Source organism: Capnocytophaga gingivalis, from assembly GCF_002302415.1.
Taxonomy (GTDB): domain Bacteria; phylum Bacteroidota; class Bacteroidia; order Flavobacteriales; family Flavobacteriaceae; genus Capnocytophaga; species Capnocytophaga gingivalis.
The window spans coordinates 1,555,780-1,786,465 of record NZ_CP022386.1; the positions used below are offsets into that span (position 1 = coordinate 1,555,780).

183 protein-coding genes, 1 tRNA gene and 4 pseudogenes (2 of these 188 running past the window's edge) are annotated in these 230,686 nt (G+C 42.2%); 108 read left to right on the top strand and 80 right to left on the bottom strand.

What is annotated here, in order from left to right:
- From CGC50_RS07470 to CGC50_RS07480, 3 genes are all read left to right on the top strand, one after another.
- A protein-coding gene (locus CGC50_RS07470; protein ID WP_232781066.1) for a DUF302 domain-containing protein crosses the window boundary here: on the top strand, window positions 1-305 show its 3' portion. It extends 166 nt beyond the left edge of the window; 305 of the gene's 471 nt are visible here — the last part of the coding sequence; the start codon falls outside the window, past its left edge; it ends in the stop codon at window positions 303-305.
- Between the two features lie 12 nt (window positions 306-317).
- Window positions 318-902 carry a Crp/Fnr family transcriptional regulator gene (locus CGC50_RS07475; RefSeq protein WP_002666564.1) on the top strand — a complete coding sequence of 195 codons (585 nt, stop codon included), beginning with the start codon at window positions 318-320 and terminating at the stop codon, window positions 900-902.
- 66 nt (window positions 903-968) lie between these two features.
- Window positions 969-1,658, top strand: coding sequence for a hypothetical protein (locus CGC50_RS07480; protein ID WP_095910280.1), 690 nt, complete (start codon window positions 969-971; stop codon window positions 1,656-1,658).
- Window positions 1,659-2,296: 638 nt separating this feature from the next.
- Here CGC50_RS07480 and CGC50_RS07495 read toward each other — a convergent pair.
- From CGC50_RS07495 to CGC50_RS13775, 3 genes are all read right to left on the bottom strand, one after another.
- Window positions 2,297-2,860 carry a LemA family protein gene (locus CGC50_RS07495; RefSeq protein WP_095910282.1) on the bottom strand — a complete coding sequence of 188 codons (564 nt, stop codon included), beginning with the start codon at window positions 2,858-2,860 and terminating at the stop codon, window positions 2,297-2,299.
- Entirely contained in the window at window positions 2,857-3,483 is a 627-nt protein-coding gene (locus tag CGC50_RS07500; RefSeq protein WP_095910285.1) for a GIDE domain-containing protein, read from the bottom strand. The genes CGC50_RS07495 and CGC50_RS07500 overlap by 4 nt, the downstream gene beginning before the upstream one ends.
- An 83-nt stretch (window positions 3,484-3,566) precedes the next feature.
- The gene (locus CGC50_RS13775; RefSeq protein WP_157909440.1) at window positions 3,567-3,755 is read right to left on the bottom strand and encodes a hypothetical protein; all 189 of its coding nucleotides are present in this window, start codon (window positions 3,753-3,755) and stop codon (window positions 3,567-3,569) included.
- Between the two features lie 152 nt (window positions 3,756-3,907).
- On the opposite strand from CGC50_RS13775, the gene CGC50_RS07505 reads away from it, so the two are divergent.
- From CGC50_RS07505 to CGC50_RS07520, 4 genes are all read left to right on the top strand, one after another.
- Window positions 3,908-4,327: a MarR family winged helix-turn-helix transcriptional regulator gene (locus CGC50_RS07505; RefSeq protein WP_002666421.1), complete on the top strand. Its 420-nt coding sequence runs from the start codon at window positions 3,908-3,910 to the stop codon at window positions 4,325-4,327.
- Between the two features lie 34 nt (window positions 4,328-4,361).
- Window positions 4,362-4,784 (top strand): Ohr family peroxiredoxin, encoded by a 423-nt coding sequence (locus CGC50_RS07510; protein ID WP_095910286.1) that lies wholly within the window; start codon window positions 4,362-4,364, stop codon window positions 4,782-4,784.
- Between the two features lie 17 nt (window positions 4,785-4,801).
- The gene (locus tag CGC50_RS07515) at window positions 4,802-5,395 is read left to right on the top strand and encodes a nitroreductase family protein (RefSeq protein ID WP_095910287.1); all 594 of its coding nucleotides are present in this window, start codon (window positions 4,802-4,804) and stop codon (window positions 5,393-5,395) included.
- A gap of 159 nt (window positions 5,396-5,554) precedes the next feature.
- Window positions 5,555-6,379 (top strand): BRO-N domain-containing protein, encoded by an 825-nt coding sequence (locus CGC50_RS07520; protein ID WP_095910289.1) that lies wholly within the window; start codon window positions 5,555-5,557, stop codon window positions 6,377-6,379.
- 77 nt (window positions 6,380-6,456) lie between these two features.
- On the opposite strand, the gene CGC50_RS07525 is transcribed toward CGC50_RS07520, so the two are convergent.
- Window positions 6,457-7,305, bottom strand: a complete 849-nt coding sequence (locus CGC50_RS07525; protein WP_095910291.1) for a CPBP family intramembrane glutamic endopeptidase — start codon at window positions 7,303-7,305, stop codon at window positions 6,457-6,459.
- An 85-nt stretch (window positions 7,306-7,390) separates the two neighbouring features.
- Here CGC50_RS07525 and CGC50_RS07530 point away from each other — a divergent pair, with 85 nt between their 5' ends.
- The 11 genes from CGC50_RS07530 to CGC50_RS07585 all read left to right on the top strand — a co-directional run bounded on the left by CGC50_RS07530 (window position 7,391) and on the right by CGC50_RS07585 (window position 21,003).
- Window positions 7,391-8,035, top strand: coding sequence for a response regulator transcription factor (locus tag CGC50_RS07530; RefSeq protein WP_095910293.1), 645 nt, complete (start codon window positions 7,391-7,393; stop codon window positions 8,033-8,035).
- 524 nt (window positions 8,036-8,559) lie between these two features.
- Window positions 8,560-10,173, top strand: coding sequence for a hypothetical protein (locus CGC50_RS07535; RefSeq protein WP_157909441.1), 1,614 nt, complete (start codon window positions 8,560-8,562; stop codon window positions 10,171-10,173).
- Between the two features lie 25 nt (window positions 10,174-10,198).
- Entirely contained in the window at window positions 10,199-11,134 is a 936-nt protein-coding gene (locus tag CGC50_RS07540; RefSeq protein ID WP_095910296.1) for a type I restriction enzyme HsdR N-terminal domain-containing protein, read from the top strand.
- A 327-nt stretch (window positions 11,135-11,461) separates the two neighbouring features.
- On the top strand, window positions 11,462-13,009 hold the full coding sequence (locus CGC50_RS07550; RefSeq protein WP_095910297.1) for a hypothetical protein: 1,548 nt from the start codon (window positions 11,462-11,464) through the stop codon (window positions 13,007-13,009).
- A 37-nt stretch (window positions 13,010-13,046) separates the two neighbouring features.
- Entirely contained in the window at window positions 13,047-13,889 is an 843-nt protein-coding gene (locus CGC50_RS07555) for an aldo/keto reductase (RefSeq protein ID WP_095910299.1), read from the top strand.
- Between the two features lie 174 nt (window positions 13,890-14,063).
- The gene (locus CGC50_RS07560; protein WP_095910301.1) at window positions 14,064-16,415 is read left to right on the top strand and encodes a TonB-dependent receptor; all 2,352 of its coding nucleotides are present in this window, start codon (window positions 14,064-14,066) and stop codon (window positions 16,413-16,415) included.
- A gap of 65 nt (window positions 16,416-16,480) precedes the next feature.
- Window positions 16,481-17,830, top strand: a complete 1,350-nt coding sequence (locus CGC50_RS07565; protein ID WP_095910303.1) for a DUF4374 domain-containing protein — start codon at window positions 16,481-16,483, stop codon at window positions 17,828-17,830.
- Window position 17,831: 1 nt separating this feature from the next.
- A complete protein-coding gene (locus tag CGC50_RS07570; RefSeq protein ID WP_095910305.1) occupies window positions 17,832-18,809 on the top strand; it encodes an alpha/beta hydrolase in 978 nt (325 codons plus the stop codon).
- A gap of 69 nt (window positions 18,810-18,878) precedes the next feature.
- Entirely contained in the window at window positions 18,879-19,505 is a 627-nt protein-coding gene (locus CGC50_RS07575; RefSeq protein WP_095910307.1) for a hypothetical protein, read from the top strand.
- Window positions 19,506-19,508: 3 nt separating this feature from the next.
- The gene (locus CGC50_RS07580) at window positions 19,509-20,327 is read left to right on the top strand and encodes a glycoside hydrolase family 16 protein (protein WP_095910309.1); all 819 of its coding nucleotides are present in this window, start codon (window positions 19,509-19,511) and stop codon (window positions 20,325-20,327) included.
- A 13-nt stretch (window positions 20,328-20,340) separates the two neighbouring features.
- Complete coding sequence (locus CGC50_RS07585) at window positions 20,341-21,003, top strand: class I SAM-dependent methyltransferase (protein ID WP_095910311.1); 663 nt, start codon at window positions 20,341-20,343, stop codon at window positions 21,001-21,003.
- 50 nt (window positions 21,004-21,053) lie between these two features.
- On the opposite strand, the gene CGC50_RS07590 is transcribed toward CGC50_RS07585, so the two are convergent.
- The 5 genes from CGC50_RS07590 to CGC50_RS07610 form a co-directional block, all read right to left on the bottom strand.
- The gene (locus CGC50_RS07590; protein ID WP_095910314.1) at window positions 21,054-23,321 is read right to left on the bottom strand and encodes an NADP-dependent malic enzyme; all 2,268 of its coding nucleotides are present in this window, start codon (window positions 23,319-23,321) and stop codon (window positions 21,054-21,056) included.
- A gap of 275 nt (window positions 23,322-23,596) precedes the next feature.
- Window positions 23,597-24,535: a DUF4299 family protein gene (locus CGC50_RS07595; protein ID WP_095910316.1), complete on the bottom strand. Its 939-nt coding sequence runs from the start codon at window positions 24,533-24,535 to the stop codon at window positions 23,597-23,599.
- 42 nt (window positions 24,536-24,577) lie between these two features.
- Window positions 24,578-25,639, bottom strand: a complete 1,062-nt coding sequence (corA, locus tag CGC50_RS07600) for a magnesium/cobalt transporter CorA (protein WP_095910319.1) — start codon at window positions 25,637-25,639, stop codon at window positions 24,578-24,580.
- A gap of 51 nt (window positions 25,640-25,690) precedes the next feature.
- Window positions 25,691-26,668, bottom strand: coding sequence for a D-alanine--D-alanine ligase (locus tag CGC50_RS07605; protein ID WP_095911320.1), 978 nt, complete (start codon window positions 26,666-26,668; stop codon window positions 25,691-25,693).
- 102 nt (window positions 26,669-26,770) lie between these two features.
- Window positions 26,771-28,108, bottom strand: coding sequence for an MATE family efflux transporter (locus tag CGC50_RS07610; protein WP_095910321.1), 1,338 nt, complete (start codon window positions 28,106-28,108; stop codon window positions 26,771-26,773).
- A gap of 229 nt (window positions 28,109-28,337) precedes the next feature.
- On the opposite strand from CGC50_RS07610, the gene CGC50_RS07615 reads away from it, so the two are divergent.
- The 6 genes from CGC50_RS07615 to CGC50_RS07640 all read left to right on the top strand — a co-directional run bounded on the left by CGC50_RS07615 (window position 28,338) and on the right by CGC50_RS07640 (window position 38,599).
- A complete protein-coding gene (locus CGC50_RS07615) occupies window positions 28,338-29,495 on the top strand; it encodes a beta-ketoacyl synthase N-terminal-like domain-containing protein (protein WP_095910324.1) in 1,158 nt (385 codons plus the stop codon).
- Window positions 29,496-29,572: 77 nt separating this feature from the next.
- A complete protein-coding gene (hemL, locus tag CGC50_RS07620; protein WP_095910326.1) occupies window positions 29,573-30,868 on the top strand; it encodes a glutamate-1-semialdehyde 2,1-aminomutase in 1,296 nt (431 codons plus the stop codon).
- A gap of 255 nt (window positions 30,869-31,123) precedes the next feature.
- A complete protein-coding gene (locus CGC50_RS07625; RefSeq protein ID WP_095910328.1) occupies window positions 31,124-34,300 on the top strand; it encodes a SusC/RagA family TonB-linked outer membrane protein in 3,177 nt (1,058 codons plus the stop codon).
- A gap of 16 nt (window positions 34,301-34,316) precedes the next feature.
- Window positions 34,317-35,849, top strand: a complete 1,533-nt coding sequence (locus tag CGC50_RS07630; protein WP_095910330.1) for a RagB/SusD family nutrient uptake outer membrane protein — start codon at window positions 34,317-34,319, stop codon at window positions 35,847-35,849.
- A gap of 12 nt (window positions 35,850-35,861) precedes the next feature.
- Entirely contained in the window at window positions 35,862-36,905 is a 1,044-nt protein-coding gene (locus tag CGC50_RS07635; RefSeq protein WP_002666428.1) for a substrate import-associated zinc metallohydrolase lipoprotein, read from the top strand.
- A gap of 29 nt (window positions 36,906-36,934) precedes the next feature.
- Window positions 36,935-38,599, top strand: a complete 1,665-nt coding sequence (locus CGC50_RS07640; RefSeq protein ID WP_095910332.1) for a DUF4302 domain-containing protein — start codon at window positions 36,935-36,937, stop codon at window positions 38,597-38,599.
- 67 nt (window positions 38,600-38,666) lie between these two features.
- Here the strand turns inward: CGC50_RS07640 and CGC50_RS07645 are convergent, their stop codons facing one another.
- From CGC50_RS07645 to CGC50_RS07655, 3 genes are all read right to left on the bottom strand, one after another.
- On the bottom strand, window positions 38,667-40,931 hold the full coding sequence (locus CGC50_RS07645; RefSeq protein WP_095910334.1) for an aconitate hydratase: 2,265 nt from the start codon (window positions 40,929-40,931) through the stop codon (window positions 38,667-38,669).
- Between the two features lie 234 nt (window positions 40,932-41,165).
- Window positions 41,166-43,382, bottom strand: coding sequence for an NADP-dependent isocitrate dehydrogenase (locus CGC50_RS07650; protein WP_095910335.1), 2,217 nt, complete (start codon window positions 43,380-43,382; stop codon window positions 41,166-41,168).
- Between the two features lie 4 nt (window positions 43,383-43,386).
- Window positions 43,387-44,670 carry a citrate synthase gene (locus CGC50_RS07655; RefSeq protein ID WP_095910336.1) on the bottom strand — a complete coding sequence of 428 codons (1,284 nt, stop codon included), beginning with the start codon at window positions 44,668-44,670 and terminating at the stop codon, window positions 43,387-43,389.
- Between the two features lie 854 nt (window positions 44,671-45,524).
- Here CGC50_RS07655 and CGC50_RS07665 point away from each other — a divergent pair.
- The 8 genes from CGC50_RS07665 (at window position 45,525) to CGC50_RS07705 (ending at window position 55,946) form a co-directional block, all read left to right on the top strand.
- A complete protein-coding gene (locus CGC50_RS07665; protein ID WP_095910339.1) occupies window positions 45,525-47,996 on the top strand; it encodes a DUF4982 domain-containing protein in 2,472 nt (823 codons plus the stop codon).
- A gap of 618 nt (window positions 47,997-48,614) precedes the next feature.
- Window positions 48,615-49,946, top strand: coding sequence for a trigger factor (gene tig, locus CGC50_RS07675; RefSeq protein ID WP_095910343.1), 1,332 nt, complete (start codon window positions 48,615-48,617; stop codon window positions 49,944-49,946).
- An 11-nt stretch (window positions 49,947-49,957) separates the two neighbouring features.
- Window positions 49,958-50,617, top strand: coding sequence for an ATP-dependent Clp endopeptidase proteolytic subunit ClpP (clpP, locus tag CGC50_RS07680; protein WP_002666517.1), 660 nt, complete (start codon window positions 49,958-49,960; stop codon window positions 50,615-50,617).
- A gap of 23 nt (window positions 50,618-50,640) precedes the next feature.
- Entirely contained in the window at window positions 50,641-51,888 is a 1,248-nt protein-coding gene (gene clpX, locus CGC50_RS07685) for an ATP-dependent Clp protease ATP-binding subunit ClpX (protein ID WP_095910344.1), read from the top strand.
- Between the two features lie 79 nt (window positions 51,889-51,967).
- Entirely contained in the window at window positions 51,968-52,819 is an 852-nt protein-coding gene (locus CGC50_RS07690; RefSeq protein ID WP_002666836.1) for a glycerophosphodiester phosphodiesterase family protein, read from the top strand.
- A gap of 183 nt (window positions 52,820-53,002) precedes the next feature.
- Window positions 53,003-54,427: an asparagine--tRNA ligase gene (asnS, locus tag CGC50_RS07695; RefSeq protein WP_095910346.1), complete on the top strand. Its 1,425-nt coding sequence runs from the start codon at window positions 53,003-53,005 to the stop codon at window positions 54,425-54,427.
- Between the two features lie 206 nt (window positions 54,428-54,633).
- A complete protein-coding gene (locus tag CGC50_RS07700; RefSeq protein ID WP_095910348.1) occupies window positions 54,634-55,371 on the top strand; it encodes a hypothetical protein in 738 nt (245 codons plus the stop codon).
- 92 nt (window positions 55,372-55,463) lie between these two features.
- Window positions 55,464-55,946, top strand: coding sequence for a hypothetical protein (locus CGC50_RS07705; RefSeq protein ID WP_040359476.1), 483 nt, complete (start codon window positions 55,464-55,466; stop codon window positions 55,944-55,946).
- Between the two features lie 67 nt (window positions 55,947-56,013).
- Here the strand turns inward: CGC50_RS07705 and CGC50_RS07710 are convergent, their stop codons facing one another.
- The 7 genes and pseudogenes from CGC50_RS07710 to CGC50_RS07740 form a co-directional block, all read right to left on the bottom strand.
- The gene (locus CGC50_RS07710) at window positions 56,014-56,670 is read right to left on the bottom strand and encodes a YceI family protein (protein ID WP_095910350.1); all 657 of its coding nucleotides are present in this window, start codon (window positions 56,668-56,670) and stop codon (window positions 56,014-56,016) included.
- Between the two features lie 166 nt (window positions 56,671-56,836).
- Complete coding sequence (mnmG, locus tag CGC50_RS07715) at window positions 56,837-58,696, bottom strand: tRNA uridine-5-carboxymethylaminomethyl(34) synthesis enzyme MnmG (RefSeq protein ID WP_095910352.1); 1,860 nt, start codon at window positions 58,694-58,696, stop codon at window positions 56,837-56,839.
- A 156-nt stretch (window positions 58,697-58,852) separates the two neighbouring features.
- Window positions 58,853-59,183 (bottom strand): annotated as a pseudogene (locus CGC50_RS07720) (four helix bundle protein).
- A 55-nt stretch (window positions 59,184-59,238) separates the two neighbouring features.
- Window positions 59,239-60,003 carry an acyl-[acyl-carrier-protein] thioesterase gene (locus tag CGC50_RS07725; protein ID WP_095910354.1) on the bottom strand — a complete coding sequence of 255 codons (765 nt, stop codon included), beginning with the start codon at window positions 60,001-60,003 and terminating at the stop codon, window positions 59,239-59,241.
- A 14-nt stretch (window positions 60,004-60,017) separates the two neighbouring features.
- The gene (locus tag CGC50_RS07730) at window positions 60,018-61,814 is read right to left on the bottom strand and encodes a chloride channel protein (RefSeq protein WP_002666828.1); all 1,797 of its coding nucleotides are present in this window, start codon (window positions 61,812-61,814) and stop codon (window positions 60,018-60,020) included.
- 86 nt (window positions 61,815-61,900) lie between these two features.
- Complete coding sequence (typA, locus tag CGC50_RS07735) at window positions 61,901-63,706, bottom strand: translational GTPase TypA (protein WP_002666502.1); 1,806 nt, start codon at window positions 63,704-63,706, stop codon at window positions 61,901-61,903.
- Window positions 63,707-63,892: 186 nt separating this feature from the next.
- On the bottom strand, window positions 63,893-65,479 hold the full coding sequence (locus tag CGC50_RS07740) for an L-lactate permease (RefSeq protein ID WP_095910356.1): 1,587 nt from the start codon (window positions 65,477-65,479) through the stop codon (window positions 63,893-63,895).
- Window positions 65,480-65,750: 271 nt separating this feature from the next.
- Between CGC50_RS07740 and CGC50_RS07745 the strand changes: the two genes are divergently transcribed.
- Entirely contained in the window at window positions 65,751-66,176 is a 426-nt protein-coding gene (locus CGC50_RS07745; protein ID WP_095910358.1) for a SlyB protein, read from the top strand.
- A gap of 9 nt (window positions 66,177-66,185) precedes the next feature.
- On the opposite strand, the gene CGC50_RS07750 is transcribed toward CGC50_RS07745, so the two are convergent.
- From CGC50_RS07750 to CGC50_RS07785, 8 genes are all read right to left on the bottom strand, one after another.
- Complete coding sequence (locus tag CGC50_RS07750; protein WP_095910359.1) at window positions 66,186-68,051, bottom strand: ABC-F family ATP-binding cassette domain-containing protein; 1,866 nt, start codon at window positions 68,049-68,051, stop codon at window positions 66,186-66,188.
- Between the two features lie 99 nt (window positions 68,052-68,150).
- A complete protein-coding gene (recN, locus tag CGC50_RS07755) occupies window positions 68,151-69,806 on the bottom strand; it encodes a DNA repair protein RecN (protein WP_095910361.1) in 1,656 nt (551 codons plus the stop codon).
- 79 nt (window positions 69,807-69,885) lie between these two features.
- Window positions 69,886-70,401, bottom strand: coding sequence for a nitroreductase family protein (locus CGC50_RS07760; protein ID WP_095910362.1), 516 nt, complete (start codon window positions 70,399-70,401; stop codon window positions 69,886-69,888).
- A gap of 148 nt (window positions 70,402-70,549) precedes the next feature.
- Complete coding sequence (locus CGC50_RS07765; protein ID WP_095910363.1) at window positions 70,550-72,037, bottom strand: GH3 auxin-responsive promoter family protein; 1,488 nt, start codon at window positions 72,035-72,037, stop codon at window positions 70,550-70,552.
- A gap of 7 nt (window positions 72,038-72,044) precedes the next feature.
- Entirely contained in the window at window positions 72,045-72,914 is an 870-nt protein-coding gene (locus CGC50_RS07770) for a M23 family metallopeptidase (RefSeq protein WP_095910364.1), read from the bottom strand.
- Complete coding sequence (locus CGC50_RS07775) at window positions 72,889-73,383, bottom strand: hypothetical protein (RefSeq protein ID WP_095910365.1); 495 nt, start codon at window positions 73,381-73,383, stop codon at window positions 72,889-72,891. The genes CGC50_RS07770 and CGC50_RS07775 overlap by 26 nt, the downstream gene beginning before the upstream one ends.
- A gap of 46 nt (window positions 73,384-73,429) precedes the next feature.
- Window positions 73,430-73,849 (bottom strand): hypothetical protein, encoded by a 420-nt coding sequence (locus tag CGC50_RS07780; protein WP_095910366.1) that lies wholly within the window; start codon window positions 73,847-73,849, stop codon window positions 73,430-73,432.
- A 14-nt stretch (window positions 73,850-73,863) separates the two neighbouring features.
- Window positions 73,864-74,304 carry a hypothetical protein gene (locus tag CGC50_RS07785; protein ID WP_095910367.1) on the bottom strand — a complete coding sequence of 147 codons (441 nt, stop codon included), beginning with the start codon at window positions 74,302-74,304 and terminating at the stop codon, window positions 73,864-73,866.
- A 143-nt stretch (window positions 74,305-74,447) separates the two neighbouring features.
- Here CGC50_RS07785 and CGC50_RS07790 point away from each other — a divergent pair, with 143 nt between their 5' ends.
- From CGC50_RS07790 to CGC50_RS07815, 6 genes are all read left to right on the top strand, one after another.
- Window positions 74,448-74,687, top strand: coding sequence for a Sec-independent protein translocase subunit TatA/TatB (locus tag CGC50_RS07790; protein WP_002666598.1), 240 nt, complete (start codon window positions 74,448-74,450; stop codon window positions 74,685-74,687).
- Between the two features lie 119 nt (window positions 74,688-74,806).
- The gene (locus CGC50_RS07795) at window positions 74,807-75,943 is read left to right on the top strand and encodes an Mrp/NBP35 family ATP-binding protein (RefSeq protein WP_095910368.1); all 1,137 of its coding nucleotides are present in this window, start codon (window positions 74,807-74,809) and stop codon (window positions 75,941-75,943) included.
- An 18-nt stretch (window positions 75,944-75,961) separates the two neighbouring features.
- Window positions 75,962-76,402 (top strand): OsmC family protein, encoded by a 441-nt coding sequence (locus tag CGC50_RS07800; protein ID WP_002666792.1) that lies wholly within the window; start codon window positions 75,962-75,964, stop codon window positions 76,400-76,402.
- A complete protein-coding gene (gene recJ / locus CGC50_RS07805; protein ID WP_095910369.1) occupies window positions 76,392-78,104 on the top strand; it encodes a single-stranded-DNA-specific exonuclease RecJ in 1,713 nt (570 codons plus the stop codon). The genes CGC50_RS07800 and recJ overlap by 11 nt, the downstream gene beginning before the upstream one ends.
- A 239-nt stretch (window positions 78,105-78,343) precedes the next feature.
- On the top strand, window positions 78,344-79,753 hold the full coding sequence (gene ccoG, locus CGC50_RS07810; RefSeq protein ID WP_095910370.1) for a cytochrome c oxidase accessory protein CcoG: 1,410 nt from the start codon (window positions 78,344-78,346) through the stop codon (window positions 79,751-79,753).
- A gap of 92 nt (window positions 79,754-79,845) precedes the next feature.
- Entirely contained in the window at window positions 79,846-80,211 is a 366-nt protein-coding gene (locus tag CGC50_RS07815) for a thiol-disulfide oxidoreductase DCC family protein (protein ID WP_095910371.1), read from the top strand.
- Window positions 80,212-80,284: 73 nt separating this feature from the next.
- Here the strand turns inward: CGC50_RS07815 and CGC50_RS07820 are convergent, their stop codons facing one another.
- Window positions 80,285-81,520, bottom strand: coding sequence for a type IX secretion system plug protein (locus CGC50_RS07820; protein ID WP_095910372.1), 1,236 nt, complete (start codon window positions 81,518-81,520; stop codon window positions 80,285-80,287).
- Window positions 81,521-81,763: 243 nt separating this feature from the next.
- Between CGC50_RS07820 and pgi the strand changes: the two genes are divergently transcribed.
- The 13 genes from pgi to CGC50_RS07885 all read left to right on the top strand — a co-directional run bounded on the left by pgi (window position 81,764) and on the right by CGC50_RS07885 (window position 113,571).
- On the top strand, window positions 81,764-83,374 hold the full coding sequence (gene pgi / locus CGC50_RS07825) for a glucose-6-phosphate isomerase (protein WP_095910373.1): 1,611 nt from the start codon (window positions 81,764-81,766) through the stop codon (window positions 83,372-83,374).
- Window positions 83,375-83,471: 97 nt separating this feature from the next.
- Window positions 83,472-83,732 carry a hypothetical protein gene (locus CGC50_RS07830; protein ID WP_111986533.1) on the top strand — a complete coding sequence of 87 codons (261 nt, stop codon included), beginning with the start codon at window positions 83,472-83,474 and terminating at the stop codon, window positions 83,730-83,732.
- Window positions 83,704-83,997, top strand: coding sequence for a plasmid stabilization protein ParE (locus tag CGC50_RS07835; RefSeq protein WP_095910374.1), 294 nt, complete (start codon window positions 83,704-83,706; stop codon window positions 83,995-83,997). The genes CGC50_RS07830 and CGC50_RS07835 overlap by 29 nt, the downstream gene beginning before the upstream one ends.
- A gap of 19 nt (window positions 83,998-84,016) precedes the next feature.
- The gene (locus tag CGC50_RS07840; RefSeq protein ID WP_095910375.1) at window positions 84,017-89,026 is read left to right on the top strand and encodes a DUF4132 domain-containing protein; all 5,010 of its coding nucleotides are present in this window, start codon (window positions 84,017-84,019) and stop codon (window positions 89,024-89,026) included.
- 39 nt (window positions 89,027-89,065) lie between these two features.
- Window positions 89,066-94,066 (top strand): DUF4132 domain-containing protein, encoded by a 5,001-nt coding sequence (locus CGC50_RS07845; RefSeq protein ID WP_095910376.1) that lies wholly within the window; start codon window positions 89,066-89,068, stop codon window positions 94,064-94,066.
- Between the two features lie 454 nt (window positions 94,067-94,520).
- Window positions 94,521-107,861: a T9SS type B sorting domain-containing protein gene (locus CGC50_RS07850; RefSeq protein ID WP_198541601.1), complete on the top strand. Its 13,341-nt coding sequence runs from the start codon at window positions 94,521-94,523 to the stop codon at window positions 107,859-107,861.
- 397 nt (window positions 107,862-108,258) lie between these two features.
- A complete protein-coding gene (atpB, locus tag CGC50_RS07855) occupies window positions 108,259-109,338 on the top strand; it encodes a F0F1 ATP synthase subunit A (RefSeq protein WP_095910378.1) in 1,080 nt (359 codons plus the stop codon).
- 55 nt (window positions 109,339-109,393) lie between these two features.
- Window positions 109,394-109,594: an ATP synthase F0 subunit C gene (gene atpE, locus CGC50_RS07860; protein ID WP_002665912.1), complete on the top strand. Its 201-nt coding sequence runs from the start codon at window positions 109,394-109,396 to the stop codon at window positions 109,592-109,594.
- Window positions 109,595-109,692: 98 nt separating this feature from the next.
- On the top strand, window positions 109,693-110,184 hold the full coding sequence (locus tag CGC50_RS07865; protein WP_095910379.1) for a F0F1 ATP synthase subunit B: 492 nt from the start codon (window positions 109,693-109,695) through the stop codon (window positions 110,182-110,184).
- The gene (atpH, locus tag CGC50_RS07870) at window positions 110,181-110,729 is read left to right on the top strand and encodes an ATP synthase F1 subunit delta (protein ID WP_002665905.1); all 549 of its coding nucleotides are present in this window, start codon (window positions 110,181-110,183) and stop codon (window positions 110,727-110,729) included. Before CGC50_RS07865 ends, atpH begins: the two co-directional genes overlap by 4 nt.
- A 117-nt stretch (window positions 110,730-110,846) precedes the next feature.
- Window positions 110,847-112,007, top strand: coding sequence for an MFS transporter (locus tag CGC50_RS07875; protein WP_232781218.1), 1,161 nt, complete (start codon window positions 110,847-110,849; stop codon window positions 112,005-112,007).
- Window positions 112,008-112,174: 167 nt separating this feature from the next.
- Entirely contained in the window at window positions 112,175-112,546 is a 372-nt protein-coding gene (locus CGC50_RS07880) for a hypothetical protein (protein ID WP_232781070.1), read from the top strand.
- A gap of 131 nt (window positions 112,547-112,677) precedes the next feature.
- Complete coding sequence (locus CGC50_RS07885) at window positions 112,678-113,571, top strand: hypothetical protein (RefSeq protein WP_095910380.1); 894 nt, start codon at window positions 112,678-112,680, stop codon at window positions 113,569-113,571.
- An 85-nt stretch (window positions 113,572-113,656) separates the two neighbouring features.
- On the opposite strand, the gene CGC50_RS07890 is transcribed toward CGC50_RS07885, so the two are convergent.
- Window positions 113,657-114,436, bottom strand: coding sequence for a class I SAM-dependent methyltransferase (locus CGC50_RS07890; protein ID WP_095910381.1), 780 nt, complete (start codon window positions 114,434-114,436; stop codon window positions 113,657-113,659).
- 262 nt (window positions 114,437-114,698) lie between these two features.
- Here CGC50_RS07890 and CGC50_RS07895 point away from each other — a divergent pair, with 262 nt between their 5' ends.
- The 3 genes from CGC50_RS07895 (at window position 114,699) to CGC50_RS07905 (ending at window position 117,571) form a co-directional block, all read left to right on the top strand.
- On the top strand, window positions 114,699-115,835 hold the full coding sequence (locus CGC50_RS07895; RefSeq protein ID WP_095910382.1) for a trans-sulfuration enzyme family protein: 1,137 nt from the start codon (window positions 114,699-114,701) through the stop codon (window positions 115,833-115,835).
- A 108-nt stretch (window positions 115,836-115,943) separates the two neighbouring features.
- The gene (locus tag CGC50_RS07900) at window positions 115,944-116,768 is read left to right on the top strand and encodes a thymidylate synthase (RefSeq protein ID WP_095910383.1); all 825 of its coding nucleotides are present in this window, start codon (window positions 115,944-115,946) and stop codon (window positions 116,766-116,768) included.
- A 20-nt stretch (window positions 116,769-116,788) separates the two neighbouring features.
- Window positions 116,789-117,571: a DUF2695 domain-containing protein gene (locus CGC50_RS07905; RefSeq protein WP_095910384.1), complete on the top strand. Its 783-nt coding sequence runs from the start codon at window positions 116,789-116,791 to the stop codon at window positions 117,569-117,571.
- Window positions 117,572-117,755: 184 nt separating this feature from the next.
- Here CGC50_RS07905 and dprA read toward each other — a convergent pair whose 3' ends face one another.
- From dprA to mutL, 8 genes are all read right to left on the bottom strand, one after another.
- Window positions 117,756-118,871 (bottom strand): DNA-processing protein DprA, encoded by a 1,116-nt coding sequence (gene dprA / locus CGC50_RS07910; protein WP_095910385.1) that lies wholly within the window; start codon window positions 118,869-118,871, stop codon window positions 117,756-117,758.
- A 6-nt stretch (window positions 118,872-118,877) separates the two neighbouring features.
- Window positions 118,878-120,227, bottom strand: a complete 1,350-nt coding sequence (gene purB / locus CGC50_RS07915; RefSeq protein ID WP_095910386.1) for an adenylosuccinate lyase — start codon at window positions 120,225-120,227, stop codon at window positions 118,878-118,880.
- A 67-nt stretch (window positions 120,228-120,294) separates the two neighbouring features.
- Complete coding sequence (locus CGC50_RS07920) at window positions 120,295-121,113, bottom strand: ZIP family metal transporter (protein ID WP_095910387.1); 819 nt, start codon at window positions 121,111-121,113, stop codon at window positions 120,295-120,297.
- 199 nt (window positions 121,114-121,312) lie between these two features.
- Window positions 121,313-122,053: a 23S rRNA (guanosine(2251)-2'-O)-methyltransferase RlmB gene (gene rlmB, locus CGC50_RS07925; protein WP_095910388.1), complete on the bottom strand. Its 741-nt coding sequence runs from the start codon at window positions 122,051-122,053 to the stop codon at window positions 121,313-121,315.
- Between the two features lie 7 nt (window positions 122,054-122,060).
- Window positions 122,061-122,432, bottom strand: a complete 372-nt coding sequence (locus CGC50_RS07930) for a hypothetical protein (protein ID WP_095910389.1) — start codon at window positions 122,430-122,432, stop codon at window positions 122,061-122,063.
- A gap of 13 nt (window positions 122,433-122,445) precedes the next feature.
- Entirely contained in the window at window positions 122,446-123,435 is a 990-nt protein-coding gene (locus CGC50_RS07935) for a pseudouridine synthase (RefSeq protein WP_095910390.1), read from the bottom strand.
- 41 nt (window positions 123,436-123,476) lie between these two features.
- Window positions 123,477-124,478 (bottom strand): UDP-N-acetylmuramate dehydrogenase, encoded by a 1,002-nt coding sequence (gene murB, locus CGC50_RS07940; RefSeq protein WP_095910391.1) that lies wholly within the window; start codon window positions 124,476-124,478, stop codon window positions 123,477-123,479.
- Between the two features lie 98 nt (window positions 124,479-124,576).
- On the bottom strand, window positions 124,577-126,400 hold the full coding sequence (gene mutL, locus CGC50_RS07945) for a DNA mismatch repair endonuclease MutL (RefSeq protein WP_095910392.1): 1,824 nt from the start codon (window positions 126,398-126,400) through the stop codon (window positions 124,577-124,579).
- Window positions 126,401-126,495: 95 nt separating this feature from the next.
- Between mutL and CGC50_RS13780 the strand changes: the two genes are divergently transcribed.
- The 3 genes from CGC50_RS13780 to yidD all read left to right on the top strand — a co-directional run bounded on the left by CGC50_RS13780 (window position 126,496) and on the right by yidD (window position 127,967).
- Window positions 126,496-126,651: a hypothetical protein gene (locus CGC50_RS13780; RefSeq protein ID WP_157909442.1), complete on the top strand. Its 156-nt coding sequence runs from the start codon at window positions 126,496-126,498 to the stop codon at window positions 126,649-126,651.
- A 315-nt stretch (window positions 126,652-126,966) separates the two neighbouring features.
- The gene (locus CGC50_RS07955; protein ID WP_157909443.1) at window positions 126,967-127,734 is read left to right on the top strand and encodes a hypothetical protein; all 768 of its coding nucleotides are present in this window, start codon (window positions 126,967-126,969) and stop codon (window positions 127,732-127,734) included.
- A gap of 23 nt (window positions 127,735-127,757) precedes the next feature.
- On the top strand, window positions 127,758-127,967 hold the full coding sequence (gene yidD, locus CGC50_RS07960; RefSeq protein WP_081451908.1) for a membrane protein insertion efficiency factor YidD: 210 nt from the start codon (window positions 127,758-127,760) through the stop codon (window positions 127,965-127,967).
- On the opposite strand, the gene CGC50_RS07965 is transcribed toward yidD, so the two are convergent.
- Both CGC50_RS07965 and CGC50_RS07970 read right to left on the bottom strand, forming a co-directional pair.
- Window positions 127,918-128,883, bottom strand: a complete 966-nt coding sequence (locus CGC50_RS07965) for a 2-hydroxyacid dehydrogenase (protein WP_095910394.1) — start codon at window positions 128,881-128,883, stop codon at window positions 127,918-127,920. The genes yidD and CGC50_RS07965 overlap by 50 nt on opposite strands.
- Window positions 128,884-128,897: 14 nt before the next feature.
- The gene (locus CGC50_RS07970) at window positions 128,898-129,983 is read right to left on the bottom strand and encodes a class I SAM-dependent methyltransferase (protein WP_095910395.1); all 1,086 of its coding nucleotides are present in this window, start codon (window positions 129,981-129,983) and stop codon (window positions 128,898-128,900) included.
- Window positions 129,984-130,448: 465 nt separating this feature from the next.
- On the opposite strand from CGC50_RS07970, the gene CGC50_RS07975 reads away from it, so the two are divergent.
- From CGC50_RS07975 to pta, 6 genes and pseudogenes are all read left to right on the top strand, one after another.
- Window positions 130,449-131,816 (top strand): OmpA family protein, encoded by a 1,368-nt coding sequence (locus CGC50_RS07975; protein ID WP_095910396.1) that lies wholly within the window; start codon window positions 130,449-130,451, stop codon window positions 131,814-131,816.
- A gap of 144 nt (window positions 131,817-131,960) precedes the next feature.
- Complete coding sequence (locus tag CGC50_RS07980; RefSeq protein ID WP_232781071.1) at window positions 131,961-133,286, top strand: M16 family metallopeptidase; 1,326 nt, start codon at window positions 131,961-131,963, stop codon at window positions 133,284-133,286.
- A gap of 12 nt (window positions 133,287-133,298) precedes the next feature.
- Window positions 133,299-134,723: a M16 family metallopeptidase gene (locus tag CGC50_RS07985; protein WP_095910397.1), complete on the top strand. Its 1,425-nt coding sequence runs from the start codon at window positions 133,299-133,301 to the stop codon at window positions 134,721-134,723.
- Between the two features lie 169 nt (window positions 134,724-134,892).
- Window positions 134,893-135,414 (top strand): DUF4136 domain-containing protein, encoded by a 522-nt coding sequence (locus CGC50_RS07990; RefSeq protein ID WP_095910398.1) that lies wholly within the window; start codon window positions 134,893-134,895, stop codon window positions 135,412-135,414.
- Between the two features lie 247 nt (window positions 135,415-135,661).
- Window positions 135,662-137,353, top strand: coding sequence for a gliding motility lipoprotein GldJ (gldJ, locus tag CGC50_RS07995; RefSeq protein ID WP_455578798.1), 1,692 nt, complete (start codon window positions 135,662-135,664; stop codon window positions 137,351-137,353).
- Window positions 137,354-137,506: 153 nt separating this feature from the next.
- A pseudogene (pta, locus tag CGC50_RS08000) lies at window positions 137,507-138,526 on the top strand (phosphate acetyltransferase); the annotation flags it as partial.
- Between the two features lie 77 nt (window positions 138,527-138,603).
- On the opposite strand, the gene CGC50_RS08005 reads toward pta, so the two are convergent.
- From CGC50_RS08005 to CGC50_RS08020, 4 genes are all read right to left on the bottom strand, one after another.
- On the bottom strand, window positions 138,604-140,313 hold the full coding sequence (locus CGC50_RS08005; protein ID WP_095910400.1) for a leucine-rich repeat protein: 1,710 nt from the start codon (window positions 140,311-140,313) through the stop codon (window positions 138,604-138,606).
- A gap of 135 nt (window positions 140,314-140,448) precedes the next feature.
- Window positions 140,449-141,165 carry a cyclase family protein gene (locus CGC50_RS08010; protein ID WP_095910401.1) on the bottom strand — a complete coding sequence of 239 codons (717 nt, stop codon included), beginning with the start codon at window positions 141,163-141,165 and terminating at the stop codon, window positions 140,449-140,451.
- Window positions 141,166-141,270: 105 nt separating this feature from the next.
- Window positions 141,271-142,284 (bottom strand): phosphatase PAP2 family protein, encoded by a 1,014-nt coding sequence (locus CGC50_RS08015; RefSeq protein ID WP_095910402.1) that lies wholly within the window; start codon window positions 142,282-142,284, stop codon window positions 141,271-141,273.
- Between the two features lie 110 nt (window positions 142,285-142,394).
- A complete protein-coding gene (locus tag CGC50_RS08020; RefSeq protein ID WP_002665776.1) occupies window positions 142,395-143,384 on the bottom strand; it encodes an aspartate-semialdehyde dehydrogenase in 990 nt (329 codons plus the stop codon).
- A gap of 117 nt (window positions 143,385-143,501) precedes the next feature.
- Between CGC50_RS08020 and rimO the strand changes: the two genes are divergently transcribed.
- Window positions 143,502-144,809, top strand: a complete 1,308-nt coding sequence (rimO, locus tag CGC50_RS08025; protein ID WP_095910403.1) for a 30S ribosomal protein S12 methylthiotransferase RimO — start codon at window positions 143,502-143,504, stop codon at window positions 144,807-144,809.
- Between the two features lie 10 nt (window positions 144,810-144,819).
- Window positions 144,820-145,584, top strand: coding sequence for a hypothetical protein (locus CGC50_RS08030; protein ID WP_095910404.1), 765 nt, complete (start codon window positions 144,820-144,822; stop codon window positions 145,582-145,584).
- 107 nt (window positions 145,585-145,691) lie between these two features.
- Here CGC50_RS08030 and CGC50_RS08035 read toward each other — a convergent pair whose 3' ends face one another.
- Together CGC50_RS08035 and CGC50_RS08040 are read right to left on the bottom strand one after the other, a co-directional pair.
- On the bottom strand, window positions 145,692-146,864 hold the full coding sequence (locus tag CGC50_RS08035; protein ID WP_095910405.1) for a toxin-antitoxin system YwqK family antitoxin: 1,173 nt from the start codon (window positions 146,862-146,864) through the stop codon (window positions 145,692-145,694).
- A 54-nt stretch (window positions 146,865-146,918) separates the two neighbouring features.
- Complete coding sequence (locus tag CGC50_RS08040; protein WP_095910406.1) at window positions 146,919-147,773, bottom strand: hypothetical protein; 855 nt, start codon at window positions 147,771-147,773, stop codon at window positions 146,919-146,921.
- Between the two features lie 104 nt (window positions 147,774-147,877).
- Here CGC50_RS08040 and brnQ point away from each other — a divergent pair, with 104 nt between their 5' ends.
- Window positions 147,878-149,161 carry a branched-chain amino acid transport system II carrier protein gene (brnQ, locus tag CGC50_RS08045; RefSeq protein ID WP_095910407.1) on the top strand — a complete coding sequence of 428 codons (1,284 nt, stop codon included), beginning with the start codon at window positions 147,878-147,880 and terminating at the stop codon, window positions 149,159-149,161.
- A 122-nt stretch (window positions 149,162-149,283) separates the two neighbouring features.
- On the opposite strand, the gene CGC50_RS08050 is transcribed toward brnQ, so the two are convergent.
- The 6 genes and pseudogenes from CGC50_RS08050 to CGC50_RS08075 form a co-directional block, all read right to left on the bottom strand.
- The gene (locus tag CGC50_RS08050; protein ID WP_095910408.1) at window positions 149,284-150,171 is read right to left on the bottom strand and encodes a fructose bisphosphate aldolase; all 888 of its coding nucleotides are present in this window, start codon (window positions 150,169-150,171) and stop codon (window positions 149,284-149,286) included.
- Window positions 150,172-150,280: 109 nt separating this feature from the next.
- Window positions 150,281-152,827 (bottom strand): IgG-binding virulence factor TspB family protein, encoded by a 2,547-nt coding sequence (locus tag CGC50_RS13890; protein ID WP_198541602.1) that lies wholly within the window; start codon window positions 152,825-152,827, stop codon window positions 150,281-150,283.
- A gap of 188 nt (window positions 152,828-153,015) precedes the next feature.
- The gene (locus CGC50_RS08060; RefSeq protein ID WP_095910409.1) at window positions 153,016-154,587 is read right to left on the bottom strand and encodes a DNA-binding protein; all 1,572 of its coding nucleotides are present in this window, start codon (window positions 154,585-154,587) and stop codon (window positions 153,016-153,018) included.
- Window positions 154,588-154,600: 13 nt separating this feature from the next.
- Window positions 154,601-155,434 carry a DUF5689 domain-containing protein gene (locus tag CGC50_RS08065; protein ID WP_095910410.1) on the bottom strand — a complete coding sequence of 278 codons (834 nt, stop codon included), beginning with the start codon at window positions 155,432-155,434 and terminating at the stop codon, window positions 154,601-154,603.
- A gap of 11 nt (window positions 155,435-155,445) precedes the next feature.
- A complete protein-coding gene (locus tag CGC50_RS08070; RefSeq protein WP_095910411.1) occupies window positions 155,446-158,196 on the bottom strand; it encodes a TonB-dependent receptor in 2,751 nt (916 codons plus the stop codon).
- Window positions 158,197-158,310: 114 nt separating this feature from the next.
- Window positions 158,311-159,269 (bottom strand): annotated as a pseudogene (locus CGC50_RS08075) (phospholipase A).
- A gap of 47 nt (window positions 159,270-159,316) precedes the next feature.
- Here CGC50_RS08075 and CGC50_RS08080 point away from each other — a divergent pair.
- The 11 genes from CGC50_RS08080 to CGC50_RS08130 all read left to right on the top strand — a co-directional run bounded on the left by CGC50_RS08080 (window position 159,317) and on the right by CGC50_RS08130 (window position 168,382).
- The gene (locus CGC50_RS08080; protein WP_095910412.1) at window positions 159,317-161,788 is read left to right on the top strand and encodes a M1 family aminopeptidase; all 2,472 of its coding nucleotides are present in this window, start codon (window positions 159,317-159,319) and stop codon (window positions 161,786-161,788) included.
- Window positions 161,788-162,807, top strand: a complete 1,020-nt coding sequence (locus tag CGC50_RS08085) for a virulence RhuM family protein (protein ID WP_095910413.1) — start codon at window positions 161,788-161,790, stop codon at window positions 162,805-162,807. Before CGC50_RS08080 ends, CGC50_RS08085 begins: the two co-directional genes overlap by 1 nt.
- Window positions 162,808-162,830: 23 nt before the next feature.
- Window positions 162,831-163,361 (top strand): GNAT family N-acetyltransferase, encoded by a 531-nt coding sequence (locus CGC50_RS08090; RefSeq protein ID WP_095910414.1) that lies wholly within the window; start codon window positions 162,831-162,833, stop codon window positions 163,359-163,361.
- Between the two features lie 26 nt (window positions 163,362-163,387).
- Complete coding sequence (locus CGC50_RS13785) at window positions 163,388-163,975, top strand: hypothetical protein (RefSeq protein WP_095910415.1); 588 nt, start codon at window positions 163,388-163,390, stop codon at window positions 163,973-163,975.
- A gap of 137 nt (window positions 163,976-164,112) precedes the next feature.
- The gene (locus tag CGC50_RS08100) at window positions 164,113-164,370 is read left to right on the top strand and encodes a hypothetical protein (RefSeq protein ID WP_095910416.1); all 258 of its coding nucleotides are present in this window, start codon (window positions 164,113-164,115) and stop codon (window positions 164,368-164,370) included.
- 80 nt (window positions 164,371-164,450) lie between these two features.
- Window positions 164,451-165,155, top strand: a complete 705-nt coding sequence (locus tag CGC50_RS08105) for a hypothetical protein (protein WP_095910417.1) — start codon at window positions 164,451-164,453, stop codon at window positions 165,153-165,155.
- A gap of 65 nt (window positions 165,156-165,220) precedes the next feature.
- Complete coding sequence (locus tag CGC50_RS08110; protein ID WP_095910418.1) at window positions 165,221-165,907, top strand: hypothetical protein; 687 nt, start codon at window positions 165,221-165,223, stop codon at window positions 165,905-165,907.
- Between the two features lie 222 nt (window positions 165,908-166,129).
- Entirely contained in the window at window positions 166,130-166,591 is a 462-nt protein-coding gene (locus tag CGC50_RS08115) for a hypothetical protein (RefSeq protein WP_095910419.1), read from the top strand.
- The gene (locus CGC50_RS08120; protein WP_394363698.1) at window positions 166,584-167,135 is read left to right on the top strand and encodes an RNA 2'-phosphotransferase; all 552 of its coding nucleotides are present in this window, start codon (window positions 166,584-166,586) and stop codon (window positions 167,133-167,135) included. Before CGC50_RS08115 ends, CGC50_RS08120 begins: the two co-directional genes overlap by 8 nt.
- Before the next feature lie 6 nt (window positions 167,136-167,141).
- Window positions 167,142-168,089, top strand: coding sequence for a hypothetical protein (locus CGC50_RS08125; RefSeq protein WP_095910421.1), 948 nt, complete (start codon window positions 167,142-167,144; stop codon window positions 168,087-168,089).
- Between the two features lie 41 nt (window positions 168,090-168,130).
- A complete protein-coding gene (locus CGC50_RS08130) occupies window positions 168,131-168,382 on the top strand; it encodes a hypothetical protein (protein ID WP_095910422.1) in 252 nt (83 codons plus the stop codon).
- A 54-nt stretch (window positions 168,383-168,436) separates the two neighbouring features.
- On the opposite strand, the gene CGC50_RS08135 is transcribed toward CGC50_RS08130, so the two are convergent.
- Window positions 168,437-168,916 (bottom strand): DUF2004 domain-containing protein, encoded by a 480-nt coding sequence (locus CGC50_RS08135; protein ID WP_095910423.1) that lies wholly within the window; start codon window positions 168,914-168,916, stop codon window positions 168,437-168,439.
- A 61-nt stretch (window positions 168,917-168,977) separates the two neighbouring features.
- Between CGC50_RS08135 and CGC50_RS14095 the strand changes: the two are divergent.
- The 4 genes and pseudogenes from CGC50_RS14095 (at window position 168,978) to CGC50_RS08155 (ending at window position 171,505) form a co-directional block, all read left to right on the top strand.
- A pseudogene (locus CGC50_RS14095) lies at window positions 168,978-169,691 on the top strand (SMI1/KNR4 family protein).
- A 69-nt stretch (window positions 169,692-169,760) separates the two neighbouring features.
- Window positions 169,761-170,423, top strand: coding sequence for a hypothetical protein (locus tag CGC50_RS08145; RefSeq protein ID WP_095910424.1), 663 nt, complete (start codon window positions 169,761-169,763; stop codon window positions 170,421-170,423).
- Window positions 170,416-171,003, top strand: coding sequence for an SUKH-4 family immunity protein (locus tag CGC50_RS08150; protein WP_095910425.1), 588 nt, complete (start codon window positions 170,416-170,418; stop codon window positions 171,001-171,003). Before CGC50_RS08145 ends, CGC50_RS08150 begins: the two co-directional genes overlap by 8 nt.
- A gap of 25 nt (window positions 171,004-171,028) precedes the next feature.
- Window positions 171,029-171,505, top strand: coding sequence for a DUF6678 family protein (locus CGC50_RS08155; RefSeq protein WP_095910426.1), 477 nt, complete (start codon window positions 171,029-171,031; stop codon window positions 171,503-171,505).
- A gap of 2 nt (window positions 171,506-171,507) precedes the next feature.
- Here CGC50_RS08155 and CGC50_RS08160 read toward each other — a convergent pair whose 3' ends face one another.
- The 3 genes from CGC50_RS08160 to CGC50_RS08170 are packed head-to-tail and all read right to left on the bottom strand — an operon-like array spanning window position 171,508 to window position 172,956.
- Window positions 171,508-171,963, bottom strand: coding sequence for a methyltransferase family protein (locus tag CGC50_RS08160; RefSeq protein WP_095910427.1), 456 nt, complete (start codon window positions 171,961-171,963; stop codon window positions 171,508-171,510).
- A 23-nt stretch (window positions 171,964-171,986) separates the two neighbouring features.
- Window positions 171,987-172,571 (bottom strand): DUF4303 domain-containing protein, encoded by a 585-nt coding sequence (locus tag CGC50_RS08165; RefSeq protein WP_095910428.1) that lies wholly within the window; start codon window positions 172,569-172,571, stop codon window positions 171,987-171,989.
- 28 nt (window positions 172,572-172,599) lie between these two features.
- A complete protein-coding gene (locus CGC50_RS08170; protein ID WP_095910429.1) occupies window positions 172,600-172,956 on the bottom strand; it encodes a hypothetical protein in 357 nt (118 codons plus the stop codon).
- A 142-nt stretch (window positions 172,957-173,098) separates the two neighbouring features.
- Here CGC50_RS08170 and CGC50_RS08175 point away from each other — a divergent pair, with 142 nt between their 5' ends.
- The 10 genes from CGC50_RS08175 (at window position 173,099) to CGC50_RS08220 (ending at window position 181,085) form a co-directional block, all read left to right on the top strand.
- Window positions 173,099-173,623, top strand: a complete 525-nt coding sequence (locus CGC50_RS08175; RefSeq protein WP_095910430.1) for a hypothetical protein — start codon at window positions 173,099-173,101, stop codon at window positions 173,621-173,623.
- Window positions 173,624-173,665: 42 nt separating this feature from the next.
- Window positions 173,666-174,190, top strand: coding sequence for a hypothetical protein (locus CGC50_RS08180; protein ID WP_095910431.1), 525 nt, complete (start codon window positions 173,666-173,668; stop codon window positions 174,188-174,190).
- A 59-nt stretch (window positions 174,191-174,249) separates the two neighbouring features.
- Window positions 174,250-175,035, top strand: coding sequence for an SDR family NAD(P)-dependent oxidoreductase (locus CGC50_RS08185; protein WP_095910432.1), 786 nt, complete (start codon window positions 174,250-174,252; stop codon window positions 175,033-175,035).
- A gap of 38 nt (window positions 175,036-175,073) precedes the next feature.
- The gene (locus CGC50_RS08190) at window positions 175,074-176,066 is read left to right on the top strand and encodes an SMI1/KNR4 family protein (protein ID WP_095910433.1); all 993 of its coding nucleotides are present in this window, start codon (window positions 175,074-175,076) and stop codon (window positions 176,064-176,066) included.
- Window positions 176,059-177,072 carry an SMI1/KNR4 family protein gene (locus CGC50_RS08195; RefSeq protein ID WP_095910434.1) on the top strand — a complete coding sequence of 338 codons (1,014 nt, stop codon included), beginning with the start codon at window positions 176,059-176,061 and terminating at the stop codon, window positions 177,070-177,072. The genes CGC50_RS08190 and CGC50_RS08195 overlap by 8 nt, the downstream gene beginning before the upstream one ends.
- Before the next feature lie 110 nt (window positions 177,073-177,182).
- Window positions 177,183-177,362, top strand: coding sequence for a hypothetical protein (locus CGC50_RS08200; protein WP_095910435.1), 180 nt, complete (start codon window positions 177,183-177,185; stop codon window positions 177,360-177,362).
- A gap of 35 nt (window positions 177,363-177,397) precedes the next feature.
- The gene (gene sufC / locus CGC50_RS08205) at window positions 177,398-178,138 is read left to right on the top strand and encodes a Fe-S cluster assembly ATPase SufC (protein WP_002665630.1); all 741 of its coding nucleotides are present in this window, start codon (window positions 177,398-177,400) and stop codon (window positions 178,136-178,138) included.
- Window positions 178,139-178,174: 36 nt separating this feature from the next.
- Complete coding sequence (locus CGC50_RS08210) at window positions 178,175-179,035, top strand: hypothetical protein (protein ID WP_095910436.1); 861 nt, start codon at window positions 178,175-178,177, stop codon at window positions 179,033-179,035.
- A gap of 57 nt (window positions 179,036-179,092) precedes the next feature.
- Window positions 179,093-180,394, top strand: coding sequence for a Fe-S cluster assembly protein SufD (gene sufD, locus CGC50_RS08215; RefSeq protein ID WP_095910437.1), 1,302 nt, complete (start codon window positions 179,093-179,095; stop codon window positions 180,392-180,394).
- A gap of 10 nt (window positions 180,395-180,404) precedes the next feature.
- Window positions 180,405-181,085, top strand: coding sequence for a hypothetical protein (locus CGC50_RS08220; protein ID WP_002665822.1), 681 nt, complete (start codon window positions 180,405-180,407; stop codon window positions 181,083-181,085).
- Between the two features lie 49 nt (window positions 181,086-181,134).
- Here CGC50_RS08220 and CGC50_RS08225 read toward each other — a convergent pair whose 3' ends face one another.
- Window positions 181,135-181,887 carry a superoxide dismutase gene (locus CGC50_RS08225; RefSeq protein WP_095910438.1) on the bottom strand — a complete coding sequence of 251 codons (753 nt, stop codon included), beginning with the start codon at window positions 181,885-181,887 and terminating at the stop codon, window positions 181,135-181,137.
- A 302-nt stretch (window positions 181,888-182,189) separates the two neighbouring features.
- Between CGC50_RS08225 and CGC50_RS08230 the strand changes: the two genes are divergently transcribed.
- Entirely contained in the window at window positions 182,190-183,926 is a 1,737-nt protein-coding gene (locus CGC50_RS08230; RefSeq protein ID WP_095910439.1) for an alpha-amylase family protein, read from the top strand.
- A 78-nt stretch (window positions 183,927-184,004) separates the two neighbouring features.
- Window positions 184,005-184,574 carry a MarC family protein gene (locus CGC50_RS08235; protein ID WP_095910440.1) on the top strand — a complete coding sequence of 190 codons (570 nt, stop codon included), beginning with the start codon at window positions 184,005-184,007 and terminating at the stop codon, window positions 184,572-184,574.
- 118 nt (window positions 184,575-184,692) lie between these two features.
- Here the strand turns inward: CGC50_RS08235 and CGC50_RS08240 are convergent.
- The 9 genes from CGC50_RS08240 to CGC50_RS08280 all read right to left on the bottom strand — a co-directional run bounded on the left by CGC50_RS08240 (window position 184,693) and on the right by CGC50_RS08280 (window position 194,443).
- Window positions 184,693-184,765: transfer RNA gene (locus CGC50_RS08240), tRNA-Met, on the bottom strand.
- Window positions 184,766-184,906: 141 nt separating this feature from the next.
- Entirely contained in the window at window positions 184,907-186,751 is a 1,845-nt protein-coding gene (glmS, locus tag CGC50_RS08245) for a glutamine--fructose-6-phosphate transaminase (isomerizing) (protein WP_095910441.1), read from the bottom strand.
- A gap of 89 nt (window positions 186,752-186,840) precedes the next feature.
- Window positions 186,841-187,389 carry a methyltransferase domain-containing protein gene (locus tag CGC50_RS08250; RefSeq protein WP_095911325.1) on the bottom strand — a complete coding sequence of 183 codons (549 nt, stop codon included), beginning with the start codon at window positions 187,387-187,389 and terminating at the stop codon, window positions 186,841-186,843.
- A gap of 11 nt (window positions 187,390-187,400) precedes the next feature.
- A complete protein-coding gene (locus tag CGC50_RS08255; RefSeq protein ID WP_095910442.1) occupies window positions 187,401-188,540 on the bottom strand; it encodes a beta-ketoacyl-ACP synthase III in 1,140 nt (379 codons plus the stop codon).
- A gap of 54 nt (window positions 188,541-188,594) precedes the next feature.
- Window positions 188,595-189,362 (bottom strand): patatin-like phospholipase family protein, encoded by a 768-nt coding sequence (locus CGC50_RS08260; RefSeq protein WP_095910443.1) that lies wholly within the window; start codon window positions 189,360-189,362, stop codon window positions 188,595-188,597.
- Between the two features lie 10 nt (window positions 189,363-189,372).
- On the bottom strand, window positions 189,373-190,383 hold the full coding sequence (gene asnA, locus CGC50_RS08265; protein WP_095910444.1) for an aspartate--ammonia ligase: 1,011 nt from the start codon (window positions 190,381-190,383) through the stop codon (window positions 189,373-189,375).
- 6 nt (window positions 190,384-190,389) lie between these two features.
- On the bottom strand, window positions 190,390-191,079 hold the full coding sequence (locus CGC50_RS08270) for a 5'-methylthioadenosine/adenosylhomocysteine nucleosidase (protein ID WP_095910445.1): 690 nt from the start codon (window positions 191,077-191,079) through the stop codon (window positions 190,390-190,392).
- A gap of 351 nt (window positions 191,080-191,430) precedes the next feature.
- Window positions 191,431-192,012: a DUF502 domain-containing protein gene (locus CGC50_RS08275; protein WP_095910446.1), complete on the bottom strand. Its 582-nt coding sequence runs from the start codon at window positions 192,010-192,012 to the stop codon at window positions 191,431-191,433.
- Window positions 192,013-192,061: 49 nt separating this feature from the next.
- The gene (locus tag CGC50_RS08280) at window positions 192,062-194,443 is read right to left on the bottom strand and encodes an efflux RND transporter permease subunit (protein WP_095910447.1); all 2,382 of its coding nucleotides are present in this window, start codon (window positions 194,441-194,443) and stop codon (window positions 192,062-192,064) included.
- A 146-nt stretch (window positions 194,444-194,589) separates the two neighbouring features.
- Between CGC50_RS08280 and CGC50_RS08285 the strand changes: the two genes are divergently transcribed.
- Together CGC50_RS08285 and CGC50_RS08290 are read left to right on the top strand one after the other, a co-directional pair.
- Window positions 194,590-195,405, top strand: a complete 816-nt coding sequence (locus tag CGC50_RS08285; protein WP_002665851.1) for a hypothetical protein — start codon at window positions 194,590-194,592, stop codon at window positions 195,403-195,405.
- 60 nt (window positions 195,406-195,465) lie between these two features.
- Complete coding sequence (locus tag CGC50_RS08290; protein ID WP_002665700.1) at window positions 195,466-196,002, top strand: DUF3575 domain-containing protein; 537 nt, start codon at window positions 195,466-195,468, stop codon at window positions 196,000-196,002.
- A gap of 99 nt (window positions 196,003-196,101) precedes the next feature.
- Here the strand turns inward: CGC50_RS08290 and argS are convergent, their stop codons facing one another.
- The 8 genes from argS to aspA all read right to left on the bottom strand — a co-directional run bounded on the left by argS (window position 196,102) and on the right by aspA (window position 203,176).
- Complete coding sequence (gene argS / locus CGC50_RS08295) at window positions 196,102-197,892, bottom strand: arginine--tRNA ligase (protein WP_095910448.1); 1,791 nt, start codon at window positions 197,890-197,892, stop codon at window positions 196,102-196,104.
- Window positions 197,893-198,011: 119 nt separating this feature from the next.
- On the bottom strand, window positions 198,012-198,302 hold the full coding sequence (locus tag CGC50_RS08300; protein ID WP_095910449.1) for a winged helix-turn-helix domain-containing protein: 291 nt from the start codon (window positions 198,300-198,302) through the stop codon (window positions 198,012-198,014).
- The gene (locus tag CGC50_RS08305) at window positions 198,292-198,888 is read right to left on the bottom strand and encodes a hypothetical protein (protein WP_002665741.1); all 597 of its coding nucleotides are present in this window, start codon (window positions 198,886-198,888) and stop codon (window positions 198,292-198,294) included. Before CGC50_RS08305 ends, CGC50_RS08300 begins: the two co-directional genes overlap by 11 nt.
- 259 nt (window positions 198,889-199,147) lie before the next feature.
- The gene (locus CGC50_RS08310; RefSeq protein ID WP_232781073.1) at window positions 199,148-199,831 is read right to left on the bottom strand and encodes a peptidoglycan-binding protein LysM; all 684 of its coding nucleotides are present in this window, start codon (window positions 199,829-199,831) and stop codon (window positions 199,148-199,150) included.
- A 208-nt stretch (window positions 199,832-200,039) separates the two neighbouring features.
- The gene (locus tag CGC50_RS08315; RefSeq protein WP_095910450.1) at window positions 200,040-200,843 is read right to left on the bottom strand and encodes an HAD family hydrolase; all 804 of its coding nucleotides are present in this window, start codon (window positions 200,841-200,843) and stop codon (window positions 200,040-200,042) included.
- Window positions 200,840-201,067: a putative signal transducing protein gene (locus CGC50_RS08320; RefSeq protein WP_002665882.1), complete on the bottom strand. Its 228-nt coding sequence runs from the start codon at window positions 201,065-201,067 to the stop codon at window positions 200,840-200,842. Before CGC50_RS08320 ends, CGC50_RS08315 begins: the two co-directional genes overlap by 4 nt.
- Window positions 201,039-201,617 carry a peptide-methionine (S)-S-oxide reductase MsrA gene (gene msrA, locus CGC50_RS08325; protein ID WP_095910451.1) on the bottom strand — a complete coding sequence of 193 codons (579 nt, stop codon included), beginning with the start codon at window positions 201,615-201,617 and terminating at the stop codon, window positions 201,039-201,041. Before msrA ends, CGC50_RS08320 begins: the two co-directional genes overlap by 29 nt.
- Before the next feature lie 164 nt (window positions 201,618-201,781).
- A complete protein-coding gene (gene aspA / locus CGC50_RS08330) occupies window positions 201,782-203,176 on the bottom strand; it encodes an aspartate ammonia-lyase (RefSeq protein WP_002665867.1) in 1,395 nt (464 codons plus the stop codon).
- Between the two features lie 281 nt (window positions 203,177-203,457).
- Here aspA and CGC50_RS08335 point away from each other — a divergent pair, with 281 nt between their 5' ends.
- The 5 genes from CGC50_RS08335 to CGC50_RS08355 all read left to right on the top strand — a co-directional run bounded on the left by CGC50_RS08335 (window position 203,458) and on the right by CGC50_RS08355 (window position 211,276).
- Window positions 203,458-205,428: an alpha-amylase family glycosyl hydrolase gene (locus CGC50_RS08335; protein WP_095910452.1), complete on the top strand. Its 1,971-nt coding sequence runs from the start codon at window positions 203,458-203,460 to the stop codon at window positions 205,426-205,428.
- 6 nt (window positions 205,429-205,434) lie between these two features.
- Window positions 205,435-206,559 carry a hypothetical protein gene (locus CGC50_RS08340; RefSeq protein ID WP_095910453.1) on the top strand — a complete coding sequence of 375 codons (1,125 nt, stop codon included), beginning with the start codon at window positions 205,435-205,437 and terminating at the stop codon, window positions 206,557-206,559.
- Between the two features lie 135 nt (window positions 206,560-206,694).
- Window positions 206,695-208,659, top strand: a complete 1,965-nt coding sequence (locus tag CGC50_RS08345) for an amylo-alpha-1,6-glucosidase (protein ID WP_095910454.1) — start codon at window positions 206,695-206,697, stop codon at window positions 208,657-208,659.
- Window positions 208,660-208,689: 30 nt separating this feature from the next.
- Complete coding sequence (locus tag CGC50_RS08350) at window positions 208,690-209,979, top strand: glycosyltransferase family 4 protein (protein WP_002665774.1); 1,290 nt, start codon at window positions 208,690-208,692, stop codon at window positions 209,977-209,979.
- Between the two features lie 67 nt (window positions 209,980-210,046).
- Window positions 210,047-211,276, top strand: a complete 1,230-nt coding sequence (locus CGC50_RS08355; protein ID WP_095910455.1) for a glycoside hydrolase family 57 protein — start codon at window positions 210,047-210,049, stop codon at window positions 211,274-211,276.
- 12 nt (window positions 211,277-211,288) lie between these two features.
- Here the strand turns inward: CGC50_RS08355 and CGC50_RS08360 are convergent, their stop codons facing one another.
- From CGC50_RS08360 to CGC50_RS14255, 3 genes are read right to left on the bottom strand one after another with little or no spacing between them, the layout of a single operon-like run.
- Window positions 211,289-212,947, bottom strand: coding sequence for an MBOAT family O-acyltransferase (locus tag CGC50_RS08360; protein ID WP_002665658.1), 1,659 nt, complete (start codon window positions 212,945-212,947; stop codon window positions 211,289-211,291).
- Window positions 212,948-212,967: 20 nt separating this feature from the next.
- A complete protein-coding gene (locus CGC50_RS08365) occupies window positions 212,968-213,516 on the bottom strand; it encodes a hypothetical protein (protein ID WP_095910456.1) in 549 nt (182 codons plus the stop codon).
- 7 nt (window positions 213,517-213,523) lie between these two features.
- The gene (locus tag CGC50_RS14255) at window positions 213,524-215,428 is read right to left on the bottom strand and encodes a DUF1444 family protein (protein ID WP_095910457.1); all 1,905 of its coding nucleotides are present in this window, start codon (window positions 215,426-215,428) and stop codon (window positions 213,524-213,526) included.
- A gap of 186 nt (window positions 215,429-215,614) precedes the next feature.
- Here CGC50_RS14255 and CGC50_RS08375 point away from each other — a divergent pair, with 186 nt between their 5' ends.
- Both CGC50_RS08375 and CGC50_RS08380 read left to right on the top strand, forming a co-directional pair.
- On the top strand, window positions 215,615-217,762 hold the full coding sequence (locus CGC50_RS08375; RefSeq protein WP_095910458.1) for a S46 family peptidase: 2,148 nt from the start codon (window positions 215,615-215,617) through the stop codon (window positions 217,760-217,762).
- A gap of 216 nt (window positions 217,763-217,978) precedes the next feature.
- Entirely contained in the window at window positions 217,979-218,620 is a 642-nt protein-coding gene (locus CGC50_RS08380) for an O-methyltransferase (protein ID WP_095910459.1), read from the top strand.
- A 14-nt stretch (window positions 218,621-218,634) separates the two neighbouring features.
- Here CGC50_RS08380 and CGC50_RS08385 read toward each other — a convergent pair whose 3' ends face one another.
- Entirely contained in the window at window positions 218,635-220,971 is a 2,337-nt protein-coding gene (locus tag CGC50_RS08385; RefSeq protein WP_095910460.1) for a hypothetical protein, read from the bottom strand.
- Window positions 220,972-221,116: 145 nt separating this feature from the next.
- Here CGC50_RS08385 and CGC50_RS08390 point away from each other — a divergent pair, with 145 nt between their 5' ends.
- Together CGC50_RS08390 and CGC50_RS08395 are read left to right on the top strand one after the other, a co-directional pair.
- The gene (locus CGC50_RS08390) at window positions 221,117-222,697 is read left to right on the top strand and encodes a Na+/H+ antiporter (RefSeq protein WP_095910461.1); all 1,581 of its coding nucleotides are present in this window, start codon (window positions 221,117-221,119) and stop codon (window positions 222,695-222,697) included.
- A gap of 170 nt (window positions 222,698-222,867) precedes the next feature.
- Entirely contained in the window at window positions 222,868-224,244 is a 1,377-nt protein-coding gene (locus CGC50_RS08395; protein WP_002665921.1) for an anaerobic C4-dicarboxylate transporter, read from the top strand.
- A gap of 84 nt (window positions 224,245-224,328) precedes the next feature.
- Here the strand turns inward: CGC50_RS08395 and CGC50_RS08400 are convergent, their stop codons facing one another.
- The 3 genes from CGC50_RS08400 to CGC50_RS08410 all read right to left on the bottom strand — a co-directional run bounded on the left by CGC50_RS08400 (window position 224,329) and on the right by CGC50_RS08410 (window position 227,858).
- The gene (locus CGC50_RS08400) at window positions 224,329-225,081 is read right to left on the bottom strand and encodes a succinate dehydrogenase/fumarate reductase iron-sulfur subunit (protein ID WP_095910462.1); all 753 of its coding nucleotides are present in this window, start codon (window positions 225,079-225,081) and stop codon (window positions 224,329-224,331) included.
- A 75-nt stretch (window positions 225,082-225,156) separates the two neighbouring features.
- Complete coding sequence (locus tag CGC50_RS08405) at window positions 225,157-227,184, bottom strand: fumarate reductase/succinate dehydrogenase flavoprotein subunit (protein ID WP_095910463.1); 2,028 nt, start codon at window positions 227,182-227,184, stop codon at window positions 225,157-225,159.
- Between the two features lie 5 nt (window positions 227,185-227,189).
- Window positions 227,190-227,858, bottom strand: coding sequence for a succinate dehydrogenase cytochrome b subunit (locus CGC50_RS08410; RefSeq protein ID WP_040359237.1), 669 nt, complete (start codon window positions 227,856-227,858; stop codon window positions 227,190-227,192).
- 498 nt (window positions 227,859-228,356) lie between these two features.
- Between CGC50_RS08410 and CGC50_RS08415 the strand changes: the two genes are divergently transcribed.
- From CGC50_RS08415 to mfd, 3 genes are all read left to right on the top strand, one after another.
- Window positions 228,357-228,863, top strand: a complete 507-nt coding sequence (locus CGC50_RS08415) for a hypothetical protein (RefSeq protein WP_095910464.1) — start codon at window positions 228,357-228,359, stop codon at window positions 228,861-228,863.
- Window positions 228,864-228,935: 72 nt separating this feature from the next.
- Window positions 228,936-229,442: a hypothetical protein gene (locus tag CGC50_RS08420; protein ID WP_095910465.1), complete on the top strand. Its 507-nt coding sequence runs from the start codon at window positions 228,936-228,938 to the stop codon at window positions 229,440-229,442.
- Window positions 229,443-229,627: 185 nt separating this feature from the next.
- Window positions 229,628-230,686, top strand: partial view of a transcription-repair coupling factor gene (gene mfd / locus CGC50_RS08425; RefSeq protein WP_095910466.1) — the start only. 2,274 nt of this gene lie beyond the right edge of the window; the window shows 1,059 of its 3,333 coding nt (coding positions 1-1,059); its start codon is at window positions 229,628-229,630; its stop codon lies off the right edge, out of view.

Sequence of the window (230,686 nt, forward strand, 5' to 3'; positions counted from 1 at the left end):
ACCACCAAGCAGCAGCTGAGGTCGTAGGCGAAAATATGCAGCCTGCCACCGTGCTTATAGTAGGCAACCCCAAAGTAGGCACCGCCCTGATGCAAGAAAATCCTCTCTTGGCTATTGAACTCCCTTTGAAAATCCTCATCTATGAGGACGGTAAAAAGGTAAACATACGCTATGAGAAAATTGCTGCTATTGCTGAAAAATACCATATAAAGCAAACCTTCAGCACAGCAGAGAAAATAGATGCAACAATGCTACAACTGATAAAATCGTCAATTGGGGAATATCCTAGGGGAACAGCAGATTAATAACTAACCATTATGTATGATTCTTTAAAAAGACATTTTCAGCAAGTACTTCCTTTTACCGAAGAGGAACTCAGTGCAGTAGATCAATATTTTACTGAACATATTTTTGCTAAGAAAGCAATGCTTTTAGAGGCTCCTCACCCTTGTAAATATCTCTTTTTTATCGTCAAAGGTTGTGTACGTCATTTTCATACCAAAGATGATGGTAATGAAAAAACCTGCGATATTTCACTTGAAAACCAATGGACAACCGCATTTATGAGTTTCAACAGCGGTTGCCCTTCTAATCTCTCGTTACAAGCCTTAGAGGAGACAACCGTCTATCGTATCAGTAAAGAAGACCTTATTTCTCTTTATGCTGAACATCACAACTTTGAAACTTTCGGACGCTTAATGGCAGAGCAGATCCTACAACGAGCTACCGATACCGCTATGTACCTCGCTGCTGATAAACCCGAAGAGCGCTTTGAGCATCTGTTGCACTCGCGCCCGGAACTTTTCTTGCGTGTGCCCCAGAAGTATATAGCCAATCTGTTAGGTATCAGTCCTGAGAGTTTAAGCCGTTTGCAAAAACGTATGTACAGCAAAAAATCTTAACTTAAGTCAACAATAGGGAAGCTCATTGTGCCGTACTTTTGCCCCGAATTTTAAAAAGTACACGCAATGAAAACTCTTAATGATTATCAAATCGCCTTAGATGATGTAATGGAATTCATCGACAACAGCCTCCTGCAAGCCAAACTTCCTGAAGTTGAAGCCGATTATAAGGCAAACCCTTCCTTGCTTAACAAAGTACGCTTAGGAATTATCTATCACGAAGTAGCCCTAAATTTAGGCTTCTTCAACAAGTACTACAAAGGCTATGCACAAAAGAGTCTTACAATTTTATCAGAATGTGAATCAGCCCCCGAAGCCTCAGAGGCATTACAACCTTTTATCCTCTCCTACAAAGCATCGGCAATGGCTTTAGTTGCTGGAGAAACATTCAAGCTTTCCCTCATTGGCAAAAGTTTCCAACTCTTTGAAACAGCTATACAAAAGTACGGAGCAATACATTATCTTCCTGAATTTATGCGGGGGAGTGTAGCTGAAAATCTACCTTGGTTTTACTTCCGAAAGCGTGCTTTAGCCAAAATCGACTTTGAGAACATCATTCGCAAACAAGCTCAACACCCCGAGTATGCCTCTTGGAAAATAATGAGTTTTGTGTATTGGGCTTGGGCAAAACAGCACCCTCAGCGCAAATACCGCTCGCAAGCCCTTGCGTATTTGCAAAAAGCTATAGAACTTGATCCTCATTATTTGGCAGGGCGCAAGCGCTCGGAAGAGTTAATGACAAAATTTGCTAATTAAAAAATGAAAATACACTACTAACTGCACTTTGCCAAAGTATCTGTTCTTTCCTCTTATGGTATTTCTCTATTGTAGATGTAGTGGCTATATTAACTGATAGTCCTAACCCTCAGACCTATTGGCGTGTATTAAGTTCCTAGTTAGGCTACACTCACTGATATTATCACCCAACAATGGAGTGGCTTTACCACCAAAGAATACAAGCAGTATAAGGGACTCAAAAAAGAGAACTTACGCGATAATATGACTAACTAAGGGACTATTTAATTGACAAATGAGCAAAAAGGGAAGTCTGTTTTTAGGAAGAAGATTTCTGTTCTAAAATCATCTTTGTAATGGTTTTGCCGTTTAAAAGACAGAAAAAGAACATCCCTATAGTGATAATGCTGTAACAATAGGCAAGTTTTACACCACTTACTCCCATAAAATATAATAATGATATAGTGAAACCTCCGAAGAAAATCAGTAAAAATGATGTGTATAGGACGACTTTTATCAGATAACTCTTCCAGTGCCATTTTTCTAGGAGAAAATTGATAAACAAGGAGAGTAGTAACAGCCCCACAGGGAGCAGGAAACTAATTATCAACATCCTATCTGGTTTCTCGTTCAGCAGGGTTTCATACCCAAAGAAAGTATTAAAATCGAACTCCATCATATTGTTTTTCTGAGGGACTTATTTCTAATAAAGTTTTGTCTTTATATCCTAAGATTTTGGCTACAATGAGGTTGGGGAATTCGTGTATCCCTATGTTATATAGGTTCACACTATCATTGAAGAACTCTCTGCGGTCGGCAAGCTTGTCTTCGAGTTGTGATACCCGCGTTTGTAGTGCTGCAAAATGACTATTGGACGATAGGGTAGGATACTGTTCTGATATAGCAAAAAACGAAGCCAACCCTTTGGAAATCTTGTTGGATATCTGAGTTTTTTCTTCTGTGTGTTGTGCGCTGTAATAGGCAGTGCGAAGTTCTGTGAGCTCTGTCAGTAATTTTTTCTCGTGGGTGGCAAATTCTTTGGCTATGGTTACCAGATTAGGAATCTCATCCGCGCGTTGTTTGAGCAGTACATCTATGTTTTTATATGCCTTATCGATATTGAAACGCAGCATTACCAATCGGTTGTAGAGAGTTATCAAAAATCCTATAATCGAAGCTCCTAATAAAACAGCTAAAACGATAGCAATAATAGAGGTATTCATTGTAATAAAATAAATATAATTAATGAAACAATAATAACACATGTAAATAAGAAAGACCGCAATAGGGGTTGGTATTTGTTCCAAAGATTGATAGAGGATACCAAAGTAATTCCTAAGAGCTTATATTTATCATCTTTTCTTAGGAAAGGTACTCCACCTTTGGCGTCAGTATAACCTATCAAAAGAACTTCATCTCCTTCTCTAAGCAGACTTTCACTATATCGCTTTTCTCCACTAGTGTACTGATGGGTATTTTCCATTAAAAAAAGTTGGATTCCCTCAGGCACTACTTCTATTTTCCCAGTCGTATCTTCTATTTCGAAAGGGTTACATTGTGTTTCTTCGTGGATAGTAGAGTAAGAATTGTGTTCCTCTTTATCTCTGTCAATCTTCTCTATTAGATAGTAATAGCCTATGCAGGGTGTCATTTTGATAGGCGAAAAAAGCGGGTTTTTCATCAAGAGTTTCCCTTCTACTTTTGCCAATCCCTTGGCAATCGAACGTATTTTTGAGGTAGGTAAGGAGGCTTGTAGTTTCAAAAAACGTTTAGAGGCATTGGGTAATAAGAGTTTGAGAATAAGGAACACCACCACTCCCAATAGTATATAAGCCGATATATTCATCCAAAAATTACTGATTATTCGCACGATACAAAAGTAAGAATAATTGGTTAATTAACCAAATTTAGAAATTAAAAAATATAAAGTTATATATGAGGCAAAATTATATGTAGTTCGTTCATGGGTAAGGAGATAGAATTATCACTATCTTTGTCCACAAATCGACTACTATCAGAAATCATCATCTCCATTGTACAGCCATACTGATAAAGCCGTGAGGGAGATTGCCTATACTCTTCGGTTTTGATGAAGTATAAATTAGTAAATAACCCCATAAAATCCCTCATGTAGTACCTGCTACACGGGGGATTCTTAGTTATTGAACTACCTATAATTCATTATAAAATTATATTGTGCAAAATTTATTTGTAAAAAATTTTGTTGTTTAAAATATTTGTTGTACTTTTGCCCCCGAAATCAAGAAGTAATGATAGAAGAAAACTTACAGTTAGGTGCTCAGGTATGCTTTCCGCTCTATGCGGCTTCGCGTAAGATTACACAGCAATATGCTAAGTATCTTACTCCCTTAGACCTTACCTATCCGCAGTATTTGGTACTTTTAGTACTCTGGGAAGAAGGCTCTCTCACGGTAAATGCTATAGGAGAAAGGCTCTACTTAGATAGTGGTACCCTTACCCCTTTGCTTAAGCGAATGGAAGCCAAAGAGTTGCTCACTCGTATCCGCTGCAAGAAGGACGAACGCATTATGTGGATCGCGCTGACTGAAAAAGGCCAACAGCTACAAGAAACCGTCAAAGACATTCCTTCGCGATTGAAAGAGTCAATAGCGCTTAGCGCTCAAGAATTAGAGACTCTTAGGACATTAGTATATAAAATCCTTAAGTAAAAATAAATAACAAAGTAAATAAAAAAGAATTAATATGACAGCACTGTACACAGCAGTGGCTACCGCTACCGGAGCCCCTAATAGAAAAGTAACTTCCGACAATGGCGTATTAAGCCTCGAACTACGTTCTCCTAAAGCCTTAGGAGGCGCTAATGACGATTATACCAATCCAGAGCAACTCTTTGCAGCAGGGTATGCAGCTTGTTTTGATACCGCACTGAACTTGGTTATCAAACAAACTAAAGTAACCACAGGGGTGACTACTGTAACAGCCCATGCATCTATAGGAAAGCTTGATACTGGAGGTTTTATCTTTGCCGTAACCTTACAAGTGAATGTACCTGGGGTATCACTTGAGCAAGCCAAAGAACTTGCGGACAAAGCACACCAAGTATGTCCCTATTCTAACTCTACTCGTGGGAATATAGAAGTAATCACAGAAGTAACAAACAACTAATGGAGAAATAGGGATATATGAATTTTTTAGAAATCGCACAAAAGAGATATGCTGCTAAAGCATATCGCAATGAGAAGATAAGTGAGGCTAAAATCAAGGAATTGGCCGAGATACTCCGCTTAGCTCCTTCTTCAGTAAATAGCCAGCCTTGGAAATTTGCTATCATAGGAGATGAGGCACTCAAGGCAGACTTGGCCGCACATTCGTTCTTTAACGAGCAGAAGATAAAAGATGCCAGTCACCTTGTCGTGTTTTTTGCATATGATGATACAGCCGCTTTTGAAACCTATTTCAAGGCCAATCAGCCACAACCTATAGTTGATTATTACCAGAGTGTAAAAGCAGGTGATGATGAAAGAGCGAAGGCTTGGTTCCAAAAACAAGTGTATTTGGCAACAGGTTTCTTTGTAGCCGCTTGCGGAGCAGAGGGTATTGATGCGACTCCTATGGAAGGTTTCGATGCTGCTTACTACACTGAAAAATTGCAAGTAAAAGGCTGTAAAGCGGTACTTGCTGTAGCGGTAGGTTATCACAGTGAATCCGATAGCAACCACCCAAGTAAGACTCCTAAAAAGAGACTTCCACTGGAAGAAGTAGTGGAAATTCGCTAATTAGGTTGTAATAGATAGACAATAACTAAACTCCCTGTATGCAAACTGCCTATATGGCTCGCATCACGGGGAGTTTTCGTAAATTATCAATGGTTAATTGTCAATTATTAATTATTTTGTACTTTTGTTGTTTGAAAAAGCACAAAAACCTTATCGGATATGAAAAAAGAAGCTATCAAATTGTTTGAAGAACGCAAGGTACGTACCATTTGGGACGACACTCATGAGAAATGGTATTTCTCTATTGTAGATGTAGTGGCTATATTAACTGATAGCCCTAACCCTCAGACCTATTGGCGTGTATTAAAAAAACGACTAAAAGAAGAGGGAAATGAAACCGTTACAAACTGTAACGCTTTGAAGTTAAAAGCTGCTGATGGTAAAATGCGACTTACCGATGTCGCTGATACTGAACAACTTTTTCGCTTGATACAGTCTATCCCTTCTCCTAAAGCAGAGCCTTTTAAACTATGGATGGCAGAAGTTGCTAGCACTCGTATTGACCAACTGCAAGACCCTGAACGCTCTATAGAACAAGCGGTGGCTGACTATCGCCGCTTGGGATATTCAGAAGCGTGGATAAACCAACGTATCAAATCTATTGAAGTGCGAAAAGAACTTACCGATGAGTGGAAACGTACGGGGGTAAAAGAAGGTGTAGAGTACGCCACACTCACTGATATTATCACCCAACAATGGAGTGGCTTTACTACCAAAGAATACAAGCAGTATAAAGGACTCAAAAAAGAGAACTTACGCGATAATATGACCAACTTGGAAATGGCTTTTAACATATTAGCCGAAGCCTCAGCTACCGAACTTTCCAAACAACGCGACCCACAAGGAGTAGAAGAACAGAAAAAGGTAGCTAAAGAAGGTGGTGGTGTAGCCAAAGTAGCGCGCAAGCAATTGGAAACTCAATTAGGGCGCAGTGTCATATCACCTACAAAAGCTAAAGACTACCTTAAAATCGAGGAACCATAGTACAACAAACAATAAATAAAGCTCCCCGTATGTAAACCGCCTATATGGCTCGCATCACGGGGAGTTTTCGTAGCTTTTCATTCGTCTCTTGTCATTCGTAACTTCCTCAGCCATAAACCAACGCCGAGGTACAACAGACAAGGGATTATCCCCGAAACTGGGGAAATGAGTATATGTTTACCGGTTTCTATAAGAATGTGTTTGTCGTATATCAGGCTGTTGATAGTGGTATCCTCAATGGCGTGCATCCACACCCCAGCCCATATCGACTTTGTAAGGCGGAAAAGTTCGGTATACATCACCGTCCACGAGATGCAGCACACTAATGCCATTATGCAAAAAGTAACCTTATCGTAAGGAAATACGGCAAATAGCTGTTCGGGTTTTAGGAAGTAGAAAAAGTAAGGCAAATGCCACGAGCACCACACTACCCCCACAATGAGATAGAGCCACACGTCTTTAATTTTCAAACTGAGCAAACGAGCCGTAAGATACCCCCGCCACGACGATTCTTCAAAGAAATTCTTTACAAATTCGGCTACTACAAAAATACCAAAGCCCGCAAGATAGTCCGTCCACCGGATTTGTACATCTATCCAGCCCAAAAGCTCCCCTATAAGCAGGGTAACGGCAATCACCACAGGGTAAATAAGGGTTGCCACCCCATACCAACGCAGGTTTTTCTTAATAAGCGGACGCAATCCTGCATCGCGCCAACCATCGCCCATAAAAGCGCGCAACACAAGCCAAGTAAGCAGCGGAGCCACTATAAAAATACCCATTCCGCTAGTACCATTATTAGTATCGCTAAAATCGCCTGTCGTTTCCCCCGTAAGAGTATCTACCCATACGCCCACCCAGCCACAACTGAGGGCTACGAAAATAAAAATACATAAATTCCTAATGGTTCGTGTTTGATGCTTCATCTTTTAAAAATATTTAATTATCTTTGGCGCAAAATTACGCCAGTGCGCATCACTACACAATACTGAATAATAACCATTTTTTAAGATGACAACCGATAAAAGCATAGAGGAAATAGCCCAAGAATACATTTCTTATATGAAAATCTTGGAACAAGCAGGTAGTTTTGCCGTTTTTCTATCGGATAAATTCGGGCATTACTATTATGTAACCGAATATATTGAAGCATCTCAAGAGCTCGATATTGAGAAGTTAGTACATCCCGATGATTTAGAAGTGGTAAGAAGAATTGATAAAAAAGTATGGGAGTTTTTGGATACACTCCCCGAGGAAGAAAAGCTCACTTACAAATACATCTATGAGTTGAGAGTATTAGAAAAAGGGAAGTATATACGAATGATTTACCAAACGCGCCTATTGGCATTCAAAGACGATAATTTTTTGGCTATGGGTATGATAGACCTCGCTCCCGAACAATCGGCAAACACTTCAGTGCGTTTTCAGATAAAAAACTGCCTTACCGATGAAGTGGTACCTTTCACTATCGAAAGTGCTACCGATGCACTACTCACCCCGCGCGAGAGAGAAATTCTCGCCCTTGCCAAAGAAGGAATGTTCAGCAAAGAAATCTCCGAAAAACTGAACATCAGCATACATACCGTAAACCGCCACCGCCAAAATATCCTCGAAAAACTACAAGTAGATAATATGATTGAAGCCATAAGGTCGTAGCACGAGTCGTAACACGAGTCGTAGCACGACACGCAATAAATAAAATTCACTCAGGGCAAGAAGTGTGAGTTTATATATACTCGAAATCTTATCTACTCCATTCAAAAACGGCATTTATTAGTTTTATAGTTAAAGTAAAACAACATAAGTTTTTACTAAAAAATATCCTCTTCTCTTGCTCATCACAAAAAAAGTATTACCTTTGCAATGATTTTAAAAACTCATTTAAACACTATTTAAAAGAAACAGAGAAAACAATTACATAAAGACATAAATTAGCGTTTCGCTTTACATTTTCCTTTTATAGAAAAACGACCATTTTTTTAAGTAACTAAAGGAAAGTAGAAGTGGAAATGCCTACGTTTAAGCGTGGGCATTCCTTTTGCTTTAGTTACTGCCTTTGGTCGGGCTTCTATAAAAGTATAAGGAATGTGCCCGCGTTTTTTTATGTACTTATATGAACGATAAAGGCGGAACCGAAAAGCCTGCAAAAGAGTAGGAATAGCAATTTAAAAACTAAAAAAATGACATTAAACACAAAAACAACCATTTTATTTTTCTTTTCTCTCATAATTTCTAACTTATTGAGAGGACAAAACAAAGAGTTTGAAATAACTCCTATAACTGCATACAAAGCTTATTACAATCTGAATAGATTAAATGAGTATGGCAGAAAAGATAAAATACTCATTTTTAATATGCAATTAAAAATGGTTGATTACCCTATCTATGGAGAAGAGGATATTCCTTCAAAAAAATACCAAGAACTAAAAGAAGAATTGCCTAAATATAAAGGTGATTATGACGAGTTTCAAGAGAAAAAAAGTATTGCTCCTCTTATCGAAAAATACTTAACTTCCAATGAAAAAAGAAAAATAAAATTACAATATTTAGTAGAAGCTGAAAAAATTGTTGAAAAATATAAAAATGAGTTAAGAAAAACTTACTCTACAGATAACGGCGCAAAAGTTTCTTTCATATATCTTGACAAAGAAGGTGAAAATAGAAATGATAAAATCTTAGAATTCTATAAAGATTTTATTAACAACAAATTACAGATGTCTTCAAGAGCAAAAAAATATCTGGAAATTTTAGATCAACTTAACAATACCTCTCCTACAGATAAAAAACCTATTTTTGCAGGGCAAAGTATAAAAAAAGAAGTTTTTGTAATAGATACCACTAAAATACATTTTAGTAAATTAGACGGTACATTTGAACTTATCCCTTTAAAATACAAAATTATTAAACATAAAAAAAGTAATACTCTCCCATTAGAAGCTATTTCTACATCTGACAACTCTATTTTTCCTAATGACAAGAATTTGGTATCAATAGAAAATTATGAATATTCTGTCTTAAAAAACATTAATTCAGATGATTATTTTTTAGTCACACAAAATTTCTTAAATGAACTTACAAATATTTCTATAGGAGGTGAAATCCCTTTTACATTTGTAAGACAATCAGCTTTGAAATTAGAAAAGGATAAAGGCATACAATATATCTCAGGATTAACAGAAATAGAAGAGAAAAGAATATTAGGTATGTATCCCATTCAAGAAATAGGTGAAGAACCAGACTATGAAACTTCTAAATATTTAAAATTTACCTCAATTCCTACAACAGATAGATTCATAATGATAACTGACTGTCCTCGTGGATATGGAAAAGTTAATAAGAATTTGGTTATTCAAAATATCAAAACACAACAATTATATTTAGTATCTTCATTTCCAATCAGAGAGTTTCAAGATTTAGACAATATGACAAATGAAAGTTTAGGAAGAGGTTTTTTGACAATGGATGTGCCTAAAGAACTAACACCCCAAGAAAAACAATCAGTTCAACAATACCATAGTATGTTGAAAATAGCTTACCAAAAAGGACTACAGTTAAGAAATATACAAAAAAAATATCTTACAAGAACAGGTTTATTTGATCCTTCAAGAGCAACTGCTACTGATAAAGCTATCTATAACAGAATCTTAAAAGAGTTAAAAGCTACCTATAGCAAAATGAGAGATATGACTACTAATAGTAGTGGTACGAGAGATGCTATAGAAAACAGCCTTTCTACAGAAGATGCTGGTGCCTTAGATGTTATAGCTGGCTGGTATTATAGCTACGATATTTAGAAATAAAATTAAAATTCAATAAAATATGAATAAATGGAATGAATTGTGCTATATAGTAAGCACACATCAAAAAAAGAATACTAAAGAAAATATTTTTCAAGGAGAAATTGAAGATTTCTTAGAGAATTTGGGTTGGTCAAGAAGTCAAGGAGAAATTATAACTCAACTGCGTGTGCAAATGGGAAGTAGTACTAAAAAAGCTGATATAGCTATAAAATCAGCTAATAGTTTTCAGTTTGTTATAGAACTAAAACGCCCTAAAGAGTCTGTGGAAAAACATAAGAAACAACTCATCTCTTATATGCGACAGCTAAAACTTCGCTTTGGGGTGCTTCTGGGGGACAAATTCCAATTGTACTACGACGACACTACAGAAGACGGCACAGAAGCTCAAAAAGTATTTGAGGCTGCATTCACAGAGAATAATCCAGAGACTGAAGAACTACTATCTCTACTTACTAAAGAGCAATTTGGAAAGGATAAACTTCTTGTTTTTGCTGAAAAACAATTAGAGAAAATACAAGAAAGTGAAGTTATGAATGAAATTCAAGAGTATGTGGAAGAACAGCTTTCTCATTTGCAAGATAAACTATACAAAGAACTACAAGAGGAATATGATTCTAAGCTTGTAAAAAAAGTGTTTGAGCATTTGAATATTGCTATCTCTACTATTGCTGTTGAAGAAGTATCTCTAAACAACCTTGATACCACTCCTGTTGAGAAACTGCCTATTGAGTTTGTTCCCAATGATTTAGAAGCTTTTAAAAAATTACTTTTAGAGAAAAAAGTAGCAAAAGTAGAGTGGTACTATAACAATGGAAAAGTAGAATACAAAACTTGGAAAGCATCACGATTTAAACAAGAATCTCCTTTGTTAGGCAATGTATATTCACGTCCTGAAGCTAAAAATGGCAAATGGAAAGAATTAGGACTTGCAAAAGTAGTCTACAAAATAGACTAAGCTAATCTCTCGCTAACACTCCCCGTGCAATCTCTTTTTGCACGGGGAGTTTTTTTATTACTGATAAAATTCACTTGGACTCACTCCTAAATGATGCTGTACAAAGCGAGAGAAATAGGCAGAAGACGAAAAGCCAAAAAGAAGTTAAAGACCGTATGGCTTTGAAAAATGTGGTTGATACCTTTTCTAACCAAAAATAACCGAACAAATAGCTCATTAAAAAACGTGTGTCTAACTTTATGTATAGTCAAATGCAAACTGTTCAGACAAAATAATTGACTTATTGGTTAATTATTTGTATCTTTGTGGGGTGTAAAATGGAATATTATGTTGAAACAATTGACCTTTATCGCGACTTTGTTGTTCGCCTTATGGGGGCAAGCACAGACAGAAACAACCCTTCGCCATATAGATATACTTGCCTATAATACTGAGGGAGAACTTAATTTCTATTGGCAAAAAGGGAAAGATAAGTTCTTAGAGCTGGAGCTTGACTACGAGGAAGATGAAAAAGCAGATTATAAGCAAGAACTCTATGATCTTAAGTTGACTTATGATGATAAGGAGGATTGGGAGACTCTGAAGGATATAAAAAGAGGAGAGAAGAAAATTATCTATCTCAATGATATTCAGCGTACTACCCTGAAGGATTTTGTAGGGAAAACCTTTAAGACACTTCCGCCAATCTATGACAAGAATACCCAAACAATTCTTAAGATACTTAACCCACAATTGGCCTTGCTATGTGATATTGATGTAGAAGAAAAAGATCCTTATCAAGATAGGGATTATTATTCACTACGTGCTATCAACTTGGGAAAGGGTAGGAATATATACCTCTTGAGCGATGATGGTGATATAGAAGGGTTTATAGTGCCATTGAAGGATAAAACCTTATTCTTGAATGACAGAGAGACAACAAAGCTCGTAGCCGCTCAATACCCTTCGTCCTATACAGATGATTTTATAGCATATAAACCCGAAGATTATATGCTACTTCGTCCTAAAGGCAAGCGCTATGAACTTATTGATATTTATAAGCAAAAAGTGCTTCCAGGTAGGTATGATACGATCTACTATAACAAGTTTGGCGTGATAGGTAGAAGGGGGCGCAAGTATGTACTCTACGACAGTTATTTACAAAAGAAAGAATTCAAGGGGATGCGAAGTGTCTATTTCTACCGAGATGGGATAGAGATGCTTAACAGGCAAGGAGCGGACTATTACCAGATAAGTGGAGAGCGAATAGAGGCGTTTCCTAAAATCGTTTATTCTCTCTGTGGGACGGTGTATGAGAGGCGTTATACCCTAAAGAAAGATGAGCATAAAAAAGAATACCCCTACTATATGCTTTGTGGATTTGGAGGTTTTGCTTCAAAGTACGAGGCAGAGAAGGAGTATTACCTCTCGGATAGGAGTGCGGAGGAAACCCTTTCGTTTGTCAATGGTAAGAGGCGTATTGTATGGGACGAGAATGACTCTTTTACAGGCACTATCTATCCTCATCCTGAGCTTATACGAGTACAACAAGGCAATAAGTATGGGCTTTTTGGCTACACCTACCAAGAGAAGTTAGATGGAAGAGACTATACAGAGATAGAGCTGGAAGGAAGCCCTTTTTATAAGCGCATGCTGCGTGTATACCCTGATGTATATCTGATAGGGGAGGAGCTACTTCCGGTTGTCTATGACAATATTGAACAACAGAAAGACGGCCTTATCTATATCTACAAAGATCAAAAGATAGGGATCTACCCCCAACAGAAAAAGGCAATATATGAAAAAATAACCCCTCAGACACATTCGTTCTATAAGATTATCAAAAACGGTAGAGAAGGATATTTGGATATAAGGACGATGAGGGAGTATTATTAAGAATCCACAAATAAATTCAGAACTTAAAACTCAAATTATGCAGAATATTCAATTAAACAACGGGGTACAAATGCCCCTATTGGGTTATGGTGTATACCAAGTTGACCCTAAAGAATGTGAGCGTTGCGTAAGCGATGCTATCGCGGTAGGCTACCGAATGATTGATACTGCCCAAATCTACAAAAATGAAGAGGGTGTAGGTAACGCTATTAAGAAAAGTGGTATTGACCGCAAAGAGTTTTTTATCGTTACCAAAGTGTGGGTAAGCAATGCAGGCTACGAAAAAGCAAAAGCCTCTATCGAAACCTCTTTGCATAAACTCCAAACTGATTATATAGACCTCTTGCTCATTCACCAACCTTTTGGCGACTATTATGGCTCTTATCGCGCTATGGAAGAAGCCTACAAAGAAGGTAAAGTACGCGCTATTGGGGTGAGCAACTTCTATGCCGATAGATACCTCGATTTGGCATACCACTGCGAGATAAAACCTGCGGTAAACCAGATGGAAACACACGTATTCCACCAACAGCAAGCCCTCCAAGAACTAATGAAGAAATACGATACCAAGCTAATGTCGTGGGGACCTTTTGCCGAAGGCAAAAATGATTTCTTTACGAATCCTACCCTCAATGCTATTGGTGAAAAGTATCACAAAAGCGCTGCCCAAGTAGCTTTGCGTTACCTGTTACAACGCGATATTATCTGCATTCCTAAGTCGGTGCGCAAAGAGCGTATGCAGCAGAACCTTAATGTATTTGACTTTAATCTGCCTAAAGATGATATGGCAAAGATTGAAGCTCTTGACACCAAGCAAACACTCTTCTTCTCTCACCGAGATCCTGCTTTTGTGGAGATGATATGCCAATTAACAATTTAGGACATAGCACGAGTCGTAGCACGACAAGCTATAAATAAAAATCCCCGTGAGAGAAGACAACTCATGGGGATTTTTAATTAACTTATGACAAATCTGCTAATTGGCAAATTATTTTAGAATTATTCCAAATAAATTATTATCTTTGCCCCCGTTTAGAAATTGGATATAGACTATATGATGTATTTCTCTTTTAAAAGTTTCTGGTTTTGTGTGTTTTACCTCTGTGTAGGGGTGCTCTATGCTCAGCAAGTAGCCACCGTAAAGGGGCGTATCACTGCAGGCAAAGAGCCTGTAGTGGGGGCAGTAGTGCAGCTTAAGGAACTCAAGAAGCATACAGTGGTCGATGCTCAAGGGAGTTTTTCCCTATCAGTACCATATAGAGAAGCACCTTATACGTTTTCTATAGAGTCCATGGGCTATAAGGCACAAGAGCAAACCCTTACTGTGGCACAGCCTGTTGTGGTGCTCAATGTGGCTATGGAGGAAGAAATCACCGCTCTTACGGGTATTACGGTGGAGGCCATCACCCCGATCAAGCAGCTGGAGAAGAGTGCCTATAATGTAGCCGCCATAGATGCCTCCAAGCTCACACACCTCAATAGCAATGCCGCCGATATGCTCGCCAAGGCCTCAGGGGTAAAGGTACGAGAAACGGGTGGCGTGGGAGCTGAGAGCCAAATCAACCTCAATGGTTTTACAGGGCAGCATGTACGTACTTTTGTGGATGGGGTGCCTATCAGTAGGGCTTCTTCTTTTCAAATAGGCAATATCCCCACTGAACTAATTGACCGTATCGAAATCTATAAGGGAGTGGTGCCTGTTACCTTTGGCTCTGATGCCCTCGGAGGGGCGGTGAATATCGTTACCAAGCGCAGCAATGCTCAGTATGCCAACCTCAGTTATACCTTTGGTTCTTTTAACACCCATAAGAGTACGCTCAATGTAGGGGTGCCACTGACGGATAATATAGGGATAGAACTTAATGCCTATCAGAACTATTCCGATAATAGCTATAAGGTGCTTACCCACTACTTAGACCTGACTAAAGGGATTTACTCCAAGGACAGACAGTGGTTCAAGCGCTTCCATGACCGCTATCACAATGAGGTAATCATCGGAAAGGTGAATATATTCAAGGAGCCTTGGGCGGATAAGCTCTCTTTCTCCCTGAATTATAACCAAGAGTATAAGCAGATACAGAATGCTAACCTTATGCAGATTGTCTTTGGGGGTAAGTACCAAACCTCTTATACCTATAGTACAGGGATAGAATACGAAAAGAAAAACCTATTGAAGGGATTAAGCTTTTCCGTTGTAGGCCGTTATGACCTAACCACTACCAATGTTGTAGATGAAGAAAATCGTATATATAGCTGGGACGGCTCTTACAGAATCAAGCCAACTAAGGGGGAGGCTATGTATCAGAATACGCTCTTTGAAGGCAAGACAGCCTACGTGGCAGCACACTTGGATTATTGGCTAAGCGAAAAGCACTTCTTGCAGCTTACGCATACCTTTAGCCACTATTATAGATTGACCAAGAGCCAGCTTTTTACGCCATTCTCTTCCGATGCTGATTTTATGGATCGTATCAACCAAAAGAATATCACAGGCCTCTCGTACAAATATGTGCCAAATGACCAGTGGACGGTCTTAGCCTTTGGCAAATATTATGTAGCTAAGGTAACAGGCCCTGCGGTGGTGAGTGGGCATGGCTATTTGTCCGTTTATGAAGATCATACTGAGCGTACCAATGCCTTGGGAGTGGGGATAGGTTCTTCCTATGAGTTCTCTAAGGAACTACTGGCCAAGCTCTCCTACGAAAAGAGTTATCGCTTGCCCAACGACCGAGAGCTTTTCGGAGATGGAGACTTGGAGATAGGAGCCAACCAGTTGCGCCCAGAGCATAGTGAGAACCTCAATGTGAATCTCTCTTGGCAGCCCGAAACCAATGGTCATGCCCTCTTAGCAGAAGGAGGCTTTGCTCTACGCTATATTCAGGACTATATCATTCGCAATGTAGCCAGCACAGGGGCAGCCACCAGCAAGAACCATGGTAAGGTGCTCACTTTGGGTGGTGATTTTACCCTACGCTATTTCTATCAGAAAACCTTTTCTGTAGGAGGGAATCTCTCCTATATGGATATGCGCAACCGCGAGCGTAAGAATACCAACGGAGCGGATTCAGTAACCTATGGAGATCGGGTGCCCAACATGCCTTACCTCTTTGGTAGTGCCGATGCGACCTATACCTTCGATAGCTTACTCACTCAGGACGATGGGCTTACCTTGGGTTACAACTTGGCTTATACTCATGAGTTTTTCCTCTCTTGGCAGAGTGAAGGAGCAAAAATTACTGTACCCACGCAGCTCTCCCACGATCTGAGCCTTACCTATACAGCCCCAAGGAATAAGTACACCCTCTCGGTAGAGGTAAAAAACTTTACCAATGCACTCCTGTATGACAACTATAGTCTGCAAAAGGCAGGTTGTGCCTTTTATGTCAAAGCCTCATATAGATTTTAGTAAGGGCGAATTGCAATTCGCCCCTACTAACCACTCAAAACCGAAAATTCAAAACTATTTATATTATGTATATTAATTTTCAAACTATTAAAAAAGGGTTGTTCCTCACAGCAGTAGGAGCAGCGACTTTGGTATCATGCTCCAAGAGTGATGATAACAACAATAATGGAGGGGGTAATAATACCAATCCCCAAGCAGAAGCCAATCGCTTCTTTATTGATGCAGGAGGAGCAGAAAACAAAGCCCGTTATATACTCCTTGCTGATGATGTGACTAAAGGAGAAGTACCTTTGGAGTCTAACAAAGGACAGTTAAAACCAGCTAATGGATATTTTTGGTTGTTTAATAAGAATATCGCAGCAGGTCTCTCTTATGAGTTCAGAGGAGCAGGTATAGGTGTTTCCTATGCGCGTAATGCAAAGGGAGAAGTAAGCCCTATCAATGATTTTGAGGTAAATGAGCGTGCTACTACCTTTGGCTTTTTTAATAATTACTATGTAACAGCTGTAAGTGGGCAGGCTTTCGAAGGGAAAAACGATGGGTCTACTTTTATCTTCCGTAATACTTCTGACTTTGCGGAGGCTTCTCGCAAAACCATTCATACCAATAAGTTCTTAGGGGACAATATGAATGATACTGAGATCGTATCTTTTGCGGGTATTTTGGACAATGGTAATGGGGAATTCCTCACAGGTATGCTTGTTTCTGAATACAAGGATGTACAACCAGGACAGGGCTCCAGTACAGGCCATATGGAAAATACCGATGTGGTATATGTAGGAGTACTTGATAAGGATTTGAACCTTAAGCGCTACTACAAGAGTGATAAACTCAGCTACTCAGCGGGTCGTTTCAAGAGCCAATACCTTTTGGAAATGGGTAAGGTAGCCAATGGAGATGTGTATGTGTTCTCTGGAGCCATTGCTAAGAATCCAGCACCTGCCAAAGCACCAGCTAAAGCAGATAAGGCTACCACTAAGCCCGCAGGAGCTTTGCGTATCAAGGCAGGAGCTACAACTTTTGATGATAGCTATTTCTTTGATATCTCTGCTGTATCTAACAACGGCCTTTTCCGCCGTGTATGGCATATAACTGATAACAAATTTCTTGTAGAGTTCTTCAATGATGCTACTAAGGCCAATCTCCGCTCTTTGGACGTATATCACTATGCCATTGTAGATGTAGAAGCGAAGACACTCAACTGGGTAGCTGGTCTTCCTGAACCTACCAAATGTACCAATATTGTAACCAACCCTATTACCCCAGCGATTTATGGCGGTAAGGTATATCTCCCAGTGAACGAACAAGGTACCGATCCTGCTATCTATATCATAGACCCTGCAACCAATGCCGCTACTAAGGGCTTAGTAGTGAAAGGAGCTACTGTAATCAATGCTATAGGACGTTTTGAATAATATGAAACATATCATCTGTCTATTTTTTCTATCTGTGTGCAGCACTTGGGCACAGACAGCCATTTGTATAGGGGAGCGTTTTACGCTCCCTTCTACCATTATGGGTGGGGAGTGCACTATTGACCTCTACCTGCCTCCTTCCTATAATGATAGCTCCCTTATCCCGACAGATTACCCTGTGGTGTATTTGCTTGATGCCCAAGCTAACTTCAATTATTTCACTACTCTTATGGAGAAGCTCACCCAAGGGGTGCCCAATATCCCAGAAATGATTGTTGTAGGGATAGAAAGTAAGGATCGTGATAGGGATTTTGCTAGAGAAAACGACCGTTTTTGGCAGTTTGTTAGCGAAGAGGTAAAACCCTTGGTCGAGCGCAAGTACCGCTGTAAGGACTTTCGAATAGCGGTAGGGCATTCCCTCAGTGGTCTCTCGGTGGTGAGTGCTCTTGTCAAGCATACAGACTTGTTCAATGCCTATATTGCACACGATCCCAGCCTATGGTGGGGGGAGGGCTATGGGATTAACCTCTTTGAACAAAATAAAGGAAAGGATTTCCAAAACCGATTGCTCTATATCACCCATACAGGCTATAAGATACGCCATAACGGCCGTAGTGGGCATGTAGCAACCTTTGACAAGCTAAAGGAGATGTTACAAGCCAATGCTTTCAAAAATCTACAATGGAAAATCTCTGAGTACTCCAAGGAGAATCATGGTACTATACAGCTCATCGGTAATATAGATATGTTCCGTACCCTCTTTGCCGAGATGTTCATAGACCGCAATGATATAGAGGAAAACCCACAAGTAATAACCCAGCGATATAAGGCACTCTCCGAAAGATTACACTATACTTTTACCCCTTCCGAAGGTTATCTGAAGAATACCATAAAGTGGTTACAGCGCAATGGGAAACAGGCTCAAGCTCAAGAAGTAGAGGCATTGTTAAGACCGAAGGAAGAGAAGATAAGCAAATAAAAGGTTTATCTTCACCCAAATTAGCCAGTTGGCAAATTATGATTATCTTTGCACAAAATATATCATCCCATGCATACCGATAATTTTGATATTCTTGCCCAACTGATTGATAGGCGCCTTGCCCAAGTAAAGGATGAGGCAGCAAGAGCTTTGCTTTTCTTTCCTATACAAATCTTACAACGCAAGAAGGATATAGCAGGGTTGCCCCAGAATGCTCATGTCATTAAGCTATATCAGGTGAAGGATAGCCAAGACCTTCTAAAGAAAAGAGCTGAAATCACACGGTTATGCGAGCTTTTTCAGGCGCGTGCTATGCTGAACCTTAATCCTAAGAGCTACAAAGAGGTAGCCTTTGGGATGCTAAAGAAACTTTCAGAACTCCTCTCTCAGGAGGCTTATCCTGCTGTAGACAAACTATTAAGCTCATGTATCAACAGCGCAGGAGTAGGAAGTAAAGAACTCAAAAAGTATTGGATTATAGATGTAGATGAGGTAAGCGAACCAGCACCTGTGATAGCTACTATCCAAGAACAATTGACAAGTATGAACCCTATAGGTGAGGAAAAGCTTGTGAACATAGTGCCTTCTAAAAGCGGGGTTCACCTCATTACCCACCCTTTTGATACAAACGGAGTGTGTTTTGCGGACACTATAGAAATAAAGAAAGATTGCTTAACAAATTTGCTTATTTGCTAAATCATGAGAAAAGTATTCATTATTCTAAGCACCTTGAATATCCTTGTAGGATGTTCTAAAGAACAAAAAGAAGAACCTGCTGTCAAAGAAAAAGAGGGATGGAAATTAGTTTGGGAAGACGATTTCAATCGTGATGATATCTTCTCCACCGGTATATGGTCGAAAATATGGGGTTGCCCTACTTCGACTGCCGATTGGTGCAAGACGATGAATCATGACCCCAGTTTGTTTGAGATAAAGGACGGTAACCTTATCCTCTTGGGCAAACCCAGAACAGACCCAGCCAAGCACAAAACACCCTACATCACCGGAGGAGTAACTACCCAAGGAAAGAAATATTTTGAAAAAGGGCGTTTAGAAATCCGTTGCAAGCTCGAAGCCCATCAAGGTGCATGGCCTTCCCTGTGGATGGTACCTGATGCGCCTTGGCCTACAGGGGGTGAGATAGACATTGTCGAGCGACTTAACTACGAGCCTTTTGTGCACCATTCGCTGCACTCCACTTATACAGAAGCAGGTAAAAAAGACAAATCTAAGCGTACTCCCCCAAGCACCGCTACTGCACCTATCAACCCCGATGATTACAATATCTATGCGGTAGAGCTCGATACCGATGAGGTACGTTTTTATGTAAATGGCAAGCAGACATTCAGCTATGCGCGCGTGCCAGAGAAAGAGAGTGAAGGACAGTTTCCTTTTGCTCGCCCTTATATGTTGCGTATCGATATGCAATTAGGAGGTAGATGGGTAGGTGAAGTAAAACCCTTTACCGATCCCGTGAGAATGTATGTAGACTGGGTACGATTTTATCAAAAGAAATAACAACTATTCTCCTATGAATCCACCGATTACAGATATGGCTGCTTTGGGGCGGCAGCTCCGTTGTCCCGAAGGGGCTTTGGCACAAGAGGTAGCCGACTATATTTTTGCTTCCAACGAATATATGATTCGCCAGACAATCGATAGGCTACGCCTTACATCGGGGGAGCGAATCTTGGAGGTCGGCTTTGGCAATGGCAACCATCTTTCATATCTTTTTGCCCAAGGAGAAAACCTCCAATATACAGGAGTAGAACTCTCAGAGGAGCTTATCTCTTTGGCAGAGGAACGACATGCGTCACTTATCGAGCAAGGAAAGATTGCTTTTTTGAAGGCAGAAGGGGAGCGTATACCAAAGTTTCCTTCTGAGACTTTTGAGGTGTTTTTCTCGGTCAATACTTATTATTTTATCCAAGACCTCAGGGGGTACTTTGAGAGGCTCTATCCTATACTTACCCCTGGAGGAAGGCTTGCCTTGGGGTATATAGACAAAGATTTTGGAGAGCGTATGCCCTTTACCCAGGAAGTATTTACCTTCCATACCAATGAAGCACTTGGTCAGATGATTCTTGGGGCAGGCTTTTCCTCTCTTGAGATAGCCTCCTTTACAGAAGAGATTGTTGGTAAGGGTGGGCGAAAGGTACTTAGGCCTTTCCATATTGCTACAGCTATAAAATAAAGAAGACTACCTCCTGAAAAGGGGGTAGCCTTCTTCTACAAACAAAAAAACTATATTCTTCTTTCTCTCTCCTGAGCATCGACTACGGCAAAGGTAGTGAGATTCACCATTTCATCTACACTGGCATTCATCAGGGTGATGTGTATAGGTTTGGAGAGACCTAAGATGATAGGCCCTATAGAGCTAATCCCTTCAGATTCCTTCATGATCTTATAGGTGATATTGGCCGATTCCAAGTTAGGGAATATAAGCACATTAGCAGGCTTTCCATTGAGTTTGGAGAAAGGGAAAGCGGCTGCCATTTTTTCTGGATTCAAGGCTACATCCACCTGTACTTCTCCATCTACGATAAGGTCTGGGTAGTTCTTGTGTAGGTAGGCCACTGTCTTGGAGAGTTTTTGGGTACTTTCTGAAGGGGCAGAGCCAAAGTTAGAATAGGAGAGTAGCGCAATGGCAGGCTCCAATCCAAACATCTTGGCCTTCTCCGCTACCGCCAAGGTAATAGCAGTCAAGTCCTCTGAAGAAGGGTTGGGGTTCATGGTAGTATCGGAAAGGAACAAGGGGCCACGCTTGGTGATAAGGATACTAGTGGCGGCAATACGATTGAACCCTGGTTCTTTTTCTACCAAGTCCAAGATAGGACGAATGGTTTGCGGATAAGAACGGGAGTAACCTGTGATCATAGCATCGGCCTGACCTGTATTGACAAGCATGGCGCCAAAGTAGTTGCGCTCGCGCATAAGGCGGCGGGCATTGATCTGGGTAATTCCCTTGCGTTGGCGTTTTTTCCAATAGATATCGGCGAACGAATGACGACGTTCGGTTTCCTCATCACTCTTAGGGTCAATGATTTGCAAGTCGGCCTCGAAACCAAGTTCTTCCATATAGCCAAGGATAACATCCTTACGACCGAGGAGTACAGGAATAGCGATACCCTCTTGGTATACACGTTGGGCAGCCTTGAGCACTTCGAGTATATCTGCTTCAGGGAATACCACACGTTTTGGATTCTGGCGGGCACGCTCCTGAAGGACACGGATTTCGCGATTGCTACCACCGAGCCTGTCCATAAGCTGTTCGCGGTAAGCATCCCAGTCAGTAATAGGCTTTTGAGCCACTCCCGTTTCTATAGCTGCTTTGGCAATAGCAGGTGGTACTTCATAGATAAGGCGAGGGTCGAAAGGCTTAGGGATGATATATTCTTTTCCGAAAGTGAGGTTTACCCCATATACCAAATTGACCTGATCAGGTACTGTTTTCTTAGCCAAATCCGCCAAGGCATGTACTGCGGCGATCTTCATTTCCTCATTGATCTTGGTAGCACGTACGTCCAAGGCGCCACGGAAGAGAAAGGGGAACCCAAGGACATTGTTCACCTGGTTAGGCGTATCGGAGCGACCGGTAGCCATGATGATATCCGAGCGGGTTTGGGTGGCCAGGTCGTAAGCAATTTCCGGAGTTGGGTTGGCCATGGCAAATACGATAGGGTCTTTGGCCATGCTAAGGAGCATTTCAGGACTTACCACATTTCCTTTGGAGAGACCGATAAAGACATCGGCATCCTTCATAGCTTCTTCGAGTGTACGAAGGTCACGTTCGGTGGCAAACTCGGCTTTGAGGTAGTCCAAATTAGGGTTGTCCTTGCGAATCACTCCTTTGCTATCGCACATAACGATATTCTTAGGATCAGCCCCTAAGGCAATATAAAGTCGGGTACAGGAAATAGCGGCTGCACCTGCTCCATTAACTACGATTTTTACCTTACGAATATCCTTGCCAACAATCTCCAAGGCGTTTTTGAGCGCTGCGGCAGAGATAATGGCAGTACCATGTTGGTCATCGTGCATCACTGGAATATCCAATTCCTCCTTCAGGCGGCGCTCAATCTCGAAAGCCTCAGGAGACTTGATATCCTCAAGGTTAATCCCCCCGAAAGTAGGCGCAATGGCCTTGACAGTATTGACAAAGGCATCCACATCGGTGGCATTGACCTCAATGTCGAATACATCAATATCAGCAAAAATCTTAAAGAGCAAGCCCTTTCCTTCCATGACCGGCTTGGCCGCATCGGCACCGATGTTACCTAAGCCCAATACAGCAGTACCGTTGGAGATAACCGCTACGAGGTTTCCTTTGTTGGTATATCGGTAAGCATCGTTCTTATTTTGTCCAATGGCCAAGCAAGGATCCGCTACTCCTGGTGTGTAGGCTAAGGAGAGGTCGTACTGCGAGGCATGTTTCTTGGTAGGCACTACGGCTATCTTCCCAGGTTGCGGGAATTCATGATAGTCTAAGGCATCTTTCTTGTTATCTTTCATTTGAAATATTTTTATCAAAGTTGCTTTTTCAAAAGTGCAAAGGTACGAAATAAATGAGTAATGGTCAATGATTAATGATTAATTTTTTGCTAAGAGGGAAAAGGGATGAAAGATGTTGTTTCTTTAGTTATTTGTTGATAATTGATATACAATTACTTACGATTGTTTTTCTCTTTAGGTATCTCAATAAGATAGTTAGTAAGAGGCTAAAGAAGAATAGAATGAGAAATAGGCTATCCAAAGATGATTTAGATAGCCTATTTACTTTTTATGGGCTATGAGAATAGTCCTTTTATTTTCCCCAGAAAGCCTTTTTTCTTTCCTAAGAGGGCTTCTATTTCGGCTTTGGTATCTATACGGATATTCATATAGTGTCCGTCCAATTTTTGAATTTTCTCTTTTGGGAGTCGCTCTAAGAAGGTTTGGTAATCTACATCGCCCATGGAGGTAAATTGTTCTTCTTCGGGGAGATTGGGGTCGTAGTCTCCAATGTTCACACGCCACTCTTTGACATCTTCTTGGGAGAGGTTGTACTTGGTGATGTCGATAAACGGAGGGTACTCATAGGGAAGTATACTCTGTACTGTTTTGGTAAGGGCATATATTCCTATGATTTCATCTTTGTCATTTTGCATAAAAATAGGGCGTGCGATGTATATATCCTCGTGCTGGAGCTGTGCTGCTACAAAATCATCAAAAGCCTTTACTTTATCCTCGGCGGACTGGATTTTGCGGATGTTCTCTTCTGAGAAGCAGATGGGGCGCATAGCTCCAAAGATGAAGTGTCCTTCCTTGCTTCCCTCTATGGATCGTATGCCAAATTCTATATCATGGCGATAGTCATAGGTGATATTGTTGCCCTCATATTCTTCTCCCTCTTCATCGATAACCGATACACCGAAGTGGGTGGCCACTCTCTCGATAAAGGAGAGCGCTCCGTGCCAGTCGGCCGAGGTGCTGGGGGTGAAGACACGCACATCATAGGAGTGATTCTCGTCGGAGTAGCTACACTCAAAGCCACGCCCACTGATGCCTTCTTGCCCCAGTAGCATGTAGCCAAATTCGTTCAAGGGCATTTGCATGACCTCATCAAGTTCTTCATCATCCTCTCTGAGGGCGAATTGTCTAAAATTACCTCCTACGAGGTCTAATAGTTCCTCAGTGCTCATCACTTTGGGAGCTTCAGGGTTTTGAATGTGAAAAGTACGACTCATAGAGTTTTGAATTTTAAGTTAGTCCTAGTCATTAGTCACTATCTACAGCCACTTCTTCCGTCTGAAATAGATAATCATTCCTATGGTAATCAGTAACATCACCCCCCAGCAAGCGGGGTAAGCCCACTTGTAGTGTAGCTCTGGCATGTGCTCAAAATTCATGCCATACACCCCTACGATAAAGGTCAGCGGAATAAAAATGGTAGAGATGAGTGTCAAAAGCCGCATGATGTTGTTCATCCGGTTGCTCATAGCTCCCATATAGGTGTCTGTAAGCCCCCAAAGGATATCCCTATAGGAGGCGAGCGTTTCGGCTATTTGTACGATATGGTCGTGCAAATCCCTGAAATAGGGCTTGCATCCCTCTTGGATAAGCATATGGTTGTTTCGCTCTATACGGCTGATGACCTCACGGGCCGGAACGATGGATTTCTGAAGAAAGGTAGCCTTCTTCTTCAGGAGTTGTATTTCCGAGATCATATCCTCCCGTGGGCGAGCGATAATCTCGTCCTCGATGGATTCAATGGTATCGCTGACCCTATCCACAATCGCCAAGTAGTTGTCCACGATGCTATCCAAAAGTCCAAAGAGAAGGTAATCTGCCGAGGACTTTCTCAGCAAGCTCTCTGGCTGCTGTAGGAGCTTGCGTATAGGGTCGAAGACATCTCCTCCTTCTGACTCCTGAAAGGAGATGAGGTAGTTGTGCCCCAAAAGCAGTGCCAAGTGCTCAGCGGTAAGCTGTCCCCCTTGGTGGTAGATCATCTTGATAATCACCAAGAGATGTTCTTCGAGGAGTTCTACCTTGGGGCGGTGCTGGGTGTCAAGCACGTCTTCCAAGAGAAGGTTGTTCAGATGGGTATAGGCTCCTATTTTCCGTATTTCCTCTATATTGTTCAGCCCGTTGATATTGATCCAAGTGATACATCCCTCTTTGATAAAGGACAGCGCCTCTTGGGCGGAGCCTACTTTTTGGGTAAAGAAAGAGCTATCAGAGTAGGAGACGACATCTATATCGATGAGTTTCTCCTTTTCTCCGAAATACACCAAGCTCCCAGGGGGCAACCCTATTTTTTTCGCTCTATTAGCCTTTCTTTTCTTACTCATTGTCGGTCATCAGTTGTCAGTCACTATTCATTTTTCACTAGTCACTAGTCACTAGTTGTTATTCATCGCTTCTTCAATAGCGTTGTCAAAGAGGTTTGTTAGTGAGATACCTGCAGCTTTAGCTTGTTGGGGGAGTATGCTATTCTTAGTCAGCCCAGGGGTAGTGTTCATCTCCAATAGGTGAGGTACTCCCCCGACAAGGATATATTCACTACGGCTGAATCCCTTCATTTGTAATAGATTATAAACCCTTAGGGCGACTTCTTCTACTTTCTTTTTTTCCTCTTCACTTAGGCGAGCAGGAGTGATTTCTTTACTTTTACCTTGGTACTTTGCTTCATAGTCGAAGAAATCATTTTCGGATACAATCTCGGTGATAGGGAGTACACGTTTTTTACCACGATAGGTAATTACACCTACAGAGACTTCGGTTCCCTTGAGGAATTCTTCAATAATTACTTCGCTATCCACTTCGAAAGCCTTTTCAATGGCCTGATCTATATCCTTCTCGTCGTAAGCCTTGAAGACTCCTATGCTGCTGCCAGATCGGTTGGCCTTGACAAAGCAGGGCAAGCCTACTGTTTTGATAATCTCGCGAGTGGAGAAAGGTTCTCCTTGGTTCAGGTAATAAGCCTTTGCCCGAGGAATACCATAAGGCTTGAGCACCGAGAGCATATCTCGCTTGTTGAAAGTCAGTGCTGAAGCATACATGCTACAGCCAGTGATAGGTACACCCACCAGAGCAAGATATGCTTGTAAGTAGCCGTCCTCCCCAGGGGTTCCATGGATGGCATTGAAAGCACAATCGAAGGTGATTTTCTTCCCCTCCAAGGTCAGAGAGAAATCATTCTTATCTATCGGGATTTCTTGACCAAGGGTGTCGGTATATACCCATTTTTCTTTGGTAATTAGGATACGATAAGCTGTGTATTTGCTCTTGTCCAAGTACTCAGCTACAGTGGCAGCACTTTGGAGAGAAACGGCAGCTTCTTGGGAGAAACCTCCCATAAGTATGGCGATATTTTTCATGGTATGCTTAGAAATTTGTCTTTTAATCAATCTAAATAGCGGGGCAAATGTACGAAAAATCTTTTAAAGAAAAAACAAATTAGGACGCCTATTTGTCCCTATTTATCCTGCTTGTAAGGGGCGGTTAAAAAAGAAATTGATATAGTGAATAATGAGGATTCCTCCGCGGAAAACCATCCAGACAAAGAAGGTCAGCCAGATTCCACTCAGCCCCCATTCCAGCAGCGATTGGGTGACATAGAAGGTAGGGAAGAAGCCTAAGAAGGTAGCGATGATAAAGGCATTTCTTAGGATGGCGGTAAAGCCCATCCCCTTATAGATACCATCGAAAAGGAAGGTGATGGCATTGAGAGGCTGCATGAGTACCACAATCCAGAAGGTTTCGAAGAAAAGCAACTGCACATCCTTATTCTTGGTCATAAAGACTCCTATTTGATGGTAGAATAGGAAGTATACCAAAAGAATAACCATCCCAATGGTTAGCACTATATAGAACAAGTCCTTTACCAAGTTGCGTATGGTCTGGTACTGCTGGGTACTATAGAGCCGTCCAGAGAGTAAGCCGCCAGCATTGCAATAACCGTCAAAGAGAAAGACTGAAAACAGCCAAACTTGATTCAGGAGGGTATGGGTGGCAACAATGGTACTGTCCTCACCCCCGCCTAACTTTGTGGCACTGAGGAAAGAGAAGTAAAGTACCCCTTGTAGTAAGGATGAGCGTATGATTAGGTCAAAGCTCATGCGCAGGCTCTGGAAGAATTTAGGGTGTAGCGACTTGGTGAGGATAAAGCGGTAAGGGGTTCTCTCATAGAGGAAGTATAAGGATACAGCAAACATGACCCCTTGTGCTAATAGGCTCGCCCAAGCCAATCCCTTGATATCCCAATGGAGGACAAAAACGAAAATATAGTTGAATACCAAGTTGATAACCCCACCCAAGATGCTGATATACATAGACCAAGAGGTGTTCTGCATCCCTCGGAAGATACTGTGTATAGTCAGGGTTAGCAGGGTAAAGGGAAATCCCCACACACGGATGCGAAAGTAATCCAAGCAATAATCCAAGAGAATGCCATCCGCATCGTAGAAATTGGTTAGGATTATCTCACTGGTGAAAAATGCCAAGATAGAGCACAACAGTGAAAGCCCCAAGGAGAGAGTAAGGATTTGTGCTACTAAGCTCTTGAGCTGGTTGAGCTTGTCCTGCCCATAAGCATAGGCTACTTGTGAGGTGATGGCACGACTGCTCTGAATGAATATCCATACCAAGGAGGTCAGAAAAGAAGAAACGATGCCCACTGCCCCGAGGACTTCCTTTGTATTCAGGGCGATATGTCCAGCCATGATCGTATCAGTAAGCGATATAAGCGGTTCTATCACACCAGAAACAAGGGCGGGCAACGCCAAGCGGTTGATTTCTGTAATAGATATTCGTTTCAAAAAATATGGATTTGGCTAATGAACACAAATAGCACCGCAAAATTACATTATTTTTAGGACATACCCAAAGAAAGTATAAGGTTTTATTTTTATATAGTGGGCAGAGAGCAGTGAGCAGAGAACAGTGAGCAGATCATATACTCACCATAAGGAGAGCTTTTAGCTCTTTATTGGAGAATTTGGTAAAAAATCGTAATTTTGTAACCCCTTTTGAAAATCATAAAAACACATGCAAACCAATATATCTATTACAGGGATGGGGAGTATCTCCCCTTTGGGAGCAGATAGAGCCAACATCTGGAGGCAATATCTCTTAGACAAACCGCTGCTGGTAGGGCAAAGGGTAGGGGAGGAGCTGCTTCCCGTGGGGAGATTGCAGGAAGAAAGCCATGCCTTGGTCAGAGAAATACGACAAGAAAACGCCCGATATAGAAGTGTAGATCCTACGGTACTCTATGCACTATATGCCTCGCGGCAGGCCTTGCAGGAGGCAGGTTGGGAGCAGGGTAAGGACTTCGGGGTCAATATAGGTTCTTCCCGAGGAGCGACAACCCTCTTTGAAGAGTATCACCAGAGTTTTCTCGAGCAGGGTAAGTGTGCCCCCTTGGCCTCGCCTACTACTTCTTTAGGCAATATTGCTTCTTGGGTGATGCAGGATGCCAAAGGACAAGGAGCGGCTATCTCTCACTCTATCACTTGCTCCACAGCACTACATGCCTTGCTCAACGGTATCGCTTGGCTTCATGCAGATATGGCGGAGGGCTTCCTTGTGGGTGGGAGTGAAGCGCCACTGACACCCTTTACGCTATCTCAGATGAAGGCCCTGAAGATCTATGGTTCTTTGAGTGATTCCTACCCCTGCCAACCCCTGCTCTTAGAGAAACTTAAGAATACTATGGTACTGGGAGAAGGAAGTGCCGTTTTTGCTATAGAGAAAGGGGTGCGACCCAACGCTTTGGCGATTGTCAAGGGGATAGGCTATGCTACCGAAGTCATCACCCACCCTGTGGCCATCTCTGCTCAGGCGGAAGCCCTGCAGCTAAGTATGCAACAGGCTTTGCAGGGAGTAGCCCCAGCTGAGGTGGATGTGGTGATTCCTCATGCTACGGGAACCATCAAGGGGGATGAGGCCGAGTACCATGCCCTTAGGGAGGTTTTTGGACAGGACTTGCCACGACTTACCTCCAACAAATGGAAGATCGGGCACACTTTTGCTGCCAGTGGTGCCTTAGCTATCGAGATGGCGGTGCTCATGCTCCAGAATCAGCAGTTTTTGCCACTACCTTATCTAAAGAAAGAGGCAGAAGCTCCTCTTAGGAATATACTTATCAATGCAACAGGCTTTGGAGGAAATGCGGTGAGTGTACTTATAGGCTTGCCTTACTGAGGTGAAAAATAGTCAAGAAAATATTGACCATTCTCCATTAATTTTGTACTTTTGCACCAACGAAAATATTTTAAAAAATGTTACAATACAAGAGAAGTAGTGAATTATTTCACCAGGCACAACAGGTGCTTCCTGGAGGGGTTAACTCCCCCGTGCGTGCTTTCAATGCGGTAGGAGGAAATCCTGTATTTGTAGAATATGCCAAGGGAGCTTACCTATATGATACTGATGGGAATAAGCTCATCGACTATATAGCCTCCTGGGGGCCTCTGCTCTTTGGTCATGCCTATGCTCCTGTTATCGAAGCGGTAACCGAGCGCGCCAAGCGCGGTACGTCCTTTGGGATGCCTACCGAAGTAGAGACAGAAATTGCTCAAAAAGCCCTTTCTATGGTGCCCCATGTGGAGAAAATTCGATTTGTCAATAGTGGTACCGAGGCGTGTATGAGTGCTATTCGCTTGGCACGAGGCTATACTCAGCGAGAAAAGATTATCAAGTTTGCCGGTTGTTACCATGGTCATTCAGATTCCTTCCTTATTGCGGCCGGAAGTGGCGCCACTACCTTTGGAGTTCCTAACAGTCCAGGGGTGACACAAGGAACAGCTAAGGATACTTTACTGGCTACCTACAATGATATTGATTCCGTAAAGCAACTCTTTGCGGCACACCCCAAGCAGATCGCTGCACTTATTATAGAGCCTATAGCAGGGAATATGGGCTGTGTATTGCCAAAAGAAGGGTTCTTGGAAGCGCTACGAGCACTATGTGACCAAGAGGGTACTCTTCTTATTCTAGATGAGGTGATGACCGGTTTCCGTTTGGCCAAGGGAGGAGCTCAGGAGGCACTTGGGATTCGGGCGGATATTGTTACCTTTGGGAAAGTGATCGGAGGCGGTCTGCCTGTGGCTGCTTTTGCAGCACGCAATGAGATTATGGATCACTTGGCGCCCTTAGGAGCAGTGTATCAAGCAGGGACACTCAGTGGAAACCCCTTAGCGATGAGTGCAGGACTGGCCATGCTTACCGAGATAGAGAAGCGCTCTGACGTATTTGAGAGCTTAGGCAAGAAGACAGCCTATCTGCACGAAGGCTTGGATAGGGTGCTTACCCAGGCGGGAATCCCCCATCAGATCAATCGTTTTGGCTCTATGTGTTCTGTATTCTTTACTGAAGAACCTGTAACCGATTTTGCTTCAGCACAGCGTGCGGATCACCAGCGTTTCAAGAAGTATTTCCATGCGATGCTCTCCCGAGGGATCTACCTTCCCCCCAGTGGTTACGAAAGTTACTTCCTCAACGATGCACTTTCCTATGCCGACTTGGATACAACCATCCAAGCCTTGGCAGATGCCTTGGAGAAAGGGGAAATCTGAAAACAGTGAACGGAGAATAGTAAGCAGAGAGCAGTTGTCAGGGTACTATGACAGCTGCTCTCTGTTTTTTGTTTTTACTCACGTGAGCAGGGTTCACTTTCTCCTCTCTCGGAAGGAGACGACTTAGAACTCACTATTTATAGTTATCTATTTAGATTGATTATAAAAGAATATAATTTTCTTAAAAAACCAGAAAAAAATTCGTCAGTCTCGTGAAAAATCGTAAATTTGGCCTAAAAATAAAAACTCAAATTTATGCGAATCAAAATAAGCATTTGCTTACTGTTTTCCCTTCTGGGGATGATTCACACTTTTGCACAAGAGAAGTCCATCAGTGGGACCGTTAAGAACTCACAGGGCTTACCACAGCAAGGAGTCGTGGTTTCTCTCAAGGGGGATTCCTCACGTACTACCCAGACCGATGCTAAGGGAGGGTATACGATTTTAGCCAAAAGTACTGACATTTTGGTATTTTCCTCTTTGGGAATGGCAACCATAGAGCGAACAGTAGGGGAGGCAACCACGATAGATGTGGTGATGTCTTCTTCCACAGCCAAGGCAACCCCTACCCCTTCCACCACAGGAGAAGCGGTAGCACGTACCAATGTACGAGGCCCTTCTTCCATCTATGGGGAGAGCAAGCCGCTATGGGTGGTAGATGGGATCATTTTGGACGATGGGGTAGAGCTCAGCCCAGATGCCCTCTCCTCTTCGGATGCCAAAACCCTTATTGCCTCAGCCTTGGGGGGATTATCTTCTGATGATATTGATACCTTCCGTGTGCTTAAGGATGCTTCGGCTACTTCCATCTATGGGCCTCGCGCCATAGCAGGGGTAGTGGTAGTCAATACCCGCAAAGGGTCTAAGGGCACCAATAGTATTTCCTATACCAATGAATCTACCTTTAGGCTCATTCCTTCCTATAACAACTTCAATATCATGAACTCCCAAGACCAAATGGATGTCTTCATGGAGATGATGAGGCGAGGAAATATTACCTATAAAGAGATGGGAAACCGCCGTCACTATGGAGAGATAGGCCGTATGTATGCCCTACTCAATACTGCAACTCCTTCTGGTTATGGTCTTGCCAATACAAACGAAGCTAAAGAAGCTTTCTTAAGAGCTGCTGAGATGCGCAATACTGACTGGTTTTCCCGACTTTTTCAAACAAACATTCTACAAAGCCATTCGGTAAGTATCTCCACCGGTACCGACAAAGCTTCTTACTATGCTTCTGTGGGAATTATCAATGACCCAGGATGGATGCGCTTTTCTAACTATAATAGGTATACAGCCAACATTAACGCGAACTATAAGCTTAGTAAGAGCGTTTCCTTCAACTTAATTGCCAATGGTTCTTATCGTGAGAATAAGACTCCTGGTTCTGTAGATGGCGTATCCGGAAAGGTGTCTTCAGCTTTCTCACTGAATCCTTATTCGTATGCACTAAATGCTTCTCGTACTATGGATCCAGAGGCCACCTATCGTTATCGCTTTGCGCCCTTGAATATCTTTGAGGAAATGGAGAATAACTATACCAATACTCATATAGGAGATATCAAGATACAGGGACAACTCTCTTGGAAAATCTCTCCTAAGGTAACTGCGGTAGGACTCGCTGCGATTCGCTACCAGAATATTTCTCAAGAGCTGAACCAAACCGAAAGATCGAACTTGGCCAGAGCTTATAGAGCGATGGACAATGTTACCATGATCACTAACAATACCTACCTCTACGAAGACCCTTATGACGATTTCGATGTAAAGCGTACTGTACTTCCTGAAGGAGGAATTCGTGAAAAGAGTGAAAGTATCCTCAATGGTAAGGACTTTCGTGGTACGATAGACTATAGGGATGCTTTCTCAGGAGGTATTCACAAGATACAAGTATTGGGAGGTGCTGAGACCAGTGACATCTACCGCAACAAGGATTGGAACCAGAACTTAGGTTTGTTATACGAATTGGGCGATATGTCCTACTTCTCCTATGAGGCCTTCAAGCAGATGCAGGAGAATAAAACCAACTACTACACCCTTACCCGTACCACTACACGCAATGTAGCTTTCTTCTCCAACGCAATGTACTCCTATAAGGACAAATATATCTTCAACGGGACTCTCCGTACCGATGCCTCCAACAAGTTTGGTGCTTCTCACTATATCCGCTGGATGCCTACATGGAACCTTGCTCTCACTTGGAATATTTCTCAGGAAAAATTCTTCCCTAAGCTCAAGCCTATTTCAGCTCTTTCTTTCAAAGGCTCTTTTGGGATGACCCCTGAGAGTCCTTCAGTGAGCAACTCCTTGGCCAAGATTATAGGGGAGCGTCCATGGCGTAGTGCAGATCGCTTCCAAGAAACCGCTTTGCGTATCAGCGAAGCTGCCAATCATGATCTTACCTATGAGAAAAAAGAAGAGCTAAACCTTGGGGTACAGATGGGACTCTTCAAGAACCGAATCAACCTTGCCTTGGACTGGTATACTCGTAACAACTACGACCTTATAGGGCGTGTGCCTTCACAAGGGCTTAATGGAACTGTAATTCGTTCAGGCAACGTAGCTGCGATGCGCTCCTCAGGAGTGGATTTGAGTCTCCAGACCAAGAACCTTACCATAGGAGACTTCTCCTGGGTAACTACCTTCGTCTATGCCAGAAATGACAATAAAATCACCAAACTCTATGTAGAGGCCACCATCGAGGATATGGTCAAGGGAACGGGCTTCTCCAAGGAAGGCTACCCAGTGGGCTCTATCTTCTCTATTCCTTTCCGCGGACTCAACAGTGAGGGACTTCCTACCTTTGCCGACTCCAATGGTAACACCACTATAGACGGACTTCGCCTTGATCAGCGAGACAACTTGGACTTCTTAAAATATTCAGGAACTACCCGCCCTACCGATGTGGGAAGCTTGGGGAACCTATTCAAGTACAAAGGAATATCTCTTAATATACTCCTTACCTACTCTTTTGGAAATGTATTGCGCTTACCAGCTTCTTTCAAACATTCATATATTAACGACTCTCCTACCTCACCCAGTGATATGGTTGCAATGCCAAAAGAGTTCAAAAATCGCTGGATGCAACCAGGAGATGAGAACAGAACGAATATCCCTGCTATTGCTTCTGCTTATCAGCTCTATGCAATTCCTACTTTGGAGTATGCCTATACCGCTTATAACTATTCCGATGTACGTATCGCCAAGGGAGATTTCATTCGCTTGAAAGAGATTTCTCTCGCCTATGACTTTGATAAAGAAACGCTTCGTGATATGAAAATCAAGCGTCTAAGTTTCAAACTACAAGGAACAAACCTTTTCTTACTCTATGCTGATAAGAAGCTTAACGGAGCTGATCCGGAGTTTTCGGCAAGTAGCTCTTTCATCCCTACGCCTAAGCAGCTTACCTTCAGTATACGTGTAGGACTATAACCTAAAAAATATTCACATGAGAAGAAATAAAATTCCATTGATACTAATGCTACTGCTCAGTGTGGTGGCCTGCGACAAATATTTGGATAAAGACCCCGATAGTAGAGTGACAGTCGATAGTGCGGATAAAGTGCAGAAGCTCTTGGTCAGTGCCTATCCTACCTCGACCCCAGCGGTAGTTACCGAATTTTCCTCGGATAATATAGACGATATAGGTGCAACCAATGCCAAGACACTTTCTTTTATAGAAGAGCTTGTCTATTGGCATAAGGATATGCATGAATATAAGTATATAGATGGCTTGCGTACTCTATGGGAAGACCATTATGGCGCTATCTATCATGCCAATACCGCCTTGGAAGCTATCACAAAGCTGGGTGATTCTCCTCAGCTGAGAGCAGCTAAGGGAGAAGCCTTAGTGGCACGAGCTTATGCTCATTTTGTCTTGGTAAACCTTTTTGGTAAACCCTATAATGCCCAGACAAGTACAACAGACCTTGGAATACCTTATATAGATTTTCCAATCAATAACTTCAGAGCTGAACGTCCTCGTAATACCGTAGCAGAGGTATATCAGTATATAGAAAAAGACCTTACAGAAGGGCTTCCTTTGCTTGATGATACTTACTATAAAGTACCTAAGATGCATTTTAATAAAAAAGCAGCCTATGCTTTTGCCGCTCGTTTCTATCTGTATTATACCCAATGGGCTAAGGCAGAGCAGATGGCAACCGAGGTATTAGGAGATACTCCTACCAACTTGCGTAACTGGATTGCCTTCCAAGCTTTGGGGAACAATGACCCTCATGCCAAGGAATACACCCGTGAAGGGGTAGAGGCAAACCTTATGCTCGCCTCTGTATCTTCCTATGCTCGCCGCTTTATCGATGGACAGACAGTAGGTCGCTTTGCACACTCCAGAGGTACTGCTGTAAGAGAGACTTTCCGCGATGCGAATAACCTTTGGACTAATAACTACAAGGATAAACAATATGAGTCCTTCCGTGTAGATGCCAGCAAGTATATCTATACCAAATATCCTACCTATACAGGTAATAATACCCAGATTGTCCTTTTTACCACGGATGAGACCCTACTGGTTCGTGCGGAAGCTCGCATTCTTCAGAAAAACTATACAGGAGCGGTTGCGGACTTGAACCTTTTTGCTAAGGCCTACTTTATGGATGAACCTCAGTTCACCATGAGTCAGATTGTTTCTGGATACCAAAATATCCCCTATTCAAGCTATGATCCTACTTCTAAACTGAGTCACGCTACCCAGAAGAAGCGACTTTCTCCAGAATTCACTATAGATAATGATCAGGAAAATCTTTTGCACTTCCTTTTACAATGTCGTAGACTGCTTACCCTAGGAGAAGGCTTGCGCTGGTATGATATTCGCCGCTATGGCATAGAAATACACCGCCACCAGATGGATATAGACGGGAATGCTCACATAGTGGAGGTACTTACTAAGGAAGATAACCGACGTACCCTGCCTATCCCTGTGGATGTAGCAGCAGCCGGAATGACACAAAACCCAAGATAAAATGATTTCAGTATGAAGAAAATATGTATAATTCCATTCCTTGCCCTCTTTCTTTTCTCTTGTCAGAAGGACAATCCAGATAAAGACAATAGTGTGGTGCAACTTACCACAAAGGAGCAAGCCAAAAACCAATCTGAATTAGATAGGTATATCAATCAAAAACTGACCATCCCCTACAATGTAAATATCAACTACCGATATCCTGAGAACGATATCAATAGAAACCAATTTACCTATGTAACGCCTCCTTCTACTCAAAAGGCATTGGAGATGGTCAACCTCATAGACTATATGTACTACCAACCTTACTCCAAGGTAGTACCTAAGAAGTTCATGGAGGAATATGTAACCAAACAAATTACGTTGATAGGGTCCTATGCCTATGCACGTGAAGGGGGAACCTATAATGGGTTGGCGACCGCAGGGATACGCCTGGAACTGCTGGGGGTCAACTATATAGAACCCAATACTCATGATGATAGTAAGCGTAAGGATATGGATAACAACCTGCTAAGGCTTATCTACCATGAGACTTCTCATATATTGGAACAAAACAAGCAAATACCTCCTGAGTATGAGAAGCTCTGTGCGGCAGAGTATAAGGGGGGATCTTGGACAAGATCCTGGAATCTCAATACTCAAAACTATCTCAAGTCAGGCTTTATCAGTCCCTATTCTAGTGATAATGTGCATGAGGACTTTGTTGAGTTCATCGCTCACTATATTGTATTCTATCAGAAAAACCAGTGTGGATGTGAAACGACAGATGCTACTGCCGATACTGATGGAGATGGCTTGGATGATGCTGCCTACACAGCTTGGAAGACTCAGATACTCAAAAGAGGCTTTATATGGGAAGAAGCACTTGCTACGGCTGATGGTAAAAATAAAACCGATGCCCAGTACACAGGAAAGGAAATCCTCTTGAAAAAGTTAGAAATTGTTAAGAATTACTTCAGCCAAGAGTTTGGTGTGGATTTAGAAAAACTTCGCAAAGAAGTACAAGCCCACCATGTAAACCTACCTAATTTGAATTTTTCAACTTACAATTGGTAATGTATAACCATTAGAATTTTTAGAACGATATGAAGAAATATATATATATGTGCTTAGCTGCCTGCCTGCTGGCCTCCTGTAGTCAGGAAGAAGAAGCTGTCTATGGCAAGGGCAACAGCTATGCCAAGCGAACTGGAGAAACTTCCACTGAGTATGTGAACCTCTTGGAAGGAGCTACCAATGGATGGTTGCTCTCCATGTATGTAGGAACAGGTCAACAATACGGAGGGTACAATTATATCCTTAAGTTCCACCAAGGGAAAGTAACCGCCCTATCGGAGGCTACCACCGAGGAAGATACTTCCCTCTATACCCTTAACTTTAGTGAGAAATCTATCCTTACTTTTGATACCTATAACAAGGTATTGCACCAATTCGTAGAACCTTCTGCACTCTTCCCAGAGGGAAAAATAGGAGACAATCAGTTAGTGATACAGTCCTACGAAAATGGCGTGTTCACCCTCAAAGGGCAACGCTCTAACAATCTGATGACCCTAAGGAAGCTTGAGGGAGAGGCAACTGCCTATCTCACTAAAATAAGAGAAAGACAAAGCTTGTTCAAAGTTTCAGATGCTTACCCTATAACTATAAATGGCAAGGAAGTAGATTTCGAACTACAACCCTCCAATCGCCAATTCATAGCCCGAGAAGGGACTACTGTGATCAAGAAGGCCTATATCTATACCGAAAATGGCTTTAAGCTCTATGAGCCTATTACTATTGCAGGGAAGACCTTCTCCGAATTTACCCTTTCGGCTGACAATAGTGAGATTACAGCGGATGATGCTTCTATAAAGACCCGAATGGTGTATAACAACCTACCTTTTGATTTTTATAATGGCAATATAAAGATTAATATGTTAGATGATCTTTGTAGTAGTAATGCTGCCTTTGTTAAGATATATAATCTCTATAAGACGGTTAAGTCACGTAATATAGCGCCTTATTTTTATTTAGGGAAACTTTCCCCAAGCGAAGATATTGCGATGAATTTTACTATATATTATTACGATAATAGAAACTATAAGATGCGTTACCTCTTGGATTTCCTACCAGTGGCAGGAAAGTCTGATCAGGTAAATATAGTTCCTGTGGAGCAAGGCTTTTATTGGAATTACTACGGCAACTATCCTTTGGTAGAGGTCTTGACACAGAATGCTCCCTACCAGATGACCGATGTCAATGGTGATGGAACTCTTTATAAGTTCACCAGTACCAAGAACAGTGAGGTAACTTTCCTTTCGCATAATAATGCTACCTTGCCTTATGATCCTTCACAGAATGAGTGGAAATCTATAGATTTTGAGTATGCTTCTGATGCGCTTAAGGCACTCTATAATACTTACAAAACCCATACAGTAACCAAAGGGAACGCTTCTGCAACGTATCGTTTGCAGGATTCTATGTCTATTGGGTACGGCAGCTTGTGGTTTACAGTACGTAGGGGTACAAGTTCCGCTACAGTTTCTTATGCCATAGATGCCCTTGCGGTGCCTTGCGATACTAACCAAGTGAGTTTTGTAGACAAGGGAGCTACTCATACGGCAAGTAGCAACTGGACTACCTATAACTATCTTTCCCCTATAGTGAATTTCTTCTTGCAGAATGGTCCTTTCAAAGTGGAGGATGTAGGCGGAGGATGGACAAAGTTCACCAGTGCTAAGAATTCTGACTATTGGTTCTATACCCGATAAAGAGATCAAGAAAAAGAAAGAGGCTGTCTCCACGGAGGGACAGCCTCTTTTGTATATGGCTTCTATATTACTTTTTGTTTTTAGCGATCAGATTCAGAGCACTACCGGCCTTGAACCATTCTATTTGAGAAGCATTATAAGTGTGGTTGCAGGGGATAATATCCTTGCTGCCGTCCTTGTGAACGAACTCCAAGTGTAGGGGTTTGTTAGGCGCAAAGTCAGTAAGGTCAAGGAAGTTGATGGTATCATCCTCCTGTATTTTGTCATAATCGGCCTCGTTAGCAAAGGTCAGCGCAAGCATACCCTGTTTTTTGAGGTTGGTCTCATGGATACGCGCAAAGGATTTTACCAAAACAGCCTTCACCCCGAGGTGACGAGGTTCCATAGCCGCATGTTCGCGAGAGGAACCTTCCCCATAGTTTTGGTCACCTACCACGATTGAGGGCACCCCAGCTGCTTTGTAGGCACGTTGTACCTTAGGTACTTCGTCATACCCGCCGGTAAGCTGGTTTTTGACACTATTGGTCTTGCCATTGAAAGCATTGACAGCCCCGATGAGCATATTGTTTGAGATATTGTCCAAATGTCCACGGAAGCGCAACCAAGGCCCCGCCATAGAAATATGGTCGGTGGTACATTTGCCTTGAGCTTTGATGAGCAACTTAGCACCAGTGATATTCTTACCATCCCAAGGAGCGAAAGGCTCCAAGAGTTGTAGGCGGTTGGAGGTAGGCGATACCACTACCTCTATATTGCTACCATCTTTGGCAGGTGCTTGATAGCCAGGGTCATCTACCGCAAAACCTTTGGTAGGGAGTTCTTCTCCGTAAGGAGGCTTGAACTTCACTTCCTCTCCCTTATCATTGGTAAGGGTATCGGTGATAGGGTTAAAATCCAATCGTCCGGCAATGGCCAAAGCAGCGACTATCTCAGGAGAGGTCACGAAGGCATGGGTATTGGGGTTCCCATCAGCACGCTTGGAGAAGTTGCGGTTGAAGGAGTGGATGATAGTATTTTTCTCCTGTTTTTCAGCCCCTTCTCGATCCCATTGGCCAATACAAGGGCCGCAAGCATTGGTGAAAACTTTGGTGTTGAGCTGTTCAAACACTTTCATGATGCCATCACGGACGATAGTATAGCGAATCTGTTCTGAACCAGGATTGATTCCAAAAGCAGCCTTAGGAGTTACTCCCATATCTACCGCTTGCTTCACTACGGAAACAGCACGGCTTAGGTCTTCGTAAGAGGAGTTGGTACAAGAACCAATGAGTCCCCATTCCACTTTGAGAGGCCAATCATTGGCGCGGGCTACTTCCTTCATCTGGCTTACAGGTGTACCTCGGTCAGGTGTAAAAGGTCCATTGATGTAAGGCTCTAACTCAGAGAGGTTGATTTCGATAAGTTGGTCAAAATATTTCTCAGGGTCAGCATATACTTCAGGATCAGCGGTGAGGTAGGCGGCTACTTTGTCGGCAGCTGCTACCACATCCTCACGCCCAGTAGCCTTGAGGTAGCGGCGCATGGACTCATCGTAGCCAAAGGTAGAGGTTGTTGCTCCAATCTCGGCACCCATGTTACAGATTGTACCTTTACCCGTACAAGAGAGGGATTGAGCACCTTCGCCAAAGTATTCTACAATAGCACCTGTACCGCCCTTTACAGTAAGGATATCAGCTACTCTGAGGATTACGTCCTTAGGGGCTGTCCATCCGTTGAGCTTTCCAGTGAGCTTGACCCCGATGAGCTTAGGGAATTTTAGTTCCCAAGCCATACCCGCCATCACATCCACAGCATCGGCACCTCCTACTCCTATGGCAAGCATTCCGAGACCTCCTGCATTGACTGTATGAGAGTCTGTTCCTATCATCATACCCCCAGGGAAAGCATAGTTCTCCAAGACAATCTGGTGGATAATTCCCGCCCCAGGTTTCCAGAAACCAATCCCATATTTGTTAGATACAGAGGAAAGGAAGTCAAAAACCTCTTTGGACTGTTCAGTAGCTACTTTAAGATCTATTTCGGCGCCTTCTTTGGCTTGAATAAGGTGGTCGCAGTGTACAGTAGTAGGTACAGCCACTTTGGATTTGCCGGCATGCATGAACTGTAGGAGTGCCATTTGAGCAGTAGCATCCTGACAAGCGATACGGTCAGGGGCGAAATCCACATAGTCCTTACCACGAACAAAAGCCGTGGCAGGGAGCGCATCCCAGAGGTGCGCATAGAGTATTTTTTCAGTTAGAGTAAGGGGTCTTCCCAAGAGCTTTCGCGCTTGATCAACCCTTTCAGGCATACGATCGTATACCTTTTTTATCATTTCTATATCAAAAGCCATACGTTGTTAGTTTTTAGTTTTTTAGTTTTGAATTTTGAGTTGTTGTAGGGGTGAATTGTCGCTTATTCGAGGGGCGAATGCTGCTTATTCAACGGCCCTTTCCGTTTACTTAAGGGCGAATTTTGGCTCATTTAAGAGCGAATTGCCTCACATACTCCACTTGTCCGCGGACTTCGCCCCTACAGTTAGTTTTTGTAAATTATTTTTTGATTATCATTAATCATTGAACATTAATCATTGAACATTAATAATTGAATTAAGTGTTTTACTGGGTCGCATCACCTGATAGGTCTTCTCTTCTTGAGGGTGATAGTAGCCATGTATGTCTACTTTTTCTCCTTGTACTTGCATCAGCTCTTCTACGATTTGAGTCTCATTCTGGCGAAGTGCTTTGGCAATAGGAGTAAACTCTTGAGAGAGAGCGGCCTCTTTTCCTTGAGCAGCGAGGGCTTCTGCCCAGTATAGTGCCAAGAAGAAGTGACTACCACGGTTGTCGAGCTCTCCTGCTTTTGACTTAGGCGATTTGTCTTCTTCGAGTACCCTACCTATGGCCTCATCCAGCGTTTGGGCTAAGACTAAGGCTTTGTTGTTGTGATAGGTAGCTGCAAAGTGCTCTAAGGATGCTCCTAAGGCGAGGAACTCCCCTAAGGAATCCCACCTGAGGTGGTTTTCCTCTAACAATTGTTCCGCCAATTTCGGTGCCGAACCACCCGCTCCTGTCTCGAAGAGACCTCCTCCATTCATTAGGGGTACAATAGAGAGTACTTTGGCACTGGTGCCGAGTTCTAAGATAGGGAAAAGGTCTGTGAGGTAGTCGCGGAGGACATTCCCTGTAACAGAAATCGTGTCTTCTCCTCTTTTGGCTCGTTCCAAAGAAAACAAAGTAGCTTCTTCAGGAGAGAGAATACGTATGTCCAAATCCTTAGTATCGTAAGCAGCCAAATATTTTTCCACTTTCTTAATCAGTTCACGGTCATGAGGGCGATGAATATCAAGCCAAAAAACAGCAGGACTCTGGGAGGCTTTGGTACGGCTTACAGCAAGTTTTACCCAATCCTGTACAGGTGCATCCTTCACTTGGCACATACGCCAGATATCTCCTGCTTCTACCGAATGGGAAAGGTATACTTCCCCAGAGGCACCGACTACCCTTATTTGTCCATCCTCAGGCACCTCGAAAGTCTTGTCATGAGAGCCATATTCTTCCGCCTTTTGTGCCATTAGTCCTACATTGGAGACAGAACCCATGGTAGAAGGATTGAAGGCACCATGTTCTCGGCAGAAGTCAATGACTACTCGATAGATGCCCGCATAACTACTATCGGGTAGTACCGCCAGCGTATCCTGAGTATCTCCTTGGGCATTCCACATCTTCCCCGAATTGCGTATCATTGCAGGCATAGAGGCATCAACAATCACATCGTTAGGATAGTGAAGGTTTGTAATTCCCTTGTCGGAGTTTACCATAGCCACAGCAGGAGCCTTCTGGAAGGCTAAGGAAATGTCCTTACCAATAGCTTCCTGTTTTTCTGAAGGGAGTTCTGTAATCTTACTTAGCACCTCAGAGAAGCCATTGCGAGGATTTATCCCAAGATTTTTGAAGTCTTCTGCATACTTATCGAAAAGCTCTTCGAAGAATGTCTCTACCGCATAGCCAAAGAGAATGGGGTCAGAAACCTTCATCATAGTGGCTTTCAGGTGTAGGGAGAGCAATACCCCTTTCTCTTTAGCCTTGGTAAACTGCTCCTTGTAGAAAGCCAGTAGTGCCTTGCGGCTCATAAAGGTAGCATCGATAATCTCGCCGGCCTCCAAGGGGAGTCCGTCCTTGAGAGTGAGTGTGTTCCCCTGAGTGGTTACTAACTCTATACGCACCTTATCTGCTTTAGGAAGGGTTACAGACTTTTCATTATGGAAGAAATCGCCTACTTGCATAGTGGCTACAGCCGTCTTTGAATCACGACTCCAAGCCCCCATCTTATGAGGGTGTTTTTTAGCATAATTCTTGACAGATTTGGGAGCGCGGCGGTCGGAATTTCCTTCTCTCAGCACAGGATTTACCGCACTTCCCTTCACCTTATCATAGCGGGTTTTGATTTCCTTTTCTTTGTCATCCTTAGCCGTCTCAGGATAATCCGGCAGGGCGTATCCTTGTCCTTGTAGTTCTGCTATGGCAGCCTTGAGCTGGGGTACAGAGGCACTGATGTTGGGGAGCTTGATGATATTGGCATGTGGTTCCTTGGTCAAATCTCCCAGAAGAGCCAGAGCATCTTCCACACGCTGTTCAGGGCGGAGGTATTCGGGGAAAGTAGCCAAAATACGACCCGCCAAGGAGATATCTTTCAGTTCGAAGTGTACTCCGGAAGAGGCACAAAAGCGCTCAATAATAGGAAGTAAGGAATGTGTTGCTAGCAGAGGGGCTTCATCTGTTTTGGTATAGATAATACTTTCCATGAGCTTATCGTTTTTCTAATGGGACAAAAGGTCTTTGTGGAGCTCCTACATAGACCTGGCGAGGGCGACCAATAGGTTCTCCACCTTGGCGCATTTCCTTCCATTGTGCGATCCAGCCGGGCAAGCGGCCGATAGCAAAGAGTACAGTGAACATTTCCAACTGCATACCCAAAGCCTTGTAGATGATACCAGAATAGAAATCCACATTGGGGTATAGGTTGCGAGCTTTGAAATACTCATCTTCTAAAGCTACTTTCTCTAAGTGCTTAGCGATGGCAAAGATAGGCTCATCGATACCTAAGGCATTGAGCACATCATCGGCAGCAGCTTTGATAATGGTGGCACGAGGGTCGAAGTTCTTGTATACACGGTGTCCGAAGCCCATAAGGCGGAAAGGATCGTCTTTGTCTTTTGCCTTGCGGATGAACTTGTCCACATCGCCCCCATCGGCATGAATCTCTTCCAACATTTCGATAACTGCCTGATTCGCACCACCATGTAAGCGACCCCAAAGGGCAGAAACCCCAGAGGAGATACTGGCGAAAAGACCTGCTTCGGAAGAACCAACCAAGCGTACTGTAGAAGTAGAACAGTTCTGTTCGTGATCTCCATGCAGGATAAGAAGCTTATTCATAGCAGCTACCACTATAGGATTGATATGGTACTTTTCTGTAGGAATGGAGAAGAATAACTGTAACAGATTCTCTATATAGCCCAACTCATTGTTGTAATAGTTCAGAGGGAGTCCTTCACGCCTACGGTATACCCAAGTGGCAATGATAGTCACCTTGGCAATAGCCTTACATACCGCTTGGTATACATCCTTTTCACACTTCACATTTACTGGAATAGGATTGAAGGCTGTAAGAGCGCTGGTAGCTGCAGAGAGTACCCCCATAGGGTGTGCTGCCTTAGGGAAACCATTGAGAATTTGGCGCATTTCTTCATGAACTAAAGTATACTTGTGGATAGTACGCTTGAAATCATCGTACTGCTCCACAGTAGGAAGTTCTCCGAAGATAAGCAGATAAGCTACCTCCAGGAACTCCGCCTTGGCTGCGAGATCCTCGATATTGTACCCACGATAGCGTAGAATCCCTTTTTCCCCGTCGAGGAAAGTAATGGCACTCTTACAAGAACCTGTATTCTTGTAGCCAGAATCTAAAGTAATTAGTCCAGTTAGGGCGCGTAACTTTTCAATGTTCATCGCTTTCTCCCCTTCAGTGCCTACCACAATGGGAAAGTCATATTCTTTCCCTTCGAAAATGAGTTTTGCTACATTCTCCATAATAATAAATTTTTACTCCTACAAAAGTAAGAATTTTTTTTGAAATACGAGATAAATTCGTATTTTTTTAACATTATTTGATTTCTTATGATAGACTTATTAAAAATTTTTATTTCCAAGCAGTATGTATTATATTTGTAATCAATAAGTTATATTTTTTTGGATAAATGAGTTTAAGCTTTTTGAGAAACTTGGAGATAAACTCAAATATGAGTATTCTTATCCAAGTTATATCAAGATACATGTGTATTATTAAGTATTTATATCCATCAGACCAATCATTTTGCATCTATTCTTCTGCAATTTCTCATCAAAATAAACATCTGGTTGCTCTCCATTTTTGGGATTAGGTTTGATGTTCGTTATAATTTCTTTGCTTCCTAAACAAGTTCTAAGAGATTTGCTATGAAATTTCTTATCAGCGTTGAAAAACAGGATTTTGTATTCTATTCCTGCTTCTTTTAATAAAGTTAAGATTTCTTTTAGTATTTCTTCTATTTCATGTAAGTCATTATGATTTCCAGTTTAGGACTTCCCTTTGCTATCATTTACTCTTTATTATCACTCGAGAATATAATATTTGTAGTTACAACCTTTTGCTATATAGCTTCTCCTTTTTCTAAATAAGTCTCAATGGAAAATTCTCTCTATTAAATTCCTATTTTTAACTTCTTGACCATCAATAAAAATATTGAAACTAAATCAAAATTGCTCTTAAAACCCCTTTTTCCCACACTCAAAAAAGAAATAATTCATTTATTTATTGTATCTTTGCACAAAGTTTCTAATTTTTAGGGATTTTACTTTTCAGATAAAGTTTAATCAGCTTCAATAACAAAATCTTAAAAACAGATATGAGAAAAATTAATCTTCTATCATTGCTAGCACTTACCACTATGAGCTGGGCACAACAACAGACCTTAGAAAAGGGTTGGAAATTCACACGTGAAGACCAGCCTAAATTTTCACAAGCAGACTATAATGACAGTAAATGGCAAAAGGTAACCTTACCACATGATTGGGCTATCTATGGCCCTTTTGATAGGGAGAATGACCTCCAGCGCATTGCTATCAAGCAAGACGGACAGAAATCAGCCATTGAACATACAGGACGTACAGGAGGATTGCCTTTTGTGGGAGTAGGCTGGTATCGTACTGAATTTGATATACCTGAATTGACGGCCGACAAGCAGGTATTTATACAGTTTGACGGAGCTATGAGTAACCCCGAAGTATATGTAAATGGACACAAGGCAGGTCTATGGCACAATGGTTACAATACCTTCTTCCTCAATATCAGTCCCTTTGTAAAGGCTCAAGGAAATACACTCGCTGTACGATTAAATAACCTCCCTGAAGCCTCACGCTGGTATCCCGGTGCAGGCCTATACCGCCATGTACATATTATCACCAAGAACAAAACTTATATACCTATTTGGGGAATACAGCTTACAACCCCTATCATAGAAAAAGATTTTGCTAAAGTCTTGGTAAATACTGAATTTGTAACCGATAACAAGGCCAATATTTCAGTGGAAACCACTATTTTCAACGCCAAGGGAGAAAAGCTAACCAGTCATACTACCCAAAGTACCCAATATACGGGCGATGTACTTTCTAACGAACTCTATATCAACCATCCTACGCTGTGGGATATAGGAAAACCATATCTCTACAAGGCTGTTACTAAACTCTATGAAAATGGAGTAGTAAAAGATGAGATGAGTACAACCTTTGGCATTCGTTCTATAGAGCTAAAACCCAACGATGGCCTATACCTCAACGGACGAAAAATTAAGATCCAAGGGGTGTGTATGCATCATGATTTGGGAGCTTTAGGGGGTGCTGTGAATGAAGCCGCTATTCGCCGACAGATACGTATTATGCAAGATATGGGTGTCAATACCATTCGTACTTCCCATAACATGCCTGCCCCTGAGTATGTGCGTGCTGCCGATGAGATGGGTATGTTATTGGCTGTTGAGAGCTTTGACGAATGGGCAATACCCAAAGTAGACAACGGCTATCATCTCTACTTCAAGGATTGGGCTGCCAAAGACCTCACAAACCTTGTCAAGCATTACCGTAACAACCCCAGTGTGCTGATGTGGTTCATTGGTAATGAGGTAGAAGAACAAAGCGTACAGAATGGCTCACAAGTAGCCTATTATTTACAAAACATAGTACGAGCACTAGATCCTACACGCCCTATAAGTAATGGTATGGATAGGCCTGATGATGTTTTGCGAAACAATATGGCTGCGACCATGCATCTAGTTGGTTTTAACTATCGTCCTTTCAAATATCAAGAGGCCTATGGCAAGCTCCCACAACGTTTGTTACTCGGCAGTGAGACCGCTTCTACACTCAGTTCACGAGGCGTGTATAAGTTTCCTATAGAGAGAAAGTCTATGGCCAAATATCCAGACATGCAATCATCGTCCTATGATGTAGAACATTGCGATTGGTCAAACCTCCCTGAAGATGATTGGATTCACCAAGAAGACCTACCCTATACTATAGGAGAATTTATTTGGACAGGTTTTGATTATCTGGGAGAGCCTACTCCATACTATGAGGAGTGGCCGTCTCATAGTTCTTATTTTGGAGCGGTAGACTTGGCAGGACTTCCTAAAGATCGTTTTTACCTCTATCGTTCTCACTGGAACAAAGAAGCGGAAACGCTTCATATCCTTCCCCACTGGAATTGGGAGGGACGTGAAGGAAAGACAACTCCTATTTTCGTTTATACCAACTATCCTACAGCGGAGCTTTTTATCAATGGGAAAAGCCAAGGAAAACGCAGCAAAGATCTCAGCATCAAGTTAGCCAAAGATGAAGGAAAAGGTAATCCTACAGACCTTGAACGCCAAAAACGCTACCGCCTAATGTGGATGGATACTAAGTATGAACCTGGTATTGTAAAAGTAATTGCTTATGATGAAAAAGGCAAAGCTGTAGCGGAAAAGCAACTCCATACCGCAGGTGCTCCTTATGCTCTACGCCTAACCTCTGATCGTTCTACCATTAAGGCCGATGGTAAAGACCTCTGCTTTGTTACTGTAGAAGCGATAGATGAAAAAGGTAATGTATGCCCCAATGTAAATGAACTGGTCGAATTTACAGTAAAAGGCGCGGGCACCTATCGTGCTGCTGCTAATGGGGATGCCACTTGCATTGATCTTTTCCATTTGCCTAAAATGCATCTGTTCAATGGGAAATTGGTTGTCATAGTTCAGGCCGCTGAGAAAGCTGGAAAAATAAGCCTGAAAGCCAACAGTAAGAAACTAAAAGGAGAAACAACTATAGTGGTGAGTGGTCAGTAGGCTGTGGTGGAGAGCTTGTTATTAGAGGCTAATGACTATGTAAGTTTTGTTAGTAAGTTAAATTTTTCGGTAGTGATTTTGAATTGGGTGTTGGTAATAGAAGGGCTATACTGATTATATTTGAGATATCAAATAAGATGTTGTTTATGAAGAAATTATCTGTAGGTAAGAAGGATAAACCATTAGCTGATGAGTTTATAAATATGATGCTACCTTATAAGAACTGTGTTAAGACTATAATCTGTGATAATGGAACAGAGTTCTCAGATTTTAAGAGAGTTCAAAAGAAATTAGATTTACAATTTTCTTAGTCTACCCTTTTTATGGTTCTTGTGGGCATACCTATGTTCTTGTGAGATAATACATACTTAAAGAGGATGATTTTAAAGGTTTTGCAGGCAAAAATGTAAAGATGTATCAAAATAGAATTGATGATAGATCAAGAAAAGTATTAAACTTTAAAAAAATCTAAAGATTTCTTACACCAAAATCCAAGCTAAAAAATTTTACTTGGAGATGGAATTGGCTTCGAATAAATTTTTGTCAAAAAATTTTGTACAACCAATAATTTGTAGTACTTTTGCCAACTGAATTTTTCATGAATTAAAATCAACCCTAATGAATATTAGCAAGGAACAAATAGACGCGCTCAATGGCGTGATTACCTTAGAGATTGACAAATCTGATTACCAGAAAAAAGTAGATGAAGCCCTGAACTCCTACCGCAAAAATGCTTCTATCCCAGGATTCCGCAAGGGACATATCCCTATGGGAATGATTAAGAAACAATATGGGAGAGCTATTCAAGTAGATGAGGTAAATAAGCTCATTAGTGATTCTTTGAACAAGTTCGTAAGTGATGAAAAATTGGAGCTATTAGGACAACCGATCCCTAAAGAGAATGCCCCTGAGGTGGATTGGGATAGTGATCACCATACTTTCGTCTTCGAAATAGGTCTTGCACCACAATTCTCCATCGATCTTTCTACCCCTATTGATTATTATCAAATCAAAGTAACTGACAAAGAGGTGGATACTCAGATAGAACACCTACGCACTCGCTTTGGTTCGCTCGTTCCTACCGAAAAAGTAGCTAAAAACAGTCAGATCAGTGGGATCTTCTTCAATGAGGCTCAGAATATAGATAAGGAATATAGCTTCCTTGCAGAAGCACTTACAGACAAAGCTTTTGAAGTAATCAAAGACAAAGCTGTAGGAGATCAGCTTTCCTTCTCTACCAAGGAACTTTTCAAGGATCCACATGTACTAATGCAGGCCTTGGGAGTACCTCATGAAGTAGTTCACTCTTTGGATATCGAAGTTACTTTCACTATAGAAAGTATTCAAGAGGTGGTTTTGGCTACTATGGACGAAGCTTTCTTTGCTCAGCTATATCCAAATGAAAATATCACTACCGAAGAGGATTTCCGTAAGAAGGTAGAAGAAGGTATCCGTGAGGAGTTCACTGTCAATAGCGATACACGTCTATTGGACGATGCTACAGAAATGCTTATAGAGAAAACCTCTTTTGACCTACCTAAGGAATTCCTAATAAGATGGATTCAAGTAACCAGCGAAAATCCTATCACAGAAGAACAAGCCGCTGAGGATTATAAGAATTCAGAAAAAGGCTTGCGCTATCAGCTTATAGAAGGTAAGATAATTCAGGAAAATAACCTACAGGTGACCTATCCTGAGATTCGTGAGTTCGCAGAGAAGGCTATTCGTGCTCAGATAGCTCGTTATGGGCTTACTGATGTAGAACAAGCTCAGATAGATACTTTTGTGAACAACACCCTTAAGAATGAGCAGGAACTTAATCGTATCCACAGAGAACTTACCGGAGGTAAACTTATTCAGTTCTATAAGGAAAAGGCCAATCTCAATAAGATTGAAATAGATGTAGATGCTTTTATAGAAAAATTCTACTCTCACCAACACCAACATTAATTAGAAAAAAAATGAACTATTCAGAAGAATTTAAAAAATATGCTACCCAACATCGTGGGGTTTCCAGTACTTACTATGACAAGATCATCAGTAGTATGACTCCCTATATCATGGAGGAAAGGCAACTGAATGTAACCCAGATGGATGTGTTCTCCCGCTTGATGATGGATAGAATCATCTTCTTGGGGACAGATGTCAACTCCCATGTGGCCAATATTATACAAGCGCAGTTGCTCTTTTTGGAAAGTTTGGATGCGAGCAAAGACATTCAGATATACATCAACTCTCCAGGGGGAGAGGTATATTCAGGCTTAGGAATCTATGACACTATGCAGTTCATCAAGCCAGAGGTGGCTACCATCTGTACAGGGATGGCCGCTTCTATGGCAGCAGTACTGCTCTGTGCTGGAGCCAAAGGAAAGCGTTCGGCGCTTCCTCACTCCCGTGTGATGATTCACCAGCCCTTGGGAGGCGCTCAGGGACAAGCCAGTGATATAGAAATCACCGCTCGTGAGATCCTCAAAATCAAAGAAGAATTGGCTCAAATCATAGCTCATCATTCAGGTAAGTCCTTGGCAGAGGTGATCCAAACCGGTGACCGTGACTACTGGATGATAGCCAGCGAAGCTAAAGACTTCGGTATGATTGACGAGGTACTTACCCGTAACTAATAACCCTTATTAATTCGAATACTATGAGTACAACAACTGAAGTATGTTCTTTCTGCGGGAGACACTCGGGCAAGGACGTGTTCTTGGTCTCCAGCGGGGTAGAGAGCAATGTATATATCTGTAACTATTGTATAGAGCAGGCAGGTAGTATCTGGCGTTCTGAGATTGAGAACAACAAGAAGAAAGCCATTATGGCCATGAACAAGGATCTACTGCTGAAGAAACCTACTGAAATCAAAAGCTTTTTAGATCAGTACGTCATCGGTCAGGAGGCCACCAAAAAAGTGCTTTCTGTGGCTGTATACAATCACTATAAGCGATTGCTACAGGAAAGAGATGAGCATGAAGTAGAGATCCAAAAGAGTAATATCGTGATGGTAGGACAGACCGGAACAGGGAAGACCCTTATGGCACGTACTATTGCCCAAATGCTCAATGTACCTTTGGCCATCGTAGATGCTACTGTATTCACTGAAGCGGGCTATGTAGGAGAGGATGTGGAAAGTATCCTTACCCGCTTGTTACAGGCAGCTGACTATGATGTGGATAGAGCCGAACGAGGTATTGTCTTTATCGACGAGATCGACAAAATCGCTCGTAAGGGAGACAATCCTTCCATCACTCGTGATGTCTCAGGAGAAGGGGTACAGCATGCCCTACTGAAGCTCTTAGAAGGTTCTATCGTAAATGTTCCCCCTAAGGGAGGTCGTAAGCACCCTGATCAGAAATATATAGAGGTCAATACCGAGCATATCCTCTTTATCGCAGGAGGTGCTTTCGATGGTATTGAGCAGATTATCGCTAAGCGTATGAACCGCCAAGCGGTGGGCTATAATACTTCCAAAGAGACCCGTGTAGATGATAAGAATCTTTTACAATATGTGACTCATAAGGACTTAAAGGACTATGGTCTTATCCCTGAAATTATTGGGCGATTACCCGTGCTCACCTATATGAATCCATTGGATGAATCCACTTTTAGAATGATTCTTACCGAACCTAAGAATGCAATTATAAAGCAGTATATCAAGCTTTTTGGTATGGATGATATTGCTCTTTCTTTTGAAGAAGAAGCTCTGAACTTCATCGTAGAAAAAGCTTTGGAGTACAAGCTCGGTGCCCGCGGATTGCGTTCTCTCTGTGAAAGTATCCTTACCGATGCGATGTTCCAACTACCAGGAACAGAGGAAAAATCATTGGTTGTTACTCGTGCTTATGCACAGGAGAAACTCACCAAATCCGGATTTACCCAACACCTGCTTACTGCATAGATCAAGTAAAACAAAAAAATATAGGACTTTGGTAGGATTACCGAAGTCCTATTCTCTTACCAATCAATAGTATAAAAAGATGAAAAAAATTATTGTATTATTCCTACTCCTTATCGCAGGAGTCTCTTGTAAAAATGCTTCCTCTTCAGGGCAGATAGTTCCCCAGAAGGAAATCACCAATGCCATATATTATGCGCAGAAACCCATTATCTCCGCCCACCGTGCAGGAAAGGGAATCAAAGGCTATCCAGAGAATTGCTTACAGACCATTCAGCACCTTTCTAAAAAAGGGATTCATAGCTTTGAGATAGATATCTTTGAAAGTACCGATGGCGACCTCTTCCTCATGCATGATGACAAGCTCGGGCGTACTGCCACTGGAAGTGGTATCGTATCACAGATGAGTACTCAAGAGCTGCTCAAGGTACGACTCAAGGACGATTTTGGACAAGAAACCACTTTCCCTATCCCTATGCTCAAGGATGTACTGAGCTGGAGCAAGCAGCATGGTGCTTACCTGATGCTGGACTTCAAAAAGGGAATTTCTTACCAAAAGGTAGCCGAATTGGTTCGAGCCGAACAGATGGAAGCACAGGTAGTGCTCATTAGCTACAATGTAGAACAAGCCAAAGCACTCCACAAGGTAGCTCCAGAGATGCTTATTTCAGTGACCATACGCAACCAAGCCGAATTAGACCGTATCCTTGAGACTGGGATTCCTAAGGAAAAACTCCTTGCCTTCACAGGAGTACACTTAGCAGAAGACAGCCTATATAAGACCCTCAATGAGCAACGTATTCCTGCTATCTTGGGAACTTTGGGTAACTTGGACAAGCGAGCAGCAGCCAAAGGCGACCAGCTCTATAATCAATGGGCAGAGAAAGGTATACAAGTCTTCTCCACAGACCGTCCTTTTGCGCCTCGATTCTAAAAGACAAGTCTAAAAGATTATATATCAGTAAGGTATAATGTTTTCTCAAAAGTTTCTTTCTGAGAAAACAAAAAAATCTATTTTTTTCACTATCTTTGCATTTGGATATTATAATAAGTAATAGTTCTTATTATTTATTATTCACATATTCGCTTACGCAACTTTACCTATTACCTGAAAAAGATGAGTATCAAAGAATTATTACAAGAAAAGACAAACATAGGAGAAGTTACCCTCAGAGGATGGGTACGTACTTTTCGCAGCAATCGCTTTATAGCCCTTAATGATGGTTCTACTTTGTCCAACCTACAAGTGGTGGTGGATTTCGAACATACTCCCGAGGAGACTCTCAAGCGTATCACCACTGGTGCGGCTATTGAGGTTAAAGGGGAAGTAGTAGAAAGCCAAGGAAAAGGTCAATCAATAGAAGTACAAGCCACTGAGGTGACCATCTTGGGAGACTGTAATCCTGATGAGTACCCTATCCAACCTAAAAAACACTCCTTGGAGTTCCTTCGCGAACAGGCACACCTAAGAGTGCGTACCAATGCCTTTGGAGCTATCATGCGCGTACGCTCTACCTTAGCCTATGCTATACATAAGTATTTCCAAGAAAAAGGTTTCTTCTATGTCAATACCCCTATTATCACCGGAAGCGATGCAGAAGGTGCAGGAGAGATGTTCCGTGTCACTACTCTCGATGCAAAGAATCCGCCCCTTACCGAGACAGGAGAGGTAGATTATAAGAAAGATTTCTTCGGTCGTGAGACAAACCTAACTGTATCTGGACAGCTCGAAGGAGAGACCTTTGCAATGTCATTGGGCAAAATATATACCTTTGGTCCTACCTTCCGTGCGGAAAATTCTAATACTTCCCGACACTTGGCTGAGTTCTGGATGATAGAGCCTGAAATGGCTTTCTATGACCTGATAGACAATATGAACTTGGCTGAGGATTTCATCAAGAATGTACTCAAATATACTTTGGAGGTGCGTCGTGAGGATATTGAATTTCTTAACCAGCGTTTCTTAGAAGAAGAGAAGACCAAGCCACAGCAGGAGCGTAGTGAGATGTCTCTTATCGAAAAGTTAGAGTTTGTCATTCACAACGATTTCAAGCGAGTAAGCTATACCGAAGCGGTGGAAATTCTCAAGAACTGCAACCACAACAAAAAGAAGAAATTCCAATATCTTATAGATGAATGGGGAGTAGATCTCCAGAGCGAACACGAGCGCTACTTGGTAGAAAAGCACTTTGGGTGTCCTGTGATTCTCTATGACTATCCTGCCAAGATTAAGGCCTTCTATATGCGGCTGAACGAGGATGGAAAGACGGTTCGCGCTATGGATATTCTTTTCCCTGGTATTGGAGAGATTGTAGGGGGCTCTCAGCGTGAGGAGCGCTATGAGGTACTCAAGCAGAAAATAGCTGACTTAGGTATGGATGAGCAGACCCTCTGGTGGTACTTAGAGCTACGTAAGTTCGGTACAGCCGTACATAGTGGTTTTGGTCTGGGCTTTGAGCGCTTGGTGCTCTTCACTACAGGTATGACTAATATCCGCGATGTGATCCCTTATCCACGTACCCCACAGAGTGCAGAGTTTTAATGTTTTTAACTGGTTATAATTATTCACAAAACCATCTCCCCAAAGGGAGGTGGTTTTTTGACGAGGTTCATAGAGGAATGAATAAAAATTGAACACTACATTTACGGCCATCAAAAAATATTTATTTCGCAGTTTGTAAATAATATTTTCAATCGTTATAAAGCTAAAATATATTAGTAAGAAAGGGTTATTTGAAGTATCAGAAGATGAAAAGAATAGAGCTCATAATAGTTGTTATTAGTCTGTTGTATATTACGATAGGAAATGCGCAAACAAACAAAAAAATAGCGGTTAAGGAACAAATATTAGGCGTGTTAGGTAAGAATTATACAATAGAAAAATATAAGAGTCATACTCGAAATAAGCAGTATCTAACGCTTCAGGTATTTGTAGATAGTATTCATGAAAAGAAACTTTATATAGCATCTATTAATGGAGATTCTTTTTGGATAAAGAAAAAAGAGAGTGTTACTTTTTTGGTGAATCATAGACAAACCTATGAAGTGGGAGCTTCTGCATTTGTTACGGGAATATTGAAAATTCCTAATATCATTCCCCGTAAAAGAGATTCCTTGGTGATTAAGGCCTATCTAAAGTCTCCACCTAAGGTAACTCCCAGACCTAAATATGGAAAAATCGCCGTATTAGGAGAGGAGTATACAATGGATACTTATAAAAGTCAGGATAAGAAAACCTATCTGACCTTTCAAGTTTTTGAATTTGGCCGACAGACAGAAGACTTTTTCGTAAGTATCAATGAAGAGGATACCGATCATGTAGAGGGAAAGAATGCTGCAACCTATATGATTAGAGCTAAGAGGAATTACGATGTAGAATTGTCGAATTATTTAATGGAGACGATAAGAATCCCCTACATTTTTCCTCAGGAGGGCGATTCCTTGGTGATCAAGGGATATCTGAAAGTGCCTATAAAAGTCTATTGATTGTACCTAAGTAAAATACTTGATATATAAGCTCTTTAATCTCAAAAAAAGCCGTATCTTTGCACAAAAGAAACTTAGAAATACTTAGAAAGATGTTAGTTAGCATGGATTCCTTGCCACAAACGGCACGGGTATGGATATACCCCAGTAATCGACTTCTGACGGGGGAAGAGGAGGCACAGATTACAGCAGATCTCACTGCATATCTCTCCAAATGGGCTTCTCATGGCACCTTGGTAAGGAGTGCTTTTGAGCTGCGCTACCACCAGTTTATCGTCATTGCTGCCGATGACAATCAGCATATTGGAGGATGTTCCTTGGATGAGCTGGCGCACTTTATACAGGCTTTAGAGCAGAAGTATAACTTGCTCCTTTTGGACAAAATGAATGTGAGCTACCGCCATGAGGACAAAATCTATTATGTGCCCCTTACAGATTTCAAGAAGCTCGTACAGCACAAAAAGGTAGATGGTAACACCATTGTTTTCAACAACTTGGTTACTAATCTCTACGAATACGAACAAGTCTGGGAAACTCCCATGATCGATAGCTGGCACAATCGATTCCTTAAGTAAGGGAAAAGAAAAAAGGGTAATAAAAACAAAGTGTTTTTATTACCCTTTTTATCATGTAAAAATAAGCTTATTTTTTAGCTTTTACTTTTACAACGAGTTGTATTTCGTCATTGATGAATTTGTCCTTTAAATCGCCAAAAACAGACTTAGAAGCATAGTTTACGCCATAGTCTACACGGTTGATATTGAAAGGTTGGCTTTCGAGGGTTACTTCGCTATCGGTGATAGTAAGGGTAGCAGGGAAGGAAATAGTTTTTGTTTTTCCTTTTAGAGTAAGATCTCCAGTTACGTTAGTCCCATCAAAACCAGTAAGCTTAAAGCTTCCTGTAGGGTAGGTTTTTACATTGAAGAAATGGTCAGCTCCTTCTTCTTTTCCAGTTCCTTTTAGGTGAGCTTCGAGGTCAAGCTTTCCTTCGTCTTCCTTGATGTCATTAACGGTAATAGAATTCATATCTATCACAAAATTTCCGCTTACTTTACCATTATCTACAGTAAAGGTTCCACTTTGTAGTGCGATAGTACCTGTATGGCTACCTGTGGGTTTGCTTCCTTTCCATTCGATAACAGAAGTAGGTTCAGCAGTATAAGTACCACTGGCTGTTACAGGAGCTGTCTCTACAGGGGTTTCTGTGGTTTGTTCTTGGTTGTTAGTAGCGCTGTTGTTCCCGCAACTTGCTACAGTAAGAGCAAGGACTACTGCTGCGGATAATACCATTTTCTTCATGAAAAAAATTTTTGCTTAAATTCAAAGGGCAAAAATACCCTTTATTTTTTAATAAAATGTCAAAAACAATTATATATTTGTTAATTGCATTCTTGTATAGGCGAAAGGACTTATATACTCTACTTAGAGTAGGCCTTTATCACAGCTGAACTTTTGCTTCTAAAAGCTATCTTCCCATATATACCAATAGGATGCTGATATCGGCAGGGGAGACCCCACTGATACGAGAAGCTTGAGAAAGAGTAGTTGGGCGTATTTTCTTGAGTTTCTCTCGCGACTCGAAGGAAAGAGAGGTGAGTTTGTCATAGTTGAAGCTCTCAGGGATACGGATATCCTCCAAGCGGTTGAGCTTATCGGCATTGTTCTTCTCCTTCTCTATATAACCGGCATACTTGATCTCTATCTCTGTACTCTCAAGGACTTCCTTGCTCAGCTGCTGAGTATGGGCAAATGCTTTTACTTGAGGCAACTCCAAGAAGTCCTCCACAGTAATATTGGGGCGGGCGAGTACTTTAGCCATCTTATCCCCCTGTTTCATAGGGGAGGAATCATACTTCTCAAGGAGAGGATTTGCCTCTTCAGGAGTGATGCTTGTTTCCTTAAAGAACTGTACAAAAGCAGCTGTTTTCGTCTGTTTTTCCTCTAATAGTCGCATACGTTCCTCACTGGCCAATCCTAAGGCATATCCCATAGGGGTAAGGCGCATATCGGCATTGTCCTGTCTAAGGAGGGTACGATATTCGGCTCGAGAGGTGAACATGCGATAAGGTTCTTCAGTGCCCTTGGTGATTAGGTCATCTATCAGTACCCCTATATAAGCCTCGTTGCGCTTAAGGACAAAGGGTGATTGCTCCTGTACTTTGCGCGAAGCATTGATCCCTGCGATGAGTCCCTGAGCACCAGCTTCTTCATAGCCTGTGGTACCATTGATCTGTCCTGCAAAGAAAAGATTTTCTATGATTTTTGTCTCCAAGGTAGCCTTGAGCTGGGTAGGAGGGAAGTAGTCATATTCTATAGCATAGCCTGGGCGAAGGAACTTCACCTGCTCGAAACCTGCTACCTTGCGCAGGGCGGTATATTGCACCTCTTCTGGGAGAGAGGTCGAAAAACCATTGACATACATTTCCACTGTGTGCCACCCTTCAGGTTCTACAAAAATCTGGTGACGATCCTTATCGGCAAAGCGGTTGATCTTATCCTCTATGGAAGGACAATAGCGCGGCCCCACACCATGGATAATTCCGGTGAACATGGGAGAGCGGTCAAAGCCAGTCCGTAAGATATCATGTACCTCCTCACTGGTATAGGTCATATAACAATCCAACTGATGGGTAAGAGGCTGGGTCAGTGGTAGGTAGGAGAATTTTTCAGGGTTTTCATCTCCAGGCTGTGGGGTCATCTTCGAATAATCCAAGGAACGCCCATCTACACGGGGGGGAGTTCCTGTTTTCATGCGTCCTGCTTCAAAACCATGAGCTACAAGACATTCAGTAATGCCCTTGGCAGCTTTTTCTCCAGCGCGTCCGCCTCCGAGTTGTTTTAGGCCAATGTGAATAATTCCATTGAGAAAAGTGCCATTGGTAAGCACTACACTCTTGGCGCGTATTTCACTACCAAGAGAGGTCTTCACACCTGTAGCCTTGCCACCCTCTATGAGTACCTCAGTGACCATTTCTTGGAAGAAATCAAGGTTGGGCAGCCTCTCCAGTTGTAGGCGCCAAGCCTCCGAGAATCGCATGCGATCGCTTTGGGCACGTGGGCTCCACATGGCAGGTCCTTTGGACTTGTTGAGCATCTTGAACTGAATGGCAGTTTGGTCTGTGATAATGCCCATATAGCCCCCCAATGCATCTATCTCGCGAACAATCTGTCCCTTAGCAATTCCCCCTACGGCGGGGTTGCAGGACATTTGTGCCATGTTCTGTAGTTGCATGGTGATAAGAAGGGTCTTTGCCCCTGTATTGGCGGCAGCGGCAGCAGCTTCACAGCCTGCATGCCCCGCACCGACTACTATAACGTCGTACATCTCTTTTAATTATCAATTGTTAATTATCAATTGTTAGTTTTGTGATACGCATGCCTGATTTTTAAAACATTTGTAATGCCACAATTATTAATCATTAGTTGTCTATTACATCAAACTAAACAGAGAAATTATACGATTCCCTTGCATAATTGGCAACTAACAAATGATAATTATTTTTGTTGTTTTAAGAATACTAGTAAGCAACTTAATTACTTCTGTTGCATCTGTTTTTATGCTATCATACTCTTTTGGAGTAATATAGTCTGTTCTTGATAGAAGTTCTAACCAATATAAGGTTTCATTTATTTCTTTTTGAGCAATAGCAAGCTTATGGATAAAATCTGAGGTGCTTTCAGAATGCTCTGATTCATATACCATAGCCCCAACAGAGGTGCCACTGCGTAAGACTTGCTTAGAAAGTACATATTCCTTTTTTTCTTCTGTCAAATACTTATAAAAGATTGACCATTCTCACAGCAAGTGCCATGCTCTTTTCCTTTAGTATATTTTCTTACATTCTCTTAGCTATTAACAATTGACAATTAACAATTAACAATTGATTTTGCTTTCCACTTGGCAATAAAGGCAGGCTTAGTACCTCCTTCTTTTTGGGCGCAGAGGAAGGTCTCTACAAGTGTTTTTTCAGGATTAAGGTAGTGACCATGGCTCTTGTAGCCCTGCATGGTATCTCCCAGAAAGGTCTCAGAAAGAAAATTGATATCATATTCCTGAATCACCCACTCACGATGATCTTTCTCACGCATCATATCCAGAGCCCATTGAGTATATTTCACATTATTGACATGGGAGTTCACATCCAAGTCGCTGATTCTCACCTTGAAGTCACATATATGAATCATCTCCTCGGGGAGTAGTACACGTTCGGTCTGCATGGCAATCCCACCATCGAGGCGAGGGTGGAACATCTCTTGACTATTGGTCATATCGATAGGGTGGCGAGAGGCGATATCCATGGTAATCCAAGTAGAAGAGCTTTCTCCTATCTTGCGATCACCTACATAGAGCTCGAACTGGCGGAAGGCATGTACCCCCTGAACAGGTAGAGACCAAGTATGGATAGTTACCCGCTCGTTCCACTGAGGCCACTCATACATCTTGAGTTTTTGCTGGATCAGCGCCCAGAAGAAACCCTTTCGAACCAAGTCCTTATAGCCAAATCCTAAAGAGGCGGCATGCTCTGCTGCTATATCCTGCAACATACCCAATACGCCATAGAGACCTAATTTGTTATTCAAATTCACTTGTGTGCTACGTACCTTATAGGTTTCTGTAAATATAGATAACATAGTAGTTTTGAGTTTTATTTGTTGTTACTAAAGTAAATCAGTTTTCTTCTGTATACCGTTAGGAGCTTGGACTTGGAGATAAAGCCAATGTATTTCCCATTCTTGACTACAGGAAGGTTCCAAGCGGCGGTATTTTGGAATTTGTCCATGACTTGGTTCATAGTATCTTGTCCCATCTGGATCAGAGCCGGAGGGGGTTGCATCATCTCAAGGACAGATACTTTGTCATACAGCTCCTTTTCAAAGATCAGGTGGCGAATATCATCTAAAAGGATAACTCCTTCTAAACTGCCTTTTTCCCTATCCAGAACAGGGAAAATATTACGAGAAGACTCTCGAACGGCTTCATATACGACCCCCTTGAGCGTCATGTCCGTGTATACAGGGACAAAATTAGTCTCTATGACACTCTCCATATCCATGAGAGTCAGGATGGCCTGATCTTTGTCCTGATTGACCAATTCTCCTTTGCGTCCCAGCTCCATAGTATAGATAGAATATTTGTTAAAATACTTAGCTATAGAAAAGGAAACTACTGCGGTTACCATGGCAGGGACAAAGAGAGAGTAGCCGCCAGTGACCTCTGCAATAAGGAAAATAGCCGTAAGAGGAGCATGGAGCACTCCAGTCATGAGGGCTGTCATTCCAATCAAGGTAAAATTGGCCAAAGGTAGCTTGTAAGGGAGTATATCTATCTGGTTGATGATACGAGCAAAACAATTGCCCATCACTCCCCCCATGAAGAGCATAGGGGAGAAGATACCTCCCACGCCACCTGCACCAAAAGTGACTGAGGTGGCTACGACCTTGAATAGCACTAAGCCTCCTAAGAGAAGGATAACGACCCAAGGATTTTCTAAGTTCCATCCAAAAATATTGGAACTAATCGAGAGCTCAGGATGCCCTGCCTTCAGATGATTAATCACCTCATGCCCTTCTCCATAGAGTGGTGGCATGACAAAGACCAAAAGCCCTAAGATAGCTCCTCCGATAACAATACGCAGATAAGCGGAAGAGAACTTAGAAAAAAACCGATTGACCCCCTCATATACAAAGGTAAAGTAGGCTGACATAAAGCCTCCTACGACCCCCAAGAGAAGGTAAAAAGGAATGTTGTGCATCAGGAAACTATCCCCTACATAGATCGGCAATAAGGCAGCATTGCCAAAGAAAATATAGGAGGTGAGTACTCCCGAGAGTGAGGCTACAAAGAGTGGTAACAGAGAGGAAAGGGTAAGGTCTAAACCAAAAACCTCTATAGCAAAAAGAATTCCAGCCAGAGGTACCTTAAAGATGGCAGCCAAAGCCGCAGCACAGGCACAGGCCAAGAGCAGCATCCTATCAGATTGGTTGATGTGGAATAGGCGAGCTACCTGTGAGCTAATTCCAGCACCTGTAACTACCATAGGTCCCTCCAATCCTACAGATCCCCCAAAGCCAATGGTAATAGGAGCTGTAAGTATGCTACCATAAGCCTGAAAGCGCTTCATGATACCCTTTTGCTTGGCCACTGCATATAGAATAGAGGGAATCCCATGGCTGACCTCCTTGCGGATGATATACTTCTTGACCCAGTAGACCAATAAGAAACCAACCGCAGGGAAAATCACATAAAAACCATAGTTGATATAGCGGATGATATTGCCTACCAAAACCTCCTCAATAAAGTGTGTAAGGGAGCGCATCGCCAGTGCTGCAAAGCCCGTAGCGACTCCAACTAACCCACAAAGTAGCAGTATAAACTGCCTATGAGTGAGGTATTGTGTTTTCCACTGTAGGAATTTTATATACCAACGCGCAGTCGTTCTCATTATAGTTTTGAACTCTAAGTTCTGAATTTTAAGTTATCTCACTAGTCAATTGTGAGTTATCGGTACTAACCACTAATCACTAACCACTATTTGAACTCTTTTTCGTGTCGTTTGCGTTCGTTTTCGTCCAAATATATTTTTCTCAAGCGCATATTCTTAGGAGTTACCTCTACATATTCGTCTTTTTGGATATATTCAAGCGCCTCTTCGAGAGAGAACTTGATAGGAGGAGCGAGTTTCACTTTCTCATCAGACCCAGCAGCACGTACATTGGTGAGTTTCTTAGTTTTAGTCACATTCACTACGATATCCCCACTGCGAGAATTTTCGCCAATCACCTGACCTGTATAGATATCTTCTCCAGGGAAGATGAAGAAACGACCTCTGTCCTGAAGCTTGTCCAAAGAGTAAGGAATAGCGGTACCCTGTTCCATAGAGATAAGAGATCCATTGATACGACCTGCTATTTCCCCTTTGAAAGGTTGAAACTCTAAGAAACGGTGGTGTATGATAGCCTCTCCTGCGGTGGCAGTAAGCAATTGGTTTCTCAATCCGATAATACCACGAGAAGGGATTAGGAACTTGATAACCATACGCTCGCCCTTAGGTTCCATACTGAGCATTTCCCCCTTGCGAAGAGTAACGAAATCCACGGCTTTACCACTTACATTTTCAGGGAGATCTATGGTAAGTTCCTCTACAGGTTCACACTTTACGCCATCTATTTCCTTGATAATTACCTGAGGTTGTCCTATCTGTAGTTCATAGCCTTCACGACGCATGGTTTCGATAAGCACCGAGAGGTGAAGCACCCCACGACCATATACAATAAACTTGTCCGCACTGCCAGTGGCTTCCACCCGTAGAGCGAGGTTCTTCTCCAATTCGCGCTCCAAACGTTCCTTGATATGGCGGGAAGTAACGAACTTTCCATCTTTTCCAAAGAAAGGAGAGTCATTGATGGTGAAGAGCATACTCATAGTAGGCTCATCGATAGCGATGGTCGGAAGGGCTTCAGGGTTTTCGTAATCGGCAATAGTATCACCTATGTCAAAACCTTCCAAGCCAGCAATGGCACAGATGTCACCCGCTTGTACTTCTTCCACTTTCTTACGGCCTAAGCCATCGAAGGTATGTAGTTCACGTATTTTGGACTTAACAATTGTCCCATCGCGTTTTACAAGTGAGATATTCATACCTGCCTGAAGGGTGCCACGGTGTAGACGCCCAATAGCAATACGCCCAGTAAAGGTAGAATAGTCCAAAGAAGTAATAAGCATCTGTAGGCTACCTTCTTCAATCACAGGAGCAGGAATATGCTCCACAACCATATCCAAAAGAGGTTCTATAGATGTGGTGGGTTTGCGCCAGTCCTCGGACATCCAGTTCTGCTTGGCTGAACCATATACAGTAGGGAAGTCCAGCTGCCAATCCTCCGCACCCAGTTCGAACATAAGGTCAAATACCGCTTCATGCACCTCCTCTGGGGTACAGTTTTCCTTATCCACCTTGTTGATAACCACAATTGGTTTAAGCTTCATCTCAATGGCTTTCTGCAAGACAAAGCGGGTCTGAGGCATAGGCCCCTCAAAGGCATCTACAAGCAAGAGTACTCCATCGGCCATATTCAGTACACGCTCTACTTCTCCTCCGAAGTCCGCGTGGCCAGGAGTGTCTATAATATTGATTTTGGTCCCCTTATAGTTCACCGAAACATTCTTAGAGAGAATTGTAATTCCGCGTTCGCGTTCCAAATCGTTGTTGTCCAAGATGAGATCACCTGTCTCTTGGTTGTCACGAAAGAGTGCGCAGTGGTGTAAGATTTTATCTACTAAGGTTGTTTTTCCATGGTCTACGTGGGCAATAATGGCTATGTTTCTGATAGCTGTCATATAAAATATTTTTAGGGGGCAAAAGTACGAAAAAGTTTTTAGTTTTTAGCGATTAGTTTTTAGTTATTTAACGTGAAGGGTCAATAGAGGCTCTTAGAAGCCTTATAAGCTAAAAAATAATTTGCCAATGTATCCACAAAATCTGATACATTGGCAAATGCATTAGCCAATATGTTAATTAGCCAATTATAGGAAGAAGGCTACTATAGCAGCAATAAGACCATAGACAAGCATAGGAATTACTGTTTTTTTCAGGATAGTACCCTCGGCATTATCGATGCCTAATACGGAGCAGCCTGCAATGATATTGTTGATACACACCATGTTCCCCATAGCACCCCCTACCGATTGCAGGGCTAGGATAAGGGGTACTGAAAGCCCCGTGGCTGTAGCTACAGAATATTGAACTGCCCCAAAGGTAACATTGGAAATAGTATTGGAACCAGAGAAGAAAGCTCCTAAAGCGCCTAAGAACGAAGCAAAGGAGACCCAATGCTGTTGAGTAGCATCGGCCAGTCCCTTCCCTATGGTTTGGGTCATGGAATAATCATCCCCTACCATCATAAGCTTGACCATGATCATAGCTCCTACTAAGGCCAAGAAAGGTTTTTGTACCTGGAAAGCACTCTTGAGGTAGATATCCTTACACTTATTCCAAGAGAGAGCAAAGATAAAGAAGGAAATAACTACTGTAACTACAAAAGGAATAAGAGAAGGAGTATAGAGTAACTTATAGCTATCACCTACACCTGTCTTGAAAATATTTTCTACTGAAAATATGAGCCCCTTAGATACCTTGAAGATTCCCAATTCTCCCAAGGAGAACTCCAGCCATTCGGAGGAATCGTTAAGCATCGCTTTGAATGGCAATTGTTGTACACGGGTAAGTACCAAGATAATAATAAGTAATAGGGTAGGGGTAAAAGCTTTGATAAGTGTCTTAGCTGCAATGGGCTGTTTTTCTTTTTTCTGCTCTGTTTTAGCCAGTCCGATTCCCTTGCCTGCCAATAGTACGGATACAAATAGACCTATAGCTCCTCCTACCAAGGAAGGGAACTCATAGTTGAACTGTGCGATAAGTAAGTAAGGGACGGTGCAAGAGAGCACACTAAGAAGAATAAAGAGAATATTTTGCTTGATTTCTTTCCAAGAAACAATGAATCGTAGCGCAAGTATAGGAATAACAAAGGCAGCTACAAAATGGATAAGAGCAGAATATTTCCCAATCGAAGAGACATCCTCCCCGCCTATAGTACCACTGTCTAAGAGTGTCTTGAAGCCATACCAAGTAGGAGTACCTACCGCCCCAAAGGAGACCGGTACGGAGTTCATTACCAAAGCGAGCATGACCACTTGCATCGGTCTAAAACCAATACCCACTAAGATAGGTGCTGCAATGGCCACAGGAGTACCGAACCCACTGGCTCCCTCCAGCATAAAGGCAAAAGCCCAACCTATGATCATCAGCTGTGCTACTGGGTTCTCACTGATATTGCCCAGCCAGCTTCTTAGGGTATTCATAGCTCCAGAGGTTTCCATCATACGATTGAAGAAGACCGCTCCGAAAATTACAGAAATAGGGGTGAATACTGAAATAATCGCTGAGACAATGTTGGCATTGAGCAATATAAATTCGTTTTTGAAATAGAATAATTGCAATAGGTAGACAATTCCTGCAATCAAAGGAAGTGCTACATATGAAGGAAAAGCATTGCGCTTTACCATCAGGTAAATCAGTAGCACAATAGGGAAAATACTTAAGAAAAGATCCATGAGAAAAGTATTAGTAGGTTTTTATATCAAAAAACTTTAGAAAAGCCCTTTTTAACGCCGCAAATATATAACTTTTCATACATATAAATCGCTTTCTTTAACTTTTGTTTAAGTATTAAAAGATAAAGAAATGAAGTGCTAAAGAGTTTATGTCGATTTTTTGTTCCTCGGATTCTCTAATCCTTGATATTTTCTCAATATTTAACATATTTTTGTGACTTGTTCTCAGGGATAATCCTTACTTTTGCACCAAAATAAATATCTATTTTTTATGAAGAAATTAGTAATATTGGCCGTAACAGCTCTATTTTTAGGAGCTTGTGGTGGAGGTAAATCTCCAGAAATGAAACGCTTAGAGAACGAACAAAAAGCCTTATCACTTCAGAGCGAGATCAATGACTTGCAAATGCAACTTGTAAAAGAACAAGCTACCAACGAGAAATTAAAACAAGAGGCAGAAAGCATTAATAGTCTTGCTAATAGTAGTGCCTCTGCTTTCTCCGAGGCAGAATCTGCTTCTGCTTCTGCAGCTGAGGCAAAGAAGGCACAACGTGATCTAAAGAAAGCTCAGAAAGTAAACAAAGACTTGGCTAACAGTAACAAGAAAGTTCAAAAGCTCGAAAAAAAAATTAGCAAAGCTCAACAAAAACTTGCCAAAACAGGAGTACAAGTAGAGTTTACACAACCTGCCAACTAAGAAGGTATACTATCCCTCTTCACTTTTGATAGAGAGTTCCAACCAGCGATCACTTTTTTCCTCCAAGAGAGTTAATACTTCACTGAGAGCTTGGGATTGTTCCTGTAGTTCTTCGCTGGAGAGTGCCTCTTGAGTAAAATGTGCTTCAATGGTTGCCTTCTGAGCTTCTAACTGAGCAATTTCCTTCTCCAAGCGAGACAATTCACGTTGCTCATTTTGAGAAAGAGTACTATTAGCCCCGCGCCATGAGTTCTTCGTAGCAGGGGCTTTTTCTTCTTTTGGAGTTTCCCTGACAGAAGACTGTTCATAGGAGAAATAATCGGAATAGTTGCCAGGAAAGTCCTGTACCTCACCCTCCCCTTTGAAAACAAAGAGGTGATCTACTATCTTATCCATGAAATAACGATCATGGGAGACAATCACCAAGCAACCTTCATAATCCAAAAGGAACTCTTCTAAGACATTGAGCGTAACGATATCAAGGTCATTGGTAGGTTCATCCAGAATCAGGAAGTTCGGATTCTGAATCAGGACAGTACAGAGGTAGAGACGCTTGCGCTCACCCCCACTGAGTTTCTCTACATAGTCATATTGTTTCTTGCGGTCAAAGAGAAAGCGTTCTAGTAGCTGTGCTGCCGAAAGGGTACGCCCCTTGAGCAAAGGGATATATTCGCCATACTTCTTAATCACATCGATCACCTTTTCCTGTGGGTTGATCTCAATTCCTTGTTGGGCGTAATAGCCAAACTGTACAGTTTCCCCTATGATAATCTTACCGGCATCAGGAGTGATTTTCCCAGTGAGTAAGTTTAGGAAGGTACTCTTGCCCGTACCATTCTTACCAATAATTCCCACCCTTTCCCCACGCTTGAATACATAGGAAAAGCGGTCGAGAATCGTTTTTTCAGGGAATTTTTTCACCACATTGTGTAGTTCAATAATCTTGCTCCCTAGGCGTTGCATAGCGATTTCCAGCTCTACCACATGTTCGCGACGGCGCTTTTGGGCTTGTTCCTTGATCAGGGCAAAGTCATCAATACGCGATTTGCTCTTGGTGGTACGTGCCTTAGGCTGGCGACGTATCCAGTCTAACTCACGTACATATAGGTTCTTTGCTTTTTCTTGAGAGGCTTGTTCCTGCTCAAGGCGCTGCTGTTTTTTTTCCAAGAAATAAGTATAGTTCCCTTTGTAACTATATAGGGTACCTTCGTCCAATTCTAAAATTTCATTACACACCCTCTCTAAAAAGTAGCGGTCGTGGGTTACCATGAAGAGGGTCATCTTTTCCTTGGCAAAGAAGTTCTCCAGCCACTCAATCATCTCAAGGTCAAGGTGGTTGGTAGGCTCGTCAAGGAAGATAAGGTCGGGCTTGCTAATGAGCACATTGGCAAGGGCGAGTCTTTTGCGTTGCCCTCCTGAGAGGTGCTTGATAGGTAAGTGTAGGTTAGTGAGTTTCAGCTGAAAGAGGATTTGCTTGTATTGGGTTTCAAAATCCCAAGCCTCATGGCGTTCCATAGCTTCAAAAGCTTTTTGGTAGGTTTCCTCATCTTCAGGGTGTTCCAAGGCATGCTCGTACTGCTGAATGACCTTCAGAATAGGGTTTTCCTCTTGGAAGATATAGTCCTCAATAGTCAGCTCTTCTGGCAGCGTAGGTTCCTGAGAGAGAAAGGCTATTTTCAGCCCTTTGCGAGAGACTACCTGCCCTGTATCGGGTGTGTCTTGCCCAATAAGGATTTTCAAGAGCGAACTCTTACCCGCACCATTCTTAGCGATGAGGGCTATTTTTTGGTCTTTGTTGATCCCAAAAGACACATTCTCGAAGAGAACTCGCTCTCCATAAGCTTTGGATATGTTTTCTACAGATAGATAGTTCAAGGGATAATGATTAATGGTTAATGATTTAATGATCAATGGATAATGATCAATGATTAATCGTTATTGGCATTAATCATTAATCATTATTGGCATTAATCATTAGATTTTTAAAAGTTCTTTCGCATGGGCGCGGGCCGAGTCGGTAATATCCTTTCCTCCGAGCATCTGGGCGATTTCCTCTATGCGCTGCTCTGGGCTAAGCTCTTGGAACTGGGTGGTGGTGCGGCCTGCGATGTCGGTTTTGTATATCTTGATATGTACATCCCCCTTACTGGCTACCTGTGGCAAGTGAGAGATGGCAAATACCTGTCGGCTCTGACTCATCTGCTTCATGATCTCTCCCATTTTGTGGGCTATTTCTCCCGAAACGCCTGTGTCTATCTCGTCAAAGATAATGGTAGGTAGCGCTATTTTGGTGGCTAAAATATGCTTGATAGTGAGCATGATACGGGAAAGCTCCCCTCCAGAGGCGGTTTTCTTGAGCACTCCGAAATTACCTCCTTTGTTGGCGGAGAAGAGGAAAGAAAGGCTGTCATTGCCCTTGGCTTGGTAGTGCTCAGTAGGAGTTAGGCTGATTTGGAACTGCGCATTGGGCATTCCCAAGTCCTTAAGAGAATCCTGTAGGCTCTTGGTGAGCGTAGGGATTACCTTCTCACGTACCTTGTGGAGTTTTTGAGCAAGTGTACTGAGGGTTTGGAAGGCCTTCTCTACTTCTTTTTGGGCAATCTCGATATCTCCTTCTATATTTTCCATTTGGGAGACTTTCTCTTCCAAAGCCTCTTTGATAAGGATAAGTTCAGAGACGGTACTTACCTTGTGTTTTTTCTGTAAGTCATAGAGTTTTTGGAGTTTTTTCTGAGCACGGGCGAGCTTTTTGGGGTCGAACTCCACGTTCTCGGCCAGGTCATACACCTCGCGGGAGAGGTCATCCAGCTCTATATAGGCGGCATCGATACGTTCGTAGAGTTCGCTGTACTGGGGCGAATAGCTACTTAGGGTGGAGAAGAGCGAGGAGAGATCGCGCATTTGGGTCATGATTCCCTGTTCCTCTTCAGCCAAGAGATTCGCTGCCTCAGTGAGGTTGTCCCTGATGGTCTCACTATTGGAGGCTTGGTTGTAGAAAGCCTCCAATTCCTCTTGCATACCTTCCTCCAGCTCAATCTCCTGTAGTTCGGAAAGTACGAAAGTATTGTAATCGTGTTCCTTTTGGGTATTTTCCTGAAAGGTCTTGAGTTCTTGGAGCTTTTTGCTTTCTCCTTTGTATACCTTTAGAGCGGCTTGGTATTCCTCCAATAAGGATCTATTCTCAGCTAAAGAGTCTATGAGAAAGAATTGGAAATCTTCCTCACTGAGCTGCTGGGTATCGTGCTGGGAGTGGATATCAATGAGAGCTTTTCCTAAGGAAGAAAGAACATCGAGGGTTACAGGACTGTCGTTGACAAAGGCACGAGACTTACCCGAAGGGAGAATCTCCCGACGAATAATGGTCAGTGGTTCATAGTCCAATTCTTCCTGCTGGAAAAAATCAGCCAGGCCATAGCTTGCTATAGCAAACTCAGCTTCTACGACACATTTTTCCTCAGGATTTCTCAGCGCACTCAGGTCTGCCCGACGGCCTAAGACCAAAGCAAGCGCATCCAGGAGGATAGACTTCCCTGAGCCTGTCTCTCCTGTGATAATAGTAAAGCCCTTCGAGAAATGAATCTTGATGTCCTCAATAAGGGCAAAGTTCTTGATAGCTAATGATTGTAACACGAATTCAATGATTAATGTTCAATGATTAATGTTCAATGATTGAATAACATATAGTATTAATCATTGCAGGCATTAATCATTAATTAAGGTTTCCTATAAAAAATATTCCATAACATTCCTGATTCTCAGTAAGATGTAGGAAATCTTTCAGTTTGGGGGCAAAGGCAGGAGTTCCCCAATAACACCCCAGCTCATAGGCAGTACATAGCAAATACATATTCTGTACCGCCATAGCTACAGCAGCGACTTCCTCCCACTGGGGAACCTTTCCGCTGAACTCCACAGCAATGGAGATAATGGTATCTGCTTTGGCCACTTTCTGAGCGAGAGCATTGTAAGTATCCTCGGAGAACTTCTCTGCGGGGACATGCCCTTTGTAGAGGCGCTGGAGTTCGGCACCCAAGGCTGTTTTCTCTTCTCCACGGAAGGCTTTCAGGCGCCAAGGCTTGGTTTTCTTATGGTTAGGCGCATAAGTGGCGATGTCCAAGATATCCTCGATAATCTCCTCAGGGATAGGTATTTCGGTATAGTCCGCAGGGAAAATACTCTTGCGGGACTTGATAATGTGCTTTATGAGAGTTGCAGTGGTATTCATGATCAATTTTAGAGTTAATAATGATTAAGGTCAACTGAGTAATTATTGGTGCAAATATACAAAATATAATGGTTAGTGATTGAGTTTTTTACCTTCAGCGTACTCAAAGGGAAATCAAGCGAATTGCAAATGTTCAGAACGAACCTACTTACCATTTGAGATTATCTGCGATTTTTCTATCATTGGAGAGGTGTTGTACCTTGTTCTGTCCGCCGAACTTACCTTGACTTTTCATATACTCCACAAAAGTACCCTTGGGGACAGAAGTGATCTTGAGTCTTTGTAGGATTTTTCCTTCTATGAGGTCTTTGTAGTAGCTGTTCTGTGCTTGAAGACCTTGGTCAAGAGTATTGGCAAAGGTCTCTATGTCCTCTGGGAGTTTTTCGAATTCAATAAACCACTCATGGTAAGGGAGTTCCCCAGAGGCAGGATTCACCTGAGGGGCTACGGTGAACTCACTGACCTCACCCCCTGCTTTGCTTACTGCTTGGGCAAGAGCTTCCTCTACTTCCTTGGCAATGACATGTTCGCCAAAAGCGGAAATAAAGTGCTTGATACGCCCTGTCACCACGATACGGTAAGGGGAGAGACTGGTGAACATGACAGTGTCTCCCATATTATATCCCCATAATCCGGCATTGGTCGAGACTATAAGGACGTAGTTCACCCCTATCTGGACATCTTTTAGTGAAATGCGCTTTGGGTTTTCACTGAAGAAGGTATCAGCTTCGACAAACTCATAGAAAATGCCAGAGTTGAGCAACAGGAGCATACCCTTTTCGTTTTGGCTATCTTGATAGGCGAAAAAGCCTTCGCTTGCAGGATAAAGTTCTATAGAATCCACTTTACGCCCTATCAGATGCTCGAACTTCTGGCGGTAAGGTTCGTAGTTGACCCCTCCGTAGATAAAGAGTTGGAAGTGGGGAAACAGCTCTCCTATGGGCTTATGAGATTTCTCCTGTAGTCGTTCGAAGTACATTTGTACCCAAGGGGGGATTCCACTGATTACGGTCATATCCTCCTTGATAGTTTCCTTGACAATAGCATCTATTTTTGTTTCCCAATCCTCTATACAGTTCGTCTCCCAAGAGGGCATGCGGTTTCTTTGTAGGTATTTGGGTACATAGTGGGCAGAGATTCCAGAGAGTCTTCCTAAGAGGATGCCATTTTTCTTTTCCAAGATAGGGCTTCCCTGTAGGAAAATCATTTTACCATTTACAAAATCTGCCTTGCCAGTCTGGGCTATATAGCACATAATGGCATCACGAGCCGCTTGGATATGATAAGGCATCGACTCTTTGGTCAGGGGGATGTACTTAGCCCCACTGGTTGTGCCAGAGGTTTTGGCAAAGTAGAGTGGCTTACCAGGCCAGAGGATATCAGTCTGAGCTTCCTTCACCCTCTCTATATAGGGCGAAAGAGCCTCATAGTCTCGGATAGGTACTTGCTTTACGAAATCTTCATAAGAGTGGATTTGGTCAAAGTGATGATCCTTGCCAAAGACTGTATTTTTAGCTTTTTGTATAAGGGAGCTTAGGATTCTCTCTTGGGTAGGGATAGGATCTTTCGCCCAGAGATCAATCTTCTTGCGTATATATTGAGCCCATTTTCGGGCGAGAAAACTTTTTATACTCATAGTATAATTATTTGAAAGTCATATAGTTCAGTGGGTCTACAGGATATCCTTCGTGCCAGAGTTCGAAGTGTAGGTGGGTACCAGTGGAGAGTTCGCCTGTATTGCCTACCTTGGCGACGACCTCACCAGGACTTACCTTATCACCCTGTTTCTTCACTAAGGAAGCATTGTGCTTGTATACCGAGATAAAGTTGTTCGGATGTTCTATGACAATGACAAAGCCTGTCTGTGCAGACCATTCAGAAAAGATGATCGTACCATTGGTGATTGCCCTTACAGGAGTCCCTTCAGGAGCGGTGATATCCACCCCATAGTGTCGCTTGTCCGACTTGAAAGCACTGGAGAGTGTTCCTTGGCAAGGAGGGAAAAAACTCTTTTGAGCCTTGTTGGAGGCTTGGTCGAAGACATTGTAACGCTCCTCTTCAGCTACTTCATGGCGCAGCTTCATTTCCTCTTCGCTGGCTTGTATATCCACCTCTACAGGGATTTGTTGTACCGCATTGAGCAAAGAATCCTTATTTACCTTGTCTGGATGGATATCTCCAGTAAGTACTTTCTGTAGGGAGGAAAAATAGGCATCATTGCCCCCAATACGCTGTTGTAGAGAGTCGGTACGGAAGGTAAGATCTACGATTTGCTTGCGCAGGTCAGCCTCCGAAAAGCCTAAGATATACTGCCTCAAGGGGGAGTAGATAATCACTAAGGAGGTCAGTACAATCATCAGAATAGCGAATAAGCTACTATAGATGAATACATTAAGCCTATTGAGGCGAAAGGTAGCGACATCCTCCAAGGTGTTTTCATTCATAATGACCACACGATACTTGAAGAGCCACTTGCCGCGAAGGTTTTTATTTGATTTCTTTTTTACACTCATTGATGTCGTTTTGAGTTTTAAGATTTGAGTTTTGAATTTTCTTATTTCCTAATGACATTTTGCTAAGGACAATTCCCATAATAATCCCTATGATTAGTACAGGGATGCTTCCCAAAAGTAATATAATGAAAAAATACCCCCATACGTCCTCTGAACCCTCTGGAAAAAAGATGATATAAGCAAAGGTAAATGAAAAGATACCACTTGCCCAAAACACAGTAAGAATAAGCTGTACTCCCAAGAAAAACCGTACTAAGGGAGAGAGTTCTTCAAAAGGGACAACCCGCTCTCCTGCAAAATATCCTAAAACAAAAGAGATTAAGGCAAAAGGAAGTATAATAAGGAGGGATCCTAAAAATATTTCACCTCCGATATCACTCTCACCTCCTGTATAGATGGCCAGAGCTAAGAAAATTAAAACAATTTCTATTCCAATTGTTCTAAGGATACATCCAGTTGCGGGTTTCATCTTGGAAATTTTTGGCAAAGATACATCAAAAAATACAAATGACCAATCAATAATCGTTTTTTAAGAGACAAAGAGCCAGACCAAATACACAACCTATGCACAAGATAGGGACGCTTGCTAAGAATATAAACATGGAAGGGGCTACCCATATACCGCTGGGGAGATCGGAGTAAAGCAAATTGAAAAAGGCAAAGCCTAAAATGACACTTATTACAAAAATAGCATAGAAGATAGAGACTCCTATGAGAAAACGAAAAAAAGGAATCATTTTTTCAAAGTGGATATATTGTCCAGCCAAAAAGCCTAATGCTAAGGATATTATTGCGGCGACAGGTATAGGGATCCATAGGATTCCTGTGTTTGCTCCTTTTTCAGATAGGGGTGAAATAAGCCTCTTGATGAAAATGACAATCAATAAAATCTCAAAGAGGATAGTGGTTAATAGGTAAATAGTCGAACGTTTCATTTTGATATAATCATTTACTCTTCACTCTTCATTTTCCTGAGTCTCATTCCCAGCCAGATACCTACCCCTAAAGTCTGTATTCCTCCAAAAATAAGGAAGATAAGAAAGAGAATTCCTAAGTCATTCCAATTAAAATAAAAAAGGGAGTAGTGGGCATTTTCTACAAAGTATCCAGTAAGAACTCCTTCGAAAAGTAAGAAAAAAAGAATGATAATCCCTAAGTAGATTTGTAAGGCACGCGGTTGTCGCTCAAAAGGAAAAAATTCACCTATGAGGATACCCAAAACAACACACATAAGTACCCCGCTTCCTATAGGGAGAAGATTTCCTTTAAAATCGCTAAAGAAACCAACATGGTTCGTGGTTATTAGAAAATTCACACTCTCATAGGTTAGTAGAGCCAAGAGTACTTCTATGGCAATAGCGATAAGTATATATTGAGTTGCTTTTTTCATCTGTATGCAATTTTAGGTAATTAGGGAGTAGTGGGTGCCGCTCACTGCTCACTGCTCACTAATATTTTGCAAAGGTACATTAAAAATATTATTTTTTATTACAGATATAAAAAAATCTTGTATCTTTGCACTCAAAAAAAGTTATGTTAGCAAATCATATTTTCTTGGGAGTGATAGGAGCTCCACAAGTGATCATCATCATAGCAGTAGCCCTTTTGTTCTTCGGAGGTAAGAAAATTCCAGAGCTGATGCGCGGCTTAGGAGGGGGGATACGTGAGTTCAAAGATGCCATGAAGGACGGACAAGAACCTCAACAAACCCCTGAAAAAAGAGAAGGGCTTACTCGAGAAGATTTGAAAAAATTAGAAGAGAAAAATAGCTAAACACTTGGAACTTATACACAAGCGAAAAAGACTTTCACTCGGCCTGTCCTAAGATAGGCTGAAGGGAAGTTTTTGTGTTTGATAGGTGGCAGTGAGTAGTAAAACTAAAAATTCGATTCATGACAATATTAAAAGCACAAGTAATAGAAGCACTCCGTAAGATCACCTCTCCAGGGGAGGGGGGAAACCTTATCGATGCGGGTGTGGTTAAGAATATAGTCGTTTTTGGAGATGAAGTAGTGGTCGATGCTACTATCTCCAATCCTTCCTTACAAGCAAAAAAGAAGGTAGAGGTTGAAATCATGAAGGCAATCCATGCAGAAGTGTATGAAAAAGCAAAAGTGAAAGTAAATATTACTGTAGAGGTAGCTCCTACTTCTCAAACAAATGAGATAAAAGGCAAACCTATAGAGGGGATTAAGAATATTATAGCAGTAGCCTCCGGTAAGGGAGGGGTGGGCAAATCCACCGTTACGGCCAATCTGGCTGTTGCCTTGCGCAAAATGGGCTTTAAGGTAGGGCTCTTGGATGCAGATATCTATGGTCCTTCTATTCCTATGATGTTCGATGTACAAGAAGAGCGCCCTATATCGGTGGAAATCGATGGGCGTTCCAAGATGAAACCCGTGGAGAACTATGGAGTAAAAATCCTCTCCATAGGCTTTTTTACACACCCTGATCAAGCAGTGATATGGAGAGGCCCTATGGCGAGCAAAGCGCTGAACCAGATGATCTTCGATGCCGATTGGGGCGAATTGGACTTCTTGCTTATCGACCTACCTCCAGGTACGGGAGATATTCACCTGAGTATCATGCAAGCGCTCCCCATCACAGGAGCCATTGTAGTGAGTACCCCACAGAATGTTGCGCTGGCTGATGCTCGTAAGGGGATCGCTATGTTCCGCCAAGAAACGATCAATGTACCTGTACTGGGGCTGGTGGAGAATATGGCTTACTTCACTCCGGCAGAACTTCCTGAGAACAAATATTATATATTCGGAAAGGAAGGAGTGAAATCCTTGGCTGAGCGTACCGATACTCCGCTGCTTGGTGAAATTCCTTTGGTGCAAAGTCTTCGTGAATCAGGCGATGTGGGTCGCCCTGCAGCACTCCAGGAGGGTACTCCACTAGCGAAAGCTTTTGAGGACTTCGCACGCAATGCTGTAGCAGAGGTGGTCACCCGCAATCAGTACCTTGCTCCTACCGAGGCTATCAAGATTACCACCATGGCTGGCTGTAGTCCTAAGAAAAAGTAATATCTAAATTTTTTATAAATGCACGAGATAACCGCCTATTGGGAAGGCGACATGCAATTCACCTCCACAAATCCTAGTGGAAACTCATTTTTTATCGATACCACTCCTGAAAACGGAGGGGAAAACAATGGCATGCATCCTAAAGCTCTTATGCTTTCTGCTTTGGCAGGATGTACTGGCTTGGATGTATTGGCGCTGCTTAAGAAAAAGCAGATAGAGCTGGACAACTTTACCCTTGATGTCAAAGGGAAACTTACCAAGAACCACCCTCGCACCTATGAGGAGGTGACAGTGAGCTATTTCTTTGAGGGGGCTGACCTAGATGTAGAACAAATCACCCATGTAGTAAGCCTCTCAGTGGAGAAATATTGTGGAGTCATAGCCATGTTCCGCCAGTTCGCTACCGTGAATATTAAGCTGTTCTTTAACTCGGAAGAACACCCTTACAATGCCCAGTAAGCTGGTTTGGAATTTTCTACCTACCCCCCAGCAGAATGAGGTAGAGACCCTCGCCTCTGCCCTTTTTCAGGTACAAGAAATACTTCCCTGGCATAGGACTATAGCGAGCCTACTCTTACAAAGAGGAATTGCAACTGTAGAGCAAGCTAAGACATTCTTCAACCCATCCCTGTCGGATCTTTTCAATCCTTTTCTGATGAAGGACATGGATACAGCTGTGGAGCGCATTCTTTTGGCTATGGCACATAAGGAGCGTATTCTCATCTATGGAGATTACGATGTGGATGGTACTTGTTCGGTAGCACTCTTGTACCTCTTCCTTTCGAAGATCTACCCAGAGGTAGCCTATTATGTACCGGATAGGTATAGGGAGGGCTATGGGGTCTCCTGTGAGGGGATTGACTTTGCTCAGGATAATGAGATGTCACTTATCATCACCTTGGACTGTGGTATCAAAGCCCATGATAAGGTGCTCTATGCCCGTGAGCGAGGGATTGATATGATTATCACTGATCACCATACTCCCGATGATACGATCCCTTCGGCGGTAGCTGTACTCAATCCTAAGCGCACTGACTGTTCTTATCCCTATAAGGAACTCTGTGGCTGTGGCATTGGCTTTAAGCTCATTCAGGCGCTTTGTAAATCCTTAGGCTATCCCCTTGAGACAGCCTATGCTTATTTGGACTTGGTTGCCTTGGCTACTTGTGCGGATATTGTTCCTATCACAGGAGAAAACCGAATATTCGTTTCGGCAGGGCTTAAACAGATAAATGAGCGCCCCTCTGAAGTGATGCAATTACTTCTCTCAACGGCTAATCCTCCGATTCAGGTCAGGGACTTAGTTTTTGTAGCAGCTCCTCGGATCAATGCCGCTGGGCGTATGAACCATGCTTCTCGTGCAGTGGATTTTCTCATAGGGGAATCCATGGGAGAAGCTACACTTCTGGAACACTTTAACACCCAGCGAAAAACAGCCGATGAGCAGATTACTCAGGAAGCCCTAAGCCAGATTCTGCACTCTCATGAAGAAGATGCCCCTGCTACAGTGGTTTTTTCTCCTCATTGGCATAAAGGGGTGATTGGGATTGTTGCCTCACGCCTTACAGAAATTTACTATCGTCCTACGATTGTCTTTACTCAGAGTGGGGAAGTATTGGCAGCCTCAGCCCGTTCGGTTAGGGGGTTCAACCTCTATGAGGCACTCTGTGAGTGTAAGGACGAGCTTATCCAGTTCGGCGGGCATACTGCGGCGGCTGGGATGACACTGCTTCCGGAGAATTACCAGCGCTTTAAGCAGAAATTCCAAGCAGTGGTGGATCGTACCCTACCACAGGAGCTTCGCTCTCCTACAATTATGATAAGTGCTAAAATGCCCTTATATGCGATTACTTCTTCTTTCTATCGCTGTTTGCAGCGCTTTTCTCCCTTTGGGCCTAAGAATATGACTCCCATCTTTCAGGCAGATGAGGTCATTGCCAAGAGTGTTTCCTTGGTAGGGAGTGATTGTAGCCACTTGCGTATGATCCTTACAGATACTTCTCTCAAACAGGAATTTGTGGCTATTGGCTTTGGATTAGGTCATAAGAAAGAAGCAGTAGAAAGCGGAAAGCCTTTTACTATAGCTTATGAACTGTCTGAAAATCATTGGAGAGGCACTACTTCTTTACAATTGGTCGTAAAAATGATCAATGATCAATGATTAATGAACAATGATTAATGATTAATGAACAATGATCAATGACTGCTCACTGTTCACTGTTTTCTGCTCACTATTCACTGCTCACTGAAAACTATAGATAAAATCTATAATGAAATAGATTTTTTCTAAAAATTGGAATGATTATAAATTTCTTTGTTGTAGAAAAAAATTGGAGGTAAAAGTCAAAAAATCCAAAGAGATTGAGTACTTTTGCAGTAGTTTTTTAACCTTTTACCCTCATGGAACAAGAATCTTTCCGTAACTCCATAGGTACTGTGGATACTTCTGGCAAGCGTGTATGGGCTTATCCTAAGAAGCCTAAAGGGCGCTATTACCGCTATCGTAAGTATGTGAGTTATTTGCTCCTTGCTATATTTTTCATCTCTCCTTTTCTCAAGATTGATGGCAATCAGTTTTTACTCTTTAACATCATAGAGCGTAGATTCAATATCTTTGGGTTTCCATTTTGGCCTCAGGATTTTTACCTCTTTGTGCTTTCTCTGATCATAGGAGTGGTCTTTATCCTGCTCTTTACGGTGGCCTTTGGGCGTATTTTCTGTGGATGGGTTTGTCCACAGACTATCTTCCTTGAGATGGTCTTCCGTCGTGTGGAGTATGTTATAGAGGGCGATCGCAATGCCCAAATGAAGCTTGATAAGCAAGAATGGAACGCCGAAAAGATACGTAAGAAAGGGCTTAAGTGGCTTGTCTTCTTTATGATTTCTTTTGTGGTTTCCAATGTCTTCTTGGCTTATATCATCGGGAGTGATCAGCTCTTGGTAGAGATCAAGGAAGGCCCCTTAAAGCACCTCAATACTTTCGTTGCACTACTGATTTTCACCAGTGTTTTCTACTTTGTTTTTGCTTGGTTCCGTGAACAGGTGTGTATCATCGCTTGTCCTTACGGGCGCTTGCAAGGAGTGCTTTTGGACAACAAATCCATCGTGGTGGCCTATGACTACAAGCGCGGGGAAGGGGAGAATGGTCGTAAGAAGTTCCGTAAGAATGAGGACAGAAAAGCACTTGGCAATGGGGATTGTATAGACTGTTTTCAGTGTGTGCATGTGTGTCCGACCAATATAGATATTCGAAATGGTACTCAATTGGAGTGTGTGAACTGTACCGCTTGTATTGATGCCTGTGACGAGGTTATGGTCAAGTCCGGTATGCCTAAGGGACTGATTCGCTTTGCCAGTGAGGAGGAAATAGCCAAAAAAGAGCCTTTCCGCTTTACAGCACGTATGAAGGGATATGCTTCAGTGCTTGCCATATTGGTAGGAATCCTTATAGGGTTACTCTTCTTGCGTAGTGATGTGCAAGCTAATATCTTACGACTACCTGGCCAGCTCTACCAAAAAGAAGGAGAGATTATCTCCAATGTCTATACTTACAAGATTATCAATAAGACAACTGAGGATTTCAAGCATATTACCTTCAAAATAGTAGAACCTAAACAGGCCAAGATAGAGATGGTAGGTAATCCCGACATCACCTTGGACAAACAAGGGATAGCCAGTGGAACCCTCTTTATCAAGCTTCATCAAGCCTTTGTGACGGATAAGAAGCTCAAGCTCAAGATAGAAGTCTATAGTGGTGAGAATCGCATAGAAAGTACTACTACCACCTTCTCAGGGCCAGTCACCTTTTAAAAAGAGTGAAGTATGAAATTCTTCATACTTCACTCTTTTCATTTCTTATCTTTGTCCTTGCCTGATCATTAGGTTATAAATATCTGAGAATTATGAAAGAAAAATTCCTATTGTATGATGGAGATTGCTTGTTCTGCAATCGTATAGCTTATTTTCTATCCCAAAAAGATAGAGAAGGAAGATTTCTCTATATAGCCAATACCTCCCAGCAGGGAATGGATATATGCAAGCAGTATCATTTAGAAGAGCTTACACAAAAAACAATTGTAGTGAAGGTAGGGGAGAATCTCTATACCCAGTCACAAGCCGTCTATTATTTTCTAAAGGAATGTAAGCTGTTCCCTTTGCTGCGTTTTTTGATAAAAATAACCCCTTCTTTCATAGCCGATTTTGTATACGACTACATTGCTAAGCGGCGAAAGTCTTTAGGTAAATATTGTCCTATTCCTACTCGCTAAGAACCTTTTTATCACATCCCCAAGCTTATTTGTTGGTCACATACTCCCTCAGGCGACTTTGCTTTTCTCTCTACTATCTGGTTACTTGCGTGCTTTGTAGGTTGCCCATACCGATCACTCGGTCGTATAGATCATTCACAGAGCGGTAATATACAAGTACTGTATAGGTATTTTCTGTCTGGTAGTGATTCCCTCCTATAGCATTGTAATTGGCTTTACCATTGCGCTTTATAGCAAACTTATAATTATAGAACCCTTGCTTGAGATATACGCCCCCTATGTATATCTTTTGTTTTTCATCATAGTGAAGTTCATATTCCTTAGTCAGTGCATTATCTGAGAATGCGCCATATACATATAGTTGGTCATTGGGCTGTAAGTCCTTAGGGGCAGCGAGGCTGAACTGTACCAAGGCATATTCTCCCTCTATCGTAGCATTGCGCCCTTGATCACTGGTGATACGAAAAGCGCCATCTATATCGGGGTTGTAGGTGTAGGGAAGGCCTGCTCGTGGCATTTGGGTAAAGAGCTGACAGAGATAGTTGTTCCCCTCCCGGCGGGTAGCATAGACTCCAGAGGTAGGAGTGCGCAGATCTCGGTTCTCAAAATACAAATATTCGTTCCCTCCTTCGAAGGATGTTTCTCGATCATACTTATACACAAGCTCGTTGCCCAGGATAAATTGAGGCTTGACATTCTTGATGGCATTGTCCCAGCGGTAGTTCTGTAGGATCGCTATCTTGACAGAGGTATTGGGGGTCTGGAACTGAAGTTCTTTGGAGGTGATTTTCATCTGTACACTCTGGCGTGTCTCGGCATATTTTACTTCACGGCTTTGATGTACAGAGAGTTGTACCAATGCTGTGCGAGTATAGAGGACAAAGCGGCGTGTGAAGATAGGGCGTTGCTCACTATCGGTTACTGTCAGGAGATAGTTCCCTGTGATAAGGAAATCGGTCTCATTATTTGGCAGGGTCAGGTCATAGTGGGTATAGGGTTGCAGGGTACCATAGGAGTTCCTATACTGGGTGATGCGTACATCATCCATTCCCTTGAGATACTCGCTTTTGAGCAATCCCGAAGGCTGCCAATCGTAGTTACAATGGGTAAGGGTGTAGTAATAGTCTGCTTCCTGCCCCCTAAGGTCGTCGAAGGAAAGGGTAAAGGGACTTCCCAAGCTCACAATAGGCAGTTGCATCAAGGGATCATCTGAGCCGCGAAACTCTATGGTTCGGATATAGTCAGGAGCAGACAACTCCTGTGCAAAGGAGCAGATAGGAAGCAATAGCAAGAGTAATAATTTCTTCATGAGTTTTTACTTTTTGAGTTGGCAAAAATACAAAAAAAAGATGAAAATATTTGCGGAGAATATAAAAAAGAGTATCTTTGCGGGAGATATCTAAAGTTAGCGGCCAGTAGTTCCCTTCGGGGGTGAGGTAGCTAAGATAGAAGAACTTAAAAAGGTGCTATAGAGGGCGAATGAAGAGAGGTTAATCCCTATCTAAACCCCTATAATCCTAAAATCCTTAGAACTAAAAAAATAAAAAATATAATGTTAGCAACACAGAATCCTACACAGACCAAGGCTTGGGCGGCCTTAGAAGCTCATTTTGCTAAGGTAAAAGATGTTACCTTACAACAACTCTTTGCACAAGATGCAGCACGTGCTCCCAAGTATACCCTCCAGTGGGAAGACTTTTGGGTGGACTACTCCAAGAACAATTGGGATGGGACCACCCGTAATCTCCTTTTGCAATTGGCTGAAGAATGCGACCTAAAGGCCTCTATTGAGAAGTATTTCACAGGTGACAAGATCAACGCTACCGAAGGCCGTGCAGTACTCCATACTGCCTTGCGCTCGGCTGAGAAAGAAATCTTGGTCAATGGGCAAAATGTCATCCCTGAAGTAGCCCAAGTAAAGGCCAAAATTAAGGATTTCAGTCAGGAAATCATCTCTGGTAAGCGCAAAGGTTATACAGGCAAGCCCTTTACCGATGTGGTGAATATCGGTATCGGTGGGTCGGACTTAGGTCCTGTGATGGTTACCGAAGCCCTGAAGTTCTACAAAAATCATCTCAACATTCACTTTATCAGCAATGTAGATGGCGATCATGTACATGAAGTGATTAAGCATCTCAACCCTGAGACTACTCTTTTTGTGATTGTTTCTAAGACTTTTACCACACAGGAGACCCTCTCCAATGCCCTTACAGTGAAAAAGTGGTTCCTCAAGCATGCCAAAGAGGCTGATGTGGCTAAGCACTTCGTAGCGGTTTCTACCAACCTCAAGAAGATAGATGAGTTCGGTATTGCCCCTGAGAATGTATTCCCCATGTGGGACTGGGTAGGGGGGCGTTTCTCCTTATGGAGTGCCGTAGGGCTTACTATTGCCCTTTCAGTAGGCTATGAAAACTTTGAAGCGCTCCTTTTGGGTGCCCAAAAGATGGATACCCACTTCCGCACTGCACCCTTTAAGGAAAATCTTCCTGTGCTCTTGGCCTTGCTCTCTGTATGGTATACCAACTTCTATGGGGCAGAGACCGAAGCCATTATCCCCTATACCCAATACCTACACCGCTTCCCTGCCTACTTGCAACAAGCCATTATGGAGAGTAACGGAAAGTATATAGATCGCAGAGGACAGCGCGTCAGTTACCAGACGAGCGCCATCGTATGGGGTGAGCCAGGAACGAACGCCCAGCATGCGTTTTTCCAACTCATTCACCAAGGCACCAAGCGCATTCCTGCTGATTTTATAGGCTTCAAGCACTCTCTCTATGGAGATCAAGACCACCAAGATAAGCTCATGGCCAACTTCCTCGCCCAAACTGAGGCGCTTATGAATGGCAAAACCCCTGAGCAAGTACGTGCTGAGGGGGTAGCGGAACACTTAGTGCCGTTCAAGGTATTCGAGGGCAACAAACCCACTACCACCCTACTCATTGACAAGCTCACCCCAGAGAGCCTTGGTAAGCTCATTGCCCTATACGAACATAAGATCTTCGTACAAGGGGTGCTATGGAATATCTATAGCTATGACCAATGGGGCGTAGAGCTTGGCAAGCAATTGGCGGGTACTATCTTGAAGGACTTTTCAGTCGCTCAGCCTGCAAAACATGATAGTTCTACTTCACAACTTATTGAGAGAGTGAAGAGTGAATAGTCAAAAATAGAAAGTGAATAGTGAGTTACTTAGTTGTTCACTATTCACTATTCACTATTCGTTAATCATTAACCATTAATCATTATCATTGACCATTATGAACGCCTTAACGCCTCAATTCCTTAACGATGAAGACGGTAACGCTATGTATGCCGTGCTTCCTATAGCGCAATACAACCAGCTCTTAAGCCGAGCGATGGAGGAAGAAACCGATTTTTATTATGAACTCACTGATGAGGAAATCGCCTATTTTGAGAGAGCAGAACAGCTATCAAAAGAAGGAAAAGTTGTCAGTAGTGAGGAAGTACGTAAAAAAGTAAGAGAAAGATATGGTAGTAAAATGGCTGATAGAAGCTGAAAGTAAGTACTATGAAACGCTTGACTATTGGGAGGAACATAATGGTTCTTTTAATTATTCCCTTAAGATAATCCAAGCTGTTGAAAATTTGGAGGATAATCTCGCCGAAAACCCATATTTTTCAGCTAAGTATAGTAAGAAATTAGATTTCTACAAAAGATTCTTTCTAAATGGAAGATTTGCGCTTTATTATAAAGTAGATGAAGAAAATCAGACTGCAGAGATAAGAGATTTCAGAAGTACTAAGCAACTACCTGTTTTTTAATCTTATAACCCTTAAATGAATGATCAAGCAAGAACAAGCCGAAAAGTTCTTAGGCAAGCATGAGCCTAAAGAACTCAAAGAAGCCGATTTAGCTTCTTTCTCCGCCCCCTATCAAAAGTTGGGCGCGTATATTACTGGCCTTATGGAATATGAAGAAATAGGAGCTTTTGAACAAGAGTTTGCCTCCTACAACTTCCCAGATAAGCTCTGGGAGAGCAAGGAAGGAAAGGCGCTTGCCTTGCTACTCTTTGGTAAGGAAATAGCCCCTTACGCGCAGCGTGTCTGGGACTCTCTGCTGGCCTATCCCTACCAAAGATGGTGGGGGCGTCGCCCTTTCCGCTCGGAAAATCCTGCCGACTATACCGAGGTGCAACTCTCTAAGATGTCTACACTGCATAACTATTACGGCTCAGGGGTGGGCGTGTTGCCTATAGCCGAGCAATTCCAATATGTGGTCTATAGGGAGTATAATGTGGAGGAGTTCTTTGCTTTGGTGCTTTCAGAGAATCCTGATACTTACTATGCGCTTTTTAAAGACATTTTCTCCAGCGAGCATGAGATAGGAGGGGTATGTGCCGTACTGATTAAGGCGGCCCTGATGGTGGAAGATACGCGTTACCGCACTTTGGTGGAGAAACTTCTTTTAGCCGCTCAGCTTCAGGAAGGCTTGAGACAAACAATCTTGGAATCCTTGGACGGCACCTCTTTGGCTTCCTTACAGCACTTTATAGGAGTTATTCTCCAGCACAACCTCACCCGCTTTAGCAGTGTGGTACGTGCGGTAGATGTATGGTTTGGTTTTGGCTGGGAAGCCCCCCAACAGTCGGTGATCAAGCGTACTTTGGAGCTGGCACAAACCTTCCTTGCTGATCACACAGCTGCTGAGAAAGCAGTGAGTAGTAAGGACAATATAGAACGCTATGTCGCCCTATGGGCGGTGGGGGTACACAGTGTACAACAGGCTATCAGCTTAGCGATGAAGGCAATCCAAGACCCTCAGACAAGTCATGAGGGGCGTATCGTTACCCTCTACTTTGTACGAGAAACTGGAAGAACCGACTGGGAGATAGCCACTTATGCGGAAAACCATTTCGGAGAAGCGGCTGATTTGGACTGTTGGCTCTTGCAGAACCTCCCCGAGGGTAGTCTCTCCCCAGTGCTTTTTGACCGTATGCAGGCGGTTGCCAAGGCGCTACCTAAGGAGGGCAAACACTTTGAGGGTGTGGGCTTCCGTTGGCTCAACTTTACCCTAAAGTCGCAGGATATCTACCGATTTCTCATAGGTGAGGCCAATGAGGAGCAACAAGAACGCTTGGCAGGTGAACTCTCGGAAATTCCTGTAGAGGTGCGCCAGAACCTCCTGCAGAATGTGTATCCAGTGCTGGGTCGCGGGCGCTACTATTATGAGAGTCCAGCAGAGAAGAAAAAGAAACCTGAAAAATATCCAGCCGACTCTTGGCAGCGTGCCTTAGTACGTACCGCCCTGAATGACAAGGCTTCTTATGTAGCCGAGATTGCTTTTGAGATTCTTAAGAAAGTACCTTTAGTGCATGACGATATCTTGGCGATAGAGCAGGTACTCTCCCGCAAGAACAAGGAGCAACGCAAGGAGAGTGTGGCACTACTTATCAAACAACCCGAAGCAGTACTTAAGGATAGTACCTCTCGTATGATTGTCTCCAAGAGTGCTGACCAGCGCTTGGCTGCTTTGGAAATCCTCACCATACTCCAAGAGGAAGAAAGACTTACCGATTATGTAACCGAGCAAGTAGAAGCCTATAAGGGACGTAAGCTCACCAAGAACGAGCAGGTACTTATGGACAAGCTCGCCTACAATCCTGATGAGACAGGGGAGCAGCGCTATGACCTCTCCAATGGTTTTGGCGTGATTGATTTTGATAGGCTTACGCCTTTTGCCTTGCCTCAGCCTCAGTTTGACAAGGAGCGCAAGGAGAAAAAGGGCTTCCTCTTTGACAAAATTATAAGGGTGGAGAAAGTACGAGAAGCCCTTAACGACCTATTAGCCCTATGGCGCAAGAACAAGGACTACGAATATGCTTGTGAGTGGTACCAAGGGGAAACAAGGACACAGCTACTGGGGCAACAAATCTATCGAATGCATGCTACCAAGGAGGGCGAAACCCCTATGGAGGTATTGGAGGATTATCCTTTGGCAGCGCTGTGGAAAGACTGGCACCAAAAGCACCAGCTCAATGAGATAGAGTACCAGTATGCAATCCGCTATTGTCAAAATCTTTATTATGAAAACAAAGTACCCAAGCAACTAAAGGACTATTTGGCAGGCTATTACCCTGACTTCAAGGTGGCTTTCAAGGGTGATTTGGGAAATTATTACGATAGTGAAGCCCGCCGCTTGGAAGACCTTTTGACCCCTATAAGCGAGGCTTATGCCCAGGACAAGGCGTTTTTGGCCAGCTTCAAGCTCTCTGTTTTTGAAGATGTGTTGGCTACCTATCCACCTGAAAAGCGCCACATAACCATAGAGCGTGATTACGAAGATTTGAGCTGGACAGATGTCATCCAAGACTATGTCATCTCTATAGACCATGATGAGAAAGGGGATATAGAATATTATACCCCTGAGCAGCGCTTTAAGCTCTGGCAGTTGCTTTACTACACTTATGCCCAAAAACAAACCAAGAACGACCTTTCTTCCTATACCCCTCAGAGCGTACTGACAGCGCTACGTGCCAAGGTACGTGAGGACGAACGCCTACCAGGGATAGGAGGAAGTCTGATGGGGCTGACCCTGAACCTCTACCAAAAAGGCCAACTCTCGGCAGATGACCTCTTGTTCTTCTGTCTCTTGGAGGATGACCTCTTCACTGTTGTGCAAGGAGGAGAAAACTACTTCTACCGAAGACTGCCTGAGGCGCTTAGAACTTCGCTTACCTTCCCTGATACCCAGCTGGAACTGCTCAAAACGCGTATGCTCCAGATGGAGCTCCAGCGCGGAGACCTACCTACCGATGCCTCTATCTATATACAATATCTGCAAGAGGTAGAGGGCATGCACTACTTCTTTGAGGCCTTGGAGCGTATGGGCAAGGAACCTTTTACTAAGGGCTATTACTACGGCAGTAGTGTGACCAAGCGCCATACCTTTAGCCATATCTTGGAGGTGAGCCAGCCGAGCGCTACCGATACTTTTGCTGCCTTTAAGGCACATTTGGACAAGACCAAAATCACCGACAAGCGCTTGGTGGAAGTGGCTTGCTACGCCCTACACTGGGCAGACTGGATAGGGGACTACCTCCAAATCAAGGACTTCAAGGAGGCTATTTGGTGGTTTATCGCTCATACCACTGATTATATGGACGCAGAGAAAGAAACGATTGTCTCCCAATACTCTACCGTGCCACGTGACGACTTCCAGCGGGGCGCTATAGATGTGGATTGGTATCACCGCATACATCAGTCAGTAGGCAAAGAAGGTTGGAAGCTCATACAAGAGTCAGCCAAGTACCTTTCCGAAGGGATGGGGTATCGCCGTGTAAAGCTGTATTCTGCGGTGCTTACAGGCGAGATCAAGTTGGATGAAGTCATCCAAAAAATCACAGAAAAGCGTGATAAGGACTATGTGATGGCATTAGGTCTGGTGCCTATCAACAAAAAGAAGGAAGAGGAAGACTTAGTAAGCCGTTATAACCTCTTGCAAACCTTCCTCAAGGAAAGCAAACAGTTCGGGCAACAGCGCCAAGAGAGTGAGAAGAACGCGGTGGAGATAGGCTTGGATAACCTCTCCCGCAATGCAGGCTATCAGGATAGTATCCGCTTTAGTTGGGCGATGGAGGCCAAAGCCACCCAACAGATTATGGAAAAAGCTACCCTCACCTTGGACGACACTACGATCAGGCTGGTGATTGACGAACAAGGCAAGGCAGAATTGGAAGTTACCAAAGGCGACAAAACCCTTAAGACTATCCCTGATAAGTATAAGAAAGACAAGCAGGTAGAAGTCCTCAAGGATAACAAGAGCTATCTTACTAAGCAGTATAGCCGTACCCGCCTATCTTTGGAACAAGCGATGCTTTCACAAACGCTCTTTACGGCGGCTGAATTGTCCAAGATTCTAGAGCACCCTGTAGTAAAGGCAATGCTTAGCAAGCTCATACTATTTAACCCTGAGACCCAGGCTTCGGGCTTTTGGCAAGATGGTAAGCTCCTCAGTGCAGAGGGAACACTCACACCACTTAAAGCAGCCGATAAGCTCCTGATAGCGCACCCAAGCCATTTGTTCTATGCGGTACAGTGGGATTTGTATCAGAAATATCTGTTTGACAAGGAGTTGAAACAACCATTCAAACAGGTATTCCGAGAGCTATATGTCCCCACCAAGGACGAATTAGAGACCAGCAACCGCAGTGAGCGCTACCAAGGTCACCAAGTACAGCCCCAAAAGACGGTGGCACTGCTTCGTAGTCGTGGCTGGACGGTGAATTACGAAGAAGGACTCCAAAGAGTATATCATAAGGAAGGCTTCCGTGCGACTATCTATGCGGCAGCCGACTGGTATACCCCTTCGGATGTGGAAGCACCAACCCTGGAATACGTGGTCTTCTACAATCTTAAGGACGGCAAGGAAGTACCTATGAAGGAGATCAATCCTGTGATCTTCAGCGAGGTGATGCGTGATGTGGATTTGGTGGTGAGTGTTGCCCATGTAGGAGGGGTAGATCCTGAAGCGAGTCATAGTACTATGCAGATGCGAGCAGCCTTGGCCAGAGAGAGTGCGCTCCTCTTTAAGCTCACCAATGTGGAGGTTAAGGAGCGCTATATCCTTGTCAAGGGCAAGCTGGGCGAGTACAGCATCCACTTGGGCAGTGGTATGGTAAGCCGAGGGGGCTTGCAGTTGAGCATCCTTGCGGTACAGAGCCAACATCGCGGACGGGTATTTCTACCTTTTGTGGACGACGATCCCAAGTCGGCAGAGATCATCTCCAAGATGCGCCTACTTGCCGAGGACGACAAGATCAAGGATCCTACTATCCTCAGACAGATAAAGTAAGCAGTAAGCAGAAGTCATTAACCATTAATCATTAACATTATGATCGAACAAGAACAAGTAAATCAATACCTTGCTCCTTTCAAAGCAAAAGAACTTAAAAAAGAAGATTTAGCTTCTTTTTCCCAATCCTATCAAAAGTTGGGGGAGTATATCCTTAATAAGCCGTCCTCTAAGGAACAGCGACATCTTGAAGCTAATTTTCCCTCTTTGGGATTGCCTGACAAGCTTTGGGAAACCAAAGAAGGGAAGGCCTTGGCGACACTTCTTTTCAGTGAGGTGCAAGCACCGTATATACAGCGTGTCTGGGATATTGCCTACCAGTTTCCCTATAGCTACACTTATAATCGACGTCCTTTCCGCTCTCCCAACCCAGAGGACTATAGAGCGGAACAGCTCAGAACCCTCAAAAGACTTCGTTCTTTCTATAACGTAGGAGTAGGAGCCCTATCTGTGGAAGAGCAGTTCCAGTATGCCTTCTACAAAGGAGGAGAAGAAGATTTCTTTGTTGTGGTGCTCTCCGAGAATCCCGATGCCTATTATTCACTCTTTGAGGAGATTTTTTTTGGCGAACATGAGATAGGAGGGGTGTGCGAATCACTTATCAAGTCAGCTCTGATGGTGAAGGATCCTCGCTACCATACTTTGGTAGAGAAGCTCCTTTTAGCAGCTCAGCTTCAGGAGGGACTCAGGCAGACTATCTTGGAATCCTTGGATGAGACGACTATCCCTGTACTTCAGCACTTTATAGCACTCATCTTGGAGCACAACCTCACTCGCTTTAGCAGTGTGGTACGTGCGGTAGATGTATGGTTTGGTTTTGGCTGGGAAGCCCCTCAGCAAGCGGTGGTCAAACGGACTTTGGAGCTAGCACAGACCTATTTGGCGGATTTGGATAAAGCACGTGAAGCAGTCAGTAGCAAAGATAATGTAGAACGTTATGTAGCCCTATGGGCCGTGGCTGTCTATAATGTACAGGAGGCACTAAGCCTTGCTACAGAAGCTCTGAACAATACCCAGACCAGCTATGAGGCTTGTGTGGCAGTGCTTTATTTTATGTACCAGACCCAAAAGAAAACCTCTGAGATTCTCCCCTTTGCAGAGAAATACTTCGGGATAGAACCGGCTTGGGATTATTGGATTTTACAAAATCTTCCTAAGGGAGAGATTCCACAAGAACTGTTTGAGAAAATGCGTACAGCAGCGCACAAACTCCCTAAGGATGGTAAAAATTTTGAAGGGCTCGGCTTCCGTTGGCTCAATTTTACAGTAAAACCTTTGGATATTTATCAGTCTGTACTCAAGGTAGCCAACGAACAACAGCAACAGATTCTGGCAGGAGAACTTGCTGAGATTCCTGTCGATGTCCGCCATATCCTACTCGACGATATTTTCCCTGTGCTCTCTCGAGGTCGTTATAGTTATTATTCAGAGGAAGAGAAGAACTTGCCACCAGAGGATTACCCTGCCGACTCCTGGCAACGTACCTTGGTGCGTACTGCCCTGAATGACAAGGGACCTTATGTGGTGAGCAAAGCAATGGAGGTGCTCAAGAAAGTGCCTTTGGTGCAGGACGATATCCTCGCCCTTGAGCAGGTACTCTCCCGCAAGAATAAGGAACAACGCAAGGAGAGCGTGGCGCTACTGGTCAAGCAACCCGAAGCGGTGCTTAAGGATAGCACCTCCCGTATGATTGTCTCCAAGAATGCCGACCAACGCTTGGCAGCTTTGGAAATCCTCACCGTATTGCAGGAGGAAGAAAGGCTTACCGACTATGTAACTGAACAAGTAGAAGCCTATAAAGGGCGTAAGTTCTCCAAGAACGAACAGGTACTCATGGACAAGCTCACTTATAATCCCAAAACGGCTACGGAGCTACGCTATGATCTTACCAATGGCTTTGGAGTGATTAACTTGGACAACCTAACTTCCTTTGATCTTCCTAAGCCTCAGTTTGATAAGGAACGCAAAGAGAAAAAAGGAGGTTTTCTCTTTGACAAGCTTGTAAATATACAAAAAGTAGGAGAGGGGGTCAGCGAACTTTTGGCTTTGTGGCGTGCCAACAAGGATTACGAATACCAGTACGAAGGCTATCAGGGAGCTACCGAGACAATCCTCTTAGGCAATGTCATCAGGCGCCAGCACAAAGGCAAGGATGATGAGACTCCTATGGAGATACTCGAAGACCTGCCATTGGCCGACCTATGGAAAGGCTGGCATGAGAAATACCAGTTCAATGAGGTTGAGTATTACTTTGCCAAACGTTATTGCGGCAATCTCTACTATGAAAACGCAATACCTCAAGGCTTAGATGATTATTTGGCTATGTATTACCCTGACTTCAAGGTGCGTTTTGAGGGGCAAGTACATAGCTACTATGGAGAAGCCCGTAGGGCAGAAAGCCTATTAGGCTATCTGATGAATACTTATAGTGAAGACAGAGCGCTTTTGGCAAGCTTTAAGCTTTCTGTTTTTGAAGATGCTTTGGCTACTTTCCCCAAGGAAAAGCGCGGGGAGATCTACAAGCGCGGTTATTCTTCCTTGGATTGGGACGATGTAGTGACGGATTATGCCGCCGTAGTCTATTATGGGGACGATGGAGACTTCCCTTATTATACCGATGATCAGCTCTTTAGGCTTTGGCAAATCCTCTATTACCTATATATAGAAGTAAAGAAGGACTTAGATGCCCAGAAGAATACGATAAAAGATGTTCTTCCTTATGTACGCAACTTTGTACGCCGAGAAGAGCGCCTGCCTGGCATCAACGAAGGCTTGCTACAACTGACTCTCATGCTCTATAACAAGGGCAGACTTACCACCGATGATCTTATTTTCTTCTGCTTGCTCAATAATGAGTTGTTTGCTATGGCACAAGGAGCAGAAAATCACTTTAGCCGACGATTGCCTAAGTGGATCAAGGATACCCTTACTTTCCCTGAGATCCTCTTGGAAGAGATCAGAACCCATATGCTCCAAGTAGAATTACAGCGTGGCGACTTGCCTACCGATGCCTCCGTATATATCAGTTCACTCAGTGAGATAGAGGGTGCCCAATACTTCTTTGAAGCCTTGGAACGAATGGGCAAGGAGCCTTTTGCTAAGGGTTATGGTAGTGGAGTGAGTAAGCGCTTTACTTTTAGCCGTATCTTGGAAGTAAGCCAACCGAGTGCTACCGATACTTTCACTGCCTTTAAGAAACACTTGGATGAGGTAAAGCTTGATAAGAAGCGCCTGGTGGAAGCGGCCTGCTATGCGCCTCACTGGACAGAGTGGATTGGTGACTACCTCAAGATCAAAAGTTTCCGTGAGGCTGTCTGGTGGTTTATCGCTCATACCACCGACTATATGGATGCAGAAAAAGAAACCATCGTCTCCCAATACTCCTCCGTACCCCGTGACGACTTTCAGCGTGGGGCTATCGATGTGGATTGGTACCACCGCGTGCATAAGGCAGTGGGCAAGGAAGGATGGAAGCTTATCCAAGAGTCGGCCAAGTATCTCTCCGAAGGTATGGGCTATCGTCGCGTAAAGCTCTATTCAGCGGTGCTTACAGGCGAGATTAAGCTAAGCGAAGTCATTCAGAAAATCACTGAAAAGCGAGACAAAGACTATGTCATGGCATTGGGTCTGGTGCCTATCAACAAGAAAAAAGAAGAGGAAGACTTAGTCAGCCGCTATAACCTCTTGCAAACCTTCCTCAAGGAAAGCAAACAGTTCGGGCAACAGCGCCAAGAGAGCGAAAAGAACGCCGTGGAGATAGGCTTGGATAACCTCTCCCGCAATGCAGGCTATGAGGATAGTATCCGCTTTAGCTGGGCGATGGAGGCAAAGGCTACCCAACAGATTATGGAAAAATCTACCCTTGTTATAGACGACACTCAGCTCCAGTTGGTGGTTGATGAGGAGGGCAAGGCCGATATTATCGTTACCAAAGGCGACAAGACCCTTAAGTCTATTCCTGATAAGTATAAGAAAAGCAAGGAGGTAGAAGCCCTTAAGGAAGGGAAAACTTACCTAACCAAGCAGTACAGCCGTACCCGCCTATCTTTGGAACAAGCGATGCTTAGCCAAACACTCTTTACTGTGGCTGAGCTACATCGTATCATGGAACACCCAGTGGTAAGAGCGATGCTTAGCAAGCTCGTACTATTTAACCCTGAGACACAAGCTTCAGGCTTTTGGCAAGACGGGTATTTGCTCAATGCGGAAGGTGAAAAGGTAGCTCTCAAAGCAGATGACAAACTCCTGATTGCCCATCCAAGCCATTTGTTCTATGCGGTACAGTGGGATTTGTACCAGAAGTATCTCTTTGACAAGGAACTCAAGCAACCTTTCAAGCAGGTATTCCGAGAATTGTATATTCCTACCAAGGACGAGCTGGAGACCAGCAACCGCAGTGAGCGCTACCAAGGTCACCAAGTACAACCTCAGAAGACAGTGGCACTACTCCGTGGTCGTGGTTGGACAGTGAATTACGAGGAAGGACTCCAAAGAGTATATCATAAGGAAGGCTTCCGTGCGACTATCTATGCGGCAGCTGACTGGTATACCCCTTCGGATGTGGAAGCGCCAACCTTAGAATATGTAGTCTTCTACAGCCTTAAGGATGGCAAGGAAGTACCGATGAAGGAGATTAATCCAGTAATCTTCAGTGAGGTGATGCGTGATGTGGATTTGGTGGTGAGTGTGGCTCACGTAGGAGGGGTAGATCCAGAAGCCTCTCACAGTACGATGCAGATGCGAGCAGCCTTGGCCAGAGAGAGTGCTCGCCTCTTTAAGCTCACCAATGTGGAAGTTAAGGAGCGCCATATCCTTGTCAAGGGCAAGCTGGGCGAGTACAGCATCCACTTGGGCAGCGGTATGGTAAGCCGAGGAGGCTTACAGTTGAGTATCCTTGCGGTACAGAGCCAACACCGCGGACGGGTATTTCTACCTTTTGTGGACGACGATCCCAAGTCGGCAGAGATTATCTCCAAGATGCGCCTACTTGCCGAGGACGACAAGATCAAGGATCCTACTATCCTCAGACAGATAAAGTAAACAGAGGGCTGCGCCTATGTAGGGGTAAAATCTGCACGAGTAAGGGTACACCCACATGATGAAAGGCAAGCGTATCCCAATTATTAATATAGTCAAGAGTTGAAATGTCTTATTTCTAATGCTCTAAGAAACAATTTGTTGTCTCTTGCATAGGGTTAGAAGTTGGATAATTTCAACTCTTGATTGCTATTATTAATCCTTGCTCGATGTTAAAAATTCCTGTTCGTGATTAATTATGCACATTTCATGAATATTTTTGAAAAAAAATCCTTTTAATTGAAAATTTTTTATAACTTTGCTTTTTGATAGGTATATAAGAATTTCTTAGTCATAATGAAGGACTGAGGAAGAATCTATCCTATTGTGAACCAATTTTTTGCATAAAAAAATCTAAAAATTTTTAATTATTTATCCTATGAAGACTAAACTTTTTAAGACAAAAAAATATACTGCCATGAGAAAGTATCTATATATATTGTTTGCCTTGTGTATGTTGCTCTCTGAGGGGGCTTATGCTCAGGGCTTAGGACGTACTATACAGAAGCGTTGGGAGAATGGAGGTCAGACGCTTAAGGGGGATTTTATACAGATAGGAAACTTTCGTAAGAATGCCTTTGCTTCAATATATGCGCAGATAGATGCTGGGCCAGGAGTGGGCAATAAGCCTACGAGCAATTGTAGTGCAGCCACACTAAAAGTGCCTGGGGCAACAAGTTCTTGTTTGCGTGTGAAGTGGGCAGGACTTTATTGGGCTTCTTCCTTGGATGTGAGCAGACAGAATACAGCAGCTATTGAACGAATCAAATTCAAAGTACCTGGAGAGAATAGTTTTAGGGATCTTACAGCAGATCAAAAAATGAGTACTGTATTTGCTGGGCATGAGTATATATATAACTGTTTTAAGGATGTAACTTCCATTTTGCAGGGAGTAGGAAGTCAATTCAATAATGGAGAGTATTTTGCAGGAGACATTTGGTCAGATGATGCCAAAGGAGGTTGGGGAGGCTGGAGCTTGATTGTTGTGTATGAGGATGTAAGTGTAGCCACCAGCAAGCGAGTATATATATATGATGGTTGTTATCTTAATTTTCTTAACTATGGAGGAATGCAGGGAGCGAGTATTGATATTACAGGATTTCAGACACCTCCAGCTCCCGCAGCAGTAAAGGCACGTATTGGACTATTTGTAGGGGCAGGGAATATCAACTCAAAAGACGAACTGAGAATTAATAATTACCTACAAGGACAAGGAGTGTACCCCAATAGAACCTGGGACTTCATGGATGGTTCAGTATCCTACAATCACTCTTCTGCAGCTATGCCTCGTAGGCCAGAGTTTCCAGATGGTACAGGAGCTCTTGATATAGATATATTGGACATACCTAATACAAATAATCAAGTAATTGCTAATAATGCAACTTCTTTACGTATTGATTTTCGTGCAGAGGATGCCTATATCACTTTTGCGGTACCTTTTTCTGTCGATGCCATATCTCCTCATGTGGAAACACAAAAAGAGGTGCTTGGCTTAGAGAACGCTCAATGGAAAGATTTTACTAATAAAAAAGTGGCTATAGGCGATGCACTGAGGTATCGTATTAAGTTTCGTAATATAGGGAATGATAATGTAAGAGACGCTGTCCTAGAGGATTTGCTTCCTGCAGGACTCACTTATCAGAACTTTGAACAACCACTTCCTTCAGGAGTTACTTTTGTTTCAGCAACACCTAATTATAATAATACAGGACGTACTTTGGTGAAGTTCAATGTAGATCCTTCTCTATTACCACACTCCTCTTCAGCTCCTTTCTCTGCACCTATTACTTTTACTGTAAAAGTGCAGCCTGATTGTGAAAATCTTATAGATTTTTGTTCTAATGAGTTCAAGAATCAGGCCACAATGGTATATCATGCTGCTTTGGATAATAAGGAGTATCGTACCTCTTCATTCTCCAATATGGGAGGTGCTTGTGACCAAAATGGAGAGAGTGCAACAACTTTCTTTGTCAAGGATGATACTTGTCAGGCTCAAGACTTGCCTTATTGTGGAAATATTGTTCTTAAGGGAGGGCGTGGTTTTGCTGCTTGGAAATGGACAAAAGAAGGACAGTCAGGCGTGATTGCTACCACTCAGGACTTGCCGATTTCTTCTCCTGGGGTATACTGGGTAGAGCGTACCCCTCCTGCAGGTGGTAATCGATGTGAGAATAAGTTGAGGATTAAATATAATGTGCAGACACGTACTGGGGAAGAAAGACATCCTATGCGTGATGCCTCCTATGTCACTGAACGAAAGGTATGTAATAATACAGGGATAGAGTATCTCGGGGTTTCTGTATGTAATACCAATGTGCCTATGGCTATCAACAATGCTACGCTTTCGGATACGCAGGTGACTTGGTATCGATATAAGACCCAAAGAGCTGCAGATAACTGTCCTCCTCAGGTTGCTAACACAGGTATACAAACAGATAGTAACTGGGAGCTCATACATACAGGTAAAAATCTGAATATGACACCTGCCATGGTAAAATATGCCAATGGTACAGAGTTCGCCGTGCGATTGGGGTATGCCAATTGTCCACTTACTTATCACTTCCGTGCCTATAAGGGAGAGGTTAATTATAATGCTATTGCTGAAAATATCATTTGTGGTACTGGAAAAATCAAAATAACAGGAATCCCTACAGGTTCTTTCCAATACAAGTTACAAGGTCCTGCTTCTTCCAATTATACAGATATTCCTACAGGGCAGACAGCTATAGATATTCCTGTAACACAAGCAGGACACTACAAAGTGTATATTCGCCAAAAACTCACTGGAGGTGCTACACCTTTCCAAAATAATGTGTGTGAATATATTAAGGAAGTGGATGTATATGAAGTAACTACTACTAATGCCTTTACTCTTACACAGGTAGAGGAGGTCAAGTGTGTGAGCTCCAATCCTAACACCGGAAAGATGCGTATAGTCTTGGATGCCAATGTCACTCTCCCTGTCAAGATAGAGGTGAAGAAGGGTACAACTCTTATACATACTTATACAGTAACCAATACGACCCAGCTTAACTCGGATAACATCCCAGCTACCAAGGCTGTCCTTCATTCACTTGCAGCAGGTAATAACTATTCAGTAACACTTACTCCTACCTACAAGGCAGGCTGTTCTGTGACACAAAGTAATTTTGAGATTACTCAGATCCCTGAGCTGAAGATTAACAATGGAGCGGCCAAGACCATCACTTGTGGTCTAGAAAAGGAACTCACCGTTACCGTACAGGGAGGTAAGCTTAATTCTGTCAATGGGCGCTACCACTTCATCGTGGATGGTATTCATAATAATAATGTAAGTGAAGTCTTCGAGAACAAGGCAGGAACCCCTGAGGTACACACCTATACCCTCAAGATCAAAGATCCTTGGGCAGGACCTGGTTCTAAGATATATAAGGTAACAGTATATGATGAAAATAACTGTGCAGCGACAAAGAATATCACCTACACTTATCAGGAAAAACCAACCTTTGACCTTACCAAAGTGGTTGATGCAGTCTGTGGCCCTGCTACAGGTAGCCTGAAGGTGGATAACATTAATGCAAACTTTGTCACTACAGACTATACCATAAAGTATAAGTTGATCAAAAAGAACTCTAACGGCACTTGGCCTGATTGGTCGTCTCCAATCAAGGATCAATCAGATCCTACTTTTACGGGCTTGGCTCCTGGGGACTATCGTGCACGTATCTACTATACTAAGGGTACAGTAACCTGTCATTATCCAGAAGATTGTATCACTTATCAGCTTGAGAACGGACAGACTCGTACTGACTGTAACCCACCACATACCGATCCTAAAGAAGCCAACATAAGTGAGGGTAATGGGCCTATCCGTGCATTTGCTGGGGTGATACAGCTGGCTTGTGATACACCACCTAACTCTGCAGAGATCTATGTGGCCAACGTAACAGGCGGAACTAATAATATATATGAATATAGTATCAATGGAGGTACTTGGCAGACAACTAAGAGCTTTTCTAACCTTCGTCCTGGCTCCTATATAGTACGGGTAAGAAATAAAGTAGCTGCCGGACAACCCTTCTGTGAGTGGAGTAAGACCTTACAGGTGGAAGCGCCTATCGCTAAGCCTGTCCTTAGCAGTACGATAGAGTATGACTGCGAGGGAATCGCTCGTATGAAGGTCACTTCCAGCCGTACAGACTATAGCTACCTTACTGTACACACTCCTACCCATGGAGCAACACCAGGGGCACTACCTACAACCCCTCCTACGGGAACATTCAATAATGGTACAGTACCCAATGTGGTCTTCCCAACGATTACCGCATCAGGTACCCAGACCGTAAGGGTGTTCTATAAGCAAACCGCAAATCCTAGCCCTATCGTCTTGATACAAGAAGATTTTGGGCAAGGGGAAAATAGGTGTGATCCGAATGTATACTCAGCTTACGCTTGTCAGCCTAACAAAAGTTCGTTCATCAATGATGGGGAATATGTGATTACTTCTTCCGAGAATGGAACGCTTGTCTTGAATAATGGTTGTTGGACAAAACCTAATGATCATACAGGGCTTACCAATGGGCGCTACTTGGCTATGAACGTAGGTAGTATAGGTTTCAATCGTCCTATCTATGTCAAAGAGGTAGAGGATGTCGTACCTACCCAACCTATTAAGTTCAAGATGTATGTATACAATCTCTGTCACTGTTCTTCTTGTGGCCCACCATCTTTCCAAATTCGTTTGGTGAATAAGCTAACAAATGCAGTGCTTTCAGAGTCTACTACTCTGGCTCCACCTATCAATGGTCATGATCCTAATGCATGGCATGAGTTCTCTGGCGAGTTAGCCTCTCCAGGGGTAACCTCCTTGCGTATTGAGATCGTCAGCAAGAGCCCTGTCATAGGGGGTAATGACCTTGCCTTGGACGATATCTATGTATACCAAGAGCCTAAGGCTTGTCCTAGTAGTTATGTAGACTTAACAGCTACTATAGAAGCAACAGATGCCAAGAAGATGAAAATCACCTCTCATACTACTATAGATGAGACTTGTAATGGTTCGAATGATGGTAAGCTTACCTTTGGAGTAGCGAACTATGGCAATGTGGCATATACTTGGAAGGTAGTAACACGAGGCACTACCACTCAGGTACAGGGAGGCACTAATAACACAGCAGGCCTTACTGTGAACAACTTAGCTCCAGGTCTTTATACGTTGAAGATTACCTCTGGACATCAGAAGAAGTTCAGCAATGATCAGGCTTGTGAGGTTACACAGGACTTTGAGATCAAGAGAAATGCTAAGGTAACAGTAACTCAGAATAGGACTATAGATTACCTAGACTGTAATATAGATAGGAAGCAGATGCTTATCTTCTCTCAGAATGCAACGGGTACTAACCAAGGAGTGTTCAACATCACGGGAGGTAAGCAGACACCGAGCGCGCCGCTGAGATATACGATTAAGGTAGTAAAAATTCCTTCAGGAGCTACCGATATTCTTACGCCAGATTCGAATGGAAACTACCGTTATGTAGTGGTAGCAGGTACTTACCAGATTACCATTACAGACGACAATAACTGTAATGGAGGTCATGGCACCTTCACCTACAAGGTAGAAGCACGCCATAAGATTGGTACTGTGAAAGCAGAGTACAAAAACTGTGTGGTTGCCAATGGTATAGGTGACATGGAGCTTAGCCACACCTTTATTGGAGGTGCAAGCAATGGCAAGCCAGTAACCTATGATTGGAAGAAACAGGGCGATGCTACATGGACAGCGGTGTCTGGTAATACCATTCCTAAAACAACCCTTGATGGTTGGACAAAAGGAGTTACTTACCTTATCCGAGCTAAGGATGAGTATAGTTGTGAGAAAGAGATAGAGGTATCAATCCCAGTAGAGATAGAGAACCTAACCACGGCAGACTATACCGTAGTTCATCCTGCGGCAGCCTGTCCTCCTAATCCAGTAACTCCAGGAAGTATCACAGTGAACCATGTACGAGGTGGTAGTTCAACCCCTACTTATCACTATGCTTTTGTTGCTGCGGGTACTCCACCACAGGATAGTGACTATACAGCGACCAACGCGAAGTCAGGTATTACCACGGGTGGTAATTGGGATGTATATATTAAGGATATAGCGGCAATACCTCCTACTTGTGGTAAGAAGGTGACCACAACACCTATTCATATTGAAGATCCAGTACCTACAGGAGGTGATTTAGATCCTTCAGGTATTATAAAACATACATCCTTCAGTGCCACTTGTGAAGATGGACAGGGCGGTAGCTTGGTGATTGAGCGCTTCCGTGGTAAGGGACCTTTCCGTGTGGAAGTAACTAAGACAGCACCTACAGCAACACCTATGGTACCCTATCGTATTCCTAAGGTAGCAGTAGCAGGTAAGGTAACGATCAATCCAACTACTGGAGAGATGGTGGTAACTGGCTATGTGATAGATAACTTATCCAAAGGAACCTACAAGGTAGAGATATACGACGAGGGTAATAGTAACTGTGCTGTTCCAGGAATGGTAGGTAAATCCTTTACCATTGCAGATATGAGTATTAACTTCTCTCCTTCAGGAGCAGTGACTCAGTCTAACCCTAGCTGTACAGAAACAACAATGGCTTTTGCCTTGAAGGCAACTAGTACCATAGTTCCAGCCAGTGAGTATGAGATAGTATACCGCTTGGTAAGACATAATGGTGTACCAGTGACCAATGGAGACGAACAGTGGAAGACAGAAGCCCAGCGTCCAATAGTTTCACCTTATACAGGTCAAGGCTTGGTAGGGGCTATGTATGGCGGGGTGACTGTCGGAGATAAGTTTACCGCTCAGATAGGAGTAAGAAGGAAATCGGATAATGCAGTAGTATGTACTAAGGATATTCCTGAGTTTACTCTTGCACGTCGAGCTAATGATTTGACCCTTACACCTAAGGTAAATGGTAATTGTAGCAACTTTGATTTGGATGTGAAGTTTGGTAATACGGGAACTACTTATTATAAGGTAACTTTCTATCTTAATAATAATGGTACTCCTGCCGAACAGCAATTAGGAACGTATAATGGTTATGTAGGAGGAACTACCTATACTTTCACTAACCTACAGAAGGGTAGAAACTATATGGTGTATGTACACTATGAGACTACCTCAACTTCAGGATTGTGTAGGGAAGGTTTGGAAGTACCTACAACGCCTGCCAATACCCCTGCTATTCAGGTGGATAACTCAGCAAGTAGAGGGGTGGCTTGTGATAATGCAAGCACACCAGTGAACATACGTTTCCATGTCACCCTCACTACAGGGGGAGGAGCACCATTACCTTATACTATTTATGAAAAGACAAATGCAGGTCTTGTTCCAGCGACAGGTGCAGGAGCAACAGGAACTGTGAACCCAACACCCGCGGGATCCAATACTTATGAGATCTCTTACAATAGACCTACAGCGCTTCCAGCGGGAGGCCAACGCTATGTGATATCGTTCACTGCAGCAGGTTGTGAGTCTTATAGTGGAGATATTACAGTAACCCCACCAGCGGCAGGTCGTGCTTTGATACCAGGCGCCTTGTCTGTGGTCGCAGCTAAGACCAAACCGATGAACTGTCAGGATGGTACAGCCAAACTCACTGTCAAGGGTGGAGCTACAGGCGGATATGGACCATTTACCTATAGCTTGTTGATGGAAGATAACATAACAGCACCTTCCACTTCCTTCTTAAGAAGAAATATAGTAAGAAGAAATATAGCGGATCTTACAACCGATGTAGAGTTTGACTTGAGAGAGAGTGATTTCAATGTAACGGGTACCAACTGGTGGAGTACAGTCTTCCCAACCTTAACCTTCAAGGTAAGAATTACCGATCAGGCGACAGGTTGTGAGGTGACAGCTACCGCAAGTGGTAATGCCTTAGGCAAGTTCCTCAATAGCAAGCATACTGCTACAGCGACCTTGGATATCAACAAGACTGCTCCAGGAGCGAATGCTTGTGATGCCAACGATGTGAACTATAAGCTCAAGATCACCTTGTCTAATATCAATGCGACAGGGGGTACGGCACTTACCTTTGCTGATTACGAATACTCTATAGATGGAGGTAATACATATAAGCCCTTCCCAGCACTAACAGCAGAGGAAAACATACCAGCACTCTTTGATCAGAATAAGGTCAAGGTAAGAGCGAAAGAGAGTCTTTGTGATGCGACTATTGCTTATGCAGGCGGAACACCTCCGGGAGCTAACGAGCGCTTGACGTATCCTAAGCTTAAGTTTACCGCTGAGAAGAAGACGGATATGGCTTGTGACAATGCAGGGGTATATACAGCGACCTTTAACTTGAAGATCACCAGTGGTTCAGACTTTGTTACACCTCCAGTGGTGCCAGCCCCACTTTCTCCAGCAGGTAACCGTTATGATATAGTGGTAACCCAAGGAGGTAGTGTAGCAGCAGGAGCAAGACATACGAATTTTGCTACGCCTCCTACAGGAGCTACAGTAGTGGCGGGAGCTACACCTACAAGTACGAATATACACAATCAGGTGATTACAGTAACTTATACAGTTCCTCCATTCCCAACAGCACCTATCACATATAATGTATGGGTGAGAGATAGAGGTAATAAGTATTGTGATGATTATGTGGCGAGTGCGCCTATAGTAATCCAACCAGCAGAAGATCCAGCAACTCTGAAGGCACGTCATACGATAGACCCAGCGAAGATAAATAATGTAGTGGGATGTACCCCAGGAGGTACTACTGGTAGCTTTGAGTTTACCCGTACCATTACTTCGGGAAGAGAGAATGTCTCCTTTGTATATGAATTGTTCTATAGTACTGCTGCTGCGGGTCCATTTACAGGATCAGGTATTGAGGTAGGTGATGGAGACATCATAGAGCGTACTACAAGTACAGTTCGCTATAAGGTAACAGGACTTAAGGCGGGTTACTACCAGCTCAGAGTGAAGAGCTCAGCCAATGGTAGTTGTGGTCAGGATGTGACAAGCTTCTCTGGAGGGGTAGTTCAGATAACAGAACGTCCAGTAGCTCAGTTCGATGCGAATCCACCTGCCAACCCAGGTATAGCGATTGTTCAAGCAGGTTGTGGTGCTGCCACTTCCTATGGGGTAACCCCTAAGCAGTCCAATGCGCAGCTTTACCTCAATATTAAGGGAGGTACTGCACCTTATAAGGTAGAGATCTATGAGGCAGGTAATGTAATCCTTACTCAGACAGTAACCTCTACTACACCTCCAGCGCCTTACCCAGGACCTACAGTGTACACAGCGAATGCCACTATAGACCTTCCTGCTAAGGATGTGGATTATACGATAGTAGTAAAAGTAACGGATGCAAACGGATGTGTATTGGCTATTCCAAGTTCATTCGTAGGAACAGTTAAGACACTACATAAGATAACAGGGGCAACCTTCCATCGTACCCAACAGATGAGCTGTCAGCCAACGGGTACGGAACAGGTGACCATGACTGTGACACGTACGAATGGTTCAAATACAGGAGGATACAATGTATATATAAGAAAGATGACCGGAGCAGGAGCTCCTACAGAGGTAGCTGGCTATGACTCAGCTGCTAGAACAGCAGGTACTGCTCAGATAGGGGGTACAGGGGTAGGTACTATTACCTTCCCTCAGATCGCCGAAGAAAGTGCCGATTATGAGATTACCTTGACCGATAAGGATACAGGATGTACTTTTGTGGTACCAAGTGGATATAGAGTAGAGAAGGCTAAAGCGCCACGAGTAAACTTCTTTGTAACGGAAGGAATCTGTGGAGATACTGCTTCACCTGCTCCAGGTACAGTTGATGTAACCTTCAAGGTAGAAGTAGAAGGAGAAATAGGCTCCTCAGGATATACTTGGTTTGTGAAGAAGTCAGGAGGAACTACCTATGGTACCCAGACAGGCCATGGAGCTTCAGACCAGATGACTGTACATATACCTGTAGGAGATGTGCCACAAGGTACTGCAGTAACTTTTGAGACTGAGGTAACTGTAGTGAGTACACAGTGTAAGACTATGGCGCAGCTTACGGCTACCCGTCCACAGAATATCAATGCAGTGAGCAAGGTATTGCGCTATATGACTTACTGTAATGGAGAAGCTCAGAACGATGCTCAGATAGGGGTTACCTCAGCTCCGACAGGAGGTTGGGGAGCACCATACCAATACCGAGTAGTAACCGATGGTAATGCAGGTAGCTTCACCGATCAGATGACCTTTACCGTAGGGGTGGGTACCCACTATATAGAAGTGAGAGACTCACGCGGATGTACAAGGAAATTGGATAGCTTTACCTTTGTGCCTTACCACGGTCCATCTATGCAGCTACAAGCACCGAATGCACCAACAGCGACCAAGATACCAAGCTGTGTAGGCTCTCAGGATGGCGAGATTAAGCTCACTGGGGTAACAGGAGGTAGCGTAACAGCTACCACACCATCACCTTCAGGATCTACACCAACGTTGATAGAAGGACGCTTGTCTTACGAGTTGTTCGACGCGACCACAGAAAGATCCTTAGGTAGAATCTTGCCAGATGATAACCCAACCACTCGTGGTACGGTAACCTTCTCTGGTTTAGGAGCTGGTAAGTACTTTATCAGAATCACCTCGGATATGCTTTGTGCCGATGACAAGGTTGATTCACAACCTGTAACAGTTAATGACCCAGGTACAATCATTGCCAGAGCGGAATTGACTAAGTACCCAGGCTGTAATACAGCAGGTGACATCACCGTACAGATAGAGGGCAGACCGAATATGGATCCTACAAGAGGTACTTATAAGGTAGAACTCTATGACATTAGTGCAGGTCGTCCAGGTACTTTAGTGCCAGGAACACCAACTATTACGGGAGCTTACCAGACAGGAGTAACGGCAGTCTTTGCCACAGCAGTAGCATCAGGTCCTACTTCGGATAAGGTATACTATGCTAAGGTAATGGATAACGGTGGTGGTACAGGTGCCTGCGAAGGAGAATCCAACGAGGTACATGTAGCCAAAGTGAATCCGATAGATGGCGCTATAGATAATGATAAGAGTGTCTTGAGCCTCAAGTGCTATGGTAGCTCTTATGGTAAGATTGTGGTAACAGCCACAGGAGGTAAGAACGATGAGCCTTATGTCTTTACCCTTAAGAAAAACGGAACTGTTGTACCAGGCTTGCCTACACCGAATCCAAATGCGCAAGGAGTATTTGAAGGACTTGTTGCAGGAGATGACTATACGGTAGAAATCAGTCAAGCTGTGGGAGGATGTACTACGAAGGTAGTTCAAGTACAGATAAAACAAGAAACCAAGTACACGGTAGAATACGAAGTGAAACAGGTGACTTGTAATGGAGATCATGATGGTTCTATCGAGATCACCACAACATCAGGTCAGACCAAGCTTGATGGTACCCAAAGAAAGCTTACCTATGCGATTAGTCCTCGCTTAGACCGCTTCTTGGACAATGGTGGTAAGTTCGAAGGCTTAGCTCCTGGTAAGTACTATGTGATTGTACAGGATGAAAATGGTTGTCGTCCTAATGAGATTAAGGAGAAAGGTCAACCTACCCCACTTGGAACCGATATTATAGAGTTTACCATCACCGAACCGGATCCGCTAAGCGTAACAGTACGTATGGATACGGTAGAGCACGAAAGCTGTGCTGGAAGCAATGACGGAAAGGCTTACTTGCGAGTGATTGGTGGAACACCACTAAGAACAGTGGGCAATGATAAGGTATACGAATACTCTAAGGATGGAGGAGCTACATGGGTTGAATACCATAGTGATGGCAATGGTACCCTCATAGATGGCTTAGCCCCTGGCGACCATACCATCAAGATAAGAGATAAGAATGGCTGTCAAGCCGAAGCAACCCTTACCATAGAAGCCGGCTCAGAGGTGACCCTCAAGCTCAGCGAAGGTAAGTATGAGTGTGTGAACAATGTGATTAAGTATGTGGTAGAGGCCAGTGTAGAACCTGCTTCTGCAGCGCTTAATGTACGTTACTTGCTCGATGGAGTAGCTCATAACAATACCCGCTTTGAGTTGGATGTGGATCTTCAGACCAATACAACTAAGAGCTATGTAATCTCTGTAATCCATAAGGTAGCAGGTCATGGAGAATGTAGAAAAGACTCTGCACCGATTGTGGTAGCTCCAAAGACACCGCTTAAGGCTCAGGCAGATAAGATCACCAGCGTAAGCTGTCATGATGGTGCTGATGGTTCCTTCGAGGTAGTAGCTCAGGGAGGTTCAGGTAAGTACGAATATGGACTTAAACAAGCCGATGGCTCTTACAGATGGCAGGGTACGAACAACCAGTTCAAGAACCTTTCTGTAGGCTCTTACACGGTAGGAGTGAAAGATACAGAATACGGATGTATCTATGAGGTAGTCAATACAGCGATCATCGCACCTACACCGATACTGATCACTCAGAATAGCATCACCCATGTAGGATGTAAGGGCGAAGCCAATGGAGAGATAGAGTATGTACTCAAGGGAGGAAATCCTCAGTATAGCTGGGAGGTATTCTTCGAAAATGGAGAAAGCACTTCTAAGCGAGGTACAGGAGAGAGAGAAGCTACACCATTCAAGATACAAGGTCTTAAGGCTGGTAAATACCTCTTGGTAGTGAAAGACGCTAAGGGATGTAGCCAGAAGAAAGAGTTTGAGATCATAGAAGGGGTAGACCTCAAAGGAGTGATCACACAACACTATCAGTGTAATGCGGATATCAGTGAGAACAACAAGGTCTTGGTAGTGGATGGTTCAGGTCCTAATAGTGACACAGCTGCTCAGGCTACTTACGATGTATATGTATCGGTAACGACTCCATACTTGGTAATCAACCCAAGTTCAGGAGGAGCGATAAACCGCTTGCGATATGCGATTACCACACAGGGTGGATCCCCAATCCAGCGTTATGAGTTCAATGGAACTACGCCTACAGGAACTGATAATACACACAATATGTATAAGATTGCCCATGCATCGCTGCTTGCACAGCTCAATGCGGTACGTCCGTTGCAAGAAGGCTTGAACAAATACGAATTGCACTTGTATTACTTCAATAAGGATAACCCAGCGATGAGTGATCCACCATTGTGTCAGGAAGTGAGAGAACTCAATATTGAGTACTATCCACCGATCAAGATCACCAACCAGAGTATCGCCAACGACCTTAACTTAGTAAAAGTGAAGGTAGAGGGAGGTAAAGAGCGCTATACGGTATACTTTAGTGGAGCTCAATACCACACAGGGGAAGAGGTTAAGGCGCACTATGTACAGAAGGTGGACGATGTGAAGGCAGGAGATGAGGTAGTTTACTACGTACAGAAGACGGATTATGAAGAGGTGAACCCAGCCACAGGCAAGGTAGAGAAGAAAGTCCGTGTATATGTAGAGGACAGCAAGGGCGAGCTCAAGGAAGAGAATGGAGGTAAGCAGGTATGTGCTCATTCAGTATTCATCTATAAGGAATATATGGATGTTGTGATACCGAACTACTTCACGCCGAATGGAGATGGCGAGTATGACACATGGGCACCGCTCAACTTGGCCAGCTATCCACATGCCGAAACGATCATCTATGACCGCTACGGCCGCCAGATAGCGACCTTGAACAACCGTCAAGAGTGGGATGGTACCTACGGAGGCGAGCCACTTCCAACGGGAGATTACTGGTATGTACTTCGTCTGAACGAGCCAGATGACAGCCGTACCTTCAAAGGGCATTTCACCCTTTATAGGTAGTGATTAATGATCAATGTTCAATCTTCACTGATCACTGATTAATACCTAAAGAAAGGAATAACAATAATTGAAAAGAGACCTTCCAGTAATGGAAGGTCTCTTTTTATTATTACAACTCCCCATATTCTCTGCTCCCCGTTTACTGCTCCCCGTTTACTGCTCACTGTCGCATGCACCAGTATAGGGCGATTTGCAAATCGCCCCTACAACAGGACGCAACAACCCTCATACCAATATAGAGAACCTCTGCTCACTCTTCGTTTTTCACTGTTCTTCCCCCCTTGTGAAAAACTTATTTCTTAAAAAAGACTAAAAAACACGTGAAAGTAAAAAGAAAAAATGTATCTTTGTCCCTGCAAAATAAGGCAAACACAATACAAATTATAATTACTAAAAAATGATACAAAAAATCATTAGTAAGTGGCTGTTTTTAAGCATTCTAATTCTTCCTTACACTTCTCTTTGGGCTTCTGAACAAGCCCCTGAAGAGCAGGTAGATTTTACCCAAGTGATTCAGCACCATATAGCAGACTCGCACGAATATCATTTGTTGGACTGGGGGGGCACTTCCATTACTCTTCCCTTACCTATTATCCTATGGACAGACAATGGTTTGGTGACTTTCCTTTCCAGTGAGTTCCATCACGATGATAAAGGGGAGGTAATCGTAGAGAAAGCAGGGCAATACTTCGCTCGTGTACATGGACAAATCTACTATACCGATGCAGCAGGTGCCATTTCTTATGGAAAAGATCACAAGGTGACCAATGCGCGTCCGTTGGATTTCTCTATTACTAAGAATGTAGTATTGCTTTTCCTTATTGCACTACTTATGATCTTAGCTTTTGTCTCTGTAGCACGTTCTTATAAGAAGAATCCTAAAGCGCCTAAGGGATTTGCTAACCTTTTAGAAACACTTATCGTTTTTATACGTGATGAGGTTGCCAAGCCTAATATAGGAGACAAAAAGTACCAACGCTACATGCCTTATTTGCTTACTGTTTTCTTTTTTATTCTCATAGGAAACCTTTTGGGCTTGGTGCCTATTATTTCAGGAACCTTGACCAATGACATTATCTTCACAGGAACTTTGGCTGTAGTGACTTTCCTTATTACTACTTTTAGTGGAAATTCTCATTATTGGAAACATATATTTGCTACTCCAGGCGTACCATTATGGCTTTCTCCTATTATGATCCCTGTGGAGGTGATCGGGATGCTTACCAAGCCATTCTCTTTGATGATACGTTTGTTTGCCAATATTACAGCAGGGCACATCATTATCCTGAGCTTATTGGGGCTTATCTTTACGTTTAAGACAGTGCTTATTTCTCCTGTATCGGTTGCTTTCTCTTTGTTTATTAGTATCTTAGAGCTTTTAGTAGCCTTTATCCAAGCCTATGTATTTACTTTACTTTCAGCTTTGTTCATAGGAGGAGCGGTAGCTGAGGAGCATCATGCTGAGGAGCATCATTAGGAGAGTATTGTTTTTCAAAATTGTATCTATTAACACTTTTAAATAATTTAAAATTATGGTATTAGCAGGAATTGGAGCTGGTATTGCAGCTCTTGCAGCAGGAATTGGTATTGGTAGAATTGGTTCTTCCGCTATGGAAGGAATTGCACGCCAGCCAGAAGCAGCTTCTAAAATACAAGGAGCGATGATTATTGCTGCCGCACTTATCGAAGGGGTAGCCCTCTTTGCTGTGGTTGTTGCCTTGGTAGCAAAATAAGTTGCGAAAAAAGTATACCGTTCTGTAACGGTTGGTTGCAGAACGGTTCTTATCTTAAAAAACTCAAAAAAGTCATTACAACAGAAAAATAAAAATACATGAATTTCATCCATCCCGAAAGTCTTAGTTTTTGGACACTGATTGTCTTTGTTTGCTTATTACTTTTGCTTCGTGCTTTTGCATGGAAGCCTATTCTCAAAGCCCTGAAAGAACGTGAGGATTCTATCAATCATGCCTTGGAAGCAGCCGATGAGGCTAAGAAAGAAATGGCAAACCTGAAGGCCGATAACGAAAAACTCTTAACTGAGGCTCGCCAAGAGCGTGAGGCTATTCTTAAGGAAGCCCGCGAGATAAAAGAGCGTTTGATTTCTCAAGCTAAGGAAGAAGCACATGCAGAAGGGCTTAAGATTATTTCTCAAGCAAAGGCAACAATAGAAGGAGAAAAGAAAATGGCTATCGCTGAAATGAAGGAACAAATAGCCTCTCTCTCTTTGGATATTACTAAGAAAGTTCTTACTAAAGAGCTTGCTTCAGAAGTAAGACAAGAAAAACTTGTAGAAGATTTGTTGAACGAAATTACTATCAAATGATACACTCTACCAAAGTAGCCAAACGATATGCTAAAGCACTCTTGGACTATGCCATAGAGAACCAAAAAGAAGAACTTCTCTTCGGAGAAATCTCTTCTGTGGTGGAGGTGATTCATGAAAATCCTGATCTCAAAGCACTATTGCATTCACCAATTGTCAAAACAGAAGTCAAACAGCGGGTATTACAAGAAATCTTCGCTGAGCATATCTCTGAATTGCAGGTACTCTTTACTATTCTTTTTCAAAATAAAAGAATATCGGATTTGTATGCTATCGCTCGTGAATTTGTAGAGCAATATAACGAATATAAAGAAAAGATAGTCATTCACCTTACCACTGCTGTGGAGGCTTCTGATAAGCTCAAAGAAGAGTTTGTAGCCAAGGCAGTTGCACTGAGTGGAAAGCGAAACATCTCATTGGAGAACAAGATAGATCCTTCTATCATAGGAGGCTTCATTCTTCGTATTAATGACTTGCAATACAATGCGAGTATCTCTTATAAGCTACAGGCTATACAAGAGCAATTCAAGGAGAATGTTTTTTAACATAGTTTATTGATATACAAGGAGATTATTCTTTTTGAGTAATCTCCTTATTTTTTTCTTGTATTTCTCACAAAATTTGTACTTTTGCACCCTCTTAAAAAATTCGATATTATGAATATGAAAATGATACGACAGCTTTTCCCTTTGGCTATAGGAGGGGTTGCCTTAGGAAGTACAGAATTTATCCCTATGGGACTTATGCGAACCATGGGAGGAGACCTGCACCTTTCGGATGATCAAGTAGGGAATTTTATTGCTGCTTATGCAATAGGGGTCGTGGTAGGGGCTCCTACCTTGGTAGGACTTAGTACTCGTTTTCAGCCAAAGAAGGTACTGATTGCCTTTATGCTGCTTTTTACCCTTTTCAATGGACTTTTTTCTTTGATGCCTACCTACGAGACCTTATTGGTCAGTCGTTTTTGTTCAGGATTACCCCATGGAGCCTTCTTTGGAGTAGGAGCTATTGTAGCCAAGCAATTGGCTCCGAGGGAGAAAGAAGCGATGGCTATCTCGGTCATGTTTGGCGGACTTACCATTGCCAATCTGCTGGTGATACCGCTCTTTACACATTTAGGAGGAGTGATAGGATGGCGCCCAGTGGTGGGTATGATTGCTGCTTTGGGGCTAGTCACAGCTCTATGTGTGTTCTTCTTCTTGCCTAAGGTCGATTCCCAGCGAGATATGACCCTATGGAAAGAATTGCAACACTTCTTTTCGGTACCCTCTATGTTGCTCTTGGTCATTACAGCCTTGGGTTGTGGCGGACTTTTCTCTTGGCTTAGTTATATAGAGCCCTTAATGCTTGATTATGCACACCTGCCTCGTGAACAGATGCCTACAGTAATGATTGTGGTGGGGATAGGTATGGTCGTAGGTAATTTTTTCGGGGGATGGCTTACCGATAAGCTCCATTTGGTTCGGGCGAGCATCATTGTTTTTACCTCTACAATCTGTGTACTTTTGATTATCTTTTTCTTCTCGGATCAGCTTTGGCTCTCCTGGGTTTTGACCTTTGTATGTGCTATAGCGGCTATGTCCGTTGGGGCACCGCTGAATATCATGATGTTCCGTGTATCCCCACAAGCACAGATGATGGGGGCTGCCTTTATGCAAGCGGCCTTCAATCTGGCCAATACCTTAGGCGCCTATCTGGGAGGAAAACCCCTTAAGTATGGCTATACAAGCAATTATCCTGCTCTGGTAGGAGCCACAATGGCCTTGGCAGGCTTTCTTTGTGCTTTGTTCCTTTACAGGAAATACGCAAGACTTTTCAAGTGAGAGGTGAAGAAAGAAAAGTAAAAAACATATGTAATAGAAATAGTTAAGAAGGGATAGTTATAGATAATTTCTATAGCTATCCCTTATACTATTATTTTTATCTTTACAAAGTAAAAATAAAAACCCTAAAAAAGATTTGTATTTCTTTTTTTCGTATATTTGTGGCAATGAAAAAAGCAATACGTGGCATAGCTATCTTGATGAGTTTTGTTTTTCTACTCAACACCTTGCTTAGTGGGATCTACCTCTCATATTTCTTAGTAAGCAAGCGAGACTTTGTTGCTGCCTATTGTCAAAACCAAGCCCAACCTGAGCGCCATTGTGAGGGCGCTTGTAAGTTTGCTCAAGTAACTAAAGAGACTTCTGACACCCCTCTCACAGAGAAAAAAACAATATTTCTGCCTGAGAGTTTCTTTCAAGAAATACCTATACTTATTTATAGCAAAACCTTTCTGCAAAAAGTAGTTCATAGCTACTTCTATCTTTTTTCCTTATCCCAAGGGGTAGGGAATACCTTGCTCAGACCACCACAAGAATAATGAAGCGAGGAGAGTGACGCTAAGTAGTGTCATCACTCGTAGGGACGAATCGCAATTCGCTCCCCCCTGTGGGGCATGTCCCCTTTTAATTACTATCAAAAAATAAATTCAACGATCAAAACTAAAGAAAAATGAAAAGATTCAAATATATTACCATGGCTGCCTTAGCCATAGTCTCTGTATTGTCTTGTTCTAAAAAAGATGATGACAAGCCAACCCCACCTGTTCCACCGACTCCACCCACACAGCTTAAAACAGTAGCAGAGACGAAGGTGGATACTTATACTGTACGCCTACAGAATACCTCAGGTACTTTTGTGATGGGATACAATGATGTTACCCTCTCTGTAACTGATGCCTCAGGCAAGGAAGTAGACCTGCAAGCAGCTACCTTTACTCCTTGGATGGATATGTATAAGGGAGATGGTAAAGGAGGTTTCTCTAAAGAAATTATGCATACCCATACTTGCCCTCATACCGCTTTGGCTAAGGAAGGCAATGTATGGAAATCTCAAGTCCTATTCCAAATGATGACAGCTCCATCAGGGGTATGGTTTGGTACCATTACCTTTAAGGTAGCAGGTAAAGACTACGAATACAAGCGCTTGGACTTTGAGGTAAAACCACAGACCAATAAGGCTTTAGGAAAAGTTGGTCGCTTTAAACTTTTCTCAGAGGCTATCCCTAAGGGACAGACACACCTTTATGCTTTAGTGGCTCCTGAAAGCCCCAAAGTAGGGGAGAACGAGATTGCTTTAGGTATCTGGAAAATGGAAAACATGCAGAACTTCCCCGGAGTAACTGATTGGACAGTAGAAGTAAGTGTAAAGTCTAAGGAGGGTACAGTGGTGCTTTCTACGGCTACACTTCGTTACGAACGTGATTTCTATCGAGGTAAAGTCTTCTATCCTAAAGCCGGCGAATATACGCTTTCCTATGCCCTAAAGGATGCTCAAGGAAAGACTATACAGCCACAGGATAATGATAAAAAAGATGTTTCTATAGCTACAACAATTCAATTCTGATTTGTCAATTAGCCAATTAAGCAGTTTGCCAATGTGTCAATGGATAATTGACTCATTGGCAAATTTGTTTATAGTCTTCATTAGTTTATGGTTTTTGAGCAATAATCGCTACCGCGTCTAAGTTGTCCCGATACTTGCGGAAGCAGGCTTTCATCTTTTTTACTCGTTTTCTTATCTCGGGGAAACGTAGTAGGTTGAAGGTGATCAAGAGCATTCTAAGCCAGCCTTCATCCTGAATGATGCGACTACGCTCCAAGAGCAACATAGGGTTATGTTCTACCCTAATGATCTTAAAGCCTTGTTCTTCCAAAAGGGCTGTCCACTCGAGAGCTGTCATAGGGCGGGCATGTACACGAATGGTTTCACTTAGCTCCCTATAGATGTCTTCCTTGATTTCTTCACTAACACCATCAGGCTCTATACCCAGTTCATGTATTCCATAGTAGCCTCCACTCTTAAGGATACGAAAAGCCTCGGCTATGATGGCCTTCTTTTGCTCGAGGGGTTGCATGGTTAGCATAGCCTCGCCATATACCTTATCGGCATAAGCATCGGGGAGGGTGCTTTGAGCTGCATTGGCATTGATAATCTTTGCCTTGTCATACTTGATACGCTTGCGAGCTACAGAGGCGGCCTCTTGATTTAGATCTACTCCTGTATAGCTTTTGGGGCGATAGCCACAGGCAATATTGGCTGTAAATCCCAATCCTGGAGCGAATTCCACTATGTCATCTTCTGGAGTAATCTGAAGTTCTTTGATAAGGAACTCGGTGAGTTCTCTTCCTCCTGGGCGCAATACCCGTTTGCCCAATTTGGCAAGCATCCAGTGTCCTTGGTGCTCATTCAGTGTATTTTCTGTATTCATAAAAGTAATATTTTTTGTGGTTACAAAGATACAAAAAAGAGTTAATAATCTTTATTTATTTTGAATAAAATTTAAATTAGAATTATAGGGATAAAGTATTAAAAGAGGGATAGCTATAATTGTTCAATGTTTGAAAACTAAAATATTCTATTTTTTCAACAATTAAAATAAAAATATATTTTCATTTTGTAGTTTCATAAAAAAATTGTACTTTTGCGCCAGCTTTTTATAAAAAAACATTTATTTAAAAAAATGCTATCGTATGAAATTTGAAACCACCGCTATACATGGGATTCGCAATACGGAAGATCCTTCACAGAAGTGGAGCAGCTGTATCAATATGGCCTCTACCTTTCCGCTTAATGAGTTCGGAGTAACTCAAGAGTTTGAGTACAGTCGTGTCTCTAATCCTACTCGTAAGGAGTTCGAAACATTGATTGCCAAATTGGAGAGTGGCCGACATGGTTTTGGCTTCTCCTCAGGAATGGCAGCTACAACCTCACTTTTTACTATTTTTGAAAAGGGGGATCACTTCGTTTTTGGATTAGATATCTACGGGGGAACTTTTCGTATCATGAAGGATGTCTTTGCCAAATTCGGTTTGGAAGCGACCTATGTGGATACAACCAACTTGGACAATATTCGTAAGGCGATACGCCCCAATACCAAAGGAATCTTTATAGAAACTCCCTCCAATCCGCTCCTGGATGTGACCGATATACGGGGTACGGTAGCCATCGCCAGAGAGCATGGGCTGCTGACTATAGTGGATAATACCTTCCTCTCTCCCTACTTGCAACGCCCCTTGGAGTTGGGCGCTGATATAGTAGTGCACAGTGCCACCAAATACCTCAGTGGGCATAACGATATTATTGCGGGAGCTGTGGTAGTCAATGATGATACCTTGGCTGAGAAAATTAGTTTTGCTCAGGTGGCCATAGGAGCATTGATCTCTCCCTTCGATAGTTGGTTACTTATACGTAGTATCAAGACCCTCAAGGTACGTATGGATTATGCACAGTCCAATGCCCTCAAGCTTATAGAATTCTTACAAGGACATCCAGCTGTGGAGAAGGTCTATTACCCAACCTTGCCAAGCAATAAAGGTAAGGCTATCCAAGAGAGTCAAGCCTCGGGAGCAGGAGCTGTATTTTCTTTTGTGATGAAGGATGAGAAGAAGGTAAAGACTTTCTTCGAGGCGCTTCGTGTAGCCCTTTTTGCGGTGAGCTTAGGCGGGGTAGAGACCCTCGTTACTCACCCCAGTACCCATACTCATACTGAATTCCCAGAAGAGGAGAAAGTAGCCCGTGGGGTTACCCAAACCCTTGTACGGGTAGCAGTAGGTTTAGAGAATATAGAGGACTTAATAGCCGATTTCAACCAGGCGCTTGATAAATGATTAATGCCAACAAGGATCAATGATTAATGCTACTGATAAACATTAATCATTAGATATTAAATATTAATCATTATTTTTCTTACCTTTGCCCCCTGAAAATAATAAGAAATGCAAGCATACAAAGATCTTCTCAATCATATACTTACCTATGGGCATAGTAAGGACGACCGCACAGGCACAGGTACCATTAGTGTGTTTGGTTACCAACTCCGACATAACCTCCAAGAGGGTTTTCCCTTGCTCACCACCAAGAAGATACACCTCAAATCGGTGATTTATGAGCTCCTATGGTTCCTTCGGGGAGATACCAATATCCACTACCTCACCGAGCATGGGGTGCGTATCTGGAACGAGTGGGCAGATGAGCGAGGTGATCTTGGTCCTGTATATGGGGCACAATGGCGCAACTGGAATGGAGAGGGGATTGATCAGATTACTGAAGTACTCCATTCCCTCAAGACCAATCCTGATAGCCGCCGTATGGTGGTTTCAGCTTGGAACCCTTCGGTGATGCCCGATACCTCGGTGTCCTTTGCTGAGAATGTAGCAAATAACAAGGCCGCACTGCCTCCTTGTCATGCTCTTTTCCAGTTCTATGTCATGGAGGGGCGCCTCTCCTGTCAGCTCTACCAGCGCAGTGCCGATGCTTTCTTAGGAGTGCCGTTCAATATTGCCTCCTATGCCCTGCTTACCCAGATGATGGCGCATGTGACGGGGCTGCAATTAGGGGATTTTGTGCATTCCTTTGGAGACTTGCACATCTATAAAAATCATTTGGAGCAGGTCGAACTCCAGCTCAACCGTGAACCACGTCCGCTGCCTACCATGAAGCTCAACGAAAAGGTGACAGACCTCTTCGCTTTTGATTACTCAGATTTTATTCTTGAGGGTTATGATCCCTATCCAACCATAAAGGGAAAAGTCTCTGTGTAGTGAAAAATGAAAAGTGAAGAATGAAAATAGCAGAAAAGAAGAAATGTAAAGAAGCCCGAAAGGCGTTGGCTCAAAAAGAGTTAAACGACTTTAGGGCTTCTTTGCCTATGGAAGAAAAGTACTTCTCGGAGCTTTTTCACTATTTAGAAAAGACTCTACAGAAGACGCCCTGTGACCATTCTCTAAGAGGTACTACACATTTTCTTGTAGAAAAAAAGGTATCTGATCCAGAAAAAGTGATCACCTGGCTCGCTTCGCATGGTGGCTATTGTGATTGTGAGGTACTTTACAATGTAGAGGAGCAGTTTGACTATCTGGAGGACACCTCTTACAAAGCACCTCTTGAGCTCAATACCATAGAGAAAAATATTTTAGAGAAGAAAAAGAAAATCAATGAACTTCCACTTGAGTTTGATTTTCCGTTTTCCTCAGTTCCTGCCCCGTGGAAATTGTCTCAAAAAGAAGTACAGGGAAAACCAGAGTATTTGCTCCAGTTAGGGAAAGGATTCAATGCTTGTATAGTAATGCTAAAGTTGGATTTTCCTAAGGGAAAACTCTTAGAGGAGGGTTATTTCCTCTCTCAGTGGAAAACCTTTACAGGAATGAAATCTCCTAAACAATTGGAGCAGGAAATTTTGGAAGTAGGAGCATATCAGTATATCATTGTAAAATCTAAAGAATATACCCCTGTTATTATTTTTGTACTTTCTAAAGAAAATAAGCGAGGATACTTAGTGGTACAGACAGCACTCACTCGCTATAAAAATGACCTAAAGGAGATAGAGCGGTTGCTTAGGGGGTAAAAAATAAAAGAGAGCTTGCGCCCTCTTTTACCAATTCTAACCACAAAATCTAATATATGAAAAACAATTTATTTCCCCTTTGTTTTCGGGTGCAAAATTACGACATTTTTCGCTCACAGCAATAGTTTTGTATTGTATTTTTCTATAAGATAATAGATAAAAACTATATTGGAAAGAATGCCCATTATTGCTTATTTACCATTACAAACATTTTCCCAGGCAGGGGTCTTACTATGCCTTTCATTTCCATTTGGAAGAGCAGGTTGGAGAGTTTGTATACAGGGAGGGAGCATTCTCGAGCTAAGTCGTCCAAGGTCTGCTTGCCATTTTCTCTTAGGTAGGCGGCTACTTTCTCTTCTTCAGGGGTGAGCTCTACGAAGAGTTCAGGGGTGATCACCTTAGGGGTTTTCTTTTCTACTTCCCAACCCATGTAATAGACCAAGTCGGCAGCCGAGGTGATAAGTCGTGCTTTGTCTGTCTTGATGAGCTTGTTGCATCCTTGACTATAGGTGTCATCGGCACGACCAGGAATGGCAAAGACCTCTCGGTCATAGGAGAAAGCCATATCGGCAGTGACCAGACTACCTCCCTTCAGGGCAGATTCTATCACAACAGTAGCGTCGGAAAGACCTGCTATGATACGGTTTCTTCCAATAAAATTCTTCCTATCGAAGGAGCTTTGGTGCCAAAATTCGGTAATGAAGCCTCCATAGGCTTCTACCTCTTTTGTATACTTCTTATGAGAGGCAGGATAGATGATGTCCAATCCATGAGCTAAACAAGCGATAGTCTGTAACCCATTGTCCATAGCAGCCTTATGAGCAGCAATATCTACTCCATAGGCAAAACCACTGATGATAACCAAGTCCTCCAAGGGAGAGAGCTCCTCGACAAACTTTTCACAGAAGGCCTTTCCGTAAGTGGTTATCTGTCGTGTGCCTACGATACTGAGTGTTTTCTTGTTCTTCAGGTCAATATTCCCTCTGGAAAAGAAAATAATAGGGGCATCAATGATTTGTTTGAGATTGGCAGGATAATCGGCATCAAAGAATGTGTGATAGCTCAAGTGATTATCCTGAATATATTGCCATTCCTTTTCGGCAGCTACGCGGTGTATAGGGTCGAAAAGGTGTTGTAGGATAGTGCTTCCTATACGTTCTATATGGGCGATTTTGTGTTTTTTCTCCTTGTAGATAGCTGCAGGACTTCCGCAGTGAGCAATGAGTTTTTTGGCGGTAATATCGCCTATATTAGGGGTGTGCTGTAGCGCCAGTAGGGCGAGAATATCTTCTTCGGTCATGGCAGATTAGTAATCAAGATAATCACCGCCGGTATAGTTCTCTGGAGTAATCGCCTTGAGCGTTGCCTTGAGCGAATCACTTATAGCGAGGGTATCTACAAAATCGTGGAGGGTCTGCTCGTTGATTTTCTGGTTGGTACGAGTGAGTCCCTTTAGAGCTTCATACGGATTGGGGTATCCCTCACGGCGCAGTATAGTCTGTATAGCCTCGGCTACTACTGCCCAGTTGTCCTGAAGGTCAGCGTGGAGCTTGTCTGGATTGAGAATAAGCTTATCCAACCCCTTGAGCGTGGAACTTGTCGCGATGAGGGTATGGGCAAAGGGAACGCCTATATTGCGCAAAACAGTGCTATCGGTAAGGTCGCGCTGTAGGCGGGAGATAGGGAGCTTGGCGGAAAGGTGTTCCAAGAGGGCATTGGCAATCCCCAAGTTGCCTTCTGAGTTCTCAAAGTCGATCGGATTTACCTTATGGGGCATAGCGGAAGAGCCTACTTCACCTTCTTTGATACGCTGTTTGAAGTAATCCATGGAGATATAAGTCCATATATCTCGGTTAAAGTCTATCAGTATGGTATTGATACGCTTTACAAGGTCAAAGAGAGCCGCTAAGTGGTCATAGTGTTCTATCTGGGTAGTAGGGAAGGAGTGGTGTAGGCCTAAGATATCCTCCACAAAGTGCTTTCCGAAACTTCTCCACTGGATCTGAGGATAGGCTACTTTGTGAGCGTTGTAGTTGCCTGTAGCTCCGCCAAACTTGGCCGCATGCTTGAGCGTGGAGAAGTACTGGAGCTGCTCCACAAGGCGCACTGTGAAAACCTTCATTTCCTTTCCTAAGCGAGTAGGAGAGGCAGGCTGCCCATGGGTACGTGCCAGCATAGGGATATCCTTCCATTCCCGAGCAAGGGTTTCTATCTTCTGGATAAGGATTTTTATTTCAGGGAGATATACATTCTCGATAGCTTCTTTCAGAGAAAGGGGGATAGCGGTGTTGTTGATATCCTGTGAGGTAAGGCCAAAATGGATAAACTCCTTATAGGGATGAAGACCTAAGCGGTCGAACTGTTGCTTTAGGAAGTACTCTACGGCCTTTACATCATGGTTGGTGATACGCTCTATCTCCTTGATGGCAAGGGCATCTGCTTGAGAAAACTCTCTATAGATAGCTCGTAGGGAGGGGAAGATACTCTTGTCAGCTCCCATAAGCTGTGGCAGAGGTAGTTCACACAAGGCAATAAAGTATTCTATTTCCACTCGTAGGCGGTACTGGATTAGGGCTTGTTCGGAGAAATAAGCCTGTAGGGCGGTAGTTTTTGAGGCATAGCGCCCATCAATAGGAGAGATGGCTGTCAAAGACATAGGTTGCGTTTTAGAAAACGCAAATATACCATTTTTTTTCCATAGAGGAAAGTCTTTTTTACTTTTTCTATCCCAAGGCTACATCCATGACCATCATCACTACAAAGCCTATAAGAAAGCCAATAGTGGAAATATCTGTATTGCGGCTCTGTTGAGATTCAGGAATGGTCTCTTCCACCACTACATAGATCATAGCACCAGCTGCAAAGGACAACGCATAGGGGAGTATGGGGGTAAAGAAAACCACAGCAAAGGCACCCAATACCCCAGCAATGGGTTCTACTATGGCTGAAAGCTGTCCATAAAAAAAGCTTTTCCAGCGGCTGACCCCCATACGGCGCAAAGGCATCGAGACAGCCACTCCCTCAGGGAAATTCTGTAAGCCTATCCCTATAGCCAAGGTCACCGCTCCAGCGATGGAGGCTTCAGGAATCCCTGCGGCTACCCCTCCAAAGAGTACCCCAACGGCCAGCCCCTCTGGAATATTGTGTAGGGTGATAGCCAATACCAATAGCGTAGTGCGTTGCCAAGAGGATTTTACACCTTCTGTTTGTTTGAAATTAGGATGGAAGTGGGGAAGAATCCTGTCCAAAGTATAGATAAAGAGAGAGCCGCCTAAGAAGCCTATCACGGTAGGAAGTACTTTTTCAAAGCGTTCTCCCTTACTCATATCAATAGCAGGAATCAGTAAGCTCCATACACTGGCAGCAACCATCACTCCTCCAGTGAAGCCCAGCATACCATCCATGACCAACTTATTGCTGCTCTTAAAGAAAAAGACTAAAGCCGCCCCCAAGGCGGTAACGCCCCAAGTAAAGAGAGTCGCATACAAAGCCGCTAATATAGGATTGATGCTGCTCAAATATTCTATAATTGAAGAAACCATTTTTAGTTTTGAATTGTTAGTTTTCAGTTATTTAGGATAAAGGATTTTTAGGGATCTTTCCTTCCTCCTTTTTAGGCTGCAAAATTACATATAAAAATTCAAAAACAAAAATATTTTTTTAGAGAAATCTAAATTCAAAAGAAGACATGGAAAAAATGGTTAGAATGATCCCCCTTGAAGGGGAGATATTAATCATTGATCATTGACCATTAAGTCGTTGTCTTACCACTTCATATAGGAAAGCGCCACAAGCCACCGATACATTGAGGGAGGAAATCTCTCCTTGTATAGGCAATTTGGCTCTTTCATCCAAGACCTTAAGTACTCCCTTGCTGATGCCTGTATCCTCTGCTCCCATGACAATAGCCAAAGGTTCGGTAAGGTTCAGCTGGTAGAGTAGGGAAGAAGCCTTCTCGGTAGCCCCTATGACCTTGATACCACTACCCTGTAAGTAGTAGATGGTATCGATCAGGTTGTCCACCTTACACAAAGGGATATTGAAGATAGCTCCTGCGGAGGTCTTTACCATATCTTCTCCTATGGAGGCACTTCCCTGTTTGGGAAGGATAATACCACTGACTCCAGTACACTCGGCTGTGCGGATAATAGCTCCTATGTTGCGCACATCGCTCAGATGGTCAAGAATAAGCAATAGGGGAACCTTCCCGCTCTCTATGGTAGAGAGAATGAGTTCTTCCAAAGGAACAAACTCCACTGGGGAGAGTAGCGCTACCACTCCTTGGTGATTCCCTCGTGTAAGCCGTTGGAGCTTCTCCACAGGTACATAAGAACAAGGGAGCTTCTGTTGGCTTATCAGAGTGTTGAGCTCGTTGAAAAGGACACCGGAGAGACCTTTTTGGATAAAAATCTTATCAATGGTCTTGCCGGCTTCTATGGCCTCTATGACAGGGCGTAGTCCGAAAATCTGTGTGTTCTTCATAGGTCGATTAGTCACGCATATTGACAATGCTATCCACTATATATACAGTATTCCCTCTCCATGGCAATGCATTGTGGTATTCTCTGTAATGAAGTTCAAAGTGCTTGCCACTATTTACTTCTAACTGCTGAAAAATTTTCTTACTTTCTATAGAAAACTCAAACTCATTGCTCTGCATGCCATTCCCTGTTTTGGTCTTGGCAAAACCTTCCTGGATGAGCTTGCCTTCGTAGGTCTTGAACAGATCCCCTTTGTATACAGCATAGTTGAGGTATCCAGACTTCACACCTTCGGCAAAGACAAAGTAATAACGCATATAGATCCACCCTCCCAGTACGAGTAGTAAGAGAGGAAGACCAATTAGTAAAGTTTTTTTCATTTTATTCATAATGTTAAAGACTAAGATTTTTTAAATTGATAATCTCCTGTGCAGTAAGGGTTCTCCAGTGTCCACGAGGGAGATCTTTTTTGGTAAGTCCAGCGAAGGCTACACGGTCGAGTTTCTCTACCACATAGCCCAAGGATTCGAAGATACGGCGCACGATACGATTGCGACCGCTGTGTATCTTTACCCCAATCTCATTGTGGGGAGCTCCATCTACGAAGTTGATATCATCCACTTGGATAAAACCATCCTCAAGAGTAAGTCCTTCTTGGATCTTGTGGAAGTCTGCCAGAGCGAGTTTTTTGTCCAAGATCACATGGTATATCTTGCGTACTCCATGAGAAGGGTGGGTGAGCTTTTTCATCAGGTCACCATCATTGGTTAGCAGGAGCAATCCTGTGGTGAGTCTGTCGAGCCTACCTACTGGTTTTATATTTCCCTGGGCAGCACCTGCAACTAAGTCCATTACAGTCTTGCGACCTTTTTCGTCCTGAGTTGTGGTGATAAAGCCTTTAGGCTTGTTCAGTAGGATGTACTCCTTCTTCTCGGCAGAGATATTCTTTCCGTCGAACTTAACCACATCGGTAGGCTGTACCCTATACCCCAGCTCAGTCATAGGCTTGCCATTGACCTCTACATTGCCAGCGGCTATGTAGCGATCGGCTTCTCGGCGGGCACAGATTCCCGCATTAGCAATATACTTATTCAGCCTAATACCTTTGCTCTGGTCGGTGGCATTGGGTTTAGGCGTATTTCTCTTATAGGGAGCACGAGTAGTGGGGCTATATTCCGCAGATTTCTCCTTGTTATAGGAAGGTTTTTCTTTTTTGTAAGGAGTCTTTTCCCTACCAGTAGTAGACTTTTTCCTATCAGAAGAAAAATTCTCCTTACCAGAAGAAGTCTTCCTTTTTTGATTGGAGGTATTTTCTTTGCTGTCAAAGCGTTTTCCTTTGGTAGAGGAGTGTTTTCCTTGGGGTTTTTTAGGTGATGATTGCATCAGGTGAAAATTTTGTGCAAAAGTAAGAAATATTTGCCACCCTACCAAACATTTACCTCCATTTCCAACTGGATACCAAAACGATTCAGAACACGCTTTTGGATATGGCGAGCCAAAGCAAGTACTTCTTCTCCAGTAGCCCCGCCAAAATTGACTAAGACTAAGGGTTGTCTGTGGTGAACCCCTACTTTATCTATTCGGAAGCCTTTGAGTTCACAAGTCTCAATAAGGAAGGCCGCGGGAACTTTGACCTCCTCGGTAGATATCTCAAAATGAGGCATAGTAGGGTAGCGTTCTTGTAAGGAGAGGAATTGTTCTCTTGGGATGACAGGATTCTTAAAAAAGCTTCCGCTATTGCCGAGTTCTGTAGGGTTAGGGAGCTTGCTCAGGCGAATCTCTTTGATAACCTTCGAGATCAGTTCAGGAGTTTCTCCCCAGCCTTTTTCTTGTAAAAGTGCGCGAATATCTCCATAGTGTGTTTTGAAAAGATGGTCGCGCTTTGTCTGGCAAAAGGTTGCAGAGAGGATGATATACCTTCCTTTTTGCTGTTTGAAGAGCGAATCACGGTAGCCAAAGTGGCAGTTTTCCTTCAAGAGGGTCATGGTTTGACCACTTTCTCGGTCAAGCACTTCACAGGAGGAAAGTACATCCTTGAGCTCTACCCCATAGGCACCTATATTCTGTACAGGAGCAGCACCTACTGTGCCATAGATTAGGGATAGGTTCTCCAGACCGCCATATCCTCTTGCTACACAGGAGTCCACAAAGTCACTCCAGACTTCTCCAGCTTGTGCTTTGATCCATACATGTGAGTCTGTCTCTTTTTCTACAGAGATTCCCTTTTGCATGATTTTCAGTATGGGGGTCTGTATCTCTTGGGTAAGTAAGATATTGCTACCTCCCCCCAGTACGATTAGGTTTGGATAAGAGCGCAGTGCCTCAAGGATATCTTTTGTATCATAGGCTTCTATAAGTAAAGCTGCTTTTTGTTCTATGCCAAAGGTGTTATAAGCTTGTAGTGAAATGTTCTTGTGTATGTTCATAGGGTTCAGTTGTTAGTGTTTTATTGTCAGTTGTTAGTGTTCCATTGTTAGTTGTAGTTAATCATTAATCGTTAATCATTTTGATCATTAATTGTTGATTATTGTAGCCTATTTTCCAGTTCGTTAGAGGATAGTTCTGTATATATTTTTTTGCCAAAGGGGCTTATCAGACTATCCTTACAGGAGAAGAGGTCATAGACCAGCTGTTCCTGTTCCTCAGCACTAAGTGTTTGTCCGGCCTTAACAGCAAGGCTCTTGGATAGATTCTTGACCAAGGCCTCCTTCTGAGAGAGTTCATCTTGAGGGATATCCTCCATTTCCTTCTCTAATAGCTGGTGCAGGATATCCTCCACTTGGCTCTCCTTGACCATGGGGGGGAGTCCGGTAAAACAGATTTTGTTCCCCTGAATCTCCAAGAGAAAACCAGCTCTATTAAGTAAAGGAATCAACCCCTGTAGGGAGATGATTTCTGTAGGAGAAAATTCGAACTCCAGAGGAAATAGCAGCGATTGGCTCACGCTCACCCCTTGGGTAATACTCTTGTGAAACCGTTCGTATAGAATGCGCTGGTGGGCACGTGATACATGGATAAAAAGCACCTTATCCTTCAAATAAGTGATGATGTATTTCTTCTGGAAGTACAAGAGCGTCTGAACCTTGACCTCTGTAGAGTGTTCTATCAGAGTAGGGGCGGCTTGTTCCTTCTCAAAAGGATCGTTTACTCGAGAAGGAATCCCCGCATAGAGCGACTCCCACTGAGGGGATGGAGTATTTCTATGAGAAGAGGAAGTCCCTCCTAAGGTGGAGGAGTTGTCCATCTTGAAGGGGTTGAAATTGCGATCCACCTGATAGGTCGGGGTCTGAGCTTCCTTATCCTTATAGGAATAGGGTACCTCCTGACTCTCATCCAAAGAAAAATCAATGGTAGGGAGCACATGGAACTGTCCTAAGCTATGCTTGATGGCCGAGCGCAAAAGAGCATAGATAGTTTGGTCGTTGTCGAACTTTATTTCAGTCTTGGTAGGATGTATGTTGATGTCAATATGTTTGGGATCTATCTCCAAATAAAGGAAATACTCAGGCTGTTCCCCCTCCCTGAGCAGTCCCTCGAAGGCACTTAGTACGGCATGGTGCAAGTAGCGATTTTTGACAAAACGATGATTGACCATGAAGAACTGAAGAGACTTATTGCGCTTGAAACTATTGCGACTGATAAATCCATGTATATTGACTACCTCTGTTTTTTCTTCTACAGGAACCAACTGCTCGTTCAAGCGGTTGCCGAATATCTGTATGATACGCTTTTTCAGAGAAGTAGGAGGGAGGTTGAACTGTTCGACCCCATTGTGAATCAGACAGAACTGTATATCAGGGTGAGCCAAGACCACACGATGGAATTCGTCCAAGATATGACGGAGTTCCACATTGTCGGACTTGAGGAAATTGCGCCGTGCAGGCACATTGAAGAAAAGATTCTTCATCGCGATAGAAGTTCCCTTCTGGGTTACAGTAGGATATTGATCCGTAATCTTATTTCCTTCTATGGTAATAGCAGTGCCAATCTCCTCCCCCTCCTGGCAGGTGGTCATTTCCACCTGAGCAATAGCAGCAATGGAAGCCAGAGCTTCTCCACGGAAGCCCTTAGTCTGTAGGGAGAAAAGGTCATCAGCTACACGGATTTTCGAAGTAGCATGTCGCTCAAAAGCTAAGCGAGCATCAGTAGGAGACATACCTATACCATTGTCCACCACCTGCACCAGGGTACGTCCTGCATCCTTGAGGATGAGCTTTATCTGAGTGGCCTTGGCATCAATAGCATTCTCCAAGAGCTCTTTCACGGCGGAGGCAGGTCGCTGGATGACTTCACCTGCGGCTATCTGATTGGCTACATTGTCAGGAAGTAATCGTATAATGTCAGACATCTAAAAAATCTATTTGTGTTAGAAAAAGAAAGATACTCAAAAATAATTATTTATTCAGGAAAAAAGACAGATTGAAATCGAAAAAATAGAAGAGGATGAGTATCAGTACCAGTACAATAACCCATACCAACCGATTGGAATGGCTTCGAATACTGGCAGGCTGGCGCATCTCTTTCCATTGGCGCCGAAACGAAGACGCCCTACTCTGGTGCTTTACAATAGAAAATCCACCCCGCTCCTCAGTCTCCTGATAATAACGAGGTTGGTAGGAAAATTGCCTGATTTTTTGAGTTTTAAAAAAATTGATTTTCACTTTCCTTGTGTTTTTAATGGGTGCGAAAATACAATTTTTTTAGTAAAAAATCGGAAAAATTTATCAACAGTATTTTTTTCTAAGAATGATTAAAGAATGAGAATTAAAATAATTTTGCAAGAAGTGTTGTTTTTTTATTTAAAAAGTGTTATATTTGCCAAATCAATACATCTTGTATTTTTGTAGAGAAAGACAGGGTTTATAGTATTGATAATCAGAAAATTAAAAAAGATAACCCCTAATATATATAAAAATGAAAAATTTATTTTTAGTAACTTTTGCTTGGTTGATGATGATAGCCATTATAGGAAGTGTCATCTATTCAATGTTGTTTTTAGGGCAGATGTATGTTCCTCATGATGAGACCTTTCAGTATTTCTGGTGCTGTTTTACGGCGGCAGTGCTAATCCCAGCATACAAGGGGATCTATTATATTCACAGCTTATGGTTGAAGATGCTTAAGGAATACCGAGAATCTTCCTACAGAGAAGAAGAGGTGAAGGAGATACCTTTCTTTCAGGAGGTGACCAATAAAGTAGATGAGGTGCATCCACTTATGCAGAAGAAAGAAGGAAGAATAGCTCCAAGGGAGGAACTCACTGAGACTCTTCGCAAGATACGTTCTGAGGCCAATTCGAAACTATCTCAGCTAAGAACAGAGGATATTGCCAATACCAAGAAAGACAGTCACTACTTTATTAGCAAATATACTTCAGAGAAAAACATTTTGGTAGATACTATCTTCGAAGGAGAACAAGAGGCTGCTCCTGAGAGAGCCGTGGTGGAAAAATCAAAAGAAGTCCTCCAGCCAGTATCCTCGACTCCTGTTTCAGACAAAGAGGAACAAGAAGAGGCGTATCCTGTGGAAGAGAAATCTTCTAAAGCTCAGAACCTAAGAGCAGTGATGGATACAGAAGGAAAGAAAGCACCTGCACGTAAACCTCGTAAGCAGACAGGTAAAAAAGCGGGCAAGGGAGGTACTCAAACAAGCAAAGGACGCACTCATAAGAAGAAGGAATAATGCAAAGGAAAATAAACCAACTCTTGACCTATCCCTTTATCCTTTTGGTGCGCTTCTACCAAGTGGCTATTTCCCCTTTGAAGCCGCCCACCTGCCGCTTTAGTCCTACTTGTTCTACCTATGCTTTGGAAGCCCTCAAGAAGTATGGACTTCTTAAGGGCGGTAGGCTTGCCCTCAGGCGTATTATGCGTTGTCATCCATGGGGAGGGAGTGGGTATGACCCAGTGCCTTGATCTTGTCCACAATCACTTGAGATAGAAGCGTTTTACTTTCTATAGTCCACCCTGCGATATGGGGGGTGAGAATTACATTGTTTGCCTGAGTTAGGTAAGAAAAGGCCTCGGGGAGTGTTCCTTTGAAGAAATTCTCAAAAGAAGATTGTTCATACTCTAAGACATCCAACCCAGCACCTAAGATCTTACCTTTTTGTAAGGCTGAGACCAAGTCCTCAGTAATGACACTCTTACCTCTGGCTGTATTGATAAGCCAGAAATTCTTAGCAAATCCTTCTATAAAAGTAGTATTGACCATCCCAAGAGTCAGGGGAGTTTCTGGTGTGTGTAGGCTTACCACATCTACTTCCTTTTGGAATACCTCCAAGGGCACTTGTGTAGCACAAGTATCTCCCACACCTTCCTTGATATCATAACAGAGTACTCGACAATCGAACCCTCGTAACTTCTTAGCGAAAGCCTTCCCCATATTGCCATAGCCGATGATTCCTACTGTAAGAGAATCTAGCTCATAGCCACGGTTTTCTTCCCTGAGCCATAGTCCCTGAGCTATCTCTTGATCCGCCTTCTTGAGCTTATTGAGCAAGGCAAGCAGAAGAGCCAAAGTATGGTTTCCCACCGCATTGCGATTCCCTTCAGGAGAAGAGATCAAGGCGATACCCTTCTGCTGGGCATAGGTTGTATCGATATTTTCCATACCTGCCCCCACCCGAGCGATAAACTTCAGGCGAGAAGCCTTGTCAATAAATCCTTTATCTATACGGAAGCGGCTACGAATCACGATGCCATCATAGGCAGCGATCTTGTCCTCTATCTCAGCCTTGCTGCTGAGGTAGTCTGTATCATTTTCAAAACCCGCTTCTTGGAGTTGGGCTATCATCAAGGGATGATTGCTGTCAATATGTAGTATTTTCATTGGCTTACCATTAGCTATTTTTTCTTACATACGAAGATACTATGTCCCTTTCCTAAGTGGTCATGAATCTGGGTAACCTCTAATCCAGCAGCTTCCACACAGCGTATCATGTCCTGAGAATAGTACATCTTGCTATTACCATTGGCCATCACCGAGAAATAAAGGCTGATCTGGGTAAGGCAGTAAGCCCCTGTCTCATACTGCTGTCTGTCCCAATAGCTCTCCAATATATATAGTAGGGTATGTGCATCCATTGCCTGAGCAGCCCGCCTGAGGATACTGATGACCTCCTCTTGGGAGAAACAATCCAAGAATTGGCTCATCCAAATCACATCGAACCCTTTGGGGAATGTTCCCTTTGGATCGAGCAAGTTGGCAGGATATTCCTTGATACGATCTGCACCCTCCTTTCCTCGGGTAGCCTCTCGCATGAGGCCTAACTGTTGGGGAAGATCCATGATGGTAACCTCTACCTCAGGGTTATAGCCTATGCACTGCATTGCCCATCGCCCAGTATTGCCCCCTACATCCAAGAGCTTCTTTACAGGAGAAGAGAAGACAATCTCCAAAGCCTCCTGAAAGGAGTTATCTGAGTAATGATGGTCAAAAGCAAACCATTTCTTTTGAGCTTCCCTGGGTAGCTGGGAGAGTCCTTCGTAGATAGTAGGCCACTGCCCGAAGACCTCAAGTCCTGCCGGACGCCCTTCCCGAAGGGTTTCTTCCATATAGAAAAGCCCTTGGTAGCATACCTCATGGATAAAATCCATATTGATTCTTACCGATTCGTCATTGAGAAGAAACCACCCCGCTTTGGTAAGTACAAAGCGATCCTCACTTACTCGAACCGTTCCTATAGAGAGAGAAGCCTCTAAAAGCACTTGCACAGCATACTCACTCACAGAAGTGTGCTCGGCAATTTGTTTCTGGGTCAATCCCTTATTGTGATCCGAGAGGAGCTGAAGGATGCCAAACTTTATCATCAAGCGCGATACCTGAAACACCACAGGGGCAAAGGCTATTTCGTGAGCCAAGCGCTGTGCCTGAAGGGCTGAAAGGTGCTCTTGTGTATACTGTTGTGCTACAGAAGGAGACATTTTCATAACAATATCCTTAAAAAAGTGTAATAATTTCTCGCAAAAGTACATTTTTTTTCAGAAGTTACCAAATAAATATCCATCAATACAGAAAATAAAGAGAGAACAAAGTTTCCTTGATTTGCAACAGTTTGTTTTTCATTGTATTGCAAGAAAAGAGACAACAAGGTAAAAAGTTTTTAAAAAAAGTAGATTTGTCTTTCATTATTAAAAATAAATCTGTATCTTTGCACTTTATTTCATCCCTTTCTAGTCGAAGGGATTTTAGGTGTTTTGAAGGGGGATGGAAAAAGTTATCAACAGAAATAAGGTCTTTTTAGGGAGATTTTTAAGCTTAAAAACACATAACAAACATTATTAATATGTTAATTTTTTTTCGAGTACTGAAAAATTTTTGTGTAGGAGAAAAAAAAATTGTACTTTAGCGGCGAGTTTTAAACAATTACAAATATTAAATTAAATTTCAAACGTATGAAAAGAATTAAAATTTCATTAGCGTCTTTAGCATTGGTAGCTACAGTAGGCTCTGTGCAAGCGCAGGATGAAAACAGCAAATGGGCGATAGGGTTCGGAATCAATGCTGTTGATATCCGTACACCTCATCAGTTTGGAGATTTCCTCAAAGATTGGGGAGGAACTAAAGACTTGAACATTCTTCCTGCTGTGACTAAGCTCTCTGTAGCTCGTTACATAGGTGCTGGTTTCTCTGCTGAAATCGAAGGATCCTTGAACAAAATCAAAGAAGGATTCGATGGATACAGCGAAGATAAATCATTCTGGAGCGCTAACCTACAAGCTAAGTATGCTCTTAGAAGATTGTTTACTACAGAATCAGGCTGGTTCGATCCTTATATCAAAGTAGGGGGAGGATATACTGCTTACGAAAGCCGCTTCGATGACAAAGAAGGAGGATTCAAAGCTCTTGCTGGTGGTGGTATCAACTTCTGGTTCACTGACCACCTAGGTGTAAACCTTCAGACAGGTTACCACCATGGTTTCCAAAAGAATGGAACTGACTACTTCCAACACTCTGCTGGTATCGTAATCAAATTCGGTTCTAAAGATACTGACAAAGATGGTATCCCTGATAATAAGGATGCTTGTCCTGAAGTAGCTGGTCTAAAAGAATTCAACGGATGTCCTGATACTGATGGAGATGGTATTGCTGACAAAGACGATGCTTGTCCACAAGTAAAAGGTCCAAAAGAATTCAACGGATGTCCTGATACTGACGGTGACGGTATTCCTGATAAAGACGATGCTTGTCCTGAAGTAGCTGGTCCAAAAGAATTCAACGGATGTCCTGATACTGACGGTGATGGTATTGCTGACAAAGATGACAAATGTCCAGATGTAGCTGGTCCTGCTGAAAACGGTGGATGTCCTTGGCCTGATACAGATGGTGATGGTGTTCTTGACAAAGATGACCTTTGCCCTGAAGTAGCTGGTCCTGCAAGCAACAAAGGTTGTCCAGAACCTGATGAAAAAGAACAAAAACAGTTGAACCAATATGCTAAGACTATCTTGTTCGATACAGGTAAGGCTACTATTAAGTTCCAATCTGCTGAAGTATTGAACCAAATCATTAATGTTCTTAAGAAATATCCTAACAGCCGCTTCCGTATCGAAGGTCACACTGATAGCACTGGTAAGAAAGCTAAAAACATGATCCTTTCTCAAAACAGAGCTGATGCTGTGAAAGTATACCTCATCCAAGGTGGTATCGATGCAGGCCGCTTAGAATCTCAAGGTTTCGGTCCTGAAAAACCAATCGCTTCTAACAAGAACAAGAAAGGTAGAGAACTTAACCGTCGTGTAGAAATCAACCTAATAAAATAATTATTTAGGATTTAATACCTTCAAAAAGGTTACCCCATGTGGGTAACCTTTTTTTATTCTTATAAAGGTAAGTTTTTCCTAAAATATTTCTTTATCTCAGGAAAAAAACCTAACTTTGCCGTAATGTTTTTATCACTTTCATTTATGAAAAAATATATTTTAACGCTCAATGCTTTGCTACTCTCCACTGGAATAGCTATGGCACAAAAAATCAACTTTGAAGAGTATGACCTCCCTAATGGATTGCATGTGATTCTACATCAGGACAATTCTGCTCCTGTAGTCACTACTACAGTTATGTATCATGTAGGAGCCAAAGATGACCTCCCAGGGAAGTCCGGTTTTGCTCACTTTTTTGAACATCTACTCTTCGAAGGAACCAAGAATATCCCCAGAAGTCGTTGGTTCGATATTGTCTCTGCTCATGGTGGAGATAACAACGCTTTCACCGATGTGGACAAGACTTATTACTATGAGACCGTTCCCTCCAATAACTTACAACTGGCCTTGTGGATGGAGTCCGAACGATTGCTTCACCCTGTAATCAATCAGATAGGTGTGGATACACAGAAGGAAGTAGTCAAAGAAGAAAAACGCGAAGGAACGGATAATGTACCTTATGGAAAAATCATCTATATGCCTGTGGTGCAAAATCACCTCTTCGATAAGCACCCTTACAAACACCCTACCATCGGTAGTATGGACGACCTGAACTCCGCCAAGCTCGAAGACTTCATCCGTTACAACCACCGTTACTACAACCCTAACAATGCAGTCTTGGTCGTAGCTGGAGATTTCCAGAAAGATCAGGCAAAAAGCTGGATAGAAACCTATTTTGGTCCTATCAAAAATCGTCAGGCTAAGCCAGTTCGTAATTATCCTATGGATGCCCCCATCACACAGACTAAAAAAGTAACTGACTATGATGCTAATATCACAGCTCCAGCCAAAGTATTGGCTTGGCGTACTCCTAAGATGACCGAACAAGATGCACGTGTGATGGACTTCATCCAAGCTCTCTTGGCCAATGGAGAGAGTGCCCGCCTCTACAAAAAAATGGTAGAGGAAAAGAAAGAAGTACTCCAATTCATCTCTTACACTTGTAACTATGAGGATATAGGAATCCTTATGATTGCTGCTGTGGCTCAGGATGCACCTTTGGAACAGCTTACTCGCGATATGGACAGTGAAATTAAGCGCTTACAGACAGAACTTATCTCTGAAAAAGAATATGAAAAGCTTCTTAACTCCTTTGAAACCAGTTTTATAGCTAATAATTCAGATGTAAGAGGAATAGCCTACTCCTTGGCTGTGGACTATACTTTCTACAAGGATACCAACCTTATTAACAAAGAATTAGATCTCTATCGTAAGGTAACTCGTGAGGATATTCGCCGTGTAGCTAAGCAATATCTCAATGCAAACCAACGCTTAGAAATAGATTATCTACCTGAAAAAAAATCCAACTAAAAAAGCATCTCCATGAAAAAAATATTATTAGCAAGCATTTCATTGCTTACCCCTTTTCTCTTGTCTGCCCAGATAGATCGAGACAAGATGCCTGAGCCTACCCAAATGCCTTCCTTTACTTTGGGAGAACCTCATGTGAAAAAACTCCCTAATGGGCTTACCCTTATGGTCGTGGAAAACCATAAGCTACCTCATGTCTCTGTTAGCCTTACCTTGGACAGACCTCCTATCGATGAAACTCAGAAGCCAGGGATGTACTATCTCACCTCTGAGCTTATGGGAGGTGGATCCAAAAATATCTCCAAAGAGGCATTCGTAGAGGAAACTGATCGTATGGGAGCTACGGTATACCTTACTGTCGATGGAGGAAATACCTATTCCTTGACTCGCTATTTTCCACGTGTATTGGAGCTATTTGCAGAGGCTGCCCTGCACCCGAACTTCACCCAAGCAGAGTTGGACAAGGCACGTGACAAAGCCATTGCTTCACTCAAAGCAGAAGAGAATAGTGCTCAGAGCATTATCTACCGTCTCAATAGTGCTCTTACCTATGGTAAAAAACACCCTTATGGAAGTTTCTATACCGAAGAATCCCTCAAGAGTATTACCCTTAGTGATGTCTCCAACTTCTATAAGACTTATTTTTCTCCAGCCAATGCTTATATGGTAGTGGTGGGCGATGTCAATACCGCTCAGGTGGAGGAATTAGTATCCAAATATTTCCATGAATGGTGGCCTGCCAAATCGCTACAGATGACCACTCCTACTCCTCAGGATGTACAGTATACTCAGGTGAACTTAGTAGATGTGCCTACCGCAGTACAGACAGAAATTAGTGCCTTCAACCTCTATCCACTTAAGATGAGTGATAAGGACTATTTTGCTGTAAGAGTACTCAACCAAATACTTGGAGGAGACTATGGTAGCTATATCAACATCAACCTACGTGAACAGCACGGATACACCTATGGAGCTCGCTCTTACATGGGGACAAACCGTTTTACTTTGGCTAACTTCTTTGTATCAGTGAGAGTACGTAACGAAGTAGCAGCTAAGTCTGTTGTAGAAATTCTTAAAGAGATCAAGCGTATCCAGACAGAAAATGTTAGCGAACAGAAGCTCAAAGAGGTAAAGGGACAGCTGGTCGGACGCTTTGTCATGTCTACCCAATACCCTGCTACCATTGCCAACCTTGCTGTAACCAGAGAGACACAGAAGCTCCCTATGGATTTCTACAGCAATTATATCAAGAATATAGAAGCAGTAACTGTAGCAGATGTAAAGCGTGTAGCTAACAAATATATAAAGTATAACAATTTACGCTTTATCATTGTAGGAAAATCTAGTGATTTTATCAAAGAATTGGAATCCCTTAAGCATAATGGAAAACCATTACCTATTTTCTACTATGACAAATATGCTAATAAAATCAAATAAATAATCAATGATTAAAGGTTAGTGGTTAATGAGATTTCTTATTAACCATTAACTTTTGATATTGTATAGAATTTTAAAAGGAAATTATTACACCCCTGCTCATTGCTCCCTGTTCATTATTTTTGGTATATTTTTTGATAGGTATATTTTTAATCAAAAAATTGTGTTTATGAAACCATTCATTACCCTCGCAATAGTTGCCACTGTTTTGACCTCTTGTGCAGGCATACAAGTAAGCTCAGATTATGACAGTAAGGCACCTTTTGCTCAGTATAAGACCTTTGCATTCCTCAAGGAAGGAATAGATAAGGCAGAAGTCTCCGACTTAGACAAGAAGCGTATTCTCAGAAGCATTGAGAGCCGAATGTTAGAGAAAGGCTATACACTTTCGGAGACTCCCGATATTTTTGTTAATTTCTTTACTCGAGAGAGAGAAAGACAGGATTTGTACCAGACTGTAGGAGTCGGTTGGGGCTGGGGCCCCGTATGGGGGAGCACAGTACAAGTGACCCCTACCCAGACAGAAGGAATCCTCTTCATTGATATTATTGATGGTAAGGGGAAAGACCTTATCTGGCAAGGGAAAGGAGCTGGAATGCTCTCCGAAAGAGCTAACAAGGACGAGCAGATAGATAAGTTTGTCAGTGAGATCCTCAAACAATATCCTCCACAACAGGTAAAAAAGCCGTAATTTTCTATCTAAAAAATATAATTTAACCTATCAAAATGACAAACTAAGTGTTAATTTTAGCTAATGTTTTTATGAGTGTTTAAAAGTTTTTTGTCTTGTGAACTTCGTAACCCCTTGTTTTTAAAGGAAAAACAGTGTTAAAAAAGAAGTTATCAACATATGAAAAAAAAAACAAAAAATGCTTTTTGTATCGAAAAAAAGTAGTAACTTGCGCCAAAATTGAACAATTAGAAAATTTTATTTAGAAATGGATATGCAAAGTTTAAAAAAACCTATGTTGGCCTCTCTCTTAGTGGCAGCATTTCTAGTAGGCTGTGGAAAGAAAGGATCTGATAAGAATACTTCCAGTGCCACAGGGTGGAAAATAAACGCTAAAGAAGGTGGATTCCAATACAATACAAACTTCAAGGAACAAGTAACCGGTCCTGGATTGGTATTTGTAGAAGGGGGTACTTTTACTATGGGTAAAGTACAAGACGACGTGATGCATGACTGGAATAATACTCCAAGCCAACAACACGTACAATCCTTCTATATGGATGAAACTGAGGTAACTAACAAAATGTATATGGAGTACCTCGATTGGCTTAAGCAAGTTTTTCCTCCAGAAGATAAGGACGGTCACTATAAGAACATTTACTTAGGAGCACTTCCAGATACTCTCGTATGGAGAAGCCCACTAAGTGCTAATGAAACAATGGTAAGCGAATATCTTCGTCACCCTGCCTATGCAGAATATCCTGTAGTAGGGGTGAACTGGGTACAAGCAACTCAATTCAGCTCTTGGCGTACTAACCGTGTAAATGAGTCTATCCTTGAAAAAGATGGCTATATACAACAAGGTTCTCGCTATCAAGTAGATGCTGAAAGTACTTTCAGTACTGATACTTACCTAAACACACCTGAAAATTCTTATGGTAGAAAAGTATCCGAATTTGCAGGTAAAAAAGCTACTAATAAGGATGGTAATGTTACCTATGCCAAGCAAACAGAAGGTATCCTCCTTCCTGAATACCGCCTCCCTACTGAAGTAGAATGGGAATATGCTGCTAAGTCTCTTAATGGTATCCGTGAATACAACAGTATCCGTGGACGTAAGAAATACCCTTGGGCAGGTCGCTATACTCGTAATGGAAAACGTGCTGAGATGGGTAACCAAATGGCCAATTTCAAACAAGGACAAGGGGACTATGGTGGACTTGCAGGATGGTCTGAAGATAAAGGAGATATCACAACTAAGGTCAAGACATTTGCTCCTAACGACTTTGGGCTCTATGATATGGCTGGTAATGTGGCTGAATGGGTAGCCGACGTATATCGTCCTCGTGTAGATGATGAACTTAGTGACTTCAACTACTATCGTGGTAATGTGTATACTAAAAATAAAATCGGTGAAGATGGTAAGCTTGTAGTAGTAGATGCTCAATCTATCACTTATGATACCCTAAGTAACGGACGTATTATAGCAAGAAACCTTCCTGGTCAGTTGGCTAAGGTAGCTGTGGACGATAACGAAACTTACCTCCGTTATAACTTTACTACTGCTGATAACCGTAACTACCGAGATGGGGATAGAGTATCAAGCAAGGAATATGCAAAACTTACTATGGACAGACATTCTGAAAACATAGATTCTCTTACAGCAAGCCAGAGAGCTAATGTGTCTCGTACCATGTATAACTCTCCTAACCAAAAAATCCTTAATGATGGTCAAGGAGGTATCATAAAAGTATATGACCGTTCTAACGACCGTACTACCCTTATAGACGACGAAGCTCGTGTAATCAAAGGAGGTTCTTGGAGAGATCGCGCTTATTGGATTGATCCAGCACAACGCAGATATCTCCCTCAGTATAGTGCTACTGACTATATCGGTTTCCGATGTGCTATGAGCCGTGTAGGTTCTAAAGCTAAAAAAGGAAAAACTTCTAGAGGATAAATAAAATTTTCAATTCCATGATAAAGAAAGCTGCCCCAAAAAGGCAGCTTTTTTATTGAAAAATGAAAAATTTTACCTATTATCTATTACCTATTACCTAAAAAAATCGTACCTTTGTGGTTCAGAAGGAATATTAAAAAAAATAGAACGATAATGAACACATCTGACGCAACGCCTGATACCTCCAAGAAGTTCCAAAATTACATGGTAGAAACGGCTAAGAAACTTCAAAAACGCATTGTTCTTCCCGAAGGAGAAGATAAGAGAATCCTCTCTGCAGCAGCTAAACTTGCGGAAGACGGATTGGCTTATTTGACTATCTTAGGAGAAGAAAAAGAAGTCCTCGCTCGTGTGGATGAGTTAGGCCTTACTTGGAACCCTGAGCGTATCCAAATCGTCTCTCCTAAGAAGAGCTCTAACTATGAGGCTTATTGGAAGAAATTGTATGAAATACGTAAAGAAAAAGGCATGACTGAAGCACAAGCCCAAGAGCTGATGCTTGATATCTCTTACTATGGTACTATGATGGTATTTATGGGAGAGGCTGACGGGATGGTATCTGGAGCGGTGAATTCCACAGCACACACCATACGCCCCTCTTTGCAGTTTGTCAAAACTAAGAAAGGCGTGAAAACAGTCTCTTCAGTTTTCTTTATGATCTTGCCTGATCGTGTATTGGTATATGGAGACTGTGCAGTAGTACCTAAGCCTACAGCAGAGCAATTGGCTGAAATCGCTATCACCTCTGCCGAGTCAGCCAAAGCCTTTGGTATAGAGCCTAAAGTAGCCCTTCTTTCTTACTCTTCAGGTACTTCAGGAAGTGGGGAAGAGGTAGACAAAGTGCGTGAAGCTACTGAGATAGTAAAAGCACAACGCCCTGACCTACTTGTAGAAGGCCCTATCCAATACGATGCCGCAGTGGATGCCACTGTAGCCAAACAGAAGATGCCAGATTCTCCTGTTGCTGGTAAGGCTAATGTACTTATTTTTCCAGACCTCAATGCAGGAAATATCACTTACAAAGCCGTACAGAGAGAAACGCACTCTATCGCTATAGGACCTATGCTACAAGGCTTGCGCAAGCCTGTAAACGATCTTAGTCGTGGGGCTACAGTACCTGATATTTACAATACAGTGCTTATCACTGCTATCCAAGCAGGAATGCAAGAATAATTTGTTTTATGTTATATAAAAGAGGGCTATCCTTTTGGGTAGCCCTCTCTCATGTTATATAGTTTTGAAAAGATCTGCTATTCTATTACAATAGATTTTATAATGGCTTTACGGCTATTATTGAGATTTTTATATGCTTGTTTTGATGCATGAGGTACATAAATAACAGTAAGTGTTGTTCCTGAAAAAGCACTCGATATTTGATCTATATTGAACGCAGTAGGGTTCTCCAAAACAAGTGTTTTAAGAGCAGAGCAATTCAAAAAAGTACGAGATTTAAAATGCGCTACTCCTTTAGGAATAGTAATCTTTTTAAGTTTGGCACAATTAGAAAAAGCTTGCATCCCTATAGAAGTTACTGTCTCTGGAATATCTATATATTGCAGACTAATACAATTTGTAAAAGTAAAATCTGCTATAGCGGTAAGTCCTTCTGGTAGTTCCACTCTTCTTAGTGCTCCACAGCCAGAAAAAGCGGATGCTTGAATCTCTGTTACACCATCTCCTATAATCACAGTAGAGAGTCTATCCCGTAGTTCTGGTACAGTAACAAAAGCCCCACTTGCTATAGTAGTAACATTCCTGAGCTTAGGTTCTAAGTTCATGTCTATATAGGAAGTCTTAGGGTTAAGCCATTTTAGTAAAGTCTTTCCATCGGAGCTAAGTTCATAATCTTCGGTAGCCATAGGTGCTCCTGTAAGAGAAATTCCTGTAGTAGGCCATCCAGAGGCTGTTTTAGGTCCATAGAATATCTTGGCTGTTTTGTCTATAAAGTAGTCACCTATATTACCATCTGAGGCTTGTGGAGTCCCATTACCGGCTAAGATCTTAGAGCCATCAGCACCAGGTTGCCCATCACGGCCAGGGTTTCCTTGAGCTCCTTGTTGTCCGGGGTTTCCTTGAGACCCTTGAGGCCCCTGAGTTCCGCGAGCGGGTTTTCCTGTATCCTGATCACCTACCCACCAGTTGCCATTCTCACCAATACGAGGGGTATGCCCATTCTGTCCATCACGACCAGGCTGTCCGTTTTGTCCGTTAGTTCCAGGGTTTCCCTGAGGTCCTTGAGCTCCACGTGCAGGTTTTCCAGTATCTTCGTTACCTATCCACCAGTTTCCATTGTCACCAATACGAGGGGTATGCCCATTCTGTCCATCACGACCAGGTTGTCCATTTTGTCCGTTAGTTCCAGGGTTTCCCTGAGGTCCTTGAGCTCCACGTGCAGGTTTTCCAGTATCTTCGTTACCTATCCACCAGTTTCCATTGTCACCAATACGAGGGGTTTCTCCATTTTGTCCATCACGACCAGGTTGTCCATTTTGTCCATCGCGACCGGGCTGTCCGGGTTGTCCATCGCGGCCGGGTTGTCCATCTTGTCCATTAGTTCCAGGGTTCCCTTGTGCTTTTACACCCAAGTCGGTATTGCCAACCCACCAGTTGCCATTCTCGCCAATATGAGGAGTAAGTCCAGGCTGTCCATTTTGGCCAGGCTGTCCGTTTTGTCCATTGGTACCATTATCTCCCTTGTCTCCCTTATCTCCTTTTAATCCCTTGAGATTCAATACGCTATTACCCCAACCGTCCTTCGTTTTAGGGCCATAGAGAGCTGAAGAACTCAAGTCCAGGTAATAATCACCTGTTTGTCCTTTTTCGGCGCTGGGTACGCCCTCACCTGAGAGGATCATACTGCCTTGCGTTACTTTCTCTTGTACAACGATTTTCTCATTCTCTTTTGTACAATGTATAGCGGAGAAAGACAACGCTAACAATGGTAACAAATACTTCTTCATTGGTTACAAAATTTGTATATAATCTATAGAGTGCAAAATTACGATTATATAATTTATTAAAAAAATTAACTTATTAACAGCTGCCGGAGATCAGTGAACTCTCGCGGATTTTCCCTATTACTTGTTTCCTGTTATCTAAAAGATCGCTACAGCACGTACAGGAGATCCTGTCGCTCCTCTCCAGTGAGGGTAGGCAATGGAGATGATAGCGCCTGTTGCAGGACATTGGTCAAGATTGGCCATTACTTCTATCTGGTAGATATCCTGAGAGAGAAGGTAATATTCTTCTACTAATCCTTTTGCAGCGGCAGGCACTCCTGCATCGGTATCCAAGGTCTCATGGCCTACAGCCTTGACCTTGCGCTCATGAATGAGAAACTCCAAAGCTTCGCGACTCCAGCCAGGGGTATGTTGTACGCCTTTGTCGTCTAAGTTACGCATCTGCTCATACGAAGGCCAGCGCTTGTGCCAATCGCTACGGAAAGCTACAAAAGCCCCTGGAACTATTTGTCCATGTTGTGCTTCGAAGGCCAAAATATCTTCGCGAGTGAGTATATAATCGTTGTTTTGGGAGACCTCTTGGGACTTGTCTATCACATAGAGCGGCAAGAGTAGGTCTTTTAAGGGTATATCATCGAGCCAGCGTCCTTGTTCTACAAAGTGGATAGGGGCATCGATATGAGTGCCATACTGGCCTACCACAGAGAATTGTTGTACATGGAAGCCATCTTTGAGAGTGAAGAGGTCTTTTTGTTCCAGTGCGGGTAGGGCAGGAAACTTAGGCGAATGTTCGTCAATCTGATGGGAGAGGTCTACCCACTGTTTTTCTTGTAAAATCTGGTATAAATTCATAATATAAGGGTTTTAGGATTATAGAATGAAAGGGTTTTAGAAATGGTCAATAAGGATGAATGGTCATTCGCTCCCTACAGGCAACTCAAAACTCAAAACTAAAAACTAAAAACTCAAGGCTACTCCATATAGAGGTGTGCCATCCCAAGCGGTGGAGCTGGAGAGGTTCCAATGGTATTTCTGAGCAGTCTTGACCCGATAGTCGGAGGTTTCAATACGCGATTTGGCAATATTTTTTCCGATGAGGTAACCCATAAAGAGGGCTATAGGGTAATCCGATGCCCAGTGTACTTTGCTCTGCATCATCTCGAAGGACATCAGCGCCAAAGCGGTATAGCTCACAGGCTTGATCCACTTATAATCCTTATAGTTCTCAGCCAGTACCGTAACCGCAGCCATAGCTGTAGTCAGGTGTCCAGAAGGCATCGCATCATAGTTGGAGGTATGCTTCTGGTAGGCGGCAAAGCTTGGAGCGAATGTCCAAGAACTGTGCCAATTTCCATTTTCTGCAGTGATAAAGGGACTTTCCCTTCCGGTAAGGCGCTTGAGAGGTTGTACGAATACTCCTGTGATGAGGATACTTTCAATCAGTTGCATGGCAGTACTCTTAGCTCTGTAATCATCGGTGATCAGGCCATAGGTAGCCAGCCCTCCACTGATGAGTATAAAGGTAGTACCATTGCCTATAAAGTACAGCGCCGAGTTCACATCGGCAGGGACAATCTTGAGGAATCCCAATTTCTTATAGGTATGTGCTTCATTCAGTCCCATGCTCTCCCCTAAGCTACGACTCTCTCGAATCAGCCAAGGATCGGCGGGAATCAGGGCAGCCGTAGCGCCCAAAGCAGCGATACCATACGGATAATAGGGTTTGGAGACGAAGTCCTTGAGGGTATTAAGGGCATTGCGGGGTGCCTTATTGATCAAATCCCAAAATTTTGGCTTCTGATAGGTGAAATACAGATCAGGCTCTATTTGGTAATGAGCACCTTCTATTTCCTTAGGAATCCAATTTTCATCTACAGGGATGGTATCGGACAAAGTGCCCACCACTACCTCCTGTGCCCTTGCGGTATTGATACAGAAAAAAAAGAGAAGTAAAAGAAAGATATGTTTCATAGATTGAATCATAGAGGATGAAAAACAAGAACAAAATAAAGGCGAAAAGTAAGGGCGAATAGCTATTCGCCCTTACAGAATATTGCTCATTATTTAAGATTAGGGAAGTATTACTTGAGGATTCCTTTTTTAATAAGAGCCTCGGCAATCTGGATAGTATTGGTAGCAGCTCCTTTGCGGAGGTTATCTGCTACCACCCATAGGTTGAGGGTCTTAGGTTGGGATTCATCACGACGTACACGTCCTACGAATACCTCATCCTTACCATGAGCATAGATAGGCATAGGGTAAGTGTTGGTATCGGTATTGTCCTGTAGGATTACCCCTGGAGCGTGGCTAAGGAGCTTACGTACTTCAGCAAGATCATATTCTTGTTCGAACTCTACATTGACCGCTTCACTATGCCCCCCTACCACAGGGATACGGACAGCAGTGGCTGTTACTTGGATAGAATCGTCCCCGAAAATTTTCTTAGTTTCTCTGACCAATTTCATTTCCTCCTTGGTATATCCATTTTCTTCAAACACATCACAGTGAGGGATGGCATTGCGGTGGATAGGGTAGTGGTAAGCCATAGGCCCTTGTATTCCTTTGTACTCGTTTTCCAGCTGAGTCACAGCCTTTACTCCTGTTCCAGTGATAGACTGATAAGTGGAAACCACAATACGCTTGATACCATACTTGCGCAAAGGCGCCAAGGCTACCAGCATCTGAATGGTAGAGCAGTTCGGGTTGGCTATAATCTTGTCCTCAGCGGTGAGTACCTCGGCATTGATCTCAGGGATGACCAATTTCTTGGTAGGATCCATACGCCAAGCGGAGGAATTGTCCACTACGACAGTTCCCACCTGAGCAAACTTAGGTGCCCATTCCTTGGAGGTATCCCCTCCGGCGGAAAATAAAGCAACATCAGGCTTAAGCGAGATGGCTTGGTTCATACCCACTACTTTATACTCCTTTCCCTTGAAGGATATGGTCTTTCCTACTGATTTTTCTGAAGCTACGGGAATGAGCTCCGTTACTGGAAAATTGCGCTCAGCCAAGACTTCCAGCATTACATTGCCTACCAATCCGGTGGCTCCTACTACGGCTACTTTCATATAAATTATTTTTTATGTACAAACACGCAAAAGTAGGAATTTTTTTTCTGACAAACAAAAATTTCTTTTATTCTTTTAAAAAACGTAATTTTGCACCCTCAAACAAGCAACAACATCATGAGGACAAAATCCATCAAACAGAATAAAATCAATGTAGTAACCTTAGGCTGTTCTAAGAATGTATATGATAGTGAGGTGCTTATGGGGCAACTCAAGGCCAGTGGTAAGGAGGTAGTACATGAGGACAAAGGAAACATAGTCGTTATTAATACCTGTGGCTTTATCAATAATGCCAAGGAAGAAAGTATCAACACCATTTTGGAATACATCCAAAAGAAAGAGGAGGGATTGGTAGATAAGGTCTTCGTTATGGGTTGTCTATCGGAGCGCTATAAGCCTGATTTGCAGAAAGAAATCCCCGATGTGGATCAATATTTCGGTACTACTGAACTCCCTGCTTTGCTCAAAGTATTGGGAGCTGACTATAAGCATGAACTTATAGGTGAACGCCTCACGACCACCCCCAAGAATTACGCTTACTTAAAGGTATCCGAAGGTTGCGATCGCCCTTGTAGCTTCTGTGCTATTCCGATCATGCGTGGTAGCCATAAGAGTACCTCTATCGAAAACTTAGTGATAGAGGCTGAAAAATTGGCTAAGAAGGGAGTAAAGGAACTGATTCTCATTGCTCAGGATGTAACTTACTATGGCTTAGACTTATACGGCGAACGCAAGTTGGCAGACCTACTCCGTGCCTTGGTCAAGGTAGAGGGGATAGAGTGGATCCGTATTCACTATGCTTTCCCTACAGGTTTCCCTAAGGATGTACTTACAGTGATGAAGGAGGAGCCTAAGATATGCAAATACTTAGATATTCCTCTCCAGCATATTGCCGATCCTATCCTCAAGAGTATGAAGCGAGGGACAACTAAGGCTAAGACCACACAGCTTTTGGAGGATTTCCGCAAGGCCATGCCAGAGATAGCTATTCGTACCACTCTTATTGTGGGTTATCCCAACGAGACAGAGGAAGATTTCGAGGAGCTCAAAGAGTTTGTCAGACAAATGCGTTTTGAGCGTTTGGGCTGCTTCACCTATAGTCATGAGGAGAACACCGCAGCTTATGAGCTGGAGGACAATATCCCTGAAGAAGTGAAGCAACGCCGTGCCGCTGAGATTATGGAGATACAATCCCAAATCTCTTGGGAGCTGAACCAAGCCAAGGTAGGGAAGACCTTCCGCTGCCTGATTGACCGCAAAGAGGGGCAATACTTTGTAGGCCGTACCGAGTACGACTCCCCCGATGTGGATAACGAAGTCCTTATAGATGCTGCTAAGCACTATGTGAAGATAGGCGACTTTGCCGATATCTTGATTACTGAGGCTACCGATTTTGACCTATACGGCGAGCCCGTTAAAAGTTAAAAAGTAGAGAATGAAAAAACTATTGTCCTTCATACTATTACTGCTTGTACTTTTAAGTAGTTGTAGCCCTGAAAGAGAGGTGTCTGTAAATAAGGAGCTTACTCTTTTTAGCAGGTTGGGAGATAGTGAGTATTGGAGGGAGCGCTACTTAGAGGCCTTTTGGAAAGAGGAAAAGGCAAAGTTTTTAGAATCCTTTTACGAAGCTCCCTTAATTGATGAGCAGGATATAGCTCTTTTGCAATCCTTCATCAAGCCATGGTTGGACTTTTATCATATTGACCTTCATGAGGCACGCCTTACTCGTACAGAAGAGCATGCCCCTATCAATGCAGGAGAAGATAAGGAGAGTCTCTATTACCACCCTTTTGAGGCAGCAGATGATGTAGGTGATGATCTCTGTAATCTCTATTCTCCTGATAAGATGCGCTATGTCAATGAGTACAAAGGGTGTGAGATCTCCGATGGCAAACTTTCTTTTAACATGGACGACAGTCAGAACATCAACCTTACTGACCGAAGGCTACGACATCATACCATGATCCTCTTTTTAGGTTCCCTTGAGGTATCTCATGATGTGTTTTGGAAGGATAACGATATCTTTGCTATTGTTGGCTATTCAGAGGCTACACTTAGCGAATATTATATCTACCTTTTTGATATAAAAAATAGCCTTATCAAGCGATATGCAATCCTTGACAATGGCTATACGCCTACTACTTACTACCCTTCCAATACTATCAAAAAAGCAATAGCTAAGGGCTATAAATATAAGTGAATAGTGAAAAGTTTGTATAACCCCTATACTAATTACTACTTTTAAGCAGTTGTAGGCTTGAAAGAGAAGTGACAAGTAACGTTAGTTACTTGTCACTGGTTATTTCACTATTCGTAGTCTACTGTTTTGATACGATTGCCTTTTTCATAGATTACTTCAGCGGTGAGCTTCCCAGAGGCATCGTAGTACTTCCAAGTGCCATCTTTTTGGTCGTCCTTGTAGTTGCCTTCTTGACGTACTTTTCCACTGGCATAAAACTCTTTATAGGCACCTTGTAGGTTGCCAGCCACATAGGTACTTTGCTCATGGAGTACTCCCTTGTCAGTATATTCTTTCCAAACTCCCTCTTTGAAGTTGTTTTTATAATTTCCTTCTTCTTTTATAGTACCATTTTCATTGTTTTCTATGTACTTACCCTCCTTGCCATCATTTTTATAATTGAGTTCTTCCCTGAGTTTTCCATTGTTACCAAAGAAATATTTTCTATTGGTTAGCTTGTCTTGGTCATAAGTATCCTGACGGACAAGGATTCCCGCATCATTATATTTTTTTCTAAGACCATGTAGCTTAAAATCCTTATAGGATACTTCACTTTCCATCTTTCCATTGCGGAAGAACTCTCTTTCAGTATAAGTACCTTCGTTCTTATATTCTTTTTCAGAGAGGACAAGCCCATTTTCCCATATTTCTTGCCATTTTCCGGTAGGTTTGTCATTGTCATAGTACTCAGTAGCTGTATATTCTCCACGACTTCCAGTCATTTTTTGCCACTGTTTGCCATGTAGTTTGCCCTCTTTATAGCTTTCGATTTTGCGTACTTTTCCCTCATTATCATAGTATTTCCACTCTCCATTGGGCTTTCCCCCTTTGTAGCTAAGCTCGGTGCGTAGCTTTCCATTACTACTATATTCCTTGCTGATTCCCTCTAACTTTCCATCTTTATAGGTGCGGAGGTCTTTCTCCTTACCCTCATCATTGTAGGAGACTGATTTACCATCAAGAATGCCCTTTTTGAAGTTCTTTTCAGCTCTTAAGTTTCCCTGAGCATCATAGCTTTTGTAAGTGCCATTCATACGGCCATTCTCGAAAGTTACTTCGTAGTAAGCCCCTTCTCCCTGAGCCACTTTATAGTGACCATCTAAGGGGTCTCCACTTTTTCTGAACTTATATAGCTTCTCAGTACCGAAAACCTGTTCGGTAATCTCATGATCTGAAGCAAATTTCTGTGCATAACTTCCTACAGAAGCCATTACAGCAAGAGTGAAAAGTAATTTTCTCATAATTGTAAATTATTAATTGTCAATTGTTCATGATGAGTCACTAGTTATTTGTCGCTAGTGACTATTAAAGTCTTCCGCTGTATAATCTAAAAAATAGTCCAAACCTATAACTGTTTGGTACTCTTTGGGGAGCTTGTTCAGGTGCGTTTTTCCTTCTTTGTCATTGTCATAAAAGTCCCTAATGTGCTTAGTTTTTAGGAATGTTTTTCCCTTAGTCGCCATATCGGGGAGGATATATTCCAAAGTATCCAACACTTCTCCTCGCCAACGATATTTGTACAACTCCACATGTCCAGGCCAGCCATAACCTATCCCACGGATAAGATGCTCCTTAGGATAAAAAGTTGGGTTTATGAGTTCTATATAGGAAAGTTGTCCCTCCTTTTTCTCTGGAGAGAGGTAGAGGTAATAAATATCTCTTCTGCAGCATCCCGAAGAAGGATAGAATCTTAGTGCAAAATCTTTAAGCCCATCTCCATTGGCATCAAAGATAGTATCACTTGGGTCTGTTAGCAAAGGGAAAGACTCGGAGACTTTCTCTTGCATTGTATTATTATCAATTCTATACAATCTTATCAAAGTTTCTGCTTGATCATACGTGTAAATAACCGCATAATAAGCTCCTTCGGCAAATTTTCTTACCTTAATATAAACTCCAATAGGAGCATATCCCTCTTCTGTTGTATCAAAATCATACATGTATTCCCAATCCTTCCCTTGAAAAGAGGCGGTTATCTTCTCAAGTGCATCCGCCATAGCCTTCTTTAAGTGGCGTTCATCTACATTCTCAGTATCTTTCACTACAACAAGTGTATCTGAAACCTTCTCAGAGGAAGGTTCCTTCTGCTGTTTTGGGGATGAGAGGCAGCCTATGAACATAAGAAAAGAAAGGAGGATGCTGTATTTCACAAAGGAGAGTTATAGATAATCAAGCAGCAAATATACAAAAAATTTTGTTACAATGTTATCCATTCGTTATTTTTTTATATCTTTGCGCCATATGTATTACTTATATGAATAAAAAGAAATTTCTGACACTTACCACTACAGGGTTTGCCCTTTTTGCAATGTTCTTTGGAGCAGGAAATTTAGTTATCCCACCCTATATAGGGCTGAAGATGGGAGCGGCCAGTGGAGCTGCCTTTGTGGGTTTTTTTCTTTCAGGGATTCTTATTCCCTTTTTAGCGGTACTAATGGTTAGTTCCATAGGTACTTCTTTTACCGATTTGGGCAAACGATTTCCAGCGCCCTTTGTCAATAGTTTAGTGGTGCTTATTATTGTGGTTTTTGGGCCTCTGGTATGTGTCCCGCGCTCAGGATCTACTACTTATGAGGTCGCTATAGAGCCTTTCTTTCCGATGGTAGGGAAAGTTACCTTTGGAGTTATCTTTTTTGCAATTACCTTATTTTTAGCCTTATCTCGTTCGAAATTAGTAGATATCATAGGCCGTTGGCTCACCCCTATACTCTTTCTTTCACTGATAGTGCTCATTGTGGAAGGAACTATTAATGCTCCTAAGGGGCTTACAGATAATGGTTTGACTTTCAAGGAAGCATTTACCTTTGGTTTTTCCAAAGGATATCTTACCTTGGATGTGCTCTCAGGGGTTATCTTCTCTGGGCTGATTATTTCAGCTATCATACAAAAGGGGTATAGTTCAGAGCGGCAGAAGCGTGAGATTACCATCCTCTCGGGGATAATCGCTGCTGGATGCTTGGTTTTTATCTATGGAGGTTTGTTATATTTAGGCGCTACCTCCGATGTAGTGACAACAGAAGAGGTTAAGTATATAGATATTCTCAAGCATATTGCTCATAAAGGATTGGGAAATAATGGAGCTATAGTGATTTCTGTGGCAGTGGCTTTTGCTTGTCTTACTACAGCGGTAGCTATTGTTTCGGCTATGGGAGGAATCTTTGAGACCCTCAGTCATGGACGTATTCCTTACCGCTGGGGAGTGTGGGGGTGTACACTGGTTTCCTTTGTGCTCTCTATCCAAAGTGTAGATCAGATTATTCTCTATGCAGGCTATATCTTGGATTTCGTGTATCCTATTACTATTGCTCTAACACTCTTTATACTATTATTTGGCAAAAGTGTACATAAGAAAACACCCTATATCATAGGGGTAAGTTTTACGGCTGTCTTTTCAGCTATATTTGTCATAGGAAATCTTATGGAGAGTCAGACTCTAAAAGGGATACAAGATAGTCTTCCCTTAGCACAATACCATATAGAATGGTTACTTCCAGCCTTTGCTGCCTTTGGAGTAGGTGCAATTATTAATAATAAATAATCAGCTATACACTACCGCCAGCTTATAGTTCGTACTGTTATCATGATTTTTTAGAGAGCTTTTACAGCAAAATAAAAAACCGAACTGTTTTAAGTTCGGTTTTTTTATTAAGACTATAATGGTTATTTTATAGAAGCTTCATAGATACCCTCTATGGATTCGGCTAAAGTCTTGTTGAACTCAGCATCAGACTGTCCAGCAGAGAGACCTTCAGAGAGTGCACGAGAGAAGCTAGCGATTACGCCATGGTTTTTGGCGAGGATTTCGTTTGCTTTTTCTCGGGAATAACCACCTGAAAGCGCTACTACACGTACTACTCTTGGGTGATCTACCAAAGGCTTATAGAAGTCAGCTACGGTAGGAAGGGTAAGCTTAAGCATCACATCCGAGGTGGCAGGGAGCTTATCCAAGTGTTTGAGAATCTCCTCACGAAGAATAGCTTCTGCTTCTGCCTTGTCAGGAATATTGATATCCACTTCTGGCTCTATGATAGGAACGAGACCAGCGGCGATGATTTGTGCAGCTATTTCGAATTGTTGGTCTACGATTCTAGCAATACCCGCTTTAGAGGCTTTCTTGACTACCGAACGCATCTTAGTGCCGAACACATGGTGTTCATTAGCTCTTTTGAGAAGGTCAGCGAGATTGGAAATGGGTTTCATCAGTTGTACTCCATCAGCATCCAAGTCAAGTAGTCCTTTATCTACTTTTAGGAAAGGGAGAATATGTTTTTCTTCCCATAGATATTCGGCTGTATACTTGCCATCAATCTTATTATCCATGGTTTGTTCGAAGAGAATAGCTCCAAGAATTTTATTTTCATTGAAAGCTGGACTCTTGATAATGCGGGTACGCATCTGATGGATAAGGTCGAACATTTCAGCATCATTCTTGTAAGCACTTTCTTCTATCCCATAGAGTTTTAGTGCTTTAGGAGTACTACCTCCACTTTGGTCAAGAGCAGCAATAAAGCCCTTGCCACTTCTCATTTTTTCTATTTTTTCTTTCATAATAAGTAAATATTTTATGTAACATATTGGAAAAGTTCCAATAAACTTTTTACGATGAGACAAAGATACGAATTAATTGACAATAAATCTACACGAATAAGAGAAATTCTTAGCGAGTCCATTTGATATTGTCAATGATAAACTGTTTGCTAGTAGTATTCGCTTCTATAGTAATAATTACTTCTCCTGTTTTGTTAAGGGTTTTGGTATAGGTTTGCTTATCTTGTCCTACAAGCACTGTGTCTTGTATCCCTCCAGATATAAGGATTTCACGCTTTTTATTACCTGCAAGAAATGCTTTGTAGTCGAAAGAGATACTCTTTACTCCCTCAGGGAAAGTAATGGTTATTTTTCCTTTATGCCCTCCAGTAAGGATCAAACCTTTTCCTTGGATAGCATAGTCTTGCTTTTGTTCTTTAGTATCAGTACGAGCTGTAGCATCCAATGTTACTCCATTGATAGTCTTTGTTATATGGTTGGTATAACTATTGTTAACCTTCTCTATCCATTCAAAATCAAATACACCAGAAGAGGGCTGTGGTTGTGGATTTGGTTTGGGATCAGGATTTGGTTTAGGATCCGGTTGTGGTTTGGGCTGAGGCTTAGGATCTGGTTGAGGTTGTGGATTTGGTTTGGTCTCAGGTGTTTTACCAAAGACTAAGTCAGCTTCTGTTTCATATACAATTTCCTTAATGACCTGTCCACTTTTAGTTGTATGGTTTTTGAAAACACCCGTTACAGTAAGCTCTTGATCTGCAATCTTGAGTTTTTTCTTCACTTCTTCAGGAAGGTTTGCATAATTCTTTCCATAGATTTGTATCTCTGTACCATCCTTGAAGATAAAGTAAGGGAAATTTCCTTTGACGGTGATCTTACCATGTATCTTAGCCTTCTTTCCTTCTTGATAGTCATCAATAGTGGCATTGCTTGCCTCAAGATTCACAATCTCATTAGGATCAGGAGATGGTTTGGGTTGTGGTTTGGGATCCGGTTGTGGTTTGGGCTGAGGCTTAGGATCTGGTTGAGGTTGTGGATTTGGTTGTGGATTTGGCTTGGTCTCAGGTGTTTTACCAAAGATTAAGTCAGCTTCTGTTTCATATACAATTTCCCTGATAGACTTTCCATCCTTAGTAGTATGGTTTTTGAAAATACCCGTTACAGTAAGCTCTTGATCTGCAATCTTGAGTTTTTTCTTCACTTCTTCAGGAAGGTTTGCATAATTCTTTCCATAGATTTGTATCTCTGTACCATCCTTGAAGATAAAGTAAGAGAAATTTCCCTTGATGGTAACCTTACCATGTATCTTAGCCTTTTTCCCTTCTTGGTAGTCAGCAATAGTAGCATTGCTTGCCTCAAGATTCACAATCTCATTAGGATCAGGAGATGGTTTAGGATCTGGTTGTGGATTGGGCTGAGGCTTAGGATCTGGTTGAGGTTGTGGATTTGGCTTGGTCTCAGGTGTTTTACCAAAGATTAGATCCGCTTCTGTTTCATATACAATTTCCCTAATAGACTTTCCATCCTTAGTAGTATGGTTTTTGAAAACACCCGTTACAGTAAGCTCTTGATCTGTAATCTTGAGTTTATCTTTTATTTCATTAGGAAGATTCTTATAATTTTTTCCATAGATTTGTATCTCTGTACCATCCTTGAAGATAAAGTAAGAGAAATTTCCTTTGATGGTGATCTTACCATGTATCTTAGCCTTTTTCCCTTCTTGGTAGTCAGCGATAGTAGCATTGCTCGCCTCAAGATTCACAATCTCATTAGGATCAGGAGATGGTTTGGGTTGTGGTTTAGGATCAGGTTGTGGATTTGGCTGAGGCTTAGGATCAGGATCAGGTTGTGGATTTGGCTTAGGATCAGGTTGTGGTTGTGGTGCGGGAGCTGCTCCAAAGGTCAAATCTTTTTCTTCTTCATAGACAATCTGATGGTATTTTTTCTGTGTCTTCTTGTCGGTATAGTCAGAGAATTTTCCTATTACAGTCACTTCTTGTCCTATCTCTTTGAGTTTTTTAGAGGTTTCCTCGGAAAGTTCTTTAAACTTATGTGTAAAGACTTGTACTAAAGTGCCATCAGAGAGTTTGATAAAGGATCTGTCTCCCTCTATTTCGGCAATAGAGCCATGTAGTTTTACTTTTTTGTCAAAGTAAGCGGTGAAGTCGGTCATAGAGATCTGTGAGGCTTCCAATGAAGGGATTTCTTCAGGGGTAGGAGTGCCCTCACCAAAGACTAAGTCAGTCTCATTCTGGTAGACAATCTCTTTCACTACGTCACCCTTTGGTAGGGTATAGTCAGTAAAAGTACCAGTGACGCTCACTTCTTGTCCTTCTTTTTGCAATTTCTTAGAAGTTTCCTCAGAAAGTTCCTTGAACTTAGGAGTGAAGATTTGTACTAAAGTACCATCAGAGAACTTGAAGTAAGCACGTTTGTTTTTCACGGTAATAAATCCGTGTACGATGAGCTTTTTCCCTACTACATAATCCGAAGCCTTGGCTGTAGCTGCTTCCAAAGTAAAGAGAACGGGAGGCGTAGGTGTAGGGTTCGGGGTAGGTTTTTCTTTGGGATCTACGGGAGGAATTTCCGTCTGATCCTCTCTTACACAGGCACCCCATACAAAGAGTCCTGCAAAGAGAAGTAGAAATAATCTTTTCATGATAGTAATGATTTTTTTGTTTACAAATAGGAATCGAAATCCTGCAAAATAGGGGAGAGGATTCACTCCACAAAATTAACACTTTTATCAATAATTTCCAAATAAAAAAGCTATTTTTTTCTTGAAAAAAGTTAAAAAAAGAGGCGCCTTTTTAGGGCGCCTCTTTGTAAGGTGTTATGAGTAAAAAATTAATTTGTCCATTTGATATTGTCTATGACAAATTGTTTGCTTGTTGCACCTCCCTTGATGGTAATTACTACTTGTCCTGTTTTATTAAGAGCCTTGGTGTAAGTTCCTTGTGCATCTTTTTCTACAGAGACCTTGTCTATTTCAGTATTCCCTTCGCGGATTACGATCTCACGCGCTTTGGTGTTGGTATGGAATGCTTTATAATCAAAAGAAAAGTTTTTCACTCCATTAGGGAAAGTAATTTTGATATGCCCTTTGTCATATCCATTAAGCACTAATCCTTTACCATTGATGGCATAGTCTATGTTTCCTTCTGTTGTGTTGGTACGTCCTACAGCTTCTAGCACAACTCCATCAATTGTTTTTTCAACAGCTGTCCCATAGCCAGTGCTATTATCTGTAATCCATTCAAAGTCAAAAACTCCTCCTTGAGAAGGTTGTGGTTGTGGTTGTGGCTGTGGTTGCGGCTGAGGATTATTAGAGGCAGCTCCAAATACTAAGTTATCTTTAGAGGTACACTCAATTTCCTTAATTACATTGGTGCTGTTTTTAGGTTTGAAATCTTTGAATTTTCCTGTTACAGTGACTTCTTGTCCTTCAGTGCTGAGTTTGGTTTTATCTTCTTGAGAGAGGAGGTCAAATACAGATTTCACTACATAGATTTGAACCATAGTATTATCAGAGAATTTGAAATAGGAATGATTTCCATCTCTAACGATAGTTCCGTGAATCTTTACATCTTTCCCAGCCACATAATCATTTGCAGTGGCCGTAGCCGCTTCTAAGACATCTGTAGGTTGCTGAGGCTGAGGATTATTAGAAACAGCTCCAAATACCAAATCGCTTTCGCTTTCGTAAACAATCTCTTTAACAGTAACTCCATCTTTGGTATAATCAGTGAATGTACCTGTTACAGTGACTTCTTGACCTACTGTTTTGAGTTTGTTATTTGTCTCTTGCGAAAGTTGTTTGAACTTAGGAGTAAAGATCTGTACCAAAGTACCATCAGAGAATTTAAAGAAAGATTTGTTTCCTTGTACTTCTCCCACGGTTCCATGTAGTTTTACTTTTTTTCCTACTACATAGTCACTTGCAGTAGCAGTAGCCGCTTCCAAGGTAGTAATTTCTCCTGGAGTAGTACTGCCTGCTTGTCCAAATACCAAATCGTTTTCGCCTTCGTATACGATTTGTTTTACTGTACTAGTACTGTTTTTAGGAGTAAAATCCTTAAGAGTTCCTGTTACAGTAATTTCTTGTCCGTCAGTAGAGAGTTTTGTCTTTTTCTCCTGTGGAAGGGCATCATATACAGAAGTTGCTGCATATATAAGCACCATAGTATTATCGGAGAATTTGAAATAGGAACGATTTCCATCTCGCACGATATTTCCGTGGATTTTTACTTTCTTTCCATTTACATAATCAGAGGCTTTAGCAGTGGAAGCCTCAAGGATAGAGAGGTCTTTCTGCTGAGGTGTTTGTCCTTGGTTTACCGGAGGAATCCCCGCATTGTCTTCCTTAGCGCAGGAGATAAATAGTGAAAGGGCGATTCCTAAAATGAATAACTTTTTCATGGTATGAGGGTTTTTAGTTTATTTTTTGAATATCATTGACAGAATTGATATAGAACTGAGGACTACTTCCATATCGGGTTAGTACTCCCGTGATACGCAATCTTCCTGAAGGAACTATATCCTTGATATAAGCAGCAAAGCTACTGGTGAGGAAAGGAAGCGTACCTCCTGCTCCATCGGTGAGGTTGTAGGTAGTATTGTACTGGTTGGTGGAGATGTGGAAGGTCTTTCCTACCGCACTATTTTCGAAAGATACACCATTGAGTATTAAGAGCTTGTTGTTTTGTGCTTGTTTGTCAAAGCTCAAGTTGTCAAAGGTAGTAGCCAGCTGGTCAATACCTATTTTCTCTCCAGTAGAGACCAATACCTCTTGGTACATAGCCGAAGGGAGGTTGCTTATTTTGACGTTACCCCCTGTGGTTTTTCCGTGTCCATACCCTACCTCAAGAGTAGAATAGCGGCCGCTATACCATACAGTAGTCCCTTTAAGTCTTACTTGTACTTTGGTACCTACAGGGTATTCGCCATAGAGTCCTTTTTTATCAATAGCCACAGCGATAGTTCCAGACTTGTCAGGGGCTTGCACATATACTTTTTTGTAGAAGTTTCCCGCCTCATCACTGGAGATCACATAGCCCTCGAAGGCATCGTTGTCTGTATATTGAGTAAAGGAAGGGGTTACCTTAGCCCTAAGCTGGGCATAGGTGATGCGTGTACCATTGAAGGCATTGGCCTTTTCCTGTTGTTGTTTTTCGAGCTGTTGTACATCAGGAGTATCGAATCCACTTACCTTACTGCAAGAAGAGAGTAAGGCAAGAGATAGTGCGAAGTATACTATTTTTTTCATGTTCGTTCAGATTAGAGACTTAAGGTTACATTTAGGTAATAAGTAGTGCCATACCCGAGGAAATACTTGTTTCCAAAGGTAGGATAGCCGCTCTTGCGATCCTTGAGCATGGATTGGTAATCTCCCTTGCGTGCTTGCTCGAATCCGTTGGTTTTGTACTGGGTATTGAGCAGGTTGTTCACACTGGCAAATACATTGAGGAAGTGCCCTTTGATACGGAAAGATTTTCCAGCAGAGGCATTCATGAGGAATAGTATAGGGAGTTTTTCCTGTTTGAGCAGACCACGTACGGCATTCTCATCTATATTGGTATAGCGGCTACCAGTGTTGGGGTCAAGGTAGATATTCTCAGTGCGAAGGCTTGGAGCAATACCTATGTAGTTATTGTTGAAGAGGTTGCCTGTAAGGCTTACCCACCAGTAGTGTTGGCTCTGGTATTCTAATCCTAAGGAATATACTTGCTCAGGTGCTTGTCCAGCATGGTAGTTCTTCAAGTGAGAAACGATGGGTTCGCTCACCAATCGCTTGTCAGAGGATTGGAAGAGGATAGGGTCGTTGGTATAAGTATATTGGTTTAGAGAAACTACAGCAGAAGCCTTCCAAGAAGGGTGAAGCTGTACTTCTACACCGAGTTCTCCTCCGAAGTGGAGTTTTTCTACATCCATCATGGTTTGGGTAAGGAATCCAGCAGACTCGTCACCCAAACGGGATTGAGTGAAGAAGTAACTTTTCTCAGTAGCATTCTCGAACTTAGTGACATATCCGGTAAGGCGTGCCTTTACATAAGGCATACGTACGATATAGCTTCCATCGGCAGTGATTTGAGTTTCTGGAGAAAGCTTGCTAGGAAGCAAGGAGTTCGAATTGCGAATATTGACAAAGATATTGTTCAGTGGTTGAGCTTCCTCGAAATATCCTGTGTTGAACTGTAGGATATGGCGACCATTGATGCTATAGGTAAGTCCTGCTTTGGTGCTAAGGGTATTGAAGTACTTCATACCACTTTTACCTTTGGCATCGTTGTATACAGCATTGTTGGCAAAGAGACCTTCTCTCTCATAGTCTGTATGTTGAAAACGTCCGGCTACATAGAAGAGTGCACGACCATACTTGAAGCGCAATTGGCCAAATACATTGGCTCTTTGTACAAGCGCTTTGTAGTGGTATTGGTATTTGTCTCCTTCTCCTAGGCGTAGGTTCTCAGGGGTATCATAATTTTCTCCAGAGTAATAACTCTTGTTTAGGAAGTATTGTCCTCCTAATAGGTCGTTGATCTGTTGGAAATTTTCGGTGCCTATACGCTGGAAAGAAGCACCCGCATTGAGGGTGATATTTGGATCAATTTTGGTAGTAGCCAAGAGATTCCCTGTAAGGGTTTTAGTGTCGATAATATCCTCATTGAGAGAGAACATACTTTCGCCACCAGTATGGCTATTGGTCTGGTAGAGAGCGTCCCAGTTGAGCTGTTTGTTAGCTTTGAAATAATCAATCTGTCGGGCAGCCTTATCCCAAGCAAAAGGATCTCCTTCGCCAGTCTCCTGGTCATACATATTGTAGAAGTAGGTAGGCATATTGGTATAGTACGAAGGATCAGGATTCTGAGACTTTACATATTGAATACGGGTATCACCTACTTGCCCAAACTGATAGCCCAAGTGTAGAGCTATTTTAGTGTCTCCCTTGTGATAAGTATTCGAAAGTACAAAGAGAGGTTCGGAGATACGCTTCATCTTGGAGTTGCGTATATGATCTCCCTGAAAGCCCCAGTTAGGGTTGTAGTTGTGTCCGCCTAAGGAAATAGCCTCTTGGGTAAGAGGGGCAGATTTTCCACGGTTGTTATAGGAGAAAATACCCATTAGGTTGGTTGTAAAGTAAGGGCTTGCCTTGTACTCTACAGCGGCAGAGATTCCGTAGGACTGATAGACCATTCCTTCTACAGAAGGGACAAGCCAAGTACGGCCATTGCCTCCACGATAGGAGCCTGATACCATATAGCCCCATCCGCTGGGTAGGGTACCTGTGTTGTAGGTTACCATAGCACGTCCGAAGTAGTTACGGTTGGTCGTAGTTCCAGAGATACGCAAGCCGTTGCGCAATTCAGAAGGGGCAATAGTCATCACATTGCTACCGAATACCCCTCCGAAGTCGTCCTCACTGGCACCTACTCCGGTGGTAATCACATTGCTACGAGTGGCATCGTTCAGTCCTCCCCAGTTGCTCCATTGGGGGCGACCAGTCTCTACCTTGTTCATCAGTACTCCATTGACAAGTACAGTGGCTGCATTGCTCTGATAGCCACGAGGGCGATAGAATACGGGACTGAAGTCAAAGGAAGAACGACGGAAATAGAGATCTTGTGAGGACTGTAGGAAGCCAGAGATCATCTCAGGGCTACCTTCTTCATCATCGAGCTCCTCATCAGAGAGATTGATTGTATTTCCGACAGTATGTTCGCCCTGAGCCATAAGTTCTTTTTGAAGGGTTATGGTAGGCAAGGTAAGATTGTCAGTGAGCTCTATGTTCATTCTCTGGGAACGGTATCCCTTAGCATGGATGTCCAAGATATAAAATCCTTTAGGCAAGGAGAACTGAAAATTCCCTGCCTCATCACTTGTAGCATGAACCTCTTGCCCTTCTACAGAGAGCGTGGCCTCAGGCAATGGAGACTTACCATCACCAACACTTCCTTTTAACAATACATTCTGGGCGAAGATCAAAGAGCCTCCCAGAAAGAAAAATAAGGATAAAAAGAATGTTTTCATCGTGTTTTTATATTTAAAATGAATAAGTTAAGCAATATAAAATTCCTTGTGCAAATTTACTCATTTTTTCGTTAAAAAACACGTCGCAAAAGTTAAAAAAACGTTTTATTCCCGTTATAAATTTAAGAAAGTAAAACCTACTCCCAATACTGTCTGTTTGTAGTTATAATCAATGAGCGAATCGCCATACCCATGGGAAGCCTGTAACATGATACGTAAGTCACGGCTTAGGGGGTATATCCAAGAAAGTTCGGCATGCCCTCTGTTATGGTTGAAGTTTAGATTGTTGCGTACAGTGAGTGTGAAAACATTTTTTCGAAACGGAATAGCGGCAGTTACTTCACTCCTACCAATATACTCCTCTATCTGAGGATTGTCGTCTTCTATAGGTTTTTCTGAAAATCGTCTCCATACCCGAGCCGTAATGATACTATTTTTCCAAGAGGCTACTCCCATAAGGATAATGCGGTTCCAGCTGCGAGAGTGGGCAGCTTCCTTACCATTAGACTGATGGTTGATGGACAGCCCCAGCATTTTGAACTTGAAGTGTCCTGCAGAGAGGTTCATAGGATAAGTGAAGATAAGCTCTGGCTCATAGTTGATTTCCCTAAAAGGGCGAGAGAGTTTTCCATTATACATCTATACATCTGCCAATACGCTTGCTGGGTGAAGGCTACCCATACATCACCTTTACCAAAAGCATCCTGCATAATCTTGGCTTTGAGGCTCACTTGGAACTTCATCTCTACATGTTGGTAGTCACGGGGCTCAGGTACAGGGCGGTTGGGGTTCAGGCTCACAGGCTGCTCTATAGGTTTGTCCGTTAGCCTAAAAGGCATGGCGTACATGGGTTTGTACTCCAAGAAGCGAAAGGTACCTCGCTGATCCTCCTTGTCTAATTCCCATATCTTTGAGATGGTTTTGTCCAAGTCGGCAGGCTCACTTCTTTTTACCTCGGGTAAGGGGTCTCCTGTGATTGAAAGAGAGTCTGTCTGTGCTGCACTCACCAAGGGGAAACAAGACAAAAATAGATAAGGAAAAAATTTCATAAAAGGATTGTAAAAGAGACGCAAAGGTACAAAAATAATTGTATATTTGCACTTTCAATCTTTTTTTATTCATGAAGAAAATAGTTTTATTAGCCTTGGGGCTGCTTTCCTCTGGCTATACTTTTGCGCAAACAGACACTTCGGGCAGAGGGCTCTATCGTGCTACCCCTGAGAAGAAAACCGCTCTAAAGCATACCAAGCTCAAGGTGGATTTCAATTTTTCTAACCAGACCATGGGTGGGGAAGAATGGCTCACTGCCGCTCCCTTCTTCTATCCTACTGATAGCCTTGTACTCGATGCTAAGGCTATGCTTATTCACAAGGTCGCCCTTGAGGAGAAAGGCAAACAGCAACCCCTTGCCTATAGCTATAAGGATGATCTCTTGCGTATCAAGCTCCCTAAGAAATACCAGAAGGGAGAAGCCTATACTGTGTATATAAAGTATACTGCACAGCCTGAAAAAGTGGCCAATAAGGGAAACCTCTCTATTTCTGATACCAAAGGGCTCTACTTCATCAACCCTGAGGGTAAGCCAGAGGGTTATCCTCGCCAGATATGGACACAAGGAGAGGCAGAGAGCTCCTCTTGCTGGTTTCCTACCATTGATAAGCCTAATCAGAAGACTACTCAAGAGATTGAGATGACTGTCCCTGATAGTTTTGTTACCCTTTCCAATGGACTTTTGAAAAGTTCTGAGAAAAAAGGTAACCTACGTATAGACTATTGGGTGATGGACAAGCCTCATGCTCCTTATCTCTTCTTCATGGGAGCAGGTGAATTTGCTGTGGTGAAGGATACGCCTTGGCACGGTAAAGTACCTGTGGAATATTATGTAGAGAAGGACTATGCACCCCTTGCCAAGAAACTCTTTGGCAATACTTCAGAAATGATATCCTTCTTCTCTGAGCGCTTTGGCTATGACTATCCTTGGGATAAGTATGCGCAAATCATTGTGCGCGATTTTGTTACAGGTGCTATGGAGAATACCACTGCGGTGAGCCACTCCGAAAGTGCTTACCAAAGCGAAGAAGCGCTTAATGACCAGAACTATTGGGAGTATATCATCGCTCATGAGCTGGCACACCACTGGTTTGGTGACCTCGCTACAGCTGAGAGCTGGGCAAACCTTACGGTCAATGAGTCCTTTGCCAACTATAGCGAATATCTTTGGATTGCTCACAAATATGGCAAAGATGCTGCCGACTACCACCTGCGCAACAATACCCAACAGTACCACCAGCGTCCTGATGATTTTAAGAAAGACTTGGTGCGTTTTAGCTATATTTCCACCGATGATATGTTCGATATGGTCTCCTATAACAAAGGAGGAGCTATCCTACATATGCTTCGTCGCTATCTCGGGGATGAGGCTTTCTTTCAGGGGGTTACAGACTATCTCAAGACTCATGCCTATGGCAATGGAGAAGCCCATCAGCTACGCCTATCCTTTGAGAAGATAAGTGGAAAAGACCTTAGCTGGTTCTTTAACCAATGGTACTTTGGCTATGGAAACCCTAATGTAAAGGTAGAAAAACACTATGATGCTACTAAGAAACAACTTACTGTAAAAATCACTCAGCTCCAAAGTGAAGACCTGTATTTTCAGTTTCCTTTGGATATTGATATCTACCAAGATAACAAGCCTATTCGCCATACAGTATGGGTGAATGCTCGTCAGGAAAATGCCTTTACCTTTGCAGTGAGCAAAGCCCCTGCCTTGGTGAATATCAACCCAGAAGGGGTGGTGGTGATGCAGGAACAATACCCTAAAACAACTAAGGAATACCTCTTCCAGATACAACATGCTCCTGAGCTTAAGAGCCGCTTAGAAGCTATTTCCTCCTTGGAAACAGGCAAGGGTAAAGAGGTGGTCTTAGCTGCCCTACAAGATCCTTATTTCAAAATACGCAAGGCTGCTTTGGAGCTTCTTGAAGGTTATCAGCTTACCAAAAAGGACTTAGCTCTGGTAGAGAAAATTGCAACCAAAGACCCTGAGAACCTCGCTCGTGCTGCTGCTATCTGGGTCTTGAACGACCAAGAAGATAAGCGCTACACTCCTCTGTATGAAAAAGCACTTACCGTCCCTTCAGCAGCTATTAAAAATGCCGCCCTTAACGGAATTGCACGAACCAACCCCAGCAGGGCTAAACAATTCTTAGAAAAGGCGAATCCTGCAGACCTGGAGGGGGATCAACTCTTAGGCTTAGTCAGTGTCATTACCAATCATAAGATGGAGAAATACCTCCCATCCCTGATGCCTTATCTTGTGAATTATCCCTTCTTTGAGGAAGATGAACCCCAAAGATCTGCCGATTTCAAAAAAGCCTATCTCTGGGCAATGAGCTTGGATAATACCCCTCTCACAGAGCAAGTTCAGCAAGCTTTTAAGGATTTTACCCAAGAGGAAAATGATTCCAAAACCAAACAAACCCTTTGGAAAGTTATAGACTTAGGCATTGACCAAAAGAAAAAACTCTCTAATACGGCTTCTGTAAAGGAACAAATCCAAATATTGGAAGCACTTAAGAGTAAGATAAAGTAATGATGAAAGCCAATAATGACCAAATGCTCATCTATCAATCTGAAGATGGGAGTATCAAAATAGATGTTCGTTTTGAACAGGACACCGTTTGGCTAACCTTAGAACAAATGTCTACTCTTTTTGGACGAGACAAATCTACTATATCCAGACATATAAAAAATGTATTTGAAGAGGGGGAGTTGGCTACTGTTGCAACTGTTGCAAATTTTGCAACAGTTCAAGTAGAAGGAGAGAGAACCGTTCGAAGAAACATAGATTATTATAATCTTGATGTCATTATCTCTGTAGGCTATCGAGTAAAATCTCAGCAAGGTACCCAGTTCCGTATTTGGGCAACCCAGCGACTGAAAGAATATATTATCAAGGGATTTGTCCTAAATGATGAGCGGTTTAAGACAGGCTCTTCTTATAACTACTTTAAAGAACTCTTAGGGCGTATCCGTGAAATACGTCTGTCAGAAAAGCTCTTTTATCAACAAATAAAGGATATTTATGCTACGAGTATTGACTATAACCCTTCAGATAAAATGACAATAGCATTTTATAAGGAGGTACAAAACAAGTTGCTTTGGGCAGTAAGCGGTAAGACAGCTGCTGAATTGCTTTTCTATCGTGCTAATGCTCAGCTTCCTATGATGGGACTAACCTCTACGGAGAAAGAAGGAAAAGTAACCAAATCCGATGCTCTTATTGGAAAAAATTACTTAAAAGAAGAGGAAATTACTATGCTGAAACTCATTGTAGAACAGTTTCTTGCCTATGCCGAAGCACAGGCACTGGCCGAGAAGCCTATGTATATGCGAGACTGGATACAGAAACTCCGCTTAGTACTTACTATGAACGAAAAGAATATTCTTGAACATGCAGGTACTATCTCTCATGAATTAGCCGTAGAGAAAGCAACCCAAGAGTATACACGCTATAAAGAACATCAACGAGAAATAGAACATTTTCAGAGCATTAAGCAATTGGATCAGGATATAAAGCATATAATAGCAAGTAATAAAAAGGAAAAATAACCATTAGCATATAATAAAAACAAATGAAAACACTTCACACCACACGTCTTTTGCTTCGTCCTTGGGAAGTTTCTGACGCCCAGGCGCTATATACACAAGCACATAACCCTATTATAGGCAAAAGGTGCGGTTGGCCTGCTCACAAAAGTGTAGAAGAGAGCCGAGAGATTATTGAAAATGTACTTCGCAGACCTAACTCTTTCGCTATTTGCCTATCTGATAACACCCTTATTGGGAGTATCGGTCTGCTTTTACAAGGAGAAAGTAGACTTTCTGTAGGTGAAAATGAAGCCGAAATAGGTTATTGGTTAGGAGAAGACTTTTGGGGCAAGGGGTATATGACAGAAGCTGCATTACAAGTTATACACTATGCCCTTGAGGAGTTGTCTCTTACTCAGCTGTGGGCGAGCGTATACAAGGAAAATATAGCCTCACAGCGGGTTGTTGAAAAATGCGGTTTTCGCTATCATCATACCCTTGAAGATTTCTTGTTTCCTCTTATAGGGGAGCGACATACGTCCTTGGTATATACACTTCAAAAAGATATGCAGTAATCCAGTTTTAGATTAAAGGTGATATAATGAAAACAGTTCTTTCATTAATTTTTTCAGCTATAACTTTGTGTGGTAAATCTCAAACTATACAAAGTAAATTAGACTATTGTGCTATTTTTATCCCTGATGAAAACTACAAAAATTATTCTATTGAGGACTATAAGGCACATGGTAAAGCGTTTATAAAGACAGAGAAAAAGCTCTTGAATGATGAGCTGAAAATTTTCAGTCATTCTCATTCTATAATAATCTCTGACGATGCCCCCAAATGTAGTGTTACAAAGGCTTTAGAAAAGAAGTTGAAGCCCTTAGAGGATATTGAAATTCAATTCAATGGGAAATCTATCATTATCGATACTACCTTTATAGAGCTGGGCACTGAGATGATGATTCCCTACAAGGTAAAATATCAGAAAAAGAAAAAAGAAACTCTGATGAAGCTTACCTTTGAGAATGTTTTATGGACATCAGCAGGGGGATTTCATCGCTATGATATTTATTTGGTAGCTAAGAATGACCAATTGACAGTATCTAAGATAAAGGCTTTTTATATTTCAAAAGAGTTTGACAGCTATGGCAAAGAAAAAACAGCGGTGATTTACCCTACCAAATGAGAAGTATACAACAAATATTAGAGTTATTAATTTAAGTTTCGCAAGCTCAGAAAGAGCTTGCGAAACTTAAATACTTAGGATTAGGTAAGTGTCAATCTGTAGACTTTGATGCTCAGACAGCCTCTACATCAATTGTGATGTTAGAATACAGCTTACTCTCGTTAGCCAAAAAAGAGCTTGAATATCAGACTATTGGAGGAATATTCAAAGATATACAGAAAGACACTCAGACGCCTACCTTAGATGAACGTATATTGCTTATTATCAGAGAATTAGTTTTTGATTTAGCAGAGATTCTTGAGATACCCTTTGAAGAACTAATAACAAAAATAATATCTGAAAATAAGCAATTTATGAAATGGATTAATTTGAATCCCTTATCTGAAGCAGCTTAGAACAACTTGCGAAACTTAAATTAGAAACTATAAAAGATTCTTTCTTAGCAATAAAAAACAAATATTTGACTGAAAACACAATGAAACACCTCCTATTACTCTTTTGCTTGGTTACAGCCCCTATATGGGCGCAACAAACGAAAACCATACACGTTTTGGTAGCCCTCTGCGATAATAAGTATCAGGGCATTGTGCCAGTACCCAAAGGGATTGGCAATGGGCAAGATGCCGATAGCAACCTTTATTGGGGTTGTGGTTATGGCGTGCGCACTTACTTTAAACGCAGTGAGGAATGGAAGTTTGTAAAATCGGAAAAGCCTTATAGTGATATTATTTTGGAGCGGGTAACCTTTAAGCACGCTACTAAAAACTATACGCTCATCGCCGATGCTTATGACGGCAAATATATCAAAACTTGTACAGAAAACTTCTTGAAAAATGCCGCTGCTGGCAATGCCGATTTGGTTGCGTATGTAGGACACGACGGACTGATGGATTTTCAGCTCAACACCACTTATAAAAATACCGATGGCAAGACACGCGATGTGATTATCTTGGCGTGCTATAGCAAGCGTTTTTTCGAGCCTCATCTGCAACACGCAAAAGTAAATCCGCTAATTTGGACTTCAGGATTGATGGCTGCCGAAGCCTACACGCTTCACGATGCACTTACGGGCTATGTGAATGGTGAAAGCGATGAACAGATACGCCTGCGTGCAGCTAAGGCTTATGCTAAACATCAAAAATGCAGTGAAAAAGCAGCGAGGAACTTGTTCCGGAAATAATTGTTAGATAGCCACTAAAAGCTAAACCCTAATTTCTAACCCCTAACCCCTAAATAACTATCATTATGTATTTTGCAAACACTTGGCACAAAAGTTTTAATTTCGTAATCACTCCTGAGGAATTTGAAGCAGTTTTCAGTAGAGATGATTATGAGTTTGTAATTAGCAATATGTTAGTAGATATAGACTATATCAGCACTGAAAAGCAGGAAATATTTAGTGCTTATCAGCAATATTATGAAAAAATACTGCTCCGTGAGGAAAAGTATAATCACAAAATCTTATGGACTATTGAGGATAAGATGCGACAAAGTATGATTGATCAAACCAAAAAACTCATTTTCCTCGAAGTAGAGGGCAACAAGAAAGATGCTGTTAAGTATAAGGAAGTGCGTACGAAAGAGCCTTTTATGAATCTTGATCCATTTTATCTTCTCTATAAAAAGGAAAAGAATTTGCTCTCTACCATTTATCACGCGCCTGAAAACACATTCGGGCTCAAGCTCACCTATCCTAAAACTATCAGTCTTGCAGATAAGAACGATAACCTAAGAGGTAATTACGACACCGAAAAGTACCCTATGTATGCCATTTTCAAGGATATCATCAAGCAGATTAAGAAAATTAGTCATAAAGCAAAGATGATGAAAGGAGAGCAGTTGCTCAAACCCGATTTTTGGATTTCTGACAAGGCAAAAGAGCAAGTAGGGAGGAACTATTACTTACAGCAAATAGGATTGGTGTTTGTTTAAAGGATATTAGGAGCTAGTGTAAACACATCTTATATGTTAAAATATAGTTAAGAAAGCGTGCAAAAAGCCCGCAAAGTATGAAGTAGAATATTCCTTCTACCTCTCTGTCAATAGAGTATGGATCATAGATAAAATACTACCAAAGTTTTTGGAGTTGGTTATTGCGTCTTTGCAAGGCGATAGGATCGTGAAAATATTTGAAATAGATCAAAAACAATCAATATGACAAAATTCTTACTAAAATGTGCAACAATATTGTTTTCCCTATGGATAGTAGGTTGCAATCATCAAAACAATAGTCAGCATACAGAAGTTTCTTCTGAGGAAGCACCTATAGATTCATTGCAAATGCTGAAAGATACTATTATGTTAGACGCTTCAACAGAGGGGGAGGAAATTCGTTTGTATATAAATAAGATCACGACTGATACTATTATAGAGAGTGAAATTTTAGGCGAAATGGGTAAAGAAACTTATCGTTTTAGTTTTAACAAGCAGCTAAAAGATGCAGAACACATCTTGTATTCTTATAATGTACCTTTTTATCTTGCTGATGAGAATTTAGAAACTCACATCGATAAGAAAGAAACGCTACATTTTTCTAAAGAAACAGATGCAATCTTAAACAAACAATTTAAGTTTTACCGCAATATTTTACTCCCTACCCCTCATAAAAATGATTGAAAAACATAAAAAAGAGAGCAAGTTTCTCAGTTTGGTACTGCGACACCACCCTGAGGCGATTGGTATTACCCTCGACGCACACGGTTGGGCTGAGGTGAATGTGCTCATTAAGCATATGAAGCGTAAATTCCCAGTGTTCAGCCTTAAAATGTTGGAAGAAATCGTCACTACCGATAGCAAACAGCGGTATGCTTTCAGCGAGGATAACACAAAAATACGCGCCAATCAAGGGCATTCGCTTGCCGTAACATTAGAATTACAGCCCCAAGTACCTCCTGAATGTTTGTATCACGGTACTGCCAGCAGGTTTGTAGAGAGCATTCTCAAAAGCGGACTCCAAAAGCAAACCCGCCAATACGTACACCTCAGCATTGATATAGCAACCGCAACCAAAGTAGGTGCGCGACACGGCAAGCCCGTTATCTTTAAAGTAAATACAAAGGCAATGTATGAGGCAGGGTATGTTTTTTACCTCTCTGCCAATGGAGTTTGGCTTACAGATGAAGTACCGCCGAAGTTTTTAGACCTAATCGTTAGCAATTAAAACACTATGCAAACAGAAATCATTTGGAAAACAACACTGAAAAACGGTATTTATGGGAGTCTTACCCCTCCACTTGCCGACCCTTTTAATCCCGACCATTTCTATATAGCTGATGGTTGGGGTTCCAAGTATGCCTCTATGCGATTGCACAAGCTCTCCTTCTCTACGGGTAAAGAAGTAGCCAATGTGTTGATACGCAACAGTGTGCGCTGTATGTATTTCAGTGCAGATGGCCAATATATATTTGCTATTACTGATAATAAAATATTTCAACTCAGCAGAGAGACTTTGGCAGTAGTCAAAAAACACGAAAAAGGCATACCTAAGTTTTCTGATTATGTAGCTTCCAATGACCAAGACACTCTTATACTAATGAATTTCAATAGTATAACTGTTACCGCTTACAACTATGTAGAAGAAAGTACAAGGAAAAAGAGAATTAAGGGAGAAGGCTGTGCCTTGATAGCACGAGAAAAAGCAGATACTTACCTCATAGCTTCTTACCAAAATGGGGTAATACAACGTTATGATACTACAACAAACAAAATAGAACTCCTTTTTAAAACAGACAGCTTCCATTCCGTTTGCCGAGATAGTAAGGGCAATTGGTATTTCCATTTGGGGCAGTATATTCCGCCAAGGAGCAATACTACAGGGATTAAGAAGCCTTTGTACATCATACGAGTACTGAAAACAGATGGTTCTCAAAAGGACTATCCTCTGGGGCTCCCTTTTAAAAAAACTATACAACTTTCGGCAGATGAGCAATCACTCTTTTTAAGCAATGACCACAATCTATGGAAGTTCTCTTTGCAAGAAGAAAGGATAACAGATACAACTGTAATCTCAGGAGGCGAGAATCTTATTCATTTTTTTGAAAAACAGCAGTTTTTACTATGTGTAGAAGCTGATAGTGATTATAAAAAATTGGTAGGACGTAGCCTTCAACAGTAACAATTTGTTACCTACAGTCAAGCACTAATAATTATTTTAGTATGAAATTATGCAAGCAAAAAACGTGGCAATTTGAAACCTCGGGAGTAGAAGGCGAGGTAAAACTCTTTGGCGTAAATATCTTTGACTACCAGTGGCAAGAAACGGGAGAATATGTAAAAGTAACAGACCCTCTCTATCATGCCGAAAGGTCTTTCTGCCTTTATAAAGTAGTGATAAATGGCGAGACACACAGCTTTGTAGCAGGTGAGTTTAGCAATATGATATGGGGCTTTTATTTGCTGAAATATTAAAAATAGCTATTAGTCCTTAGCCATTAGTGATTACCTAACAACTAAGGACTCAAGTTAGCTTTCCCAAGCAATAGAACTAAAGCTGCCGTCTAAGTTAAAACGAACAGCAAGAATCTCGTCACTTTGGTCAGGGTCTATCATATAATCGACAATAATTTCTTCCTTTGAAATACAGTACCAAAGCCCCACATTATTAATTCTCATAGCTGTCACAAAATCATCAATAGAGGTAGGTACCTCTAACTCTAATTCGTCTATATGAAAATCTATATACTCGCTATCTTGTTCTAAATAGCTTTTGAGCGCTTTGCGTGCCTGTTGGTCTCTTTCTGGAAAATGCTTGATAAATTGCTCAAACAAATCCAATCTTTCCTTACTGATTTCCTCTTTTTTAGCCAACCAAAGACTAAACTCAACAGGGTCGCTTAATTCTTGGAAAGTTACTTTTTGTTCCCATACCACATCTGGGTCAAAATCTTCTTGTATAATGCTGGTATCAAGAGTACCAAAATAAGGGTGTGTAATAGATGCCATAATGATATTTTTTATTTACCTTTGCAAAGATAAAACAAAAAAATGAAATACAATTAAGAATATGACTGAAGTAGTAGAAAAATATATCAAAAAACTATACAATCTCACGCCCAAGGACTGCAAAGGCTTCTCGGAAGCACAGTTGTTAAAAGCTGAAAAGCGCTTAAACATCACCTTGCCTGAGGAGTTCCGAGCCTATTACCTACAATTAGGAGCAACCAAAAGTGTAAACTAATCCTATAACTCGTTGGCTACACCTCAGCAATTGTATTTTGCAGGGGATTACTTATGCTTTTGCGAAGAAAACCAAGGAGTGGTAATGTGGGCAATTCGCAAAGAAGATTTAAACAACCCCAATCCGCCCGTTTGGGGTAATTACGGCTCAGAAACCGACCCCGATTGGGTATTAGAAACTCAAACGCTCTCCGACTTTTGGCTGTACATAGCTATTTACAACGGTGTGATGGGAGGCTTGCGTTACAATGCTAATGCAATGGGCGGTTGGAAAATGGAAGACTTTGAAGTACCCACAGGAGCAGTTGCCCATATAGAAAAACAATATACCGAACTTACCTCTCTCAGTTGGGAAGGACAACGCACCTTTACCGATGCCAATTTTCAAATAGTCATTACCCTTGCTGTACACCGAGATACAAACCGAGCCACTGCTATTTTTATAGGCAGCGCTCAACAAGAGTTATTTGATACTCTTTTAGACGCTATGGAAAACTTTGGCTTGGAATGGGATTACACTTCCTACGACGATGAGTCCTAGCACGACAGGCAATTAAATATTTTGGTAAAGTTAAAATTATATAGCTACTAAATTAACTAAATTAACAATATGACCGAAGCAGTAGCAAAACACATCAAAAAGCTCCATCTGTTGGAGAAAAAAGGAAATTTAGAGGTAGAAGACCTCTTAAAAATCCTCAAAACGCCTAATAAGGAATATATTACTCCCTTGCGAGAAATGGTAGCGCAATACCATTGGCAACCACTGAACGATGAGCTTATTGTGCCTTTCGCCTCGTGGGTAGATGCCCTTTGCATTTATTTGGAAGAAGGGGGACAAGGCTTGGTAAAAGCAATTCACAAGACAAAAGACTTCTTTAGCATCGTCTTTGGAGTGTTAAAAGAGTTACCCTCTGAGGAATCACTTCTTGTCTTTTTGGAAATTGCCCAAACTTTTTCTGCTAAAATTACCGATGAACAGGAGGATTTTGTAAAAGAATACACCTATTCACTTTGTAATATATCACACCAGCTCAAAGGAGGGAACGTGAGTAAAGACCATCACGAGGCTTTTGTACCTATCTTAAAGCAGATCATCAGCTTTGGGCAGTCTAAAAAAGACGAAGTGCTAATGTGTAGTGCTGCTGTATGCTTTCAGGCGTTTGGCGACAAGAGCGATATACCCTACCTCAAAGCACTCTCTTTTACAGAAGCCTATTACAAAAACACAGGAAAAACCATTGCCAAAAGAATAGAGAAGAAATATGCTTAGTTTTACAAAAGACGATAGAGAAGCCCTACACCAAGCCGGCATTACCGCTGAGTTGCACCCTGCTCAACCCCACCTAATGAGCCTTGACGAGGTACTGCAAAACAAGTTTGCCCTACTAAATGACTATCCACAAATGGGGTTTTACTTCATTCGCTTTCCCGATGAGCTTGTCTCTATGCAACTAGAAGGGGAACACTTCCAGTGTTTTGGAAAATGTTGTTATGGTTATTTTGCACTCAATACTAAGGGGAATGTATGCTTACTCTGTACCAATAACGATTATACCGATGCCCCTGTGGTGTGGGTGAATCATTCGTTGGACGAGTTTATCAAAAGTTATAGTTGGTTGTTATCAGGGGTATTTCAGCTCAAAGGTAGTGATACTTCTACCCAAGAAAAACTTTTTGCAGTACTCGATAAAGTTGCCCAGCAAATAACCGAGGCTATCCGTGAGCTTAATCCTGAATTATTAGAGGAAGGAAGCCTTTGGAGCCAATTTATTTATATGATAGAAGACGGCTGGTTTTCTACCGCTTACCACGAAATATTCTATATCAGAGAAGGAAGAAGAAGTCTGTAATAATTTGTCAATTAAAAATACTCCTATGGAAAAATACAAGGAACTATTTCCATCCACAGAAGACTACCATCGCTATATAGAGCAATTGGAAAAGAAAATAAGCACCTTTGCGACTTCGTATATGAGCAATGCCAAATGGCGCAAACTCTTTACGGCTATCATCGCTCATAAAAATCTTATCAAGCAGTGCGAAATATATGATTTCTTTGGCTATTGTGTGAACGAAATCGCTTGGCACAAAGTAGGCAATGACAGCGATTTGTACATTCAAGAAGATTATATTTCGGAAAATATTACCACTGGTGAATACCCTACTTATTACCGCGAAATTGAATATATAGAGTTCAAAGCACGCTGGCAAAAGGCATATATTGGCAAGTTAGTCCCTCCCATTTACGAGACACAAGACCTCAACGCTATCGAAACCTTGCTCCATAGCATAGGTCAGTTTCAGTTATTAAAAACAGAAGAGAGTTTGAGGGTATTGGGGTATGGCAATTAAAATTACAGCCAGCGGCGTACTTTCAAGCAATAGTTTTCGTATTCTTTGCCAAATTTCAGTCTGAGAGCGCGCTCTTCTGGAATGATTTGGAAGCGTGTCATATAGACTATAAATAACGGTATCCCTATCCAAGTTAAAAGATAAGAGAGCCATATCGCCCAAGCGAGCAAACAGCAAGCCAAGCCTACGTACATAGGATTACGGCTCAGCTGGTATACCCCTTTTGAAACAAAATGAGTAGCCTGCGATGGCTCAAGAGGATTGATAGTAGTGCGGACTTTGTGAAAACTCCAAAGACTAGCTAATCCAACTCCTATACCTATCCCTGCAACAACCATAGCCACTATAGGCAAGTGAGGCAATGCGCCAAAAGGCAATAAACGAGCAAGCACCCACATTATCAAAGCACAGATAAACCATACTGCAGCAGGTGGGATTTTAAGTTCTAAATTCTTCATTTATAAATCAACTAATGTTTTTTTTAGAAAGGAGCATACACCCCCAAGTCTTTTCCCCAATCCAATTCGGCAAAACGAGTACTAAAAGCCTCATATACTTCTTTGGAATTGATTTGTAAAGCGGTGTAGTTCTCAATTTCTTGTAGTTTTGAAATATCAGTAAATGATACAAAAATAGGTAGGTTGCTATGCTTTAATAAGCTTTCTACCTGAGGTTTGGCTTTAACAAGCGCTGCCATACACACTTCAAGCATAGTTTTCCTATAGTTATCACAATCGCTTTTGATAGCACTCACCTCTTCCCTAAGTTTTTTATTAAAGGCTTTCAACTGACTATCTTCTAAATCATAACTCATACACAACCATTCATTAGGCGACCATTTAAAATATAGAAAATCGTCAGTATCAGTAGGTGTTACCTCATTTTCTGATAGAATCTTCTCCAAGTCTTCAGTATTGGCTAATGCTAAAAAAAAATGTTCCATAGCATCATTGCAAACCAATGCCAAGGCATAAGTTTGTTTGTGATTATCCTTCATTTGGTTCAAATCGTTCACAATACTATTGCACAAGGTACTGGTGAGTTCTTCTATTTTTTGTTTATCCATAACGTTATTATTTTAAAGGCAAAGATAATTATATTTTGGTAATTTTCAATTCGTCTGCAAAGATATCTATACAACCCACTTTACCGATAAGTTGTATTTGCCAATGCTGGTGCTGTTTTACTTTTTCTTTGCACAAAACAGAAGCAATATACATACTATCTCCCTCATAATTAATAGGATAAACCGATTGTTTACCTACTGCTACTCTTACATTAAAGCTGCTGGTATTGGAAAAAACCAATTGATACTGCTCTATTTGTTCCTGCAATTTGCTTACTATTATCACTAAGTCTTGCGAATGTTGTATATTTTTAGCATCAAAATCAAAAGAGATAGTTTGGATTTTGGCATCGGGCAGGAGGTTTATAAAATCTTGTAGGGTCATTATTTTCTTTCTTTACAGAGCAAAAGTAGTGATATTTTGGTAATTAGCAAATTATCTATATCTTTGTAGCCTAAAAAATGAAGAAGTGTCATCAGTGAGTTATCCCGATTTGCACTTTTCAGCTTATAAAATTAATAAACTAATGAATACACTAAGAAAAGAACTACGCCCCGATTTTGCGACAGCAGAAAAGCTGTTCCCGCTTGTATTAAAACGTTTGGAAGACTACGAAGCCTTTCATGATGCCCAAAGTGAAGACACTCCCGAAGAAGTATTTGACAAAGAATACAAGGCAATGGAACAATACCTCAGTAAACTCACGGGTAAAGACCTTTCCGACACTTGGCTATGGGAATGGTGGGAAGGCAATGGTATTGAGGCTTTTGCCTTTGATTTGGCTATGCCCGACCCTATAAAGCACAACGACCTCACTCGTGAAGATATCGCTGCTTTTGTGCGTATCATCATAGACAGTGAATTTGAGTGCGAAAACGATTTTCAGGAGGAGTTTATGATGGATATGTTCTACGAAAATCAATACTTTTATAAGTTTTTAGAGCTCAACTGTCCGCATTTCGACCCTTCTGTATTTAATACCACCAAAGATAAAAAAGGTAAGTATCACGAGCCTACTGTGGAGGAGGTAATGAAAAAAATATGGAAATAGCCTAACCCTTACATATCTATACAAAATAAAATTAATAAACTAATGAATACACTAAGAAAAGAACTACGCCCCGATTTTGCAACAGCAGAAAAGCTGTTCCCGCTTGTACTAAAACGTTTGGAAGACTACGAAGCCTTTCATGATGCCCAAAGTGAAGACACTCCTGAGGAAGTATTTGACAAAGAATACAAGGCAATGGAGCAATACCTCAGTAAACTCACGGGCAAAGACCTTTCCGATACTTGGCTATGGGAATGGTGGGAAGGCAATGGTATTGAGGCTTTTGCCTTTGATTTGGCAATGCCCGACCCTGTAAAGCACAACGATCTCACTCGTGAAGATATCGCTGCTTTTGTGCGTATCATCATAGACTGTGAATTTGAGTGCGAAAACGACTTTCAAAGGAAGTTTATGATGGATATGTTCTACGCGCATCAGTACTTTTATAAGTTTTTAGCACTGAACTGTCCGCATTTCGACCCTACTGTGCTCAATACCACAGAGTATAAAAATGGTAAGTATCTCCAACCTACTGTGGAAGGGGTGATGGAAAAAATATGGAAGTAGGTGTCAGGTATCAGGCGTCAGGGAATAGAATTGACAATTAATCTTAAAAATCTAAACAAATGGAACTAAATCGTATCAAAGGAAAAATCGCTTTTATCTCGGGCGCCAGCAGTGGGATAGGTAAAGCGGTGGCTGTAAAGTTGGCGCAAATGGGCGTAAACCTCATTCTTTGCGCTCGCCGTGCTGAGGTGTTGGCTGAATTGAAAGCTCATCTCGAAAAAGAACACGCTATAGAGGTCATTACCTTAGCTTTCGATGTGAGAAACTACCAAGAGGTGGCGAAAAATGTCCAATCCTTACCCGAAAAATGGCGACAAATAGATATCCTCATCAACAATGCAGGCTTAGCAATAGGATTGCAACACCTCCATACCTACGCCATTGAAGATATAGACCAGATGATAGACACCAATATCAAAGGGTTTACCTATATCGCCAACAGTGTGATTCCGCTAATGATTGCCACTGGCAAGGTGGGAACGATTGTAAATGTAGGGTCGGTAGCGGGAGAAATAGCCTACCCTAATGGCAGTATTTATTGCGCGACCAAGTTTGCCGTAAGAGCCCTCAGCGATACAATGCGCATAGAGCTAATGGACAAAAATATAAAGGTAACCAACGTAAAACCAGGGTTGGTAGAAACCAATTTCAGCAAGGTGCGTTTCAAGGGCGACCAGCAGAAAGCAGATAATGTATACAAAGGCATCACGCCCCTATATGCCGAAGATATCGCCGATACTATCGCCTATATCGTCAATCTGCCCGACAAAATTCAAATCACCGATATTACCGTCACCCCCCTCCACCAATCGGATGCTATTCACGTTCACAAATTAGCAAATTAGTCAATTTGCCAATTAGTCAACTCTCTAATTTCCTCCTTATGTTAAAAACCTTAGAACAACAATACCAATTTCAATATCCTGAACTATATCATCGGCTTTATGCTGAACAAATGCTCGATATAGGCGAATACACTTCACATTGGAGTAAAGAAGTATATCCACGACTTAAAAATCACCCACCACTCTTTTTGTACAGCGGTGATTTTGAGTTGATTCCACTTGCTAATATTGCCGAAGCTATCGAAGAACTCAACGGCGAGGACAGTTGGTTCAGTATCAACCCCGATTACCTTTTTATCCCTTTCGGAGAAACAGGGGGTGGCGATTATTATTGCTTTTTGTACGACCAAAATGCTCCTAAACCTACTCCTCCTATTGCCTTGCTACAACACGATTCTGACGAGGCTGAACTATTAGCAAACACCCTCGAAGACTTCTTTTTCTATGAGATGCTCAACTCGGTGAACGATATATACGAGGGGTCACTCGTACGCAGTGAAGGTGATTTCTACGAAAATATCACCCACCTGCTACAAAGTCACCTGCCTTATATAAGCAATGAAGCGCAACGGCAAGTAATACAAGAAGTTTACAGCCGAAAACTCTCCGATTTCACACGTGTGTTGCCACGTTCTACCCAAACCTATCAAGGATTATTATCTGATGAAGAATTGGAGCAACTCCTGCAACAACATATCCCCATAACAGGCGAAAAGACCTTTGTATATACAACTGAAAATGAGATAGAAAGCACCCCTTCGCGATATATAGACGGAACGCTCTATGTAAGGGTAAGTCCTATTCCTGCTAAAAACGACAAAGTGTATGATGCCCTCAAAGCCCTCAATTGGCGACAAAACAAAGCTGTTACCGACCGCTTAGAGTACAGCAAGAAAATGCAATTGTACTACAACGACCAGTATGGTATCCCGTGGGAAGAGTATATTTTAGGCGCTTTCAAAGAGCGTATTGAGGCGCTTAAGAAATTCCCTAATGTGACCGTAACTTTTGAACAAGCAAACAATGACTAAACAAGAAAAAGATTTCAGCGACCTCTCCCAAAAACTTCTCACCACTACCGATGGCAGTGAGTATCACGAATTGGTAAGAAAAATAGTGAAGAAGTACGGCGAGAAAATGCGTCAAGAAACCTTACAAACCTTAGTACGAGCAGTAAAAGAAAGCAAAATCACCCACGCTCGCAACTTTGTAATCGCACGTATCTCGGAACTTGTGACCGAAAACGACACTGCGTTCGCCCCTTTCTTCTACGAAATGATAACCAAAGGTTTACCCTATTGGGCTTTTAGCGGACTGCTGAAAGTAGAGGGAGACAAGTGCTATCCTTTTTTGGTAGACTACTTGCAAAAGGAGGATAGCAAAGAAAATAAAGGCAGTGCTATCATCGCCTTAGCCGAGCATAGCGGACAGCCTTTTAATAACGACCTCCCCTCCGACCCTGCTTATTGGCAAGCCTTGCCTATGGAAAAAGTACTTGAATGGCAGGCACAAGGCTACCCAAGAAAACAAGCACAAAACGACTTTCCGTTTTTAGCTCAAAACCCACAAACCGACTTAGAAAAGGTAATGGCTAAAATAGAGCAGGTTTTAGCAAAGGAGAGGGAGTTTTGGCACGTAAAATCATATCAATACAACCGCGCTATTTTGGAAGTACCCGAAAAGCAAGTTATCGACGAGATTAAAGCGCGTTGGCAGCTGCCCGCTGTCTACCTCACTTTCTTAGAACGCTTTTCGCCTGCCGATGATGCTTTCCTCAAGGGCATCAATCTGTATGGTGCTAATACTTTAATAAAGCGCCAATGCGGTTATGCTTTCAGTAGCCCCGATGATGAACGCTTCCCCGATTGGAAAGCCCATTGGCTCGTAATCGCCGATAAAGATGCCGACCCCTATATACTCGACCTTTCCAAAAGTGACGGCAACGATGCTCCTATCTATAAAGCTCCCCACGGTGCAGGTCAGTGGAAATGGCGCAAAGTCGCGGGAAGTTTCTTAGAGTTCTTAGAAAAATTGTAGGAAGGACCTTTTTGGAGAGAAGGTAATTTCCAGATTACTAAAAAGATAAAATCGTCTTTTTCTTGGAATACAAAAAGAAATGATGTATCTTTGCACCTTGAAATAGAACTATGGAAGAAGAGGAAATATTATTTGTCATAACAGTAGCCGATGTACAACATTGGGCAGAAGAGAAATTAGGCAGGCGGCTTACTTATGAAGAACTGCAAATAGCAAAAGATAAATTGGAATGGGGCTTGTCAGAAGACATTGATATGGTGTATAGTGCTATTTTTGAAGAGATGAAATAAATCAGAAAGTATAATAAATTATAAAATCATCAAGCATGTTAATAATAAAAAATCTCCACGCAGGTGTGGATGGGAAGGAAATCCTTAAGGGGATTGACTTAGAAATAAAAGCAGGTGAAGTACACGCCATTATGGGACCTAACGGAGCCGGAAAATCTACCCTCTCTTCGGTAATTGCAGGTAACGAGAACTTCGAGGTAACCGAGGGTGATATCCTCTTAGAAGGCGAAAGTCTGTTAGAAGATGCCCCTGAAGAGCGCGCTCACAAAGGTATCTTTATGTCTTTCCAATACCCAGTGGAAATCCCTGGTATATCTGTAACGAACTTCATCAAAACAGCCATCAATGAGAGTCGCAAAGCAAAAGGACTCCCCGATATGCCTGCTGCCGAACTCCTCAAGAAAATACGCGAAAAAGCAGCCCTTTTAGAAATAAACCCCGATTTCCTCTCTCGCTCCCTCAACCAAGGATTCTCTGGCGGTGAGAAGAAGCGCAACGAAATCTTCCAAATGGCAATGCTCGAGCCCAAAGTCGCTATCCTCGATGAAACCGATTCTGGTCTTGATATCGATGCCCTCCGCATTGTCGCTAATGGCGTGAACAAACTCAAAAACGAAAACAACGCAGTGCTCGTTATCACCCACTACCAACGCCTATTAGACTACATCGTCCCCGATTATGTTCACGTGCTTTCCGATGGTAAAATCGTAAAAACAGGCGACAAAAACCTCGCCTTAGAATTGGAAGCTAAAGGTTATGATTGGCTGAAAGGATAATGGTTAATTATTAATGATTAATGATTAATTACGGTTATGCTCATTGAAAAATACACAGAAACCTTAACAAACCCTTTGTTACCTGAGGCGTTTCAGTTCTCAAAAAGAAAAGACATCTTTGCTATCAACTATGAACATCAGCAAATAGGCGTATGCAATGAGTCAGAAGGATTTTCGCTCTACACTTTTGAAAAAGAACTGCTTTGGGAAATAAACAAACCTATTGTGGGGGCTTTATTAGCGATAGAACGCCAGCAAATTTGGCTTGCCCAGCGCCACGATGCCCAGCACATCACCGTATGGGTGTATGACCTGCAAGGGAAGGCTTTGGCGTCTATACCTATGGACGACGAAATCTACGATGCTAATATAGAGCTGAAAGCCTTACCTAATAACAAGGTGGTTATCACTTTCTATGGCGGACAAGATGGTTGTATGAGCTATCTGCTATCTTTTGAAAACGAAAAACTAAAAGTAGCCAAACAATTGCCTAATGATGTAGATTTCTGCTGTATGCTCAGTGAAAAAGAAGCTGTATTCACCAATTTCTACGAGGCAGAGCTTTATGTAATGAGTTATCCATCGCTAAAAACACTCAAAAAACACCATTTCTCCAAGGATTGGGGAGCCATAGCACAACCTTTCAAAGGTGACAAAATACTGATTACCGATATGTATTGCAATCGGCATTACATTTTTGATATCAGTACCCTCACAGTGGAAGACGAAATCATTTTCAAAGGTTTTGAACCTTATCAAGATGAGGTAGAAGAGTTTTTAGTAAGCGATATCGACGAACTCCACTATCACAACGGTCAGCTGATAGGAGGATATACCGAAGTAGATAGCAATCGTAATGCCATATACCATTGGCTTATTAGCAAATTAGAATATTAGCCAATGGCTCATTAGCAAATTGACAGCCTGTGTGGCTCGCACTAAAAGATTAAGAAGATGAATTTAAAAGAAAAATGGGTTACTGCCTTCGAGGCATTCCCTCATAAAGACGATATATTAAATGACATTCGCAAAGAAGCCCTTAGTTTCTTTGCCGAAAAAGGTTTCCCACATAAAAAAGTAGAAGCGTGGAAATACACCTCACTCTCTGACCTCCAAGCTACTGATTACAGTTTGTGGCAACCTATTCACAATAAAACAACCCTCTCTCCCGAAGTGTTGCACAAGTACGCTATCGCAGATTGCTATCAGCTTGTGTTTGTAAACGGCTATTACTGCCCCGAAATGTCGAGCAAAGAGATTGCAGGCGCTACCATTACGCCCCTATTAGAGGCGTTGCACAAGGGAGGAGAAGCCTTTATCAAAAAATACTTCAATACCAATACCGAAAAAGGCGATATATTCACAGCCCTCAACACGGCTTTTGCCTCAGAAGGAATCTATATAGAAGTACCTAAAGGAAAAATAGTAGATAAACCTATACAGTTGTTGTATTTCAACGACAGAAAAGAAACCACTTGCTATCAGCCACGCAATATTATTGCCGTGGGCGAGAATGCACAGCTCAAAGTCATTGAAGTACACCAAAACTTATCGGATACTGCTACGGCTATCCTTACCAATGTAGTAACCGAGGCTTTTGTAGCCAAAGAAGCTTTCCTCGACTATTACAAATTGCAAAATGATAGCCTTACCGCTTCTCTTATTGATAACACCTATATTTCACAAGAAGCAAATAGTCACGCCAGCGTGCATACCTTCTCATTTGGGGGCACACTCACTCGCAACAACCTCAATTTCTATCACCAAGGCGAGTATTTGGAATCTACCCTCAAAGGGTTGAGCATCCTCAAAGGCACTCAGCACACCGACCATTATACGCTAGTAAACCACGCTTGTCCTAATTGCGAGAGTCATCAAGATTATAAGAGTATCGTAAGTGATGAAGCTACCAATGTATTCAATGGTAAGATAATGGTAGAGCAAATCGCCCAGAAAACAAATGCTTATCAGCAGAACGACAATATCCTCCTCTCCGATAAGGCAACGGTATACACCAAGCCCCAACTCGAAATCTTCGCTGATGATGTGAAGTGCTCACACGGCTGTACCGTAGGCTCTCTCAGCGCAGACTCTTTATTCTATCTGCAAACACGTGGGATAGGCAAAAAAGAAGCGGCTGCCCTACTTACCTATGCTTTTGCAAATACCGTATTAGAAAGCGTAAAAATCCCGGCTCTCTCGGAGCATATCAATCAGATTATTGCTGAAAAATTAGGAGTAACTGTAGATTTTTAATTAATGAGATATGTTACCTTTTCTCACAAAGATATCTCTTATTTCTTTGTTGCTAATAGGGAATACGTATGGACAGAGGGAGGACATTTGGCAAGAGCAATCTTCCTCGCCTATTCTTAGAAAAGTAGAGAAGAGCAAGGAGATATTCCTATCTTCTACCTCTTGGCATACTTGCCAATGGGTGCATTATCTTCATGGGGAGACCAGTGCTTCTCTTATGAAAATACCTAAGGGGGAGCGACCAGCTCCCTCATCCTATTTGCGCCCTAACGATATAGCAGTGCATTTGAGTACTTTTCTACAAGGGGCCTCCTATATCGTACCTGAAGATATTTTGGATAAGTATGGGCGTGCGCTTGTGGGCAGGCCTGACAATTGTCAATTTGTAATCCCTAAGGAACAAATGGATTGTCTTTTGGAAGAAGCAAAGGGAGATGTTTCTTATATAGAAGCAGCTTTAGGGGTGCCTCATGGGCATTGGGCAGGAAGGAGACTCTCTCGGATAGATATTCCTTCTCCTGAGAATTTTTTTCTGAGAATGCCTACAGGCAATGAAGCAGGGGTCAATAAGTTCTGGTTGCCAGGAGGTTATCTGTGGCAGGGGTATCGCGAAGCAATCATTAGCCAAGTCCCCCAAGGAGCCTATGTGGAAACGAGGATAATGATCAATACCAAAATAAATAATGAGTAATGACTAATACTGTATTAGTCATTACTCATTATTCATTGATCATTGAGAATTAGTTCTTTGCTTTTTCAAATTTCTGAGCCACTACATCCCAGTTGATTACATTGAAGAAGGCATCAATGTATTTAGGGCGTTGGTTCTGATACTTGAGGTAGTAAGCGTGTTCCCATACATCCAAGGCAAGGATAGGAGTTCCTTGTATAGGCATATTAGGCATGAGAGGGTTGTCTTGGTTAGGAGTATCTCCTATGTGCAACTTGCCATCTTGCCCTACTACAAGCCATGCCCAGCCTGAACCAAACTGCTTAGCAGCGGCATCTGCAAATTGGTTTTTGAAATTCTCCAAAGAACCGAAATCAGCATTGATTTGTGCCAATAGAGCTCCTTTTGGAGTGGTCTTTTTAGGAGTCATCACTTCCCAGAAAAGAGTATGGTTATAGTAACCTCCAGCATTGTTGCGTACAGCCTTGTTGTTCAAGTCCAATCCTGCGAGAATCTCCTCTATAGTCTGGCTCTCAAGGGCGGTACCAGCAATAGCCTTATTTAGGTTGTTAGTATATCCCAAGTAATGTTTAGAATAGTGGATAGACATAGTGCGCCCATCTATATAAGGTTCTAAGTCACTATATCCATAAGCAAGACCAGAAAGCTGGAACTTACCTTGTGCTTTTACTTCATTGGGATTACCCCAATTTTCTTTTGCAACATTTTGCTTTACAGTCTCTTGTGCTGCGGACTGTGCGGTCTTAGGGCAATTACAAGAAGCAACTGCTACCAAGATCCCTGGTAGAATGAATCTTTTCATTTTCTTTTAGGTTTTATCTGTTAAGAGGGGAAAAACTGTTTAGAAGGGTTAGAAGAATGGTCAGTGCAAAGGTACAAAATAAAGTAACACTATTTGTTTTTTAACTTTTATTTGGCTTTTGTTGGTTAGTCTTCAAAATATACTTATCTTTGCCGTCCTTTTGTCTGTGATTGGTAGTAGAGTAGCTAAGAGGTTTGTGATTGGGTTTTATTCTTCACATGCTATTACTCACATACTCAGCTGTGGACACTCGCTGGCTTTACTCACTATTTGCTCATGCGACTTTACTTATTATCTAAAAAATGAAAGTGATTATTTATCAGGCCTTTGTGAGGCTTTTTGGCAATATATCTACTGATAATATTCCTTATGGTACTAAGGAAGAGAACGGCGTAGGGAAGTTTTCCGACTTTACCGATGCTGCCCTACAAGGGATAAAGGAGTTGGGGACAACTCATATTTGGCTTACAGGGGTGCTACATCATGCCTTGGTGGGCGACTATACTGCTATAGGGGTTGCTCATGACAATCCCTATTTGGTCAAGGGGCGAGCAGGATCCCCCTATGCAGTGAAGGATTATTACAATGTGAATCCAGACTTGGCGGAGAATCCAGACAAGCGTTTGCAGGAGTTTGTCGCTCTGGTGGAGCGTATCCATCGGCAGGGGATGAAAGTCATTATAGACATAGTCCCTAACCATGTAGCTCGCCAATATCACTCTACCTCCAAGCGGGAAGGGATTAAAGATTTTGGAGAAGAAGATGATACTACAGTAGGATATAGGCGTGATAATAACTTCTATTATAATGTTGGAGAATCCTTTCAACTGCCAGAATTTTCTTTAGGATATACCCCTACCATTCCCTATACTTCCTATCAGGAGTATCCCGCTAAGTGGACAGGGAATAGTCGTAGTAGTACCCCTGCTCTTACCGATTGGTATGAGACTGTAAAGCTCAACTATGGAGTAAGCCCTGAAGGAGAAAAGGACTTCGATACCCTGCCTCCAGAGTTTGCCCAGTGGGATTGGGGGGCTCATTATGCCTTTTGGCGTAGTCGTGTAGTGCCCAATACTTGGATAAAGTTCAAGGATATTGTCTCTTTCTGGTTAGCCTTGGGGGTGGATGGCTTTCGCTATGATATGGCACAGATGGTGCCAGTGGAGTTCTTCAGTTATCTCAATTCCTTTATCAAGACACAAAAGCCTGATAGCTTTCTCATGGCGGAGATTTACGAAGAAGCCCGCTATCGGGAGTACTTACACATGGGGAAGATGGATGCTCTCTATCATAAGGTGGGGCTCTATGATACCCTGAGAGATATTATCTGTTATGGACATTCGTCCGACAGGATTGATTTTGTCCAAGAACCTCTTGGTGATATTGCCCCACAGATGCTTCACTTCTTGGAGAATCATGATGAGCAGCGCATTGCCAGTGAGGGTTTTGCTGGAGAGGCGCGTTATGGGCTACCTGCCATGACACTCACAGCTCATTTGAGCCAGGCCGCAGTAATGCTTTATTTTGGGCAAGAAGTAGGCGAACCAGCTCGAGAGCATGCAGGATTTGGTGCGCCTACTCGTACTTCTATTTTCGATTATATAGGGGTGCCCGCTCATCAGGGATGGGTCAATGGCAAGCGCTATGATGGTGGAGGCCTTACCCCCGAACAGGTTTTCCTAAGGGATTTCTATTGCCGCCTGTTACGCTTACCTATAAAAGGAAATTTCCAAAATATACATAGATATAATCGAGAACATACCTCTTATTATAATGATAAGGTATATAGCTTTGTGCGGGAAGAGAAACAGCGCAAATGGATTATCATAGTTAATTTCAGTAGGGAAGATACTTACGGCTTTGACCTACAGATCCCTCCTGTGCTTAGGGCACATTGGCTACTCTCCGATGGTGTTTACCCATTGGAAGATCGACTCTATGGAGAGAAACAGACCCAACTCTTTACCATGGGAGGGCAAGCGCATATGCGAGTGGATATAGCACCTTTGGAGTCCTTAATTTTCTGTTTGGAGAAATGACAAGGTGGTAATTTTTAGTCTCATAAATGAGCTTAGATTCATACAAAAAACGTATCTTTGTGACAAAAACATATTCTGATGAATTTAGAGCATATTGCACAGATTTCTTTTAAGCTTTTTTGGATTATTGATATTATAGGAGGACTTCCTATTTTCATCAGTCTGATGAATCGTTTTGGGAAGATACAAACAGAGAAAGCTGCCTTGGTGTCGGCCTGTTTGATGATTATTTTTCTTTTTGCCGGAGAAGCTATGCTTCGCTTTTTGGATATTCCCCTGAAAGTTTTTGCCGTAGCAGGGGCTTTTATCCTTTTCATCATAGCGGTGGAGATGATCCTTGGGGTCAGCTTTCATAAAATGGAAGAAGCCAATAGCATTTCGATAGTTCCTATAGCATTCCCACTTTTGGCAGGACCTGGGGTACTTACCATGATTCTATCTTTGCACTCTTCTTATTCTTCTGTGGATATTGTTATTTCTATCCTGATCAATGTAGCTATTGCTTATATAGTCATCAAGCACTGTCGAAGAATTAATGATTGGATGGGGCAAACAGGAATTGTTATCGCCAATAAGATAGCAGGGGTCATTCTTTTGGCACTTTCTATCAAGATGTTTGCAGATAACTGGAAGACAATATTTGAATAATAGGTGTTTTCCTCCCAGAAGAAAATGCCTATATTGCTAATATTCGTATCCTGAATCCTAATCGAATATAAAAGTAAAAGCGTAATTAACTGTTTTTCAATTAATTACGCTTATTTAGTAGCGGGGACTGGACTCGAACCAGTGACCTTCGGGTTATGAGCCCGACGAGCTGCCTACTGCTCTACCCCGCGATTTACGAGTGCAAAGGTACGACCTTTTTTTTAATTACCCAAATAAAAAAATAATATTTTTTGACAAACTTTATTTAATTGAAAAACAGGTTTTTATAGCAAGAATTCACTATAAAAACCTATTTTTGTATAGAAGATATGTTACTCTACCGTTACCGATTTGGCCAAGTTACGCGGCTGATCTACGTTGCAACCACGCATAGTAGCGATGTGGTAAGAGAGCAATTGCAGTGGAATAACACTTAGAATAGGGGAGAATATCTCATCTACTTCAGGAATCTCCAAGGTATGATCAGCAAGACTACTCATCTGGGTATCATTCTCTGTTACTACAGCAATGATTTTTCCTTTTCTTGCTTTGATTTCCTGTGCATTGGAGACTACTTTTTCATAATGACCTTTAGAAGGAGCCAAGAAGATTACAGGCATATTCTCATCTATTAGGGCAATAGGGCCGTGCTTCATCTCTGCTGCTGGATACCCTTCAGCATGGATATAGGAGATTTCTTTCAGCTTTAAAGCTCCTTCCAAGGCTACTGGGAAGTTGTAGCCACGCCCTAAATAGATGCAGTTAGATACATCCTTGTACTCTTGGGCTATTTCTATAACCTTATCCTTGGTCATTTCGATAGTTTTAGCTACCAAATCAGGCACTAAGGCAAGGTTCTGGCATAGCTTCTTATAGGTCGTGTGGTCTATGGTTCCCTTCTTGTGTCCTAAGTGGAGGGCTAAGAGGGTTAGTACAGTAAGCTGAGTGGTGAAGGCCTTGGTGGAGGCAACCCCTATCTCTGGTCCAGCGTGGGTATAGGTTCCTGAGTGGGTAAGGCGAGCGATGGACGAACCTACGACATTACAGATACCATAGATGAAGGCACCACGCTCTTTGGCCAATTTCAAGGCTGCCAAGGTATCGGCAGTTTCTCCTGATTGGGATATAGCGATCACTACATCCGAAGGATTAATCACTGGGTTGCGGTAGCGGAACTCGGAAGCATACTCTACTTCCACAGGGATACGTGCCAGTTCCTCAAAGAGGTATTCTCCTACCAGTCCAGCATGCCAAGAGGTACCACAGGCTACGATAACAATACGGTCTGCACTAAGGAACTGCTTGAGGTTGTTATTGATTCCTGATATTTTGGTGGTATGATCTTCCAAGAGGCGGCCACGCATAGTATCTTGGATAGATTGGGGTTGTTCAAAGATTTCTTTGAGCATGAAGTGCTCATATCCTCCTTTTTCTATGGCATCGATACTGAGCTTAAGCTCTTGTATGGTAGGGTCTACTTCCTCGTTGTTATGTATCTTGCGTACCTGAACCTCTTGATTGAGCTCTATGGTAGCCATCTCTCCATCTTCGAGATAGAGTGCATTCTGGGTATATTCTATAAAAGGAGAAGCATCGGAGGCTATATAGAACTCATTTTCACCGATTCCTATTACCAGGGGACTTCCTAAGCGAGCTACGACCATTTTAGAAGGATGTTCTTCCTCCATTACCGCAATAGCATAAGCGCCTACCACCTCGTTAAGAGCGTAGCGAACAGCCTCCTCCAAGGGGAGTTGTTTCTTATTCTTGATGTATTCTATGAAGTTAACCAATACCTCTGTATCCGTATCAGAATGGAATACATAGCCTTCTTTGAGTAGGCGCTGCTTGATAGGTTGATAGTTCTCTATGATTCCGTTGTGTACGATAACCAATTTGCCAGAATTGGAAAAATGAGGGTGAGAGTTCACATCATTGGGCACCCCATGAGTAGCCCAACGGGTGTGGCCAATTCCGAAAGTAGCTCCAGAGAGGGTATTTTTAGCAGATTTTTCCTCCAAGTCGGAAACTTTTCCTTTGGTCTTTTCGCTGATAAATTTTCCAGCATTTACTACAAAACCGGCACTATCATAGCCTCGGTATTCTAAGCGCTTGAGTCCGTTGATGATAATCGGATACGCTTCTTTATTTCCTATATATCCTACAATTCCACACATAATTTTCTGTTTTTAATTATTATAGATAGCGTGCAAAGGTACACTTTTTCTAAAAAATAAATGGATTAATTAATGTTTATTTTGTTTTATTATATCTTTTTAACTCGATATTCATCATCGATTATTCTTTCTGCATATACCGCATAGTATCTTGGGGTGAAGTATCTTAGCAAGGGGCGTATCCCAAGTTTCCCAACAGGGTGCGTCCATTTTTCTCTATATTTTATTCTCCAACCGGCTTTCTCCAAAAGCATATCCAGTTGCCAGTCCTCGAACTCGTGATAGTGACAGTCGCGAGGGTCTTTGTCATTGCGATAAGCCGAGGCAAACCACAAGCGTAAGGGTACAGTTACCAAAAGTCTTTGCGCAGGTAAGTGCTGAAGCACCTCGAAGGGGTTTACCAAGTGTTCTAATATCTCCAAGGCGGTGACAAACTCTCCTGTATAGTCAGCTAATTTCTCAGGGAAAAGATCCAAATCCTCTCCTTGAGTATTGTTCACAATGTATCCTTCCTTTTCCATTACTTCGGAAAAGGGGTTGCGTACCCCTAAGTCCAATATGGTGGTTCCCTTGGGGGAAAACCGCTCCAAGATAGTCAGGGTCTTGCGATAGCGCTTCTGAGGATAGATACGATACATAGAGTTCATGGTTATACTACTTTTAACAAAGCATACGAATATGAAAAGCGTCCACTCTCTGGTACCGAAAGCAATAGGTTGTCTCCCTTTTGTAGCTTTCCAGAGTTGAAAAGTTCCTCCAACATTAGGTAAGGAGAAGCGCTTCCTACATTGCCAACCTTCGTTAGGTTCATGAACCAGCGGTCAAGAGGAATATCTATCCCTACTTTCTTAAGTTCCTCATATAAGCGTTCCTTGAAATAATTGGAAGAGATGTGAGGGAGGAAGTAAGTGATTTCTTCAGCGGAAAGATCATGTTTCTTTAGGGCAGCGAGCATACTCTCTGCTCCTTTTACCAAGATGTTTTCATTAAGTAGTTTCACATCTTGTTTGATGGCAAAGATAGAGTATTCTAACCACTCTTCAGGAGAGTAATCACTCCATGCTTTTAGAGAGCCATCGGATTGTTTTTCGCCTCCAGCATACATACAAGCTTCCAACTGGTGGGCATAGGAGTAGCCCTCCATCCACATGATTTGTAAGGAATCTTGTGAGGGAAGAGGGGTGTTCTCTAAAAGGAAGGCCCCTGCTCCATCGGAAAGCATAAATCGAAGGAAGTCCTTCTTGAAAGCCAAGATAGGGTGTTCTTCTAAGAGGGCAAGGGTCTGTATTTCATTCTCATATTTGTTTGCCCTTAGCCAAGTAGAAACACGTTCAGATCCTGTACAGACAGCATTGGAACTATTGCCTGCTTTTACAGATAAATAGCCAAACTTCAGGGCATTCATGCCTGAGTTACATACTCCTGCTGAGGAGTTAAGCTCCACAGACCCACTTCCTCTCAATAGGCCGTGTACCATAGCCGCATGCGAGGGTAACAAAGTGTCTGGTGTGGAGGTGCCACAAGAGAGTACTTCTATATCTTCTGCCCTAAAGCGATCGTCTAATAACCCTTCTATCGCCAAGCAAGTCAGTTCGGTATTGGTGTGAGTAGGATTGCCTTGTGTATCAAGTGCATAATAGCGGGTTTGTATGCCGTTATTTCTCAGTACGACACGCTTGGCTCGCGAGGCAGCTTCATTTATCTTTCCTAAGAAAGCTTCCATCTGGTCATTGTCAATAGGGGTATTGGGTAAGAATTTGTTAGCTTTGGTGATATATACGCAATTCATGAATTGTTTAGCTATTTATAAAAAGTTACGGAGTGCAAAGATACGATTTTTCTTTTAATTCTCTACTAAACTCTTGATAAGGGCTATATGAGAGAGCGTCTTCTCATATCCATAGTCAAAGGCCTTATCTATAAGTTTTGTTTCTAATACTCCTATGTTGTCTAATTCATGTAGGAAGACATAATCACATTTCTTGAACTTTTTCTCATAGGATCCATCCATGACTACATTGTAGATACGTTGGAGAAACTTGATAGGATTACCTAACTCCTTCTCATTAACCTCCTTGAGCGGGTTTACGAAACTTCCTATAAGGATGTCACACTTTCCCTTGAGGGGCTCTATTGGGAAATTGTTCAGAAGCCCTCCATCACAATAGATAGCCTCTCCTATCTTTATAGGGGAGAAGTAAGGCGGCAAGGCCGAAGATGCAACCATAGGGGAAATGAGGTCTCCCTTAGAGAAGTAAATAGCTTTTCCATTGAGTAGATTGGTAGCGGCTATGTATAGTGGGATGGAGAGTTCCTCAAAGGTATTGCAAGAAAGGTGTTTTTGGAATAAAGCAGGGTATTTGTTGCTATTGATAAGTCCCATTCTTGGGAGGGAGAGCATCGATAGCTTAAAGAGGGGAGTCTCTTTGAAGAAATCTATTATCTCCTCTGGAGTTTTTCCTGAGGCATAGAGAGCTCCTACCAAAGCCCCTCCACTAGTACCTGAGATCACCACAGGACGCAGATTGTGTTCTTCCAAGGCCTTGAGCATTCCCCCATGGGCTAAAGCACGCACTCCACCCCCAGAGAGTGTAAGTCCAAAAGTTTTCATAGACAATATCTTATAATAGGTTAATATGATGCTTTGCACATAGGGAGAGTATTTCCTCTGTCCAGATAGAGGCTTGCACCTCTCCTATATGGGCTTTCTGAAGGAAAAACATACAGATACGAGATTGACCAATCCCTCCTCCTATGGTAAAGGGCAAGGATCCTTCCAGGAGCATCTGGTGATAATCCAAGTGCTTACGTTCTTCTAAGTTGGATACTTTGAGTTGTTCCATAAGGGAAACCTCATCGACTCGGATACCCATGGAGGAGAGTTCTAAAGCACTTTCCAGGACAGGGTTCCAGAGAATTAGGTCGCCATTGAGTTGCCAATCATCATAATCAGGAGCACGACCATCATGTTTTTCACCGGAGAGGAGTACCCCACCTATCTGCATGATGAAAATAGCCCCTTTCTCCTTAGCAAAGCGTTGTTCCCGTTTGTTGGGAGATAGGCTTGGGTACCTGTGTTCTAATTCTTGGGAGGTAATAAAAGTAATCTCCTTGGGCAAGAATGGGGTCAGTAGCGGATATTCAAGGGTCATTACCGCCTCAGTAGCTAAAAATACTTGATAGATTTTTTTGACAGTTTCCTCCAAATAAGCCAAAGTACGCTGCTCTTTGGTAATGATTTTTTCCCAATCCCATTGATCTACATAGATAGAATGGGTATTGTCCAAGGTCTCATCCCGACGAATAGCATTCATATCAGTATAGATACCTTCCCCAGTATTGAGTCCATAACGCTTGAGAGCCAAGCGTTTCCATTTGGCTAAGGAATGTACGATCTCGATGGTGTCCTCAGGGGCGTCTTTCATACTAAAGGATACGGGTCGCTCTATTCCATTGAGATTGTCATTGAGTCCAGTAGAGTTTTTTACAAATAGAGGTGCCGAGATACGAGAGAGGTTCAGGGCTCTGGATAGTTCTGTCTCGAAGAAGTCTTTGATTCGCTTGATGGCTCTCTCGGTATCCATGATTCCATATTTGGGATCATATCCTTGGGGAATTTTGCATACGGTCATAAGTGGTTATATTAGGTGTTCGATAAAGTCTATATTCATCTTGGCCGATAGGGCGGCTGCTTGGGAGACAAAGGTATCATAGGAGATCGTATTTCCTTCGCCTGCATTGTCTGAAACAGCGCGTAGGATAAGGAAAGGTGTATCCATAAGGTAGCAGGTTTGCGCTATAGCTGCTGCTTCCATCTCTACAGCTACAGCCTCGGGGAAGTGGGTTTCTATCCATTGGCGGGTCTCTTTCTTGCTCACAAAAGAGTCTCCACTGACTATCGGAGCACAATGCAGCTGAGAGGTATAGCGAGCTACCGACTCTTGGGCTTTGTAGAACCATTGTTCGGCAGGGAGGTAGCTTCGGGGCATCTGGGCTTGTTGGCCTATGGCATAACCAAAGGCTGTGACATCTACATCGTAGTAGCTGACCTCTGTAGCCAGTACCATATCGAAGACCTTGCTGTGTCGTAAACCTCCAGCAGTCCCTGTATTGATAACCAGCTCTGGAGCAAAATGATCTATAAGGAGTGCAGTCCCTATGGAGGCACTTACCTTACCAATACCGGAGAGGAGTACTACCACTTGGTGGTTGCCTATCTGTCCCTCATAGAAAGCATAACGCCTGAGGTGGGTTGGGGCAGGATTGCCTAAATATTCTCTAAGAAGCTGTATCTCACTCTCCATAGCTCCGATGATTCCTATCTTCATAGTTTTGAGTTTTTAATTTTTGAGTTATTTATATTTAAGTTTCGCAAGTTGTATAACTTATTGATTTTCAAAAACCTCCCCCTGTCCCCCTCCAAAGGGGGAATGAGATAGTTTATGATTATCAATGAGTTATAGAGAGAAAATTTTACGTATTGACAAACAGTTTTTGCCTTTTCAACGCCCTTATTCCCCCTCTCAGAGGGGGTAAGGGGGAGGTTTTATTTGTAGTATATTGATTTATAAATAGTTATAATTTTAATTATATTCTAAAAACGACTTGCGAAACTTAAATTTATATAATATAAGGGCTGACTACGGCTTATCCCTCTGCTCCTCGATGAGGGAACTTTTTCACGGATTACTCACCGCCCCTACAGTGCCTCCACTTACGGCAAACTCCATAGCTTGTTTGGCTGTGAAGCCCTCGGCAGGTTTTACATAGTCCTGATGGACAACAATCACCCAACCAGAGATAGCATAGGAATGGGGTAGGTATACACTGACCATTTCTTTAAGACCGATGGCAGACATGTCCTCTTGGGTAAGGAAGCCTATACGCCATATATCCGGCTGCTCTTGTACTTTTACCCATACTGGGTTAGAGAACTTTTGCTTGTCTCCGACAAAGGAGCCTATCACGTCCCGAATGGTCTTGTAGATAAACTTCACCCCTGGGGTGTGTTCCAAAAGATAGTCCAATCCCTCCACTAAAAGTTTTCCTACAAGAAAACGATTGCCTAAGTAACCGATTAAGGTGGTACCCCCCAGCACAAGGATAAAGACAAGTCCTGGGAAACGTTCTGAAATATGAGGTACAAGGTTGTCTACGCTGTAGAAAATAGACCAAATAATCCAAACGGTCGTACTCAAGGGGCCTATAATGACAACTCCTTGTAGAAAATATTTGAGAAAACTATGTATATATGGGTTCATAAATATTTGTAAAGCTATTTTACTTAGGTTATTTTTTACTCTTCACTTTTTACTCCTCCTCATCTTCTCCCAATACATCTATATGCGGTTCTATAAGTGTCTTTTTGTTGGCGATACTCTTCTCCAAAGCAATCAGCAATGACGGTAGGAGAATTAGGTTGCTGGTCATGGCAAAGAATAGAGTGGTTGAGATAAGCCCTCCTAAAGCTTTTGTGCCTCCAAAGCTCGATAGGGTAAAGATGGAGAATCCAAAAAGCAATATTATAGAGGTATAGAACATACTAATCCCTGTCTCCTGCAAGGCAGCATATACCGAGCGCTTCACCTTCCACTTATGCAGGACAAGTTCCTGACGATACTTGGCCAAAAAATGGATGGTATCATCGATGGAAATTCCAAAAGCAATTCCAAAGACCAATATGGTAGAGGGCTTCAGTGGGATACCTGCATATCCCATGACTCCCGCAGTAACCAGTAGTGGTAATAGATTGGGGATAAGAGAGATGATAACCATTTTGAACGAACGGAACATATAGAACATCATCACGGCGATAATCACTATAGTAAGTAGCAACGACTGAATGAGGTTTCCTACTAAATAATCAGTTCCTTTGGTGAACATATAAGCCTTACCTGTCAGGTGCACCTTGTATTGGTCTTGAGGGAATAATTTTTCTGTTTGCTTGGCGATAGCCTCTTCTATCTGATGCATTTTCTCGGTACCTATATCCTTCATGAAAACCGTGATACGGGCTACCTGTCCCGTACTATCTACAATACTACGTAGCATATCGGCCTTTCCCTCTGAGTTTTTTACATAAGCAAGGACAAAGGCACGTTCCTGAGCCGTAGGCAGGGCAAAATATTCAGGATTGCCATTATAGAAAGCTTGTCTGGCATATTTCACTAACCTTACTACTGAGATAGGTTGAGATATTTCGGGGATATCCTCCAGATATTCCTCGAGCTTGTCCATGCTCTGTAGGGTAGAGGGGCGCATGACCCCATTTTTCTTGCCCGTATCGACTGTGATTTCTAAGGGCATAATGCCGCCAAACTCTTTTTCAAAGAAGAGAATATCATCATAGAAAGTCTCTCCCTTGGGCATATCCTCTATGACACTTCCTGAGATATGGATACGATAGATTCCTATAATACTCGCCACTAAGAGGGCTACCGCTACAGAGAAAGTAGCAAAACGGTGCTTCTTGACAATACGCTCTATCCCCTCCAAGAGCCCTCCTATCCATTGCTTGGTTAGGTGCTTGAGATGTCGAGGCTTAGGAGTGGGCATAAAGCTATATATGATAGGGATCACACACAAGGAAATCACGTATAAGCACATGATACTGATAGAGGAGACAATCCCAAACTCCTTTAGGATACTGCTCTCAGTGATGATAAAGGTAGCAAAACCTGCGGCCGTTGTTAGGTTCGTCAGTAGCGTGACATTTCCGACCTTGGTAATGACACGTTGGAGTGCCATTGCCTTATACCCATGCTTGTGTATTTCCTGCTGGTAACGGTTGATGAGAAAGACACAGTTGGGCACCCCTATAACGATTACCAAAGGAGGAATTACTGCCGTGAGTATAGTAATCTCATAATGGAAAAGACCTAAGAAACCAAAAGCCCACATCACTCCTATAAGAACTGTACACATGGAGATGAACATCGCTCTAAACGAACGGAAGAAAAAGAGCAACACCAAGCAGGTGGCCAAGAGTGCTCCAATGATGAAAAAGCCTATCTCTCCAGTGATAATCTCGGTGCTTAGGGTACGTATATAGGGCATACCCGATACATGTATAGGAACCCCTAAGTCTTTCTGATAATTTTCTATCAAGGGTTTTAGATCCTTGAGTATAAAATCCTTACGAATGGCTGTATTGACAATATCCTTGCGTAAGGAAACGGCCATTCGCAGGGTGGAATGGTCTTTGTTATACAACAGACCTTCATATACAGGTGTTTTGTCAAATAGTTTTGGGAAAAGGCTGTCCACTTCCCCTTGGGTAGAGACTTCCTGAGGGAAGAAGTTACGTGTGGCAAAGCGCTCATGGATCGTATCCTTGTACAACTCTTTAATAGTATTCAGCGAGAGTACTCCCTCCACTTGTGGGAATTTCTGTAAATCATGAGCCAACATATTCCAGCGGTTAAAGCCCCCTGCTTGGGTGATCTTGTCCGCTTCTACTCCTATGACAATCAGGTTGCCCTCTTCACCAAACATACTCAGGAACTTATCATACTCCTTGCTGATAGGGCTGTCCTTCGGGAGCATATTCGCCTCCGAATAGGTCATGCGGATATACTTCCACTGTAGGGCTAAGAAGATAGTAATCCCTATGAAAACAGATAGGAAAATATAGCGATTGCGCAAAACAAGACGCGCGACAAATACCCAAAAATTATTTAATAACTTTCTCACGTTCTTCTTTAAGTTAAGTGCTTAACAGGCTGCAAAGGTAAACATTTTTCGCTACAATTTTTAATCTTACGAAAATAGATTGTTTTCTATTTTGCTATTTTATAAAAAATAGTAATTTTGCACCCCAATTTATAAATCATTTACACATGAAAAAAATAGGACTTTTTATGGCTTTGTTTTTTACAATAGCCTCCTATGCACAGGACTATACCCAGCATAACAAAGGGAAAATCTTTGTCTTTTGGGGTGGAAACCGTGGGTATTATACCAACTCTGATATTACCTTCAAAGGGAATGACTATGACTTTACCCTCTCCAATGTAGAGGCTGTGGATAAGCCCAAGGGGTGGCATATCGACTACATCAACCCTCTTAGAATGACCATTCCTCAGACCAACTTCCGTATTGGCTATTACTTGGGGGACAACTGGACAATCTCCGCAGGAGTAGATCACATGAAGTATGTGATGGTACAAGATCAGGAGGTCAATATCAATGGATATGTAGGGGCTGGTACCACTCATGACAAGGTATATAATAATGAGAAGAAGAAGCTCACCGAGGATTTTCTTACCTTTGAGCATACCGATGGGCTCAATTATGTATTGGTAGAAGGGGCTCGTGTGGATGATATTTCTTCTTTGTTTGGGATTCGTAACACAGATATATTTCAGGTAAACCTAACCGAAGGGCTTGGTTTCGGAGCGGTATATCCTAAGACTAATACCAAACTACTCAATCGTGAGCGCTATGATGAGTTCCATGTAGCAGGGGTAGGTATGCATGCCAAAGCAGGCTTACACTTATTCCTCTTCAAACATTTTATGATGGTGGGCGAACTACGTGGGGGATATCTCAATATGTATGATGTGCGAACTACCCAAAGCAAAAGTGATAGAGCGCATCATGATTTCTTCTTCTTTGAGACTATGCTTTCTGTAGGATGGATTTTTCGCATATAAAAATTAGGATATTCAAAAAAAATTAGTACTTTTGCACTTTAATTCAAAAATAGATACTTTATGAAGAAAATGTTTTTTACTATAGCCATGGCACTACTCTCTGTAGGGGCTTTTGCGCAAACCTATAAGAATGAGGCGAAGATCAATATCCTCAATGTAATTGTTCGCCCTTCTATAGAGCTTGGATATGAGTATTACTTAGATGAAAACCAATCTGTAGATGCAGAACTCATGTTCTTGGACAGATTCTCTTACTGGCATATATGGTCAGGAAGCAAGGAATACAAATTCTCTACCACCAGTTTCAAGGTAGGATACAACTATTATTTCAACTCTGTCAATGGAGAGGGTGCTTACATCAACCCATTCCTTAAGGCTCGTTTTGGTACCTTTACCGAAAATAAAAATGGAGTAGATGAAAAAACTAAGATGGATGCCTTTATCATCGGGGTAGGAGCTGGATATGCTTGGGTATTCAATGACAAGTTTGTCGTAGCGCCTTATGTGAATATAGGTCGTAACTTCAGTGGTCCTGTAAATAGCCGATTCATAGCTATAGAGCCTAATGCAGGAGTGCGCTTAGGATTCCGCTTTTAGTAGAATTTCATAGTTTTTATTGTTTTATAATTTTATTGCAAAAGGGTATGCTACCTTAATCAGGAGCATACCCTTTAGTTTTTCTTTTATATAGCTTACTTACATTCTTTCAGGTACTTCTATACCTAATAAGTCAAAACCAATGGCAATGACTTCTCCCACCTTGCGAGAGAGGTGTACTCTTAGAGAACGTTTGTCAGTGTCTTCTTCTCCAAGTATAGAAACATTCTGGTAGAAAGAGTTGAATTCTTTCACTAAGTCATATACATAATTGGCAATCAGGGCAGGGCTGTAAGTATCAGCTGCATTCTGTATTACTTCAGGGAAGAGACTCAATAGCTTGATAAGCTCTTTTTCTTTAGGGTGTAGGGATACACTCTTAGGAAGTTCACAGTTTTCCGCCCTTCGTAGTATAGACTGTATCCTTGCATAGGTATACTGGATAAAAGGTCCTGTGTTCCCTTGGAAATCAATAGACTCTTGAGGATTGAAGGCGATTTTTTTCTTAGGGTCTACTTTTAGAATATAGTACTTAAGGGCTCCTAATCCTATCACCCTATAGAGTTGTTCCTTTTGTTGGTCGCTATACCCCTCGAGCTTACCCAGTTCCTGGGAGAGTTCTTGGGCTACTTGTACCATTTCCTCCATCAGGTCATCGGCATCTACCACGGTACCCTCACGGCTTTTCATTTTCCCATTGGGCAGCTCCACCATACCATAGCTTAGGTGATAGAGATTCTTAGCCCAAGTATAGCCCAATTTCTGTAGGATAAGGAAGAGTACCTTGAAGTGGTAATCTTGTTCATTGCCCACCGTATAGATCATGCCTTCTACTTTAGGAAAATCCTCCTCGATACGCTTGGTAGCTGTACCAAGGTCTTGGGTGATATACACAGAAGTACCATCCGAACGGAGAACGAGTTTTTCGTCCAACCCCTCAGCGGTGAGGTCTATCCATACGGATCCATCTTCTTTGCGGTAGAATACTCCTTCGTCCAAACCTCTCTGAACAATGTCCTTGCCCAGTAGGTAAGTTTCACTCTCATAATAGTTGCGGTCGAAACTCACTCCTAAGTTGTGGTAGGTAACCTCAAAGCCATCGTATACCCATTGGTTCATCTGTCTCCAGAGTGCTAAGGTTTCAGGGTCTCCCTGTTCCCATAAGCGGAGCATCTCTTGTGCTTTTAGAAAGATAGGGGCTTCACGTTCGGCTTCTTCCTTTGTTTTTCCTGCAGAGATGAGCCCAGCGATTTCTTCTTTGTAAGCCTTATCAAAAAGCACATAATACTTTCCGACGAGCTTATCTCCTTTCTCTCCAGTACTCTCAGGAGTTTCCCCTTTGCCAAAGAGTTGCCAAGCAATCATAGACTTACAGATATGAATCCCTCGGTCATTGATAATCTGTGTTTTGTAGACTTTTTTCCCAGTAGCTTCTATGATTTTGGCCATGGAGAAGCCTAAGAGATTGTTACGGATATGTCCTAAGTGTAGGGGCTTGTTCGTATTGGGGGACGAATATTCCACAATCACTGCTGGGGAATCTTTGGTTATAGGCTTTTTGCCATAGTCCTTCTCTGGGGCTATCTGGTGGAGAAAGTGTAAAAAATAATTCTCACAGATCGAAAGGTTCAGAAAGCCCTTGACCACATTGTAGCCACTGACTATCGGTTGCCCTTGCCAAAGTGCATGAGAGCTTAGGTAATCGCCTAACTTTTCGCCTATTTCCTGAGGATTGGCTTTGATATGCTTTAGTAGCGGAAAGAGGACAAGGGTGTAGTCCCCTTCAAATTCCTTGCGGGTCTGCTGAATCTCTACATTCTCCATAGCAATTCCATAGAGCGAGGAGATCCCTTTTATAGTGTTTTCTAAGAGAATCTCTTGTAATGACATGAAGTGTGTAATTTTAAAACAGCAAATGTACAAAAAATAATTGTTAGAAAGGAAGGATTTAATTATTTTTTTAAAAGTTAGTGGTTAGCCTCCTACAGATAGAGGCTAACCACTAAGGACTAACGATTGACCACAATATAGCTTTTCAAAGCTTCCACATAACTCTCGAAGGCGAGCAATCCCTTGTGAGTCAGTGAGATTTCGGTATTGGGATAATTATCCTTGAACGATTTGGTAATAGAGATATACCCCACAGCTTCAAGTTTCTGTATCTGTACAGATATATTCCCAGAAGTAGCCTTGGTGATCTCCTTGATTCGAGCAAAATCAGCTTTTTCCTCGGCTATAAGCAGGGAAACTATGGCTAATCTTAACTGAGAATGTAAGATAGGATCTAAATCACTGAACATTCTTCTGTTTTTTATAATTAGAATAAAACTGAATCCCTGGGGTCAGGAATAATAGACAGGCCAATATAGCACAAAGTAGAGGTAGAGCAATACCATAATGTAAGAATAACACACTATAGGTAAGTATGATTCCTATGATAGAAGTCACAATCCATAGGGAGATTCTCAGGTGCAAGGCAATAGCCAAGGAGACAAAGGAGAAAGGTAAGTAAATCACCAATAGGGCAATCTCATAATTCTTCCAATTGCTATAAGGCAAGCAGAAACAGGAGATAGCCCCCAGTCCAGCCACCAACCAAAGCCAGTCGAGAGGGTCGGTACTCTTTTGTTCTTTTCGGTTTCTTATGCCCTCTCTCATTTTGCTAAAGAATGATATGAAAAATCCCAAAGGCATCAGTACACCCCAGCCTATCCAAGAGTATTTCGGATAATAATCTGTGGCGAGCATTACAAATTGTACAATCCCCGAAAGGGCAATCAGTACACTCCAAAAGATAAGGAAGAAGCCGTTTTCTTCATACTTTTGTTTTCTTTGACGGATGATATCTTGAATAATCTTCAAGCTATCGACAGGTTGTAGTTCCATGATGATATAGATTAAAAGGTTTTAAATACGCTGCAAAGATAAATAAGTTTATTTTATAAACCAAATATTTTTTAAAATATTTTTCATAGGTATTTAAAAAAGTTATAATAAATTGATATTCATGTATTTATATAAAATACTGTAAAGAATATTTTGCAAACGAGAAAAGGCCGATAATAAAATCATTATCGGCTTTTGTTATATAAGTTTTTGATTTTTATGATTGTAGTATCTTTGCTATGAATAGGGGCTCTGCCAACTAACCATTAATCTTACTTCCGTCATACTTGCTGGCTTTCACACAGGATAGGTCAAAGTTCTGAAAGCTCTTCATATAGTTGGTAATAGTAGTACCATTGGCATCGGCTAATACATTTTTGCCTTTGGATTTGAAAAAGGATTTGACACTATTGGCCCCCAAAAGGTGAGCAGCAGCCAAGATACCTGATTCGGTTACATATACTCCTGCAAAGTGCTTTCCTGCAAAGGTATCAATTTCATGCTGTAGCTTCCACTTGTTGTGTGCAAGACTTGTATAGAAAACATTTTCTTGTAGGGAGGGGTTATTGAGAAAATCTGATCTGGAAACACCAAAGAATTTTAAGGCAGACTTGCCAAACTGGTATTTTCCTATATGCCCATAAGGGTTGGTAATAAAATAGTTGTTACGAGATTCGCGGTATCCCATTTTTTCCTTGAAACTAATGAAATCATTGTAATGCTGTAGTGATACCAAGCGAGGGGAGGGGAGAGAAGTATCCGTGTTGGTTGTATAACCATATACACCTACTTCTTTAGGAGTATCTACTCTTAGGGTGTTATGAAGGTCACTTCTTTTGCCTAAGGAAGGAGTTAGAAGAATGGTAATAATGGCTGTGATCCATGCTGAAATAAATAGGTCATGAGCCATGGTAAGGTAATTTGTCTTTTCAGTAATATGCATTTTTTATTTTTTCTTCAAGACTGACCCCTCTATCATTCCTAAAAAAAGGTGAAGGAGAGTGCTTGAAATTTCACGGGGCAAAAGTACGTCTTCTTTACGGATAAGTCAATATCTCTCATTAAAGTTTAGTTAATCCCTTAATTTTGTTTGGAAAATGCAATATATTAATAAAAACAATTACCCTACAGAGGAATTTAGAATCATTCTTTTAAGAAGATAAGGGTATTTTTAACACCTCGCAAATAGTTTTTAACACCCCATTATGGTTGTTGTCATCCTTAGTTTCATAGAAGGCTACTTGTTTTACTTCTTCTTGAGCATTCTTCATAGCATAGCTGTAGGAAGCTCTTTTAAGTAGCTCTAAATCATTAAGATAGTCTCCGAAAGCCATCGTTTCTTCGGGAGAAATTCCTAAAAATTCTTGTAGGGCGGTTACTGCTACACCTTTGTTTACTCCTTCATTGGTAATATCAATCCAGTAAGCTCCTGAAATAGTGATCTTGAGCCCTTCTTGTGAAAGGGAAGAAAAGGCAGGAAAAGAGTGTTCTCTGGCTCCTATAGGGTCAAGGATAGTGATTTGAGAGATGGTATCATCAATCTGGGAGAGGTCTGTTACCTTCTCTACAGTATGGTGGTATATATTTACCTGCTCCTCGGCATAGGGGGTGGTAGGGAGTAGATAGGTCGCTTTCTTGCCGCATAGGCCTATAGCCATACCTGAAAATTGTTTGTAACGGGCAACTACTTGCTGGATATGGTAGGGGCTGATGGCATTTTGGTATACCTCTTTCCCGTTAATACTGACAAAAGCTCCATTTTCTGAGATGAAAGCCATTTTGTCTTTGATAGGAGCAAAGAAGGAAAGCAGGCTTAGGAACTGCCTTCCACTGGCTACACAGAAGTAGATGCCTCTCTCTTGGAGGGTTTCGAATACATGCATGAAGTCTTGGGGCAACTCGTGATTGCTATTCAGGAGTGTCCCATCCATATCGGAAATAATGAGTTTGATCATTCTTGGCTAAGGTTAAGTTCGCTGAGAATCTCGCTGGCTTTCTCCCATTGATCTTGGAATACATATACCTGTTGGTCACCGCCTAAGGCACCATAACCAGCAATAGCAGCTGAAGCCATAGGGTCTTTTACAATAGGGGTAATACCAACTTCTTCTAAGGCTCCAACAAGCATAGTTACTGTAGGAATATCTCCCTCATAGAGTTTCTTGAGTTCTGTTTTCATTTTCTAAATTTTGGTATTCGGGTTTTATTTTTTCTTCAAAAAGGTTGTGTATTTTATTGATCTTAGGTGCGATAGAAAAAATACAATAACCTCTGTCTGTATTGTTTTCGTAATAGTTCTGATGATACTCCTCCTTGGCAGGGTAGAAGATAGTTGCGGGTAGGATTTCGGTGACTATAGGATCACTAAAGATTCCAGACTGTTCTATAAGTTCCTTGCTCTTGAGGGCTATCTGTTGCTGTTCGGGGTTGAGGTAGAAGATAGCTGAGCGATATTGTTCTCCTATGTCCTCTCCTTGTCGGTTGCGGGTAGTGGGGTCATGTGCCCTCCAGAAGACCTCCAAGATATCCCAGTAGCTGATCTTTTTAGGGGCGTAGGTGATACGAATAGCTTCGGCATGCCCTGTCTGTCCATGGTATACCTGCTTATAGGTAGGCTCAGGGAGACTCCCCCCAGTGAATCCTACTTCTACTTGTGTCACTCCTATGAGCCGCTTGAAGATAGCTTCTGTACACCAAAAACATCCTGCAGCTATGATTGCTTCTTCCATACCTGTCTTTTCCGGAGGCAAAGTTAATCATTTTTATTTAAATCTGCTAATATCTGGCAGGCAAAAGTTATCCTGTGAGATATAGTCTAAACGGAAAGGAAAGATATCAAAAAGAGGCTGCCTGAAAGGCAACCTCTTTTTTCTCAGATTGATGTATTCACAAACTATTTAGCCACAATCATGTTCTTAGGATCAAGGATTTCATCCAATTTTTCTTTGGAGAGCAATCCGTGGTCGAGTACCAAGTCATATACAGCTTTGCCTGTCTGTAGGGCTTCTTTAGCAATCTTAGTACTGTTCTTATATCCTATATGAGGGTTAAGAGCGGTTACGATACCGATACTATTTTTTACCATGTTGAGACATACCTCACGGTTGGCAGTGATACCTACTACACATTTGTCCTTAAGGGTATCTACAGCATTTTGGAAGAGAACGATGGATTCCATAATAGCTTGGCAGATTACAGGTTCCATTACGTTAAGTTCCAATTGTCCAGCCTCAGCAGCGAAAGTTACAGTAAGGTCATTACCAATTACCTTGAAACATACTTGATTCACTACCTCAGGGATTACAGGGTTTACCTTACCAGGCATGATAGAGGAACCTGGTTGCATAGGAGGGAGGTTGATTTCGCTAAGTCCAGCACGAGGACCAGAAGCTAAGAGACGTAAGTCATTACATATCTTAGAAAGTTTTACAGCGAATTTCTTCAATGCTGAAGAGTAGAATACATAAGCACTGGTATCAGGAGTTGCTTCTACCAAGTCGTGAGAAAGTACAAATGCCTCTCCAGTGGCTTTGGCTAAGTTCTCAGTACATAGCTTAGCATAACCATGAGGGGCATTCAGACCGGTACCAATAGCAGTACCTCCCATATTGATTTCGAGTAATGAATTTGCTGTCTTGTTCAAGGTAGCGATTTCGGCTTCCATGCTCACTGCATAGGACTCGAACTCTTGTCCAAGAGTCATAGGCACAGCATCTTGCAGCTGGGTACGTCCCATTTTGATTACATCAGCGAACTCTTTTCCTTTAGCGCGGAAAGCATCGGCAAGTGCCTGTACATGCTTTACCAAAATTTTATTCATATTGAATACTGCAAGCTTGATAGCAGTAGGGTAGGAATCATTGGTAGATTGAGAACCATTTACATGGTCATTGGGGTAGCAGTGTACATAGTCTCCTTTTTCGAAGCCAAGAATTTCCAAAGCACGGTTAGCGATTACCTCGTTAGTATTCATGTTCACAGAAGTACCAGCTCCTCCTTGGAACATGTCTACAGGGAATTGGTCATGGAACTTACCATCAATGATCTCATGAGCTGCTTTTTCTATGGCGGCACCTATTTCTTTAGGGATTACACCAAGGGCAGCATTGGCCTGAGCTGCTGCCAATTTTACAAAAGCAAAAGCACGGATGAACTCAGGATAATCATTCATTTTGCTTGTTGAAATGTGGAAATTCTCTAAGGCGCGCTGTGTCTGTACGCCATAGTACGCTTCTTTGGGAACTTGTAACTCTCCCAATAAGTCAGATTCTGTTCTAAACTCTTTCATATACAAATGTTTTATACTGTTTAAAAAAGTGGTGCTAAGTTACGTTTTTTTTATCAAACAACCAATCTTTTTTTAAAAAAAATCTTACACTATACCTTAATATAGTATCCCTCCTTGTTTTCCTTCTTCCCTCTGAAGAGCTGATTCCCTTCCTTGTGAACGTAAGGGGGATTATGGATTATTGAATATTAATCGTTAATCATTAAATTTATACTTTCTTTAATAGTGAAATTCATTTTTTTTTACTATTTTTACACTCTCAATTCTAAAGAACACATAATATGCTGTATGATGGTGATACTCTATTACTTCCTTACAAGAAAATTCTCTTGGAAAGGCAGTTGCTGACCCTGCAAAAAGCACAACTATTACAGGGTTCAGCCCCTTGTTTGGCCGATAGTTGTAATTCGTATTTGTACTACGGCTTGCACTATACAGGTCAGGAGTGGGTGCTAAGGGAATGGGCACCTCATGCAACAGCTATTTTTCTACTCTTTGAGGGGAATAACTGGAAAAAACATACGGACTACCTCTTCACCCAAGTAGGGGACGAAAATTGGGAATTGCGTTTACCTAAGGAGACACTCTCTCATGGGATGCTCTATAAGCTCTTGGTTGAGTGGTACGGAGGAGGGGGAGAGCGATTGCCCTCCCATACTAAGCGTGCTGTACAAGATCCTTATAGTAAGGTTTTTTCAGCTCAAGTATGGCAACCTGAAAGCCCTTATTCTTGGAAACATTTACGCCCCAAGGGGGGAGAGCCTCCTCTGATTTATGAGGCACATATAGGTATGTCCACCGAACAACAGAAGGTGAGTACTTTTACCGAATTTCGCCTCTTTGTACTCCCTCGTATAGCCAACCTTGGTTACAATGTACTTCAGCTTATGGCCATACAGGAACATCCTTATTATGGTTCTTTTGGCTATCAGGTATCCAACTTTTTCGCAGTAAGCTCACGCTTTGGGACTCCTGAGGAGCTCAAGGAACTCATCGATGCCGCACATGGCTTGGGAATTAGGGTTATCTTGGATCTGGTTCATTCTCACTCGGTGAGCAATGAAGCTGAGGGGTTGAGTCTTTTTGATGGTACCGAATACCAATATTTTCATAAAGAAAGTCGTGGCAAGCATCCTGCTTGGGATTCTCGCTGCTTTGACTATGGCAAGCTCTCGGTAGTACATTTCTTACTCTCCAATTGCAAATTCTGGCTTGAGGAATATCACTTCGATGGCTTCCGCTTCGACGGGGTCACCAGTATGCTCTATTATGATCATGGCTTGGGAAAGGCCTTTACAGACTATAGTCTATACTTTGATGGTAATGAGGATAACGATGCTTATTCCTATCTGGCACTGGCCAATCAGCTTATCCATCAGGTATATGGCTCTGCCTTGACCATCGCTGAGGAGATGAGTGGTATGCCAGGGGTAGCTGCACCTATCCAAGAAGGAGGCATGGGCTTTGACTATAAGCTCAGTATGGGGATCCCTGATTATTGGATCAAGCTTATCAAGGAAGTGCCAGACTATAAGTGGCATGTGGGGGATATTTATTATGAACTGACCAACAAGCGGCAGGAAGAAAAGACCATCAGCTATGCCGAGAGCCATGACCAAGCGCTTGTAGGGGATAAGACTATTTTCTTTCGCCTTACGGACAAGGAAATCTATACAGGGATGAGTGTTTTTGAACAAAATCTTATCATAGATCGTGCCATAGCCCTACACAAGGTGATACGCCTGGTGACTATCACTACCTCAGGAGGAGGGTATCTCAACTTTATGGGTAATGAGTGGGGACATCCTGAGTGGATAGATTTTCCCCGTATGGGAAACTGTGATAGTTATGCTCATGCGCGTAGACAGTGGAGCCTCGTGGATGATCCTAATCTGAAGTTCAAGTATCTCAATGCTTTTGATAAGGCCATGATTCATTTTGTTAAGGAAAGCTCTCTTCTGGAAGAGACTCCTCAGGTACAGGTACAGGATATAGAAAAGCAGATTTTGGTTTTCAGTAGGGGAGGCTATTTGTTTGTCTTTAGCTTTAACCCCACAGAGGCTTTTGTGAACTATACTTTTCCTATTTATGCAGGCAAATATACCTATGTACTTAATACGGATAATCCTGCCTTTGGTGGACAAGGGCTTATCAATGAGCAAACGGAACATTTTACACAATATATAAACCATCAGAACCTTATTTCCCTATATATCCCACCCCGTATAGGGTTGGTACTAAAGAGAGAATAGTAAAAAATGAAAATTCAGTATTGTATTTTTATCCTATTGGTGTGTTTTACCTCTTGTAAGAATATTTCTTCCAAGCAAGGAAGGACTATGGCTGCTTCCGTGCAAGATTCTTTAAAAGATTCACGCTATGACAGTATTGTCTCTTTTGATGCTCATCATATGTATGAGAGGGTTAAAGAAGGGAAAAAGTACTATTTGCACAAGGATAGCCTTTTCGTTCGTGAAAAAGACACATTCTATTGTAGGGAATATCATTCTTATTTTGATACTCATGGGAATATAAGAGGTATCATTTTCTATAGGAAAAACACAGAATATACCGATCCCTTTATGGAGTATTGGTATCATGATAATGGACAAATAAGTGAAAAAATCTACTATTTTACCCAAAAAGACAGTATCATCTATGATATAGATACAGTAAAGTGTAATGCTCTACATATTCTTTATGATCCCAAAGGGAATATCATATTCAGAGGATGCCAAGGTACCGCAGCAAATGAGGATATTAATACAGGAATGAGTGTAGGGACTTGGTATTATTATAAGGATGGGAAATTGGTGAAAGAAGAATACTATCATAATGGCTCCTATGGGAAAGATTACATCATTCATTTCTTATATAAGACAAAGTATACTAAAGAAATTATTGTTACTAATAATTTTCAGTTGTATCAGAATGACTCTGTAGTGCTTTACCCCAAGAAAGTAGCAGGAAAATTCTCTAACAAAGGTGAATTATTTGATATTCTAACTAATACTAAGCGAAGAAAACAGCTCAAGGATGATCAATTGTTGCTGCTTACCAAGAAAGGTGCCCCTTATGAGCAGTCTTCAGGGGATTACAAGGAATGCAGAGGTTGGTCTGTCCCTGAAAAGACTATAAAGTATGTAATGAAGCATTCTAAAGTGATAGATTTTCGTGAATTGCATGATATGTTCGGTGTATTTCCTTGTGTGGTTGAAGGGGTGCTTATCTATAAGTATGAACCTTATTTCTATAGTATGAATGCAGGTGGCTGGTGGGAGCTTACCCAAGGGGAGAAATACCTGATGATGGGCTATTATGGAGATGATGCTATAAAAAGAGGCTTTATCAATGGGGTTTATGACTGGAGCAAGATGGAATAAAAAATTAGGCACAAGCTACAAGTTCGTACGAGCACAAAGTATTAGGATACAATTTACTCTTATAAGGCGAACAATTCGTCCTTCCATAGGGTATATTCATTAACAATTGATAATTAACCATTAATCATTAATCTAATGGCTTTAAGTTTCAAACAGCGTGATTTGGTAAATTTAGAATTTGCCTTACAGAGAGAGTTTCTCGGCACTAACCGAGAAGGAGGGTATCTGTCCACCACTCTCAATTTTTGCAATACCAGTCGTTACCATGGGCTCTTGGTAGTGCCGATTGATGCCTTCAAAGGGCGTAACCATCTCTTGCTCTCCTCGTTGGATGAGACTGTCGTGGTCAATGACATGGAGTTTAATTTTGCTATCCATGAATACCCCGATACTTTCTTTCCTAAGGGGCATAAGTATATTGTCTCCTCCGAGCTCAATAAGTATTATTCTATCACCTATCAAGTGGCAGGGATAAGTCTACGCAAGGATATTATGATGCTTCATGGGCAACCTCAAGTGCTTATCCGCTATACACTTTTGGGAGGAGCCGACGCTGTACAGTTGCGACTGAAACCTTTCTTGGCTTTTCGTGATATTCATGCGCTATCGGTAGAGAATACGGTGGCTTGTACCGATTATGAATATGTGTCACAGGGAATTGCCACAAGGCTCTATGAGGGATTTCCTACCCTCTATATGCAGCTTAGTGGCGAGCATACTTACCTGCATGACCCCCATTGGTATAAGCATATCCAGTATAGCAAGGACAAGGCTCGTGGAGGAGATTATCAGGAAGATCTCTTGGTGCCAGGGTATATGGAGCTCACCCTGCATAAGGAAATACCCGTTGTCTTCTCAGCATCGACTAAGGAGGAAGACGTTGCTTCTTTGCCTATGAACTTCTCAAAGGCAGCCCAGCAAAGGGCGCCTCGGGATAGTTTCGAGAACTGCTTGAAGTATGCTGCCAACCAGTTTGTGATAGAAAAACTTACCGAAACACGTATCAAGGCAGGTTATCCATGGCATCTCTCTTATGGGCGTAATACTTTTATCTCTCTTCCGGGGATTGCTATTGCTTCAGGCAATACGGGGCTCTTTGAGCAGGTGCTCTCCTCCATGCAGCAATACCAGAAGGGAGGACTTTTCCCTCGCCTGATCAGCAGCCATGCACCAAATGAATACAATGCGGATACTTCCTTATGGTTCTTCTGGACACTCCAGCAGTATGAGCACTGGGCAAAGATACCTCCTAAAATGCTCTGGGAACGCTACAAACATACTCTATCTTCGGTACTTGAGGCTTATAGAGATGGACGTACTTTCCCACAAGTACACATGACTGAGAATAAGCTCATCTATGCCCAGCGCTATCACCGCCCCCTTACCTGGATGAATGGCACCATACAAGGGGAACCTCTTGTAGAGCGACATGGGTATATAGTAGAGGTGAATGCTCTATGGTACAATGCCGTATCCTATGCCCTAACTTTGGCTCAAGAAGCAGATGATAGGGATTTTGTAGCCCAATGGGAAGCGTATCCTGCCCAGATAGCTCAAGAGTTCGTACAGACTTTCTGGAATGAACACAAGAGGTACTTGGCCGATTGGCAGGATGAGGGCGTACAGGATCTCTCCGTCAGACCTAATCAGATCATTGCTTGTGCGCTGGATTATAGCCCACTGAAAGAAAGCCAAAAGAAAGATATTATTGACTTAGTTGAGGACAAACTGCTTAATGACCGCGGACTGCGTACATTGGCTCCTGATGACAAGCGCTACAGAGGATGCTGTGAGGGGAGTATGCGAGAACAAGAAGAAGCTATCTACCAGGGGGGTACTCATACATGGTTATTGAGCTTCTATATAGAAAGTGCCCTGAAGCTCTATGGAAAAGATTTTGTAGCAGAGGCAGAACAGCTCCTAAGCCATGTCGATGAGGATATACAGAACTATGGTATAGGACTTATATCAGAATTCTATGATGGAAATCCTCCTTATGTAGGTCATGGATGTATCTCGCAAGCGAGAAATACAGCCGAGATTATCCGTAGTATCTACCTTATCCAGTGCTATAGAGAAGGAAATACAAAGAAAATATAAAATAAAGGTAAACCCAAAAACAATCATTATATGAAGAAGATAAAAGTACTCATGTTCGGATGGGAGTTTCCTCCCCATATAAGCGGTGGCTTAGGTACCGCATGCCTTGGTCTTACCAAGGGATTGGCCAAGAATGAGGTAGAGGTTCTCTTTGTGATGCCCAAGGCCTCTGGAGACGAAGACGCTCAAGCGGCTCGCATTATCAATGCCAGCGAGGAAGAGATGCTTGAGGATTATTCCCTTTCCCAGGACTATGCAGAGCATATTAAGTTCATGGAAATAGGTTCCACACTGCGTCCCTATCTCTCTCCAGAAGTTTTTGCTTCCTATTGGGAGGAAGAACGTACCAAAATACAGACACAAGAGTATCACAATAAGCGCCTTTATAATTTCTCTGGAAAATACGGAGAAAACCTCTTGGAAGAAGTGTATCGCTATGCCTTGGTAGCAGGAACTATAGCGAGCAAATACGATTTTGATATTATTCATGCTCACGATTGGCTGACCTATCAGGCGGGGATCTTGGCCAAGCGTATCAGTGGTAAGCCCTTGGTAGTTCATGTACATGCTACCGAATATGATAGGGGAGGGGAGTACAACCGCAATTCTATCGTATATGAGATAGAAAAAAGCGGCATGCACCAGGCGGATCATGTGATCACTGTAAGTGATTGGACACGAGCTATAGTGATAGAGAAGTATGGAGTAGCTCCCGAAAAAGTAAGTACGGTACACAATGCAGTGGATTTCTCCGATGAGCAGTTAGACCTTCCTCCTCGTGCGCTCAATGAGAAGATTGTTACCTTCTTAGGGCGTATCACCTTGCAGAAAGGACCAGAATACTTTATAGAGGCTGCTGCAAAAGTACACAAGCGCTTGCCCAATGTACATTTTGTCATGGCTGGCAATGGGGACAAAATGACCCCTTCGGTAAGGCGAGTGGCACAGCTTAAGCTCGGTGGACATTTTCATTTTACAGGATTTCTAAGAGGAACAGATGTGCAACGGATGTTCCGCTATAGTGATGTATATGTGATGCCCTCGGTATCCGAACCCTTTGGTATTTCACCGCTGGAGGCTATGCGAATAGGCGTGCCTACGATTATTTCTAAGCAATCAGGAGTATCGGAGGTATTGCAACACGCTATCAAGGTCGATTATTGGGATGTCGATGCCTTGGCCGACGCTATCTATGGAGTACTGGCCTATCCAAAACTCGCCCAATCGCTCCAAAAGGAAGGACTTACAGAGGTCAATGCTCTCAAGTGGGAGGGGGCTGCTGGTAAGTTAAAAAGCATTTATCAGACAATGATAGCTTAAAAAAAGAGCTACAAAGTTAGTATAATTGAGAAAAAAAACGTATATTTGTTACCAAAGAAAGACAACCATGAAAGCGATATGTTTCTATTTTGAAGTTCATCACCCTGAACAGCTTCGCCAGTATCATTTTTTTGATATAGGCAAACAACATGATTATTTTGATTATTACTTAAATCGTACAGAGATAGAGCAGTTGGCTCGTGAGTGTTATCTCCCTGCCAATAATCTCTTATTGGAGCTTATTGCTCAATACAAAGGACGCTTTAGGGTAGCTTTTTCCCTATCGGGAAGTGCTATTGAACTCTTAGAATTGCACGCTCCAGAGGTGATTCGTAGTTTTGAGGCTTTGGCCAAAACAGGCTGTGTGGAGTTTCTCTGTGAGCCTTATGCACATTCGCTTTCCTCTCTTTCCAATACTACCACAGAATTCGAAAAGGACGTTCGCCGGCACGCTCAGCGAATAGAGAAACTTTTCGGTCATGCCCCTACAGCCTTCCGCAATACGTCCCTAATCTATTCCGATAGTATAGGAGAACGTATTGCTCGCTTGGGGTTCCATACTATACTCACCGAAGGGGCTAAGCATATCTTGGGCTGGCGCAATCCTAACTTCGTGCACCATCACCCCAATAATGACAAGGTAAAGATATTGCTCAAAAATGCTAAGCTCAGCGATGATATTTCTTTGCGCTTTTCCTCAAGGGATTGGGATGAATATCCTTTGACCGCAGAAAAATATGCTCGTTGGCTAAAGGCCAGCCTTCAGGAGGGGGATGTGGTGAATCTTTTCTTCCGCTATCAGGCTTTCGGTAAGTATAATTTGGCTTCTTCGGGTATTTTTGATTTCTTACGCTACTTACCACAATATATCTTGGACGAAGAGCAGTATGCTTTCTTTACCCCTTCGCAGGTGACGGAAACTTTTCCCGCTAAGGAGGCTATCTATGTTCCCAATCCTATCTCTTGGACAGATGAAGAGCGCGATATTACCTCATGGCTGGGGAATGAACTACAAGAGAATGCTTTCGAGGAACTCTTTGCCCTAAGTCCTAAGGTGGAAAATATTCCAGATGAAGCCTTGCATCGTACCTATAGCCGATTGCAATGTAGTAATCACTTTAACTATATGAGTACTAAGATAATATCCTTGGAACAACGTCTTAAGAAAGTATCTCCTTATGCATCTCCTTACGATGCTTATATCAACTATATGAATGTTCTAAGTGATTTCTCTTTGGAGATAGACAAGGCTTTGGCCAAACAGGTCAAAAATGAGGTAACACTACAAGAATTTTAGTCTTTGTCTGTCTTAGAATTGGAAATAGATGAAGGCGGGAGCATCATTGGAGAAAGTCTGATAACAGATTACAGCTACCACGACCATCACAAGGACTTTTACCCAGAGATCACTGCGGTAATAGGCCTGCTCTACCTTGTCCTTGAGTGACTGAGGAAGCCAATGTACAGTATAGCCTAAGATCATCACCAAGAAGGCTTCTCTGAAGTACCATAATACTTGACCACTACTTGCCCAGTCCATATTATTCCATACTTGTCCATACCATTGGTTGATGCGCTCCATGTCTTCTCCACGGAAGTAGAGACGAACAAAGACGATAAAGAGGAAGGTAGAGAACACCTTCCAGAAGTGCGCCAGCCAATGGGTGGAATGCTCATAAGGGCTTACCTTGCGCCAGAGTTTGTAGAAGACAATACCTAAGCCATTGATCCCTCCCCATAGGATATATTTCCAAGAGGCACCATGCCAGAGTCCTCCTAAGAGCATGGTGAGCATTAGGTTGATATTGGTAGTGATATAGTGCTGAAAACGAGTGCTTTTCATTGCTAATAAGGTGCCTCCTAAGAGCAAAAAGCCTATAATCAATGAGAAATAGGGATTACCTACTCCAATGAGGGCTACCACGACAAAGACCAAAGCAATGGCCACCGATGCCCATGAGCCTGTACGGTTTCCTCCCAAGGGGATATATAGGTAGTCCTTAAGCCATGTGGAAAGGGAGATATGCCAGCGCTTCCAGAAGTCTCCCGTATTGATAGCCTTATAAGGGGAATTGAAGTTGCGAGGGAGCTCAAAGCCCATCAGCAGGGCAAGCCCTATAGCTATATCCGTATAGCCTGCAAAATCTCCATATACTTGTAGAGAGTAACCTACCAAGGCCATAAGGTTCGTAAATCCTGAATACATGGTGGGCATCTCAAAAACTCTATCCAAAAACTCTACAGCGATAAAATTGGCAAAAAGCATTTTCTTAATCAGTCCCTTAAAGATAAAGTAAGTGCCTCGGTTGAAGTCTTGTGCTGTGATTTCTGTAGGACGAAGTATCTGGGGGACAAACTCTTCTGCACGGACAATAGGCCCCGCTACTAACTGAGGAAAGAAGGTGACATAGAAACCAAAATCCAAAATAGAATCCAAGGACTTGAGTTTTCGCCTGTAGATATCCACGGTATAGCTAATGGTCTGGAAAGTATAGAAGGAAATACCTACAGGAAGCACAATCTCATCTACAGAGAAAGCACCCTTGGAGGAAAACCCATTTCCCCAATAAGCTAAATAGTTGAATACCTTGTGATCGGTGTGGAAAATAGTATTGTAGGTGTCGGTAAAGAAATAAGCATACTTGAAGTAACTCAGCACAGTAAGATTCAGAACAACACTGAGGGTAACGAAGAATTTCCGCTTGGACTCGTTCTCACTCTTATCTATTTGTTTGCCAAAATAGAAATCGGTTATAGTGCTGAATATCAGTAGAAGTACGAATAGTCCGCTGGTTTTGTAATAGAAAAAGCAACTAACAAAGAACAAAAACAAATTTCGGATAAAGATACGCTTGTATACCAGAGCGAAACCTATATATATGATAACAAAAAATATCCAGAAACTCATCTGAGTGAAGTCCATGGGGTATTTTTTGGAGAATTCGAAAATATCATATATCCAATCCATTCGTCTTTCTAAGCTAAGGGTTACAGACCAATAACAACCCCTACAGAGGGGAAGAATCCAGAAGAGAAAATACTCTTATCTTTTTTGTACAATACATTGTAAGAGAAGCCCATTTGTAGGTAAGCATTCCCTCCTAAGGGTTGCATATAGCCACCTCCTAAGTATAGGGCATCTTCTTCTGTACGATAGGATTCTTGTCTGTCAAATTTTTGTTTGATGAAATAATGTTGGTAGGAGGCATGTACATAGGCAGAACGAAAGAAATAGTAGTTCACAGCGGGGCCTAAGCCTAAAAAGTTATATTGGCTATAGCTTGTCTTCTGCCAGTTATAGTTTACGGAAAAAGCCAATTCTAAGTCGTCTGTAAGCTTGTATCCTATACGAGGGGAGAGGGATACTCCCCATACATTATCACCAAAAGAAGCACCTATATTTCCTCCAAAGGTAAAACCTCCAAAAGGATTTTGATTTTTCTGGTTCTTAGGTAATAGGATATTGCCATCATTCTCTTGACTCCACAGAGTACAAGAGGATCCTATGAGTAAGAAAATAAAAAATAGTTTTTTCATAAGTCTTTTAGAATTCCAAAGGGATAAGTGTATTTCCTTTTATCTCAAAAAGTTTGTCTGAGATAGGGATGTTACTCTCCACATAAGCCTGAGCGACACGATGGCGTATCCAGTTCATATCAGCAGCGTTCCCACTACCGGTGATGAGTAATACATTGTTCGAAGGGACTCCTATGGTAATGGTTCCTTCTACAGGAATATTGTCCTTTGACCAAAGTTCGGAGACTACCAAGAAGCTGGCTTCGAACTTACCATCTGCTACAATCGTATAGCGACTGCCTTCTTCCTCTACACCTACCTCTACTTGGTCTATGAGGTTCTGTACTGCCAAGGACTTGAGGGCTAATCGGTCAAGTCTTAGGTTCTTGAGGTCTCCAGTGGTCAGACTTACTTTCTCGTTGCGTACCAAGTAGATTACTCCAAGCTCACTATTGATATTCTCATAGAGTAGGTCAGGGAGTTCTCTCTTTAGATCGTTGATAAAAGAGGTGGTTCTCACCAGTGGGAAGATCTCTTCCTTCTTGATGATGATATTGCCAGAGACTACCTCTGTAGCATTTTCATCCATAAGAGGCTCTTCATGAGGCTCCTCTACAGTAGCCACAGGGGTCTCTACAGGAGTTGCAGGAGTCTCTATAGGAATTACGGGAGCTACAGGCTCTGGTGTGGTCATAGCAGCAGGAGTCTCTTGGGTAGTATCTAAGTTGATAGCTACATCGAGGATATCCTTGAGTGACTCACTGATCTCGATAGGAGTTTCTTCTTTTGTAATTGTTTTTTCTTCCTCAAGTTTCGCTTGAGGGACAAATTTGCTTATATCAGGGAAAATGGGGCTTTCTGCCTTTTTAGCCATAGATCCAGGGGTCTCTTTCATGGCAGGCATTTCTTGTGTTTTTTCTTGAGTGTTCTGTGGTTCTTTTTCTTCTTTTACAATCTCCTCCTTGTCTGTAGGTTTTTGTCGGGTAACAGCTTCTTTTGCAACAGTCTCTGTACCTCCAGAAAGTTCTATAATAGGCTCTGCTTTTGCTGTAACCTCTTCTTTTTTAGGTTCTTCTTTTACTTTTTCTACAGGAGGTGGAGTGGCTATAATTATAGATTCCTCCTTAGGTGGTTCAGGGGTGATAACCTTAGGTGGTTCTTGTTTAGGTTTTTCAGGCTGTGGCTTAGCTGTAGGTTGCGGTTGTGGTTTGGGCTTGGGTTTTTCCTTAGGAATAGTCTCAAGGATGGAGCTGGCATACTTCTCTATGATTTCACTTAGGTAGAAGTCACTACGATGCATGTACTCAGCATAGGCATTGTCCAAGAAGCTGGTGATGAGTTGTCCTGGTTCACTCTTGAGCATCCACTCTATCTCTAATCCTTTGGTTTTTCTTACTTGTACATTGGGATTTTTGGTAATTAAGCGTTCGGCAAAAAGGCGGGTGAAGTCAGCTACATACTGTATACTCATTCCTATTTTGTCCACCAACTCTCTCATTTCGAGGCTATAAGGTTCTTTGTGGCGTAGGATAAGCTCAGTGATAATTGCCTTGTCATCAATCTTTTTGGCACAAGTGAAGTGGTATTCTACCTCGTCATAAGTTTGAAAGGTCTTGCTTATATAGCGCTCATTGGAGGTAGTTTCATCCAGAGCAGTGAAACCATCTCTTTCATATTCCTTAAAAAAGTCTCCCTTAAGCTTCTCGAAAAAGGCTTTAGTAATCTCTCCCTTGATAGGTTCTTCAGAACTCATCACGGTCAGATTGGCTCTATCATCGGCAGATTTTGCTAAAAAACGGTCAGTATTGCTCACTTCCCAATCGGTAGGAATGAGGATAGTAGAAATAGGATCTAACCAATATCTTTTGTAAGTTATTGATTTTAAATCTGTTTCATCAAACTTTTTTTTCTTAAATAAATCTAATAATCCCATTTTTTTTCTGCTTTTTCCAAAGGCAAATATATAAACTTCTTTTGTAATGATAAAGTATTCACAAGAAAAAAATTTTGGTTTAAGGTGTTTTTAATATTTATAGATAAAAATAACATTTGATTAACGATTATACTCCATTTTTTTTACTAATTTTGACCTTCAAAATAAACACATAAAAAAGTTCAGATGAGAAAACTTATTTTTTCGTTAGTGACCTCCTTTTTCTTGTTACTACCTGGTGTAATAAGGGCAGATGAGGGGATGTGGTTTCTGATGTTCATCAAGCGTTTGAACGAACGCGACATGCAGAAAAAAGGTCTACAGCTTACCGCTGAGGAGATCTACAGTATCAACAACAATAGCCTCAAGAATGCTATTGTACAGTTCAATGGAGGATGTACAGCCAGTATCATCTCTCCCGATGGGCTGGTAATTACCAATCACCACTGTGGCTATGGTGCCATAGCAGGGCTTTCTACTCCAGAGCATAACTATCTAAAGGATGGTTATTGGGCAAAAGACAGATCTCAGGAGCTTCCTCCCAAGAGCCTCTATGTGCGTTTCTTTGTACGTATGGACAATGTAACAGACCGTATGCTCTCTGTAGTGAATTCTTCTATGAGCGAAAAAGAACGTCAGGATGCCCTTAATCGAGAAATGGAGAAAATCCAAAAAGAAAATAGCGAAGGGGGTAAGTATGTAGTTTCTGTACGTCCTTTCTTCCAAGGTAATGAGTACTACTACTTCGTATATCAGGACTTCAAGGATGTTCGTTTTGTAGGGACTCCTCCTGAAAATGTAGGAAAATTCGGTGGTGATACAGACAACTGGGAATGGCCTCGCCATACAGGTGACTTCTCTGTATTCCGCGTATATACAGATAAGGATGGTAACCCTGCACCTTATTCTCCTAACAATATTCCTATGAAAGCAAAAAAATATCTCAATGTAACCCTTAAAGGAGTACAAGAGAATGATTTTGCGATGATATTAGGTTATCCTGGTCGTACCAACCGTTGGGTATCTTCTCATTGGGTGGATCAACAGGTGAAATATGGCTATCCTGCTTGGGTAGAGGCTTCCAAAACAGCTATGGATGCGATGAAAGGACATATGGACAAGGACAAAGCAGTACGCCTAAAATATGCTTCACGCTATGCCAGTTTAGCTAACTATTGGAAAAACAGACAGGGTATGATCGATGCCCTCACAGCTCACAAGACAGCTGATCTTAAGCGTGCTGCAGAAAAGAAATTCGCTGTCTGGGCTAATAAGCCTGAAAATAAGGCAGAATATGGTAATGTGTTGAGTGACTTAGCTACTTATTTCGAAAAAACCAATCAAGAAGCAGCTAATCATAATTACTTGTTGCTTTTCTTCAGAGCAAGCCGTATTGTACCCCAAGCCAATGGATATGTAAAACAACTCAATACCTATCTTAATTCTTCTTCTGACCAAGAAAAACAACAGATCAGAGAACGCATTGCTAAGGAATTGGATGCTTATTATAGTGAGTTTTACCTACCTGCCGAAATTGACCTTTTCGCAGACAACCTTAAGCTATATGCTGATAAGGCTACTGATATTCCTCAAGAAATAGCCCAGATAAAAAGCCAATACAATGGAGATTTCAGGAAGTTCGCCGCTGAGGTATTTGCTCGTAGTATCTTTACTACCAAAGAGAATTTCGAAAACTTCATGAACAATCCTTCTTCCGATGCACTACAGAGCGACCCTATCGCTCAGATAGCTCGTGTGATGATTGACAAGTATTACAACTCTCAATCAGAAGCCTTGAAGGATGGTTATGAAAAGGCTTTCCGTAAATATGTAAAGGGAATGCGTGATTCTAAAGTGAGCCTAATACTCTATCCAGATGCTAACTCTACCCTTCGCCTTACTTATGGAAGTGTGAAATCACTTCCTAAGGATAAGCGTAATCATGATGTGAAGAGAAACTACTATACTACTTTCAAAACCATGCTCGAAAAATACAAACCTGGGGATGCCGAATTCGATATGCCTAAGAAGTTTGTTGAAATGTATGAAAAGAAAGACTTTGGTCGTTATCTTGACAAAGATGGTACCATGCATGTATGCTTCCTTACTAACAATGACATCACAGGAGGAAACTCTGGTTCTCCTGTAATGAATGGTAAGGGAGAACTCATAGGCTTGGCTTTCGATGGTAATATAGAAGCTATGGCTGGAGATGTTATCTTCGATAAAAAACTCCAAAGAACTATCGTAGTGGATATCCGCTATGTGCTCTGGTGCATAGATACTTTTGGAGGGGCTAAACATATAGTAGATGAAATGACTATTATCCAATAGTGATATTCAATTAATCATAAGAGGTTATTCAAAAAGTTATACATTGTGGTCTGTAGGGGCGAATTGCAATTCGCCCATTAATGACAATTTGCCTATTAATAGCAATTCGTCGATTAATAACAATTTGTCCATTAATAGCAATTTGTTTATTAATGACGATTAGTCCACAAAGACTTTTTGAATAACCCCTTTTTTTATTTTAAACACTTTAGTTATATGCATTTTCTTTCAGAAGACTTAGAAAACTATGCCAATACTCATAGTCAAGAAGAGCCTGCGCTACTGAGGGCTCTTAACCGAGAAACCCACCTTAGGGTACTACAGCCTCGCATGCTTAGTGGACACCTACAAGGTAGGTTTTTGAGCCTTCTCTCCAAGCTCATAAGACCTAAATATATATTGGAAATAGGTACTTTTACAGGATATGCTACACTTTGCTTAGCCGAAGGTCTTGCCCCAGAAGGGGTGCTACATACCATTGAGGTCAATGAAGAACTGGAAGAGATACAGAACAAATATTTTGCACAAAGTCCTTATAGAGAGCAGATTGTACAACACTTTGCACCTGCCCTTGAGGTGATTCCTACCCTCGAGATAGGGATTGATATAGCTTTTATAGATGCAGATAAGAAGAATTATCTCAATTACTTAGAGGCTGTTTTGCCTAAAATGAGCCATGGAGGGGTGATTCTCTCCGATAATGTTCTCTGGAGTGGAAAGGTCGTGGAACCTCTCAAGGAAAGCGACAAACATACCCAAATCCTTATGGAGTACAACCAGCGGTTGGCTACAGATCCCCGCTTGGAAACCGTCTTGCTTCCTATTCGCGATGGTATCTCAATAGCACGTGTGAAATAAAACTTATCTCCTTTCTATTGCTCACTTACACAGAGCACATTCTTTTCCTTGAGAAAGGCCAATAGAAGTTTTCCTTTGTCCTGAGTTACATCAGCTTGGGAAAGAGAAAAGACAGGAAACTGTGAGTAGATCTCTCCCTGTGTATTTAACAGATAAAGACGACTATTCTCGCGGTCAAAGACAGAAATAACAGGATTTCTACCCTCCCAATGAAGCTTAGCCCCTGAGTAGTCAGCGTAGGGGAGTTCTACTTTTGTTTGGTTGATGGTCAGGATATTGTTATGTAGGAGTACTTTTATATCTCTTTGGCAATCAAAGCTAAAATTACCTTCCCCTATAGATTCTGAACGTACCCCTCCGTTGGTATCTACAAAAAATAATTTGCCGGCTTTGGTGGTGAAGCAAAAGAAATCCTTGTAGGTACTTATGGGATTGTCTGAGAAATCAAATTTCTGAGAGATAGGAATACGTACTGTACCATTGCGGTGAAGGATACTCAGGGTACCATTCTTTTCAGGGAAGACAATAAAATCTTTTCCAGCTATCCTAAAGTGTTGGGGTGTCTGAGCAAGACCATTAGGCACTTGACTTTTCTCAAACCCTTTTACTATATCCCCTCGCTTGTCGATCAGGCGAATTGTCTTCTCGGAACATACTACAAAGCGATATTCTCTATTTCTTTCATAATCAAACACTTGTAAGGGTAGTAGTTTTTCCTTATATGACATAGGGAAGGGGGCTACCACATTGCCATTGCGATCCAGTATCCAGAAGGAAGAAGCCGTATTGAAAGCCATTTGTAAGAATCCATTTTGGAAAAGATCTACCTGATGGATTCCTCCTATGATAGGGGCATCAAGGCGCTTTTTCCAAAGAATTTTTCCATCATTTCCTATAAGGTATAGCTGATTGTCAGCATCTTGTATAACCACTTCCTTTTGTCCTGTACGGTGATTGGTAACAAAGATAGGCTGGGTGAGAGCTTCCTTGTCCAAGGTGATGAGAAAGCGCTCACTTATTCCTCTCTCTTCTGAAGAGGTAGCTGTAGCGGTGGAGGAGCCTCCAGTATCGGCGGTGGTGGTCAGGGTCAGCTGGTAGAACTCGTCCTGTGGGCTTATCTGTAGCGAGGCATAGGCATATCTTTGTGCTAAGGAAGCGTACTTAGCTGAAAAATCCTTCTGCTCCTGTAGGTTTTCTATGGTGATGAAAGAGTTTTGGCTGCTACTCTTCTGTTGCAGCGCCTCAAAGGACTTTCCTTGGGAGAGGGTCTGCTTCATTTGTATAGCGTTGATAAGGGCTTCAAGGGCTTCTTTGTTTTGAGCAAAGATAAGGTTTTCCTCATTTCGGTATAGGTACTTAGGTTGTAATTCCCGCTCGAAGATAGAGAAAAAGGATTGTATATCCGAGAATTCTTCTATATGATGAAGGGTTTCTCCTTGGAAGGTCTCGCTCTTGAGTATAGTGAAGTAGCGCAAGGTTTCTTCTGGATTGGAGCTGTGGAGTACTGCCATAGAATCTCTCTGGAAGTCAAAGAAGGTAACTGAGGAAATATCCTCTTGGAAATCGAAATAAAACTCTTCGGGAACAACTTTTTCCTCAAAGGAAAAACAGCTGATCCCTTGAGCCGTTTGTGGGATAACAGCATAGGTTTCTATGGTGTTCTTCTGGGAGGGTACTATGGGCAATTGAGGAAGGCTATCTGCTGGTCGCAGTAGGGAACCACTCATGCGTAGAGTGTTCTTTTCCAAGTAGATATCCCAAGCTGTCCACCCATCCAGGTGCTTGACAATGCGTTCAGGAAAGATTCCCCCTATGAACTCCTTGTTCTTCTTCTGAGCGAGGAATATATTGGCAGGTACTTCTCCACTAATGGTCTTGGCTACTTTGTGAAAGGCTTCTTGGCGTACCACAGGGGTTTCAGGGAAGGATATATCCTTGAGGGAACTGATAAGAATCTCTTTGTCTTTTGTGATATAATACCACTTTTTATTTTCTACAGTTAGCGAATCTAACTTTCCAGAGGAGAGATTTTTCCATACACTCAGGCTGTCTTGCTTTTCTAAAGTGGCGCTTAGGTATACCCCATCATGGGTATAGGCTACCCAAATATGATCGTCCTCAGGAAGAGACCGCAGGAGATTTTGCACATTTTGATTGGGGTAATACTTGAAGTAGTTTTTCCAAAAATCATTGTGAATCAGCTGATTGACGAACTGATCCTTGTGGTGTATCTGAAAGAGTAGGGAAGGGTTTTTACTCAATAGATAATCCACTTGATCGGTAGCTTCTTCCTTGGAGGAACAACCAACCAACAATAAAAAGCAGAAAAAATAAGCCCCTAAGTAGCGCATAGTATCATGTTATCTTTCGTTGTGCAAAAATAATACATATTTCTTGTATTACAAAAAATAATGAAGAAAAGTACATTAAAAGATTAGATAGTATGTGGTATTCATCATTTTTTTTTATTTTTGCATCTGAAAAAGTATCTGAAAAATGGTCGAATATTTTCCTTATCTATTACTATTATTGATTGTCATTGTAGGGATTACTATGCTTGCCAATCGTATACGGGTGGCCTATCCTATACTCTTGGTCTTTGGAGGGTTGGCTTTGGCTTTTATTCCCAAGCTCCCTACAATGGCTATAGATCCTAATTGGGTGTTGCTAATCTTCCTACCACCACTGCTCTATGCGGACTCATGGGTGCTCTCTCCTAAGGAGTTGTGGAAGTGGCGACGTATTATCTTTAGTTTTGCTTTTATTGTCGTCTTTATCACAGCTGCGGTGGTAGCATGGGTGGCCAATATGGTCTTGCCAGGATTTTCCTTGGCCTTAGGCTTTCTCTTTGGTGGGGTGATCGGCTCTACCGATGTGGTGAGTGTCTCGGCCATACTCAAGTTTGTCAAGGTGCCACATCGCCTTTCTACTATTTTGGAGAATGAGAGCTTGCTCAACGATGCTTCCTCCTTGATAGTGTTTCGTTTTGCTTCTATTGTGGTTACTACCGGTCAGTTTGTATGGTATGAGGTGGCGGGGAGCTTCGTATGGGTTGTCTTAGGAGGGATAGCCATAGGCTTGGCTGTAGGATGGCTTCTTAGGGCTATCCATAAACTTCTGCCTACCGATGCCAATATGGATATTATCCTAACCTATATTTCTCCCTATGTTATGTATATCTTGGCCAATGCTGTGGATGCTTCAGGGGTGCTCTCCGTGGTGACAGGTGGGGTGTATCTTCACTATTATCGCAATGAGATTTTCACAGTCTCCACACGCAATAAGATTGAGGCTGTTTGGGATAATATCGTTTTTATACTCAACGGATTAGCTTTTTCTCTCATAGGGCTGAGTCTTCCCCAAGTACTCTCAAGCTTCCAACAGGAGGGGATGGCTCTTAGTACTGCTACTTACTATGGCTTACTGATGGCAGGAGTGATTATAGGGGTGCGCATCTGTTGTGCCTATGCTGCTGTGGTGACCACTCAGATAATGAAGCGCTTTATTAAAGTCGCTGATGGACGCAGGTATAACAATGTTTGGATCCCGTTACTGCTGGGTTGGGCTGGGATGCGTGGAGTGCTCTCCTTGGCGGTGGCACTTTCTATTCCGCTAACATTGGCCGATGGTACTCCCTTCCCTCACCGGAATCTGATTCTCTATATGACTTTTATTGTTATCTTGGTAACTCTTGTCCTACAGGGGCTTACACTTCCTTGGTTTATCAAAAAGGTTACTTTCCCTGACTATGATGATCATATCCCAGATACTGAGGCAGAAACTCTTATTCGTAAGGACTTGGCTCGGGTGGCTTTGGAGTATATGAATGATCATTACAAGGAGGGGATCACCGATAGTTTTCTTTTGCAAAACCAAAAAGATGTATGGGAGTTCCAACTCAAGACGGCTTATTGTAATGTTACAGCAGAGGTGCGCGATAAGTACATAGCTATTCTCCGCTACCAACGGGAATATCTCAGCGAACTGAATAAAAATCCTCGTATCAACGAACAGCTTATACGCTCCTTCGAGAGACAACTCAATCTGGAAGAGGAAAAATGGGAATCCTCAGAATAAGCGGGACATAAGGATGAATTTTTTTCTCAAAAATCTTTTTTTTTCCACAAAAACAATTACCTTTGTCGGCAGATAAGAAAGATAACCTACTGGTAGCCATAAGAAAAGGAAATGTCGATACAAAGAGGTGGCTATAGAACAAATTCTAACAGAAATTAATTTTTATTGCTATGAATACATATATATTGATCTTTGAGTTTCTTTTCCTCTTAGGAATTCTCTATATAGGGAGCCGATATGGGGGAATAGGATTAGGTGTTATCTCAGGGATAGGACTTGTCATTGAGGTTTTTGTTTTCCGTATGCCTCCTGCTTCTGCTCCTATCGAGGTGATGCTCATTATCTTGGCGGTAGTTACTTGTGCTTCCATACTGGAGGCCGCTGGGGGGCTAAAGTTTATGCTACAGGTAGCTGAGAAGATTCTTAGGAAGAATCCTAAGCAAATTACCTTTTTAGGGCCTATAGCTACCTATACCCTGACTCTTATGCTTGGTACAGGACATGCGGTTTACTCTATTATGCCTATTATAGGCGATATTGCACTGAAGAATAAGATTCGCCCAGAGCGACCTATGGCGGCAGCTTCTGTAGCTTCTCAGTTAGCACTTACAGCCAGTCCTATCTCAGCAGTGGTTACCGTATATTTGGGCAAAGGGTTGTTGGATCTCTTTCATCAACAAGGAGGGGAGTCGCTTACTTTGATCAATATTCTTTCGGTAACTCTGCCTGCTACTTTTTTAGGGCTGATGGCTATGTGTTTCTATAGTCTTCGCCGTGGCAAGGAATTAGAGGCTGATCCAGAATACCAACGCCGATTACAGGATCCCATCTACAGGGATCAGATTCTCAATAGTACCAAGACTACTCTAAATGATTTTATCCCACAATCCTCTAAGAATGCGGTATATATATTCCTTTCTTCTATTGTCTTGATTGTGGTCTTGGCGCTCTATGAGGATATCCGTACTTTCGAGGTGCTCAAGGAAGGAGTAACTACCCAGATGGTAGTTCCTATGGGAGTTATTATCCAAATGGTCATGCTCTGTTTTGGAGGGATTATTCTTACCACTTGTAAGACTTCTGTCAAGCTCGTTCCCGAAGGAGTGGTCTTCAAGTCAGGAATGGTAGCCTGTGTGGCTATCTTTGGGATTGCTTGGATGAGTGATACTTACTTTACCTATGCTATGCCTTATTTCAAAGATGGTATTACTGCTATGGTACAAGCCTATCCATGGACATTTATCTTTGCTCTTTTTGCGGTTTCTATAGTGATCAATAGTCAGGCAGCTACAGCCAAGATGATGCTCCCTGTGGCCATTACTATGGGGCTTCCTGTGCCTTTGCTTATAGGAATTATGCCTGCTACTTATGCTTACTTCTTTATTCCTAATTATCCTTCGGATATTGCCACAGTGAACTTTGACCCTACAGGGACTACCAAGATAGGGAAGTACTACTTCAATCATAGTTTTATGGTGCCAGGACTTATTGCGGTAGGTGTATCCTGCTTGGTCGGAATCGGACTCTCACAATTCCTGATACGTTAATTACCTCACAGAATATAATAAGAAAGCTGCTTCTTTTCGAAGCAGCTTTCTTATTATGTATAATCGCGTGCGATAGCGCCGTACCTATTGAATACTTGCCTTGAGGTATTCGCGGTTTAGGCGAGCGATATTTTCCAAAGAAATACCTTTAGGACACTCTACTTCACAAGCTCCTGTATTGGTACAGTTACCAAAGCCTTCGTGTTCCATTTGGTTGACCATGTTGAGCACACGTTCGGTAGCTTCCACTCTACCTTGTGGGAGTAGGGCGAACTGAGATACCTTAGCCGCTACGAAGAGCATAGCAGAAGAGTTCTTACAAGTAGCCACACAAGCTCCACAACCTATACAAGCGGCAGCATCCATGGAACGGTCAGCATCACGCTTAGGAATAGGAATAGCATTGGCATCCTGAGTATTCCCAGAAGTATTGACAGAGATGTAACCTCCCGCCTGTTGGATACGCTCGAAAGCGCTTCTATCCACCATAAGGTCTTTGATTACAGGGAAAGCGGTAGCTCGCCATGGTTCGATAGTGATAGTATCACCATCCTTGAACATACGCATATGCAATTGGCAAGTAGTAATACCACGATCTGGTCCGTGCGCTTCTCCATTGATAAAGAGAGAGCACATACCGCAGATACCTTCACGGCAGTCGTGGTCAAAAGCTACAGGCTCTTCTCCTTTTTCTATGAGTTGTTCGTTGAGAATATCTAACATTTCCAAAAAGGACATATGGTCAGAGATGTTAGTGACTTTATATTCTACCATTTGGCCTTTTGATTTGGCGTCTTTTTGTCGCCATATTTTAAGGGTAAGATTCATGTTCATGATAATCAGTTTTTATTAGATAATAGGCAAGAGCTAACAGGTAATAACCATTACCTGTTATCTGTTACCTTTTACCTGTTATTTATAGCTGCGTTGTTTAAGTTCGATATCTTTGAATACTAAAGGCTCTTTGTGTAAGACCTCTTCGCTTGGGTTATAGGTATTCACTACTTCTGTAGGATTACCTGTGTACTGCCAAGCGGCTACATAGGCATAGTTTACATCGTCACGGAGCGCTTCTCCTTCAGGTGTTTGGTATTCTTCACGGAAGTGACCCCCGCAGGATTCATTACGCTCAAGTGCATCTTTGGCAAAGAGTTCTCCTAGTTCGAGGAAGTCTGCTACACGGTTAGCTTTCTCTAGCTCTACATTCATTCCGGTAAGCTCTCCAGGTACTTTCACATCGCGCCAAAACTCTTCACGAATCTCACGAATCTCTTGGATAGCTTGCTTAAGGCCTTCAGCGTTACGTGCCATACCTACCTTGTCCCACATTACTTTACCAAGTTTTTTGTGGAAGTAATCTACAGAGTGGGTTCCTTTGTTATTGATAAAGTGAGCCAAACGTTCTTTCACTACTCGCTCAGCCTCATCGAATTCAGGTGTATTGGTAGAGATTTTTCCAGTACGGATATCAGCTGCAAGGTAATCACCTATGGTATAAGGCAATACGAAATATCCATCGGCCAATCCTTGCATAAGTGCAGAGGCTCCCAAGCGGTTGGCACCATGATCAGAGAAGTTAGCTTCTCCAATAGCGTAAAGCCCAGGTACTGTAGTCATCAGGTTGTAGTCTACCCAAATACCTCCCATGGTGTAGTGAGTAGCAGGGTAGATCATCATTGGAGTCTTATATGGGTTTTCTGCAACGATTTTCTCATACATTTGGAAGAGGTTACCATACTTAGCTTCAATAATTTTCTCGCCGCGCTTAGTTACTTCTTCCTTGGTAGGTTCTACCCCATGGATTTTACATTGCTCTTTACCATAACGTTCGATAGCAGAAGCAAAATCAAGGTATACAGCTTCTCCTGTTTCATTCACTCCATAGCCGGCATCACAACGTTCTTTGGCTGCACGAGAGGCTACGTCACGAGGGACAAGGTTACCGAAGGCGGGGTAGCGACGTTCCAAGTAGTAATCGCGGTCTTCTTCTGGGATTTCAGTAGGTTTCTTACGTTTTTCACGAATAGCTACAGCATCCTCCATTTTCTTAGGTACCCAGATACGTCCGTCATTACGCAAGGATTCGGACATAAGGGTTAGCTTAGACTGATAATCTCCAGAACGAGGGATACAAGTAGGGTGGATTTGTGTAAAACAAGGGTTAGCGAAGAAAGCACCTTTTTTGTGGATTTTCCAAGCGGCAGTAGCATTACAACCCATTGCATTGGTCGAGAGGAAGTATACATTACCATATCCTCCTGAGGCGATAACTACAGCGTGAGCCGAGTGGCGCTCTATCTCACCAGTAACCATATTACGAGCGATGATACCACGAGCTTTGCCATCTACGATAACCACATCCATCATTTCATGGCGATTGTACATATCTATCTTACCACGAGCTATTTGTCGGTTCATAGCCGCATAAGCCCCCAAGAGGAGCTGTTGTCCTGTTTGTCCTTTGGCATAGAAAGTACGTGATACGAGCACACCACCGAAAGAACGGTTGTCTAAGAGTCCGCCGTAATCACGTGCAAAAGGAACTCCTTGAGCTACACATTGGTCAATGATATTTCCAGATACTTCCGCCAAGCGGTATACATTCGCTTCACGGGCACGGTAGTCACCTCCCTTTACAGTATCATAGAAAAGGCGATAGTTGGAGTCGCCATCCCCCATATAGTTTTTAGCAGCATTGATACCTCCTTGAGCAGCAATAGAGTGTGCACGGCGAGGAGAATCTTGGTAGGCAAAAGCCTTCACATTGTACCCAAGTTCAGCAAGGGTAGCTGCAGCAGAGCCTCCTGCAAGCCCTGTCCCTACTACGATAATATCTATATTACGCTTGTTAGCAGGGTTTACAAGGTTGATATGGTCTTTATATTTTGTCCATTTGTCCGCAAGTGGACCTTCAGGTATTTTGGAATCTAATGTACTCATATGTGTTATATTAAGGAGTTAATGTAATGGAAAAGGGCTACAAAGATAAAGCCTCCACAGATAAGGAAAGAATACCATTTGCCTAAGCAGCTAATGAATTTTTTACGCTTGTCATCTTTCCAGCCCATGGATTGGAATGCAGATTGGAATCCGTGAAGTAGGTGCAAGCACAAGAATACAAAGCAGAACACATAGATACCTACACGTATAGGATCGTGGAACTTCTCTATGAGTTCGCCATAGTAGCGAGTCTCATCAGGCTCGTTGAAATCAATGTACTTGTAAACCATCTCAGGAGCCCAGAAGTCATAAAGGTGAAGGGCTAAGAACCCAAGCACAACTACCCCTGTGATAATCATGTTGCGGGACATCCAAGAAGCATTGGCCGCTCCATTGTAACTATAATAAGGTTGGTTGCCTCGTGCTCTCTTGTTTTGAAGCTCTAAAACAAAACCCATTACGAAGTGGAATACTACCCCAAAAAGAAGTACAGGTTGCATCGCAAACTGAATCAATGGATTAGTACCCATGAAATGAGAGAGCATGTTAAAAGTACCTTCACTTAACACTGACATGAAGTTTACTGCCAAGTGTATCACTAAGAAAAGGATTAGAAAAAATGCCGAGAGTGCCATCGCCACTTTTCTTGCTACGGAAGTTTTGAATATTTGCATATTTTGTAAATATAAGTTTCTAAAAATAACTAAATTATCTGATAATAATTTCAGAGCTACAAAGATACGATATTCTCTTTTTATCTCCAACAAAAATATTAAAACATGACTAATTTATAGTTAGTTTAAATTAGGTAAAAAATCAAGGGTGATTTAGAAAGGAGGGAAGAGGTAAAAAACTAAAAAAACTAAAAAAATAATTGCTTTTTAGAAACTAAAAACGTATCTTTGTCAGACCAAATCTAAAGAGAAAAATTAATTTATAACTATCATGAAAAGGATATTTCTTTCAAGGGCTATCATCTTCATTGCCCACCGAAGAGAGAATCAATTTCTCTACAATACTTCCTAATATCAAAAGCCAAAAATCTCAATCATAAAAGAGGGGGTAGCTCAAGTACCATATAATATTAAAAGATCTTTTGGAAACTATCCACAGATGGACAGATACCCATATGATATAAGCATTATAAACAATATATATTAAAAAAATGAATTATGAATAAAGTAATATATTTATTGGTGATGATATTGGCTTTTGGGGCTTGTCACAAAGAAAACAAACAAGAGAATCAGCCTCGAGACTGGACATGTTACGATTCACCTAATGAGGAAGCTGTTATTCTTATAGATAAGACTTTAGTGCCAGAGGGTTCTTTGCAGAAGTTTGTTTTGTATGAAGAGAATGAGGCTAAAGAAAAAATAGAGCAAAAGCAATTCACTTACTCTCAGGTTATAAAAGATACTATTCATTTCACTTTTGCTATTCTGCATGATATGAAAAGGGTTTTGGGGAAGCGTACTATTAATTTCTCTTTGGAAATTCCTAATTTTGAGCCTATTTCTATGACTTTCTCAGGAGAATACATTACTGTGCCCAGGTGCTGTAGCATTCCAAAAGTCTATAAGGCATGGCTTAATGGTAAGGAGTGGAATCCTAAGAGTGGACATACCTACATACTTCCTAAGGAAGCTTTGCAAAAGAAAAACCTTAATTCTCAGTGATAAAGAGAGGTAGACTTTTCTCAGATAGATACCCATATGATATAAGCATTATAAAATATTAAAAAATGAATTATGAATAAAGTAATATATTTATTGGTGGTGATATTGGCTTTTGGGGCTTGTCACAAAGAAAACAAACAAGAGAATCAGCCTCGAGACTGGGCATGTTGCAATTCACCTAATGAGGATGCTCTTATTCTTATAGATAAGACTTTAGTGCCTGAGGGCTCTTTGGAGAAGTTTGTCTTGTATGAAGAGAATGAGGCTAAAGAAAAAATAGAGCAAAAGCAATTCACTTACTCTCAGGTTATAAAAGATACTATTCATTTCACTTTTGCTATTCTGCATGATATGGATAGGGTTTTGGGAAAGCGTACTATCAATTTCTCTTTGGAAATTCCTAATTTTGAGCCTATTTCTATGACTTTCTCAGGAGAATACATTACTGTGCCCAGGTGCTGTAGCATTCCAAAAGTCTATAAGGCATGGCTTAATGGTAAGGAGTGGAATCCTAAGAGTGGACATACCTACATACTTCCTAAGGAAGCTTTGCAAAAGAAAAACCTTAATTCTCAATGACAAAGAGAGGTAGATTAGGCAAAGAGAAATAGCTGTTACAACTGGTGTCTTTCTTTATAAAAGAGGCTGCCCACAAGGGTAGCCTTTTTCTATTAAACTATTTTCTCTCTTCTTCTTTGGGGATTCTTCAGAAAAGTTGTACTTTTGCCTTTCCTTAAAACCTTACTATTAGGACTATACAGACAATGAGCAAAGAACTACTGCTTTCCTCCTTCTTGGAAGGGAAACCTTATCATCAGTTATCGGAATATATCAAAGGGAAAACATCTTGTTTTGCAGAGAATCTTGTAGGTTCTTCCCTTAGTTTTGTTCTTTTCGATATTTTCAAAAGAACAGGGCAGACCCTTCTCTTTGTAGGAGATGACAAGGAGCAAGCCGCCTACTTACTCAATGATTTGGAGCTCCTCTTAGGGCAGGAGCAGGTACTCTTTTTCCCTAGTAGTTACCGCCGACCTTATCAGACAGAGGAAACGGACAATGCCAATGTGCTCCTAAGAGCAGAAGTACTCTCCCAACTCCAACAAGGGGCAAGGGTGGTGGTTTCCTATAGCGAAGCTCTTTTTGAAAAAGTACTCACCCGCCAGCAGTTGGACAAAAATACACTGACGCTCAAGCGGGGGGAACATCTCTCTTTGGATACACTCAATGAGACACTCTTTGAGTATCAGTTCCAGCGGGTGGATTTTGTCAGTGAGCCAGGGGAGTTCTCTGTACGAGGAGGCATTGTCGATGTATTCTCTTTCTCCAATGATACTCCTTATCGTATCGAGTTCTTCTCCGATGTGGTGGAGAGTATCCGTACCTTCGATGTGGAGACACAACTCTCCCTCCAACAAGTCTCCTCGGTAGTTATTATTCCCAATATAGAGAGTAAGGTCGCCGGAGAGCAGCGCACCTCTTTCCTCTCTCTCTTGCCTGAACAGACATTGATTTTTGTACAAGATTTTGAACTCTTTGCCCCTAAGTGGGAAAAGATGTACCAGAAGGCACAAGAAGCCTTTGCGACTCTTAAGGGAGAAATTGCACACTTGCCTCCTGAGGAGCTTTTCTGCAATGCACAAGAAGGACTTAGGGATTTTGCTCATCGGTATGTGGTAAGGATCAATCCGCACAACCCGCAAGAGATGGAGGGCAAAGGGGTCTCTTTTGCTATGCGACCTCAGCCTTCGTTCAACAAGCGTTTTGAGTTGCTCATTGAACACTTCAAGGAAAAGTATAATGAGGGGTATACCAATTATATTTGT

Excerpts from the sequence above, each read along its gene's own strand:
- CGC50_RS07475 (WP_002666564.1), top strand. The coding sequence starts at position 318 with ATGTATGATTCTTTAAAAAGACATTTTCAGCAAGTACTTCCTTTTACC.
- CGC50_RS07480 (WP_095910280.1), top strand. The coding sequence starts at position 969 with ATGAAAACTCTTAATGATTATCAAATCGCCTTAGATGATGTAATGGAA.
- CGC50_RS07495 (WP_095910282.1), bottom strand. The coding sequence starts at position 2,860 with ATGAATACCTCTATTATTGCTATCGTTTTAGCTGTTTTATTAGGAGCT.
- CGC50_RS07500 (WP_095910285.1), bottom strand. The coding sequence starts at position 3,483 with ATGAATATATCGGCTTATATACTATTGGGAGTGGTGGTGTTCCTTATT.
- CGC50_RS13775 (WP_157909440.1), bottom strand. The coding sequence starts at position 3,755 with ATGGGGTTATTTACTAATTTATACTTCATCAAAACCGAAGAGTATAGG.
- CGC50_RS07505 (WP_002666421.1), top strand. The coding sequence starts at position 3,908 with ATGATAGAAGAAAACTTACAGTTAGGTGCTCAGGTATGCTTTCCGCTC.
- CGC50_RS07510 (WP_095910286.1), top strand. The coding sequence starts at position 4,362 with ATGACAGCACTGTACACAGCAGTGGCTACCGCTACCGGAGCCCCTAAT.
- CGC50_RS07515 (WP_095910287.1), top strand. The coding sequence starts at position 4,802 with ATGAATTTTTTAGAAATCGCACAAAAGAGATATGCTGCTAAAGCATAT.
- CGC50_RS07520 (WP_095910289.1), top strand. The coding sequence starts at position 5,555 with ATGAAAAAAGAAGCTATCAAATTGTTTGAAGAACGCAAGGTACGTACC.
- CGC50_RS07525 (WP_095910291.1), bottom strand. The coding sequence starts at position 7,305 with ATGAAGCATCAAACACGAACCATTAGGAATTTATGTATTTTTATTTTC.
- CGC50_RS07530 (WP_095910293.1), top strand. The coding sequence starts at position 7,391 with ATGACAACCGATAAAAGCATAGAGGAAATAGCCCAAGAATACATTTCT.
- CGC50_RS07535 (WP_157909441.1), top strand. The coding sequence starts at position 8,560 with ATGACATTAAACACAAAAACAACCATTTTATTTTTCTTTTCTCTCATA.
- CGC50_RS07540 (WP_095910296.1), top strand. The coding sequence starts at position 10,199 with ATGAATAAATGGAATGAATTGTGCTATATAGTAAGCACACATCAAAAA.
- CGC50_RS07550 (WP_095910297.1), top strand. The coding sequence starts at position 11,462 with ATGTTGAAACAATTGACCTTTATCGCGACTTTGTTGTTCGCCTTATGG.
- CGC50_RS07555 (WP_095910299.1), top strand. The coding sequence starts at position 13,047 with ATGCAGAATATTCAATTAAACAACGGGGTACAAATGCCCCTATTGGGT.
- CGC50_RS07560 (WP_095910301.1), top strand. The coding sequence starts at position 14,064 with ATGATGTATTTCTCTTTTAAAAGTTTCTGGTTTTGTGTGTTTTACCTC.
- CGC50_RS07565 (WP_095910303.1), top strand. The coding sequence starts at position 16,481 with ATGTATATTAATTTTCAAACTATTAAAAAAGGGTTGTTCCTCACAGCA.
- CGC50_RS07570 (WP_095910305.1), top strand. The coding sequence starts at position 17,832 with ATGAAACATATCATCTGTCTATTTTTTCTATCTGTGTGCAGCACTTGG.
- CGC50_RS07575 (WP_095910307.1), top strand. The coding sequence starts at position 18,879 with ATGCATACCGATAATTTTGATATTCTTGCCCAACTGATTGATAGGCGC.
- CGC50_RS07580 (WP_095910309.1), top strand. The coding sequence starts at position 19,509 with ATGAGAAAAGTATTCATTATTCTAAGCACCTTGAATATCCTTGTAGGA.
- CGC50_RS07585 (WP_095910311.1), top strand. The coding sequence starts at position 20,341 with ATGAATCCACCGATTACAGATATGGCTGCTTTGGGGCGGCAGCTCCGT.
- CGC50_RS07590 (WP_095910314.1), bottom strand. The coding sequence starts at position 23,321 with ATGAAAGATAACAAGAAAGATGCCTTAGACTATCATGAATTCCCGCAA.
- CGC50_RS07595 (WP_095910316.1), bottom strand. The coding sequence starts at position 24,535 with ATGAGTCGTACTTTTCACATTCAAAACCCTGAAGCTCCCAAAGTGATG.
- corA (WP_095910319.1), bottom strand. The coding sequence starts at position 25,639 with ATGAGTAAGAAAAGAAAGGCTAATAGAGCGAAAAAAATAGGGTTGCCC.
- CGC50_RS07605 (WP_095911320.1), bottom strand. The coding sequence starts at position 26,668 with ATGAAAAATATCGCCATACTTATGGGAGGTTTCTCCCAAGAAGCTGCC.
- CGC50_RS07615 (WP_095910324.1), top strand. The coding sequence starts at position 28,338 with ATGCAAACCAATATATCTATTACAGGGATGGGGAGTATCTCCCCTTTG.
- hemL (WP_095910326.1), top strand. The coding sequence starts at position 29,573 with ATGTTACAATACAAGAGAAGTAGTGAATTATTTCACCAGGCACAACAG.
- CGC50_RS07625 (WP_095910328.1), top strand. The coding sequence starts at position 31,124 with ATGCGAATCAAAATAAGCATTTGCTTACTGTTTTCCCTTCTGGGGATG.
- CGC50_RS07630 (WP_095910330.1), top strand. The coding sequence starts at position 34,317 with ATGAGAAGAAATAAAATTCCATTGATACTAATGCTACTGCTCAGTGTG.
- CGC50_RS07635 (WP_002666428.1), top strand. The coding sequence starts at position 35,862 with ATGAAGAAAATATGTATAATTCCATTCCTTGCCCTCTTTCTTTTCTCT.
- CGC50_RS07640 (WP_095910332.1), top strand. The coding sequence starts at position 36,935 with ATGAAGAAATATATATATATGTGCTTAGCTGCCTGCCTGCTGGCCTCC.
- CGC50_RS07645 (WP_095910334.1), bottom strand. The coding sequence starts at position 40,931 with ATGGCTTTTGATATAGAAATGATAAAAAAGGTATACGATCGTATGCCT.
- CGC50_RS07650 (WP_095910335.1), bottom strand. The coding sequence starts at position 43,382 with ATGGAAAGTATTATCTATACCAAAACAGATGAAGCCCCTCTGCTAGCA.
- CGC50_RS07655 (WP_095910336.1), bottom strand. The coding sequence starts at position 44,670 with ATGGAGAATGTAGCAAAACTCATTTTCGAAGGGAAAGAATATGACTTT.
- CGC50_RS07665 (WP_095910339.1), top strand. The coding sequence starts at position 45,525 with ATGAGAAAAATTAATCTTCTATCATTGCTAGCACTTACCACTATGAGC.
- tig (WP_095910343.1), top strand. The coding sequence starts at position 48,615 with ATGAATATTAGCAAGGAACAAATAGACGCGCTCAATGGCGTGATTACC.
- clpP (WP_002666517.1), top strand. The coding sequence starts at position 49,958 with ATGAACTATTCAGAAGAATTTAAAAAATATGCTACCCAACATCGTGGG.
- clpX (WP_095910344.1), top strand. The coding sequence starts at position 50,641 with ATGAGTACAACAACTGAAGTATGTTCTTTCTGCGGGAGACACTCGGGC.
- CGC50_RS07690 (WP_002666836.1), top strand. The coding sequence starts at position 51,968 with ATGAAAAAAATTATTGTATTATTCCTACTCCTTATCGCAGGAGTCTCT.
- asnS (WP_095910346.1), top strand. The coding sequence starts at position 53,003 with ATGAGTATCAAAGAATTATTACAAGAAAAGACAAACATAGGAGAAGTT.
- CGC50_RS07700 (WP_095910348.1), top strand. The coding sequence starts at position 54,634 with ATGAAAAGAATAGAGCTCATAATAGTTGTTATTAGTCTGTTGTATATT.
- CGC50_RS07705 (WP_040359476.1), top strand. The coding sequence starts at position 55,464 with ATGTTAGTTAGCATGGATTCCTTGCCACAAACGGCACGGGTATGGATA.
- CGC50_RS07710 (WP_095910350.1), bottom strand. The coding sequence starts at position 56,670 with ATGAAGAAAATGGTATTATCCGCAGCAGTAGTCCTTGCTCTTACTGTA.
- mnmG (WP_095910352.1), bottom strand. The coding sequence starts at position 58,696 with ATGTACGACGTTATAGTAGTCGGTGCGGGGCATGCAGGCTGTGAAGCT.
- CGC50_RS07725 (WP_095910354.1), bottom strand. The coding sequence starts at position 60,003 with ATGTTATCTATATTTACAGAAACCTATAAGGTACGTAGCACACAAGTG.
- CGC50_RS07730 (WP_002666828.1), bottom strand. The coding sequence starts at position 61,814 with ATGAGAACGACTGCGCGTTGGTATATAAAATTCCTACAGTGGAAAACA.
- typA (WP_002666502.1), bottom strand. The coding sequence starts at position 63,706 with ATGACAGCTATCAGAAACATAGCCATTATTGCCCACGTAGACCATGGA.
- CGC50_RS07740 (WP_095910356.1), bottom strand. The coding sequence starts at position 65,479 with ATGGATCTTTTCTTAAGTATTTTCCCTATTGTGCTACTGATTTACCTG.
- CGC50_RS07745 (WP_095910358.1), top strand. The coding sequence starts at position 65,751 with ATGAAGAAATTAGTAATATTGGCCGTAACAGCTCTATTTTTAGGAGCT.
- CGC50_RS07760 (WP_095910362.1), bottom strand. The coding sequence starts at position 70,401 with ATGAATACCACTGCAACTCTCATAAAGCACATTATCAAGTCCCGCAAG.
- CGC50_RS07765 (WP_095910363.1), bottom strand. The coding sequence starts at position 72,037 with ATGAGTATAAAAAGTTTTCTCGCCCGAAAATGGGCTCAATATATACGC.
- CGC50_RS07770 (WP_095910364.1), bottom strand. The coding sequence starts at position 72,914 with ATGAGTGTAAAAAAGAAATCAAATAAAAACCTTCGCGGCAAGTGGCTC.
- CGC50_RS07775 (WP_095910365.1), bottom strand. The coding sequence starts at position 73,383 with ATGAAACCCGCAACTGGATGTATCCTTAGAACAATTGGAATAGAAATT.
- CGC50_RS07780 (WP_095910366.1), bottom strand. The coding sequence starts at position 73,849 with ATGAAACGTTCGACTATTTACCTATTAACCACTATCCTCTTTGAGATT.
- CGC50_RS07785 (WP_095910367.1), bottom strand. The coding sequence starts at position 74,304 with ATGAAAAAAGCAACTCAATATATACTTATCGCTATTGCCATAGAAGTA.
- CGC50_RS07790 (WP_002666598.1), top strand. The coding sequence starts at position 74,448 with ATGTTAGCAAATCATATTTTCTTGGGAGTGATAGGAGCTCCACAAGTG.
- CGC50_RS07795 (WP_095910368.1), top strand. The coding sequence starts at position 74,807 with ATGACAATATTAAAAGCACAAGTAATAGAAGCACTCCGTAAGATCACC.
- CGC50_RS07800 (WP_002666792.1), top strand. The coding sequence starts at position 75,962 with ATGCACGAGATAACCGCCTATTGGGAAGGCGACATGCAATTCACCTCC.
- recJ (WP_095910369.1), top strand. The coding sequence starts at position 76,392 with ATGCCCAGTAAGCTGGTTTGGAATTTTCTACCTACCCCCCAGCAGAAT.
- ccoG (WP_095910370.1), top strand. The coding sequence starts at position 78,344 with ATGGAACAAGAATCTTTCCGTAACTCCATAGGTACTGTGGATACTTCT.
- CGC50_RS07815 (WP_095910371.1), top strand. The coding sequence starts at position 79,846 with ATGAAAGAAAAATTCCTATTGTATGATGGAGATTGCTTGTTCTGCAAT.
- CGC50_RS07820 (WP_095910372.1), bottom strand. The coding sequence starts at position 81,520 with ATGAAGAAATTATTACTCTTGCTATTGCTTCCTATCTGCTCCTTTGCA.
- pgi (WP_095910373.1), top strand. The coding sequence starts at position 81,764 with ATGTTAGCAACACAGAATCCTACACAGACCAAGGCTTGGGCGGCCTTA.
- CGC50_RS07830 (WP_111986533.1), top strand. The coding sequence starts at position 83,472 with ATGAACGCCTTAACGCCTCAATTCCTTAACGATGAAGACGGTAACGCT.
- CGC50_RS07835 (WP_095910374.1), top strand. The coding sequence starts at position 83,704 with ATGGTAGTAAAATGGCTGATAGAAGCTGAAAGTAAGTACTATGAAACG.
- CGC50_RS07840 (WP_095910375.1), top strand. The coding sequence starts at position 84,017 with ATGATCAAGCAAGAACAAGCCGAAAAGTTCTTAGGCAAGCATGAGCCT.
- CGC50_RS07845 (WP_095910376.1), top strand. The coding sequence starts at position 89,066 with ATGATCGAACAAGAACAAGTAAATCAATACCTTGCTCCTTTCAAAGCA.
- CGC50_RS07850 (WP_198541601.1), top strand. The coding sequence starts at position 94,521 with ATGAGAAAGTATCTATATATATTGTTTGCCTTGTGTATGTTGCTCTCT.
- atpB (WP_095910378.1), top strand. The coding sequence starts at position 108,259 with ATGATACAAAAAATCATTAGTAAGTGGCTGTTTTTAAGCATTCTAATT.
- atpE (WP_002665912.1), top strand. The coding sequence starts at position 109,394 with ATGGTATTAGCAGGAATTGGAGCTGGTATTGCAGCTCTTGCAGCAGGA.
- CGC50_RS07865 (WP_095910379.1), top strand. The coding sequence starts at position 109,693 with ATGAATTTCATCCATCCCGAAAGTCTTAGTTTTTGGACACTGATTGTC.
- atpH (WP_002665905.1), top strand. The coding sequence starts at position 110,181 with ATGATACACTCTACCAAAGTAGCCAAACGATATGCTAAAGCACTCTTG.
- CGC50_RS07875 (WP_232781218.1), top strand. The coding sequence starts at position 110,847 with ATGAAAATGATACGACAGCTTTTCCCTTTGGCTATAGGAGGGGTTGCC.
- CGC50_RS07880 (WP_232781070.1), top strand. The coding sequence starts at position 112,175 with ATGAAAAAAGCAATACGTGGCATAGCTATCTTGATGAGTTTTGTTTTT.
- CGC50_RS07885 (WP_095910380.1), top strand. The coding sequence starts at position 112,678 with ATGAAAAGATTCAAATATATTACCATGGCTGCCTTAGCCATAGTCTCT.
- CGC50_RS07890 (WP_095910381.1), bottom strand. The coding sequence starts at position 114,436 with ATGAATACAGAAAATACACTGAATGAGCACCAAGGACACTGGATGCTT.
- CGC50_RS07895 (WP_095910382.1), top strand. The coding sequence starts at position 114,699 with ATGAAATTTGAAACCACCGCTATACATGGGATTCGCAATACGGAAGAT.
- CGC50_RS07900 (WP_095910383.1), top strand. The coding sequence starts at position 115,944 with ATGCAAGCATACAAAGATCTTCTCAATCATATACTTACCTATGGGCAT.
- CGC50_RS07905 (WP_095910384.1), top strand. The coding sequence starts at position 116,789 with ATGAAAATAGCAGAAAAGAAGAAATGTAAAGAAGCCCGAAAGGCGTTG.
- dprA (WP_095910385.1), bottom strand. The coding sequence starts at position 118,871 with ATGACCGAAGAAGATATTCTCGCCCTACTGGCGCTACAGCACACCCCT.
- purB (WP_095910386.1), bottom strand. The coding sequence starts at position 120,227 with ATGTCTTTGACAGCCATCTCTCCTATTGATGGGCGCTATGCCTCAAAA.
- CGC50_RS07920 (WP_095910387.1), bottom strand. The coding sequence starts at position 121,113 with ATGGTTTCTTCAATTATAGAATATTTGAGCAGCATCAATCCTATATTA.
- rlmB (WP_095910388.1), bottom strand. The coding sequence starts at position 122,053 with ATGAAGAACACACAGATTTTCGGACTACGCCCTGTCATAGAGGCCATA.
- CGC50_RS07930 (WP_095910389.1), bottom strand. The coding sequence starts at position 122,432 with ATGAAAAAAACTTTACTAATTGGTCTTCCTCTCTTACTACTCGTACTG.
- CGC50_RS07935 (WP_095910390.1), bottom strand. The coding sequence starts at position 123,435 with ATGCAATCATCACCTAAAAAACCCCAAGGAAAACACTCCTCTACCAAA.
- murB (WP_095910391.1), bottom strand. The coding sequence starts at position 124,478 with ATGAACATACACAAGAACATTTCACTACAAGCTTATAACACCTTTGGC.
- mutL (WP_095910392.1), bottom strand. The coding sequence starts at position 126,400 with ATGTCTGACATTATACGATTACTTCCTGACAATGTAGCCAATCAGATA.
- CGC50_RS13780 (WP_157909442.1), top strand. The coding sequence starts at position 126,496 with ATGAGTATCAGTACCAGTACAATAACCCATACCAACCGATTGGAATGG.
- CGC50_RS07955 (WP_157909443.1), top strand. The coding sequence starts at position 126,967 with ATGAAAAATTTATTTTTAGTAACTTTTGCTTGGTTGATGATGATAGCC.
- CGC50_RS07965 (WP_095910394.1), bottom strand. The coding sequence starts at position 128,883 with ATGAAAATACTACATATTGACAGCAATCATCCCTTGATGATAGCCCAA.
- CGC50_RS07970 (WP_095910395.1), bottom strand. The coding sequence starts at position 129,983 with ATGAAAATGTCTCCTTCTGTAGCACAACAGTATACACAAGAGCACCTT.
- CGC50_RS07975 (WP_095910396.1), top strand. The coding sequence starts at position 130,449 with ATGAAAAGAATTAAAATTTCATTAGCGTCTTTAGCATTGGTAGCTACA.
- CGC50_RS07980 (WP_232781071.1), top strand. The coding sequence starts at position 131,961 with ATGAAAAAATATATTTTAACGCTCAATGCTTTGCTACTCTCCACTGGA.
- CGC50_RS07985 (WP_095910397.1), top strand. The coding sequence starts at position 133,299 with ATGAAAAAAATATTATTAGCAAGCATTTCATTGCTTACCCCTTTTCTC.
- CGC50_RS07990 (WP_095910398.1), top strand. The coding sequence starts at position 134,893 with ATGAAACCATTCATTACCCTCGCAATAGTTGCCACTGTTTTGACCTCT.
- gldJ (WP_455578798.1), top strand. The coding sequence starts at position 135,662 with ATGGATATGCAAAGTTTAAAAAAACCTATGTTGGCCTCTCTCTTAGTG.
- CGC50_RS08005 (WP_095910400.1), bottom strand. The coding sequence starts at position 140,313 with ATGAAGAAGTATTTGTTACCATTGTTAGCGTTGTCTTTCTCCGCTATA.
- CGC50_RS08010 (WP_095910401.1), bottom strand. The coding sequence starts at position 141,165 with ATGAATTTATACCAGATTTTACAAGAAAAACAGTGGGTAGACCTCTCC.
- CGC50_RS08015 (WP_095910402.1), bottom strand. The coding sequence starts at position 142,284 with ATGAAACATATCTTTCTTTTACTTCTCTTTTTTTTCTGTATCAATACC.
- CGC50_RS08020 (WP_002665776.1), bottom strand. The coding sequence starts at position 143,384 with ATGAAAGTAGCCGTAGTAGGAGCCACCGGATTGGTAGGCAATGTAATG.
- rimO (WP_095910403.1), top strand. The coding sequence starts at position 143,502 with ATGAGGACAAAATCCATCAAACAGAATAAAATCAATGTAGTAACCTTA.
- CGC50_RS08030 (WP_095910404.1), top strand. The coding sequence starts at position 144,820 with ATGAAAAAACTATTGTCCTTCATACTATTACTGCTTGTACTTTTAAGT.
- CGC50_RS08035 (WP_095910405.1), bottom strand. The coding sequence starts at position 146,864 with ATGAGAAAATTACTTTTCACTCTTGCTGTAATGGCTTCTGTAGGAAGT.
- brnQ (WP_095910407.1), top strand. The coding sequence starts at position 147,878 with ATGAATAAAAAGAAATTTCTGACACTTACCACTACAGGGTTTGCCCTT.
- CGC50_RS08050 (WP_095910408.1), bottom strand. The coding sequence starts at position 150,171 with ATGAAAGAAAAAATAGAAAAAATGAGAAGTGGCAAGGGCTTTATTGCT.
- CGC50_RS13890 (WP_198541602.1), bottom strand. The coding sequence starts at position 152,827 with ATGAAAAGATTATTTCTACTTCTCTTTGCAGGACTCTTTGTATGGGGT.
- CGC50_RS08060 (WP_095910409.1), bottom strand. The coding sequence starts at position 154,587 with ATGAAAAAGTTATTCATTTTAGGAATCGCCCTTTCACTATTTATCTCC.
- CGC50_RS08065 (WP_095910410.1), bottom strand. The coding sequence starts at position 155,434 with ATGAAAAAAATAGTATACTTCGCACTATCTCTTGCCTTACTCTCTTCT.
- CGC50_RS08070 (WP_095910411.1), bottom strand. The coding sequence starts at position 158,196 with ATGAAAACATTCTTTTTATCCTTATTTTTCTTTCTGGGAGGCTCTTTG.
- CGC50_RS08080 (WP_095910412.1), top strand. The coding sequence starts at position 159,317 with ATGAAGAAAATAGTTTTATTAGCCTTGGGGCTGCTTTCCTCTGGCTAT.
- CGC50_RS08085 (WP_095910413.1), top strand. The coding sequence starts at position 161,788 with ATGATGAAAGCCAATAATGACCAAATGCTCATCTATCAATCTGAAGAT.
- CGC50_RS08090 (WP_095910414.1), top strand. The coding sequence starts at position 162,831 with ATGAAAACACTTCACACCACACGTCTTTTGCTTCGTCCTTGGGAAGTT.
- CGC50_RS13785 (WP_095910415.1), top strand. The coding sequence starts at position 163,388 with ATGAAAACAGTTCTTTCATTAATTTTTTCAGCTATAACTTTGTGTGGT.
- CGC50_RS08100 (WP_095910416.1), top strand. The coding sequence starts at position 164,113 with ATGTTAGAATACAGCTTACTCTCGTTAGCCAAAAAAGAGCTTGAATAT.
- CGC50_RS08105 (WP_095910417.1), top strand. The coding sequence starts at position 164,451 with ATGAAACACCTCCTATTACTCTTTTGCTTGGTTACAGCCCCTATATGG.
- CGC50_RS08110 (WP_095910418.1), top strand. The coding sequence starts at position 165,221 with ATGTATTTTGCAAACACTTGGCACAAAAGTTTTAATTTCGTAATCACT.
- CGC50_RS08115 (WP_095910419.1), top strand. The coding sequence starts at position 166,130 with ATGACAAAATTCTTACTAAAATGTGCAACAATATTGTTTTCCCTATGG.
- CGC50_RS08120 (WP_394363698.1), top strand. The coding sequence starts at position 166,584 with ATGATTGAAAAACATAAAAAAGAGAGCAAGTTTCTCAGTTTGGTACTG.
- CGC50_RS08125 (WP_095910421.1), top strand. The coding sequence starts at position 167,142 with ATGCAAACAGAAATCATTTGGAAAACAACACTGAAAAACGGTATTTAT.
- CGC50_RS08130 (WP_095910422.1), top strand. The coding sequence starts at position 168,131 with ATGAAATTATGCAAGCAAAAAACGTGGCAATTTGAAACCTCGGGAGTA.
- CGC50_RS08135 (WP_095910423.1), bottom strand. The coding sequence starts at position 168,916 with ATGGCATCTATTACACACCCTTATTTTGGTACTCTTGATACCAGCATT.
- CGC50_RS08145 (WP_095910424.1), top strand. The coding sequence starts at position 169,761 with ATGACCGAAGCAGTAGCAAAACACATCAAAAAGCTCCATCTGTTGGAG.
- CGC50_RS08150 (WP_095910425.1), top strand. The coding sequence starts at position 170,416 with ATGCTTAGTTTTACAAAAGACGATAGAGAAGCCCTACACCAAGCCGGC.
- CGC50_RS08155 (WP_095910426.1), top strand. The coding sequence starts at position 171,029 with ATGGAAAAATACAAGGAACTATTTCCATCCACAGAAGACTACCATCGC.
- CGC50_RS08160 (WP_095910427.1), bottom strand. The coding sequence starts at position 171,963 with ATGAAGAATTTAGAACTTAAAATCCCACCTGCTGCAGTATGGTTTATC.
- CGC50_RS08165 (WP_095910428.1), bottom strand. The coding sequence starts at position 172,571 with ATGGATAAACAAAAAATAGAAGAACTCACCAGTACCTTGTGCAATAGT.
- CGC50_RS08170 (WP_095910429.1), bottom strand. The coding sequence starts at position 172,956 with ATGACCCTACAAGATTTTATAAACCTCCTGCCCGATGCCAAAATCCAA.
- CGC50_RS08175 (WP_095910430.1), top strand. The coding sequence starts at position 173,099 with ATGAATACACTAAGAAAAGAACTACGCCCCGATTTTGCGACAGCAGAA.
- CGC50_RS08180 (WP_095910431.1), top strand. The coding sequence starts at position 173,666 with ATGAATACACTAAGAAAAGAACTACGCCCCGATTTTGCAACAGCAGAA.
- CGC50_RS08185 (WP_095910432.1), top strand. The coding sequence starts at position 174,250 with ATGGAACTAAATCGTATCAAAGGAAAAATCGCTTTTATCTCGGGCGCC.
- CGC50_RS08190 (WP_095910433.1), top strand. The coding sequence starts at position 175,074 with ATGTTAAAAACCTTAGAACAACAATACCAATTTCAATATCCTGAACTA.
- CGC50_RS08195 (WP_095910434.1), top strand. The coding sequence starts at position 176,059 with ATGACTAAACAAGAAAAAGATTTCAGCGACCTCTCCCAAAAACTTCTC.
- CGC50_RS08200 (WP_095910435.1), top strand. The coding sequence starts at position 177,183 with ATGGAAGAAGAGGAAATATTATTTGTCATAACAGTAGCCGATGTACAA.
- sufC (WP_002665630.1), top strand. The coding sequence starts at position 177,398 with ATGTTAATAATAAAAAATCTCCACGCAGGTGTGGATGGGAAGGAAATC.
- CGC50_RS08210 (WP_095910436.1), top strand. The coding sequence starts at position 178,175 with ATGCTCATTGAAAAATACACAGAAACCTTAACAAACCCTTTGTTACCT.
- sufD (WP_095910437.1), top strand. The coding sequence starts at position 179,093 with ATGAATTTAAAAGAAAAATGGGTTACTGCCTTCGAGGCATTCCCTCAT.
- CGC50_RS08220 (WP_002665822.1), top strand. The coding sequence starts at position 180,405 with ATGTTACCTTTTCTCACAAAGATATCTCTTATTTCTTTGTTGCTAATA.
- CGC50_RS08225 (WP_095910438.1), bottom strand. The coding sequence starts at position 181,887 with ATGAAAAGATTCATTCTACCAGGGATCTTGGTAGCAGTTGCTTCTTGT.
- CGC50_RS08230 (WP_095910439.1), top strand. The coding sequence starts at position 182,190 with ATGAAAGTGATTATTTATCAGGCCTTTGTGAGGCTTTTTGGCAATATA.
- CGC50_RS08235 (WP_095910440.1), top strand. The coding sequence starts at position 184,005 with ATGAATTTAGAGCATATTGCACAGATTTCTTTTAAGCTTTTTTGGATT.
- glmS (WP_095910441.1), bottom strand. The coding sequence starts at position 186,751 with ATGTGTGGAATTGTAGGATATATAGGAAATAAAGAAGCGTATCCGATT.
- CGC50_RS08250 (WP_095911325.1), bottom strand. The coding sequence starts at position 187,389 with ATGTATCGTATCTATCCTCAGAAGCGCTATCGCAAGACCCTGACTATC.
- CGC50_RS08255 (WP_095910442.1), bottom strand. The coding sequence starts at position 188,540 with ATGAATTGCGTATATATCACCAAAGCTAACAAATTCTTACCCAATACC.
- CGC50_RS08260 (WP_095910443.1), bottom strand. The coding sequence starts at position 189,362 with ATGAAAACTTTTGGACTTACACTCTCTGGGGGTGGAGTGCGTGCTTTA.
- asnA (WP_095910444.1), bottom strand. The coding sequence starts at position 190,383 with ATGACCGTATGCAAAATTCCCCAAGGATATGATCCCAAATATGGAATC.
- CGC50_RS08270 (WP_095910445.1), bottom strand. The coding sequence starts at position 191,079 with ATGAAGATAGGAATCATCGGAGCTATGGAGAGTGAGATACAGCTTCTT.
- CGC50_RS08275 (WP_095910446.1), bottom strand. The coding sequence starts at position 192,012 with ATGAACCCATATATACATAGTTTTCTCAAATATTTTCTACAAGGAGTT.
- CGC50_RS08285 (WP_002665851.1), top strand. The coding sequence starts at position 194,590 with ATGAAAAAAATAGGACTTTTTATGGCTTTGTTTTTTACAATAGCCTCC.
- CGC50_RS08290 (WP_002665700.1), top strand. The coding sequence starts at position 195,466 with ATGAAGAAAATGTTTTTTACTATAGCCATGGCACTACTCTCTGTAGGG.
- argS (WP_095910448.1), bottom strand. The coding sequence starts at position 197,892 with ATGTCATTACAAGAGATTCTCTTAGAAAACACTATAAAAGGGATCTCC.
- CGC50_RS08300 (WP_095910449.1), bottom strand. The coding sequence starts at position 198,302 with ATGTTCAGTGATTTAGATCCTATCTTACATTCTCAGTTAAGATTAGCC.
- CGC50_RS08305 (WP_002665741.1), bottom strand. The coding sequence starts at position 198,888 with ATGGAACTACAACCTGTCGATAGCTTGAAGATTATTCAAGATATCATC.
- CGC50_RS08310 (WP_232781073.1), bottom strand. The coding sequence starts at position 199,831 with ATGCATATTACTGAAAAGACAAATTACCTTACCATGGCTCATGACCTA.
- CGC50_RS08315 (WP_095910450.1), bottom strand. The coding sequence starts at position 200,843 with ATGATCAAACTCATTATTTCCGATATGGATGGGACACTCCTGAATAGC.
- CGC50_RS08320 (WP_002665882.1), bottom strand. The coding sequence starts at position 201,067 with ATGAAAACAGAACTCAAGAAACTCTATGAGGGAGATATTCCTACAGTA.
- msrA (WP_095910451.1), bottom strand. The coding sequence starts at position 201,617 with ATGGAAGAAGCAATCATAGCTGCAGGATGTTTTTGGTGTACAGAAGCT.
- aspA (WP_002665867.1), bottom strand. The coding sequence starts at position 203,176 with ATGAAAGAGTTTAGAACAGAATCTGACTTATTGGGAGAGTTACAAGTT.
- CGC50_RS08335 (WP_095910452.1), top strand. The coding sequence starts at position 203,458 with ATGCTGTATGATGGTGATACTCTATTACTTCCTTACAAGAAAATTCTC.
- CGC50_RS08340 (WP_095910453.1), top strand. The coding sequence starts at position 205,435 with ATGAAAATTCAGTATTGTATTTTTATCCTATTGGTGTGTTTTACCTCT.
- CGC50_RS08345 (WP_095910454.1), top strand. The coding sequence starts at position 206,695 with ATGGCTTTAAGTTTCAAACAGCGTGATTTGGTAAATTTAGAATTTGCC.
- CGC50_RS08350 (WP_002665774.1), top strand. The coding sequence starts at position 208,690 with ATGAAGAAGATAAAAGTACTCATGTTCGGATGGGAGTTTCCTCCCCAT.
- CGC50_RS08355 (WP_095910455.1), top strand. The coding sequence starts at position 210,047 with ATGAAAGCGATATGTTTCTATTTTGAAGTTCATCACCCTGAACAGCTT.
- CGC50_RS08360 (WP_002665658.1), bottom strand. The coding sequence starts at position 212,947 with ATGGATTGGATATATGATATTTTCGAATTCTCCAAAAAATACCCCATG.
- CGC50_RS08365 (WP_095910456.1), bottom strand. The coding sequence starts at position 213,516 with ATGAAAAAACTATTTTTTATTTTCTTACTCATAGGATCCTCTTGTACT.
- CGC50_RS14255 (WP_095910457.1), bottom strand. The coding sequence starts at position 215,428 with ATGGGATTATTAGATTTATTTAAGAAAAAAAAGTTTGATGAAACAGAT.
- CGC50_RS08375 (WP_095910458.1), top strand. The coding sequence starts at position 215,615 with ATGAGAAAACTTATTTTTTCGTTAGTGACCTCCTTTTTCTTGTTACTA.
- CGC50_RS08380 (WP_095910459.1), top strand. The coding sequence starts at position 217,979 with ATGCATTTTCTTTCAGAAGACTTAGAAAACTATGCCAATACTCATAGT.
- CGC50_RS08385 (WP_095910460.1), bottom strand. The coding sequence starts at position 220,971 with ATGCGCTACTTAGGGGCTTATTTTTTCTGCTTTTTATTGTTGGTTGGT.
- CGC50_RS08390 (WP_095910461.1), top strand. The coding sequence starts at position 221,117 with ATGGTCGAATATTTTCCTTATCTATTACTATTATTGATTGTCATTGTA.
- CGC50_RS08395 (WP_002665921.1), top strand. The coding sequence starts at position 222,868 with ATGAATACATATATATTGATCTTTGAGTTTCTTTTCCTCTTAGGAATT.
- CGC50_RS08405 (WP_095910463.1), bottom strand. The coding sequence starts at position 227,184 with ATGAGTACATTAGATTCCAAAATACCTGAAGGTCCACTTGCGGACAAA.
- CGC50_RS08410 (WP_040359237.1), bottom strand. The coding sequence starts at position 227,858 with ATGCAAATATTCAAAACTTCCGTAGCAAGAAAAGTGGCGATGGCACTC.
- CGC50_RS08415 (WP_095910464.1), top strand. The coding sequence starts at position 228,357 with ATGAATAAAGTAATATATTTATTGGTGATGATATTGGCTTTTGGGGCT.
- CGC50_RS08420 (WP_095910465.1), top strand. The coding sequence starts at position 228,936 with ATGAATAAAGTAATATATTTATTGGTGGTGATATTGGCTTTTGGGGCT.